The organism is Trueperaceae bacterium, from assembly GCA_023954415.1.
Lineage (GTDB): Bacteria > Deinococcota > Deinococci > Deinococcales > Trueperaceae > JAAYYF01.
Map to the genome: position 1 here is coordinate 1 of JAMLIB010000005.1, position 228,967 is coordinate 228,967.

Below are 228,967 nucleotides of genomic sequence, written 5' to 3' on the forward strand. Positions count from 1 at the left end.
ACCCCCCCCCACACCAACCGGCACCCCCCCCAACCGCATAACCGCCCCACGCCCAAACTGCCGCTCAATCTGCAACAACGCAGAATCAAGAGCCTTCTTGCGCTGGTCTTCCATAAGCCCGCAGCCTCCGTTCAGATACGGGAGGACCCGTGGCGGGCCTTCCCTTATGGCGCTTCAGCCGGCTTCATCGTCGTCGGACCGACATCCCGGTCCGACGACGACTACGTCAGCGCAGCGCCGACCGGAGGAGGTGAAGGCTAGTGAAAGCGGACCGTTCTCGTTGCCATGGCCCACCAAGCGGTGGCAGGTCCAGGGTCTTGACGGAGGTTCCGCTCGCAGTGGCTATCGCGATGACCACACGTGTGATCGTTCGGTCGTCTCCTACCGGTTTGGCGCCGGGCACCGCCGGCAGGACGCCTGGCGGCCCCGATCGGGGCGCCTCCTCGGCCTGCATGCGCGTAAGCTTCCCAACGCCGGGTTCAGCGATTGACGCGTCGTTCGAGGCGGCCAGCACGGGGACGCAAGGTCCGAGGTTGGCGACGCCAAGGTCCGCCTTGAAGAACGCCCTGACTGCGGCGGCCAGTGCGGCCACTACCTCGACCGCCCCGTAAGGCAGCTTCTGCAGTAGTCCGAGGGGTACGCCGAGCGCTCTCATGGTTTCCGAGTCGCATGTTATCACGCTGCCACTGACTGCCCCGAACCGCGGAGCCGCCTGTTCCGGAGAGGCCGGCCTGCCGTTCAAGGTCTTGGGACGGCCGAGCTGGTCGACACCGTCGTCCGCTCCGACCAAGTAGCCGGTCAAGACGCCGCCGGTGCTCCCCTCCGCGATGGCGAGCCGCTGCCCGCGTTCACGTAGGGCAGAGACGACGAGGCGCGGCAGGTCGTCGGAGTCGGTGCCCCAGACGCTGTCGCCGAGCCTGGCGGCGACCCTCTCGACCGTGGGTCGCGCGAGCGCGGCCGCCCCGTCGAGGTCGTCGGCCTTGGCGGCCACGCGCACGTGAACGCCGTCGGCCTTCGCGTAGGTCGCGACGCTGGGGTTCGCCTGGTCGGTGAGCTCCCCGAGCGTCTCCGCCACGAGCGACTCGCCGATGCCGATCGTCTTGAACGTGCGCACGAACAGCTTGCTGCCTGGCAGCGGCAGGCGGGGGAGGGCTTCCTGGAGCCACATGCGCTCCAGCTCGCGGGGCGGACCGGGCAGTGTGACGATGTAACGCTCCCTGCCGCCCCTGGTGAGGCGCACCAACCAACCGGGCGCCGTCCCTACCGGGTTGGGAAGGACCTCCGACGAGGCGATGACGTGCGCCTGCCTGAGGTTGGACTCGGGCATGGGCCGGTCGTTGGCGGCGAAGCGTCGCCGCAGCCACGCCTCGATCTCCGGATCGATGGTCTGGGGCTCGCCGACTACCGCGGCGATGGCCTCCCGGGTGAGATCGTCGTCGGTGGGGCCGAGTCCGCCGGTCAACACCACGAGGTCGCTGCGTTCCAGGGCGGCGTCGAGCGCAGCCATGATCCGCGCCTGGTTGTCGCCGACGCGTTGCGACCAGTAGACATCGACGCCCACTTCCGCCAGGTCGGCGGCGACGCGGGCGCTGTTCGTGTCGACGACCTCGCCGAGGAGCAGCTCCGTGCCGACGGCGATCACTTCCGCGCTTCTCACGCTGTTCATGAGGGAGGATAACAGGCGGCAACACGTGTGAAACGGATGACATACGAAAGCGGGATGGTGTAGAATCCGTTCGGTTCCTTCCCCCCGGGAACCAGGGAGAGGGCTTCGTGCCCTCCACCATCTCCTCTCTTTGACCCTGCGCCCCCCACGCAGGGTCAATCCTTTTGGGTCTCGCCGTCGGAGCCGTTCTGGGCGGCGCCGGCGAGGGGTCGCGGCCCACTCGCGCCCGCGAGTCGCGGACTCGCCGGGCCCATGCCTAGAGCGGGTAGGCGAACTCAGCGCCGCCAACAGCCGGGCTCACGTGCCGGTGCTAGCATTGGCCATGACGATTTCTCGGGCAGCAAGAAGCGCGTCCAGCACGCATAAGGAGCGCCCCAAGACCCTCGGCGAGCTGCGCGGGACCCGCTGGGAGGCCTCGGCGGGCCGGAGCGTTCGGGACGAGATCCGCTCCAACCTCGTAGTGGCCTTGCAGCGCCGAGATCCCCTGTTCCACGGGGTAGTCGGCTACGGGGAGACGGTCGTGCCGGCCGTGGTCAACGCGCTGCTCAGCCGTCACAACTTCATCCTTCTCGGGCTGAGGGGGCAGGCTAAGACCCGCATACTGCGCCAACTCGTCACGCTCCTCGACGAGGAGGTGCCGTACCTGGAGGGCACGGAGCTGCACGATGACCCCTTCGCGCCCCTGACGGCGGAGGGTCGTGGGCTGGTGGCCGAGCTTGGCGAGGAGGCGCCGATAGGGTGGTTGCCCCGCGAGCAGCGCTACGTCGAGAAGCTCGCCACGCCGGATACCACGGTGGCCGACATCGTCGGCGACATCGACCCCATCAAGGCCGCCAGGCTGGGCACGAGGCTGGGGGACGAGCGTGCGGTGCACTTCGGGCTCCTGCCGCGCGCCAACCGGGGCATCTTCGCCATCAACGAACTGCCGGACCTGGCGGGCAAGGTGCAGGTGGCGCTCTTCAACGTCATGCAGGAGGGCGACGTCCAGATCAAGGGTTACCCTATGCGCCTCCCGCTCGACGTGCTGTTGGTGTTCAGCGCCAACCCGGAGGACTACACGGCGCGGGGCAAGATCATCACGCCCCTCAAGGACCGCATCGGCAGCGAGGTGCGCACGCACTACCCGCAGCGAGTCGAGGAGGGCATGGCCATCACGCGCCAGGAGGCCTGGACGGACCGCGCGGAGGGCGTCTTCGTTCCGGCGTTCGTGGCGGAGGCAGTCGAGGAGGTCGCCTTCCAGGCCCGCTCGGACGCCCGCGTCGACAAGCATTCGGGCGTGTCGCAGCGCCTGCCGATCAGCCTCCTCGAGAACGTGGTGAGCAACGCCGAGCGCAGGGCGCTCGCGCACGGCGGTCAAGGCGTCGCCCGCATCTCCGACCTGTACGCGGCCCTGCCTGCCGTCACGGGCAAGATCGAGCTGGAGTACGAAGGCGAGTTGAAGGGGGCGGAGAGCGTCGCGAGGGAGATCGTCAGACGGGCCATCGGTCAAGTGTTCGGGCGGCGCGGGTCAGAGCTCGATACGGCGACCATCGTCGAGTACTTCGACGCCGGCAACAGCCTGCGGCTCCCAGGCGACCTGCCGAGCAGCGACTGGCGGGCACCCCTCGCCGAGGTCCCCGACCTGCTGACGGTCGCGGCGGAGCTGGCGGCGGCCACGAGCCGCGACGCCGGCGGGGTGGAGACAGCGGTCTCGGACGAGCTCCCGCTCGTGAGCGCCGAGTTCATCCTCGAGGGCCTATACGCGCGGCGCCAGATCGGGCGGAGCGAGGAGCTCGGCTACACGGCCGGGGAGGCAGCCCAGCCCGGCTCGCGGCCCCGGTGGAACTGACCGCAGCCCCGGGAGGCGCCCGCCCAGCGCGCAGCGCCGGCGCGCACGGAGGTCCGGTATGGCAGTGATCCGCTACTCGAAGTACGAGGGCACGCTCGACGACCTCGACATGGCCGACCTCATGCGCATGCTGCAAGACCGGCTCCTCCAGTCCGGCTTCGAGCGCAACCCGTACGACCCGGACCCGGATCACCGGCCGACCATGCAGGACCTCTACGAGGCCATCGCCCAGGCCTTGGTCGACAACGACCTGGTCAGCGAGGAGGTCCTCAAGGATGCGCTCGAGGCCGAGGACTGGCTGGACACCGAGCTCGGAACCGCCGCCCGCGAACTCGCCCGGCGGCTGGAGCAGGAAGGGTACTTGCGGGCGAACCCCGGCGAGGACGGCGCTCGGGACGCCGAGGGGGCTGCGCCGGGGTCCGCTGGCGGGCCGGCCACGGACCCGGGCAGGGCCACCTTCGAGCTGACCGACAAGGCGATCGACTTCCTCGGCTACCGCACGCTCCGGGACGTGCTCGGCGGCGCCGGCCGGTCGAGCATCGGCTCGCACGACACTCACTTCACGACCACCGGTGTGGAGACCGTGGGGGCAACGAAGGAGTACGAGTTCGGCGACGCGCTCAACCTCGACGTGCCGGCCACCCTGGCCCGAGCCGCTAGGCACGGGCTCGATGACGGTCGCATCGATTTGCAGGAAGAGGACCTCCGAGTTCAGGAGTCGGAGTACTACTCGTCGGCCGCCACGGTGGTGATGCTCGACTGCAGCCACTCGATGATCCTCTACGGCGAGGACCGGTTCAGCCCGGCGAAGCAGGTCGCGCTGGCCCTCGCCCACCTGATCCGCACGCAGTATCGCGGTGACACCGTGCAGTTCGTCCTGTTCCACAACGGGGCGGAGGAGATCTCGCTCGAGCGCCTGGCCATGGCGCAGGTCGGGCCGTATCACACGAACACGGCGCAAGGGCTCCGCCTCGCCCAACGCCTGCTCCTGCGCCAGAACAAGGAGATGAAGCAGATCGTGATGATCACGGACGGCAAGCCGTCGGCCATCACGCTGCCGGACGGCCGCATCTACCGCAACGCCTATGGCCTGGACCCGCTCGTGCTCGGTGAGACCCTCAGGGAGGTCGGCGCCTGTCGGCGGCACGGCATCCAGGTCAACACCTTCATGCTGGCGCGCGACCCGGAGCTCGTGGCGTTCGTCCAGCGTGTCAGCGCCATGACGAGGGGCAAGGCCTACTTCACCACCCCGAGCACCATCGGCCGTTACGTGCTACTCGACTACCAGGCCAAGCGCACTAAGCTCGTCAACTGATTCGCGAGCCCCGAGCGGGCGCGAGGCCGCACGCGCGCCGGCTCCGGGCCAGATCGGCGTGCCGGCCCGGCCGTACTCACTCGAACGAGCGCGAGAGCCGGTCGAGGGCCTGGATGGCGGGAGCGTAGTTCGGATCGGCGGTGCGCGCGGCGCGGTAGTTGACCTCGGCGCGCTCAAGGTCGCCCAACTGCTCGTACGCTTCACCCATACGGTAGTAGGCCTCCACGTAGGCTGGACTGCCGGGCCGCGCCTCGCCGTTGTCCGTTGCCTCGAACACGTCGATGGCGGCATTGAAGGCGGAGATAGCGTCAGGGAGGCGACCGACGAACATGAACAGCCGGCCCTTGTCGATATAGGGCCACAACTCGCTCCCTCCGCGAGCCGTGGCGGCGGCGGCGTCGAACGCCGCCACCGCGTCGTCGAACCGTGCGGCCTGCCATGCCACCCGCCCCCAGTCCATCGCGAACTCGTAGTCGCGGCTACGCAGGAACGCGTTCTGGAGTGCACGCAGGGCTCCAACCGGGTCACCGGCGGCCGCGCGTAGCAGGCCTTGCAGGTTGACGATGGCGGGGTCGGAGTCGCCGGACAGCTCGATGGCGCGGTCCAACTCGACCTGGGAGCGCTCCAGGTTGCCCGTCAGGTAGAGGGCCTTGGCGTACAGGAAGTGCGCCTCGCCGCTCTCCGGGTGATGGGTGACCAGTTCCGGTCCGTTCAGGCGCGCGGCCGAGTTGTAGTAGCCCTGGGCCAGCAGGTCGCGCATCTGGGCGAAGTCGGCTTGCGCGTAGGCAGCGCCGCCGAGCAGGAACACGCAGACGGCCAGCGCCAGCGCCACGGCGCGGGTGGACGGCCGCGCTCGCGCCCAGCTGGGTGACGTCCTGAACGGCACGGCGCAAGGGTACCCCAAGGCGGGATGAGAAGGGGCGACGCGTTCAGCCCACGAGGACCCCTTGGGCCGCGCCGGCACCGAGGCCGGACCGGACCTCACGCCGCGCTTCCCAGGGTCGCCGCCAACCAGTCCAGCCCCTCGTCGGCCAGGCGGGTCAGGTGGTCGACGGCGTGCGCGGCGGCGGGCGGAGCGGTCCTGACGAGGCTCAGGAGGGCACGGCCGTCGACGGGCGCGGTGAACGCCGGGGCGGCCGCCTGCGAGAGGAACCCCTTCACCTTCGGGTCGTAAGACAGCCCGGCGAAGCCGATCCCGAGCCGCGCCGCGAGGATGCAACCGTGCAGCCGCACGGACACGACGTACCGCGCGCCCGCCATGGCCGCGAGCGTCTCGGCGGGGGTGGTGGCCTGGCGCGCGACGACGCTGGGCGCCGCCCGGATGAGCTCGGCGACGGCCTGCTCGTCCTGGCGCGGCTGGAACGCGACGGCCGCGAGCGGCACCCCTTCGGCCTGCAAGGCGCCGGCGAGCGCTGCGAGCGCGCCGTTCAGGGCGTCCTGGCCGCCGCGCGGGGCCAGGACGACGGGCCCGTCCCGACGGTCGGCCGGCAGGTCGGCCGGCGTCACGCCTGGCGGCAACGGCATGACCAGCGCCGGGTCCGCCACCAGCACGGAGCCGTAGCCCATGCTCGCCGCGAGCCCGACGGACTGTTGGTCCCTGAGGGCGAGCGGCACGCCTGCCAGCGCTCGCCGCGTGCGAGCGAGCCCGCTCGGGGTGAACGGCCCAAGCGACTGGCCGTACACGACGACCCGCTTGCGCATGGCCTTGGCCAGGCGCAAGGTGGCGAGGTAGTAGGAGAGGCTGCGGCCGCTCGTCACGTCCTGCAGCAGCCCGCCCCCGCCGGAGACGAGCGCGTCGGCCTTGACGAGAGCCGGCACGAGGCCGGAGTAACGGTCGACCGCCGCGACGCCGTGAAGCTTCCTGGTCGAGCGTGGATCGACAGACAGGACGACCGGCTCGATGCCGCGAGCCGTCAAGCCCGTGACGAGGCCGGCCAGGAGCGCCTCGTCGCCGAGGTTGCCCGCCCCGTAGTAACCGCTTACGAGCACGCGCACGGGCTACCCCGGGCTCACGGGATCCAGAGGCGCGGGGGCCACCCGCGCCTCAACGGTCGTCCGTCGACGCCAGCCAGCGCCTACCGAGCCTGGTGAACAGCGCGGCAACCGGCACGAGCACGGCGCCGATGGCGAGCCCGACGAGGAGGGCGACGCCGGTGCGCTCCAGCGAGATGAGCAGGGGGGTGTGGTAGTGGCTGAAGGAGTTCAGGATGCTCGCCTGGGCCACTACGCCGGCGGTCAGGAGCGGACCGCGCAGCCACGCCGGCCAGCCGGGGAGCGCCAACGCCACGAGGGCGGCCGGGTGCCCGATCAGCTCCTTGAAGCGCGGCCTTGCCACGAACTCGCCGAGGAACGACCTGAGGGCCAACTCGAACTGGCTGACGCCGATGACGGGGTCGTTGCCCCGCCTGAGCACCACGATGGCTACGGCTGCGACCGCCACCAGGCCGACGGCTACGTGCGCGACCGTGATGTTCATGCGCACGAGCCGCTTGACCCACTCGGCGGGCCGATGGAAGCGCAGCATGTAGGCCACGAGGAACAGTGCGGGCGGGACGACGAGCGTGAGCCCGACGCCGGAGAACGGCCGGATGGCGAGTAGGGTCTCGCGTTCGCTGCCCACCGCCGTGAGGAGCAGTGCGCCCGCCAGGCTCACGAGCGTCGCGCCGAGGATGGTGGGCCAGCGCTCCTTGAAGCTCAAGAACCCGAGGGTGGGGAAGACCAACGCGGCCAGGAGGGCGACGGCGTCCCAGGACGCGCCCCCAGCCCAGCCGCATAGGAGGAGCAGCGCGGCGAACGCGGCGGCGCCCCACGGGGCGGGCAACCGGCGCGCCAACAGCAGGGCGCCGGCCAGCACGCCGAGCGCTGCCAGTGCGCGCAGCCACGTGGTCGTCCGGAAATCCTTGCCGAGGGTCGTCAGCGGCCCGACGTCGTAGCCCTGAGCCCGCAACGTTCTACTGAGTGAGGAGACGAGCGCCTCGGTGTTGCCGATCGGGTCGCCGAGTTCGACGGTGGTGTACGGCCGCAGGTACAGGAGCCGCACGTTGCGCTCCTCGACCGCGAGCAGGTACTTGTCGACGAGGTCGGCGGGCTTGAGGCGCCGGTCGACGTAGTCCTGGTTGAAGCTCAACAGCCTCACGGTCGGGATCTTGCCGGACACGTCCGCCATGCCGTTCTGCGGGGTGCCCTCGATGACCGCGGTCAGGTACGGCTGGGAGGCGCTCACCAGCCCCTCGAGCCCGGACGGCCAGCCGGTGAGCTGGGTGCCGGCGTGGATCAGGTAGCTCGCTTCGGCCGGGAAGTCGTCTCCGACCTCGGTGAGCGCGTAGGTGGCGTTGCGGGGGCGGTACGCGACGTCGAAGCCGGCGCCCTTCCACAGGGCGAGCTGCGCCTTATCCGGCCCCGCTGGCAAGAACGTCTTGACGTCCCCAGGCCACAGGTACCAGGTGCGGCCGTCCAGCTCGAAGCTCCTGGCGGCCGGCACGTTCTTGGCGACGAGGCGATCGAGCGCGCCTGGCATGAGGGCGGTGACGAGCGTGGCGTCGGACGGGACTGCGGGGGCCGGTTGGCCGTCCGCGACGAGCTGCGCCTTGAGCTCGGAACCGAGGAGCGTGGCGGCGTAACCCTTGGCGACGAGGGTCTCGATGGTGTCCTCGTAGAGGGCTACGCCCGTCAGCCCGAGCTGCTGGTAGCGCCGTCCGAGCTCCAGGCTCGTGAGGCCGACGAGGTTGCCCTGCCGCGCGAGCGCCTGCTCGTCCATCACCAGGGCGACCTGCTCCCGGCTCCCCTCGACGCCGATGCGGCGCGCGGCGAGCACGGCCGCCGGGATGAGGGTCAGGAGGACGACGAGCCATAAGGCGGCGTCGAGGGGGCCGATGGCGATCCTCCGCGACGCACCCGAGGCGGAGGGGCCTACGCGACGGGGGTTCACGCCTCGGCCTTGGCGTGCCGGCGCAGGAAGGCGCCGACGTGGTTGACGAGGACCTCGAGCGCCACGCGGTTGGAGCCCCCTTCAGGGAGGATCAGGTCGGCGTACTGCTTGGTCGGTTCGACGAACAGGTCGTGCATCGGCTTCACCGTCCTGCGGTACTGGGCGATGACCGACTGGGCGGTGCGCCCGCGTTCGGCCACGTCGCGCTCTAGCCGGCGGATGAAGCGCTCGTCGGGCGGGGCGTCGACGAAGACCTTCAGGCGCATGCGTTCGCGCAGGTGCGCGTCGTGGAGCACGAGGATGCCCTCGACTATCACGATGGGGGCCGGCTCCAGGTGGATCGTGGTGGTCGAGCGGTCGTGATGGGTGAAGTCGTAGACGGGCCGCTCGATCGACTCGCCGTTCACGAGCTGGTCGATGTGGCGCACGAGCAGCTCCGTGTCGAACGCGTTCGGCTCGTCGTAGTTCGTCAGGACGCGCGCCTCGAACGGTAGGTCGCCCTGTGAGCAGTAGTAGGCGTCGTGCGGCAGGAGGATGGCGTTGCCTTCACCGGCGGCGGCCAGCAGCGAGCGCGCGACGGTCGTCTTGCCGGAGCCGGTGCCGCCGGCAAGCCCGACCACCAACGGTCGCTCGCTCATCCCCCCGCGCCCCCGACGCGTTCGGTCTCGGCGCTCGGGGTCGCGCGGTGCGCGCCTCCGGCGCCTTCGGCGGCGCGCAGCGCGGCCCGCTCGACGGCCGCCCGGATGAACCCCGCGAAGGGCGGGCTGGGCCGCAGGAGGCGGGACTTGAACTCGGGGTGCGACTGCAGGCCTACGAAGAACGGATGCCCAGGAAGCTCGATGGCCTCCACCAGGCCGCGCCCGCGCCCCGCCATGCCCGGGGTGACGCCGGCGACTATGAGACCTGCGTCCGTCAGCCGCTCGACGAAGGCCGGGTTGACCTCCCACCGGTGACGGTGCCGCTCCTCGACGACCGGCAGCGTCGCCCAGTTGAAGTCGGCGTAGAGGCGCTCCAGGAGCGTGCCGGGCACGACCTCCATGGGCCAGCTCCCCAAGCGCATCGTGCCGCCGAGCCCTTCGACCTCGAGCTGCTCCGGCATGAGGTCGACGACGGGCAGCGGCGTGTACTGGTCGAACTCCGTGGAGTTGGCCCCCGCGAGACCGGCGACGTTGCGGGCGAACTCGATGACCGCGACCTGCATGCCGAGGCAGATGCCCAGGTACGGGATGCCGCGCGTCCTGGCCACCTGCGCTGCGCGCACCTTGCCCTCGATGCCGCGCACCCCGAAGCCGCCGGGGACCAAGACCCCGTCGAACCCGGCGAGGTCGTCCATCCCGAGCAGGTCGTTGCCGCCGGCTCCGACCAGGTCCTCCGCGTTCACCCAGTGGATGTCGACCCCGGCGCGGTTGGCGATCCCGGCGTGCTTGAGGGCCTCCATGAGGCTCAGGTAGGCGTCCGGCATCGCGACGTACTTGCCGACGATGGCGATGGACACGCGCTTCTCGGGTTGACGCAGGATCCTGACGGCCTCCTGCCATGCGCGGAGCTCCGGCGTGACGCGCTCGAGGCCGAGCATGCGCTCCACGAACCTGCCGACCCCCTGCTGCTCCAGCATCTCCGGAACGGCGTAGACGTGGTCCGCGTCGTAGGCGTTGAAGACCGCGTCGGCCTCGACGTTGGAGAAGAGGGCGATCTTGCGCCGCCCGCCTTCCGGCACCGCGAGCTGCGACCGCAGCACCAGGGCGTCCGGCTGGATGCCGACGCCACGCAAGGTGGCGACGGAGTGCTGCGTAGGCTTCGTCTTGTGCTCCTCGCTCATCCCGAGGTAGGGGACGAGCGTGACGTGGATGTAGAGGGTGTTCTCGCGCCCCTGCTCGAAGCGGATCTGGCGTATGGCTTCTAGGAAGGGCAGCGACTCGATGTCGCCGACCGTGCCGCCGACCTCGACGAGCACGATCTCTGCGTCGACGGCGTCGCCTGCCTCGAAGATCCGCCGTTTGATCTCGTCCGTGACGTGCGGGATCACCTGCACCGTCTGGGACAGGTAGGCCCCCCGCCGCTCCTGCTCGATGACACGCAGGTATACCTGGCCGGTCGTCACGTTGTTGCCGCGCCCGAGGTCGACGTCGAGGAAGCGTTCGTACGTGCCTATGTCGAGGTCGGTCTCGGCCCCGTCGTCCGTGACGAAGACCTCGCCATGCTCGTAGGGCCGCATGGTGCCGGCGTCGACGTTGACGTAGGGGTCGATCTTGACCGCAGTGACGCGGTAACCGCGGGCGCGCAGGAGCGCCCCGATGCTTGAGGTCGTTATGCCCTTCCCGAGACTGGAGACCACACCCCCAGTGACGAACACGTACTTCCGGTCCATGATCCACCTTCCCGGGACTCAATCGTAACCCACGAGCGGCCAGGTGGCGCCCCGGAGCCTGCTCCGGCGCGCATGGTACAGTCGCGCCCGTCTTCGCTGGCGCCCGCTGGCGCGCGAGGTCGCGGGCCCCGGCTCGGGGCTCGGAACGTTCAGGAGGCTGTGGACCGAGGGTGAACGAAGGTGCTGACGGGACGTCCGAGGCGTCGAGCGGCCGCGACAGGCGTAGGGGCGTCCTGTTCGTGATGACCGGCGCGTCCGGCGTCGGGAAGGACACCATCAGGCGCGCCGCCGCGCCGTTCCTTTCCGACATCGCCTACTCGATCTCCGCCACGACGCGAGCCCGGCGCCCGGGCGAGGAGCACGGCGTCCAGTACTACTTCGTCTCCAAGCCGGAGTTCGAGGAGATGATCCGCTCCGACGCCCTACTCGAGTACGCGGACTACGTCGGCGACCATTACGGGACGCCCAAGGCGCCGGTGGCCGAGGCGCTGGAGCGGGGCCAGGACGTGCTCCTGGAGCTGGAGCTGGTTGGCGCGCGGCAGGTGAAGCGGCGCATGCCCGAGGCGGTCATGCTCTTCATCGCCCCACCGTCGTTGCGGGAGTTGGAGCGTCGGCTGCGGGGGCGCGGCACCGACAGCGAGGACAAGATCCAGAAACGCCTGGCGCGCGCCAAGGAAGAGATACGCGCCATGCGGGAGTTCGACTACCTCATCGTCAACGACGATCTCGAACGTGCGGTCCAGGAGTTCGAGTCGATCATCAGGGCCGAGCGGGCGCGGGCGGGGCTCGTGACCGACGCCGAGCTGGAGAGCTACCTTCGCTCTTGAGTGCGGGTCGCCGTGGCTTCGACCACGATACGTGGCGGCGGGCCTACGCTTGGGGTATGCTCGTCGGTCGAACGGGCGCCCAGGGCGCTCACTGAGCGCGACCAGACTTTAAGCGTCGCAGCGGCGGGCTTGGACCGGTCCTTCCGGGTGTCGTCCAGGCGTTGCGCCACGGAGGCACCAGATGGCTCAAGAAGGTTACGACAAGCTGATCTCCCTGACGGACTCGCGTTACAGGCTCTCCATGATCGTGGCGCGACGGGCCGCCCAGTTGAAGATGGGCATCCCAACCATGCTCGCGCCCGGCACGCTCGACAGCCTCGAGAACAGCGTCACCGTCGCCATGAAAGAGCTCGAGACGGGGGCCGGCGTCGTCTGGGGCGACGACCTGCCCGTGCAGGACGACCTGAAGCGCCTCGTCGAGGTGCCCAAGCGTGAGCCGACCAACGCCTACGTCGGCACGCCGTTCGACGATGACGACGACGACTGAACCCTCGACCAACTAGCTGACGCCGCCGCCGGTCCGAACCCGCGGCGGCTTTTCAGTCTGGTGGGTCGGGGCGGCGCGCGTGCGTAAACCGGATGCTAGGATGAATATTCATGCCTAGCAAGGAGCAGCGCCAGCGACTGATAGCCGAGCTCGTCCAGGAAGAGTTCATCTCGACTCAAGCGGAGATAGCGGAGCGTCTGGCCCAGAGCGGCATCCAGGTCACGCAGGCGACCATCAGCAGGGATGTCACGGAGCTGCGGCTCGTGCGCGTGCCGTCCGGCCGGGGCAGGCATCGCTACAGCGCCACTCCGCTCGTGATGCAAGACGACGTCGAGCGCGAGCTGCGCGACTGCTTCAAGCGCTTCGTGCGCAACCTCGACCGCGGCGAGAACGTGCTCGTCGTGAGCACGGACGAGGGGCACGCGTCCGGTGTCGCCTACGTCCTCGACAAGCTCGAGCGCGAGGAGATCGTCGGGACGCTGGCCGGCCAGAACGCCATCCTGGTGGTGGCCCGTACGACGGCAGCGGCCGCGGACCTCCTGGAGGAGTTCGAGGGCCTGCTCGACTGAAGGAGGTGCTCGCGACCGAACCGGGCTCTCATCAACGCCGTGCTAGCCTGGAGCCTCTGGAGGAACACAGATGCCTCGTCCAGCCCGACGTCTCCTGCTGATCCTGGCCGCCGCGGCGGCGGCCTTCGCACCCCTTTCCGCCGCCTTCGCCGCCACTCTCGCCATCCACCCCTTCGACAGCGACGACACCTTGCTCGGCTTCGCGGTAGCGGACGAGCTGGCTGCCGCCTTCGACGCTCCGGGCGCCTCGGAGCTCGCTGCGGACGTCGGGCCGAGCCTGCTCGTGCTAGGCCCCGAGGTAGCCGGCGGCGCCATCCCGCCGCTCGTGGCCGATGGCGGGTTCGTGGGGCTGTCGCGGGTCGTCGGGGGCGACGTCATGTTCGGGCCGGCAGGAGCCGACCTCCTGCGCACGGGCCTCGGGGTCGACGTGGCCGTCACGGGCCGTGTCCTCGTCATGGAGGACGATTACCGTCTCGAGCTCCAGGTGGCCGGCGAGGGCGGCGCGATCAGCGCCACGTTGAGTGCCCCGCACGGTCGGCGTGACCGGCTGGTGGCGCAGGCCGCGCGGGTCGTGGCGAGGGCGTTGGCGGGTGGTACGCCGGCCGACGCCCCCTCGGCCGTACCGACCGCCGTGGGCAACGTTCCCCTGGAGGGCGCCTACGCCACCTACCTGACGGCCGTGGTCTACGCGGCCGGCGGGCTGGTGACGGACGCCGCCACGGTGTTGACCGGTGTTCCGGCCGCCGACCTGTCGCCGCGCGCCGCGCGCCTCAAGGACGACCTCGACGCTGTAGTGGCGGGCGCGCCGGTCGCGGGCGCCGCCGATGCCGACCCGGGTCGCCTCCTGCGCCGGGCCGTCCTCGAGCTCGGTCTGCCGACGTTCGACGATGTCGCGACGGCCGCCGCCTTCGCACGTGTGGCCTCGGCAACCGACCTTCCCCTGGCCTACGCTTGGGCCGCGATCATGGCGGTCAGCGCAGGCGACCTCGACGGCGCGCATGAGCCTTTGGCGCTGGCCGAGGCGGGCGGCTACCCCTACGCGGCGACGCTGGCCGCCTCGTTGGCGTCGTCGACGGGCGACGTCGAGGCTTATCGCGCCGGGCTCGAGCGCGTCGTCGCGGGCGAAGCCGACAGCGGCAGCGCGGCGCTGCTCGGCGCGAGCGTCGTCGCTCAGATGGCCGAGGACACCCAGGCGGAGAAGGCCGCCCTCCACGCCCTCGGCCGCGCCGCGCCGTTCCTCACCTACACCTTCGAGCGCCTGTCCTACATCGCGTTCGACGAGGAGGACGCCGCCGCTGCCGCCGGCGCCCTTGCCGTCGCCGTTCAGCTCGACCCGGAATCGGACCTGTACTGGACCAACCTCGGCTGGTCGTACTACCTGCTCGGCTTCCTGGAGCGGAGCGAAGCCGCGTCGCTCCACGCCGTCGAGCTCGACGCCAACCAGTTCATCGCCAACTACAACGTCGGCCTAGTGCGCTCGGTGACGGGTCGCCTAGCCGAAGCCGTCGACGCGTACGACCGGGCCATGCGGCTCGATCCCAGCGTGGACGACGAGGCCATCAAGGACCTGGAGAGCGCTAGGAGCCTCTACCCTGACGCGACCTCCGTGTACTACTCGCTCGGCTACCTCTACGACGCCGACGGCCGCAGGGCCGAAGCCCGCACGGCGCTGCGCACGTTCGTGAGGCGTGCCGGCGCCGCCGGCCTCTATCCGGAGTTCGTGGCCACGGCAACGCAGCGGCTCGTGGTGCTCGACGCGCCGCCGCCGCCGCTGGAGCTGTTCGGCGACGTAGTGGTCCACCTCGGCGTGAGGGGGCCCGAAGCGGCGCCCTTCGGCCCCGGCGACACGCTCTACCCGTCCTTCGAGGTGAGCACGCCCGGCGACGAGCTGCCTGCGACCCTGCACGTCAAGCTCGCGCTCACCGTGGCAGAGGGCTCCGACCTGGAAGCCACGGCCGACAGCCACGTCCCGGCCGGCGCGGTGGGGTACGTGATCGACACCGTAGGCCTCGAACTCCCGCTCGACCTCGCCGCCGGCACGTACGAGCTCGTCGTCACGGTGGAAGGCATGGACGGGGAGAGCGTGTCCGCTAGGTCGAGCGTCGAGGTGACCGGCAGTCCGGTCGACCTGAGGCGCCTACTTGGGAGGGGCGTCGTCATGACGGCGCTCGAGACCTCCCTGCCCCTCTACAGCGCGAAGGACCTCGCCACGCCCGACAGGCTGGTAGACGTCCTCGTGGGCGAGCTGCGAGCCGGTGCCGCGGCCGCCGAGCAGGCACTGCCGGCGATCGAGGGCGGGCGGTTCGCCGGGCTCTCAGGCGGAGCGCTCTTCTCGGAGAGCTCCGCGGATGACGTGAGAGATTACCTCGCGTACTTGCTCGCTTCCGACCTGACCGACTACCGCTTCACGTTCGTGGACGGCTACGCCCAGTGGGCGTTGGACGGCGCGCCGGAAGGGCCCTTGACGGACCCGTGACCGCCTGAAAGCTTGCAGGCCGACAGGGCTCCTGGCGGGACGAGGTCCGGCTGGGAGCCCGTTGCTTGGGCCTCAGCCGCCGCCGAAGAGGCGGCCGAAGATCCGGAAGCCCGCGATGTAGGTGCCGCTGGCCGACCCGACGGTCGTCAGGATGAACACGAGCAGGACCCGGGCGGCGCGGTTGCGCCACCAGCCGCGCCACGTGGTCACGTCGTGCCGCAGCGCCTGGAAGTCGCCGACGCTCGGGCGCCTCAGCGACAGCTCCGTGCCCGCGGCCACGAAGCCGACGCCGATCAACGGGTTGAGGGCCGTGAACGGCGACGCGACGGCCGCCACGATCACGGTGAGGGGGTGGGCGAGGGCCGCGAGGGCGCCGACGGCGCTGAGGACCATGTGGATCAACGTCCAGTCGGTCAGGAGCCGTAGGCCGATGTCCGGGCTGCGCAGGAAGCCGATGACGAAGCCCAGGACGATGAGCGCGACGATGGCCCAGGGGAGGGCCTTGACGACCTTGCTCGGCGGAGGCACCTGCTCCAGCTTGCTCGTGGTCGTGCGGACGTCCTGGCCCTCGGCCGCGAGCCCGGCCGCCACCCCCTTGAGGTGACCGGCGCCCATCACGGCCAAGACCTCGCGGTGACCGGCCGCCTGCTGGACGAGCCGCGCGACCATGTAGTCGTCGCGCTCCTTGATCAAGGGTACGTAGATGCGCTCGCTCTTGCTGGCGAACTCGTTGAAGGTCGACTCGAGCAGGTCGCCTTCCTTGAGGGCCTCGACCTCCTCCTCGGTGATCTTCTCGTTGCTGAAGGCGGAGGCGAGCAGGCCGCCGAAGAGGGTCAGGCGCTGCCACCATGGGACGTTCGCGTAGACGCGCCTCAGCGTCACGCCGATGTCGCGATCGATGAGGAGCAGGGGGAGGTTGGCGGCCTTCGCGGCCTGCATGGCTGCCTTCATCTCGGCACCCGGCTCCACGCCGAACTGCTCGGCCATGCGCTGCTGGAAGGCAGACAGGGCCAGGTTGACGGCCAGCATGCCGGCCTTGCCCTCGCGCAGGACCTTGAAGAGGTCCATCTTCGAGTAGGCGTCCGGGTCGGAAAGCGAGCGGTAACGGCCCGCGTCCAGCTCGATCGCCACGGCGTCGAAGCGTCCGCTCTCGACCAGGCGAGTGACGGTGGCGGCGCTCGACTTCGAGACGTGCGCGGTGCCGAGGAGCGTGTAACGCACCCCGCCGCGCTCCACTACGGCGACGGGTTGATCGCCGGCCAACTCCGCGAGGTCGTATGGGGGCGCCCCTTCGGCCCGATCTCCTGCAGCGGCGCTCTCGGCCGCGGGAAGCTCATCGCTCATGCCGGAGTGTACCTTCGCGACCGGTCTCGGCGACGACCGTGGGCCCGGGGTCGGCCTGAGGTCCGTGGGCGCCGCCCCGACGACCAGGACCGGTGGAGAGCCCGGGACGAGGCCGCGCCGCGGTCCTTGGGCATCACCGCTACCGCTCCGGCAGTGACGTGCCCGTCCGCTGCTCCCGCCCGACTACAATCGGCTCATGCAGCAACACCACCCCGCGCCACCGGCGGGAGCCGGCAAGCGCTCCTCGAGTTGCGGGGAGCCCGGGTGACCGCGCTCCTGAAGCGCCTGTTCGGACGCGTGCCGGGCGGAGCACTCTCCCAGCAGGTGCGCAGCGCTCGCCTCTGGCTGCCCCTGGCCATCGTCGGGGTGGTCATCGTCTACCAGCTCTTCGTGGTGCCCATCGGCGGCCCGGCCTTCGAGTTCTGGGCACCCATGCTCTTCTACGGGATCATCGGTCCGCTCGCTACGTACGCCACGCTCAACTGGATCGCCGGCGAGGTCAGGCTGCACGAGCAGGGGCAGGCCGACCTGGCGCGGCTCTACCAGGAGCTCAGGTCGAGCCACGAGCTCCTCGGCGCCATCCAGGACGTGACCATGCGGTACGCGGCCGCTCCGGACATCGAGGCGACCGTCGCGACGGCGGCGCGCGGCGTCGCGAAGGTCACCGGCGCTCTCGCCGTCTGCCTCGTGGTGGGGCCGTCCGAGCTGGGCGCTTCGCACGGGGTCGGGCTCACGCCCGAGCTGGAGGCCGACGCGCTCCGGCGCGACAGGCAGCTGCGCTCGGCCGAGGCCGGGCAGGAAGGTCCGACCCAAGTGAGCAGGGTCCTGGGCGTGATCGAACGGCCGCTCGTGGTCCTCAGCCGGCCCCTCTCGTGGGGTGACCGCTCGGAAGGGTCGCTGCACGCTTACTACGCCGAGGAGCCGGACGCCCGCAGCCGCGAGGCGTTCGACATCCTGGCCGCGCAGTTCGCCGCGGCGGCCGAGGCCACGCGGCTGCGCATGCGCGACATCCTGACGCTCATGGAGGTCGACCGGAGCGTCAGGGCGGAAGGGAACCTTGAACGGCTCCTCGGCACCGTTCTGGGCGAGATGATGTCGCGAGTGGCCGCCGGGGCGGGCGGCGTGTTCCTCCTGGACGAGGAGTCGCGCCTCCAGCTGCGCTTCAGCGCCGGTATCGCCCGCCCGACCGCCCCGGTCTCCTGGAAGCTCGGCGAGGGGATCGTCGGCCGGGTGGCCGTGGAGCGCGAGCCCACCGTGTTGGAGCGCATGAGTGCCGCCGACCGCGGGGCGGCGGGTCCGCTCCTGCAGGCCGCGGGCAGCGCCGTCCTGCTCCCGCTGACCGCCGACGACCGTCTCCTCGGCGTCATCGTCCTCTCACACCCGGACGAGGAACATTTCGACCGCGACGCCATCCCGTTCCTCGGCCTCCTCGCCTCGCAGGTGAGCCTGGCCGTCGGGAACGCCACCGCCTACATCCAGTCCGAGGAACTCGCCATCGCCGAGGAGCGCGCGCGCATCGCGCGCGAGATCCACGACGGGGTGGCGCAGCTGCTGGCGTTCACGCTCCTGAAGCTCGACCTGGCCGGCAAGCTCATGGCGAAGGACCAGGCGAAGGCGAGCACCGCCCTCGAGCAGGCACGCGAGACAGTGCGCGAGACGATCAAGGAGTTGAGGCGCTCCATCTTCGCGCTGCGGCCGGTGGACCTGGAGCGCTACGGCTTCGTCGAGACGGTCAAGCGTTACGCCGTCGACTTCGGCCAGCAGAACGACATACGCGTCGAGCTGGACGTGGGGGAGTTGCCGACCTTGACCGTGAAGCAAGAGGCGGTGCTGTTCAGGATCTTCCAGGAGGCCATGCACAACGTGGCGAAGCACGCGCGCGCCACCCAAGTGAGCGTCGAGCTCGGCACCAGCGAGGACGGCATGGCGTTCATGGCCGTGAGGGACGACGGTCACGGCTTCGACCCCATCGCGGTTGGCGACAGGGTGACGAGCGCCGGCGGTCTCGGGCTCAAGCAGATGCGGGAGCGGGTCGAGGCGCGCGGGGGCAGGCTCGAGGTGACGTCGTCGACCGGCAGCGGCACGACGGTGGCCGCGGCCATACCGGCGTGAGGCGCGCCTAGGTTTCGGGGGCCTACGCATGGCGGCCCTCGCCCGATGCGACTCCGGGTCAGGTCGGCTGCCTAAGCCGACCTGACCCGAGGTACCAAATAAGCGCGGTTCCAGGGCGAAGCCCTGGAACCGCAACGGCTTGTTTTTGGGAAGCTCATAGCTTCCCAAAAACAAGACGCTATTTCTTGAGCGCCTGCCTGTAAGAGTCGCCGAAGCGCTTCTGGAACTTCTCGACGCGGCCCTCCGTGTCGATGAAGCGCTGCTCACCCGTGAAGAACGGGTGGTTGCCCGACCAGACGTCGACGTGCAGTTCCGGCTTGGTGCTGTACGTCTCCATGACGACCTGGCCGTCGCATATGACCTTGCATGGCACCATCTTGGGGTGGATGTTCTTCTTCATCTTGAGCTTCCTCCACGGGCTAGCGCCCGGCTATGTCAACCTTGTGATGATAGCACGTGCGTAGCGCCCCCATGCCAACTGGTGCGGGCAGCTAACCGACCTTGGTGAGCTGGCGCTTCACCCGTCCGACGATCGCGCCCATGCCGCGCAGGCGTAGGGGCGAGATGAGCTCGGTCAAGCCCATGTCCTGGTAGAAGTCCTCCGGCACGGCCAGCACCTCGGCCATGGTGGCGCCGTGCAGGCCCGCGCTGACCACGGATGCGAAGCCTCGCGTGGTCGGGGACTCGCGCGGGGCGTCGAAGTACAGCTTCACCTCACCGCCCGCGTCGACCTCGGCCTTGAGGAACAGGGGGGTCTGGCACTCGTGGACGCGCTCGAGGTCGGCCTGCATGCCCGCGGGGGGCGCGGGAAGCTTGTTGGCGTACTCGAGTAGTAGCGGCAAACGTTGAGAGGCGGGCAGCGACCTGAACTCGTCGATGATGGCTTGCAGCGGCGCCGGGATGCTCACGCCGAGCAGCCTACCTCGCTCCCGAGCCGCCTCACCACCCGGTGTATCCTTGACGACGCTGATGGTACGCCTCCCCCCGACAGTGGAAGTTGGACCCCAGGGCCCCGCGCGCGGCGGCCTGCACGTCCCCGGCTCGAAGAGCATCACGAACCGCGCGCTCGTGATCGCGGCCCTGGCCGACGGTGTCACGACCCTGCGCGGGGCGCTCGTGGCCGAGGACTCCGAGGTCCTGGTGCGCTCCTTGAGCTCGCTGGGCGTCGCCGTCGAGTCGCTCGGTGGCGACGTGACGGTGCGCGGCTCCGGCGGCCCTTTCCCGGCCAGGGTCGCTGAGCTCGACCTGCGCCTCTCCGGCACGAGCATCCGCTTCCTGAGCGCCGCGGTGGCGCTCGGCAAGGGCAGGTTCACGCTCGATGGCAACGAGCGCATGCGCGAGAGGCCGATCCAGGAGACGCTCGACGCCGTGCGGGCCCTGGGCGCCGAGGCTCGTAGCCTGCGCGGCAACGGCTGCCCGCCCGTCGAGATCGTCGCGAACGGGTTGAGCGGCGGTGTCGTCAGGGTGAGGGGCGACCGCAGCTCGCAGTTCCTCTCCGGGCTGCTCATGGCGGCGCCGTACGCTCGCGGCCCCGTGGTCGTCGAGGTGGACGGCGAACTCCTCTCCAAACCGTTCGTCGACATGACGCTCGACGTCATGCGCACGTTCGGCGTCACGGTCGAGCGCGACGGCTACCGCGCCTTCTCCGTCCCGCCGGGTCGCTACCGCGGTCTCGACTACGTCGTGGAGGGCGACGCCATGGCCGCCGGCTACTTCTGGGCCGCCGCTGCCATCACGGGCGGGCGGGTGCGCGTGAACAACCTCGGCAAGGCTACACGCCAGGGCGACGCGCGGCTGCTCGACGTGTTCGAGGCGCTGGGCTGCCAGGTCTGCCGCGGCGAGCACCACGTCACCGTCGAGGGCCCGCGCGGCGGCCGGCTGCGCGGCGGCCGGGAGTTCGACCTCAACGACATGCCGGACCAGGCGCAGACGCTCGCCGTCGTGGCGCTCTTCGCCGACGCTCCGGTTCGCGTAAGCAACGTCGGCAACCTGCGCATCAAGGAGACCGACCGCCTGAGCGCCATGCGCGCGGAGCTCACGAAGCTGGGCGCTCACGTCGAGGAAGGGGAGGACGAGCTCACGGTCCACCCGCTCGAGGCGGCCCCGAGCGCACCCGTGGCGCTCGACACGTACGGCGACCACCGCATGGCCATGGCGCTCGCGGTGGCCGGCGCGCGGCTGCCCAACGTGATCATCAAGGACCCGAGCTGCGTCGTGAAGACCTACCCCCGCTTCTTCGAGGACTTCCTGGGGCTGCTGGCCGGGCGGTTGGCTTGAACGCCGCCGACCCCGGGGCTCCTGACGGCGGCGCGGCCGCGCCGGGCGCCAGGACCGTGATCACGCTCGACGGGCCGGCCGCTTCGGGCAAGTCGAGCGTGGCGCAGGCCCTGGCGCGGCAGCTGGGCTTCGCGTACGTCTCGAGCGGACTGCTCTACCGGGCGGCCACGCTGGTGGCGATGAGCGCCGGCGTCGACGAGGCCGACGAGCGCGCCCTGCTCGGCCTCCTCGCGCGCCGCGACGTCGTGTTGCGCCCCGACGCGCTCGGCAACCGCGTCAGCGTGGGCGGCAAGGACGTGACGGCCGAGCTGCATACGGACGCCGTCGACACCCGCGTCTCCACCGTGGCCAAGCACGAGGGCGTGCGCGACTGGGTCAACGCGCGCCTGCGCGAGCTGGGCGGCTCGTTCGTGATAGACGGCCGCGACATGGGCACGGTCGTGTTCCCGGACGCGGCGGCGAAGTTCTACCTCACCGCCGACCCCCGGATCCGCGCCGGACGCAGGGCCAGCGAGCGTGGCAGCGACGTGGACGCCATCGCGGCCGAGCTGGCGCGCCGCGACGCGCGCGACGCGTTGCAATCCGCCCCGGCGCACGATGCCACGCTCATCGACACGGGGGGCATGACCCTCGCCGAGGTCGTCGAACGCGTCCGGCATGACGCGCTGCTGGCCCTTGCCGACGCGGCGGTGGCGGGTTGACCCGCGGCTTCGCCCTTCCGGCCGCGGCGCTGCGCCTCGTCATCGTGGCGAGCAGCCGCTACAAGCCGGAAGCGCACCCGCTCGCCCGTCGGCTCGGCGAGCTCTTCGAGCGTGCCGGCGCGAACGTGGTCCTCGACCTGGACGGCAGCGCGGAGCTCCGAGCCTATGCGCGGCACGCCGATCTCGCCGTCTCCGTCGGCGGCGACGGCACCCTGCTCGCGGCCGCCAGGCGCCTCGCCGGCTCCGAGGTGCCGCTCATGGGGGTCAACCTCGGCAAGCTCGGCTTCTTGGCGGAGTTCGGGGCGGAGGAGGCGCTCGCCTACGCCTCCGGCAAGGCCGCTCCCGACTGGCCCGTGCGCGAGAAGATGCTCATGCAGGTCGGCATAGCCGGGCGCGAGGAGAAGCGGTACGCGTTCAACGACGTCCTCCTCTCCCAGGGCGTCATGACGCGCCTGGTACGCGTGCGCATGCGTGTCGACGGCGCCTACGCCACGGAGTACCGAGTGGACGGCATCGTGGTCTCCACGCCCGTCGGCTCCACCGCCTACTCCCTGTCTCTCGGCGGACCGATCCTCGACCAGGGCTTGAGGGCGCTCGTGGTCACGCCGATCGCTCCGCACAGCCTCACGAACCGCCCCATCGTCCTGCCGGGCAGCTCGGTGATCGGCCTCGAGGTCCTCACGCGCCCCGACGAGATAGCGATGGTGATCGACGGGCAGGAACGGGTCGACCTCGAGATCGGCGACAGCATCCAGATCACGGCGGCGGACCGGGGCCTGCTCCTGGTCTCGACCGGCAGACGCAGCGCGTTCGAGGTGCTGAGGCACAAGCTCGGCTGGGGCGAGGGCCCGCTGCGGCCCCTCCCCGAAGACGGGTGACCGGCACCCCTCGCACGCTCCTCGTCGTCGCCAACGGTCACGGCGAGGACGCCGTCGCCGCCCGCGTGGTCGGCGAACTGCTGCGCCGCGCGCCGTGGGTGACGGTCGAGGCGTTGCCGGTGGTCGGAGAGGGCGGAGCCGTCGCGCGCTCCGGCGCCCGACTCGCCGGCCCGCGCCGAGAGCTGCCATCCGGCGGGCTGACGTTCCATGCCTGGGACCACCTGTTGGCCGACCTGCGCGCCGGGATCGTCTCGCTCACCGCCCGTCAGGTGGCCTGGCTGGTGAGGGCGCGGCCCGACGCCGTCTTCGCGGTAGGCGACTTCTACGCTCAACTCCTCGCCGCCCTCGTGCGCGCGCCGCGACGGGTGCTGCAGACGCTCGTGTCCGTCCATGCCGCTCCGCGGCCGCAGCCCGGCCGCACCCGGCTGACGGGCCGCTACTTCATGGAGACTTTCAGGGGGCCGGAGCTGGCGCTCATGCGCGGCGCGGACCGGGTCTACGCGCGCGACGCGGCCACGGCCGCCCATCTGGCGGCGCGCGGTGTCGCCGGCGCCAGCTACGTCGGCAACCCGATGATGGACGGCCTCGCGGCGGCCCCGCTCGTACCCCCGGGCCTGCGCGGTCGCCCGACCGTCGGGCTGCTGCCCGGCACGCGGAGTTGGGCGGGAAGCAGCGTAGCGCTGATGATCTCCGCCCTCGAGCGTCTGCCTGGTGCCCTGGGCCTCGTCGCGTGGACGCACGGCCAGGTTCCGGCCCCGCCCATCGGGTGGGAGAGCGACCTGGCACCCGTGCCGGGGGTGGCGGTGGCGTGGCGCCGCGGGCCCAACCGGCTGTGGTGGGTCGTCGAGCGCTTCGCCGCCGTGCTCGCCAGTGCGGACGTCGTGCTCGGGACGGCGGGCACGGGCAACGAGCAGGCCGTCGGCCTCGGGATCCCCACCGTGGCGTTCCCCGTTCCGCCGCACCTGTCGAGCGCCTTCATCGCCAACCAGGCGCGCCTGCTCGGCGAGGGTCTCACGGTCGGCGAGCCGGACGCGGCGGCATTAGCGGCTCATGTGGCGCGGCTGGCGCGCGATGGCGGGGCGCGCGCTCGCGCCGCCGCCGCGGGCTCGGAACGCATGGGCGGCCCCGGCGCGAGCGCGGCCCTGGCCGGCGAGCTCGCCGCGTGGTTGGCAGCGTTGCCGCGCCGTTGACGCTCAGAGCGTGACTGAGGGTCTCCGCTCGCCCACTTCCTCGCCGAGGAGCTCGGCCAGGCGCGAAGCGCACCGATGGTGCTTCTTGGCGTAGGCGCCTTCGCGGTAGCCGGCGTCGAAGACGTCCACGAGCGGCCCTTCGCCGCTGGCGCGGAGCACGACCTGGCGATCGTAGAGCTTGTCGACGAAGTGAACGAAGCGCAGCGCGTCGTTCTGCGAGGCGAGCGGACGCACGCCGTGCAGGTAGACGCTGCCGACCTGGGCGAGCACGCCACCGAACCGCGTCGGGTGCATGCTTCTCAGCAGCTCGAGGAGCTCGTCCCACGCCACGACCAGCCGGGGCGCCGGCGACTCTTCGCGCCCCTGCCTGGCGCCTAGCTCCGCCTCGCTCAGCCAGCTGCCCTGCTTGAGCCGCTGGCGGAAGTCGGCCCCGTCCACCGGCACCACCTCGAACGAGGCCGCCAACGACTGGATCTCGCGCTTGAAGTCCGAGGCGTTGAAGCGCCCCTGCCCCTGCGCCGCCGGCGGGGTGTTCGAGGTCGTCACGACGGCGGTGCCGGCGGCGAAGCATGCGGCTAGGAAGGTCTTGACGATCAACGTGTTGCCGGGGTCGTCCAGCTCGAACTCGTCGACGCACAGGAGGTCGCTCGTCGCGAACTCCGTCTGCGCCCGCGCCATCCCCATCACGCCGATCAGGTAGACGAGCTCCTGGAAGCTCAGGTAGCGCTTCGCGGGCGTGTCCGCGGTGGCGTACGCGGCGGCGAGGAGGTGCGTCTTGCCGACCCCGAACCCGCCGTCGAGGTAGAGGCCGGCCCCGGGCTGCGGCGCTTTACGCCGCCATGGCCAGCGCAGCGCATGCGCCTGCCTGGCAGGAGGGTCGGTCGTTCGGCGTGCCGCCTCCTCGTGGCGCCAAGCGCGGCCGAGCACGAACTCCTGCAGCCGGTCGCGCGCGGCGAACTGCGTCGGGTCCTGCGGCGCGTAGGTCTCGAAGGCCACCCCCGCGAAGCGCGGCGGCGGGCGGAGGTCACGCAGCGACGGCGGGGGAGGGGGCTCCAGCTGGTCCACCGTCATGGTGCGCGTCACGGACGGGAGCCTACCATCCGCCGTTTGACAGGCCCTGTGGCGCGCCGTAGAGTTCCCTTGGTCGCCGCTCGGGGAAGTCCGGTGAGAGTCCGGCACTGTCCCGCAACGGTAAGGGCGCGCTAGAGCGCCCAAGTCCGAACACCGGCCGGTCGACCTCTACTTGACCCCTTGCGCGGACGAGGGAGGTCGGTGCGCCTCCGAGCACGGTCGGCGCGGCTGTCCCTCTTGTCATGACGACACCTCTGAACCGCAGGGCGGAAGGAAGCGACACCATGCTCCGACGCCTCGCGGCACTGACCCTCGCGCTCCTCCTCTTGGCGCCAGGCGCGCTTGCTACGAACTACCCCGTCACCGTGGTGGACGACCTCGGGCGGGACGTCACCCTGACGGCGGTGCCGGAGCGCGTCGTCAGCATGCTCCCCAGCCACACGGAGAGCGTCTGCGCCGTTGGCGCTTGCGCTGCGCTCGTCGGGGTCGACACCTACAGCAACTACCCCGCGTCCGTGACCGGGTTGCCTACGCTGGGCGACGCCTTCGGCCCTGACCTCGAGGCCATCGTCGCCTTGGAGCCGGACTTCGTCCTGGTGGACGAGTACAGCGGCCTGCAGGCGCCCTTGGAGGCGCTCGGCATCGCCGTCTACGCCGGCTCGCCGCAGACCATCGCCGAGACCTACGACTTCCTGACCACCCTCGGCACGTTGTTGGATCGCGAGACCGAAGCAGCCGTCCTAGTCGGCCGCCTGCAGGGCGAGCTCGCCGGCGTGGCCAGCGTCCTGGCGGGCGTTAACGGTCCCACCGTGTTCGTGGAGCTCGACCCTACGCCGTACTCCGTCGGCCCCGGCTCGTACCTGGACGAGCTCGTCGCCGCCGCCGGCGGCGTGAACGTCGTCACGGCGGCCATGGGGCCGTTCCCGCAGGTGGACCCCGAGTACGTAGTGCTGCAGGACCCGGCTTTCATCCTCCTGACCGACGCCCCCTTCGGCGTCACGGCCGCCGACGTGGCGGCGCGTCCGGGCTGGGGCGGCCTCACGGCCGTGGTCTCCGGCCGGGTCGTCGAGATCGACCAGGAGACGGCGGACGTCCTGAGCCGCTCGGGACCGCGGCTCGGGGAGGCGGTACGTCGGCTCGCGGCCATCTTCCACCCGGGGATGTTCTAGGCAGTCGGTGTCGGTGGCGGGCTCGATGACGGGACGCGAGCCTACGAGCCGGCGCGGCGGTGGCCGTAGCCAGCTCCTGATCCTGGCCGCCAGCGCCGCCGCGCTGGTGGCGGTCATCGTCGTCGCGATCGCCGTCGGCAGCGTGACGGTGACGCCGGACGTCGTCGTGAGCGCCGTGCGCAAGGGGCTCGCGGGCGAACGGCTCCGCCCTCTGGAGACGGTCGTCTGGCAGCTGCGCCTCCCGCGCGTGCTGCTGGCGGGGCTCGTCGGCGGCGGCCTCGCGCTCGCGGGCGCCGTCTTCCAGGGCGTGTTCAGGAACCCGCTCGCGGACCCCTACCTGATCGGCACGGCCAGCGGCGCGGGCTTCGGCGCCGTCCTCGTCATGAGCCTCGGGGCGTCTGTGCCCGTCCTGGCGGGCCTGGGCGCCCCGGCGGCGGCCTTCGTGTGCGCCCTCGCCACGGTCCTGCTCGTCGTCTTCCTCGCCCGCGTCGGCGGCGCCCTGCCCACCGTCCGTCTCGTCCTCGCCGGTGTCGTGATCAGCTCGCTGTTCACTGCCGGCACCTCCTTCCTCCTCGTGGCGGCGAGGGAGCAGGCCGGCGGCATCCTGGCCTGGCTCCTCGGCGGCTTCGGCTTCTCGACGTGGCGGCAGGTCGGGCTCATGGCCGCCGTGGCGCTGCCGGCCCTTGCCCTCGTGGGGGCGTTCTCGCGGGCGCTCGACCTCCTGCAGCTCGGCGAGGAGGGCGCCGCGCTGCTCGGCCTCGGGGTGGAGCGGACGAAGCTCCTCCTCCTCGGCGTCGCGACGCTCGTGACGGCCGCGGCGGTGAGCGTGGCCGGGATCATCGGGTTCGTCGGGCTCGTCGTCCCGCACGCGGCGCGCCTGGCCCTCGGCCGGCCGCACGGCAGGCTGCTGCCCATGGCGACGCTCTGGGGCGCCAGCTTCATGATCCTCGCCGATCTGCTCGCGCGTCAGGTCATCGCGCCCGTCGAGGTCCCGGTGGGTATCGTCACGGCCGTCGTCGGCGGGCCGTTCTTCCTCTGGTTGCTGAAGGGCAGGGCGGACGAGCGGTGAGCGCCTGCGTGAGGCTCGAGCACGTGAGCGTCAGGTTCGCGCCTGGGGCGCCCCTCGTCCTGGAGGACGTCGCCTTGGTCCTGAGGCCCGGCGAGGTCGTCGGGGTGGTGGGACCGAACGGGGCCGGGAAGAGCACGCTCCTGCGGGTCGTGACGCGCCTCGTGAGGCCGCAACTCGGCGCGTGCGCCATCGACGGCGTGGACGTGGCGCGCCTGTCGCGCGCCGCCCTGGCGCGCAAGGTGGCGCTCGTCGCCCAGGCGCCCGAGGTGCCCGTCGGCTACCGCGTGCGTGAGGTGATCGCCATGGGGCGCGCGCCGCATCTGGGCCTGTTCGGCTCTCCCAGGGCGCGCGACGCGGCCGTCATCGAGCACGCCATGGCGGTCACGGAGACGACCGCCTTCGCGGCGCGCTTCGTCGAGACGTTGTCGGGCGGCGAGCGGCAGCGGGTGGTGTTCGCCCGCGCCCTCGCGCAGGAGCCTGGTTACCTCCTCCTCGACGAGCCGACCAACCACCTCGACCTGCGCTTCCAGGTGGAGCTGCTCAGGCACGCCCGGGCGCAGGCCGCCGCCGGCCTCGGGGTGCTGCTGGTGATCCACGACCTGAACCTGGCGGCGCGCGCCTGCGACCGCCTCGTCCTGCTGGACGGGGGCCACGTCGTGGCCGAGGGCGCGCCTCGCGACGTGCTGCTGCCCGGGACGTTGAGGAGCGTCTTCCGCGCCGACGTCGACGTGATGCCGGGTCCGGACGGACCCGTGATCGTCGCGCGCGTGTGACGGCCGTGCGGCCTACGTGGCGCGCGTGACGGCGCGGGCGTCTTGCGTGCCGGGGTCGACGCTCGCCGGTCAGTAGACGCTCGGCGGGTCGAACCGCTCGCGCACCTTGATGGCGAGGTCGTAGTAGTCGACGAGCGCCTGGGTGGCGGCGCGCCAGCCGTGCCGCTCCATGTCCGCCCTGGCGCGCGCGCCGAGCTTGGCGCGCAGCTCGGGGTCGAAGAGCAGGTTGCCGAGCTTGTCCGTGAGGTCGCCGAGGTCGCCAGGCGTGAAGAGGAGGCCGTTCTCGCCGTCCTTGATGACGTCCGGGATGCCGCCGGCCCGCGCGCCGACGGCCGGCACGCCCGACGCCATGGCCTCCATGGCGACGAAGCCGAGCGTCTCCGTGTCGGACGGGAACGCGAAGACGTCCGAGCTCGCGTACGCCGCGGCCAGCTCCAGGCCCGACATGTAGCCGGTGAACACCGTGTTGGTGCCCTTGAAGCGGCGCTTGAGGTCGGCCTCGGCCGGGCCCGAGCCCACCAGCGCGAGGCGCACGCCGGGCAGCCGGGTTACGGGGCCGTACAGCCAGTCGAGGCGCTTCTCGAACGAGAGGCGGCCGACGTAGGTCATGAGCGGCGCTTCCGGGTTGCCGTCCGTCAGGCGCTCGCGCATGGCCTTGGTGCGCCGTTCGGGGCGGTACAGCTCCGTGTCGACGGCCTTCGGCCAGAGGCGCACGCGCTGGATGCCTAGCGCGCGCGCCGACTTAACCATCGGCATGCTCGTGCAGAGGTTCACGTGCGCCTGGTTGTGCACGTCGCGCAGGAAGCGCCGAGACGGCTCCTGCAGTAGCGGGAGCTTCAGGTGCAGGGCGTACTGCGTGATGTCCGTGTGGTAGCTCGCCAGGAGCGGCAGGTTGCGCTGCTTGGCGAGCGCCGTGCCCCACAGGCCGAGCACGACCGGGTTGACGACGTGGACGACCTCGGGGCGGAAGCGGTCGAGCTCGCGGCCCAACCGGGGCCGGGGGAGCCCGAGGAAGAGCTCCGGGTACCACGGCCTGAAGGGGAGGGCCGGCACCTTGACGACCCGGTGACCCGCGTACGACTCCGGTGGGTCGTGCGGTGCGAAGACGAGCACCTCGTGGCCCAGCACCGCCAACTGCTCGAGCGTGCGCGTGATGCGCGTGACGATGCCGTCGACCTTCGGGAGGAAGACCTCCGTGAAGAGCGCGATCCTCACCGCGGTCCGCCTGGCGCTCGCCCCGTCACGGCCCGAACCGGCGTCGTGTCAGGCTTTGCCGACCGACTGCGGCTGCGCGAGGGCCGGGTCGCCGGGGAGGTTGTCGCGCGTCCACGTGCTCTTGGCCGGGATCTTGGAGAGGTCGGCCCGCCCGGCGTACTTCCGCGCGACGTCCGTCACCTCGGCGAGGAGCCCTTCCTGCAACGTCGTGGGTTCCAGGCCGAGGCCGAGGAAGAGGTCGTTCCTGACGAACAGGTCGTTCTCGGCGTCCTCCCGGCGCGGGTTGGGCGTGAACGCGATCTCGCTGCCCGTCATCGAGGCCACGAGCTTGGCCAGGTCGCGCACGCGGTGCGTCTCCGTCATCTGGTTGAGGATCCTCACGCGCTCCCCGCGCTTGGGCGGGTTCTCGAGGGCGAGCTGGACGCACTTGACCGTGTCGGTGATGTGGATGAAGGCGCGCGTCTGGCCGCCCGTGCCGTGGACGGTGAGGGGGTAGCCGACCGCGGCCTGCATGAGGAAGCGGTTCAGGACCGTGCCGTAGTCGCCGTCGTAGTCGAAGCGGTTGATGAGCCGCTCGTCGAGCTTGGTCTGCGGCGTGTTGGTGCCCCACACGATGCCCTGGTGCAGGTCGGTCAGGCGCAGCCGGTCGTTCTTCGCGTAGTAGGCGAAGAGGATCTGGTCGAGCGACTTCGTCATGTGGTAGACGCTCCCCGGGTTGGTCGGGTAGAGCACCTCCTGCCGCACCTTGCGACCGTCGTCGGTGGTCACCTCGATCTCGAGGTAGCCCTCCGGGATCTTCATGCCGGCCGTGCCGTAACCGTAGACGCCCATGGTGCCCAGGTGCGCCAGGTGGATGTCCTGACCGCTCTCCACGATGGCGGCCAGCACGTTGTGCGTGGCGTTGACGTTGTTGTCCACCGTGTAGCGTTTGTTGCCGCTGCTCTTCATCGAGTAGGGCGCGGCGCGCTGTTCGGCGAAGTGCACGATGGCGTCGGGGCGCTCGCTCTCGATGAGGTCGAGGAGGCCGGCGTAGTCCTGCGCCACGTCCAGGTTGTGGAAGCCGATCGTCTTGCCAGTCAGCTCCTTCCAGGCGGCCAGGCGGAGGCCCATGGGCTGGATGGGCGTGAGGCTGCCGGCCTCCAGCTCGTTGTCGATGTCGCGGCGCGACAGGTTGTCGACGATCACGACGTCGTGACCCAGGTCGCTCAAGTGCAGGCTCGTCGGCCAACCACAGAAGCCGTCCCCGCCTAGGATGAGTACCTTCATTGCAGCCTCCGGTGGCGTGCTTACCGGGCCGTAGCCGAGGGCACGCAAGTTATGTAAGTTTAGCACCGCATTTGCGACCAACACCGCCCCTAGCGTCTGAAGGGCGACGACGGCGGTGACCCGCGCTCAGGTCGGTGCCGGCTAGCGGGCTGCCGCCCCGCGACATCTGCGTCCACCCAGCACGCTAACGACTCCGTTCAGTACCGCGCGACTCCGGCCTTGACCCGGCGCCTGAAGAGCCGCAAGCGTCGCTGGAAGAACCGCCGCCGGTACGGCTGCGCGCCGGCGCGCCAAGCGCTCGGCTTGAGGAACGACCCAACGACGGCCGTGGCGATGAAGGCGGGGTGCAGCAGCGACCACCAGAGCGTGGTGAGACCCCACAGGTCGCGGCGCGCCCAGTGACGGGTGCCGATGCCCATGCCGACGTACTCGACGGTCGCCTTGACGAGCCCGAGCCCGAGCACCCAGGGCGCCATGCCTGGCGCGAACGGGAGCAGCAGGACGGCGAGCGTGAGCCAGACGCTCTGCAGCCCGAGCGTGCCGATGCCGGCCAGGAACGCCGGATGGTAGTGCAGCACATGGTGGTAGCGGCTCACCCAGCGGCGGCGCTGGCGCACGAGGGCGGCGAGCGAGCCGGCGCCCTTGGTCAGTACGCGGCACTCCGGGCCCTCCGCGAAGACGACGGTGGCACCCGGGAGCCGGCCCAGACGCTGCGTCAGTAGGTCCTCGTCACCGCTCGGCGCTCTGCCTGCCGCGCCGAAGCCCCCGCAGGCGTCGAAGGCGGAGCGGCGGTAGGCGAGGTTGTTGGCGCTGCTGGCGTACTTGAGGCCGAAGCGCGTCAGGCTGCGGGAGACGAGCATGAGGGTGAACCAGTCGACGGACTCGAAGCGCTGTAGGAGCGTCCGCGCTTCGCCCGGCGCGCTAGTCGACACGTAGCCGGCCACCATGACGACGTCGTCCGCGAAGTGCGACGCCATCCCGGCCACCCAGTCCGGATGGTGGAGGCAGTCGGCGTCCGTCGCGAGGACGATCTCGCCGCGCGAGGCGCGGATGCCATGATCGACGGCGTTGACCTTGGGGGAGAGCCTGCGGCTCGGCTCGGCGACCGTCACGAGCTTGAAGCGCGGGTCCGTGGCCGCGAAGCGCTCGATGACCGCGCGCGTCGCGTCCGTCGAGCGGTCGTCGACGACCACGAACTCGACGGCGCCCGCGTAGCGCTGGGCGGCCAGCGACGCGAGGCAGGCCGGCAGGGAGGCGGCCTCGTCGTGGGCGGGCAGGACCACGCTAACGCTTGGCGTGACCGCGCTCCGCCGCACGGGCACCCGCCGCAACGCCCCGACGATCACCATGAGCATGAGGAAGAGGTACGGCAGCTCGAACAGGTACAGGCTTAGCAAGAAGGCGGACTGCACTTACACGACTCTAACGCGACCGTCGGCCTTGGGCGAGTCGGGCAGCGGGGTGGTGGGCCCGACGTAGACCGGGCGCACGCGACGGTAGGCTCTCCCCTGGAGTGGCACGAGACCCGACCCAGAGCTTCCACGCCTACCTCACCCAGCTCCCGGAGTACGAGGGGCAGGTGGCGGCGTACCACTTCTTCCCCCCGCGTAAGCGCGGCGAGGAGAGCGCTTATGCGGGGCCGTTCGCGGAGCTGCTCCGCCGCGCCGGCTTCTCGCCTTACGCGCATCAGGCGGCAGCGTTACGCGCCGCCGCCGAGGGGCGCGACGTCGTCGTGGCCACGGCAACGGCCTCGGGGAAGTCCTTGGTCTTCCAAGTGCCCGTCCTGTCCGAGCTGGACGCCGGGGGCACCAGCCTCCTCCTGTACCCCACGAAGGCCTTGGCAGGCGACCAGCTCCTGAAGCTCCGCGGTCTGGCCGGCGCCGTCGGGCTTGGCGACGCGGCCGAGCGCATCCATCTCTACGACGGCGACACGGCTGCGGAGCGCCGCGCGGGTATCCGTGCCGCGGCCGGCGCCCTCCTCACGAACCCCGACATGCTGCATTACGGCATCCTGCCGTACCACGCGGCGTGGGCGCCGTTCCTCGCTCGCTTGCGCTACCTCGTCCTCGACGAGCTGCACGCCTACCGCGGGGTGCTCGGCTCGCACGTCGCCAACGTCGTGCGCCGCCTCCTGCGCGTCGCGGCCCGCTACGGCGCCGCTCCCACCGTGGTGGCCGCCTCCGCGACCGTCGGCAACCCCGGTCAGCACGCCGAACGCCTCGTCGGGCGCCCGTTCGAGGTCGTCGCGGACGACTCCGCCCCGCGGGGCGCGCGCGAGTTCGTCTTCTGGCGCCCGCCGCTCGTGCCAGGGGGTGACCGGCGGCGCTCGGTCAACTCCGAGGCGGCGGCGCTCGCGGCCGAGTTCGTCAGGTCGGACGTCAAGAGCATCTTCTTCTGCAACTCGCGCAAGGGCGCAGAGCTGGTGCGGCGCTACGCCGCGGGTCTGCTGGGGGACGGGCTCGCCGAGCGCATCGAGAGCTACCGCGCCGGCTACACGCCGGAGGCCCGTGCGGCCCTCGAGGACGCCTTCCGCGCAGGCGCCCTTACCGTCCTCACGAGCACGAGCGCTCTCGAGCTCGGCGTCGACATCGGGGGCGTCGACGCCGTGGTCATGGTCGGCTACCCCGGCTCCAAGATGGCCATGTGGCAACGTTCCGGTCGGGCCGGTCGCGCAGGTGGACGCGCGCTGACGCTCCTCATCCCGGGCGCCGATCCACTCGACGAGTACTACGTCGGCCATCCGGACGCTCTGCTCGACGGCCCCGTCGAGGACGCGGTGGCCGACCCCTTCAACGACGTCCTGCACCCGCGTCACGTGGTATGTGCGGCCGCGGAGGCGCCCATCGCTCCCGGAGAGAGCCTCCTGGCGCCGTGGCTCGACCTAGGCGCCGTCGACGGACTGGTGACGCTGCGTGACGGCACTTTCGCCAGCCGCCGCCGCTACCCGCACCGGCGCATCGAGCTGCGCGGTGGCGGCGGCCGCAGGGTGAAGCTCAAGGACGGTCTCGGCCACACCGTCGGGGTAACCGACTTCGCCACGGCGCTGCGCGAGCTCCACCCGGGGGCCGTCTACCTGCACCAGGGCGAGCAGTACCTCGTCGCCGAGCTGGACCTGCACGCCGGCGTCGCGCGGCTGCTCCCGCACATCGAGGACTACTACACGCAGCCGCGCTCCGAGACGGACATCGAGGTGCTCGGCCCGCTGCCGGAGTCGGAAGGGGCCGGGGTCTTGGGCGCGCCCCCGCCGGGCGTGAGGGTGGGGCGGGTGCGCGTCACGCACACGGTCACCGGCTACGTACGCAAGCGGTTCTTCAGCGAGGCCGCCTTGGAGGAACGCCCGCTCGACCTGCCCGAGGTGGCGTACGACACCCATGCCATGTGGTTCGAGGCGACGGGGCTGCAGGGGCCGCCGGCGGCGGCCGAGCTACCCGCCGCGCTGCACGCCCTCGAGCACACGCTCATCGGGCTGTTGCCGGCCTTCGTGCTCTGCGAGCGGGCCGACGTCGGTGGCGTGTCGTATCCCGTCTACCCCGCCACGGGGCTGCCGACGGTGTTCATCTACGATGGCCACCCTGGCGGGGTGGGCTACGTGCGCGCCGGCGCCGCCGTCTTCCAGGCGTGGCTCGGCGCGGCCGCGGCGCTGTTGGGGGCCTGCGAATGCCAGACGGGCTGCCCGCGTTGCGTGCTCTCGCCCAAGTGCGGCAACGGCAACCAGTTCCTCGACAAGGGCGCGGCCGAGGTCCTGGCGCGCGCCTTGTTGGCCCGCACGGCGTCCGTCGCAGGGGCCGCCGCGTAGGAGTGGTAGACTCGCGCCTCGTGCGCATCGGTTTCTTGACGCAACTCTCGTGGCGCCGCTACGGCCGTTACTGGGTCGAGCTCGTCGAGGCCGCAGGCCTGGAGCCCGCGTTCGCGGAGCTGCCCGCGGTGAAGGAGGCTTGGCAGGATCCGGACCTCCTCGAGGTCCCCACCCTGGCCTTCCGGTTGGCGGCCGCCCAGGCGCGAGCTCTGGCCGACTGCCAGCTGATCGTGGTGCCGCGACTCGTCCGCGAGTCGGAGGTCGCACGCGGCGTCGGTCAGGACCCGTGGGTGATGGACCTCCCGGCCCAGCTGCGCTCGACGTTGCCGGGCCTGCCGCCGCTGCACGCCGTGCCGAGCTGGTTCGACGAGGCGATCGAGCCGCACTCCGTAGCGTTCCTGCAGTCGCTCATCCATGACGCGACCTCGGTGAGGCGCGCCCTCGGGCGCGTCAGGCCCCTGGCGAAGGACGCGAAGGCGGCCACCCCGGACCTTGGCCGGCGCACGGACACGCGGAACGTGGCCGTGCTCGGGCGGCCATGGGCGATCGACGAGGCCTCCACCCGGCTGGTCGAGCGCGAAGGCGAGCGGGCCGTCGGCCAGCACCTCTTCGACCCGAACGAACTGCGCGACGAGGGCCTGCGCGCGGACGAGCGCCTCGTGGACAGCGACGCGGAGGTGATCGGCGCGGCGCGGCTCCTCGGACGGCGCGCCGCGATCGACTCGCTCAGGCTGGTGGTCGACGCGGAGGCGAGCAGCGACGCGTGGCTCGCCAACCGCGTGGGGAAGGTCACGCATAAGCCGCTAGAGGTCGTGACGTTGCAAACCGTCCTCGCGGACCGCGACCCCGTCGACACCCTGCTACGCAGCCGCATACACTGACGTCGTGCGCATCGTCTTGATGCTGGTGGCGCTTGGCCTCGTCGTGGTCAACGCCTTCGGCGCTTGGGCCGTCAGCCGGCGCAAGCCGGTCGTGGCGCGCCTGTTCCTCCTCGCCGCCATGGTCCTTACGGTGGCCATGGTGGCCTACGGCTTCGCCGACGCCATGGCGTGGTGGGTGCTCCTGACCGGCACCGCGCTCGGCTACCTCGCCTCCTACCTGAACGCGCGGCTCGTCATAGGCAAGGTCGTGTGGCCTTATCACTTGCTGCGGGCGGCCGTCCTCGCCGCGCTGCTCGCGGCGGCGCGGATGCTCGGCGGTTAGGGCGACCCCTCGCCGTTCGCCTGCGAAGGTTGTCGCTCCAGGACGGGATGCGGGCATGCTACCTTCTGGGCGATGGGACCGCTCCGCCAACGAGCGAGTCTTCGGAGGTACGCCATGCCACGCCCTCGCGCTCTGCTTCGCTTCTTGCCTCTCGTGCTCCTAGCCCTCGGCGGCTGGAGCGCCGCTTTCTCCTGGGACATGGGGACGTACGGGGGCGGCAGCCACTTCTACGCCTTCGAGGTCACGAGCGACTCGTCGAGCACGGGCTCGGTCGTGCGCCTGGAGTTCGACGTCCGCCAGACGGGGGCGACCTACTCGGTGACGACGAGCATGAGCACCAGCAGCGACGGCGTCTCACAAGAGGGCGTGATCGACGCGTTCAGCGGCGGCGACGCGCTCGGGATGCTCATGTTCGGTCCCATGATGCTCTTCTACGGGCCGGGCCTGTTCATCTTGCCGTTCGCGCTTGGGGGCCAGGACGTGGCGGTGACGAGCGACGTCTACGTGGTCGCCGGCATGGGCAAGGTCAGGATGGACCGCACGGAGAACGTGGCGGGTCTCGAGTGCGTCGTGGTCACCTACGAGCCGGCGGACGACGACGACAGCGGCAGCATCGTGTTCGGCTTGGCCGAAGGCATGCCGTTCCCTTGCTTCAGCACCTACGGCGGCGAGGGCGAGCGGACCAGCATCCGCTTGGTGGAGTACCGCTGAGGCGGCGGAGTAGACGGTCGCGTTCTGAAAGACAGGGTGCGCCGGACCGGAGTACTCCGGTCCGGCGCACCCTTCGACTCGCCGTCAGAACGCGTTGATGCCCGTGATCTCGCGTCCGAGCACGAGCGTGTGGACCGTGTCCGTGCCTTCGTAGGTCGCCACGGTCTCGAGGTTGAGCATGTGCCTGATGGCGGCGTACTCGGTCGTGATGCCGTTGCCGCCGAGGAGGTCGCGCGCGGCGCGCGCCACGGCCAGTGCGCTGCGGCAGTTGTCGCGCTTGGCGAGCGAGACGCGCGCCGGGTGGTCCTTGCCCTCCTCCTTGAGCCGCCCGAGGCGGTAAGCGAGGAGGCTGCCGCGCGTGATCTCCGAGAGCATGTCCGCCAAGCGCGACTGGACCAGCTGCTTGGCCGCCAACGGCTCGCCGAAGGCCGGCCGGTCGGAGACGTAGGCCGCCGCCTCGTCGAAGCACGCCTGCGCCGCGCCGAGCACGCCGAACGCGATGCCGAAGCGCGCCTGGTTGAGGCACGACAGGGGGCCCTTCAGCCCGGTGACCTGGAGTTGGTTGCCGGCCGGCACGCTCACCTCGTCGAGGTAGAGCTCGCTCGTGACTGACGCGCGCATGGAGGCCTTCGTCTTGATGTCGACGGCCTGGAAGCCGGGGCGGTCCGTCTCGACCACGAAGCCGAGGATCTTGCCGGACTCCTCGTCCTTGGCCCACACGATGGCCACGTGCGCGCGCGACCCGCTCGTGATCCAGCGCTTGACGCCCGTGATGACCCAGTCGTCGCCGACCTTGCGGCAGCGGGTGCGCATGGCGCCCGGGTCGGAACCGGCGTCCGGCTCCGTCAGGCCGAAGCAGCCTACGGCCTCGCCGCTGGCCAGTAGCGGGAGCCACTTCGCCTTCACGTGCTCTTGGGCGTAGGCGTTTATGGGGAACATGACGAGGCTCGACTGCACGCTCACGAACGAGCGCATGCCGGAGTCGACGTACTCGATCTCCTTGCAGACGAGGCCGTACGCGCTGTACGAGGCGCCCGCGCCGCCGAAGCGCTCCGGGAGCGTGACGCCGAGAGCACCAAGCTCACCGAACTTGCGGGCCAGGTCCTCAGGGAAGACGCCTTCCAGCCACCACTCGCCCACCTTGGGGAGGAGCTCGGCGCGCACGTACTCGCGCACGCTGCCCTGGATGAGGCGCTCCTCGTGGTCGTACAGCGCTTCGATGTCGTAGAAGTCGTGCAGAGCCAGAGCGCTGCCCGTGCCCACCGGGGTCGTCATCGACCGCCTCCTAGGAGTGAGGGACGTTGCTGGTCAACCGTCCCCGAACAGCTGTTTCATGGCGTCCTCTTTCGAGGTCCGTTTCGCCGGGTGGTAGCGTTCGCCGTCCTGGTAGATCTTACCCGCCGCTACCAGCGCGGCCAACGCCGCTTCGAGCGTGTCGACGGCGAGCTCCTCGAAGTGGCGCTCATCGATGTAGCGCTGCACGTCCCGCAAGCTCGACCCTTTCGAGGAACCTGCCGCGACCGCTTCCATTACCCAAGAGTCGACGGTCATGGCTCAAGTGTACGCTCCGGCGGCGCGGAGGTCTGCCCCCGGATGTCCCTGGTCGTGCAACCGCGTTCAGCGCGGCACCGCCCCGGTGCCCAGCCGTTCCGGGCCTGAGCGGAAAGCCTCGCTGGCGCCGCCGCTCAGCTCGCCCCAGGTGACCTCGTCGTCCATGCTCATGACCCGGACGGGGCAGGCGGCGACGCAGGCGTCGCACCCGACGCAGGCGTCGGGCCCCAGGCGCAAGACGGCCTGCGGGCCACTGAAGTCGCGCTCCAGGGCCCCTGTCGGGCAGGCGCGGGTGCACGCCGGACACATGATGCAGCCGTCGGCGACCCGCGGCAGGCGCCATGGGACGAGCGCGCCCGGCGCGGGACTCGCCGCGGCGATGAGCCTTAGGCGGCGGGACGCCTCTGGTGGCGGTTCGTGGCCGCCGGGCCCGCCCTCCTGGCCGGGTAGCAGAGCCTCGAACGGCGCGAGCGCCTCGACGGCGCCCCGCGCGACCTCGCGGGCGCCGCCCCGGAAGAGGTCGCGGCGGCTGAGGCGCCTGGTTGGGGCCGGGGCGTCGAGGCGCGCCTGGAGACTCACGTTCACGAGGAGCCGCCTGCCGTGGAGCGCCTGGAGCTCGCCGGCCCGCGCGGCGGTGGCCGCGACGACCTCGGGCACGGCCGCGCCCCCGACCTTGCAACCGGCGCACTCGCCGCGCGCCAGCGTCACGCTCTCGCCGTCACCGACCAGCCTCACCAGGTCGGCCGCGGACAGCTGCGCCAGGCACCGCACGGAGGCGGCGTCGCCAGCCACGCGGCTGCACCGCAGCGCCGGTCCCGGCTCGACCTTGGGCGGCGCCGTCAACGCCTCGCTCGGGCAGGCGCGCACGCAGAGGCCGCAGCCCGTGCAGTTCACCGCGTCGAGCTCGACCTGCTCGTCGATCCGCACGGCCTCGTGAGGGCAGACGTCCAAGCAGGCGCGACAGGCCTCGGCGCCGCTCCTCACCACGAGGCAGCGACCTTGCGCGTAAGCCGGCGTTACTTCGACGGCCCGGAGGACGAACGAGAGGAGGTCGTCCAGCCCCGGCACCGTTCGCTACCCCCTAGAACCCGTAGAGCTCCACGCGCTTCTCGCTGAGCTTGGCGTGGTAGCCGGTGGCGTCCAGGTAACGGTCGAACGCCGGGAAGTCGATCTGCTGCTTCGTGTCGGACAGTGCTATGGCCGGGTTCGGATGGACCTCGACCATGATCCCGTCCGCCCCGACGGCCAGGCCGGCCTTGGTGAGTGCGACGAGCAGGTCGCGCCGACCGCCGGAGTGCGTGACGTCCACGAGCACGGGCAGGTGGCTCTCGAGCTTGGCGAGGGCGACGGCGGAGACGTCGAGCGTGTTGCGCGTGTACTGCTCGAACGTCCTGATGCCCCGCTCGCAGAGGATGACGTTCGGGTTGCCCTCGTTGAGGAGGTACTCGGCCGCCATCAGCCACTCCTCGATGGTGGCCGACAGGCCGCGCTTGAGGAGCACGGGCTTGCTGCTGCGCCCGACGGCGCGCAGGAGGTGGAAGTTCTGCATGTTGCGGGCGCCGACCTGGAGGAGGTCGACGTACTCCTCGAAGAGCGGCAGGTCGGAGGGCGTCATGATCTCGCTGACGAACGCCAGGTCGTGCCGGTCGCACGCTTCGCGGCCGATCCTCAGGCCCTCCTCGCCGAGGCCCTGGAAGGAGTACGGGTCGGTGCGGGGCTTGTAGGCGCCACCGCGGAAGAGCTTGACGCCGCGCGAGGCCACTTGGGAGGCGACGGCCTCCACCTGCTCCTCGGACTCGATGGCGCAGGGGCCGGCGACGAGCACGGGGGAGTGCTTCGAGCCGATCGGCACGCCGCGGACGGTCACGACCGTGTCCGTGCCCTGCGTGGCGCGCGAGGTGAGGTACGCGCGCTTCTCCTGCTTCTGGCTCTGCTGCATGCTGGCCTGGAAGATCTGCTTGAAGAGGCTCTTGACCGTTGCGGCGTCGAACGGCCCGCGGTTGGCGGCCACCAAGGCGTCCAGCATGGCCTGCTCACGCACGGGGTCGTACTGGGAGCTGCCCATGGAGGATTGCAGGGCGCCGATCTCGGCGGCGACGCTCGCGCGTTCGGAGACGAGCTCGAGGATCTTCAGGTTCAGGGTGTCAATACGAGCGCGTAGGCTCTGGATCTTCTCTTGCATGGCGCATCCTACGCTGGGAACCGTGCCGGCGTTCCGAGATGCGGACGACGACGACCGTCACCTCGTAGAGGACGAGGAACGGCACGGCCACGAGCGCGAGGTTGAAGGGGTCGCCGGTCGGCGTGATGATCGCGGCGGCCGCCACTCCGCCCACGATCGCCCAGCGGCGGTACCTGACGAGCGGCGCGTGACGGAGGATGCCGATACGGGCGAGCAGGAAGCCGAGCACGGGCAGCTCGAACATGATGCCGAACATGGCCATGAGCATCAGCAGGGTGGAGATGTACTTGCCGATGGAGAGCAGCCCCTGCGCCTCGTCGCCCAGGAAGGAGAGGAGGATGGGGATGCTGAAGGGGAGCACGACGTAGTACGAGAAGGCCACTCCCGCGGCGAACGCGAGCGCGGCGAACAGGATGAACGGCACGGCGTAGCGCCGCTCCTCGGCGTAGAGCCCGGGCGCGACGAACCCCCAGACCTGCCCGATGATCACGGGCGACGCGATGACGAGGCCGAAGAACGACGCGACCTGCATGGACACGGTGAACGGCTCGAGCACCGCGAAGTAGTTGAGCGTCATGGAGGCCGGGAGCGGCGCCTTGAGCCACTCCAGCACCTCGAAGCGGAACGCGAACGCCACGCCGGAGGCGACGAGCCAGGCCAGCAACGCTATGAAGAGCCGGTTACGCAGCTCCTCGAAGTGCTCGATGAGGGTCACGCTGAAGCCTCGGGCTGTCCTGACGCGCGTTCTTCGACGGGTCGACCGGCTCTACTTGGCGTCCTCGCTGCCGGCGGCCTTGGACACGTTGGCCGACGGCGCCCCGGCGCTGGCGGCCGCGACGGGTGTCGCCGCTCCGCCGGGCGTCCTGCCGTCGTCGCTTTCGTCGTCGAGGTCCTTCTTCATGTCGCGCAAGCCCTTGCGGAACTCCCGCACGGACTGGCCGAGCCCCTTCGCCATCTCGGGCAAGCGCTTCGGACCGAAGATGAGCAGCACGAGGGCGAGGATGATGAGGAGTTCTGGTATCCCTATGGGTCCAATGCGTCCCATGTGTTGGCGCCTCCAAACGCCAGTATGTTAGCAGGCGCGGGCCGGCTGAGGGTGAGCGGGTGGACACGGGTGGTCCAGCGGCCTCGACCGCCCGGGCGCGGTGCCGCCGCGGGGAGCGGCAGGTCGCACGAGACCCGTCCAGGACGGTAGTTGACACGACTAGCGGCCTAGTGCTACCTTACTTCGGGTCTGTGGCGCGGTCAGCCACCCTAGCTCAATCGGTAGAGCACCCGACTTGTAATCGGAAGGTTGTCGGTTCGATTCCGATGGGTGGCTCCACTGTCCTGAGCGAAGGGAAGCGCCTCGAGACCTCGGCTATGACGCGGGTAGGTGCCCGAGTGGTTAAAGGGGACGGACTGTAAATCCGTTGGCTTAGCCTACGCTGGTTCGAATCCAGCCCTGCCCACCAGCCGTGCGGTCACGACCGGGGCGAGCCTTCGGGAGTGGCCCGGTCGCGAACGCGGGAGTAGCTCAGTTGGTAGAGCGTCAGCTTCCCAAGCTGAATGTCGCGGGTTCGAATCCCGTCTCCCGCTCCAGCGCACCGCCTCGTGCCGCCCGGCGCGAGGAGCGAGGCGAGGTAGTGAACGGCCGCGGGGCCGTGGTGGGCTCGTGTAGCTCAGTGGTAGAGCACTCCCTTGGTAAGGGAGAGGTCGACAGTTCAATCCTGTCCACGAGCTCCAAAACCTAAGGCGGTACGGTGGAGCGGGTCGCGCGGCGAGCGGTGGTTGCCAGCGACCTCGTTCTGCCTGCCGCTGCAAGAAAGAGGCGCGGCAGCCGGTGAAGCGGTGAGGCGCCGTCCGCGCCCCCGGACGGGGGGCCGGCCCCCTGCCAGGCGGCGAGCCGCCGGCCGGGACCTCGAAAGGAACGGATCATGGCTAAGGGTGTGTTTGAGCGTACGAAGCCGCATGTGAATGTGGGGACGATTGGGCATGTGGATCATGGGAAGACGACGTTGACGGCTGCGATTACGTTTACGGCGGCTTCGGTTGATTCGTCGGTTGAGGTGCAGTCGTATGATCAGATTGATAAGGCGCCTGAGGAGCGGGCGCGTGGGATTACGATTAATACGTCGCATGTTGAGTATCAGACTGCGGCTCGGCATTATTCGCATGTTGATTGTCCGGGGCATGCGGATTATGTGAAGAATATGATTACTGGTGCGGCGCAGATGGATGGTGCGATTTTGGTGGTGTCGGCTGCTGATGGTCCGATGCCGCAGACGCGTGAGCATATTGTGTTGGCGCGTCAGGTGGGGGTGCCGTATATTGTGGTGTTTTTGAATAAGGTGGATATGGTGGAGGATGAGGAGTTGTTGGAGTTGGTGGAGATGGAGGTGCGTGAGTTGTTGTCTTCGTATGAGTTTCCTGGGGATGATTTGCCGGTGGTGCGTGGGTCGGCTTTGCGGGCGTTGGAGGTTTTGCAGGGGGAGCCGAAGGTGGCGCGTGGTGTGAATGAGTGGGTTGATCGGGTGTGGGGGTTGTTGGATGCGGTGGATGCTTATATTCCGACGCCGGTGCGGGATGTTGATCGGGCGTTTTTGATGCCGGTGGAGGATGTGTTTACGATTACGGGTCGTGGGACGGTGGCTACGGGTCGTATTGAGCGTGGTGTGGTGCGGACGGGGGATGAGGTTGAGGTTGTGGGGTTGTCTGATACTCGTAGGAGTGTTGTGACGGGTGTTGAGATGCATCGTAAGACGTTGGATTCGGGGATGGCTGGGGATAATGTTGGGGTGTTGTTGCGTGGGGTGGGGCGTGATGATATTGAGCGGGGTCAGGTGTTGGCTCGGCCGGGTTCGATTACGCCGCATGTGGGGTTTGGTGCGTCTGTGTATATTTTGAGGAAGGAGGAGGGTGGTCGTCACTCTGCTTTTTTCTCGGGGTATCGTCCGCAGTTTTATTTTCGGACGACGGATGTGACGGGTGTGGTGTCGTTGCCGTCTGGGGTGGAGATGGTGATGCCTGGGGATAATGTGGAGTTGTCGGTTGAGTTGATTAAGCCGATTGCGATGGAGGAGGGGTTGCGGTTTGCGATTCGTGAGGGTGGGCGTACGGTTGGTGCTGGGGTTGTGACCAGCATCACGAAGTAAGCTGCCGTAGCCACGTCCGCACCCGCTTCGGGGTCGGCGATCCAGGCCGACCCCTGGACGTAGCCCGCAAGAACCGGTTACACTGTCAGGTCTGATTGGGAGGCCAGGATGGCCAGTGATGTTCGGATCAAACTGCTTCTAGAGTGCACGGAGTGCAAGCGGCGCAACTACGCCACGCACAAGAACCGGCGCAACACCCAAGGCAAGATGGAGCTGAAGAAGTACTGCCCATGGGACCGCAAGCACACGGTGCACAAAGAGGTGAAGGTCTAACCTCGTGTTCAAGGGCCTCATCCAGTACCTGAGGAACTCGCGGGCCGAGCTCGGCCGCGTGACCTGGCCGACGCGCAAGGAAGTCATCCAGGCCACCGAGGCTACGCTGCTGTTCGTCCTCGTCACCGCGCTGTTCCTGTTCGTCGCCGACCTCACGCTTGGCAACCTGCTCGGCCTGATCACCTGACCCCAGGTCGTCTCACGCCGTGGGTGCCAGAGCCAGCCGACCCAGGTCGGGGTGACGCTCGGCCCCAGACAAAGGAACCCCTATGAGCATCGAGTGGTATGCCGTGCACACCTACGTGGGGCACGAAGAGAAAGCCAAGGAGAACATCCTGAGCAGGGCGAGGTCGCTCGGCATGGCCGAGTCGATCTATCAGGTCGTCGTGCCCGTCGAAACGACCATGGAGCATATCGGCGGCGGCAAGAAGAAGGAGACGACCCGCAAGCTGTTCCCCGGCTACATCTTCGTTCAGATGGACCTGGGCGACAACCCGGACGAGCCCAACGAGGCTTGGGAAGTCGTGCGCTACACGCCGGGGGTCACGGGCTTCGTAGGCACGGCCACCCACGCGGTGCCCCTCTCACCCGACGAGGAAGCCCGCATGCTCACCGCCATGGGCGTCACTGGCCAGCGGGAGGCCCCGAAGGTCAGGATCACCTTCAACGTCGGCGACATGGTCCAGGTCACCGCCGGGCCGTTCGCCGACTTCACGGGCGTGGTCTCCGAGGTCAACCCCGAACGCGGCAAGGTCAAGGTCCTCGTCTCCATCTTCGGGCGTGAGACGCCCGTGGAACTGGACTTCTCTCAGGTCATCCGCGCCTGACGGCCTCGGCGCCGCCTGGCGCCTGGCCGTCACGCGCTGTAGACAGCGGGCGTTCGTCACGAGCCCCGCAAGCAGTCGAGCGACATGCGCCGCGGAACGCGGCGCGCCACCCCGCGCCTCGCCATGTGCGTGGGGGAGCCTAAGGAGGAAGCATGGCAAAGAAGATCGCCGGAATCGTCAAGCTCCAGCTCCCGGCCGGGTCCGCCACGCCGGCACCACCCGTCGGTCCGGCGCTGGGCCAGTACGGTGCCAACATCATGCAGTTCGTGAAGGAGTACAACGCCGCCACGGCGGCGCAGGCCGGCGCCATCGTGCCGGTCGAGATCACGATCTTCTCGGACCGCTCGTTCACGTTCGTCACGAAGACCTCGCCGGCCAGCTACCTCATCAAGAAGGCCGCGGGCATCCCCAAGGGCTCCGCCGCCTCCAACAAGGACAAGGTGGGCAAGCTCACCTGGGCCCAGTGCCTCGAGATCGGCAAGACCAAGATGACCGACCTCAACGCCTCGGACGAGGTGGCCGCCGCCAAGATCATCGCGGGCACGGCGCGCTCCATGGGCGTCACCGTCGAAGGGCAGCCGAGCTGATGGCGCTGCACGGTAAGCGTTACCGCGAGTTGGCGAAGAAGGTCGACAAGGACCGCGCGTACTCCGTCGAGGAGGCCGCCGCGCTCGTCAAGGAGCTCGCGAGCGCCAAGTTCGACGAGACCGTCGAGGCGCACTTCCGCCTCGGCATCGACCCGCGCAAGTCCGACCAGAACGTGCGCGGCACCGTCGCCCTGCCCCACGGCACCGGCAAGACGGTCCGCGTCCTCGCCATCACGCAGGGCGACGGCGTGGCCGCCGCCGAGGCCGCCGGCGCGGACTTCGTCGGTGGCACCGATATCATCGAGCGCATCCTCGGCGGTTGGATGGACTTCGACGCCGTGGTCGCTACCCCCGACATGATGGCCGCCGTCGGCTCCAAGCTCGGTAGGGTCCTCGGCCCGCGCGGTCTGCTCCCGAACCCGAAGGCCGGCACGGTCGGTCTCGACATCGGCGGCATCGTGCGCGCCCTCAAGGCCGGCCAGATCGAGTTCCGCGCCGACAAGACGGGCGTCGTCCACGCCCCGATCGGCAAGGCGAGCTTCTCTTCCGCCCAGATCGCCGAGAACTTCGCCGCCCTGCGCAGCGCGGTCGAGGCCGCGAAGCCCGAAGCCGCGCGCGGTCAGTACGTCAAGACCATCCACGTCGCCTCGACCATGGGACCGAGCATGCGCATCGCGCTCGGTGCCGCGACCGAGGCCTGAGCCAAGCATCCCGGTGCGCAGCGCAAGCCGAGCACCTTCGGCGTTGGAGACAGCAGGGGCCGCCAGGCTTAAAGATCCTGCCGAGGCGTCGGGAACCTGAGCGCGCTAAAGCGCTCGAGCGACCGGCACGCGCTTCGCGGCCTGTTCGAGGGTAGCCCAAGGGCGCCCGAGAACGTAGTTCGAGAATAGGAAGGTTTCCCATGGCCAACCCCAGGAACGTGACTGCGGTCGCCGAGCTGCGCGAGCAACTCGGCGACGCCAAGACGTTCTTCCTGGTGGACTACCAGGGACTCTCCGCTGGCGACCTCGGTCGGTTGCGCGCTGCTGTGCGCGCCGCCGGCGGGAGGATGCTCGTCGCGAAGAACACCCTCATCAACGTCGTGCTCAAGGAGCAGGGCATCGAGGGGTTCGAGGCGACGTTGCAAGGACCGACGGCCCTCGTGCTCGTCGGCGACGAGCTCGTGGCGCCCGTCAAGGCGATCACCGAGTTCGCCAAGGCTCACCCCAAGGAGCTGCCCAAGTCCAAGGGCGGCCGCCTCGAGGGGAGTGCCCTCGGCGAGGACGCGCTCGTCCGCATCGCCAAGCTGCCTTCGAAGCAGCAGATCCAGAGCCAGTTGGTCGGCGTGCTCATCGCGCCGCTCCAACAGCTCGTCGGAGTGCTCGAAGGTCCGCAGCGGAACCTGGTCACCGTGATGAACAACTACGTTGACAAGCAGAAAGATGGAGGCAACTAAGATGGCTTTCGACAAGCAAGCAGTGATCGATCAGCTCAGCGGCCTTACGGTCCTCGAGCTCGTGGAACTCGTGGACGGCCTCAAGGAGAAGTGGGGCGTCGAAGCCGCCGCCGCCATGCCCATGGGCATGATGATGGCCGGCCCGGCTGGCGGCGACCTGGCGCCCGTCGAGGAGCAGACCGAGTTCACGGTCAGCATCAAGGCGACGAGCGGCGACAAGAAGCTCAGCGTCATCAAGGAAGTGCGTGCCATCACGAGCCTCGGCCTCAAGGAGGCCAAGGACCTCGTGGAGGCGGGCGGCGTCGTCAAGGAGTCCGCTACCAAGGACGAAGCCGCGGACATCAAGGCCAAGCTCGAAGCCGCGGGCGCCCAAGTCGAGGTCAAGTAAGGGCCTGGTCTCCCGGGCTCCGGCTCCGGGAGACCAGGTCGCTGCAGTTGCCAGGATGCCAGCAAGAAGCGGTCCGTGATCCGGCCGCGCCCGAGGGTGACGCGCGTTCCCAAGCGCGCGTCACCGAGCGGGCCAAGCGAGGAAGCCGTCGCGCGGGTCACAAGCGCACGCGAGAACGCCTGCTACAGTGCGAGGTCGCCGGGAGGCAATGAGCTTGACCAGCGGGGAAATATCTTGATCGACCAACGCAGGAAGGAGCGGCCCGCCCGAACCGGCGGCGCCGCGGTATCTTGTCATGCTCTCGCCGCCGCTCGCACCAGACGGGTGCGGGGTCTGGGGGGCCTGAAGCGCATATTACCCACATTCGGACCAGAACGGGCAACGCCCGGGTCGTCGGTCGAGCGCGAGACGCGCGCCGGCCGGGCCACCCAGGCGTCGCCACGCGAGACCCCGCTTCTAGCGAAGGGATGAAGATGCGCGAGATCCGGAACTTCGGCAGGATCAAGGAAGTCATCGAGCTGCCGAACCTGACCAACATCCAGATCACCTCGTACAACAACCTGCTGCAGCTCGGCAAGAGCGCGGCCGAGCGCGACGACGACGTCGGCCTGCAGGCTGCTTTCCGCGAGGTGTTCCCGATCGACGAGACGGAGCGCGGTCGCCAGACCGACCTCGTCATCGACTTCCTCGAGTACCGGCTGGACCCGCCCGAGTACGGTCCCGACGAGTGCCGCGAGAAGGACCTCACCTACCACGCCGGCCTGTTCGCCAAGCTCCAGCTCGTCCACAAGGACACGGGCCTGATCAAGGAGGACGAGGTCTTCCTGGGCGACCTGCCGCTGATGACGGACGACGGTTCGTTCATCATCAACGGCGCCGACCGCGTGATCGTCTCGCAGATCCACCGTAGCCCGGGCGTCTACTTCACCGAGTCGATCGTCGGCGTCAACCAGAAGCGCTACACGGCCAGCATCATCCCGATGCCGAAGCGCGGTCCGTGGATCGAGGTGGAGTTCGACAACTCCAACGTCTTATGGATGAAGGTGAACAAGCGCAAGTTCCAGTTCACGTTCCTCCTACGGGTCCTCGGCTACTCGGACGTCCAGATCCGTGAGCTGTTCGCCGGTCACGAGTCCCAGATCGAGCCGACGCTCGAGAGCGAGGGCGCCGCCGGGATCACGCCAGACGAGGCGTTGCTGAGGCTCTTCACCGTCCTGCGCCCCGGCGATCCGCCCAAGGTCGACAAGGCCACGCAGTACCTCTTCGGGCTCCTCGCCGATCCCCGCCGCTACGACCTCGGCAACGCGGGCCGCTTCAAGATGAACGAGAAGCTCAAGCTCGACTATCCTCTCAACACGAAGACGCTCCTTGGGTTCGAGGACGGCCGCTTCGTCGACTACGGCCTCGTGCCGACCCTCCAGTACCTCGTGCGCCTGCAGGCCGGCGAGGAGGGCTACCAGGTCGACGACATCGACCACCTCGGCAACCGCCGCATCCGCACCGTCGGTGAGCTCGTCGCCGATCAGATCCGCGTCGGCCTCGGGCGCATGGCGCGCGGTGTGCGCGAGCGCATGCTCCTCGGCAACCCCGACGGGGCCACGCCGCAGAAGCTCGTCAACAGCCGGCCGATCGTCGCCGCGCTGCGCGAGTTCTTCGGCCGCAGCCAGCTCAGCCAGTTCAAGGACCAGGTCAACCCGCTCTCCGAGCTCCGTCACAAGCGCCGCATCTCCGCCCTCGGCCCGGGCGGCCTGACGCGCGAGCGCGCCGGCTTCGACGTGCGTGACGTGCACCGTACGCACTACGGCCGCATCTGCCCTATCGAGACCCCGGAAGGCGCGAACATCGGCCTCATCACGTCGCTGGCGAGCTTCGCGAAGGTGAACGATCGCGGCTTCATCGAGGCGCCGTACCGCCGCGTCGTGAACGCCCGCGTCACGGACGAGGTCGTGTACATCAACGCTCACGACGAGGACAAGCACCGCATCGCGCAGGCGAACACGCCCCTCAACGACGACGGCACCTTCGCCACCGAGACGATCGTGGCACGCGACCTGGGCGATGCCGTGCTCCTCACGCCCGATCAGGTCGAGTTCATGGACGTGTCGCCCAAGCAGATCATCTCCGTGCCGACCTCGCTCATCCCGTTCCTCGAGCACGACGACGCGAACCGCGCGCTCATGGGCTCGAACATGCAGTCTCAGGCGGTGCCGCTGATCCGCGCCCGGGCGCCGTTCGTCGGCACGGGCGTCGAGGAGCGCGTGTCGCGCGACTCCGGCACCGTCGTGCTCGCCACCGAGGCCGGCACCGTCACCTACGTCGACGCCAACCGCGTCGTGGTCGAGAACGACAGGGGCATCGAGCGCGAGTACCAGCTCACGCGCTTCCAACGCTCCAACCAGAACACCAACCTGAACCAGCGCCCCGTCGTCGACATCGGCGACCGCGTCCTCCCCAACCAGACGCTCGCCGACGGCCCGGCCTCCGAGGTCGGCCGCCTCGCGCTCGGTCAGAACGTCCTCATCGCGCTCATGCCGTTCGACGGCTACAACTTCGAGGATGCCATCGTCCTGTCCGAGAACCTCGTGCGCTCGGACGCCTTCACGAGCGTGCACATCGAGAAGTTCGAGAAGGAAGCGCGCGACACGAAGCTCGGGCCGGAGAAGATCACCCGCGACATCCCGGGCCTCTCGGAGGCCGCGCTGCGCGACCTCGACGAGGACGGCGTCGTGCGCATCGGCGCCGAGGTGCGTCAGGGCGATATCCTCGTCGGCCACACGAGCTTCAAGGGCGAGAAGGACCCCACGCCCGAGGAGCGGCTGCTGCGCTCGATCTTCGGCGAGAAGGCCAAGGAAGTGAAGGACACGTCGCTCAAGGTGCCGCCGGGCGACGGCGGCATCGTGCTGCGCACGGTGCGCTTCCGCAAGGGCGACCCTGGTGTCGAGCTGAAGCCGGGCGTGCAGGAGATGGTGCGCGTCTACATCGCCCAGAAGCGCCGCCTCATCGAGGGCGACAAGCTGGCGAACCGCCACGGGAACAAGGGCGTCGTCGCCAAGATCCTGGCGCCGGAGGACATGCCGTTCCTCGCGGACGGCACCCCCGTGGACATGGTCTTCAACCCCCTCGGCGTCCCGTCACGCATGAACCTCGGCCAGATCCTCGAGACCCACCTCGGGCTCGCGGCCCTCAAGCACGGCGTCTCGTACGTCACGCCCGTGTTCGACGGCGCGCGCGAGAGCGAGATCAAGGACCTCCTCGAGGAGTCGGCGCGCGCCGAGGCCGCCGCGGACGCGGCCGCCGGGTTCGACACCGACACGCGCGCGCTCGAGGTCTACCGCCGCTCGGCGAAGCTGGGCATCATCGATCGCGACCTCACCGCGGCGGAGGCGCACTCGGCGCTCGCCCGCTCGGGCAAGACGGTGCTGTTCGACGGGCGCACGGGCGAGGCCATCGACGCGCCGATCGTCGTCGGGATCATGTACATCATGAAGCTCTACCACATGGTCGAGGACAAGATGCACGCCCGCTCCACCGGCCCGTACTCGCTGATCACCCAGCAGCCGCTCGGGGGCAAGGCGCAGTTCGGCGGTCAGCGTCTCGGCGAGATGGAAGTGTGGGCCCTCAAGGCGCACGGCGCCGCCTACACGCTCCAGGAGATGCTCACCATCAAGTCGGACGACATCGATGGGCGCAACGCCGCTTACGAGGCGATCGTGAAGGGGAACGACGTCCTCGAGCCAACCATCCCCGAGTCGTTCAAGGTGCTGGTCAAGGAACTACACTCCCTCGGGCTCGACGTCAGCGTGCTTGACGCAGACGACAAGCCCGTGAGCATCTTCGACGAGACGGGACGGCACTGGTGAGCGACACCAACAGGCAGAACAACTTCCGTGGCGACGGGCCGCGTACGAAAGAGATCCGCGAGTTCACCCAGGTCAAGATCCAGATAGCCTCGCCGAAGCGCATCCGCGACTGGAGCTACGGCGAGATCACCAAGCCGGAGACCATCAACTACCGCACGCTCAAGCCCGAGCGCGACGGGCTGTTCGACGAGCGCGTCTTCGGGCCGGAGAAGGACTGGGAGTGCGCTTGCGGCAAGTACCGCGGTCAGCGCTTCGCGGGCAAGACGTGCGAGCGCTGCGGCGTCGAGGTGACGCGCGCGACGGTCCGCCGCTACCGCATGGGCCACATCGAGCTCGCCACTCCGTGCGCTCACATCTGGTACGTCAAGGACATCCCGAACAAGATCGGTGGGCTGCTCAACCTCTCCACCGCCCAGCTCGAGCAGGTCCTGTACTTCGCCAAGTACATCGTCACCAACCCGCACGAGGCGCGGCTGCCCGACGGACGCCCGCTGAAGCGCGGCGACCTGCTCTCCGACGACGAGTACCGGCAGCTCCGCTACGGCCTGCAGGAGACCTACACCGTCTCCGGCGGTGAGGACGCCGTCATCCGCGACGGCGAGGCCGTCGAGCCCGGCCAGCAGCTCGCCAAGGGCGTCAAGGCCAAGATCGCCGGGATAGCGCAGTACCGCTTCCCGCGCCGCATCACGCTCGACTACCACGAGATGCGCGACGCGCGCATCGTGCTGGCCAAGAAGGACTGGATCGAGGAAGAGAGCTACGTTGGCGGTCAGCCGTTCGCCGAGCTGTCCACCGACCTGGTCGTCGCCAGCGAGGCCGAGGGCGTCGTCGAGTACCTCGCCATCGGCGAGGGCGGCATACTGGCCCTGCACGACGCCGACACGGAGGAGGTCGTCGCCTCCTACCTCGTGCCGCAAGGTTGCGAGCCGCTCGTGGCCGGCGGGGAGTTCGTCGAGCCGGGCACGGAGCTCTTCAAGGCCGCCGCCGGCACCACCCTCTCCGTGCCGCAAGGCGCCTCCGCCACGCTGCGTGCCAGCAAGGCCAAGGGCACCAACGTCACGGTGACCCTCAAGGTCGAGTGGGACCGCTCCGAGACGCACGAGACGAACCCGACCATGCACGTCCTCGTCGGCGACGGCGCCACCGTGCGGCCGGGCGAGAAGGTCGTCGGGGCCATCGACGCCGCGCAGGAGATCACGGCCGCGGCCAGCGGCAAGGTGCGCCTCTCGCACCCGGCCAGCATCGTCGTGTCGCGCGCCCGCGTGTACGCGTACCGGGACGAGCCGATCGTCGTCAACGGCGACCGGGTCCGCATCGGCGACGACCTCGCCGACGACGGTCGCATCAAGTCCGAGATCGAGGGCCGAGTCGAGATCGACCTCGTCAGGCGCCAGGTGCGGGTCATCGAGAGCTACGACTTCGAGGCCAAGATGGGCGCCGAGGCTGTCAAGGAGCTCCTCGACCACATCGACCTCAAGGTGCTCGAGGCCGAGCTCGTGGAGGAGATGGAGTCCACGAGCCGCCACAAGCGCGCCAAGGCGCGCAAGCGGCTCGAGATCGTGCGCGCCTTCCTGCAGTCCGGCGCGGGCGAGAGCGAGAACAAGCCTTCCTGGATGATCCTCGAGGCCGTGCCAATCATGCCGCCGAGCCTGCGGCCGATGGTGCAAGTCGAGGGCGGGCGCTTCGCCACCTCCGACCTGAACGACCTCTACCGCCGCCTCATCAACCGCAACAACCGCCTGAAGAAGCTCATGCAGCAGGGCGCGCCCGAGATGATCGTGCGCAACGAGAAGCGCATGCTGCAGGAGGCCGTCGACGCCCTGATCGACAACGGTCGCCGCGGCTCCGCCGTCGTGCACCCCGGCTCCGACCGGCCCCTGCGCTCGCTCACCGACCTCCTCGGCGGCAAGCAGGGTCGCTTCAGGCAGAACCTGCTCGGCAAGCGCGTCGACTACTCCGGCCGTTCGGTGATCGTCGTCGGCCCGCAGCTACAGCTCCACCAGTGCGGCGTGCCCAAGCGCATGGCGCTCGAGCTCTTCAAGCCGTTCCTCTTCAAGAAGCTCGAGGAGCGGGGCATCGTCTCCAACATCAAGAGCGCCCGCAAGATGCTCGAGCGCTACCGCGACGCCCGCGACGAGGTCTGGGACGCCCTCGAGGAGGTCATCAAGGACCGCGTCGTCCTCCTCAACCGCGCGCCCACGCTGCACCGCCTCGGCATCCAGGCTTTCGAGCCCGTGCTCGTCGAGGGCCAGGCCATCCAGCTCCACCCGCTCGTGTGCGAGGCGTTCAACGCCGACTTCGACGGCGACCAGATGGCCATCCACGTGCCGCTCTCCGTGTACGCGCAGTCCGAGGCGCGGCTCCAGATGCTCTCGAGCCACAACCTCCTGAGCCCGGCGCACGGCAACCCGAACGTCCAGGCGACGCGCGACATCATCCTGGGCCTCTACGTCCTCACGCAGCTCCACACGGGCCACGTGGGTGCCGGCGCCGAGTTCGCCGACGAGGAGGCCGCTCTCGCCGCGTACCAGGCTGGTGCGCTCGACCTCAACTCCGCCATCACGGTGGCGGGCGAGGAGACCAGCGCCGGGCGCCTCATGTACCGCTTCGGCAGCGTCGACGAGGCCCTCTTGGCCGTCGCCGAGCACCGCATCGACATGCAGGACGTCGTCACGACCAGGGTCGACGGCGAGATCATCAAGACGAGCCCCGGGCGGCTCCTCTTCGCCCGCATGGTCAAGGAGACCCTCGAGGCGGGCGGCGAGGTGCCACGCGACCTCCTGCGCTACGACACCGTCTACGAACGCGGCGCCCTGCGCGACCTCGTCGTCGAGAGCTACAAGCGCCTCGGCGTCGAGCGCACCGCCGCGCTCCTCGACGGCCTGAAGCAGTACGGCTTCGAGCTCTCGACCACCTCCGGCATCACGATCGGGATCGACGACGTCGCCATCCCGCCGAAGAAGAAGGTGATCCTCGAGGAGGCGGAGGAGAAGCTGGCCAAGATCAACGCCGGCTTCCAGCGCGGCTTCGTCACCGAGGCCGAGCGTTACCAGCAGGTCGTGCGCCTCTGGAACGACACGACCGAGAAGGTCAAGGACGCTGTGTTCGAGAACTTCCAGACGAACATGCCGTTCAACCCCCTCTTCGTCATGGCCCAGTCCGGCGCCCGTGGCAACCCGCAGCAGATCCGCCAGCTCGCCGGCATGCGCGGCCTCATGGCCAACCCGTCCGGCGAGACCATCGAGCTGCCCATCCGCGCGAACTTCCGCGAGGGCCTCGACGTGCTCGAGTACTTCATCTCCACGCACGGGGCCCGCAAGGGCGGGGCCGACACGGCTCTGCGCACGGCGGACTCCGGCTACCTGACCCGCAAGCTCGTCGACGTGGCCCACGAGGTCGTCGTCCGCGAGGACGACTGCGGCACGGCCGACTTCGAGGAGGTCAACCTCTACGAAGGAGAGCGGGCCCGGCCGAAGGGGCACATCGAGATGAGCCTGTACGGTCGCCGTCTGGCCCTCGACCTGGACCTCGGCGACGTCCAGTACGCCGCCGGCACGCTCCTCTACAAGGCCGACGTCGACGTCATCGTCAAGCACATGGCCCAGCTGCCCGAGCTGCGGAAGGTCGCGGTGCGCAGCCCGCTGACCTGCCAGACGCGGGCCGGCGTGTGCCGCAAGTGCTACGGCCTCGACATGTCGATGATGCGCGAGGTCAGCCTCGGCGAGGCCGTCGGCGTCATCGCCGCCGAGTCTATCGGCGAGCCCGGCACCCAGCTCACCATGCGCACGTTCCACACGGGCGGCATCGCGACGGGCGCAGACATCACGCAGGGCCTCCCGCGCGTCATCGAGCTCGTGGAGGCGCGCAAGCCGAAGCTCAAGGCGATCCTCTCGGAGATCGACGGCGTCGTCGAGCTGCAGGACGACGAGGACAAGGAGCGCCAGCGCATCACCGTCACGAGCGACGACGGCGAGTTCAGCCGCCAGTACCGCGTCGAGAAGGGCCTGCGCATCCTCGTCGCCAGCGGCGACAGGGTCGCTGCCGGGCAGGCGTTGACACGCGGCAGCGTCAACCCGCACGACCTTCTCGAGGTGAGCGGCCCCGGCGCCGTGCAGGCGTACCTGGTCGACGAGATCCAGAAGGTGTACCGCGGTCAGGGCGTGAGCGTCCACGACAAGCACATCGAGGTCATCGTCCGCCAGATGCTCAAGTACGTCGAGATCGACCGCCCCGGCGACAGCCTGTTCCTCGAGGGCCAGACGGCCGAGCGGTTCGACGTCGAGGAAGTCAACGAGTCGCTCAGCGCCCAGGACAAGGAGCCGGCGCAGTGGAAGCCGCTGCTGCTCGGCATCACCAAGGCCTCGCTCTCCACGAAGAGCTGGCTTTCGGCCGCCTCCTTCCAGCACACGACCCACGTGCTCACCGAGGCCGCCCTGGCCGGCAAGGTCGACGACCTCGTCGGTATGAAGGAGAACGTCATCCTCGGGCGGCTCGTGCCCGCGGGGACCGGTCTCGCCTCCATCCGCCGCACGCGCGTCGTCGACGAGCGCTCTCTCGAAAAGCTCAAGACCGCCCCCCGCGCGCCCGAGGCCGTCGCCACCCCGAGGCCGGCCACCCCGCAGGAAGCCCCGCGCCAGGACGCGGTCAACTGAGCGAGCCGAAGACCCCGCGCGCTGGAGCCGACCGGAAGGTCGGGCGCTAGCGCCGCCGACGGCCCCGCACGACCGGCTGCCCGCCCCCACGATCGTTGGGGGCGGGCAGCTCCCGTTTCGGCCGTGCTTCGTCCGTAGTCGCGGCGTGCGAGTCCGCCCGACCGGCGGCCTCACGAGGGCCCCTGCCGCATCGGCGCCGTCGGCCCGTCCTTGCCCGCGCGGCGACTGCTAGGCTGTCGCTTAGGGTGCTCGTCGCTTTCGATCCCGGTAGGAACCTCGGTGTCGCCTTCGTCTCGGAGACGGGCGAGCTGCTGCGGCACGAGGTCGTCTCGCTAGGCGACCTCGAGCGGCTCGAGCTCCCACACGCGGTCACCGTGCTCGTCGGCGACGGCACGGGCAGCGCAGCCGTCGTGGCCGCCCTGCGCGGGCGCGGCCTCGAGCCCGTCCTCGTGCCCGAGGAAGGCACGACGCTGGAGGCGAGGGCCCTCTACTTCGCCGACCATCCGCCCAAGGGGTTGGGGCGGCTCGTGCCGCCCGGCCTGCGCAGCGCGCCCGTGGCGATAGACGACTACGCCGCCTACGCGGTGGCCCTGCGGTGGCTCGCCGAGCGTGGGGCGGGGTAGGAAGCAGCAGGGGCGCCGCCTGCTTGAAGGCGGCGCCCCGAGAGAGGGTGCGAGAGGGTGGGGGCGCCCCAGGGGGCGTCTCAGCGGCTCAGTTGAGCTCGTCTTCCTCGCCGGCGTCCATGAGGACGCGCGCTTCTTGTTGGGTGATGCCGAGGACCGCGCTGATCTCGCCGGCCAGGAGCCTGAGGGCCCGCCGGTAGGCTTGGCGGTCGAGGTCGGGCAGGCCGCGCTCGAGGTCCCAGCGGCGGAGCTCGCTAGCCAGGGTGGCGATCTGGTATGGGTCGCCGGTCGTGAGGAGATCGGTCACCTTACGATGGCGGGCCGCCCACTGCTTGGGGAGCGTGATGCGGCCGTTCTGTAGCCGCTCGAGGACGCTCTGGACCTCGTCCTTGGTGAGCGCCGCGCGCAGCCCGGCGCCTTGCGGCGCAGCTACGGGGACGTAGGCTCGAGACGTTCCGTTGGGGAACTCGACCTGGTAATACTTCTGGTTCGCGCCGCCCACGGCGCGCTCGGTCGTGCCGGCTACGATGCCGACGCCGTAAGGCGGGAGGACGACCTGGTCACCCATCTTGAACGTCTTGCCCTGGTCCTTCAAAGCGTTGCTCCCTTCGCGAAACACACCTGGTACCCGTACCCTGCCATCGACCTCGCTTGGGACGGCCATGACGAGGCGCGCCCCAAACGGACGAACGCACCCGTCAAGAACCGGCGCGCTGGCAAGTTGGCGAAGCTGTTGGTTTCCTGGCTTGTGGTCCGTAGATTTCGCAGCTTCCACCGTACCCAAGCACGGGTCATATGGTAGCAGAAATCGTGGGAAAATGCACTAAGTCCAGCTACGGTGACCCGGCTCCCGCAGACGCGCGTCCCGGCCTCGAGGTGGTGTTCGGGAGGCCTTACTCTCGTGTCGGTCGGCTTGGCGCACGCTCGGTCAGGCTGCGGCCCTGGGCGTGAAGCGCACGGTCAGGACCATGCCGCAGAGGACCGCGGCCACGCCCAGGAGCGTGGCGGTGCCGGGCCGCTCCCCGAAGAGCAGGTACGCGAGGACGCCCGAGGCGAGAGGCTCCAGCAGCAGTGCCGTGGCGAGCGCCGTGGTGTCGAAGTACTTGGCGACGTAGTTGATCCCCGTGTGGCCTATCACCTGCGGCACGAGGGCGAGGAGGGCGACGAACAGGTAGGTAGCCTGCGGGTAGCCGAGGTAGGGCGCGCCCGTCAACCAGGGTAGTGGCGCCAGGCAGACGGCCGCGACGGCGTAAGCGCTCCCGGCGTACGCCTGGAGGCTGACGCCCCGCGCCTGCACGTAGCGCCCCAGCAGCAAGTACCCGCCCGCCCCGGCGGCGCCCACCACCGCGAGGAGGTCGCCGAGCAGCGGCCTGCTCCCACCGAGCATGTCGCCGTAGCCGATGATGGCGGCGCCGGCCACGGACAGAAGCACACCGCCGAGCTGGCGTGCCGCCGGCGGTCGTGCCAGGAAGAGCCAGGCGAAGAGCGCCACCCACAGCGGGCTCGTCGAGACGAGTGCGCCGCTTGCCGCCACCGTCGTGTACGAGAGCGACGAGATCCACGCCGCGAAGTGCACGGCCAGGAGCGCTCCGGCGAGGGTGGTGGCACGCCAGGCGCGCGCGTCGAGCGGCGTCCGCCTCAGGCCGGCCGCGGTCACGGGCGCCATGATCACCGTGGCGATGAGCATCCGGTAGAAGGCGACGACGACACCGGGCGCGTCGGCCCACCTGATGAAGATGGCGGCGAAGCTGACCGCCGTCAAGGCGACGCCGAGCACCGTCCATACGGTGCCGCGCCGAGGAGGGCCAACCGCGGTCGCGCGCTCGGGCTCCGCGCTCCTGGAAGGCATGCCGGCGGGCTCGACGGCAGGGCGTTCCGCGGCGGTCCCGCGCTCCGCGCTCCCGCCGCGGACGGGCCTCACGCTCCCCTCAGGCGCCCTTACGCGCCAGCTGGAAGACCGCCACCGCCCAGCCGGCGATGAGGAGCACGCCGCCTACCGGCGCCACGGCGCCGAACCAGCTCGGCGCGCCGGCGACGAGCGCGTAGAGCGCCCCGGAGAAGACGAGCGTCCCGGCGATGAGCAGGGGTCCGGAACGCGCGGCGAGCCGCCCCGTGGGCGCGATGGCGGCAAGGGCGAGGAGGCCGAGGCCCTGGTAGACCTGGTAGCGCACGGCCGTCTCGAACGTCTCGAGGCGCGCCTCGGCCACGAGCCCGCTCAACGTGTGGGCTCCGAAGGCGCCGAGCGCCACGCCGAGGCCGACGAACGCCGCGCCCCAGACGGCTGCCGTCCGCGCCGCGCCGCCGACCGTCCGGGGCGCCGCGCCCGTGCCGCTAGCGTCCGGAGTCCGAGCCCCGCGCTCCACGCCGCTCACGCCGCGCCCCGGGTGGCGAGCACGGCGCCGCGCGCGAGCGTGACGTGGCCGTCCAGCAGCTCCAGGACGGCGTCGGCGCTCTCGGCGACGCCGAGGTCGTGCGTGACGACGATGACGGTCCGGCCTTCGCTCGCTACTTCCCGCAGTGCGCCGAGCACGACCTGGCCGCTGCGGCTGTCGAGGTTGCCGGTCGGCTCGTCGGCGAAGACGACATCGGGGTCGTTGGCCAGCGCGCGGGCCAGGCTGACGCGCTGGCGCTCCCCGCCGGAGAGGCGCGCCGGCACGTGGTCGGCGCGCTGGCGCAGCCCGAACCGCTCCAACAGCGCGAGGGCCCGCGCCCTTCGCTCGGACGCCGCGACGCCGGCGAGCCCCATCGGGAAGGCGACGTTCTGCCAGGCGTTGAGGACGGTGATGAGGTTGAAGGACTGGAACACGAACCCGAACCGCGTGAGGCGCAGCTTGGAGCGTTCGCGCTCCGTCATGGCGCCGAGCGAGGTGTCGCCGAGGTAGACGGCGCCCGACGTCGGCAGGTCGAAGCCCGCCAGCAGGTTGAGGAGGGTCGACTTGCCGGAGCCGGAAGGGCCGACGATGGCGGTCAGCCTGCCCCGCTCGAAGGTGGCGTTCAGGCCGGTGAGGGCGGGCACGACGCCGGCGGGCGTCCGGTAGAGCTTCGTTAGATCGGTCGTACGCAGCACCCGACCATGCTACCCGGGCCGGGCACCACCGGTCCCGCGGGGGCGCTCACCGCCCGCCCGAAGAGCCGCCCCCGCCCCCGCCCCCACCGCCGCTCGACGATCCACCCGACGACGCCGAGGCGGAGGCCGAGTTGAGGGCGCTCGAGAGGGTGGAGACGGAGCGCGAGAACGAGGAGAAGCTCGCCAGGCTGGACGTGTTCCCGGCCGACATCCACGCCGCGCTCCTGATGAGCGTGCCCTCGTCGACGCCTGCCAGCGGCGCAGCGCGTCCCAGGGTCTTCAGGTACTTGTCGGCAACGCCGAGCGCGGCCGCGTAGCAGTAGTAGACGTCCCAGAGCCTGAAGAAGTCGAGCGGCGCGTCCTTCATGCGGGTGTAGTCGGTCAGGGTGCGCTTGAAGCCTTGCCAGCCGTACACCTCCTCCGCGACCTCCGGACGCCATGAGGGGATGGCTGCGCCCGCGACGATGGCCCCGACGAACTGGGCGACCGTCGCGGCGATAGCGATGCCGCGCGGCGCGCCCTGGAAGAGGAAGACGAGCGCCAGCGTCGCCAGCGCCGAGATGGCGAGCCGCCCCGCCCACTTCGCCGCCGCCTTGCGGCTCTCCGGCTCGGTGAGCGGCCCGCCGCGCTGCGCCTCCAACCACTTACGCACCCCAGGCGCCCATCTGGCGAGGAACGTCGAGGCGCTGCGCTGCGAGTACGCCTTCAGCTCGGAGGAGCTGAGCCGGTTGGGCGCCCCCGGAAGCGCGGCCTTCTTGAGGTAGCCCAGGACCTCGTCCTCGAAAGGCAGGAGCGGCGCGGTCGGCTTGCCGAGGTTCAGTTGGATGGCGAAGTCGCTCTGCTTCTTGCCGTCGGGGGTGAACTCTCCGTAGCCGCGCCGCATCAGGTCCATGATCGTCGCGTGGAACGCCGGCCCCATGGCGGCGGTCGCACCGTTCTGCTGCAGGATGGAGGTCACGGCGGCGGGCGGCAGGCCGGACGGCGGCTCGAAGGGGTACTTCATCGTCTCGATGCGCGGTTCGCGGCCGTACCGCCGGTAGGCGCCGAACGCCCCCGAACCCGTGAGCAGCAGCAGGCCGAACGGCACGAGCGACCACCAGTTGGAGCGCCGCAACTGCATGAGGGTCTGGACCCCGGCGACCTTCGCCTCGTCCCGGAGGAACTCCTCCATGCCGTCTTGCGCGCCCTTCTGCGTGAAGAGGGCCGGGTCCATGAGGTAGCGGATCTCGACGCCGTCGCCGTCGGGGATACGGTCGAACGCCACGCGCAAGGTGCCGCGGTCCTCGCTCAACGTCACGGTCGGCAGCTCCTGGTTGCCGAAACGGTGGACGTAGGCGTCGTAAGGCGCGCTCATCGGCCCCGGCGCGCGCACCGTCAGCGTGTAACCGCGCACGGACGGGTGCTCCTGCTCGAGGATCTGCCAGTACCACTGCACCACGTCGCGCCGTACGTCGAGGACGCCGCTCAGGCGGTAGACGAAGCGCACCCGGCGCTCCTTCACCCTGACGTCGTTATGCACGACGACCTCCGTGCCCCCAGCGCACGATTGGGAGTACGCGTACGCGCTAGGCCCCGGGCCGAGTGCCCCCGAGCCGTCCAGCAGGCTCAACGACTGCCCGCCGGTCAACTCGACGCAGATGAAGGCCTCGCCGAAGTCCCCGCTCGTCGAGAGCGTCCTCGTGTCGTCGACGACCACGCCGCCGTCCGCCTCGATGGTGACGACCTGCACGACGTCGCTCCAGGTGTACGACTGCGCGAGGCCGAAGCCCGCCAAGGCGAGGGCAAGCAAGGATGAGAGGTAGAGAGCCGAGGAACGGCTGCGGGGCCTATCGCTGGACATGGAAGGATGTTAGGCCACGGTGGCACCCTGGTGGGTCGCAAGTGAGGAAGTTCGCGCGCAGCCGCGTTGGGGACGGGCTCAAGACGGCCGCGGGGTGGGGCCGCCCGCCCACGGCGTCACCGGACCGTCCGCGGGAGCTGCGCCGCCAACGCGGGTGGCGGGGGAGGTCACTCCCGAGCGAGCGCGGCCGCGATAGGGATGCGCGCCGCGCGCCCGGCCGGCAGAAGACCCGACACCAGGCCCATCACCATCGCCACCAGCACGGCGAAGGCGGCGAGGCGAGGCGTGACGAGGGCCACCTCGAGGCCGAGCTGATCGAGCGCTACGCGGTTCACGAAGTAGACGCCCACCCACCCGACGAGTATCCCGCCCGCCGCGCCCGCGAGCGCGAGGAGCAGCGACTCGGAGAGCACGACCCCGAAGAGGAAGCGGGGACGTGCACCGACGGCGCGGATGACGCCGAACTCGCGCGTGCGCTCGAACACGCTCATCATGACGGTGTTGGCCACGGCGATGGCGCCGACGATGAGGGCGATGGCGCTGATGCCGAGGCGCACGAAGTCTGAGACGCGCAGGCTGGTGCTCACCTGGTCGAAGATCTCGGAGCGCGTCTGGGCGCCGAGCTCCGGGTAGGCGGCCTGGATCCGGGTCGCGACCTCGTCGGCGCGCTCCGGACGCACGCTCGTGACGGCGAGCAGGCTGTAGCGGTCCGCGACACCGAGGGCGGCCTGCAGGGTGGTGAGCGGCACGACTATGACGTTGTCGACGAGGCTGCCGGTGGCGCCGAGCACGCCGACGACCTCGAGGCTCGTGGCGGGGTTGAGGCGCAGCGTCGAACCCAGCTCGATGCGGTTACGTTCCGCCACCGTGGCTCCGATGACGGCGACGCCTCGCCCCTCGTCATCCACGCCGAGCACCCGGCCCTCCTCGGCCACGGCGCCGGTGAACAGGTCGGCGAGCGGCGTGGCGGCGGGGAGGCCTTCGAAGACGAACGACTGGCTCGGCGCGAGACCGCCGCGCAAGTACAGGAGGACGGGCACGACCTCCCGGATCCCCAGCCCGTCGGCCTGCGCGAGCAGCTCTTCGAGGTACGCGGCGGGCAGGTCGGGCGTGGTCGGGAAGAAGTCGCCGCTGCCGGAGCCGTACGTCACCTGGATGTCGGGGCCGAGGTTGGCGAGCTGGTCGGCGAACACCCGCCTGATGCCCTCGCCGAGCGACAGGAAGACGATGGCGCCCGCCACGGCCACGGTGATGCCGAGGGCGGTGAGGGCGGAACGCAGCGGTCGTTGGCGCAGCGAGGCGGACGCCAACGACCACGTGAACTGGGGGGCGGTGTTCATGCTTCTGGCCGACGGGGTCTGCTGGGAGGTCGAGCCTGGCCTCGGGTCCGAGGCGGCGGCCCGGCTCACCTGGCGCTGAACGCCCTACCCACGACGGCCCCGGCCGAGCCCATGACCGTAGGGGCCCCGTCGCCGACCGTCACCTCGACGCCGGCGGCGTTGCCCGCATGCACGTAGACGGGGAGAGTGAAGCGGTAGACGGCGCCGGGCGCGGCCGTCGTGTACACGAGCCGCTCGCCCTCGTTGCGCGCGGTGCCGCGGTAGACCTCGAGCCAGCTCGTGGCCCTCACGGTGATGAGGACCTCGTTGCCGCTCGGAGCCGCGCTCGAAGTGGTGGGGCTGGAAGCGCCGGGCTCGGCGTCGGCGGCCGTCAGCGCGAACTGGAGCGTGCCGCCCTCGGTCAGGTCGACGGTCTGCTCGAGCGTCTGGTAGCCGTCGAGGCTCACGCGCAGCGTCCGGTTGGCGCGGGCCGTCACGGGCGCGGCGCGGATGGGAGTCACTCCGGGGAGCATGAAGCCGTCCACGGCCACCTGCGCTCCCGCCGGCTCGGTGATGACGTCGATGAGCACGGTGCCGCCGACGGGCGTGCTCGTCTGGCCCCCGCCGGCGAGCGGGGCCTCCAGGCCGGCGGCGGGGGGCACGGTGGCGGGAGTCGTAGGGGTGGTGGGGGGCACCTGGGTGACGGCGCTGCCAGGGCGGAAGAACAGGGCGTTGTACCCCCACACCGCCAAGGCCACGAGCGCGACGACGAGCAGCACGGTCGGGACCATCGGGTTGATCCGGAAACCCCGCCCGGTGGAGCGGCGCTTCGCCTGGCGCGGCGGCGGTTCGCCCCGCCGCTCCTTCTCCAGGCGCTCCTCCAGCGTGGTGAGACCGCCGGCGCGCTGGCGCTCCCGCTGGTAGAGCTCGAGGGCCTCGTCGCCGGGTAGGCCGACGGCGTGCGCGAACAGCCTCACGAAGTTGCGGGTGTAGACGTCCTCGGGAAGGTCCGCGAAGCGACCCTCCTCGAGTGCGCGCAGGTACTCGCGGCGTACGTGCGTCAGCTCGGCGACGTCGCCGAGCTCGAGTCCCTTCGACTCGCGCGCCTCGCGGAAGAGGCGGCCCAGGTCGCCTGCGCCGGCTTGGCGCAGGTCCGCGCCAGCTTGGCGCAGGTCCGCGCCAGCTTGGCGCAGGTCGGCGCCGGTTTGGCGCAGGTCCGCGCCGGCGTGGCGCCCGTCGGCGCCGGTCAGTCGGGAGTCGGTGTCGTCCGAGGGTCTCATCGCACACCCGCCCCTACGAGATCGGGCGCCGCGCTGCTCGCGCCCGCGTACGCCGCCGCTATGCGGGCGGCAAGCCTGGCGTTCTCCTCCAATAGACGGAGGTTGACGGTCATCGTCTCGCCGTTCGAGAGCTTGGCGACGGCGTCGAGCATGTAGGGGGTGGTGTCGCGGCCGTGCACGCCTGCGGCCACGGCGCTCGCCCTGGCTGCTTGGAGCCAGGTATCGAAGCGGTCGCGGGGGAGACCGGAACTGACCGGGTTGCTGATGAGCACCCCCGCGCCGAGGCCGAGGCGCTCCTGGGCGCGCAGGACCGCCGCCGCGGCCGCCGGGTCGTCGACCCTGGACGGCAGGGGGATCGCCGTCTCCTCGACGAAGAAGCCCGCCAGGCGGTCGGAACGGTAACCGACCACGGGCACGCCGAGGGTCTCGAGGCGTTCGGTGGTCGCCTCAGCGTCCAGGATGCTCTTGGGGCCGGCGCATACCGTCAGGACGCGGTAGTTGGCCAGCGCGACGAGATCGGCCGACTCGTCGAACGGCGTGTCGTGCACGCCGCCGATGCCGCCGGTAGCGAACACCTTGATGCCCGCCCCGAACGCAGCGAAGAGGGTGGTGGCGACGGTGGTGCCGGCGTCGCGCCCGGCTGCGAGCAGGGCGGCGAAGTTCCAGAGGGAGGCCTTGTCGGCGCCCCCGGACGCCAGGCGTTCGAGGTCGGGGGGCTCGAGGCCGACCCTGACCTCGCCGGCGACGACGGCGACGGTGGCCGGCACGGCGCCTCCCTCGCGCACGACCTCCTCGAGACGCTTGGCGAGCTCGAGGTTGTGCGGGCGCGGCAGACCGTGGGTGATGACGGTCGACTCCAACGCGACGACGGGCGCGCGTTCGGTCAACGCGTCCGCTACCTCGGTCGAGATGCGCAGCGAAGCTGGGAGGCTCACGAGGTCGATATTACCCCAGCCGCATGAGCGCGACCGGTCGCGTTCGAGCCGTGCTACCCTGCCTGAGAGTGAACGTCGACCTCACGAGCGTCATGCCCTGGGTGCAGCAGCTGTCTTTCGGGGCCGTGGCGGGGTTCGTGGCGGGCTTCGCCCTCAAGAAGGTCGGCAAGTTCGTCGCGCTCGCCGTTGGCGTTCTCTTCGTCGTCATCCAGCTCCTCGCCTGGTCCGGCTACCTGAGCGTCGACTGGGGCAGGATCCAGGCTTCGGTCGATCCGCTGCTCGAACCGACGAGGTTGGAGCAGTTGTGGCAAGGGCTCCTCGCCATGCTCACGTACAACCTGCCGTTCGGAGCCGCGTTTGTAACCGCGCTCGTGATCGGCTTGCGCCGCGGTTGAGCGGCGTCGGCGAGCTCGGCAGACACGGTGTCCTCGACGCACCGTCGGAGCGCGGGGGAACCGGCGATGGCCTCGGCCTCACTTGCGGATACGGTGGCCTGCGACGCACCGTCGGCGTGTGAGGGAACCCGGTGCGGATCGGAGCGCCGGGTCTCCGGCCTGCGCCGCCGTATGCATGAGCGCGAGCAAGCGACATGAGTGACATACGCTCAAATGGCTTGATAGACTGCGCTTGACACCACCGTTGGAGCCTGGATAGGATATGGCCGTTTGGCAGTCTCATGCCGAGACTGCCAAGTTCAGCCCTTCAATGGAGGAACCCATGGCGGACAAGAAGCAGAACCTCAGGCCTATCGGCGACAAGGTCGTGGTCGAAGTCATCGACGAGCCCCAGACGACCCTAAGCGGCATCGTGTTGCCGGACAGCGCCAAGGAGAAGAGCCAGCGCGGCAAGGTCATCGCCGTCGGCAGCGGCAAGCTCCTGGACAACGGCTCGCGCGAGCCGATGGAGGTCAAGGTCGGCGACACCGTGCTCTTCGCCAAGTACGGCGGCACGGAGGTCGACCTGGGCGGTCAGGAGTTGATGATCCTGAGCCAGCGCGACATCCACGCCGTCCTCGAGTAAGGCGCGCCGCTCCCCGTAAAGACGAGAGCGCGAGATCAAGACCAACGACTTGTTACGTAACTAGAACCGGAACGGATACGGAGAGAACATGGCCAAGGACCTGACCTTCAAGGAAGACGCCCGCCGCTCGCTCGAGCGCGGCGTCAACGCAGTCGCTAACGCCGTCAAGGTTACGCTCGGACCGAAGGGGCGTAACGTCGTCCTGGAGAAGAAGTTCGGCGGACCGACCATCACCAAGGACGGCGTCACCGTCGCCAAGGACATCGAGCTCGCCGACTCGCTCGAGAACATCGGCGCCAAGCTCCTCATCGAGATCGCGAGCAAGACGAACGAGATCACGGGCGACGGCACCACCACCGCCACCGTGCTCGGTCAGGCCATCGTGCGCGAGGGCCTGCGCAACGTCGCGGCCGGCGCCAGCCCGCTCGCGCTCAAGCGCGGCATCGAGAAGGGCGTCGAGGCCGTCGTCGCCAGCATCCACGCGATGGCCAAGCCCGTCGAGGACAGCAAGGCCGTTGCCGAGGTGGCCTCCATCTCCGCGAACGATGCCGAGGTCGGCAAGCAGATCTCCGACGCCATGGACAAGGTCGGCCGCGACGGCGTGATCACCGTCGAAGAGTCGAAGACCATGGACACGGAGCTCGACTTCGTCGAGGGCATGCAGTTCGACAAGGGCTACGTCAGCGCGTACTTCATCACCGACTCCGACGCCATGGAGGCGGTGCTCGAGGACGCCTACATCCTCATCCACGAGAAGAAGATCAGCGCCCTCAAGGACCTCCTGCCCGTTCTCGAGCAGGTCGCCCAGACCGGCAAGCCGCTCCTCATCATCGCGGAGGACATCGAAGGCGAGGCCCTCGCCACGCTCGTCGTCAACCGCCTGCGCGGCACCCTCAACATCTCGGCCGTCAAGGCCCCCGGCTTCGGCGACCGCCGCAAGGAGATGCTCCGCGACATCGCGGCCGTCACCGGCGGCGAGGTCATCAGCGAGGAGCTCGGCCACAAGCTCGAGAACGTGCGCCTCAACCAGCTCGGCCGCGCGAAGCGCGTCCGTAGCAGCAAGGACGAGACGACCATCATCGAGGGTCAGGGCAGCAAGGAAGGCATCGAGGAGCGCATCAAGGGCATCAAGGCGGAGCTCGATCACACCGACTCCGACTACGCCCGCGAGAAGCTCCAGGAGCGCCTCGCCAAGCTCGCGGGCGGCGTCGCCGTCATCCGCGTAGGCGCCGCGACGGAGACGGAGCTCAAGGAGAAGAAGCACCGCTACGAGGACGCCCTCTCCACGGCCCGCTCGGCCGTCGAGGAAGGCATCGTCGCCGGCGGCGGCGTCACCCTCATCCACGCCATCACGGCCGTCAAGGACCTCGTCAAGAAGCTCGACGGCGATGAGCGCACGGGCGCCCAGATCCTCATGCGCGCCCTCGAGGAGCCCGCGCGCCAGATCGCGGCCAACGCCGGCGCCGAAGGCAGCGTCGTCGTGAACGCCATCCTGAACAGGAACGACGGCAAGTACGGTTACGACGCCGCCAACGACACCTACGTCGACGACATGTTCAAGGCCGGCATCGTCGACCCGGCCAAGGTCACCCGTACCGCCCTCCAGAACGCGGCCTCCATCGGCGCGCTCCTCCTCACGACCGAGGTCGTCATCGCCGACCGGCCGGAGAAGGAAGACAAGACGCCCCCGATGCCGGGCGGCGACATGGGCGGGATGGACTTCTAAGAGCCGCGCGCGAGGCGGCGTGGCCCGGGCGGCTCCCTAACGGAGCGCTGATGGGCCGAGCGCGCCACTACGCTAAGACGAGGCGCCCCCGGGTAGACCGGGGGCGCCTCGTCTTAGCGTGAAACGTGAGGGCGCACGCGAGGTAACTTCGAGCATGCCGACCGCACCCCCGGAGGTGTCGCCATGACGGACCTGCAAGACCTCCTAGGCCCCGAGTTCGTAGCGCCGTACGCCTCGGGCCGCTCCCTCACGAGCGTGCCGAGCACCGTCGGGCACCTGCTCGGCGCCGGCGAGGGGTGGCGCTCGGCGCCGCTGGCACTGCCCGGCCTGCCCGGGAACGCTCGCAGGGTCGTCGTCCTCTTGGTGGACGGGCTCGGCTACCACCGGCTCGCCGATCAGGTGGCGAAGGACGACCTCGGCCTCGCCGCCCTGCTCGAGCGCTACACGCCCGGCTGGAGCCCGAGCGGACCGCTCGGCGAGCCCCTCCTCACCGTAGCGCCGTCCACGACGGTCGTCGCCACCACCGTCCTGGCGGGGAACGGGGCGAGCCCGGGCGAGACGGGCTTCCTCGGCTACACGCAGTACCTCCCACGCCCCGGCTTCGTCGCGAACATGCTCTTCTGGCGGCCGGCCTGGGCCGCGGCGGCGCGCAGCGGCGACCTCGAGGCCTGGGGCCTCGCGCCCGAGGCGGCGTTGCCGATCCCGACCGTCTACCAGGTCTTGGCGCCCCAGGGCGTGGCGAGCACCGCCTTCTACCCCCACGAGATCACCCGGAGCCCCTTGTCGCGCATGCAGACCGCCGGGGCTCGCGTGCGCGGCTACATCGGCTGGGTCGACCTGTTGACGCAGCTGCGAGAGCACCTCGAGGCGTCGGCGGGCGGGCGCGGCTACAGCTTCGCCTACTTCCCCGACCTGGACTCGCTCCAGCACCGCGATGGCCCACCGAGCGCGAGCTACGCGCCCCTGCTCGAAGCGTTCGTGTCCGGGCTCGCGCGGCTGCTCGGGCGCCTGTCGCCCGCCGCGCGGCGCGACACCCTCGTCCTCGTCACCGCCGACCACGGCCACCACGCCGTACCGCCGTCCGAGGCGGCCTACCTGGGAGAGCTCGGCGAGCTGCGCCCCCTGCTGGCCCGCCGTGAGGGCGGCGAGCCGCGCCACGTCTACCTCTACGCGCGCCCCGGCGCGGCGGACGAGCTCCATGCCGCCTGCGCGCGCTTGGGTGGGAGCTTCCTGGCGCTGCGCGGCGAGGAGGCGTTGGCTGCCGGCCTTTACGGCGACCCCGGTAGCCTGCACCCCGAGGCGACCAGGCGCGTCGGCGACGTGGTCCTGCTGGCCCGCGGAGGGGCGGCGCTCTGGGAGGCCGAGCGCGTGCGCGCCGAGCCGGGGGGCTCGGGGGCCGGACCGGCGGACCTGCCCGCCGGGATGCACGGCTCGCTCACCCCCGAGGAGATGCGCGTGCCGCTGCTGACGCTCGACCTCGGCGCCGGTTAACCCCGCGCCAGCAGGGACTTCCCCGTCATCTCGGGCGGTTGCGGCACGCCCAACAGCTCGAGCACCGTAGGCGCGACGTCACCGAGGATGCCGCCCGGGCGCAGGCGCGCGTCGGCCAGGGCGGGGTCGTCGCTCACGAGCACGCACGGCACAGGGTTCGTCGTGTGGGCGGTGTGGGGGCTACCGTCAGCCTCGAGCATCTTCTCGGCGTTGCCGTGGTCGGCCAGCACGATCGCGGCGCCGCCGCGCGCCAGCACGGCGTCGAGGACCTCGCCCAGGCAGGCATCGACGACCTCGCAGGCCTCGACGGCGGCGGCGATCACGCCCGTATGCCCGACCATGTCCGGGTTGGCGAAGTTGACGAGCACGAAGTTGTCGTCACGCTCCCGCAACCGCGCGGCGGTCAGCGCCGCCAGCTCGCGCGCGCTCATCTCCGGCTGCAGGTCGTAGGTAGCCACCTTCGGCGACGCGACCATGCGCCGCTCCTCACCGACTTGCTGCTCCTCGCGCTGCGCGTCGAAGAAGTAGGTCACGTGCGCGTACTTCTCCGTCTCGGCCGTGTGGTACTGCTTCAGACCCGCTTCCGCCAGCACCTCGGGCAACGTCTCCAGGACGGGCGGGACGGAGAAGGCGAACGGGACGTGGAGCTCCTTGTCGTACTCCATGAGCGAGGCGAACGTCGTGCGCGGCGTCCGGCACCGCTCGAACCCGCCCCAGCCGTCGTCGCCGACGAGCGCGTGGCTGAGCTGCCGCGCCCGGTCCGTTCGGAAGTTGAAGTAGAGCACCGCGTCGCCGTCCCGCACGGCGCCGTCGTCGGCCGCACCGTCCTCGGACGGCGTGCTGTCCGTGGTGATCACGGTCGGCCGGATGAACTCGTCCGTCTCGCCGCGGGCGTACGCGGCCTCGGCGGCCGCTACGGCGCTGCCGGCCGTGTACTCGCCCCGCGCGCACACGATCAGGTCGTAGGCGAGCTTGGTGCGCTCCCACCTGCGGTCGCGGTCCATGGCGTAGTACCGCCCGCAGACGGTGGCCACCCGAGCGTCGCAACCGGCCTCGCGCAAGCGGGCGAGGGCCTCCTCGAGCGTCGCGAGGTAACGAACGCCTCCGTCCGGCGGGGAGTCGCGCCCGTCCGTGAACGCGTGGACGCGCACCCGCGCGAGGCGCTCGCGACCGGCGAGCTCCAGTAGGGCCAGGAGGTGCTTCAGGTCGGAGTGCACGCCGCCGTCGCTGACCAGGCCGAGCAGGTGCAGGGTGTGGCCACGAGCCGCGGCGAACGTTCGCAGCAGCACGGGGTTGGTGTAGAACGAGCCGTCGTCGATGAGCCCCTGGATGTACGTGAGGCTCTGCTTCACGACGCGCCCGGCCCCCAGGTTGAGGTGACCGACCTCGCTGTTGCCCATCTGACCTTCGGGCAGACCGACTGCCGGACCTGACGCCTGCAACTGGGTGTGGGGTCGCTCGCGCCACAGGCGGTCGAAGACGGGGGTGCGCGCGAGGGCGACGGCGTTGCCGGGCCCGGCAGGGGCCAAGCCGAAGCCGTCGAGGATTATCAGTGCCACGGGGTTGGTCATATGGTCTCCGATCGAGGTCGCGCGCGGCGGGCCGCGCGTCGTCAGCCTCGGCCCCCCGCCAACCGTAGGACGTTGGCGACGTGCGGGTCGAAGGCGTGGAAGTCGGCGGGCGTGAACGTCTCGGGCTCGCGCCCATGCTCGAGCGCGAGCCTGCACCGCACCACGCTCTCGAGCTGCAGGGCGAGGCGGTCGTCGGTCACGGCGGCGGGCAGGAGGGTGGCGATGACGGAGTCGAGCGACCGGGCCGCCAGGTAGGCGGCCACGGCGCGCTCGTCCTCGCCGAGCCCGTCCACCTCCGCACGGGGCGCCGTGCGGAGGCGTTCCGCGGCGGCCACTACCCGCCCCTCGTGGGCGTAGCGGTAACAAGCCTGGCATAGGGCGCGTTCCAGTTCCGCGTCGGCATCACGCCTGCCAGCCGCCTTGCGGGCGGCCTCCCTCAACGACTCCGGGCGCAAGGGTCCGTCGTGCAGGGCGCCGCAGGTCGGGCACGTGGTCCAGCCCAGCTCGCGGCGGGCCGCCTGCAGGCCGAGGAAGCGGGTGCCGGCCGCCAGCGTCGCTCGCTCCAGCTCCTCCGGCAGGTCGAGCCGTTGCAGGCTCGCGGTCAGCGCCGCGAGCGCGGCGGGGTCAGGCGCGATCAGCGCGCGGTTCGAGGCGGGCCGCTCGTCCCCGTCGTCCAGGCGCCCGACCTGGAAGCGGATGTCGCGGACGTCGGCGTTGCCGAGGTACGCGCGGTAAGCGTCGACGAGCCGGTGGCGCCCGAGGCTCAAGTGCATGGCCGTCTCGGAGTCGTTGACGTTGACGTACAAGACCCCGTCGCGAAGGGCCACGGCCGTGCTGAAGGCGGCCAGCTCGGCCCCGGCGACGGCGCGCCACGCGATGACGGCCCCGGCGCGCCGCACGCCGCGCTTGACGGCGGCCCGGCGGAAGACCTCCTCGATCAGCTCCGAGACGTGCCGCTCACGCACGGCTACCCTCCACCTGACGGGCGTGCCCGCCCGCCATCTCGATCAGGACCTGGGCCAGCGGCGGAGGCTCCGTGCCGGAGACGAGGGCCTGCGGGGTCGCGCTCGCCAGCTCGAGGAGGTAGGCGCGCCTGGTCGCGTCGAGCTCCGCCGTGAAGTCGTCGATGAGCAGCACGGGCGGCTCTCGGTGCTTCTCGCTCAAGAGCCGGTACTCGGCGACCCGGAGCGCGAGGGCCGCCGTGCGCGCCTCGCCGCGCGAGCCGTACTCCGGCAGGGAGACGCCGTCCAGTTCGAGCCGCAGGTCGTCGCGGTGCGGCCCGACCAGGGTCTGGCCCCTGGCGCGTTCGGCCTGGCCCCCCGCCGCCAAGGCCTCCTCGAGGGAGAGTTCGCCTTGCGCCTTGCTCAGGCTCAGGGCGAGCGCCCCGGCCCCGGCCACCTCGCGGTAGACCTCGGTCGCCAACGGTGCGAGGCGCACGGCGGCGCGCTCCCGCAGCGCGCCGACCTCCGTCCCGAGGGCCACGAACCGCTCGCTCCACGGCGCCAGCTCGGCGCCGAAACGTCCGGCACGGAGGAGGGCGTTGCGCTGTTCGAGCACGCGGGAGTACTCGCGGTGGAGGAGGGCGTAGCGCAACGAGAGCTTGGTGAGGAGACCGTCCAGGTAGGCGCGCCGCGCGGCCGGCGGCCCGTGCACCAGGTCGCTGTCCTCCGGCGTGAGGAGCACGGCGCTCACGACGCGCGCCACGTCCCCGACCTTGGCCGCCTGACCGTCGACCTTCACGACCTTCTTGCCGGCCCCCAGGCCGACCTCGACGCGCGACACGCCCTCATCGTGCTCGATCTCGGCCGCGACGTACGCCTCCTCCTCACCGAGCCTGACCTGGCGCGCGAGCTTGCCGCCGACCGCCTCACCCGTGCAGGCCAAGTACGCGGCGGCCAGGAGGTTGCTCTTGCCGGCCGCGTTGCGCCCGACCACCGCCACCACCCCGCTCGGGAAGTCGACGCGCGGCGTGCGCAGGTTGCGGAAATTGAGCTGCGTCAGGCTGACGAGCCGCACGGGTCGAGTCTACCGCCGCGCCGCTCGGCGCCCGGTTCCGCCGGCCGCCATGGCGTTCGTTGCGCCGGCGGAGAGGCCGCCGGCGAGGCCTAACAGAGCGTTCGCGCGGGGTAAGGGGCAGCAGCGGGCCGGTGCTAGACTCCGAACAGATGGACGAGCGCGACGTCTTGGCGCTGAGGCGCGATTTCCCGATCCTGGGCCGCGAGGTCAACGGCCACCCCCTCACCTACCTGGACAGCGCGGCCTCCAGCCAGCGGCCCAGGCAGGTCGTGGCCGCCATGCAGGAGTACTACGAGCGCCACCACGCCAACGTCCATAGGGGCGCCCACACGCTCGCGACGGAGGCGACAGACGCCTTCGAGCGCGCCCGGGAGCGCGTGGCGCGCTTCATCGGCGCGCCGGAGTCGCGCTCGCTCGTGTTCACGCGCAACACGACCGAGGCCATCAACCTGGTCGCGGCGAGCTGGGGGCGGACGAACCTCGGGCCCGGCGACGAGGTGGTGCTCAGCGTCGCCGAACACCACGCGAACCTCGTGCCTTGGCACTTCCTCAAGCGCGAGCGCAGCATCGTCATCCGGCCCGTGCCGCTCACCGGGGAGCAGCGGCTGGACCTCGACGCCATGCGCTCGGTCATCGGCCCGCGCACGAAGCTCGTGTCGACCTTCCATATGAGCAACGTCCTCGGAGCCGTCAATCCGGTGGCCGAGATCGCCAGGCTCGCCCACGCGGCGGGCGCGCTCCTCCTCGTGGACGGAGCGCAGGGCGCGCCGCACCTCGAAGTCGACGTGCGGGCGCTCGGTTGCGACTTCTACGCGTTCTCCGGCCACAAGATGCTCGGCCCTACCGGCATCGGCGGCCTATGGGCGCGAGCCGAGGTGCTGGAGGCGATGCCGCCCTTCCTGGGGGGCGGCGAGATGATCAGACGCGTGACGCTCGAGGACAGCACCTACGCCGATATCCCGGCGCGCTTCGAGGCCGGCACGCCGAGCGTGGCGGAGGCCGTCGGCCTGGCGGCCGCCGTCGATTACCTCGGCGCGGTGGGGATGGCCGAGGTGGCGCGCCACGACCACGAGCTCGCGGGCTACGCGCTCGACCTGCTCGACGGCGTCCCGGGCCTGACGCTCTTCGGTCCCCGAGGCGACGACCGCGGCGGCATCGTCACCTTCGACGTGGCGGGGCTCCATGCGCACGACGTCGCAACCATCCTCGACCTCGAGGGGATCGCTGTGCGAGCCGGCCATCACTGCGCCCAGCCGCTCGGAGCGGTCCTCGGGGTGGCCGCGACCGCGCGAGCGAGCTTCTACCTCTACACCACGCGCGCCGAGGTCGAGCGCTTCGCTCTGGCCCTGCGGCGCCTCGTGGAGCGCTTCGGCGCGCACGGGCCGCGCGGGCGCGCGGCGCGCGGCTTGACGACGGCGCACACGCACGCGGCTCCGCGGCGCGAGGAGGCGTGAAGCGGGCGTGGGCTTCCTAGACGACATCTACCAGGACCTGATCCTCGAGCACTACCGCAGCCCCCGCCAGCATGGGGCGCTCGAGGGTCGGGGCGTAGTGGCGCAGGAGGGCGTCAACCCCAGCTGCGGCGACGAGCTGACGCTCTACCTGCGGCGCGGGGCGGAGGGCCTGGACGTCGGGTTCGTAGGCGAGGGGTGCGCCATCTCCCAAGCGTCGGCGAGCCTCATGGCGAGCGCCATCAAAGGCAAGGACGCCGGGCATGCGGCCGAGCTGTCTGCCGGTTTCCAACGCCTGATCCGCGGGGAGGAACCCGGCGTGGACCTTGGCGACCTGCAGGCGCTCGCCGGCATCGCCAAGCTGCCGGCGCGCGTCAAGTGCGCGGTACTCCCCTGGAAGACGCTCGACGAGGCGTTGGCGCGACTGGGCGACGACTGCTCCTGAACGCCCCGCTCGAACCCCACCAGGGCGAGCACAGCTAGGGCCTGACCGTGTCGTCCAGCAGCGCTTCCTCGGGATCGATGGTCCGCGTCTGCCTGGGCGTGGGGGCGACGGGGCCCGTCTCCGACACGCTTCCCGACGGCCGGGCCTCCACGTCGTCGTCCGCCTCCAGGGCCGTGGCGTAGGCTTGCAACAGGGCCCGGAACTGCTCCTTGAAGAGCCTGCGCTGCATCTCGAGGGCCTCCAGCCTGGCGTGGGACCGGAGGAGGCCGTCCTCGACGTCGGCCAGGCGCGCGCGGCGCTGGCGCTCGGCGTCGTCGAGGAGGAGCTGCGCCTCGCGCTTGGCCGTCTCCTTCAGGTCGCCGGCTATGCGCTCCGCGGCCATCACGGCGGTCTGCAGTTCGGCCTCGGCGTTACGCAGGCGCGCGACCTCCGCTTCGGCGGCGGAGAGCCGCTTGCGTAGGCCCTGGGACTCACGCAGCGCGTCCTCCACCTCCAGCGCCAGGCGCTCCATGAACGCCTTCACCTCCCGCCGGTCGTACCCGCCCGCCCTACGCGAGAACTCGACATGCCGGATGTCGAGCGGCGTCAGTCTGCTCATGCGCCCTCCTTGACCCCGGTGGAGCCGCGGCCGTCCGCGAGGTCGCGCGCCGCAGTCGCCACGTCTACTCGAGACCCGGAAGCACCGCGCGAACGAGGCGGCGAAAGGTGGCGCCCGTGCGCGCGGCAACGGCCAGCACCTCGTCGCCCGTGGCGTGCTCGTCGCGATCCGGGAGCGCCATGTCCGTGACCGTCGAGATGCCGAGGACCCGCATCCCCAGGTGCCGCGCCCTGATGACCTCGAACACCGTCGACATGCCGATGGCATCGGCTCCGAGGGTTCGGAACGCACGCAGCTCCGCGCGGCTCGCGTACGCCGGCCCGCTGATGGCGAGGTAGACGCCCTCGCGCAGATGGATCCCTTCGGCGATGGCTGCCGAGCGCGCGCGCTCGACGTACTCTGGGTCGTAGCAGTCGAACATGACCGGGAACCGCGGGTAGGCGTCGTCGTTCGGTCCGATGAGCGGGTTCTGACCCGTGAAGTTGATGAAGTCGAGCTGCAGCATGATGTCGCCGGCCGCGAAGGCGGGGTTCAGCCCTCCGCACGCGTTGGTGACGACGAGGCTCCTGGCGCCTAGGCCATGCATGAGCGCGATGGGGTAGGTGCACTCTTGCGCGGTGAAGCCTTCGTAGGGGTGCACGCGACCCTGCATGGCTACGACCGACCTGCCCGCCAAGCGGCCCATGACGAGGCGGCCGGCGTGGCCGGGGGCGGAGGAGACCGGCATGCCGGGGATGGCGCCGTAAGGGACGGAGGTGGCGTCCTCGATCTCGTCCGCGAGCGGCCCCAGGCCGGAGCCGAGCACCAACGCTACCTCGGGCACCAGGCCGGTGGAGCCGCGCAAGGCATCGAGCGCCGCCCCCAGCCGGGCGTTCGCGTGAGCGACCACGTCTGACATGGGCGAATCATAACCGCGGCCGGGCGCGCGCCGGAAGTTCGGGCCGGCGGGGCGGCCCGGCATTCACCGGGCGCGCGCCGTCGCGTCACGCCAGGCCCACGCTCAGGCGCTCCGTTGCGGGCGACCGAGGCCGAGCGCACGGCAGAGCTCGGCTCGCGCCCGCAGACGCTCTCAAACCTCTCACCTGCACAGGTAAACTGCTCGCATGCGACTAACCCGCCTGTACGTCGTCCTGGTCATCCTCCTTGCTACGCTGACGGCCTTCGCACAGCCGGCGGTGCAGGGCAGGCTGGTAGAGGTGCGCGTCACGGGCACCACGACCTACGCAGACATAGTGAGGACCATCGTCACGTCCCGCGTCGGCACCAACGCTCAGGACGTCGACCTGGAGGCAGAGCGCAACCGCGTCTACAGCCTCGGGACGTTCGAGACGGTCACGCTCACGATCGAGAACGCCGCGGCCGGTCCCGTCCTCGTCATCGCGGTCAAGGAGAACCCGCGGATCGGGGAGATCGAGTTCGAGGGCGCCACGAGCTTGCCGAGCGCTACGCTGCTCGAGGCCCTGCGAGTCACCAACCTCCTCGAGCCGGGCCGCGTGTACAACACGACCCGCGCCGAGGAGGCGAAGGACACCATCCGCCAACTCTACCGCCAGGCCGGCTTCCCGTTCGACGTCGAGGTCGACCTCGGGATCGCGGCGGCGCCCGACCTCGCCGCGAGCGCCGACGCCGTGCCCGTGCGCCTCACCTACACGGTCGACGAGGCGGCGACGATAGACAGGGTCGTCTTCGAGGGCAACACCGTGCTCACGGACGGCGACCTCGGCCTCATGTTCCAGCCCTTGGAGCGTTCCGGCGAGTTCGACCCGCAGCAGTACAGCGCCACCGTCGAGGCCGTCGCCACGCGCTACCGCAACCTCGGCTACCGCGGCAGCGGCGTCGACACGAGCACCACGAGCCTGGTGGGCGGCGTGTTCACCGTGCGCGTCCTCGAGCTGACCATCTCGTCCATCGACACGACCGCCCTCGGAGTCGACCCGACCGCCCTCTCCCTCCACCCGGGCGACCTGTTCAACTACGACACGCTCCTGGCGGACGTGAAGCGCCTGGCCCGCGGCCGGTCCTCCGACATCCAGCTCGAGGCCGGCGTGTCGGCGAGCGGCGGCGTGCGCGTGACCTTCAAGCTCGGCGCTCCCGAGACCGCCGGCACCGTCGACGCCATCCGGATCGAGGGGAACACGGTCCTCGGCGCCGAGGAGCTGACGGCGGCGCTCAACCTCCAGGTCGGCGACACCTTCACCTCCGTGCTCGCCCAGGAGGACTTCGGGGCCATCGTGCGGGCCTACCAGGCCGCCGGTTACCGCGTGCTGACGCGGCCCGACTTCTCCTACGACGACGGCACGTACGTCCAGCGCGTCACCGAGCTCAAGACCGTCGGCTACGAGGTCCGGTACCAAGGCGAGCCGAGCTCGACCAAGGAGTCCGTCGTCACGCGCTACCTGCCGCCCATCGGCAGCGTCGTCTCCGACAAGCAGATCGTGGACGGCCTCAGGCAGGTGGCTGCGCTTGGCGTCGTCGACGTGCTCAACTACAACCTCGAGCCCGCGGAGGGTCCGGACGAGGCGCGCGTGATCGTCGTGCTGGCCAAGCGCCAGACGGGCGAGCTGAGACCCGCCGCGGAGTACGCGACCGACACGGGCTTCTCCGGCAGCCTCTCGTACTCCGAGAAGAACTTCCTCGGCTTGGCGCATACCGTCGGGGCCGAGGTCGACGTCCTCAACACCGACCTCGGCATCATGCTCGGCGGGCGCCTCAACTACTCGATCCCGTGGCTGTACGTCGACGCGCTCGACTTCATGGAGGTGCCGACCTCCGTCAACGTCTCGCTCTACAGCGTCGTGAGCAACAACAACCCCCTCACGGTCGGCAACAGCACCACGGTCACGTACCCGGGCCTGGTCGACCGGGAGGAGAACAGGGTGCGCGTCGGCGACTACGCGTTGCGCTCTAGCGGTCTCGGCTTCACCGTGGGCAGGCCGATCTTCGACTCCACCTACCTGACGGTCTCCGCCAACGGCGCCTACAACGAGTACAAGCTCGAGCCCCCCACGGCGGAGTGCGACGTGCAAGGCGGCGTCGTGCAGAACCCGAGCACGTGCTCCACCCCGAGCAGCTTCGCGATCGACTACCTCCCGACGAGCGGCCTGTCCGCTTTCGTGGGTGCACGTGCCGTCTACGACACGCGCACCGACACCAACTTCCCGGCCGACGGCATGGGGGCGTACGGGGGCGTCGGAGTTGGCTTCGGGAACGACTTCCTGTTGAACGGCGTGCGTTCCGGCTACGTTTACGAGCAGGTGACGGCCGGCGTGCGCGGTTACGCGCGCGTCGCCGACCTGATGCCGGCGGAGGTGACGGACAAGAGCCACGTCTTCGCCGTCAGGTTGGACGTAGGGCACCAGTTCGGCGGCGATTACCCGGTGTCCAAGCGCTTCACCGTCGGGCGCACGAACGAGCTCGCTACGCAGATCCGCGGCTACACGGTGGACGACTTCTCGCTGTCCAAGACCTACGCCACGGCGTCCCTCGAGTACCGCTACGACTTCGGGCTATCGACCGTCGCCACCCAGACCGTCATCGGCCTCGCCTTCGTCGACCTCGGCTGGGCCTCGAGCGTTCCTGGGTTCGCCGACTACGAGACGCCCGTGTTCGCCGGCGCGGGCCTTGGCGTGCAGGTGAACCTCGGCTTCGCGGGGATCGTGCTGCCGGCCATCCGGCTCGACTACGCCTTCAGCGAGCGGCATCCGACCGGCGTGTTCGCCTTCCGGGTCGGACCCGTGTTCTAGCGACCGGCCGGACGCGCTCCCGCACGTGGTGACGACACCGGACCGGACGTCGTCACGGCGTGCGGCCGGCGTTCGGGGAGCCGGGTCGCCGGTTAGCTAGACGTTGAAGAGGAAGTTCATGACGTCGCCGTCCTGGACGACGTACTCCTTGCCTTCCACGCGCAGCTTCCCGCGCGCGCGCGCGTTGGCCAGGCTGCCGGCCGCCACGAGGTCCGCGTAGCTCACGACCTCGGCGCGGATGAAGCCGCGCTCGAAGTCGGAGTGGATCTCGCCCGCCGCCTGCGGCGCCTTGCTGCCGGCCTTGACGGTCCAGGCCCTGACCTCCTTCTCGCCCGCCGTGAGGAACGTCAGGAGGCCGAGCGTATGGTAGCCAGTGCGGATCAGACGTTCGAGGCCCGGCCGCTCCAGCCCCATGTCGGCGAGGAACACCTGGGCCTCCTCGGCGTCGAGCTGGGCGAGCTCCTCCTCGATACGAGCGGAGATGACGACGACGTCGGCACCTTCCTTGGCGGCAGCGGCGCGCACCGCCTCCACGTGCGCGTTGCCGCTCGCCACGTCGGACTCCGCCACGTTGCAGACGTAGATGACCGGCTTGGCCGTCAACAGCCCGATGTCGGCGGGGAGCTCGGCGTCGACGGCGCGGGCAGGCACGCCCTCCCCAAGCCGCTCGAGCACCTGCTCCAGGCGCGGCACGAGGGCCGCGTCCTCCGGGTTCCCCTTCGCGCTGCGCCGCAGCCGGTCGAGGCGCTTCTCCAGGGTCGCGATGTCGGCCAGGATCAGCTCCGTGTCGATGACCTCGATGTCGGTGGTCGGGTCGACACCGCCCGAGACGTGGACGATGTTGGGGTCGTCGAAGCAGCGCACGACGTGGGCGATAGCCGCCACCTCGCGGATGTGGGCGAGGAACTGGTTGCCCAACCCCTCCCCCTTGTGGGCACCTTGCACGAGCCCAGCGATGTCGACGAACTCGACGTGCGTGGTGATCAGGTTGGGCGTCCGCTCGCCCTTCGTGTACATCTCCCGCAGGACGGTGAGGCGCTCGTCCGGCACGCTCACGACGCCGACGTTCTTGTCGATGGTGGCGAACGGGTAGTTCGCGGCCTCCACACCGGCCTTGGTGATGGCGTTGAACAGCGTGCTCTTGCCGACGTTGGGTAGGCCGACGATACCTATGCCTAGCATCTCACTCCCGTGCCCGCCCGACTCCGGAGCCGCGAGGCTCGTGTCTGGGACGGTCTCTCCTAGTGTTAGAGTGCGCCTGTCATGAACTCACGGGCGACTTCCGAACCCGAAGCCTATCAGACGGAGCGCGGGCGCGGAGGACCCTCCACCCCCGGAAGCCCCCCAGAGCCGGCGGAAGCCTCCGCAAGCGCCGGACCCGCAGGCGGTGGCCGCCGCGCCAGGGTCGCGCTCATAGGCGGGGGCACCGTCGGCGGGGCGGTCGTCTCGCTCCTGGAAGGGCGACGGGAGTTCGAGCTCATCGGGGTGCTGGTGCGCGACGCCGGTCGTCGGCGCGCATTCCCGCGCGCCGACGAGCTCGTGACCGCGGACGCCCGTATCCTGGCGGACGCCGACGTCGTCGTGGAGGTCGCCGGCGGCACCGGCCAGCCGGCCGACCTGGCGCTGCGCCACCTCGCGCGCGGCCTGCCGCTCGTCACGGCGAACAAGGCGGCCCTGGCCGAGCGCTGGCGGGAGTTCCTCCCCCATACGCGTGAGGGGCGTGTCCACTTCGAGGCCGCCGTCATGGCCGGCACGCCGTCCGTCGGCGTCCTCGCCGGCTGTTTGCGAGGCTCCCGCCCACTGGCGTTGCACGCCGTGTTGAACGGCACGTGCAACGTGATCCTGGCGGCGATGGAGGAGGGGGGCACCTACACCTCCGCCTTGGCCGAGGCGCAGCGGCTCGGTTACGCCGAGGCGGACCCGACGCTCGACGTGGAAGGGCTCGACGCCGCGCACAAGCTGAGCGTGCTCGGCCGGCTGGCCTTCGACCCGGACCTGGCGTGGCACGACGTGCGTTCAAGGACGCGCGGCATCAGCGGCCTCACGCCCGCCGCGATGGGGCGCGAGCTGGCGCGGGGTAGGCACGTCCGGCTCGTCGCCAGCATCGCACCTGAGGCGGGGCGCTGGGCGGCCACGGTGCGACCCGTGTCGTTGCCGCGCACCCACCCCCTCCTGACCACCGGCGCCACCAACGCCCTGCTCTTCTCCGGCGATCCCGGCGGCCTGATCGCGGTGCGTGGCCCCGGCGCCGGCGGCGGAGCCACGGCCAGCGGGGTGGTCGCCGACCTCCTCGCCGTCGCCGAGGGCGTAAAAGGCCCGCTGCCCTTGCGGACGGCCGCGACCGTACCGGCCGGCGCGGCGGACGAAGGGATCGAGGAGCTGTGATGCGCTACCGGAGCACCCGTGCCGGCCGTTCCGGCGCGCCGGACGTCTCGTTCGACGACGCCATGCTCGCCGGGCTCGCGCCGGACGGCGGCCTCTACTGGCCAACGAGCATCGCCCCGCTGCCGCTCGGCTGGGAGGCCGCCGAGTCGCCTGCCGCCCTTGCGCTGGCCGTCTTGCCGCCTTACATGGGGACGGGCACCGCGACGGCCGTCGCGGCCGGACTCGACTTCGAGTGGCCCGTCACGCGCCTGTCGGAAGACGTCTTCGTGCTGGAACTCTTCCACGGGCCGACGGCGGCCTTCAAGGACGTGGGCGCCCGGTCGCTGGCCAGGGCGATGGACGCCGCGCTGACCCGCAGGGGCGAGCGGGTCACGGTGCTGGCGGCCACGTCCGGCGACACGGGCAGCGCCGTGGCGGACGCGTTCGCCGGCCTTGAACGCGTCCGCGTCGCCGTGCTCTACCCCTCCGGCGGCGTCAGCCCCGTTCAGGAAGCGCAGCTGACGGCGGCCAGACCGGGCGTCAGGACCTTCGCGGTGGCCGGAACGTTCGACGACTGCCAGCGCCTCGTCAAGGCGGCGTTCGCCGACGCCGAGCTGGCGGCCGTGCGGCTCTCCTCGGCGAACTCGATCAACGTCGGCAGGCTGCTGCCGCAGCTCCTGTACTACCTGTGGGGCACCGCGCGCGCCTGGGAAGCGCTCGGGCGCCGCGAGCCCTTCGAGGTCGTCGTTCCCAGTGGCAACCTCGGCAACCTCACGGCCGGGATGCTGGCCGCAGAGGCGGGCATGCCCGTGGCCGGCTTCCTGGCGGCGCACAACCGCAACGACTACTTCCCGCGCCATCTGGCAGGGGAGGCGGACGCCTACGCGTTCGACGGGAGCGTGCGGACGCCGTCGAACGCCATGGACGTCGGCGCGCCGTCGAACTTCGAGCGCCTGTACGAGGGGTTCGGAGACGACCTACGCCGCCGGGTCTCGGCGATGCGCGTCGACGACGCCGCGACGCTGGGGCGCATGCGGGCCACGTACGAGCGCTACGGCGCGCTCGTGTGCCCGCACACCGCGGTCGGCCTGGAGGCGCTCGAGCGGTACCGGGCTGGCGAAAGCGCGGCGAACGGACGCGCCGCCGTAGCGCCGGCGCTCGTGCTCGCCACCGCGCACCCGGCCAAGTTCCCGGAGTCCGTGTTCGAAGCGACGGGCGTTCACGCGCCGGTGCCGCGTATGCTCGAACGCTTCGGGCGCATGCCGAGGCGCGTCGAGAGCCTGGCGGCCGAGCCGGCGGCACTCCGTGCCGCGCTCCTAGCGTGGCCTGATTAGCTCCTATGTGTGCCGCGCTCCTGGCGTGGCCCGATTAGCTCCCGTGCGCGGGGCTCCTAGCGTGGCCGGACCGGCTGTGCCCCGCACCGCCAGAACGGCAGGATCGGCCGGTACTCGCTAGCGCCTAACGGCGAAAGGGCCGCGCTCGTCGGACCCGAGGTGCACGACCTTCAGCTCGCGCATCAGCTTGGCCACGTGCGCGAGCACGCTCTTCTCGGCGAGGGCCAGGACGGCCTCCGGATGATCGGGGTAGACGCGGCGCGTGATCTCCGCCGCGTCCGCCGCGCCGAGGTCGAGGGCGGCGAGGACCTGCGCCTCGCGCTCGAGCCGGTGGTCGGCCAGCTCGCGCAAGCGCCGCGCCGGCGCGGCGATCGCGGCGCCGTGGCCCGCCCCGAGCACGGGGGAGCCGAGGGCCGCGAGGCGCTCGAGGCTGGTGAGGTAGTCGCCGACGTCTCCCTCGGGGAGGCCGACCCACACCGAGCCCGCGGCTGAAGCGAGGTCGCCGACTAGGACGGCCTCCGGCAGCGTGCCGCCCTGTCCCGTCACGGTGAACGAGAGGTGGCCGGGGCTGTGGCCCGGGGTGTGCAGCGCCCGGATGGCTACATCGCCGACGGTGAGCACTCGGCCGTCGGCCAGGAACGTCGTTTGCCACTCCTCCGGTAGCGCGCCGGCCTCCGCCGCGTGCGCGTACACGGGCGGTGGGGAGCCGGTGCGGACCGCCTCCGATCTCAGCAACGCCGGGACGCCGCCGACGTGGTCGGGGTGGGTGTGCGTGAGCAGCACGCCCTTGAGCAGCCGCACGCCGGCGCCGGCCAGCGCCGCCGCCAGCAGGGTGTCTGCCTCCTGCCGGTCGGAGCCCGGGTCGACCACGACCCCGACGTCGCCGTGCGCGACGACGTAGCCGTTCACGTGGTCGTAAGGGGGCAGGGTGTCGCACGGTAACTCCACCCTCCAGACATGCTCGGAGAGGCGCTCGACCGCTCGCTCCTTCACCTTGCCTCCTCCAACCGCTGCAGCGTCGCGATGGCGACGGGTAGCGCTTCGTCCGGATCGGTCTCGACGTCCGGTGCGACGCCGCGGCCTTCCCACGTCGGGCCGCCGATGGGCGCAAGCACCCCCGCTGCCACCCAGGCTTGGGAGCCGTCGCGCAGGCAGAAGGGCAGTAAGGCCTCGACGTTGCCGGCGCTGCGCTCGCCGACGACCGTCGCGCGCCCGCGCGCTTGCAAGGCGCCTGCCAGACCCTCGGCCGCGCTGTTGACACCGTCGTCCACGAGCACTGCCAGCGGTAGGTCGGTCTCGGGCAGGCCGATGGCGGGGTAGGGGAGCGGGAGCGCCCAGGTCGTCACCGTGCGCCACAGCAGGCCGCGCGTGAACACACCCGCCACCTGCATCATCGTGAGGAGCCTGCCCCCGGGGTTGCCGCGCAAGTCGAGGACTATGGCCCACGCGCCCTCCTCCTGGACCCGCGCGACGGCGCTCCGCACGGCGCCGGCCGTCCCGGCTGAAGCCAGGTCGGGCAGGCGGACGTAGCCGACCCCTTCCGGTGTCAGGCCGTACGTCACGTTCGCCTCGTGCCCGGAGGCGCGCAGGTCTGTAGGCACGCGTTGGCCGAGCACGACGGGGAGCTCGGTCCATGTGCGCACCGACCGGGGCGCCTGGAGGCCGGAGAACAGCATGATGCACGGGAGGTCGCCGTACTCGGCGCGAACCGTGGCCACCTTCGCCGGCGGCACGAAGACGGAGTGGTCGTCGCCGAGCTCCGCGTACATCTCCTCGAGCGTGGCGTAGAACTCGTCGTCGTTCGCCGCCGCCGCGGCCCTCGGTCGGTACTCCTCGCCCACGGCGGCCCAGTCGACGCCCGTCCTGGCGATGTTCCAGTAGCGCGTGTTGACGAGGTCCCAGGCCGCCTCGAACCGGTCGGCGTAGTCCGCCGCCGCCGCCCGGCCACCTACCGTCAGCGCGAGCAGGGCGCAGACGAGTTGCGGCACGGCCCTGAGCCAGGCGCGACCCGTACCGCCGCGCCGGCCGGCACCGCGCGGCGACGGCGAACCGGGAGAAGCGCTCCTCGCTAGCCCGGTTCCGTCGGCCGCGTTCCGGCTAGGCCGTGGCGTCCGTGGGTATCGCGGCATGGCGTTCCAGTGTGGCGGCGTCGAGCACGAGACTCTGCGCGCCGACCACGGTGGTGTTGAGCGCGCCGGCGACGTTGCCGAGGCGCGCCGCGCCGTAGAGATCGTGACCGGCCATGATGGCGTGCGCGAACGCCGCCGTGTAGTAGTCGCCCGCGCCGGTCGAGTCGATGACGTTGTCGATCTCGTGGGCCTCGACGAGCTCGGTGAACTCGGAGTTGATCACGATCGAGCCCATGGCACCGACCTTGACGACGATCTGCTCGATGCCGTCCTCGCGCAGGTCACGCACGGCTTCCGAGATGGTCGTGCGCCCCGTCAGCAGGTAGAGCTCGCGTTCGTTCATCAGCCAGTAGTCGATGCCGCGCAGGGCAGGTATCAGGCGCTCCTGCAGCGCCCTCACGGCGCCGGTGCCAAGGTCGACGAAGGTAGTGAGCTTGTGCTTGCGGGCGAGGTTGAGCGCTTGAAGCGCGTACTCCTTCTGCGGCCCACCCATGAGGCTGTAGGCGCTCATGACGAGGGCGTCGCAGTCCGCGATGGCCTCTTCCCTGAGCTCGGCGGAGTCGAGGTGGCGGCTGGCGCCGGCTGCGCTGATCATGGTGCGCTGCGCGTCCGGCGTGATGATGAGGGTGACGGAGCTCGTCTGGAGGACCTCGTCCTTCTGCACGAGGCGCATGTCGACGCCGGCGGCGGCGAGGTTGCGTAGCGCCAACTCCGAGAACGGGCCGACGCCGACACGGGTGGCGATACGGGTCTTGTTGCCGAGACGAGCCAAGACGGTGGCCACGGTGCCCCCCGAGCCACCAGGTTGCATCACGGCTCGGATGGCGGAGACCTCGCCACCCGGGTCCGGGAACTCCCTGACGAAGTACATCTGGTCGACGGTCGCGTCGCCGACGACGAAGAAATGGGCCATGCGCAGTTACTCTCCTACCGGCGTACCCCGGCGGGCGGCCGGGAGTCGGGCGCTTTCTTTGCTTAGGGGAGTATACCCACGTCATTCATGAGTAATGGTGGTGCCACCCCTGGCGTCACCCTTCACACTAGCGGCGTCGGGGCCTCGAGCCGATCAGCGAGCGCGCGCAACGTCCGCAGGTCGAGCTCCTCGGCCCGGACGAGCGGTAGCAACCCCAACTCCCCGAGCGCCGCCTCGACAACGCCCCGCTCATAGCCGGCCAGCACGAGGTTCTTGACCAACGTCTTGCGCCGGTGGGCGAAGGCCTGGTGTATGAGTTTGAAGAGCCCGGGGTCGGGGGTCGCCGCCGGATCGGTGTCCAGGCGCACGACGGCCGACGTCACCTTGGGCGGGGGGAGGAACGCGCCGGGCGGCACGGTGCGCACGACACGCGCGCGGCCGAAGTGGCCGACGAGTAGCGAGAGCGCGCCGTAAGCGCTCGAGCCGGGCGCGGCGGCCAACCGTTCCGCCACCTCACGCTGCACCAGGAACACGAGGCGCGAGAAGCGACCGGACTCGAGCGCCCTGGCCACCACGGGCGTGGCGACGTTGTAAGGCAGGTTGGCGACGAGCTTGGCGCGCGCGGGCATGCGGCCCAGGTCGAACGTCAAAGCGTCGCCGTGCACGAGCTCAAGGCTCCCCGGCCCGGCCAGGGCCAGCTCCTCGGCGAACTCCTCGCGGAGGTGGGGGAGCAGGCGCGCGTCGAGTTCCACGCTCGTCACCGCCGCCCCGGCCGCGAGGAGGGCGGCCGTCAGCACCCCGAGGCCGGGCCCGACCTCCAGGACGGGGTCGCCCCGCGCGACCTCGGCGGCGGAGACGATGGCGCGCAGCGCCGCCTGATCGACGAGGAAGTTCTGCCCGAACGACTTGCGCGCCTCGAGCCCGTGGCGCTCCAGGACCTCGCGGACCCTGCGCGGAGCGCTCAAGGCGTGGCGGTCGGGAGGTGCGGGCGCTTCCGTGCTCAAGTCACCAGCGGTCCCGCGGTCCCGTCAGGGTGAACGGAACGGCGGGCGTTCCCGAAACGGTGTGTCGCACGGGGCCTATCAGACGCCGTGCGCGGCCATGGCGGCGACGAGCATGGCGTCCGCCTCCTCGAGACTGACGTCCAGCACGACGGCCAGCTCGCTCCCCAGCATGGACCTGGCGTTGTCGAGGACTTCCCGCTCCGTGGCGGCCAGGCCCTTCTCGACGTCGCGCTTGGCTAGGACGCCGATCAGGCGGGCGAGGTCGTACGCGCTCCCGCGCGCCAGGATGTCCTGCTCGGCACGGTAGCGCGGCGGCCACTGGGCGGGCAGCGTGAGGTCGGCCTGCTCGACCGAGCGCATGAGGCGGTCGACCTCCTCCTTGCCCACGGTGTGGCGCAGGCCCACCTCGACGCCCTTCCTGAGCGGCACGAGCACCTCCATGTCGCCCTTGACGAAGACTACCTTCAGGTAGTCGTGGGTCTCCCCGAGGACGGCGCGCGACGTGCGCTCCGCCACCACCCCAGCGCCCTGGGACGGGTAAACGACGTGGTCACCCACCTTGAAGGTCATGTTCGGCAAGAGTACCACAGCCCCTGCGCTCGCCCTGGACCGTGTCGAGCACGCCTGCCCCTGGTCTATTCAGGCGAGCCCGACGAGCGGCGCCCAGTGGGGGTAGGCGACGAACGCCCACAGCGCCAGCCCCGTGACGACGGTGACGACGCCGGCGATGAGGACCGTCGCCTGCGGCTCGCGGTCGCCCTTGCGCGTGGCGAGCGCAGCCATGGCCGCACCCAAGGCCACGGACGCCGCCACCGTCGCGCCCGTGGCGAACGGTGCCCGCCCGCCGTAGCCGGCGGCCACCGCCAGCGCGGCAGCGGCCACGACCAGCGGCGCGGCGCCGACGAACGCGCCTGTGCGTCTGGGCCGCGCGCCGCCGCGACGGGTGCGAGCGGTGAGCGGCGCCGCGACGAGGAGGTAAGGCAGCGACACCAGGGCGCCGAGGACGCCGACCAGGACGGCGGTGAGCGCCTGGCCGATCGCCTGCTCCAACGCGTACCAGGGGTTCCAACCCATGGCGCGTGCCAGGCGGTCCCGCCACGTGAGCCGCATCGGCGTGCGGTCGTCGCTCGTGAACAGGCGGACCGCGCCGCCCTCGGCGCGCCCGAGCCAGGCGATGGCGTCGGGGGTGGTGGGGGTCGCCATCACGAACTCCGCCCCTTCCACCGTCACGGGCGACCAGAGCACGTTCGTGACGGGCGCCGCCGCGCCTGCCTCGCCCAGGACGTCGGTGACGTCGAAACGCCTGAAGCTCGCACCGTCCACCGAGTAGACGTACGGCCACGCGGCCGCGAGGAGCCGGCCCGAGGCGGGGACCCGCCGAGCGTCCGACACGCGCGTGACGGCGAGGGCGACGGGGCCGCCGGTCGTCGTGGAGGCGGGCTCGACGGGCCGCGTACCGGCGCCGACGGGCGCCCCCTTGGCGGCCGGACGCCGCTCGACCAGCGCGGCTCGCAGCCGGCTCTCCTCGTCGCTCCACGCTGCCAGCGCCCCACCCGGCGTCGCGGTCACGAGCGCCCGCTGGCGCTGGTCGGTGACGTCGGCGGCCCCGAGCGGCAGGGCTGAGGAGGCCGCCCCGGCCGGGTCGACGAGGAGCGCGAACGCGTTCCATTCCGAGTCGACGCCGAGCTCGGTCCGCTCCGTCTTGCCCTCGAGCCAGGCGAGCCACAGGCCGCCGTCGTCCGCCTGCGCGTAGGTCGCGCCCCGCACCGAGAGCTCCGTCGTGTGCAGCACGAGCTCGTCGCCGCTCGCGTCAAGGGGCAGGAGCGTCAGATGGGCGGCCCCGCCGCTACGCAAGGTCGCCAGCGCGTAAGGCACGCCTCCCAGAGTGACGAAGTCGAAACGCACCTCCAGCGGGTCGTCCAGGAGCGGTGTCACGCTCCCGCGCCACCACAGGAAGTGGTGATAACGCCCCGTCGCGCGGTCGCGCTGCGCCCACGCGACGGCCAACTCGCCGGCGACCGTGCCGGCGCTCACCTGCCGCACGCTCTGGGCGGGCGCGAGCAGCCGCGGCTCCCAGGGGCCGGCCATGGGGCTAGCTGCCATCCAGACCCCCACCTGATCGGCCCAGACGAGCTCGACCGCGTCGGGGCCGGCCGCTGCACCGACGGTGGCTACGGCGCCGTTGCCAGGGAGCTTGGTGGGGCGGCCCCACCCACCGTCGGCCGCCAGAGGTTGCGCGCGGGCGTGGCCCAGCAGGGCGGCGAGGAGCGAGAAGACGATGACGGGGGTGGCGAGGGCCGACCGGCGCACGTCAGGCGCGGGCCTTCGGGGCCTTGCGCTGCGCGAGGGCGCCCTTCGGGGCCTGGCCCGGGATCGTCGTGACCAGGACCTCCCGCCCCTGCAGGCGCGCCTCGATCTCGCGGATGCGGTCGCGCAGCGCGGCGGCGCGCTCGAAGTCGAGCGCCTCGGAGGCCTCCCACATCTCGTTCTCGAGCGTGGCCAGCTCCTGTCTGAGGTCGTCGAACGCGAGCTCGCGCTCCCAGGGGTCGAGCTTGGCGGGCGGCGCTTCCTGATCGTCGGCCTCGGAGCCGCGGATGACGTCGTGAACACGCTTGCGCACCGACTCGGGGGTGATGTCGTTGGCCTCGTTGTAGGCGAGCTGCTTGGCGCGCCGCCTGTTCGTCTCGTCCATCGCCAGGCGCATGGCGTCCGAGACCTCGTCCGCGTAGAGGTAGACCTCGCCGTTGACGTTGCGGGCCGCGCGACCGATCGTCTGGATGAGCGAGCGCTCGCTCCGCAGGAAGCCCGTCTTGTCGGCGTCGAGGATGGCCACGAGGCTCACCTCCGGTAGGTCGAGGCCCTCGCGCAGGAGGTTGATGCCGACGAGGACGTCGAAATGCCCGAGGCGCAGGTCGCGGATGATGACCTGCCGCTCCACGGCGTCGATGTCCGAGTGCATGTAGCGCACCCGTATGCCCTGCGTCGCCAGGTACTCGGTGAGGTCCTCGGCCATGCGCTTCGTGAGCGTGGTGACGAGGACGCGTTCGCCGCGCTTGGCGCGCTCGCGGACGGCGAAGAGCAGGTCGTCGATCTGGCCGCGGCTCGGCTTGACGGTGACGAGCGGGTCGACGAGGCCCGTCGGGCGGATCACCTGCTCCACGACCTGGTCGGACATGCCGACCTCGCGCTCCGTGGGGGTGGCGCTCACGAACACGACCTGCCCGACCTTCGCGAGGAACTCCTCCTCCTTGAGCGGCCGGTTGTCGAGGGCGGCCGGCAGCCTGAAGCCGTAGTCGACGAGCGTCTGCTTGCGGTTGCGGTCGCCGTTGAACATGCCCCGGACCTGGGGGAGCATCACGTGCGACTCGTCGAGGAACGTGACGAAGTCGTCCGGGAAGTAGTCGAGCAGCGTGCCGGGCGTGCTGCCGGCGGGCCGCCGCTCGAGGTAACGGGAGTAGTTCTCTATGCCTTGGCAGTAACCGAGCGTGCGCAGCATCTCCAGGTCGTAGTTCGTGCGCTCCTTGAGCCGCTGCTTCTCCAGGAGCCTGCCCGTCGCCTCGAAGTACGCGAGGCGCTCAGCGAGGTCGTGCTCGATCTCCTCGACGGCCGGCGCCAGCTTCTCGTAAGGCGTCACATAGTGCTTGGCCGGGAAGACCATCGCGCTCTCGAGCTCAGCGACCTCCTCGCCCGTGACGGGGTCGATCATCGTGAGGCGGTCGATCTCGTCGCCCCACAGCTCGATACGTAGCGGTCGCTCCTCGTACGCCGCCCAGACCTCCACTACGTCGCCGCGCGCGCGGAACCGGCCGGCGGCGAGCTCGATGTCGTTGCGCTCGTACTGCTGGCGGACCAGGGTGGCGAGGATCTCGTCGCGCGGGAGCCGCTTGCCGACGTCGAGCAACAGGTGGAGCTTCTCGTACTCCTCGGGCGAGCCCAAGCCGTAGATGGCGGATACGGAGGCGACGACGATGACGTCGCGGCGCGTGAGCAGCGAGCGCGTCGTGGAGTGCCGCAGGCGCTCGAGCTCCATGTTCACGTTCGAGTCCTTCTCGATGAAGAGGTCGCGCGCCGGCACGTACGCTTCCGGCTGGTAGTAGTCGTAGTACGAGATGAAGAACTCGACGGCGGCGTCGGGGAAGAAGTCGCGGAACTCCGCGGCCAGCTGGGCGGTCAGGACCTTGTTGGGCGCCAGCACGAGGGCCGGCCGGTTCACCGCCTCGATGACCTTCGCCATGGTGTACGTCTTACCGGTTCCCGTGGCGCCGAGGAGCGTCTGGAAGCGTAGGCCGTCCTGTAGGCCTTCGACCAGACCGGAGATCGCCTCGGGCTGATCGCCCTTGGGCGTGTACGGCGAATGCACGGTAAGGGACATGACCCTTCATTGTACTTGCCCCGGGGTCTCCGCCCCGGCGCCGCGCTACGGGCGGGCGGCCAGCGTGGCGCCGGCGCGTTCGGCGCCCGCGAACTGCAATCGGTAGAGCTCGGCGTACACCCCGCCGCGCGCCAGGAGCTGGTCGTGGGTGCCGGACTCGACGACCGTCCCGCCCGCCAGCACGACGATCCTGTCGGCACGGCGCACGGTGGAGAGCCGGTGGGCCACGACGAACGTCGTCCGCCCGCGCATGAGCACGTCGAGGGCCTGCTGCACGAGCGCCTCCGACTCGCTGTCGAGCGAGCTCGTAGCCTCGTCGAGCACGAGGATGGTCGGGTCCTTCAGGAGCGCGCGGGCGATGGCGAGCCGCTGCCGCTGGCCGCCCGACAGCATGACGCCCCGCTCGCCGACCTGGGTACGGTAGCCGTCCGGGAACGCCGTGATGAAGTCGTGCGCGTTGGCGGCCCGCGCCGCGGCCTGCACCTCGGCGTCCGTCGCCTCTGGCCGACCGTAGCGCAGGTTCTCCAGGATGCTGCCCGAGAAGAGCTGCGTCTCCTGCGGGACCATCCCGATGCGCTTGCGCAGTTCGGCGGTGGCGAGGTCGCGTACGTCGACGCCGCCGACGCTCAGGCGCCCGGCCGTAACGTCGTAGAAGCGCGGCACGAGACTGATGAGGGTGCTCTTGCCCGCGCCGCTCGGGCCGACGATGGCGACGACCTCGCCCGGTCGGGCCTCCAACGTCACCCCCTTGATGACGTCATCCTTGCCGCGTCCGTAGCTGAAGCCCACGTCCTCGAAACGGACGTGCCCCGCGTCGGCCGCGAGCTGGACGGGCTCGGCAGGCTCTGGCAGGTCGCTGGTCTCGTCGAGGATCTCGAACACGCGCCGGGAGGCCCCGACCGCCTGCTGCAACTGCGCCCACAGGTCCGTGAAGGTGCCGATGGAGCCCGCCACGAAGACCGTGATGAGCAGGAACGCGACGAGGTCGCCGCTTCCCAGCGCCCCGGACACGGCGAGGCGGCCGCCGTACCAGAGTACGACCGCGAGGCCGGCCGACATGGCGAGCATGACCGCCGGCACGAAGTACGCCCTCAGCCTCACGCGTTTCAAGGCGCTCCGGAACGCGTCGCCGATGGCGCGGTCGTAGCGGTCGCGCTCCCACCCCTCGGCCGTGAACGACTTGACGACGCGGACGGAGGCGAAGGCCTCGTCCGCCACGGCCGTCGCCTCCGCCAGGTCGTCCTGGAACGCGGTGCTCGCCTTGCGCAGCCCGCGGCCGAAGAACGCAGCCGCCACGACTACGGCGGGGATGACGCCGAGCATCAGGAGCGTCAGGCGCCACTCGAGGACGAGGAGCACCACCAGCCCGCCGAGGAGCGTTATCCCCTGGTTGACGAACTGCGCGAGCTGTTGTGACACGGCCGCCTGGAGCGTGGCGATGTCGGCCGTGAGCCGCGAGGTCAGCTCGCCCGTCTTGCGCGTCTCGAAGAAGGAGACGGGGAGCCCGATGAGGTGGCCGAAGACGCGCGTGCGCATGTCGGCGACCACCGCCTCGCCGACGCGGCCGAGCAGGTAGACGCGCAGGAAGTTGAACACCGCCTGGACGAGCATGAGGCCGAGGAGCACGAGCGCCACGCGGTTGAGCTCCGCCGTGGCGAGGCTCGGGGCCGTGCCCGGCCGGAACGCCGAGTTGAGCAGGTCGCGTATCAGGAGGGGGAAGACGAGGCCGAGCGCGCCGGAGACGGCGACGGCGATCACGCCTGCCACCACCGTCCCCCTGTGGGGCCGCAGGAACGAGAACAGGCGGCCGAGGCGCGCGAGGTCCTCGCGGCTCAGGCGGCGGGAGCGCGACGCCGGACCGCCCTCGTCGTCCGTGCCTGTCGGGGCATTACGGCGGATGCGAGAGAAAGCCACGCCCAAGGCTACTATGGTCGAACGCCGTGTCCGGTGCTCGCGTAGCGCCGCAGGCGCCTGGGAGGGAACGTGCAGAGGAGCGCCGCCACCGAGCCGCTGTGGACGCCGACGCCGGAACGCGCCGGCGCCAGCGCCATGGAGGCGTTCCGCCTGACCGTCGAGCGGACCGCGCTCACGCCCCTGCCCGACTACGACGCGCTGCACGCCTTCAGCGTCGCGCGCCCCGACGAGTTCTGGGCGGGGCTGGCCGCCGAGTTGCGGTTGCCTCTCACGGCGCGCCCGTCCGCCGTCAGGTCCGGCGACCCGCTGCCCCGCACCCGGTGGTTCCCGGGCGCCACCCTCAACTACGCCGCGGCGCTGCTCCAGCCGGCCATCGGCGCCGCCGCCCCAACTGGCGCGGCCCTCATCGGGGTCGGTGAGCCGGGCGAGGACGGGGAGGTCCATGAGCGGCGCTGGTCGTGGGACGAGCTTCGCGCCGAGGCGGCCGCGGCGCAGGCGGCGTTGCGGGCCGCCGGGGTCGGCGAGGGCGACGCGGTGGCCGCGTTCGCCGCCAACGTGCCGGAGACGGTCGTCCTCCTGCTCGCGTGCGCCTCCATGGGCGCCGTGTTCACGTCCTGTTCGCCCGACTTCGGCGCGGCGGCGGCCGGCGCCCGGTTCGGACAGCTCGCGCCCAAGCTCCTCTTCGCCAGCCCCGTCTACCGTTACGGCGGGGTGACGCGCGATGTCGCGGGCACGGTCCGCGACATCGCGCGCTCGCTCCCGAGCTTGCTGGGAACCGTGGAGTTTCCCTACCCGGGGGAGGCGCCGCGCCTGCCCGGCGTTCCGGGCTGGCGGGCTTGGCTGGCGCCCCACCGGGGCGCGCCGGCGCCGGAGTACGCCGCGCTCCCGTTCGACCATCCCTTGTACGTGCTCTACAGCTCCGGTACCACGGGCTTGCCAAAGGCCATGGTGCACCGCGCCGGCGGCGTGCTCCTCACTCATCGCAAGGAGCACGCCCTCCACTCCGACATCCGCGCCGGCGACGTCGTCTTCTACTACACGACCACGGGCTGGATGATGTGGAACTGGCTCGTCTCCGCCCTCGCGTCCGGTGCCACCGTCGTCCTGTACGACGGCTCGCCCGCCTACCCGGACACCCTGGCGACGTTCCGCCTCGCGGAGCGGCTCGGCGTCACGTTCTTCGGCACGAGCGCGCGGTTCCTGCAAGGCCTGGCGGCGGAAGGCGCGAGGCCCGGCGACGCTTGCGACCTGAGCGCGCTGCGCACCGTCGCCTCGACGGGCTCGCCCCTCTCGCCGCGCGGGTTCGAGTACGTCTACGCCGCGCTCAAGGAGGACGTCCACCTGGCGAGCATCTCGGGCGGCACGGACATCGTGGGCTGCTTCATGCTCGGCGTTCCGACGCTGCCCGTGTTCGCCGGTGAGATCCAACGCCCGGGGCTCGGCGTCGACCTCCGCGTGCTGGACGAGAGCGGGAACGAGGTGCGCGAGGCGGCGGGGGAGCTCGTCTGCGCCTCCGCGCTCCCCTCGATGCCCCTCCGCTTCGTCGGCGACGACGACTTCGGGCGCTACACCGCCGCCTACTTCGGCGTCTACGCCGGGCTCTGGCGCCACGGCGACCTCGTGGAACGAACCGGCAACGGCGGGATCGTCGTCTACGGTCGGTCGGACGCCACCCTCAACCCCGGCGGGGTGCGCATAGGCACGGCGGAGATCTACCGCCCGCTCGAGGCGATCGGGGAGGTGAGGGAGGCGGTGGCCGTGGCCAAGCGCACGGGTGCCGACGGTGAGGACCAGGAGATCTGGCTCCTCGTCGTGCTACGCGCGGGCGCGAGCCTCGGAGGCGGGCTGGAGGCGCGCGTGAAGCAAGCCATCCGCGAGGCGGCGTCGCCGCGCCACGTGCCGAAGCGCGTCGTGGACGTTCCCGAGCTGCCGCGCACTCGCTCCGGCAAGGTCATGGAGCTGGCCGTGACGCGCTTGGTGAACGGCGAGCCGATCGCCAACCGCGAGGTCGTCGCGAACCCTGAGTCGCTCGACGCGCTGGCCCGACGCTTGGCTAGCCTTTGACGGCCCCTGCCGTCAGCCCCGCGACGATGCGCTGCTGGAACACGAGCACTAGGACCACCAGCGGGATGGTGACGATGACGGCCGCGGCCATGATCTCGCCGAACGGCTCCTGACGCGCGATCTCGCCGGTGAACAGGGCGATGGCCACGGGCACCGTCCGCGCCGGCGGGTCGATCACGGTGAACGTGAGGGCGAAGAGGTACTCGTTCCACGCCTGGATGAAGGCGAGGAGCCCGGTGGTCACGAGCGCCGGCGCCGTGAGCGGCAGCAGGACGTGCCTGAACGCCTGGAAGAGCGTGGCCCCGTCCACCTGCGCCGCTTGCAGGAGCGAGTCGGGCAGCCCCTTGAAGAACGACGTGAGCACCCAGACCGTGAACGGCAGCGTGAAGAGCAGGTACGACAGGATCATGCTCGGGATGGCGGGCAGCGCCAGGAGGCGTATCACGGCGTAGAGCCCCGCCAGCACCGCGATCTGCGGGAACATCGTCATGGCGAGGATGACGTAGAGCGATGGGCTGCGACCCCGGAAACGCATCTTGCCGAGGGCGTAGCCGGCGAAGGAACCGGCGGCCAACGACAGGAGCGTGACGCAGCTCGCCACGAGCGTCGAGACGAGCATCGCGCGCACGAAGCGGTCGTTGCTGAGCACGGCCTTGAAGTTCGTCAGCACGGGCTCCGCGGGCCACAAGGTGGCCGGGGTCCTTATCAGTTCCGGCTGCGACTTCAGGGCGGACACGAGCGCCCAGTAGAACGGGAACATCAGGTAGACGAACAGGACGGCGATGAGCAGCCAGAAGAGGGTCTTGCCGACGATCTTGCCGACGATCTTGCCGCGTGGCCGCCGGCCGGAGGCGGTGTTCGCCGCGCCCGTCACTGCGTGTCCACCTTCATGGAGCGGACGTAGAGGATCGCGAAGACGAAGATGATGACGAAGATGGTCACCGATGCCGCCGACGAGAGCCCCATGTCGCGACGACTGATGAGCATGTCCTGGGCGAAGCTCGCCATCGAATAGCGTTGGTTGCCGAGTACCACCTGGAAGATATCGAACACGCGGAGCGAATCGAGGGTGCGGAAGATGAGGGCCACCGCGAGCGTCGGTGTGAGCAGGGGCAGGGTGATGCCGAAGAAGCGCCTCACGACTCCGGCGCCGTCCACCTTGGCGGCCTCCGCGTACTCGCTCGGGATGGTGGAGAGGCCCGCGAGCAGGAGCAGCGCCATGAACGGCGTCGTCTTCCAGACGTCCATCATGATCATGCTCGGTAGCTGCAGCGTGGGGTTGCCGAAGAAGTCGGTGCGGCCGTCGGAGAGCCCCAGGTACGAGCCGAGGGCGTTGAAGAGCCCCGCCCGCGTGGGTTGCAGCATCCACTCCCAGATGCGGGCCGACACGACGGTGATCACTGCCCAGGGCACGAGCATCGCGGCGCGCATCAGCCCGCGGCCGCGGAAGTTGCTCGCGAGGGCCAACGCTATGACCATGCCGAGCACCGTCTCGAGCGCGACGGCGATGACCGTGAACACGACCGTGTCCCACACCGCCCTTATGAAGTCGGCGGAGATGGCGCCGAGCACGTAGCGCTTACCTAGGAGCCCGAACTGGAAGACCTGCCGGTAACGCTGGGGCGAGCGCGGGAGGACGGATACCGCCGACTCGTACTGCACGCGGCCGTCCTGCCTCACGACCTGACCGGCGTCGTCGCGGCGGGCCGGCAGCTCCCGGATGGTGAAGGACAGGAGGGTGCGGTAGTTGTCGAGGCCGACGAAGCTCGTGGGTTGCGAGCTGGCGAACTTGGCGTTGGTCAAGCTCGAGTACACGACGCGCCCGAACGGGTAGGCGGCGATGATCGCCAGGATGATGAAGGTGGGGAGCAGGAGGCCGTAGGCCGTCCGCCGCTCCGCTCGCAGTAGGCTCGACGTTCCGCGGTCGCGCCGGTCGCGTGTCCGGCGCGCTCCCGCCTGGCTCTCACCCGTCATGCACTCGAACTCCTCCCTGCCATGCCCGCGCTTAATGATGGCTAAGGGGCCGGCCTAAAGGTGCGTACGGGGGCCGACCTGGTGGGTCGGCCCCCGCGCCGCGAACGGCCGGGACAACTCTGCGTGGGTCCGCGGACTCACTTAGGTTCGCAGCGGACCCGCGGCCACGAGTCCCGAGCCGGCTGCCTCAGGGCTGCCCGGTGGGGAAGCCCGTGACGTCCTCGATGTCGGCCTCGATCTCCGCGACGGCGTCAGCTGCCGTGGCCTGGCCCGTCATCACGCTATGCACGCCCGTGTAGAAGGCGCGGGAGACGGCGGCGTAGTCGGGCGCCGTGGCCGTCGATGGCCTCGCGACCGCGTTGATGAAGACGTCGTAGAGCGAGCCGAAGAACGGCACGGCCGCGAGGACGTCCTCGTCCTGGTACAGGGCCATGACGGTCGGGTTGTAGCTGCCTTCGACGGCGCGGATCTTCTGCTCGTCGTAGGAGGCGAAGAAGAGCGCCACGTCGGCGGCCACGGCCGGGTTCTTGCTGTACTTGGAGACGGCGAGTTGCCAGCCACCGAGGGTCGCTGCAGGAGAGCCGTCAGGACCGGCCGGCAGCGGGCTGACATCGAACTTGCCCGCGATCACGCTGTCCGAGGCGTTGCCGAGCGAGTAGGCGTACGGCCAGTTGCGCATGAACGCGGCGTTACCGGCCTGGAACATGTTGCGGGCGGACTCCTCGTCGAAGCTCGTCACGCCGTTCGGGGCGATGGTGCCCACCCACGACGCGGCCGTCTCCAGGGCGGCCACGGCCTTCGGGTTGTTGATCGTGATGACGCCGGCCGGGCTGACGATCGAGCCGCCGCCGAAGGAGGAGACCCACTCGAGGGCGTCGCACGTCAGGCCCTCGTACGAGTTGCCCTGGAAGACGAAGCCCCAGAAGTCGGGGTTGCCGGCGGCGCGCTCGCCGTCCTGGATCGTCTGCGCCATGCTCGTCAGCTCGCTCCACGTGGCGGGCGGCCCGTCGAAGCCGTACTTCTCGAGAAGGTCGCTGCGGTAGTAGAGGAGGCCGGCGTCCGTGAACCAGGGGATGCCGACCAGGTGGCCGTCGACCGTGTTGTTCTCGATGATGGCGGGGAAGTGCTGGTCGGCGACGTCCCTGGCGCCGTAGTCGTAGAGGTCGACGAAGTGCTCGGCCATGTCGCCGGGCCAGATGACGTCGATCTGGAACACGTCTACGTCGGAGGACTGCGCCTCGAACATCTGCAGGTAGAGCGCCTGGCGGTTGTCCGTCAGGTCGGGGGTCTCGAGGACGTTGACGGTCACGTCCGGGTGGAGTGCCATGTAGCGCGCCGCAGCGGCCCTGCTCAACTCGAGTTCCTGGCCGACGGCGCCGGTGGCCACCGTCACCACCGTCTGCGCTTGCGCGGCCGCCACCGCTACCGCGGCGAGTGCGAGTATCAGGATCTTACGCACGGTTCTCACCTCTCTACTTCCTTTGAGACGCCGCCACACGACCGGTCGGAGAGTGGCGGCCAGAGTACTTGCGAACGCGTACGCCCGGGCCGCGCTGCTTACGACTCTCGTCGCGTGCCGGGCGCCCCATGAGCTGATTTTTGACGCGTCGCGTTCAGCCCCAGGATACCGCCGTCCACTTGGTCGTGTGTGGGCAGGCGTCACGGTGGGCGGCTCCGAGCAGTGCTAGGCGCCCGGCTCCTACGCCCGCGGCGCGGCTCCGGGGGTACGGGGTCGCTCAGGACGACCCGACCGGTCCGCGCCTTCCGAGGAGCTGCGCGACCTCGTTCTGCAGCTCGAGCTCCTGGAACGGCTTCACGAGCCATTCGGCCTTCGGGAGGCGGCGGAAGAGCCCGGCGCGCGGCGGCTCGTCCACGAGGACGAGCACCGGCAGATGGGCCTGGGCTCCGCCCTTGCGCAACTCGCGGACCAGGTCCCACGCGCGTCCCTCGTCGTCGTCGACCAGCAGGGCGCGCGGATGGTGCTCGGAGATGCCCGCGACCACGTCCTCGTACCCGGTCGTTGCCGTGCGCAGCCCACCGCGCTGCAGCGCGAGCATGATGAGCCGCCTCAGCGCCTGACTCGCCCCGACCACGAGGACGAGGGGCTCGTCCGCCAGGTACGGCGAGCGCTCGACGACCCGGAGCCGCTCCAACTGACCGAGCACGTGGTAGACGCGCTGCTCACCCATGTCCAGCTCGGCCGCTATCGCCCTGGCGGAGCTCTTGGAGTCGACCTGGGCCAGTACTTCCCACGCGCCGGGCGGCAGGTCCGCCTTGGTCGGGTCGCCGGAGCGCGAGAAGACGGCCTCGGGGGGGACGCTGACCTCCCGCACCTCCTCGGTGCTCTGGATGACGCGCATGAGTAGGACGAGGGCGTCGACGCCGTGGCCGAAGGGGACCTGCGAGGCGTTCGCGTCGACGTCGTGGAACTCGAAGGCGCCGTCCGACCACGTGAGCACCTCGCCGACGACATCGAACGCCTGGCGTTCGATGGCCCGCGCGAGGTCGTCCTCCGTGAGGATGCCCCGTTCCACCGCCATGCGCCCAAGCAACGTGCCCGGGCTCTCCCGCCTCTGCGTCATCAGGATCTCTTGCACCTCGAGCGCGGTGACGAGGTCCATGCGCACGAGCACCTCGCCGAGGTGGGCGCCCGAGCGCATGTGCGCGTACGCGACCCTGCCCTGGGTGAAGTAGATGCGCGCGTGCTTCTCCTTGCGCTCCACCGTGAGGATGCCCGACTTCTGACTGAGCGCGATGAGCTGGAAGACGTCGGAGAGGGGGGCGCTCTTCAGGCTCCCCTTCAGCATGGCGCCCTCATGGGGCCTGACGGTGCGAGGCTCTTCCCGCCGCCCGCGGGCGTACGGATCACGCCCGGTTCTCCGGTTCGCCGGCGAAGAGCGGCGCGGCCTGGCCTTGCGGCACGCTCAGGCCGAGGTGGTGGTACGTGGCGGGGGTGGCCATGCGGCCGCGCGGCGTGCGCACCAGCAACCCCCGCTGGATGAGGAACGGCTCGTAGACCTCCTCGAGCGTCGCCCGGTCTTCGGACACGGCCGTCGCCAGCGTGTCCAGGCCGACCGGCCCGCCGGCGAAGCGCTCCACGAGCGCGCCGAGGATGGCCCTGTCGCGCCGGTCGAGGCCGGCGTCGTCGATGTCGAGCGCGTCGAGGGCGAGCTTGGCCCGCCTGGAGTCTATCGCCTCCTCGCCGGCCATCTGGGCGTAGTCGCGTACGCGCCTGAGCAGGCGCTTCGCTATGCGCATGGTCCCCCGCGAGCGCCTGCCTATCTCCAGGGCGGCCTCGTCGCTGAGCCCGTAGCCGAGCTGCCGGGCGTCCACCGTGACCGACTGGGCGAGGTCGGCATCGGAGTAGTAGTCGAGATGCTCGATGATGCCGAAGCGGCTGCGCAGCGGGCCCGTGATGAGGCCCGGGCGCGTCGTGGCGCCGACCAACGTGAAACGCGGGAGCTCCAGGCGGATGGACCGCGCCGCCGGCCCCTGGCCGAGCACGATGTCGATCTTGAACTCCTCCATGGCGGGGTAGAGGTGCTCCTCGGCGACCCGGCCGAGGCGATGGATCTCGTCTATGAAGAGGACGTCGCCCGGCTCGAGCGAGTTCGTGAGGATGGCCGCCAGGTCGCCGGGCTTCTCGATGGCCGGTCCGGACGTCACCCGGATGCCGACGCCCAGCTCCGCGGCGATGATGTGGGCCAAGGTGGTCTTGCCGAGCCCGGGAGGGCCGTACAAGAGCACGTGGTCGAGGGCCTCGCCGCGGTCACGGGCAGCGCCGAGGTACACCTCGAGCTTGCGTTTCAGCCGCCGCTGACCGACGTAATCGGCCAAAGACGCCGGCCGCAGGCGCACCTCGTCCACGCGGGCAAGCGTACCACGCGCCCCGCGACGGCCCGGGGAAGCCGCCCCGGCGTACGCCGAGCGCCGACGTCGCCGCCACGCCCCGTCGGCTCCCGGGGAAGCCGACGCTCGCTTAGGAAGCTTGAAGCGTCCGCGCACCGATGCGGTAACGTGCTTGAATGGACAACGGGAGCTAGCCCCTGGCCGGCTCGGGAGGCTCAACCATGCTCACTCACCATGTGCGCGTCGGAGACCAGGAGCGCGACCTGAAGGTCGTGAACGTCGGCGCCGTCTCGGTGGCGCTGCTCAACCTGCTCGGCGACACGGCGCTGACGGAGGCCGCCGCGGAGGAGCTCGTGAAGCGCTTGCCGCACGGCGTGCAGACGCTCGTGACGCCCGAAGTGAAGGCGGTGCCGCTCGCCCACGCGATGAGCGTGCGGAGCGGCCTGCCGTACGTCGTGGCGCGCAAGACCGAGAAGCCGTACATGGTCGACGCCTACAAGAAGAGCGTCATCAGCATCACCACCGGCAAGCCGCAACTCCTGGTCATCGACGGGGAGGACGTCGGCAAGCTGCGCGGCAAGCGCGTCGCCATCGTCGACGACGTCGTCTCCACCGGCGGCACGCTCACGGGGCTGGTCGAGATCCTCCAGGAGATCGGCGCCGAGGTGGCGGCCACCATGGTCGTCTTCACGGAGGGCGACGAGCGCGACGACGTGGTGGCGCTCGGCCACCTGCCCCTGTACCCGGACGCTTGAGGGCGCGGACGACCCGCGCCCGCCCGGCCTCGGCTTAACCTGCAGTCACTTGGGCGGCGCGCTGTCGCCTAGGAGCCCGACGAACGATGGCCGACGCCAAGGACCTCATCAAGGAACGCCTCAACATCGCCGACGTCATCGGCGAGGTCGTGGCGCTCAAGCCGGCAGGCCGTGGCCAGCTCAAGGGGCTGTGCCCGTTCCACGGCGAGAAGACCCCGAGCTTCCACGTCCACGTCGACCGCGGCTACTTCTACTGCTTCGGGTGCCACGCCAAGGGCGACGTCTTCGACTTCGTCATGCGGACGCAGGCGCTCACGTTCACGGACGCGCTGCGCCTGCTGGGGGAGCGGGCCGGCGTCGCGGTGAGCGTCGGTGGCCACGAGCCCCACAAGCGCGACCTCTTCGACGTCAACCAGCTCGCGCTCGACTACTTCAGGTCGCACCTGAGCGGACCGGCGCTCGAGTACCTGACCGGCCGCGGGTTGGAAGAGGCCACCATAGCCGCGTTCGAGCTCGGCTACGCCCCGGCCGGCTGGGACGGCCTCCTGCGGCACGCCCGCGCCAAGGGCGTGCGCGAGGCCGACCTCCTCGGTCTGGGGCTCGTCATCGAGAACGAGCAGGGGAGGCGGTACGACCGCTTCCGCGAGCGCGTGATGTTCCCCATCCGCGACGGCCTCTCGCGCCTCGTCGGCTTCGCCGGCCGGGTGCTCGATGCCGGCCTGCCTAAGTACATGAACAGCCCCGAGTCGGAGCTGTTCCGCAAGGGGGAGCTGCTCTACGCCCTCGACAAGGCGCGCCCCGAGATCAGGCGCACGGGCGAGGTCGTGGTGGTCGAGGGGTACATGGACGTCATCGCCTTGCACCAGGTCGGCATCACCAACGCCGTGGCTGCGCTCGGGGCCGCCCTGACGGCCGAGCAGGGCGACGCCCTCGCGCGCCTGGACGCCCGGGCCGTCAAGCTCGCGTTCGACAGGGACGAGGCCGGGCAGAGGGCGGTGCTCGCGGGACTGGACCAGGCGGTCGGCCGGCGGTTCATGGTGAGCGCCATCGGCGTCCCGCACGGGAAGGACCCTGCCGAGGCGGTGCTCGGAGGGCACCTCGAGGACTTCCGCGCCGCGTTGAGCCACGGCCTCAGCGAGGTCGAGTTCCGCTTCAAGCGGGTGAGCGAGCGCTACGACGTGCGCACGGTCGACGGCCAGCGGGCGGTGCTCGAGGAGCTGCAGGGCGTGCTGCGGCCGAGGGACGTCTTCGACCCGGTGGCGGCCGAGATGCGCCGGCTCGTGATCGAGCACTTGGGCATAGACGCCGCGCGGCTGGACGAGTGGTTGACGTCCAAGGCGCGCAGGGCGCCGAGTCAGACGGAGATGCGCGGCATGAGCAAGCAGCGCATGGAGCTCGGCCAGGTCCGGCGGCTGGAGCTGGAGATCGTCGCGCTCCTGCTACTCGAGCCGCAACATCTGCGGCGGCGGCTGGCCGTCGCCGTCGACGGCCTCCCGGACGCCGACGCCGACTCTGCCCTCCTTGAGCTAAGGCGCCACTGCTCCGAGCGCGGGTACGACGCCGACGCCGTGCTGAGCGTCTACCGTCAGCGGGACGACGGGGCCGTCGTACTCGAGCGCCTCCTGGCCGGCGACGACGGCGGCGACGCGCGCATGGACGTCGACGGGCAGCTCGCGAAGGCGCTGTCACGCCTGCGGGAGCTGCGCCTCGAGGCGCAGAAGGAGGAGGGGGCGGCCCGCCTCCTGGCCCGTCGTGCGGAGCTCGCCCAGCGCCTGGCCAGTGCGGAAGCCGGCGACGCGGACCTGGCCGCGCTCTACCTCGAGCTCCAGGAGATCCAGGACGTGCTGGCGGCGCGTGACGCCGAGCGGAGGTTGCGCGTGCCGGCGGCGTACTCCAGGCAGCGCAAGAAGCGCGGCTGAACCGGGGCGATGGGCGCCCCTCCGGGACGTTCGTCCTTGATTGACACCCCCAAGATGCCCTGATATGTTTGGAGAGAAATGCGTCAGCGGCGCTGTTCGCCACAACGTCGCGTTTTTTTGTGCGTACTACTAACCGAGGACGACACCGACAACACCTGGGCCAGCTCATCGGCGCCGGTGTTGGCATGACGGAAGGAGGGCCGCTTGGAAGCACAGGGTGAACGACTGCTCCAAGACCTGGTGACCCAGGAGAAGAACTTGGTGCGCAAGGTCGAGGAGGCCAAGGCCAGCGCCAAGGCCGGCGTCGAGGCAGCGGTGGCCGAGGCCGCCAAGGTGGTCGGGGACGCCAAGGCGAAGGCCGAGGCGGCCGCCAAGCGCGAGCTCGAGGCCGCTACCAAGGAGGCCGAGGCCGCGCGTGAGGCCATCGTCAAGGCCGCCCGCGAGAGCGCGGAAGCACTCAACGCGAAGGCGTCCGCCAACGGCGCCAAGGCGCTGACGGTCGTGCTGGAGAAGGTCCTGCCATGATCGCGACGATGGACCAGGTGGTGGTGGTCGGGAGGCGCAGCCGCGCCAAGGACGTCCTGACGAGCCTCCAGAGCCTGGGTGTCGTGCAGGTCGACGCTCTCGAGCCCGGCGAGAAGCAAGACGCCATCAAGCGCCTCAGGCTCGCCGGGGCGGAGCTCGAGGCGAAGGAGAGCTGGGACCGCATCGTCGCCCGCTCCTCCTCGCTCGTCGCAGTCCTCGGTGTCCAGCCCGATGCCCAAGCGCGCGTCGAGACCGGCTCCGACCCTGCCGCCATCGAGCGCGATCTCGCCCAGGTCGGCGCGCAGGTCGACCGTCTCGTCGCCGAGCGGGGTGAGATCACGGACGAGCTGGAGCTCATCGGCACGTACCAACCGCTCCTGCGCGACCTGGCCCCGCTGCAAGGCCCGCTCGACGACTCCAAGTACCTTGGCGCCATCGCGTTCCTCATGGAGCAGGACGGCCTCGACAAGATCAAGGAGAAGGTCGGCGAGCCCATGGGCGGCGCCGTGGCTTTCGCCGCGCGCCCGTACAAGGGCGGCCTGCTCGCCCTCGCCGTCACCTTGCGCTCGCGCCTCGCCGAGCTGCGCAGCGCGCTCGGCCGCCTGGGCGTCGCCGAGGTGGCGTTGCCGGAGAGCTACGCCGGCCAGGGCGTGGCCAAGGCCGCGCACAGGATGGAGGAGCGCGCCAGGGTGCTGCCCCAACGCCTCGAGTCCATCCGCACCGACCTCGCCAAGCTGGCGTCGCAGCACGGCTCCCGCTTGGCGGCCATCGACCGCGTCGCCCATAACAACCGCGAGCGTTACGCGCGGCTCGAGGACCTCGCGGAAGGCCGCTACGGCTTCGCCCTCCAAGGCTGGGTGCCGAGCGCGCAGCGCGAGAACGTCGTGGCGTCCCTTGGCAAGCAGTTCGGGAGCGACGTCGTGATCTCCACGCGCGAGGCCGACGCCCATCACGACAGGAACGTCCCCGTCAAGTTCGAGAACCCCGCGTGGGTGAGGCCGTTCACCGGCCTGCTCGCCCTGTTCGCGCCGCCCAAGTACGGTAGCTTCGACCCGTCCTGGACCCTCGCCGTCTTCTTCCCGCTCTACTTCGGCATCGTGGTAGGCGACATGGGCTTCGGCATCCTCTTCGCCGCCATCGCCTTCTGGCTGCGCAAGCGCGGCGAGGCCGGCAAGAAGCTCGACCTCGGCCCACTCAACATCGTGGTGCCGCCCGGCGCTCTCAAGCCGATCAGCACCGTCATCCTCTGGTGCGCGGCCTGGAGCATCGTGTGGGGCTTCATGTTCGGAGAGTTCTTCGGTAACTTCCTGGAGCACTTCCCGGCCGGCCGGCCCGTGTTCTACACGACGCTGCACCACCACGAGGGTTACGGCCTCATTAACGTGCCGCTCTTCCGCGTCGAGGTCTTCACCCCGCTGCTGCTCCTCAGCATCGGCTTCGGGGTGCTTCAGGTCGTCGGCGGCTGGGTGATCAGGGTCATCTACGGCGTCAAGCATCACGACATGAAGCACGTCTTCGAGGGTGTCGGCATGGCCGCCGGCCTCGTCGCGATCGTGCTCTTCGCCTGGGCGTACCTGAGCGGCGCCATGAGCCCGCTCGTCACGGCCGTCGTCGCCATCGGGTTCGTCGTCTTCGTCGCCTGCGTGGTGCTGGCCAAGATGCCGCTCATGCTGGTCGAGCTGATCTCGAACTCCGGCAACATCCTCAGCTACCTCCGACTCTTCGCGGTCGGGCTGTCTGCGGCCCTCGTGGCGAACCTCGCCACGGACCTCGGGTTCGCCCTGTCCGGCACCCTCCCGGTGCTCGGACCCATCCTGGGTATCGTCGTCGGCCTCGTGGTTCATCTGACGGCGATCACCCTTACGATCATCGGGCATACGCTGCAGCCCTTGAGGTTGCAGTATGTCGAGTTCTTCACCAAGTTCGGCTTCTACGACGAAAGCGGCCGACCGTACAGACCGTTCAAACTCCTAGGAGGAAAGTCATGAGCAAGGCAGTCAGGGTTCTCTCCACCATCTCCCTCTTCACCATCTTCGGCGCCGTCGCCTTCGCCCAGGCGGCCGGCGGCCCCAGCGTCGGCGCGGGCCTCATCGCCCTCGGTGCCGGCCTGGCCATCGGCCTCGCCGCCATCGCCGTAGGCATCGCCCAGGCCGCCATCGGTAGCGCCGGCGCCGGGCTCCTCGCCGAGCGCCCCGAGGCCTTCGGTCAGGTCCTGATCTACCTCGTCATCCCCGAGACGCTCATCATCTTCGGCTTCGTCATCGCGTTCTTCCTCAACAACCAGATCGGCGGGTAAGCGTGGCTGATCTTTCGGCTCTGCTCGAGAAAGAGGCGAGCACCGAGATCGAGACCATCCGCTCCGAGGCGCAAGGCCGCGCCTCGGAGATCGTTGCGGGTGCGCGCGCGGAGGCCGAGAGCATCGAGGCCGCCCGCGCCCGCGCCAGCAAGGCGCAGGGTGAAGCGATGTTGGTGCGCGCCAAGTCGGCGGCGCAGCTCGAAGCGGCATCGTTGCGCCTCAAGGCGCAGTACGAGGGCGTCGAGAGCGTCTTCGCGGCCGCCAGGGCCAAGCTCGACGCGCTCCTCGCCGACGAGGCGGCCTACGCCCCCGTCTTCCGCAAGCTGCTCGCCGAGGCGCTCGCCGGCGCGGGCGGCCAGGCCGTCAAGTCCGTCGTCGTGGCGGCGCGCGACCGCGCCCTCGCGGAGAAGGCCGCCGCCGAGGCCGGCATCACGGCCCCGGTCGAGACGGCCGACGACGTGAACGGTGGCGTGCGCCTGCGGACGGTCGACAACAGCATCATAGAGAACACGCTCCACGGCCGCCTGGACGCGCTGCGTGGCGAGCTCGCGTCGGAGGTCTCGGCGGCGCTCTTCGGCGCCAAGGCGGGTTGACGAGGCATGTCTAGCGATTACGGCTACATCAACGCGCGCGTCAAGGGCATGAAGGCCAAGCTCCTCGGACAGGCGTTCTACCAGACCGCTCTCGACGCGAGCGACTTCAAGACCTTCACGGCCGGCCTCATGCAGACCCCGTACATGCGGGAGCTGGAGGAGGCGCAGGCGCGCGCGAGCGGCCTCGGCGCCGTGGATCAGGCCGTGGCGCGCAACGTCTATCACACGGCCCACGGCCTCCTGACCTTCTCGGACGGTCAGGCGCGCCAGCTCATCGGCATGCTGCTGATGCGCTTCGACCTCGCTAACGTCAAGGCGATAGCCAGGGGCAAGCACGCCGGCAAGGGCCTCGAGGAGATCCAGGGGTCGCTCTTCCCGGCCGGCGAGCTCAAGCCGAGCCTGCTCGAGCAGGCTGCGGTGGCATCCGACATGGCCGCCGCCGCCCAGGTCCTCGCCTTGGCGAGGACCGAGGTGACCTCGGCCTTCCTGAGGGCCGCGCGACGCTACCAGAACGAGCCGGACCTCTACACCCTCGAGGTCGCGCTCGACCAGGCGTACTACGCGGGCATGCTGGAGCGCGCCGAGGCGGCCAAGGCGCCGGCCGCGCTGAAGCGCCACCTGCAGCTCGAGATCGACGCCGCGAACCTGCGCACCGCCCTGAAGGTCAGGGGTATGGGCGCCGGCGCCGCGCGCGAACTCTTCATCCGCGGCGGTCGCGAGCTCAGACGCGACACGTTCGAGGCCCTGATCGGCGACCAGGAAGGCGCGCTCTCCGCGCTGACCGGCGGCACGTTCGCTGCCGTGGTGACGGCCGTCCAGAGCGACGGCGGCCTCGGCGCCGCCGAGGCCGAGATCCGCAAGGTCCTGGACGAGGACGCCAAGCGCATCTCCTACGCTCCCCTCGAGATCGGCGTCGTCGTCGACTACCTGCGGCGCAAGGAGGCGGAGGCGGCGCAGCTCAGGCTGCTCGCACGCGGCAAGTTCTACGGCGTCCCGCGCGCCGCCCTCGAACGGGAGCTGACCCATGCCTAAGCTGCTCGTCCTCACGGACGCGGAGACGGCCATCGGCTACCGCCTGGCGGGCGTCGAGGTACGCGAGAGCGTGCCGAGCGAGGCCGTCCACGCGCTCGAAGAGATCATCCACTCCGACGAGTACGGGCTCGTGGTCGTCGACGAGGGCCTCATCCACGACCCGGCCAAGGCCGGCGAGCGCGCCATGCGCGGCCGCGACCTTCCCGTGCTGCTAAGCGTCCCGAGCCTCGGGGCCGCGTTCGGCGAAGGCGACGACGCCGTCACCTACATGAAGGACTTGGTGCGAAGCGCCATCGGCTTCGACATCAAGTTGGAATAGCGGGAGATAACTGACAATGGCCATCGAAGGCAAGATCCAACGCATCTCCGGCCCCGCCGTCATCGCCGAAGGCATGATGGGCGCGCGCATGTTCGACATCGTGCGCGTGGGCAAGGAGAACCTGATCGGCGAGATCATCCGCCTGGACGGTGAGACGGCGTTCGTGCAGGTGTACGAGGACACGGCTGGCCTCAGCGTGGGCGAGCCCGTGATCTCGACCGGCCTGCCGCTCGCGGTCGAGATGGGCCCCGGGATGCTGAACGGCATCTTCGACGGCATCCAGCGACCGCTCGACAAGATCCGCGAGGCTTCCGGTACCTACATCGACCGCGGCATCACGGTCAACTCGCTCGCGCGCGACAAGCGCTGGGCGTTCACCCCGACCGTCAAGCCGGGCGACAAGGTCTCGGGCGGCTCCGTCATCGGCACCGTCCCCGAGTACCAGTTCACCCACAAGATCCTCGTGCCGCCTACCGTCTCCGGCACCGTGAAGAGCGTGGCCGCCGCCGGCGACTACACCATCGACGCGGTCGTGGTCACGTTGGAGGACGGCACCGAGCTGAAGATGTACCACCCGTGGCCCGTGCGCCAGCCGCGCCCCGTCGCCAAGAAGCTCGACCCCGTCACGCCGTTCCTCACGGGCATGCGCATCCTCGACGTGCTCTTCCCGCTCACCATGGGCGGCACGGCCGCCATCCCCGGTCCGTTCGGCTCCGGCAAGACGGTGACCCAGCAGTCGATCGCGAAGTACGGCAACGCCGACATCGTCGTCTACGTCGGCTGCGGCGAGCGCGGTAACGAGATGACGGACGTGCTCGTCGAGTTCCCGGAGCTCGTCGACCCGAAGAGCGGCGACCCGCTCATGCAGCGCACCGTGCTCATCGCCAACACGTCCAACATGCCGGTGGCCGCCCGCGAGGCGTCCATCTACACGGGCATCACCCTGGCCGAGTACTTCCGCGACCAGGGCTACTCCGTCTCGATCATGGCCGACTCCACGAGCCGCTGGGCCGAGGCCCTGCGCGAGATCTCCTCGCGCCTCGAGGAGATGCCTGCCGAGGAAGGCTACCCGCCGTACCTCGCCTCGCGCCTCGCGGCGTTCTACGAGCGCGGCGGCCGCGTCACGACGCTGGCAGGCGACGAAGCCGCCGTCTCGATCATCGGCGCCGTGAGCCCCGCGGGCGGCGACTTCTCCGAGCCCGTCACCCAGGCCACGCTCCGCATCACGGGCTGCTTCTGGGCCCTCGACGCCTCGCTCGCCAGGCGGCGCCACTTCCCGGCCATCAACTGGAACCGCTCGTACTCGCTGTTCACGCCCATCATCGAGGACTGGTACCGCGCCAACGTCGCTCAGGACTACCCCGAGCTTCGCGACCGTGCCGTCACCATCCTGCAGCAGGAGAGCGACCTCCAGGAAGTCGTCCAGCTCGTCGGTCCGGACGCCCTCCAGGACCAGGAGCGCCTCGTCATCGAGGCCGGCCGCATCCTGCGCCAGGACTTCCTCCAGCAGAACGGCTACGACCCCGTCGACGCCTCCTGCTCCATGACGAAGGCCTACGGCATGCTCACGATGATGCTGCGCTTCTACGAGCAGGCCAAGGCCGCCCTCGACGCCGGCGGCACGGTCGACGAAATCCTCAAGAACCCGGTGATCGAGAAGATCCAGCGCGCGCGCTACGTCGCGGAGGACGAGTTCTCCGCGTACCAGGGTGGCGTGATGGCCGAGCTCGACAAGGGCTTCGCGGTCGCCGCGTAAGGCTAGGAGAGAGATGAGCAGCAACCTACTCAAGAAGGTCTACAGCGAGGTCAGCTACGTTTCCGGGCCGCTCCTGTTCCTCCAGAACGCGCCCGACCTCTCCTACAACGCCATCGTCCAGATCAAGGACGGGGCGGGGCGCGTGCGCGGCGGTCAGGTCATCGAGGTGTCGAAGGACTACACGGTCCTCCAGGTCTTCGAGGAGACCTCGGGCATCGACCTCTCCAGCACCACGGTCAGCCTCGTGGACAACGTCGCCCGCCTCGGCGTGGCGCGCGAGATGATCGGCCGCCGCTTCAACGGCGCCGGCGAGCCCATCGACGGCCTGCCCCCCGTCGTGGCCGACAAGCGCCTCCCCATCGGCGGCGCGCCCATCAACCCGGTGGCGCGTCAGAAGCCCGAGGAGTTCATCCAGACCGGCATCTCTACGATCGACACGCTGATCAGCCTCGTCAGGGGCCAGAAGCTCCCGATCTTCTCCGGCTCGGGCCTCCCGGCCAACGAACTGGCCGCGCAGATCGCGCGCCAGGCGACGGTGATCGGCGAGGACACGGAGTTCGCCGTCGTGTTCGCGGCCATGGGCGTCACGCAGCGCGAGCTGACGTTCTTCACGCAGGAGTTCGAGCGCACCGGCGCCCTCGCGCGCTCCGTGCTCTTCCTCAACAAGGCCGACGACCCCGCCGTCGAGCGGCTCCTCACGCCGAAGATGGCCCTCACGGCCGCCGAGTACCTCGCGTTCGAGCTGGGCTACCACGTGCTCGTCATCCTCACGGACATGACGAACTACTGCGAGGCCCTGCGCGAGATCGGCGGCGCCCGCGAAGAGATCCCCGGCCGCCGCGGCTACCCCGGCTACATGTACACCGACCTTGCGTCCATCTACGAGCGCGCGGGCGTGGTCGAGGGGCTCAAGGGCTCCATCACCCAGCTCCCGATCCTCACGATGCCCGATGACGACGTCACGCACCCCATCCCCGACCTGACCGGCTACATCACGGAAGGTCAGATCTACCTGGCGCGCGCGCTGCACAACAAGGGCGTCTACCCGCCCATCAACCCCGGTCCGTCCCTCTCGCGCCTCATGAACAACGGTATCGGCGAGGGCAAGACGCGCAAGGACCACAAGAACGTGGCCGACCAGCTCCAGGCCGCGTACGCCAACGGCCTCGACCTCAGGCGCCTCGTCGCCATCACGGGCGAGGACGCCCTCTCCGAGAACGACAAGCTCTACCTCAAGTTCGCGGACGAGTTCGAGCGCCACTTCGTGAACCAGGGCAGCGCCGACCGCTCCGTCGAGGAGTCGCTGTCGATCGCGTGGGCCATCCTGTCGCAACTGCCGAAGAGCGAGCTCACCAGGCTCTCCAACGACCAGATCGACAAGTACTACGGTGCCAAGATGGACGAGCTCTGGGGCGCCATCCGTCAAGACCGGCTCTAGGGAGTAGGCCATGGCAGAGAACATCGCCCCGACCAGATCGAACCTCCTCCAGAGGCGCGACCAGGTCAAGCTCGCCATCCGCGGCGCCGACCTGCTGAAGCGTAAGCGTGACGCCCTGGTCGGCGAGTTCTTCGCGCTCGTCAAGTCCTCCCTCGAGGCGCGGCGCGAGCTCTCGCGAGCGAGCCGCGACGCGTACTTCGCCCTCTTCCTCGCCAACGCCTGGGACGGCCCAGAGGCCGTCGGGAGCCTGGCGCTCGCCGAGGAGCGCACCCTCGAGATCGGGCTGAAGATGGAGAACATCTTCGGCGTCAAGGTCCCGCAGGTGCAGCCGCCCACGTTCGACGACGCCCTGCCGTTCTCGCCCGTCGGCGCCGGCGCCTCCACCCTGGAGGCCGCCAGGCAGTTCCGCAAGCTCGTAGAGGCCATCACCAAGGTGGCCGCCACCGAGACGAGGCTGCGGCGCATCGGCGAGGAGATCAAGAAGACGAACCGGCGCGTCAACGCGCTGGAGCAGCTCGTGATCCCGGGCATCAACTACGAGATCAGGAGCATCCGCAGCGTCCTCGACCAGCGGGCGCTCGAGGAAGTGACGACGCTCAAGCGCATCAAGGCCAAGCTGGAGGCGCGCGAGAAGGCCGGTTGACCGGGTTGCGGTCCTGACCGCCCCTACTAAGCGGCATCACTGCGGAAGGCGCCCCCAGCGGGGCGCCTTCGCTTGGTCCGGCCGGGCGAACGTACCGGCTCCCTCCACCTTCGCCAGCCTGCCGCACGACGCGCGTAGCGTCGTGGTGGACGCTACGGCTCGCCTGCCAACGCGCTGGCGCGTGTGACGCACGCTTTGACAGGGTGGCGAGCTACCGGATAAAGTCCCGTAGACCCCTTTCTTGCTCCCTTGGAGGGGAGTCGACAATCCATTTCCATGCGTCACGCAGGAAGGTGAACCAATGACCCGATACTTCCGGTTCCTCGTAGCGCTGGCTCTAGTCGTTAGTGCCGGCACCGTATTCGCTCAAGGCCGACTCCAGGCCATCAAGGACCGCGGCGAGCTCCGCTGCGGCGTCAACGCCAACCTCCCGGGCTTCGGCGTTCCCGACGCCTCCGGCGCCTACACGGGCTTCGACATCGATTTCTGCAAGGCGATCGCGGCCGCCGTCTTCGGCGACGCCTCCAAGGTCGTCTACCGTCCCCTGACGGCCGGCGAGCGCCCCACGGCCCTCCAGTCCGGCGAGATCGACGTCCTCATCCGCAACACCACCCGCACCAGCATCCGCGAGACCGACTGGGGCGCGAACTTCGCCCCCACCACGTACTACGACGGCCAGGGCTTCATGGTGCGCAAGGACTCCGGCATCAACAGCCTGCGCGACTTCGAGGGCCGCTCCATCTGCGTGCAGTCCGGCACCACGACGGAGACGAACCTCGGCACCACGCTCGCCGGCCTCGGCGTTCAGTTCACTCCGGTCATCTTCGAGACGGCGCCCGTGCTGATAGCCGCCTACGACGACGGCCAGTGCGACGGTTGGACGACGGACGGCTCCGGCCTCGTCTCCTACCAGACCCAGCTCCGCGTACCAAGCGACCACAAGATCCTCCCGGTCATCATCTCCAAGGAACCGCTCGGCCCCGCCGTCCTGCACGGTGACGACCAGTGGTACGACGTCGTCTCCTGGACCGTCTACGCCCTGTTCGACGCCGAAGAGTACGGCGTGACGCAGGCGAACGTCGACGACATGCTCCTCAACGCCGCCGACCCGCAGGTGAAGCGCCTCCTCGGCGCCCCCGGCTCCGAGTCCTACGTCGAAGCCTTCGGCCTCAGCGCCGACGCCTTCTACCAGGTGATCAAGGCGGTCGGCAACTACGGCGAGATCTTCGATCGCAACCTTGGCTCCGGCTCCGTGTTCGGCCTCGAGCGCGGCATCAACGCCCAGTACTACGACGGCGGCCTCATCTACGGGTACCCGTTCAACTGAGCGCGGCCTGAACTGATGGCAGCGGCGCCCTTCGGGGCAACACCCGAACGGCGCCGCTCTTCTCTCGCTCGTGGGAGCGGCCAGACCGCTCGACTCCAACGATGGCAGGCCCGGCGAAAGAGACCATGACGACCGACTGCCAGAGAACGGGACCTTGAGGACGCATGCAGCCAGGTAAGCCGAGCGTGAGCGCGTCGACGGCCGTCGTGCCTTTCTGGCGCAACGTCAAGATCATCGGCGTTATCGCGCAGTTCGTGTTCGTCATCGCGCTGGTCGCGGGCGTCGGTATCCTCGTCAACAACGTCGTCACGGCTTTGGCGAAGGCCAACCTGCCGGCCGACTTCTCTTTCCTCGGCAAGCCGGCCGGCATCCCCATCGCCGAGCGGGCCGTCCCGTACCAGGTGACCGACACCTACGCCCGGGCCCTTCTCATCGGGTTCCTCAACACGCTCAAGGTCGCCATCGTCGGGGTGGTCCTGGCCACGGTCATCGGCGTCCTCATGGGCGTCATGCGTTTATCTAGCAACTGGCTCGTCCGGACCATGGCGAGCGTATATGTGGAAGTCTTGCGCAACATCCCGCTCGCCGTACAGATCGTCTTCTGGTACTCCGCGGTGCTGCTCCCGTTCCCGCCGCGCATCAGCGATCCCATAGCGCTGCCCGGCGGTTTGATCATGTCCAACGTCGGCTTGGCCTTCCCGTTCCTGTACCCCACCTACCGGTTCGGAGTATGGGTGCCGTACCTGGTCGCGGCCGCGGTGCTCGCCGGCGTCGCGTGGTGGTGGCGTAGGCGGGCGCTCGCCAAGGCCGACAGGGTCGGAAGCGTTTGGCCGTTCCCGGTCGTCACGTTCCTGGTGGTCGCCGGCGTCGGCCTCGGCCTCTCGTACGTAGGGCGCTCCGTTCCGAGCGACCTCACGTTCACGTTCGAGGCCGACCGCGGCAGAGGCACGACGGCGTTCGTGGCCGACGGCAAGTCGCGGCCCGCGGCCTTCGTACCCGTCGCCATCGAGATCGAGAAGGCCAGCCTCACCGTCAGCAGCCAGAACCTCGTCGAGTCCCGTCAGGACGTCAGGGGCAGCGTGCGGTTCCCGCTCATGAGCGAGAACGAGGCGGACGCCTTCGAGTTCGCCTTCGCGGACGCCGAGGCCGCCGAGGAACGCGGCTTACAGCTCAGCTTCGACAAGTACCCGTCGGTCGCTACGATCTACGTCGACGGCAACGGCAACGGCAGACTCGATGCCGACGAGGACGTCGACCCGGCGACGAACCGGGGCTACGGCGGGGTGGACGTCGTCATGACGGTCACGAACTTCCGGCGTACCCTCGTGTCCGACCGCGATGGTCAGGTTCGCACGCCCACCTTCAAGCACGCCGATGACGTGGCCGCCGCGGCGGTGGAGGAGAGCGCCGCGCCGCGGGCCGGCACGCGCTTCTCCGCCTTCGGGCAGGCCGCGACGGCCGCGGTCTCGGAATCCGCGCTCACGGCCAAGACCGAGATCCAACCTGTCGGCGCCTTGGTCTTCAGCCGCGCTTACGTGCCCGTCTCCAACTACGAGGGCGGCATGCGCCTGACGGTCAACTATCTGGCGCTGCTGCTCGCGTTGGTCGTCTACACCTCGGCGTTCATCGCGGAGATCGTGCGCGGCGGCATCCTGGCAGTGCCCAAGGGCCAGCGGGAGGCTGCGCGGGCCATCGGTCTCTCCGGCACGCAGACGTTCTCCCTCATCATCTTCCCCCAGGCCATGCGGATCGTCCTCCCCCCGATGATCAGCCAGTACCTCAACCTCACGAAGAACTCGTCGCTCGCATCGCTCGCCGGGTACGCGGAACTGTTCGTCATCGCCAGCGTGGTCAGCAACCAGACGGGCGCCGCAATCCCGATCGCCCTGCTGCTCATCGGCTCTTATCTCGTCATCAGCCTCGCGTTCTCGGTGGTCCTCAACCAGGTGAACGCGCGGTTGGCACTAGTGGAGCGTTGACATGATCCAGCCGCGCCCCGCCCCCGTGAAGGCTCACGGCTTCAGGTTCTGGCTGCGTAAGAACCTCTTCAACGGTCCGTTCAACACCGTGCTGACGTTCGTGGCGGCGGTAGTGGTGGCCTGGTCGCTATACAACCTTGCCAACTTCGTCTTCGTCGAAGGCTCATGGGGACAGGTCTGGCGCAACATGCGGCTCTTCGGCGTCTACCGCTACCCCCCCGAGTACCTCTGGCGCCCGCTCCTCGCCCTCGGCATCATGTTGGGCCTGATGGGAGTCATGGCCGGCGCCGGCGGCCGGAAGTCGATCGTGGCGGGCGCGTTCCTGCCGATCCAGGGCTTCGTCGCCGTCGTGTCGGTCGTCGCCATCCTGTTCTGGCCCTCCGTGCGCTTCCTCTGGCCCGGCGCGCTCGCCCTCGGCTTCCTCGGCTACTTCATCGGCAGCCGCTGGCCGCGCTCCGTCAAGTACCTGCCCTGGGGTTGGGGCGCCTGGCTCGTCGTCGGCTACCTGCTCCTCAGCGGCCTGACGACCGGCGGCACGCTCGGCAAGGTGCCCGTGCGCGACTGGGGCGGCTTCCTCCTCACCCTCATCCTGTTCACGGGCATCATCCCGAGCTTCCCGATCGGCATCGCTCTGGCGCTCGGCCGCAACAGCAAGCTGCCCGCCATCAAGTACTTCTGCATCGGCTTCATCGAGGTAGTGCGCGGGGCGCCGCTCATCATGTGGCTCTTCATCGCCTCGCTGCTCTTACCCCTCATCCTCAACGTCGACGCGAACTCCCTGCCCGCCATCATGCGGGCCTACGTGGCCATCACGCTCTTCTCGGCCGCGTACATGGCGGAGAACGTCCGCGGCGGGCTCCAGGCCGTACCGCGCGGTCAGGGCGAGGCGGCCCGCGCTCTCGGCCTCTCCGCGTGGCAGACGACCCTGCTCATCGTGCTGCCGCAGGCGCTGCGAGCCGTCATCCCCGCCATCGTCGGGCAGGCGATCGGCCTGTTCAAGGACACGTCGCTCGTCTTCATCGTCGGCCTGGTGGACTTCTTCAAGGTCGGCGACATCGTGTCCGTCCAGCCCGAGGCGCTGCTCGTCACGGGCGGCGTCAAGCTCGAGGTCTTCCTCTTCATCGCCGTGATCTACTTCTTCTTCGCCTACCGGATGTCCATCGCCAGCCGGCAACTGGAGAAGCGCCTGGGGGTGGGGGAGAGATGAGCCGTACCACCGGCTTCAGCTACGGAGGTTACACGTGAGTGACGTGGCCAGCGCGCCCGCCCCTGTCAGAGCCGACGCCCCGCCGACGGGCCAGCGGATCATCGAGATCGAGGGCCTCAACAAGTGGTACGGGGAGTTCCACGTCCTGCGCGACATCAACCTGTCCGTCAACCGGGGCGAGGTCGTCGTCGTCATCGGGCCGTCCGGTTCGGGCAAGTCGACGCTCATCCGGTGCATCAACCGCCTCGAGGAGCACCAGCAGGGCAAGATCGTCGTCGACGGCGTCGAACTGACCGACGACGTGCGCGCGATCGACCAGATCAGGCGCGAGACCGGCATGGTGTTCCAGTCGTTCAACCTCTTCCCGCACCTAACGGTGCTCGACAACATCACGCTCGCCCCGACGCGCGTGCGCAAGTGGAAGAAGTCGAAGGCCGAGGAGCGCGCCCGCTTCTTCCTCGAGAAGGTCGGCATCCCCGAGCAGGCGCACAAGTACCCGGGCCAGCTGTCCGGCGGGCAGCAGCAGCGCGTGGCCATCGCGCGCTCGCTCACGATGGAGCCGAAGGTCATGCTCTTCGACGAGCCGACGAGCGCCCTCGACCCCGAGGTCATCGGCGAGGTGCTGCAAGTGATGGTCAACCTCGCCAAGGAAGGCATGACCATGGTCGTGGTCACCCACGAGATGGGGTTCGCACGCGAGGTCGGCGACAGGGTCGTCTTCATGGACGCCGGTCAGATCGTGGAGGTCGGCAGCCCCGAACACTTCTTCACGAACCCGAAGGAGGCGCGCACGCGCTCCTTCCTGTCCAAGATCCTGTGAGCGCGGCGGAGCCCGGATGCCGTGGGGGGCGTCGGGAGGCGCGCGGATCGCGCCCGGCAGTGCGACGGGCGCGCGTCCGGAGAACGCTATCAGCGTCCCGCGCGGAATGTCACATGAGCGCCGCGCCGGCGCGCCTAGACTAGCGGCATGAGCGAGAGCTCCTCCCCGAGGGAAGGCATATGAGCGACGCGGCCGGCGGTCGTGGCATAAGGATCGCGGACGTGCTGCGCAACATCGTCGCCAAGGGCGCGTCCGACATCCACCTGCAGGCGGGGGCGCCGCCCTACATGCGCGTGGACGGCGAGCTGTACCCGTTCGAGGGCGTGCCGACGCTGACGCCTGAGCAGACGGAGCAGATCGCCCTCGCGATGATGAGCGAGTCGCAGCGCGAGGTCTTCAGACATAGGCACGAGGTCGACTTCGCGTTCACCATCCCGAACATCGCCCGCTTCCGCTGCAACGTGTTGCGCCAGCGCGGCTCCGTCGGGGTCGTGATGCGCGTCATCCGCGACGCGATCCCGAGCTTCGAGTCGCTCGGCCTCCCGACCGGCGTCGTCACGGAGCTCGTCAGCCAGCCGCGCGGCCTAGTCCTCGTCACAGGTCCGACGGGCTCTGGGAAGACGACGACGCTGGCCGCGATGATCGACTTCATCAACCGGCGCTTCGCTCGCAACATCATCACGATCGAGGACCCGATCGAGATCCTCCACCGGAACCAGAAGAGCCTGGTCATCCAGCGCGAGATCGGCCTCGACACGGCAGACTTCGTCGGTGCCCTCAAGTTCGCCATGCGCCAAGACCCGGACGTGATCATGGTCGGCGAGATGCGCGACAAGGAGACGGTCGAGGCGGCCATCTCGGCGGCCCAGACGGGCCACCTCGTGTTCAGCACGCTGCACACCCTCGACGCCATCCGCACCGTGAACCGTATCATCGACTTCTTCCCGCCGCACGAGCGCGACCAGATCCGCATCCTGCTGGCGGAGTCGCTCCTCGGGATCTTCAGTCAGCGCCTGCTGGCGCGAGCCGACGAGGGCGGCCGCGTGCTGGCGCTCGAACTGCTCATCAACACGCCCCTCATCCGCGACTACATCAAGGACGAGGAGAAGACGCCGCTCATCAAGGAAGCGCTCATGCAGGACAACCTGCGCGGCATGCAGACGTTCGACCAGCACCTCGTCGAGCTTTACCTGGCCGGGCGCATCACGATGGAGGACGCGACCTTCACGGCCACCAGCCCGCACGAGTTCAGGCTCATGGTCACCCAGCGGCAAGGCGGCGTCGGCTCGGACGAGCTCCGCGACGTCACGGGCGCGGGCATGCACCCTTCGCGGGGCGGTCTGCGCTGACGTTCGCGGCTCGGTGCCGTCCACTCGTTGTCGCCTGCTTGGACGGTGGTTCAGCGGCGCTTGGCGTCGGCTAAGTGGCCGACCTCTGCCGGGGTCCACGTCCGGCCTCCCAGCACGGCGGGGCGCCACGCCGGCTGCTCGACGACCGTGCCCCGTAGGTCGTAGGCGTCCGCCTCGGTAACCCTAACCCTGACCAGGTCGCCGATCTTGACGGTGCCGTCGGAGTCGGCGAGGACGTTGCCGTCGATGCCGGGCGCGTCGCCCTTGGAGCGGCAGACGAGTTCGCCGGGGGCGCTGCCGTAGTCGTCGACGATGGCGTCCACCACGGTGCCGACCTTCGCTCGGAGCTTCTCCGCCGAGATGGCCTGCTGCAACTCCATGAGCCGCGCGTAGCGCTCCTGCTTGACCTCTTCGGGCACCGCGTCAGGCAGGCCGTTGGCGTCGGCCTCGGGCACGTCGCTGTAGGTGAACGCGCCGACGCGGTCAAGGCGCGCCTGTGCGAGGAAGTCGAGGAGTTCCGTGAACTCGCTCTCCGTCTCACCGGGGAACCCGACTATGAAGGTCGAGCGGAGCGTGAGGTCCGGGCAGACGGCGCGCCAGGCCTCGATGGTCTCCAGGTGGCTACGCGCGCCGCCGGGGCGGCGCATGGCGCGCAGGATGCGCGGGCTCGCGTGCTGCAGCGGGACGTCGAGGTAGGGCAGGAGCCTGCCTTCCGCCATGAGTGGGATGAGGTCGCGCACGTGCGGGTAGGGGTAGACGTAGTGGAGCCTGACCCAGGCGCCCAGCTCGCCGAGCTCCTTGACCAGGTCGACGAGGTGGGCGCGCACGGCTCGCCCCTGGTACTCGCTCGTCCGGTGGCGCAGGTCGTTGCCGTAGGCGCTGGAGTCCTGGGCGATGACCATGAGCTCCTTGGTGCCGGTGGCGACGAGACGCGTGGCCTCGTAGAGGACATCGCCGGCGTCGCGCGACGCGAGGTCGCCACGGAGCTTGGGGATGATGCAGAAGCTGCAGCGGTGGTCGCACCCTTCCGCGATCTTCAGGTACGAGTAGTGGCGCGGCGTCAGCTTGACGAACGCCGGGTCGGCGACGGCGCCGCGCGTGCCCGCCACCGGCAGGAGGGAGGTGAAGGGGTCGTGCGCCCTAGGCAAGGCCGCGTGCACCGCGCTCATGACGCCGCCGACGTCCGCCTGGCCCGTGATGGCGAGGACCTTGGGGTGGCGCTCGCGGATCGTCTCGGGGCGTTCGCCGAGGCAGCCCGTGACGATGACCTTGCCGTTCTCCCTGAGCGCCTCGCCGATCGCCTCCAGCGACTCCTCGACGGCCGGGGTTATGAAGCCGCACGTGTTGACGACGACCACGTCCGCCTCGTCGTAGCCGGGCACGACGGCGTAGCCTTCCACCCGAAGCTGGCTCAGGATGCGCTCCGAGTCGACGAGCGCCTTCGGGCAGCCGAGGCTGACGAAGCCGACGCGGCCCGGTCCGGTGGCGGCGTTCGCCGCTATGCGAGATGCAGCTTCGAGGTCCCGGATGGTCGTCATACCGCCGCCGAGTGTAACAGTAGGTCCGCCGTCAACGGCTCGTCACGGCGAGCTGCTCCCAGGGGTCGGGCAGGCGCGCGCCGCGCTGCGTGAGCAACGGCCGCACGAGCCCGGCGAGGTAGAGCGATCCGGCCACGAGCAGGAGCGGGGCGCCGGCGGCGCGCGCGGCAGCCGTGGCCGCGTCGAGGGCGGCCGCGGTGTCCGCCACCACGGTCGCGCCGGGCCACACCGCCGTCGGCGTCTCGCCGCGCGCGGCCTCCGTGACGATCACCGTGGCCGCACGCGGCGCGAGCGTGTCGAGCACCCGCTGGCCCTGCTTGCGGGCGAGGGCCCCGAAGAGGAGGGTGTAGCCGGGTGTCACCTCTGCCGCCAGCCGCGCAGCGGCGGCCGGGTCGTGCGCGCCGTCCAGGACGACGAGCAGCTCACCGCCGCGGTCGCCTTGCACCAGGAAACGTTCGAAGCGTGCGGGGAGGGCCGGGGCGCGGAGGCCGGCGGCGACGGCCGGCTCCGGAACGGCGAGGAGCCGGAGCGCCGCCGCGGCCAGACGCGAGTTGGCCCGCCGGTTGGCGTTGGCGCCGGCGAGCGTCCCGGACGGCGCCCCGGTCGGCGGCGCAGCGAGGTCGTCCGCGACGGCGCGCGGAAGTTCGAAGAGGCCGTCGCTCGCCGCGCCGGCGTTCCGCGACGTGTCCGAGACGAACGGGTCGAGGTGGAAAGGCGCGCCGAGCCTCGCGGCCTGCGCCGCTGCGACAGCGACCACCTCCGGCTGGGAGGCGCCGCACACGACCGGAACGCCTGCGCGGAAGGCGCCCGCCTTATCGGAAGCGATGGCGGTGAGCGTCGTGCCGAGCGTGTCCATGTGGTCGAGGTCGACGTTCGTGAGCACGACGACATCGACGGGCCTTACGGCGCGCGTGGCGTCGTGCAGGCCGCCGACGCCGGCCTCGAGCACGCAGGCGTCCGCGCTCGCCGCGAACCGCTCGAGGGCGAAGGCTAGCGTCCACTCGAAGAACGCAGGCCGCAGCCCCTCGTCGTGGGGCCAGGCGTCGTCGAGGCGTCTGGCACGTTCGACGAACGCCACGAGCGCCGCCTCTGAGACGGGCACGCCGTCCACGGCCACGCGCTCGCGGAACTCCTCGACGTGAGGCGAGAGGAACCGGCCGGTGCGAGCACCGGAAGCGCTCAGGCCGCGCGCGAGCATAGTGGAGACGGTGCCCTTGCCGTTGGTGCCCACCACCACGGCCGTCGGGGTCGGCGGCTTCAGGCTGAGCTCGCGCAGGAGCGTGGCCGCCCTCGCGCTGGTGCGCCTGCCACCGGAGCGGGTCCTGGCGTAGAGCCACTGGAGCGCCTCGGCGTAAGCGGTGGCGGCCGCGGCAGGGCCTCGCGTCATCCCGTGGCGGTCAAGCGCGCCGGCGGCGGCGCGGCCGGCGGCGGGGTCCGCGCTGCTCGCCCTTGTCCTGGGCCTTGCCGCCGTTGCCCCCGCCCCCGCCCCCGCCACGCCTGCGGCCGCCGCGGACGGGCGCCTCGCCGAACGGCTCGAGCGCCGCCTCGCTCGCGACCTTGATGAGGAGGGCGTCGAGATGCCCGTCGGCCAGGCGTTGGGTGAGCTTGAGGATGTGATGCGGCGCCTGGTTATCCACGTAGACGACGCTCTGCCCGGGGTGGATGACGTACGCGCGCGCGCGGCGCGGGCCAAACGGGCCGTCCAGCTCCACCTCACCGCCGTACTGGACGCTGACCGTCTTGCCGAGGAGGGGGATGAGCACCGGCTCGGCGCGTTCACCGATCGTCCTGAGCTCGTGCAGCAAAGATAGGGGGTCGCGGTAGGAGACGAGGTACGGGACGCTCGCCTGGTCCTTCTGACCTTTGACGGCGGAGACGAGCCCCGTCTGCGGGTCGAACGTCACGTCGAAGCTGCGCGACTCGTTCCGTTCCTGCGTCTCCTCGAGGTAACGCAGGGAGAAGAACCGCTCGGCGCTGCAGCGGCTGCGTTGCACCACGGTGGCGTTGCCCAGCGCGCCCTGGAACTGCGCCTTGCCTTCCAGCTGCGTGTGGCGACCCTTGAGCTCCGTCTTGATGACCTGCGTGCCGGCTGGCTTGCCGCGGTAGGTGTACCGGAAGCTCATGACCTCGACCGACATGGGTCGAAGCGTACCACCTGTCGGGCCCGCGTTCGCTGGCTGCAGCGCCAGGCGGACGCTCAGAACGGGAGGTCGCCGTCGCTCAGCTGGCTGAGCTCCTGGGTGCTCCTGCCCTGGCGCAGCACGTTCATCAGGAGCGCCACGACGGCCGGGTCGAGCGTCTTGCCGGCCCTGGCGTCGAGCGCCTTCTCGACGTCGCGCATGGGTAGGGCCTCGCCGCGTTCGCTGCTCAGGAGGTCGAACGCGTCCGCGACCGCGACGATGCGCGCCAGGAGCGGGATGTCCTCCTTGCGCAGGCCGTCAGGGAAGCCGGAGCCGTCCCACGCCTCGTGGTGGTGGCGGATGCCCTCGGCGGCCGGGGCGAGGAGGTCGCTGGCCGCGACCATGTTGGCGCCGCGCTGCGGGTGGTCGAGGTCCTCGATCTTCTGGTCGAGCCCGTTGCCGAGCTTCCCGATGTCGTGGAGCATGGCGGCGAAGTAGAGGTCTGCCAGCTGCGCCCGGGTCGAGCCCATGGCGCGGCCGAGGGCGAGGGCGTAGGCCGTCACGCGTTCGGCGTGGCCAAGCTGGGCGAAGTCGACGGCCTCGAACGCCTGTACGAAGGCGCGGGTGAACTGCACGAGGCTTAGCTTGGCCATGCGGAGCTCGGTCGCGCGGTCGTGGGCCTCGCCGAGGACAGCGCCCCAGCGCGTGGCCAGCTTCACGTCCTCGTCGGTGAAGCCGGGTTGGCCGTGCCTATGCAGCACGAGCGCGCCGTGGCGCTCGTAGCGACCGGCCACGGGCACGACGAGCGCGCTCGTGGCCTCGCGTAGGCCGAGGTTGCCGTAGTCGGAGCGGACGCCCGCCTCGTTGCTCGTGAAGAGCTCGGCGACCAGGTTCGGCACCAGGCGCGGGCCGACGCTGCGCCAGGGGCCGTTCATGGCCGGCAGGCGGAGCAGGGCGTCGTCGTACCCGAGTTGAGCCTCGAACGTGTAGCCGCGGCCGGCGTCCCCGCCGACCACGTAACCGCGCACGTCGCCCGGCAGGTAGCCGGCGAGGGCCTTCAGCACCTCGGTGCCCCGCTCCTTGGCACTCCTGGCATGCAGGAGCCCCTCGCACGTGGCGATCGCCTCCGGCGCGCGGGTAGTAGTGTCGTTCGCGAAGATGCGTCTGAACACGTCAAAGCCACCTTGGCCCAGGCTCCTCGACTCGGCCCGGTCAGGGGGAGCATACCCGCTGACCCGGCCGATCCGCTGCGAGGAACTGGGCATCAGGCCCCGAGCGGGGCGGCTACGCGTAGGGCACGGCGCCGAGGGGACGCGCGCGCTGGCCTGCCTCCGGGCGCGGCGGCACCGGGCAGGCCCGGACCGGCGCGCGGCGTCGTTATGATGACCGCCATGCTCGACCTGCGCTTCATCCGCGAGAACACCGCCGCCGTCCGGCGCGCCATCTCAGACAAACAGATGCCGGACGCCCTGGAGAAGCTCGACCAGCTGCTGCTCGTCGACGAGGAGCACCGGCTCCTCAAACGCGACCTCGAGGAGAAGCAGGCCGAGCGCAACGCCAACGCCCGCCTCGTCGGACAGCTGAAGCGCGAGGGCTCTGATGCCGGCGAGCTCATGGCCGCCATGGCCGGCCTGTCCGACGAGGTCAAGCGGTTGGAGGACAGGGAGCGTTCGCTTCAGACGCAGTTGGACGCGCTACTCCTCGAGGTGCCCAACCTGCCGCACGCGAGCGTGCCGTACGGCGTGAGCGAGCATGACAACGTCGTGGCCAAGGAGTGGGGCGAGAAGCCGACGTTCGCGTTCGAGCCGCGCCCGCACTGGGAGCTCATGGCGGCGCGGGGCTGGGTGGACTTCGAGGTGGGCGTCAAGGTCGCCGGCGCCGGCTTCCCCGTATTCAAGGGCGCTGGCTCGCGGCTCGTGCGCGCCCTGCGCAACTACTTCCTGGACCGCCTGGCCGTGGCCGGCTACGTGGAGATCGTCCCGCCTCTGATGGTCAACGCGGCCTCGGCGACCGCCACCGGTCAGCTGCCGGACAAGGAAGGCCAGATGTACGAGGTCACGGACGGCTTCTTCCTGATCCCCACCTCGGAGGTGCCCGTCACCAACGTGCATAGGGACGAGATCCTCGCGCTGGAGGAGCTGCCCATCAAGTACACGGCGTTCACGCCGTGCTTCCGCCGGGAGGCCGGCAGCCACGGCAAGGACGTGCGCGGCCTCAACCGCGTCCATCAGTTCGACAAGGTCGAGATGGTGCAGTTCTGCGCGCCAGAGGGCTCGTACGCGGCCCTCGAGGAGATGACGAGGATCGCGGAGGGCTTCCTGGAGGAGCTGGGCCTCGCCTACCGGCGCCTCCTCATGTGCACGGGCGACCTCGGCTTCACCCAGGCGAAGAAGTACGACCTGGAGGTCTGGAGCCCGGGTCAGGGGCGCTGGCTCGAGGTCTCGAGCGTCAGCAACATGGAGGCGTTCCAGGCGAGCCGCTTGCGGACGCGCGCGCGTCCGGGCGGCGTGACGGGTAAGGGGAAGACGGAGAGCGTCCACACCTTGAACGGCAGCGCGCTGGCCTTCCCGCGCACGATCGCGGCGCTCGTCGAGACCTACCAGGAGGCCGACGGCGCGGTGCGCGTGCCGGGGGCGCTGCGCGACTACCTGGGGGCGGCCAGGCTGGAGTGAGCGGCTAGGCCCCCGGGCCGGTCGTCGGTCCGGGGCGGCTCGCGCCCTCAGTCGTCCTCGAGCGTGCGCGGCACCTCGAAGAAGCCGTCCTTGGCGGCGGGAGCCAGCGCCAGGGCCGTGGTGGTGGGTAGGGACGGCGCCAGGACGTCGGCCCGCATGGCGGTGGCCGGCGCTAGGGGTGGGCGCCATTCGTCCTCCCCCTCGACGTCGGCGGCTTGCAGCCGGGCCAGGTAGTCGAGGAGCGTGCCCAGGTCGGAAGCGACCTCGGCTGCCTCGTCGGGCGCGAGCTCCAGTCGTGCGAGGCGTTGCAGGTGCTCCAGACGGTCGTCTGTCCGCGTCATCCGCGGCATGCTAGCACGCGCGCCGACCTAGGCCGCTGCGGCCTTGCTCGCTGCGGCTCTGGTCTTCGGCGCTGGTGCCGGAGCCAGGGCTCAGCGCCCCAAGACGAGCCCAACCACCCAGTAGAAGAGCACCGCCAGCGGCAGGGCGGGCAGCATGGCGGCCACCCTGAGGCGCTTGACGTCGAGGAGCCCCAAGCCGAGCGCGACGATCATGAGCCCGCCGACGCCGTTGACGAGCAGCACGCGCGGGTCGGCGGCTGGGTCGGGTATCAGGTTCGAGAACGCCCCGGCAGCCAGCGACAGGCCCCCTTGGTAGACGAGCACGACGAGGGCGGAGGCGAGGACGCCGAAGCCGAAGCTGGCCGCCAACGCGAGCGCCGAGAAGCCGTCGAGCGCCGACTTGAGGACGAGGAAGCCCGCCTCTCCAGATAGACCGTTCTGGATACTGCCGAGGAGCGTCAGCGGACCGACGCAGAAGAGGAGGGAGGCCGCGACGAACCCTTCCGTGAACCGCCCCTTGCCCTTCAGGCGCGCCTTGAGGAGCACGCCGAGCCGCTCGAGACCGGCCTCGATGCGCCACCATTCCCCGAGGGGCGCCCCGATGGCGAGGGCCATGAGGCCGACGATCACGCCGGGCGGGTCGGTGACCTTGGCCAGGTCGAAGGCGTTCGCGATGCCGATGTACACCGTCACGAGGCCGATGGCCTGCATGACGGCCTCGGTGATCCGAGACGGCAGCTTGCCGCTCACCGCAAGACCGATGGCGGCGCCCCCGACCACGGTCGCCACGTTGAGCCACGTGCCCCAGGTCTGGTCGAAGAAGGTCATGCGGCCCCGCCCTCGGGCGGGGCTCGGCGCAAGACGAGGACCGTGACGCCGGCGCCGACGACTAGGGGGATCCCGACCAGCCAGATCAGCCAGGTCGACAGCGAGCGGGGGGCGACGGGCGTCGGCGGCAGCACGAACGGGATAGCGCCGTTGACCGCGCCGCCGACCTCGAGCGGCACGTTGGCGATCGCCTCCTCGTTCAGGAAGGTCGTGTCGCGCACACTGAGCGTGTACGTGCCCGCGGCAGGGGCCCGGAGCGTGCCGCGGTAACTCCCCTCCGCCGCGCCCTCGGCGAACTGGCCGGAGGCCTCGTCGGGAGTGACGGCCAGGAACTCGCTCGCCTCCGTGCCGACGACGCTCTCGGGCACCGGCGGGCCGTCGCGGTCCAGCGCCCGCAGCTCGACCCTCACCCGGGCCTTCTCGACGGGGGTGAGGAGGGTGTCCTCCAGGGTCAGGTCGATCCGCAAGGGCTCGCCGGCCACGGGCGGGTCGGGCGCCACGCTCAGCTTCCCGATGACGAGCGTGGCGTGGGCGTCGGCCGGCCGCCACACGAGGAGCGTGGCGCACGCCAGCGCCGCCGCCAGGCGCGCGCCTGCGCGCGCCTGCGCCCGGGCGACGCGGAGGACCGGGCGAGCCGCAGGCACGCGCGGGCACGCGCGCCGCACGGCACACGCCCGATGGTCAGCGCCCATCGGCCACCGAACGGTTCAGCAGGTACTCCCGCAGGGTGAGGCCGGACGCGCGGACGTCCGCGGCCAGCTCGCGCCCGACGTAGCGGTAGTGCCAAGGCTCGTACATGTAGCAGGTGACGCCTTCCTTGCCGGGCGGGTAGCTCATGACGAAGCCGTAGCGCCAGGCGTTCTCCGCGACCCACGCGCCCTCCGGGGTGGTCGCCCAGTCATCCAGGTCCCACGGCTCCGGCCCGGCGAGGCTGCGCAGGTCCATGGCCGTGCCGAGCTGGTGCTCGGAGTGGCCGGCCCGGGCGCTCGAGCGCAACGCCTGGTCGTAGCCGTCCTCCTTCACCCAGTAGGCGAAGGTGGACTCCTGGTAGGCGAAGGAGCGGTAGGCGGACTGGACGGCGAGCGCCACGCCGGCCGCGTCCGCCGCAGTCAGGAGCTCCCGGAGGTCGGGCAGGACGACGGCCCTTAGCGTCATGCCCGCTGGCGCCGCTCCCGGTGCGACGTCCGCGAGGGCCACGGCGAGCTCCACCAGGTCGTCCGGCGCGTAGTCGCTCGCCAGCCTGAAGCGCGTATCCAGGACCGTGTACTGCCACTGGTCCACGGTCCCGAGCGGGGCGGGGTCGTCGGCGTAGGTACATGCCGGCTGCTCCTCGGCGGAGGCCTGTCGCGGGTCGGTCTGCCCGGCGGCGGCGGGCTGGTCGGTCGGCTCCGGCAGCGTCGCGGTCGGCTCCGGCGTCGCGGGCTCCGACCGTTCGAGCTCCCGGTCGGCCGGCGCTTCCAGGCGGTCTGAGGCGGGCTCCCGCATGGAGCCGCCGTCCGCTCGCGCCTGCGGCGCCTCGGCGCCCCTGGCCGGGTCCGCACGCCCGTCGGCCGCGCCCGCCGCCACCGCCGTCCAGACGACGATGAGGGCGAGCGCCGCCAGCACGCCGAGCGCGCGCAGGGTGCGGCGTCGGTCGGGGACTGCGCGCCGCGGTTCGCTCGGCGCGTTCGCGGCCGGACGCCGGTCGTTGGCCGGCTTCAAGGCAGGGGCCCCGCGAGGGTGCCGCGCATCTCCATGGGTTGGGCCAGGATGACGAGCTGCAGCGCCAGGAAGCCGAGGACGTAGATGGCCAGCGGCCACATGGCGAGCACGCCGCGCCGCAGCCCGAAGTCGCGGACGCCGATGCGCACGGCCGTCGCCAGACCGAGGCCGGCGTAGACGGCGCCGAGCAGCGCCTGGATGGGGAAGAGCCACCTGGTGGGGACGACCTGCGCGAGGCGCCAGTGGGGGTCGAGCGGGAAGCCGCGGTACTCGAAGAAATGCTCGAACACAGGCACCACGCTAAGCGCGCCGGTCAAGAAATGGAAGACGTAGTGCGCCCCCCAGAAGCCGAAGCCGAGCGCGACCGTCACGTAACCCCACCGTCGGAACGCGGTGAGGGCGGAGGAGCGCTTCCCTCCCAGCCGGTCCGCCGCCCACGCGGACGCGGCGGCGGCGAGCAGTCCAGCGGTCGTCACCCCGAGGTAGGTCAGGCCGAGGATGAGCGCCTCGCTGCGCGTGCCGAGCGCCTCCGAGAGCCGACCGGTGAACGCGAAGAAGGGGGAGGTCATGGCCAACGCGTTCACGACGCCCCAGAACGTCAGCAGCACGCCGAGCGCCAAGGCGCTCGCCCCGAACCGCTTGCGCCACGGCTCCTTGCCTAACTCGCGCCCGGGCGCCCTGACGCTCAACGCCACGTTGTCGTAAGGGCACGCGCGCACGCAGTTGAAGCAGAAGGTGCAGTCGAGGTTGGACGTGATGGTGGGTACGAGGAGGTCGCTCTCACAGCCCGGGAAGTAGCCGCTCCCGTTCGGGCTCACGATCTCGCTCGTAGGGATGAACGCCGCCCTGGCGGGCGCCGTCATGATCGCCGACGACGCGGCCCGGGCGGGCGCCGCCCCGTTCGGGGTGCTCATGCGGCCGTGCAGGCACGGCTTATGGACGCACTGCCGGCACACGTCGGGATCCACGGCGACGATCTGCGTGGGCGAGGCCGCGCTGAGCGCGAAGTTGAAGTTGCCGAGGGGGCAGACGTACCGGCAGAACGTGCCGGCCGGGAAGAGCGTGTCGACGACGAGTGCCGACCCGAAGTAGCCGACGGCCAGCCAGGCCGTGAGCCATGGGCTCGCCCAGAGGTCGAACGCCTCGTAGGCGATGAAGTAGGCCAGCGTGATGGCAAGCACGAGCCACTTGTTGCGTAAGGCGCGGGGGAACCGGAGGTCCGCCGGGAGCAGCCGCTTCAAGCGGCGCGAGGCTCCACGCGTGAGCATTAGGGGGCAGGCGGCGCAGAAGGCGTTGCCGAAGAGCGCCAGAGCGAGGACGACGAGGCCCCGGTAGTGCAGCCACGTCGCCGTGGTGGCGACGTTGCGGGGCGCCAGCTGGCGCCCGGTCAACCCGTCGACGATCACGAACAGGGCGAGGAGTAGGAGCGGGAGCTGCAGTGCGAACCTGGCGTACTTCCAACGGACGAACCGCCGCACACCTGGCAGCCTGAAGAGGTCGAAACCCCGCGGCTGGTCCACGTAGGGTCCGGCGGCGAGCGGCAACTCCACGGCGCCGGCGCTGCGCGCGGGCGTCATCGCGCCCGGACGCTGGTCAGGAGCTCGCCGACGGCCCGCTGGCCGCCCGAGGTGGTCACGTTCACGCTCACGATCCAGTCGCCCGCCATGCCGAGTACCAGGTCGTCGACCCGGTAGGTGCCGCCGCCGACCTCCGTCGCCGTCGCCATGGCCGGCGCCATGCCGGGGTGGGTCATGTCGCCTTCCACCTCGACCTTCGCGCCGAGTACCGGGACGCCCCCTTCCGACACCTCGATCACCACGGGCACGATGCCGGGGTGCGCCTCGCCGGCGAGCCGGGCGGTGACCTTGATGGCGCCGCCCTCGGCCCGGTCGCCGGGCGGCTTGCAGGCGGCCAAGGCCAGCAGCGCGCTCAGCAGCAGCAACGCCGCGGCCAGCCTGGGCGGGGTACGAGCGGCACGGCGGAACGGGGACGCATGACTGAGGGGGCGCGTGGCGACCATCTACGCGGGCAGGCTACCACTTGTCAGGGACGCGCCCCATGCTGGTCAGATACGTAACGATGCCGTCTTCCAGGGCGGCGGCCAGCGCGTCAGGCGCTTCCAGGAGCCGCCGGTCGTCGGGGTTGGAGAGGTAGCCGAGCTCGACGAGCAGGGCGGGCGTGCCGCGGTCGACGGTGTGCTCGAAGCGCCGGTCGTTGAAGGCGTAGTACTCGAACATGTTGCCGGAAACGTTGGCGTCGTCGTCGCGCATGCGCGTGGCCTTGAGGACCGCCCGGTCGACCTGCAGCTTCAGCTGCAGCTCGCGCGGGTTGCGGGCCGGCCAGAAGTGGGCGCTCTTGTAACCGGAGCGGGCGGTGTCAGGGTTCGAGTCGATGTGCACCGAGATCACGAGGTCCGCCCGGTAGCGTGGCGGAACGGTGGCAGGCAGCACGTCGACGACCGCGCCGCGGGCGCGAAGCCTCGCGGCCAACGCGTCGACGATGGCCGCGTTCACGCTCACCTCGTCCAAGCCTGCGTAATGACCGCCCGTGCTGTAACGGAGGGTGGCGAGCTCGTCCGGTTGTGAGCCGGCGTCGAGGTGGCCTACCTGCAGGCCGACCCTCACGGGGCCGATGACGCGGTTGGCCAGCCAGCGCACGGGTCCGGCACGGTAGACGCGCACCTCGCCGGCTCCCGGCAGCGCCTGGGCCGCGCGCCTGAGGCCATCGGCGACCATGCCGAACGTGGCGGCCGCCACCTCGCCGCCCCGCTCGCGCACCGCCGTCGCCACGTTGATGGTGAGGAGGAGCGCCATGGCTACCAGGAAGCCGCGGCCGAGCAGCTTGCGCCTACGCAGCAGCCCCGGTGGCCGCTCCTCGGCTTCCATGCGGTCGTCGGCCGGCCGCGCGGTGCGCGGCGGCCGGGAAGCCAGTGGGTCGCGCCGCTCCTCGCCGGTCACGCCCAGATGCTACAGGAGCCGACCACGGGCCGCGATTCATAACCGCACTGCCTCGAGCCAGTAGATGATGTGCTCGTTGACGTTCTCGAGGTGATCGCCGAGGCGCTCGAGGTACCGGGCTATCGCGGAGAGCTCGGTCGCGCGTCCGATGGTGCCCGTGTCCGCGAGCATGTAGGTCAGGAGCTCGCGCTGGATCTGGTCGTACAGGTCGTCGATCTCGGAATCCAACGCGTGGGCGCGCCGCGCCGCCTCCGCGTCGGCCTCCGCCACCGCCTTGGTTGTCGTGTCGAGCATGACGAACAGGACCTCGAAGATGCGCTGCATGTCCAGGTACTTCTTGATGGGTGGCTGCTTCGCGAGCTGGTGGCCTGCCTCCGCGACGTGCTCGGCGTAGTCGCCTGCGCGTTCGATGTCGGCCAGCATCTGCAGGGCGGCGCCGAGGAAGCGTAGGTCGCGGGCGGCCGGCTGCCGGCGCGCGATCACGGTGAGGACCCTGGTCTCGAGATCGGACTGGATGCCGTCCACCAGGTCGTCGAGCTCGGCGCAGCGACGCGCCCCGTCCGGGTCCGCGTCGATGAGCGAGCGCCGCGCCCACTCGCAACTCTCCCTGACCAGGCTGAGCATGCGGACGAGGTCGCCGGTGATGGCCTGCAGGTCGAGCTCGAGCGGTGTCAACGACGGGGTCGCCATGTGGCCAGTAGCGTAGCGCGGTCGGGTCAGGGCGATGTCAGGGCGGCGGTACCCCGGGGAGACGAGGCCATGACAGAGCGCTCGTAGAATGACCGCATGGCCGCCCAAACGGTCCTGGTGGTCGAGGACGACGCTGCGGTGCGCGAGGTGGTCGCGTTCCACCTCAGCCGGGCCGGCTTCGCCGTTCGCGAGGCGTCCGACGCCGCTCAGGCGCTGGCCGCCGCGCCGGACGCCGCCCTCGTCGTGCTCGACTGGATGTTGCCGGGCGAGAGCGGGCTGACGGTCTTGAAACGCCTTCGGGACTCCTCGGCCGCCGAGCTCCCCGTGCTCATGCTCACCGCCCGCGCCCGCGAGGCGGAGCGTGTCGAGGGGCTCGAGTCTGGTGCGGACGACTACCTGACCAAACCGTTCTCCGCCGCGGAGCTCGTTGCGCGCGTGCGCGCGCTCCTGCGCCGGGCCGTCCCACGCAAGCGCGTGACCGTCGGCCATCTGAGCGTCGACGCCGACGCCGGCGAGGTGACGTGGCGCGGCGAACGGTGCCGGCTCACGCCGCGGGAGTTCGGTCTGCTCGCCTTCCTCGCCGCCAACCCCGGACGCGTGTACTCGCGCTTCGAGCTCCTCGACAAGGTCTGGGGCGAGGGTTTCGTCGGCACGGAGCGGACCGTCGACCAGCACGTCGCTCAGCTCCGCGCCGTCGTGGCAGACGATGTCGTCGCCACTGTAAGGGGGCGGGGCTACCGCCTCGGGGAGTGCGGAGGCGACCGTCTCGCCGACGCTCACCCTCAAGGCCGGGCGGAGCGGTAGATGGACCGGAGCGCGGCGCACGCGCTCCCCTGGTGGGACGTTCTGAAGGAAGGCGTCGTCCTGCTCGACTCCGGGAGCGTGCTCGACCTCAACCACGCGGCGGCCCTCCTCCTCGACGTCGATAGGGAACGGGCGCGCGGAGCGGCAGCCATCGGCGTGTTCCGTGACCATCGGCTCGAGGCCATGTGGCGCTCGGGGGTTGGCGGCGAGATCGAACTCCGCTCCAAGGCCGTCAGGGTGACCGCGTTCCCCGGCGGGCTCGTGTTCGAGGACGTGAGCGAACTCCGGCTCGGCCAGCGCGACGCATCGGAGCTGCTCTCCGTGCTCTCGCACGAGCTGCGCACTCCCGTCACTACCGTTCGCGGGGCGCTCGAGGCGCTCGCGGCGCCGGCCGCGGACGGTGACGACCCGAGCGAGGTGCGCTTCCGTGAACGCTTCCTAGCGCTCGCGCTCGCGGAAGCCGAGCGGCTCTCTCGCCTGCTCGACGACTTGACCGTCCAGTCGCGCCCGCCGAGGGAGAGGAGCGTCGCGCTCGGAGCCGTCGTCGCCAAGGCCGCTGCGTTGCTGCGGGCGCGGGCGGACGCCGTCGACGTCCGGTTCGCCACCGAGCTGGAGGACCTCGTCGTCTGGGCGGACGAGGACAAGCTCCTCCAGGTGATCCTGAACCTCATGGAGAACGCGGTCGTGCACGGACCCGGCGGCGGGACGGTCACGGTCGCGGCGTGGGGTGCCGACGCCATGGCCCAACTCGAAGTGCGCGACGAGGGCGCGCCGCTCGATCCCACCGGCGTGCCGGCGCTGTTCGCACCGCACACGCAGGGCCGCCACCGCGGCCAGGGCGCGGGCCTCGGGCTCTACATCGTCAGGTCGATCGTGCAGCGCTGGGGCGGCGCCGTGTGGGCCGGGCCGGGCAGCGCCGTGGCGGCGGGCAACGTTTTCGGGTTCAGCGTGCCGCTCGCGGACCACGCCTGAGCCCGGCGAGCGGCACGGCCCTTACGGCCGGCGGGGCCCGGTCGGAACGTGGCGCGGTCCGTGAGCGCGGTGGCAGCGGCCACCGGTGCGCCACGTTCCGACCGGTTCAGGCGTTCGGGTCGTCCGGTGTCAACGCCGGCGCTACGAGCTCCGCCCGGCGACGGGGCTGCGGCGCCCACTCGGCGGTCGCGAGGGCGTCGGGAGGCTCTTCGCGCCTCACGTCGTCAGGCGGCCTGGCGCCGCCGAACGCAGGTGGAGTAGGGGCGATGCGCGACTCTGGGAACAGACGCGCGTAGGCCGCGGGGCCGAGGGCGAAGAGCAGGGCGACCGTCACGACCGTCTCCACGGACACCGCGCGACTGACGGCGAGGAGGTCGTGCAGCCGGATCGCCTGGCCGCCGAAGGCGAGCCACGCGGTGCCCGCGGTCCCCCACGTCAGGGCGCCCGCGACGAGCGCGTTCAGGGGCCCGGCCCAGCGCGCCGTCCTCGGCGACGGATAGATGGCGAGCCATCCCAGGATGACGAGCTCCAACGTCAGGAACGCCTCATGCAGGCCGGGGAAGGCTCCGCGCGCGACGGAAGCGGCGAAGAGCGCCCCCGCCAGGAGACCGAGGCTCGGACCGTACGCGAGGGCGACAACGAGGACGGGCAGCGCGGCGACGCCGTTGGCGGCCGCGACCACCCATGGCGGCGAGGCGCCCAGCCGTTGCGCGAGCGCCTCGAGCAGGAAGCCGAGTACCACCGCCCCGAGGATGCGCAGCGCTACCTTGGGCTTGGCGAGCACCAGCGCGTCGCCACGAGCGACACCAGTCCCCAGGGAGACGAGGACGAGGATCAGGGTGGCGCACGCCGAGTAGAAGAGGACCGGATCGGAGCCGAACCGCTGCCAAGCCTCCGACCACGTGAGCACGCCCTTCACCACTCCGGCCTCTCGTCGAGCGTGGCTCCGAAAGGCGTAGCGTCGACGTCGCCCGCGCGCAGCATCCGCAACAGCTCGGCGTTAGCGGCGCGGCGGCCCGGCGTGCGCGCGAGCACCCTGCCGAGCGCGGCTTCGCTCGCCACGAACGCGACCTGGGCCGCGCGCAGCCAACCCGGGTAGTGGCGTCTACCCACCAGGAGCCCGCCGCGCCGCCCTTCCAGCGCGAACGCCGGATGCGAGGGGGTCGAGGTGCCGCCGAGGTGCACGACGGGTGTCGCCACTAGGAGGTTGGAGCGCCCGGCCTCCGAGACCCGCAGCCCGAAGTCGAGGTCCTCGTTGTAGAAACGGAACGCCTCGTCGTAGCCGCCGAGCTCGCGCCAGTCGCGCAGCCGCGCCACCGTCAGGCAGCCGGAGAGCCACGGCACGGCGACGGCGGCCGGCCTCCCGCCCGTCGGGCTGGAGCGGCGCAGCCGCCGGTAGTGCCTGGCGTACAGCGGTCCGAGGCCCTGGGGTTTGCCGTTGCCGTCCGCGACGAACGGCCCCGCCGCCGCGGCCTGCGGGGAAGACTCCAGCGCGGCGACGAGGTCGGGGAAGGTGCCGTCAGCCACGATGACGTCGGCGTTCGTGAAGGCGACGTACTCGGTCGAGGCGCCGCGGAGGCCCGCGTTCACGGCGTGAGCGTAGGAGTGGTTGGGAACGCCGAGGTAGGCGACGTCCGGGTGGCTGCGTGAGAGCGCGTCGGCGAAGCCGGGGTCGGGGTCGGCGTCGACGAGCCGCAGGTCGGCACCGGGGGCCGAGCGACGAACGAGCTCGAGGCAGGAGAGGGCGAGCTCGGGCGTGCGGTAGTTGACCACGGCCACGGTGAGCCGCGCGGCGGCCACAGGGCGCGCGGTGGTCGCCGACGTCGCCGCCTCCGGATGCCGCGTGGCGCTCACCTCAAGGGGCCTTCCTACGGTAGGTCACGAGCGCATGGTACTCAAGTGAGGCCTCAAGCCACACGTGTCTCACCTCGCCTGGCTTAGCATGCTGGTCGTGCAGTCCGACGACCAACACGATCACCGTGGCGATCTGCGGCTCGGCGTCGCCCTCGGCGGCGGCAGCGCGCGCGGTTACGCCCACCTCGGCGCCCTTGCCAGCCTCGAGCGCAACGGCTTGGCGCCGGACGTCATCGCCGGCACGAGCTTCGGCGCCGTCGTCGGCGCCCTCTACGCCACCGGCAGGCCCCTGCCGGAGCTCCTCGCCCAGGCCGAGGCCATGCGCAGGCGCGACGTCTTCCCGTACGTCGCGGACTTCGGCCTGCACCGGGCGGCGCTGTTCCGTGGCCGGCGGCTGGAGGAGTACTTCGACAGGCTGCTCGAGGGCCGCCACTTCTCCGACCTCGTCAAACGCCTCGTGGTCGTGACGACGGACATCGACAGCGGCGAACGCGTGCTGCTCGAACAGGGCTCGCTGGCCGAGGCGCTGCGGGCGAGCACGGCCATCCCCGGGGTGTTCGCCCCCGCGCTCGTCGGCGGTCGCAGGCTGATCGACGGCGGTATCGGCTCACCCGTGCCCCTCTCGACCCTCGACGAGTTCGACCTCGATGTCGCCATCGGCATCGGGGCCGGCATGGAGGCGTCCGACTCCGGCACGATCCGCTTCGCCCGCAAGCTCATGCGCTCCAGCGGCGCCAAGCGCTTCCAGACCCGGCTCGCCGCGACGAGGCCGCGCGGGGCCGTCGGGCGGTTGGGAAGGGCGCTCGCCTTCGCCGCCGAGGGCTGGGCGGCGGCGGACGCGGATGCATGCGAGCGCGCCGAGCCGGACGGTTGCCGGCGCTTCGAGGTGCATACGCGCCCTCCCATCAGCTGGCTCGACTTCCGCAGCGCGGGCGCGGCGATACGCGCGGGCGACGCCGCGCTCAGCCGCCTGATGCCGGCGCTCAAGAGCGCCATGCGAGCGACCGGCTAGAGGATCCGCTTGCCGAGGAGACTAGCCGTCAGCTCCACGAGCGTGCCGGCCGTCTCGTTGGCCCGGTCGAGGATCGGGTTGACCTCCACGAGGTCGAGGCTCGTCACGCGTTTCGAGTCCGCCAACAGCTCCATCAGCAGGTGCGCCTCGCGGTAGGTGAGCCCGCCCGGTACGGGCGTGCCGACGCCGGGGGCCAGGCTCGGGTCGAGCGCGTCCGCGTCGAACGACACGTGCACGCGCTCCAGCCCCGCCAGCCGCTCGAGCGCGGCCGCCACGACGTACGCGATCCCGCGTTGGTCGACCTCCTTCATCGAGAACGCCAGAGCTCCCGACTCGCGGATCAGCTCGCGTTCGGCCGGGTCGACGCTGCGCAGGCCGATGTAGACGATGTGCTCCGGCTCCACGACGCGGCCACCGCCCCAGATCGACGTGAGACGCTCGTCCCCCAGCCCGATGAGGTGCGCGATCGGCATGCCGTGCACGTTGCCGGACGGACTGGTGGCCGGCGTGTTGATGTCGGCGTGAGCGTCGACCCAGACGAGGCCGGTGGCGCGGCCCAGGTTCAGGCCCGGCACCGTGCCCATGCTCACCGAGTGGTCGCCGCCGAGCGCGATAACGAACTCCTCGGCGGGCAGCTCGCGCAGGCGCGCGAACGTGGCGCGGCACGTAGCCGCGATGGCGTCTGCGTGGTGCGGTCCGGCGGCGCTCGGCAGATGCTCGCTCGTCTCGGCCAGCGGGACGTCGACGTTGCCGAGGTCGACCACCTCGTGGCTCAGCTCCCTCAGTGCGGGGGCGAGGCGGGCCAACCGGAGGGCGCTCGGCCCCATGTCGACGCCGCGCCTGCCGGCACCGAGGTCCATGGGCACGCCCAGGATGCGTACGCGCTGCATGGGCTCAAGCTAGCACGCGCCTCAGCCGGTCTTGACCCCGGCCGGCCGCTTCCAGCTCCGTCCGACGCTCTCGAGCAGGGCGTAGGCGGCCTGAGGCCCTCGCCCGCCCGCCTCGTAGAACAGCGGAGTCGTCCGCGGGTCGGCGGCGTGCTCGAGCAGCGGATCGATGATGGTCCACTGCGCCTCCACCTCGTCGGCGCGCATGAAGAGGGTGGCGTCGCCTTCCATGACGTCGAGCAGCAGCGTCTCGTAAGCGTCGGGGATGGCGCCGTCGAAGCTCTCCCGGTAGGAGAAGTCGAGGCTGATGCGCCCCAGCTCGACGCGCTGGCCGGGCCGCTTGCCGTTGAAGCGGATGCTGATCCCCTCGTCCGGGACGATGCGCAAGATCAGCCGGTCCGGCCTCACCGGGGCCGGCAGTGTGAACGGCACGTGCGGCGGCGCCTTGAACTGCAGGACGATCTCGCTCGCCTTGGCCTCCAGGCGCTTCCCCGAGCGCAGGTAGAAGGGCACGCCCGCCCAGCGCCAGTTCTCGACCGTGAGGCGCATGGCGGCGAACGTGGCCTGGCGCGAGCGGGGGTCGACCCCCGGCTCCTGGCGGTAGCCGACCATGCCGTTCCCAGCCACGTACTGTCCGAGGACCGTCTCCTGCGGGTTCGGGCAGGCCACGGCGCTGAAGAGCTTCACCTTCTCGTCGCGCACGCTGCGCGCGTCGAAGCGCACGGGCGGCTCCATGGCGACGAGGGCGAGGAGCTGCAGCAGGTGGTTCTGGAACACGTCGCGCAGGATGCCGGCGTCCTCGTAGAACTGCCCGCGCCCCTCGACCCCCATGGGCTCGATCATCGTGATCTGGACGTGGTCGATGTAGCGGTTGTTCCAGAACGGCTCGAACATGCTGTTGGCGAAGCGCAGCACGCCAAGGTTCTGGGCCGTCTCCTTGGCCAGGTAGTGGTCGATGCGGTAGAGCTGCCGCTCAGAGAAGTGCTCGAGGAGCTCGTCGTTCAGCGCCTTGGCCGACGCGGCGTCCGTACCGAACGGCTTCTCGACGACCAGGCGTGAGAAGCGGCCGTCCGACTCGCTCGCCAGCCCGGCTCCGGCCAACGAACGGGCGATGGCGCCGTAGACGCCCGGCGGGGTGGCGGTGTAGTAGACCCGCCCGGCGACGTCGATGCCCTCCAACGCCGTCGCCAGCCGTCCGAAGGCCTCGGCGCTCGCGTAGTCGCCGTGCACGTACGAGATCCTCCCGGCGAGGGCGCGCCACGCCCCCTCGTCGAGGTCGGGCACCTCGCGCTCCAGGGCCTCGCGGAGGTTGCCGGTGAGATCGGCGTCGGTAAGCGGCTTGCGGCCGAAGCCGACGATGATGGTCCTCGCGTCAAGCTCGCCGTTCACGTGGAGCTGGTAGAGCGCCGGTATGAGCTTGCGCGCCGCCAGGTCGCCGGTTATGCCGAAGATAACGAAGGCGCAGGCGGGGGCCGCGCCGTTCCGTGCGACGGAGCGGGAAGCGCCGTGCGCGCTCCGGTCGGTCTGCGCGGCCTGGTCGGGCGCGGCGTCTGGGTGCGCGGCGGTCGAGAGCCCTCGAGCCAGGCTCATGCGCGCTTCGTCCTGTGGCCGCCGAAGCGGTTGCGCAGGGTGGCGACGGCGCGGTTGGCGAACGAATCCTGAGAGCGACTCGCGAAGCGCGCGTAGAGGGCAGCGGTGATCGCGGGCATGGGCACGGCGTTGGCGACGCCGTAGTCGACCGTCCAGCGACCCATGCCGCTGTCGTCGACGTACCCCTTCAGCCCGTCCAGCTTGGGGTCGCTCTCCAACGCGTCGCCGAGCAACTCGAGTAGCCACGACCGCACGACCGAGCCGCGCAGCCACAGGCGCGCGACGGCGGCCAGGTCCAGCTCGGAATGCGGGTAGGCGGCCAGCGCCTCGAAGCCTTCCCCGTAGGCTTGCAGGAGGCCGTACTCGATGCCGTTATGGATCATCTTGACGAAGTGACCCGAGCCGGCCGGGCCGACGTGAAGGAGCCCGCCCGGCGGCGCGAGGCACTCGAGCACGGGCCGCGCGAGCTCGAAGGCCGACTCCGGGCCGCCCACCATGAGGTTGTAGCCGTTCTCGAGCCCCCAGACGCCGCCCGACACGCCGGCGTCGAGCCACAGCACCCCGGCAGCGTCGGCCTTGGCCGCCCGGCGACGCGAGTCCTCCCAGTTGGAGTTGGCCCCGTCGACGAACACGTCCCCCGGCGAGAGCACGGCCATGGCCTCGCTGAAGACCCGCTCCGTGGGGTCGCCGGCGGGCACCATTGACCACACGACCCGGGGCGAGGCCAGCTGGAGGGCCGCCTCCGCCACGGTGGCGCCGCCCCGCGCGCCTTCCTCCTCCAGCTCGGCGACGAGGGCCGCCACGAGGTCCGTCACGACCGGAGCGTGCCCGCCCTGCAACAGCCTGCGGGTCATGTCGGCGCCCATGCGGCCGAGTCCGACTATGACGAGTTCCATGTTCCCGCCTTCCGGGCGCGTGTTCCGGCGCGCCACCACCGCCAGATGCTACCAGGGGTGCGTGATAAGCTGCCCGCCGTGAACGGGTCATCGGACGTGGAGGCGGTGGAGGCCGGTGAGCACGCGGAAGCGCTCGCCCTGCTCAACCGGGGGGCGGAGCATGTAGTGCCGGACGGCGGTCTGCTGGCGAAGCTCCGGTTGGCGGCCAAGGAAGACAGGCAGTTGCGGGCGAAGCTCGGGGTCGATCCCTCCAGCTCGGACCTGCATGTCGGGCACGCCGTGGTCCTGCGCAAGCTGCGGCAGTTCCAGGACCTCGGGCACCGCGTCGTGCTCATCATCGGCGACTTCACGGCCATGATCGGCGACCCGTCTGGCCGCAGCAAGACGCGGCCCGTCCTCACGTTGGAGGAGACGAGGCGCAACGGCGAGACCTACGTCGCCCAAGCGGTCAAGGTCCTCGACACCGACCCGGAGAAGCTCGAGATCCGCCACAACTCCGAGTGGCTCGAGCCGCTCGGCTTCGCCGACGTCATCCGGCTGGCCTCCAACTACACGGTCGCACGCATGTTGGAGCGCGACGACTTCACGAAGCGCTTCCATGGCGGCGTGCCCATCTCCGTGCACGAGTTCCTCTACCCGCTCGCCCAGGCGTACGACTCGGTCGCCATCCGCGCCGACGTGGAGCTGGGCGGCACCGATCAGCTCTTCAACCTGCTCGTGGGTCGCGACGTGCAACGCGCTTACGGCCAGGAGCCGCAGGTCGCCCTGACCACCCCGCTCCTCGTCGGCCTGGACGGCGTGGAGAAGATGTCCAAGTCGCTCGGCAACTACATAGGGATCGCCGAGCCGCCCGACGTCATGTTCAAGAAGGCGATGCAAGTGGCCGACGCGCTCCTCATGCAGTACGCGGAGCTCTGCACGGCGCTAGACCTCGGCGCGCTGCGAGCGCGGCTCGCCGAGGACCCCGTCGGTGCGCACCGGCTCTTCGCCAGGGCGCTCGTCGGCGTCTACCACGGCGCCGAGCCTGTCGCGGCTGCGGAGCGGCGTTACGACGAGGTGGCCAAGGGCGCCATCCCTGACGAGATGGCGGAGGTCGCCGTGCCCTCAGGCGAGTTCGCTTCCGGCGACGTCGGGCTGCTGCGCCTCGCGGTCCTCGCGGGCTTGGCGGCTTCGAACGGCGAGGCCAGGCGCCTCGTCCAGAACCGCGGCCTGAAGGTCGACGGCGAGGTGGCGAGCGACCCCCAGGCGCGCCTCACGCTGAGCGCGCCGGCCGTGCTCCAGAAGGGCAAGGACGCGTTCGTGCGCCTGAGGCGCGCCTGAGAAGGCGAAGCTAGGATCCCTTCGGGGCCGATGACCAAGGTCTACGCTGCGCCGCGGGACTAGACGGCCAGCACCTGGGCGATCTCGAGCAGCTCCCTGTCGATGGGTTTGGGGTGGTCGGCCAGCTCGGCGAGCGGGATCCTCACGACCTGGCGCCACTTCGTGCCGACCATAACGCCGCTCTTGCCGGCGGCGAGCGTGCGGACGGCGTGGAAGCCAAGGCGCGAGGCCAGGACCCTGTCGCGCGAGCACGGGCTGCCGCCACGCTGGGTGTGGCCGAGGATCACGGTGCGCAGCTCGAAGCCGGTCGCCGCCTCGACCGCCTCCTGGAGACGGCGGGCGCCGCCGGCGTACGCGCCTTCCGCGACCACGACGATGCTCGAGGTCTTCCCGCGCTCCTCGGCCTTGAGGAGCAGGTCTACGACGTCGTCGGCCGTCTGCGGGACCTCGGGCACGACGATGACCTCCGCGCCGCCCGCCACCCCGACGTGCAGGGCGATGTGGCCGGCGTGCCGACCCATGACCTCGACGAGGAAGTGGCGGTCGTGGCTCGCCGCCGTGTCACGCAGGCGGTCGACGGCCTCCAGCGCGATGTCGAGCGCGGTGCTGAAGCCTATCGAGACGTCCGTGCCGTTGATGTCGTTGTCGATCGTGGCCGGGATGCCGACGACCTTGACGCCGTGCTCGGTCTCGAGCGCCTGGGCGCCCCTGAAGCTGCCGTCGCCGCCGATGACGACGAGGCCGTCGATGTCGTGGCGTGCCAGCGTCGCAGCCGCGGCCGTGCGCCCTTCGGGTTGGTAGAAGAGCTCGCAGCGGGCGGTGCGCAAGACGGTGCCGCCGCGCTGGAGGATGTTCGCGACGCTGCGCGGACCGAGTTCGACGATGTCGTCGTCGAGGAGGCCCTGGAAGCCCCGGTAGACGCCGGAGACGCGGATGCCGTCGTGGACGGCGGTGCGGACGACGGCGCGGATGGCAGCGTTCATGCCGGGCGCGTCGCCGCCGCTTGTCAGTACGCCGAGATGCTTCACGAATGTGGAGTATAGCGTTGCCACTGCGGGTTTCCAGGAGGGACTGACGCCCCGTGCCCGCCGGCGTAGGCGCGTGCGAAGATGAGGCCAATATGAACATCGTCGCTCTCAACGAATCCGTCTTGGGCGAGAGGCGTGCCGCTCTCACCCCCCAGGTGGTGGCGAAGCTCCTGCGCCTCGGTGCCAGCGTCTCCGTCGAGCCTGGCCTCGGTGTCCTCGCCGGTCACGGGGACGAGGAGTTCGTAGAGGCCGGAGCCAGGTTGGAACCCGACCGCGAGCGCCTGCTCCCGGCAGCCGACTTGTTGCTCACCGTCAGGCCTCCGGCGCTTGACGTGGTGGCTTCGCTGCGTGAGAGGGCTTGCGTTGCCGGCTTCCTGGACCCGTTCTTCAACCCCGAGCTGATAGAGGCATTGGCGAGGCTCGGGCTCGACTCGCTGTGCATGGAGCTCGTTCCGCGCACGACCTACGCGCAGAAGATGGACGCGCTCTCGAGCCAGGCGAGCTTGGCCGGTTACGCCGCGGTCGTCCTCGCCGCCGAGCGTTCCGCCAAAGCCTTCCCGATGATGAGCACGCCTGCGGGCACCATTCCGCCCGCCCGCGTGTTCGTCATAGGCGCGGGCGTGGCCGGTCTGCAGGCCATCGCGACGGCCAAGCGTCTCGGTGCCAGGGTGGAGGCGTACGACACGCGCCCCGTCGTCAAGGAGCAAGTGCAGTCGCTCGGCGCCAAGTTCGTCGAGATCGACGTCGGCGAGACGGGCCAGACGGAGCAGGGCTACGCGAAGGAGCTGACCGTGGAGCAACTGGAGTCGCAACGCAAGCAGATGGTCAAGATATGCGCGAACTCCGACGTGATCGTCTCCACGGCCCAGGTGTTCGGGCGCCGGGCGCCGCGCATCATCGACGAGTCGATGGTGGCCGGCATGCGCAAGGGGAGCGTGATAGTCGACATGGCCGCCGCCACCGGTGGGAACGTCGCGGGCTCCAAGCCCGGTGAGGAGGTGCTCACCGGGAACGGCGTCCTCATCGTCGGCGCGGACGACCTGCCCGCCAGGGTCGCCAAGGACGCCAGCCAGGTGTACGCCAGCAACCTCTACCTGCTCATAGAGCACGCTTGGGACAAGGACGCCGCCGGGCTCCGCCTCGACCCGCAGGACGCCGTAGTCGGCGCGTGCCTGCTCACTGCCGGCGGCGAGGTAAGGGACGAGCGGGTGAGGGCCGCCCTGGGAGCGAACCGATGATCGTGATGCTGCTGTTCATGACCTTCGTTCTAGCCGTCTTCCTCGGTGTCGAGTTGATCAACAAGGTGCCCTCACAGCTCCACACTCCGCTGATGTCGGGTTCCAACGCCATCTCGGGGATCACCATCGTCGGGGCCATCCTGGGCACCCAGGTAGGCGGCGCGTTCGGTCAGGCGCTTGCTCTGGTCGCCATCATCGCCGCGACCGTGAACGTCGTTGGGGGCTACCTGGTCACTGACCGAATGCTCGGCATGTTCCGTGCCGGCAAGAAGGGCGAGTGAGGTCGAGTGACGACGGTCGTTCAGCTCCTGTACATGATCGCCGCCGTGCTGTTCATCCTCGGCCTGAAGATGCTCGGCCGCGCGCAGAGCGCCCGCCGCGGCAACTTCGTCTCCGCGGCGGGGATGCTCGTGGCAGTGATAGCCACGCTCCTCTCGTCCGGCATCGACTTCGGCATCATCCTCGCGGGCATCGCGGTAGGGGCGGCCGTAGGCGTCTACGTGGCCCGCACGGTGAAGATGACGTCGATGCCCGAGATGGTGGCGCTTCTCAACGGTACCGGGGGCGCCGCTTCGATGCTGGTCGGCTGGAACGAGTACATCCAGCGTCCCGACTCCGGGGTGGTCGCCGCCGTCTCGATCTTCGCGGCCGTGGTCGTCGGCGCCATGACTACGACGGGCTCCGTGCTCGCCTGGGCCAAGCTCTCCGAGAGGATAGACGGCAAACCGATCAAGTTCGCCTCCCAACAGGTCGTCAACGCCGTCATCCTCGCCGCCACGCTGGTGCTTGGGCTCCTCTTCGTCATCAACCCCGCCGCCACCTACGCGCTTCTCATCCTCTACCTCGTCCTCGGGCTAGCGCTCGGCGTGCTCGCCGTTCTGCCCATCGGCGGGGCCGACATGCCCATCGTCATCTCGCTGCTCAACTCCTACTCCGGCGTGGCCGCCGCCGCCGCCGGCTTCGCCATCGGCAACACCGTGCTGGTCGTCGCCGGCTCGCTCGTAGGCGCGTCCGGCCTGATCCTCACTCAGATCATGTGCAAGGCCATGAACCGCTCGCTAGCGAACGTGCTGTTCAGCGGCTTCGGCTCCGGTGCCACCACTGCCGCCACCGCGGTCGCCGGTGAGATCAAGCCGATAAGCGTCGAGGACGCCTACTACGTCCTCGAGGCCGCGACCAGCGTCATCTTCGTGCCCGGTTACGGCATGGCGGTGGCCCAGGCCCAGCACGTCGTCAAGGAGCTCGCCGACCTGCTGGAGAAGAACGGCGCCGAAGTCCGCTACGTCATCCACCCGGTGGCCGGACGCATGCCGGGCCACATGAACGTGCTGCTGGCGGAGGCCAACGTCCCCTACGAACAGCTCGTCGAGCCGGACGACGTCAACCCGGGTATGGACCTCATCGACGTCGCCGTCGTGATCGGCGCGAACGACGTCGTCAACCCTGCGGCCCGCGAGGACGAGGCGAGCCCGCTCTACGGCATGCCGATCATCGACGTCGACAGGGCGCGGACATGCTTCGTCCTCAAGCGCTCCATGAAGCCCGGCTTCTCCGGCGTCGAGAACCCGCTCTTCTACAAGCCCAACACCCGCATGCTCTTCGGCGATGCCAAGGCGTCGCTCGGTGCGCTCGTGGCGGAGTTCAAGGACGCCTGACGCCTGGGCTGGCAATCGCTAAGAAAAGTTGACAATAGGAGACTCAAGTCCATATCATCTCCGTATGGACGCAGAACGCTTCACGGAAGCCGCCCTCCAGCTCGTGGCCAGCGCCCAGCAGGTGGCGCGCGCGCGTAAGAACCAGCAGGTAGGCCCGCTGCACCTGGCGGCCTCGCTCTTGGCGGACCCGGAGGGGCTGCCGAGCCGCGTCGTGCAGCGCGCGGGGGCGGACCCGGCAGCCGCCCGCGCCGCCACCGACGCCGCCCTCGCCAAGCTGCCGGTGGTGAGCGGCGCGGACGGCCAGTTCATGAGCGCGGAGCTCGGCAACACGTTCGGCCGCGCCGAGGCCCTGGCGCGCGAGTGGCAGGACGCCTTCGTGGCCGCCGACACCCTGCTCGTCGCCTTGCGCGAGACGGGTGGCAAGCAGCTCGACTACCTCCCGGCGGCCGCCGCGCTGAAGGACGCCGCGCTGGCCATCCGCGGCGGCAAGAAGGTCGACTCGCGGAGCGCCGAGAGCACCTTCGAGGCGCTCGAGAAGTACGGCATCGACCTCACGCAGCGCGCGTTGGACGGCAAGCTCGACCCCGTCATCGGCCGCGACGACGAGATCAGGCGCGCCGTCCAGATCCTCCTGCGGCGCACGAAGAACAACCCCGTCCTCATCGGCGAGCCGGGCGTCGGCAAGACGGCCATCGCCGAGGGGCTGGCGCTGCGCATCGTCAACAAGGACGTGCCCGAGGGCCTGCAGGACAAGCGCATCGTGCAGCTCGACATGGGCAGCCTCCTCGCCGGCGCCAAGTACCGGGGCGAGTTCGAGGAGCGGCTGAAGTCCGTCATCGAGGAGACGGCCCGCTCGGAGGGCAAGATCATCCTCTTCATCGACGAGCTCCACACCATCGTCGGGGCGGGCAAGGCCGAGGGCGCCGTCGACGCAGGCAACATGCTCAAGCCGCCCCTGGCCCGCGGCGAGCTGCGCATGATCGGGGCGACCACGCTCGAGGAGTACCGCACCATCGAGAAGGACGCGGCGCTGGAGCGGCGCTTCCAGCCCATCTTCGTCGACGAGCCCAGCGTGGAGGAGACCATCTCCATCCTGCGCGGCATCAAGGACAAGTACGAGCTCCACCACGGGGTGGACATCACGGACCCCGCCATCATCGCCGCCGCCACGATGGCGCACCGCTACATCTCCGACCGCCGGCTTCCCGACTCCGCCATCGACCTCATCGACGAGGCGGCCAGCCGCATCCAGGTCCTCCTCGACTCGCTGCCCGAGGAGATCGACGACCTCAGGCGCCGCAAGCTCCAGCTGGAGATCGAGCACGAGGCCCTGCGGCGCGAGTCGGACGTCGATTCGGCCGCGCGCCTCATGCGCATCGAGGAGGAGCTGAAGGTGATGACGGACCAGATCGGCCGGGCGCAGGCCGACTGGGAGGCCGAGCGCGCCCTCCTCGAGGAGTTCGTCGCGGGCAAGGAGCGGCTCGACCAGGTCAAGACGCAGATCGAGTCCGCCGAGCGCGAGTACGACCTCGAGACAGCCGCCAAGCTCCGCTACGGCGAGCTGCCGAAGCTCGAGGCCGAGGTCAGGCGCCTGACGGAGCGGCTCGAGAACGCCAAGTACGCCCGTCTCAACGTCGGCGAGGAGGAGGTGGCGCAGGTGGTGGCGCGCGCCACGCGCATCCCCGTCGCCAGGCTACTGGAGGGCGAGCGGGAGAAGCTCCTCCACCTCGAGGACGAGCTCCACGAGCGGGTCGTCGGCCAGGACGAGGCGATCACGGCGGTCGCGGACGCCATCCGGCGCTCGCGGGCCGGGCTCGCCGACCCGCACCGACCCATCGGGTCGTTCATCTTCCTCGGGCCGACGGGCGTCGGCAAGACGGAGACCGCCAAGGCGTTGGCCGCCCAGCTCTTCGACAGCGAGGAGAAGATGATCCGGCTCGACATGTCCGAGTACATGGAGCGCCACAACGTCGCGAAGCTCATCGGGGCCCCTCCGGGCTACGTCGGTTACGAGGAGGGCGGTCAACTCACCGAGGCCGTCAGACGCCAGCCGTACTCCGTCATCCTCCTCGACGAGATCGAGAAGGCCCACCCGGACGTCTTCAACACGCTGCTGCAGGTCCTCGACGACGGCAGGCTGACCGACGCGCAGGGCAGGACCGTCGACTTTCGCAACACGGTCGTGATCATGACGAGCAACATCGGCTCGCCGCAGATCCTGGAGGCCGGTCGCCACGGCGCCGACTACCAGCAGCTCAAGGAGACCGTCTTCAACGAGCTGCGCGCGCACTTCCGGCCCGAGTTCCTGAACCGCGTCGACGAGGTGATCGTCTTCCACGCGCTCGACCAGCGCCAGATCCGCACCATCGCGGCCCTGCAGGTGGAACGCCTCCAGCGCCGCCTTGACGAGCGCAGGGTGCGGCTGGAGCTCGCGGACAGCGCGCTCGACGAGTTGGCGCGGGTCGGCTTCGACCCCGTCTTCGGCGCGCGCCCGCTCAAGCGCGCCGTCCGCGACCACCTCGAGACCCCGCTGGCGCGCGAGATCCTGGCCGGGCGCATCGTCGACGGCGACGTCGTCGAGGTGCTGCCGGGTTCCGAGCCCGGCGCGGTGCTGCGGTTCCAGGTCGCGAAGGCGCCGGCGGCGAACTAGCCGACGGCGAGCTGACGGCAGCGAGCTAGCCGGCGGTGAACTAGCCGACAACGAACTAGCCGACGGTGAGCCAGCCACAGGGCGACGGGCCGGGCGAACTCACCCTGGCCCGTCCGGTCCGAAGCGCGCGGGAACCGCTACTTCAACCGGCCGACGCCTGCCCCTCGGCGTCGGCCAGCTTCTTGGCCGCCACCTCGAGCGCGAGGTCGGTCGTCACGAAGTCGGCCTCGCCGTCCCGCGTGATCTCCTCGTACACCCCCATGCGTCTCAGCAGCGCCTTGGGCTGCGGCTGCAGACCTGAGACGAGGAGCGCGATCCCGCGGCGCGCGAGGCGGTCGTGGATGGAGCGCAGGGCCGTCACGCCCGTCGCGTCCATGACTGGCACGCGCTTGAGCCTGAGGACGACGACCTTGATGCTGTCGTCGACCTTGACGAGCTGGTCGATGAAGCGCTCGGCGGCGCCGAAGAACACGGGTCCGTCGACGCGGTAGGCGACGACGTGCTTGGTCAGCAGGCTCCGCGCCGCCTCCACGTCCTCGTCGGTGTCGTGCCGCGGCTCGCCGCCGGAGAGCGTGATGGGGTCGACGGTGAACATGTTGCTCATGCGCACGATGAAGAGGATGGCCGCGGAGACGAGCCCGACCTCGATGGCGAGGATGAGGTCGAAGAAGATGGTCACGACCATCGTGAGGATGAGCACGAAGGCGTCTGACTTCGTGCTGCGCAAGATCAGCGACGACGATTCGCGCTCCACCATGCGCACGGCCACGACCATGAGGATGCCGCCCAGGACGGCGAGCGGGACGCGCGAGGCTAGGGGCGCGAGGAAGAGGATGACGACGAGCAGCGTGAGCCCGTGGACGATGGCGGCCAGCCGCGTCCTGGCCCCGGCCCGCACGTTGACGGCGGTGCGCGCTAGGGCGGCCGTGGACGGGATGCCCCCGAAGAGGCCCGCCGCGATGTTGCCTAGGCCCTGGCCGACGAGCTCGCGATCCGGATCGTGCTTCTCCCCGACCGTCATGCCGTCGGCCACGACCGCGCAGAGGAGGCTCTCGAGCGCCGACAGCACCGCGATGGCCAGCGCGGCGCGGCTCAGCTCCACCCAGGCCCCGCCGAAGTTGAGCTGTGGCAGGGCGGGCAAGGGCAGGGAGCGGGGTATCTCGCCGATGCGGGTCACGTCCGCGAAGGGCGCGAGCAGCGAGACGAGTGACACGACGACGAGCGCCGCCATGCTGGCAGGGAGGAAGCCGAGCCGTTTGACGCGCCCCCAGCCGACCATGACGACGACGCTAAGGAGCGCGAGCACGACCGGTGCGACGCTCGGCGCCGCCAGGTACTCTCTGAGCGTGCGGAAGGCGATGACGACGATGCTCTCGCCGTGCGGTTGGGCCACGCCGAGCACGTTGGGGAGCTGCTGCAGGAAGATGATGATGGCGATGCCAGTGGTGAAGCCGCTGATGACCGGCCAGGGTATGAAGCGGACGTAGCGACCGACCCCGGCGACGCCCATCACGATGAGGATGAGGCCGGCGCCGATGCCGAGGATGGGCAGGGCGCCGGGCCCGTAGTGGGCAACGATGGGCAGCAGGACCGCGGTCATGGCGCCCGTCGGCCCGGTCACCTGGAACGCCGAGCCGCCGAAGAACGCCGCCACCACGCCCGCGACGACGGCCGTGACGATGCCGGCGGTGGCGCCCGCGCCGGCCGTGACGCCGAAGCCGAGCGCCAGGGGCAGCGCGACGAACGCCACCGTGACGCCCGCGAGCACGTCGACCCGCCAGTAGCGCGGCTTGTAATCGGTGGCTTTCGGTAGGAAACGCGTGAGCTTGCTCAGGGGCCTGTTCGACTCGCTGCTGGTGAGCACCGGCGGTGCACCTTCCTTGGAGGGGTCATGGCGACCCGGTAGGTTCTATGTGAACCGGGCGCGGCATGGCGCGCCCCGTGCCAGATGATGAGCCACTTCCCGCCGCTCGGCAAGCCCCACGCGCCGCGCGTTTTACAACGCTCGTGGGGTTACGCTGGCCCGCATGAGCGCTGACTACCTCACGGACCTCCTCCTCGTCGTGCCCCACCCGGACGACGAGGTCTTCGGCCTGGGCGCCATGCTGGCGCGCATGGCCGCCGCCGGTCGCGTCGCGACCCTGACGCTGACGCGCGGGGCGGCGGGCAGGACGCTCGGCCTCGCCACGCGCGCCGAGCTGCCGAACGTGCGCGAGCGCGAGCTCCGCGCCTCGCTCGCGGCCCTCGGTGTCCAGGACGTCACCATCCTCGACCATCAGGACTACGTGCCCGACGACGACCGCGGCATGCCGCGGCATCCGGGGCTCGCCGGGGCCGACCGCGCGGCGCTCCTGGGCGAGATCGAGGCGGTGCTGGCCCGGACGCGGCCCCGCGTACTGTTCACGTTCGCGCCCAACGGCTCCAACGGGCACCCCGACCACTGCCTCACGAGCGAGCTGACCTTCGCGGCGTTCGACCGCGCCTCCCCGCGCCCCGAGGCGCTCTACTGCTTCGCCAGCCCGCAGCCGTTCCGCGGTCCCCAGCGCGAGGGCTTCATGGCCCTGGACGAGCTGCGTAGCTTGGCGGTGCCCGTCACGCACGTCTCCGACGCTGGTGCGGAACTCACCAAGAAGCTCTCGGCCATGGCCTGTCACGAGACCCAGGCGCTCTCCGTCCTCGGCTTCATGCGTTCGAACCCCGAGCGGCTCGTCACGGAGACCTTCCACCGGGTGTACCCGCCCGTGCCGCGCGGCGCCGCCGTGCAGAATGTGGAGACGCTCTGACGGACGGCCGGGCGTCGCCACGTCGCGTCCGGCGCGGCCGCGGGGCGGTCGTCGCCATGACCCGGCGCCGTACAGCCGTCGTGTACGGTCGATGTGGCAGAATTCGTGTCCCTGACGGGCGTGCATGGTAGCGTTGCGCATGTTGTTCAGGCGTCAACGTGCGCCGGACCCCGGAGCCGCGAAAGCCTCCGCGCAGGAGGCCCTCGCGCGCGGCCAGTACGACGTGGCGTTCGCAGTCCTCGAGCGCGCCGTGAGCCGCGGTGGGGGCGGTGGTCGCGGCGAGCAGGGTCAGACGTGGCTGCAACTCGCAGCGGTGTACGCCCTCTACGGCGACGAAGGGCTCGAGAACGGTCAGCCGGCGCTCAGGAGCGCCGTGACCGCCGATCCGAAGCTCGCCGCCCACCCGCTCTACCGCGCCCTCTTCTGGGAGTTCTCCGCCTACCGGGGCGCGCCCCTGGCCGACGTCAAGCGCGGTCTACGCGAGGTCCCCGAGCACGTTGTGGAGGACGCCCCCGAGTCGTTCGACGGGGTGGCCGCCTACCACGCGGCCGCCGCGCTCTTCGCCGTCGACGCCGCCAAGAGCGCCAGGCGGAGGTTACGAGCGGTACCCGAGGGCGCGCTGCCCACCTACCTAGAGTGGCGCCGCTGGTCCTTGCTCGGGCAGTGCTGCGAGACCCTCGGAGAGTGGGAGGAGGCGGCGGAGGCTTTCGCCATGGCGGTCGATCAGGCGCCCGAGCCGGAGCGCGATGCCGAACGCCTCAGCCTCGCCGGCGCCCAGGTGGAGCTCTTCCGGACGGAGCAGGCCCTCGAGCAGCTCGCCTGCATCGATGCGGACAGGTTGCCGCCGCCGGAGCGCGCCGTCCACCGCTACCTTCAGGGGCGCGCGCACCTCGACCTCGACAACCCGAACCTCGCCATCGAGTACCTGCGCGAAGCCGCCATGCTCGACGACTCGACCGCGGAGGCCTCGTACAGCGTCACGTTCGCCACGGCGCAGGCCCTCGCGGCCGCGGGCCGCACCGAGGAGGCGGTCGACGCCTACCGTCAGGCCCTCACCGTCGTGCCGGCGGAGCACCGCGCGTACACGCAGCACGAGGCGGCCTACGCCCTCATCGAGAACGACCGCCTCTCCGAGGCCGAGGCGCTGCTGAGCGAGGTCATCACCGACCCGTCGTACACCCAGAGGGGCGACGCCCTGTCGGACCTGGCCGACGTCCGCTTGAGACGGGGCGAGCTCGACTCCGCCCACGCCCTGGCGGAGGAAGCGCTCGAGCTCGGCGCCACGGCGCCGGCTTGTATCACCCTCGGCAGCGTCGCGTTCGAGTACTACCGCCTCGAGGAGGCGGCCTCGTGGTACGAGCAGGCGTTGAGCGCGAGCCAGACGGGCGACCCGTTCTGGGTGGCCGCCCAGCAGATGCTCGCCGACGTCTACGCGCAGATGGGCGAGGAGTACGCGGCCAGGGTCCTCCTGCACGCCAAGGCCGCCCTCGAGCATACGGAGGCCGGCAGTGAGTGGTACCTGCCCCTCAGGCAGTACCTGGACGAGGCCAAGGGTCGCCTGGGCGGCTTCGAGCGCGTCCTCAACTGACGCTGCCCGGTCACTGACGTGGAAGGCCTTCTCATCGCCGAGCAGCTGCGCCTCCTCGAGCCGCTGTTGCCCGCCGCGCGCCTCGCCTGGTCGTTCCCGGACGACCGCACGGCCGTCCTGCCGCTGGCCGGCGGCACCTCCCTGTGGCTCTGCAGCCGACCGCCGCGACCGTACGTGGCGCTGCGCTCCGGCGCGCCGGACCCCTCCAGGGCGCGGACGCCCTTCCAGCAGCAGTTGGCGGCGCGCGCCGTCGGCCCCCTGGTCGCAGCCTCGCAGCCGGGCAAGGACCGCGTCCTGCGCCTCACCTTCGGACCGTCGGAAGGGTTCGTGCCCGTGCGTGGGGTCGAGGTGATCGTCGAGCTGACCGGCCGCAACGCGAACGTCGTGCTCGTGGACGATGGGCTGGTCATCGGGGTCGAACGGCAGGTGCTCGCGGAGAGGAACCGCTACCGCGAGCTGCGCGTCGGCCTGAGCTACCGACCGCCGCCCCCGTACTCGAAGCTGGACCCGGTGGGAGCGACGGCGGCGGACGTCGAGCGCTCCCTAGCGGGCCGCCGGATCGGCGAGGCCGGGTCTGTGATAGACGGGGTCGGTCCGGAACTCCTCGCCGCCTTGCGCTCGGCGGCGGCCAACCGGGGCGTCGAGACGGCCCCGCTGGCGGGGGAGACGCTGCGCAGCGCAGCCGCCCTGGTGCTGGAGCTGGCCGCGGACCCTGGCGCGTTCCTGGAACGGTGGGTGGGGGCGGGCGACCCCATGCTCACCGCCACGGCCGAGCGGCAGGCCAGGGCCAGGGAGCGGCTGCAGCGCCTGCTCGAGAAGGAGCTGGAGCTGGCCCGCCGCAAGCTCGGCGACGCCCGCGCGGCGGTCGCGGCCGGCGAGGCGGCGGCCGAACTGCGAGCGGAGGGCGACCTCCTCCTCGCCAGGGCGGCGGCGGTGCCCGTAGGCGCCAAGACCGTGCGCCTGGCCGGTTACGACGGCAACGACGTCGAGCTGACCCTCGACCCACGCCTCGATGCCGCCGCCAACGCGCGCCTGCGCTACGACAAGGCCCGCAGGCGCACGGCGCGCGCCAAGCGCGCGGCGGAGCAGCTGGGCGCGCTCGAGGCCGGCGTCGCCGCGGCGGAGGCGGACCTGGAGGCGCTCCCGCGCCTGGCCCCCGCCGCCGTTACGGCGCGCCTGAGGGCCGCCGAGCGCGGGGCGTCCGTCGCGGCCAAGGCCGCAGGTCCGGGCATCCGCTTCAGGGGCCCGCACGGCTTCGAGGTCGTGGTGGGCCGTAACGCGCGGGACAACGACGAGGTGACGTTCGCGCTCGCCAAGAGCCGCGACCTGTGGCTCCACGCGCAAGGCTACCGAGGCTCTCACGTGCTGGTGAGGAGCGGCGGCAAGGAGATCCCGTTCGACACCGTGCTCTTCGCGGCGCGGCTGGCGGCCGGCTACTCGGAGGCGAAGCGTGAGGACCGGGTAGCGGTGGACTACACGGAGCGCAAGAACGTGTGGCGCCAGAAGGGCGGACCGCCTGGCGCCGTCAACTTCAGCCGGCACCGCACGGTCGTGGTTGCGCCGGCGCGCGACGACGCGGCGGCCTCGGCGACCGAGCGGGGGCGGCCCTAGGCCCTGCCCGCCGAGCCGAAGACGTGCATGCGCTCGGCCACCACGCGCTTCATCTCGTCGCGCGCCGGGCCGAGGATCTTCCGCGGGTCGAACTCCTCCGGCTTGCTTGCCAGCACCTCGCGGACGCGCGTGGTGAGCGCCAGCCTCAGGTCGGTGTCGGTGTTGATCTTGGCGATCCCCTCGGTGACGGCCTGGCGCACGTCGTCCTCGTGGATGCCTATGGCGTCGCCCATGACGCCGCCGGCCGCGCGGAACCGCTCGACGAGCGCCGTGGGGACGCCGGACGCCCCGTGCATGACGAGCGGTTGGGGCAGCACCGCGGCGATGGCCCGCAAGCGCGCGTGGTCGATGAACGGCCGCCCCTTGCCCTTGAAGGCGCCGTGCGAGGTGCCGATGGCGACCGCCAGGTAGTCTGCGCCCGATTCGCTCATGAACCGCTCGGCCTCGACCGGGTTCGTTAGGGTGGCGTCCTCTGCGCTGACGTTGACGTGCTCCTCGATGCCGCCCAGGCGACCGATCTCCGCCTCGACGGTGACGCCGACCGCGTGGGCCGCCTCGACGACGCGCTTCGTCTCGGCCACGTTCGTGGCCTCGTCGGCGTGCGACATGTCGATCATCACGGACGTGAAGCCCAGCCGGATGGCGCGCATGCAGGAGGCGAAGCTCGAGCCGTGGTCGAGGTGGATCGCGACCGGTACCTTCGCTCCACCGCCCAAGTACTTGCAGATCTCGACGAGCGCGGGTCCGCCGAACTTCAACGCGCCTTCCGAGAGCGCGAGCATGACCGGGCTGCGCGCTTCCTCGGCTGCCTCGATGATCGCCTGCGTGATCTCGAGGTCGTTCGTGTTGAAGGCGCCAACGCCGTAACCGCCGGCGCGAGCTGCCGCGAGGATCTCTAGGCCCGTGACTAGTCCCATGCCGGGATTATACGGTCGCCTCCCGGCTTCAGGGACGGCACCCCGGGCGAGGGCGGGGAATCAGGCGGCGCCGGGGCCGCTCTCCTCCTCAGGCTCGGAGCCGGTCCGGTCGACGGTCTTCGGAGGCGGAGTCGACCGACCGCTGAGGAAGCCGCCGAGGCCGGCGAGGAGGAGAGCGATGAGCAGCGTCGCCGGCTCCTCCCGGTCGAAGGCGATGAGCGCGAGCAGCAGCAGGAGCGACGCTCCTATGCGGGTCACGAACGCGGCGCGGCCACGCAGGCCACGCGCCGGGTCGAACGTCAGCACGTGCGTCGCCATGTACGTGATCAGCAGGACGATGAAGTAGACCCAGACCGGGATGGAGCTCAGTACGCCCATCGGACGGTCACCTCCCTCGGCTCGCGGCCACGCGACGCCGCCACGGCGGTCACGACGAGCGCGGCCGCCGCGCAGGCGTTCTCGATGGCCTCGGCGATGCGCCAGGCGCTCTTGTCGCGCACGCCGACGACGTTGCTCACCGCGCGCAGCTCCACGAAGGGGACGCCGTGCGCGACGGCCACCTGGGCCACGGCGGCGCCCTCCATCGACTCGACGGCGGCCCCGTGACGAAGCTCGAGCATGCGCGCCCGCTCGGGGCTCCCCGTGACGGCCTCGCCCGTGGCGAACGGCAGGGCCGTGGCCCCCGCCGCGGTCGCGGCGCTCGTGGCGAGGGCGTGGTCGAGCTCGATCCGGTTGTAGGTCGGCGGCTCGGTGGCGAGGAGGGGGAAGCCGATGGACTCGAGGCCCTGCCAGGCGGCCCCTTCGCCAACCCCGCTGTCGAGGTGCGTCTCGCTCGTCGCCACCGCCACCGCGCCGAGCGCCAGCCCCGAACCCGGGTAGGCTCCGGCTATCCCGACGAGGACGACGTGGCTCGGGCGCACGGTCGAAAGCGCGACCGCCGTTCCGGCCGCGGCGTTCACCTTGCCGATGCCCGTGCTGGCCAGGGCGACGCCCACGCCGGCTAGGCGGCCGTACGTCACGTCCCACCAAGGGGCCGGGGGGCGCTGCGCGCTCGCGAAGGGGGCCGTCCGCGCTTGGCCGCTCGGTTCGGCCAGGAGCGCGCGGAGCGGCGCGAGCTCGCCCGCCGTGGCGCTCAGCACGAGCACGGGGCCGTTGGCGCCCACCCTAGGGCCTCAGGCCGCCACGGGCGGCATGTCGAGGAGGGCGCGCACGAACGCGGCCGCGTCGTACGGTTGCAGGTCGTCCTTGCCTTCGCCAACGCCGATGAACTTGATCGGGATCCCGAGCTCGCGCGTGATGGGGAGGAGGATGCCGCCCTTGGCCGTGCCGTCGAGCTTGGTGACGATGACGCCCGTGAGGGTGACGGCCTCGTGGAACTTCCTGGCCTGCTCGAGCCCGTTCTGGCCGGTGACGGCGTCGAGCACGAGCCAGACGTCACGCGGCTCGCGCTCGTCCGCCTTGGCGATGACCCGCTTGACCTTCTTGAGCTCCTCCATCAGGTTGTGCTTGGTGTGCAGTCGGCCGGCGGTGTCGACGATCAGCAGGTCGGTGCCGCGCGCCTTGCGCTGCCGGGCGCCGTCGAAGGCGACGGCGCCCGGGTCGGCGCCGCTCTCGCCCGTCACGGTCGGGATGCCGAGGCGCTCGCCCCACACGGCGAGCTGGGCGCTGCCGGCCGCGCGGAACGTATCGCCCGCCGCGAACATGACGCTCTTCCCATGTTCGAGGTAGTAGTGGCCGAGCTTCGCGATGGTCGTCGTCTTGCCGACGCCGTTGACGCCGACGACCATCACGACGTGGCCGGCCGGTTCGACGACGTTGCGGGAGACGTCGAGGTTGAACCCGACGCGCCTGAGCTTCTGGCGCATGCGGTCTGGCTCGAGCTGATCCAGCAGCGCCTTCTCGAGCGCCTCGCGGAAGGGCGTGCCGCGCTGGCGCTCCTCCTTCGCCTCGACGACGACGGTGGCCGCAAGCTTGGCGCCGACGTCGGCCCCGATGAGGGCGAACTCGAGGTCCTCCCAGTCCATCTCCCACGCCGCGCCGCGCCCGCCGCCGAACGTGGCCGTGCGCGTGCGGTTGAGACCCTCCCTCAGCCTGTCGAACCAGCTCATCTGCTGCCTTTACCCCCTGCCGCAGCCGCCTCGGGCGGGGCACCGACGCTCTTGACCCGGCTCTTGCGCGCCTCCTCGGCGGCCGCCTTGCGCGCCTTCTCCTCCTCGAGCAGCCTCTGCGGATCGTCGTCCGGGAGGCCGGCGTCGATGAACGTGAGCGCCTGGCCGATGCGCTTCAACGACTCGCGCTTGCCGAGGATGACGATGAGGTCCGTGACGCCGGGGGCGTTGGTCGTGCCTGTGAGGGCGGCGCGCAGGGGCATGAGCACCTTGCCCATCGGGACGGCCTGCTCTTGCACGTAGTCCCTCAGCATGTCGTCAACGCCGTCGTAGTCGAAGAACTCCAGGATGGACAGCTCGCGTTCGATGTCCTGCAGGAACGTCTGGCCGGACGCGAGCTGCTTGCGGGCGGACTCGTCGTAGCGGAGCGTCTCCCTGAAGAAGTAGCCGGCCTGGTCGACGAGCTCGACGAGCGTCTCGGCGCGCGGGCGCAGGACGTCGATGACGTCGAGGAGGTAGTCCTCGTCGGAGCAGTCGTACCCCTCGTCCTCGAGGAGCGGCTTGGCGCGCTCGGCCACCTCCTCGAGCGGCAGGATGTCGCGCAAGTACTTGGCGTTGAAACTGCGCAGCTTCTTGAGGTCGAAGACGGGTCCGCCGAGCGATACCCGGTCGATGTCGAACTCCGCGGTCATGTCCTTCACCCCGAAGTACTCGCGCCCGTCCGGCATGCTCCAGCCCATGTTGGCCAGGAAGTTGAGGAGCGCCTCGGGCAGGAAGCCCTGCTGGCGGTAGGAGTCGACGGACGTGTCGAGCTTGCGCTTACTGACCTTGCTGCGGTCGGGGTTGCGGAGGAGCGGCATGTGTATGAACTCGGGCAGGTCCCAGCCGAAAGCCCGGTAGAGGAGGACGTGGATGGGGGTGCTCGTCACCCACTCCTCCGCGCGGATCACGTGGGTGACGCCCATCAGGTGATCGTCGACGACGTTGGCGAGGTGGTAGGTGGGGTAACCGTCGCTCTTCATGAGGACCGGGTCGCGGATCTCGCTGTTCGGGATCGTGACGTCGCCGCGCAACCGGTCGCGGAAGGTGGTGGCGCCCTCGTCGGCGGTCATCAGTCTCACGACGTTCGGCTCGCCCGCGGCGTGGCGGCGGGCCTGCTCGGCAGGGGGCAGGTCGCGGCCTCGGCCGTCGTAGCCGATCGGTTTGCCGAGGCGCTTCTGCTCGAGGCGCATGGCCTCGATCTCCTCGGCGGTCTCGAAGGCGCGGTAAGCGCGGCCGGCGGCTAGCAGCTCCTCGACATGCGCGTGATAGACGGCGAGGCGCTCGCTCTGGCGGTACGGGCCGTTGGGGCCACCGACCTCGGGGCTCTCGTCCGGCTGGAGCCCGAGCCAGGCGAACATCTCGAGGATGCGGGCCTCGGCGCCGGCCTGGTAACGCTGGCGGTCGGTGTCCTCGAGCCGGAAGATGAAGCGCCCACCGTGCCGCCGCGCGAACACGTAGTTGAACAGTCCTATATAGGCAGTGCCGACGTGAGGGTCTCCTGTCGGCGACGGTGCGATCCTGGTGACGACTTCCATGGAGGCGCCTCCTATCCCGGCATCATAGCCCAGTGCGCTCGCAGCGCTTGCATCGCTCATGTGGCTCATGCGCGTCCCCGGCGGGGTTTCAGCGCACCTTACGCTCGGCGGCCGGACCGCCCGGACGGGGGGTCGGTGCCGGCGACGCGCTCGAGTCTTAACGCACGAAGGCCAAGTATGCCAGCGTGAAGGCGGAGACGGCCCAGAGGTAAGGGGAGAAGACCCTGAACCGCCCGCGCTTGAGCACGGTGAAGACGAGGAGCAGCGCGCCGTAGCCCACGGCGAAGGACGCGCCGAGCATCGTGAGCAGCGGCCCCAGCTCGACGTCGGCGTCCAGCACGTCCTTGGCGCCGAGGACCGTGACGCCGAGCGAGACGACCAGGTACATGAGGAAGGAGAGACGGGGAGTGAGCGCCTTGTCGACGCCGCGCCACAACAGCGCCGCGATGGTGGAGCCGCTTCGCGAGATGCCCGGGACGACGGCCAACCCCTGGACGACGCCGGCGACGAGCGCGTCGAGGAAGGTGACCTGCCGCACCTCGTGCTTCGGGCCGGAACGGGGGGCGAACCACAGCACGAACCCGGTGACGGCGAGGGCGATGGCGACGGGCAGGGGGCTGTTGAGCCGCTCGAACACGGGCTTGACGAGCAGGGCGATCGTCGCCGTCGGGACCGAGCCCACGACGATGAGCAGCGCGAGGCGCCAACCCGGCTCGCGCCGCGCCGCGCCGGAGCCGAGGCCGCGGAGAAAGCCCCCGAGCGCCGTCCTCACGTCGCGCCACAAGAAGACCAGCACGGCGAGGAGCGTGCCGGTGTTCGTGGCGATGTCGACGTAGAGGGGGAGCGAGTCGCCCCAGCCGAGGAAGTAGTGCGCGAGCACCAAGTGGCCGGAGCTGGAGACCGGCAGGAACTCCGTGAGACCCTGCACTATTCCCAGGACGAGCGCTTGCGGAGTCGTCATACGAGCACCTCGCTGGCTCCCCGGTCACCGGCCGCCTCGGGCCGGCAACGGGAGCGGTGGGCTAAGAAGAAGCGAGGCGCCTGTGGCGCCTCGCAGCCTTTCGAGAGCGGTGGCCAAGGGCTTGCCCGTACGGGAGCCCGTCGGCCTCGAGCTCAGCGCTTGCTGTACTGGGGCGCGCGCCTGGACTTCTTGAGGCCGTAGAGCTTGCGCTCGACGATACGCGCGTCGCGGGTGAGGTGGCCCTTGTCCTTGAGGACCGGACGGTAGTTGGGGTCGACCTTGAGCAGGGCGCGCGCGACGCCGAGCTTGATGGCGTCCGCCTGCCCACTCGGGCCGCCGCCCTTGACGGTGATGTAAGCGTCGTAGCGGCCGGCGGTGTTCGTGTCCTTCAGCGGCTCGAGGGCCTGGACCCCGACGAGGATGCCGCGGAAGTACTCCTGGAACTCACGGCCGTTGACGGAGATGCGGCCGTTGCCAGGACGAAGGAAGACGCGTGCGACGGCTTCCTTGCGGCGCCCGGTACCGTAGAACTGTTCCATCAAGCCAACTCCAACTTCTTGGGCTGCTGAGCGTGGTGCGGGTGGGCCTCGCCGGCGTAGACCTTGAGGCGGCGGATGAGACGCCGTCCCATGCGGGTCTTGGGGAGCATGCCCCACACCGCGTGCTCGAGCACGCGCACGGGGTGCTTGTCGAGCATCTCGCGCGCCGTGGTCTCCTTCAGACCGCCCTGGTAGCCCGTGTAGCGGCGGTACACCTTCTGATCCAGCTTGCGGCCGGTGAACTCCACCTTGTCCGCGTTGATCACGATGACGAAGTCGCCACCCGGCTGGTTGGGCGTGTAGCTGGGCTTGTGCTTGCCCTTCAACACGGTGGCGATCTGGGTAGCGAGCCTGCCCACGCGCTGACCGGCCGCGTCTATCACGACCCAGTCGTGGTTGAGCTCGTTGGGGAAGTACGTCTTCACGTTGGTCACGTCCTTGCTAAGGGCTTTGCCGGCATGATCGGGGCGGCAAAACTTGAAGCCAAAAGTGAGACTAGCACGGCGGCGCGGCCGTTGTATAGGCCGCCCGGCGACGGCGCGGCGGGCGCGGCCCCGCCGGCCCAAGGGCTAAGATGCCCTGAGATGTGAGTTCGAGGTCGTCGAGCCACGCGCAAGAGCCGCGTGGCGTATCGGAGTCGCCTATGAAGGTACTGGGTCGGGTAGTTGGCATCTTGTTGCTGTTGGTGATCGTCGCGGTCGGCGTCGGCTTCGTCTACTTGCGCTCCTCGCTGCCGCGGGTGAAGGGCGAGGTCCAGGTCTCGGGGCCCGGCGGGCCGATCGAGATCGTGAGGGACGCGGACGCCGTCCCGCACATCTACGCGCAGAGTCGGGCCGACGCCGTCTTCGGCCTCGGCTTCGTCCACGCGCAGGACCGCCTCTGGCAGATGGAGTTCCAGCGGCGCGTCGGCAGCGGCAGGCTCTCGGAGGTCATCGGACCGGCCACGCTCGGGACGGACCGGTTCATCCGCACCCTCGGCATCCGCCAGGCCGCCGCCAGCGCGCTCGAGGCGATGTCGCCGGAGGCGCGTGCGCTCCTGGACGCCTACGTCGCGGGTGTCAACGCGTACCTCGCGCAGCGGCGCGGGGCGCTGCCCGCCGAGTTCCTCCTCCTAGGCTTCGAGCCAGAGCCTTTCGACGCGGTCGACGTCGCGAGCTGGGCGAAGATGATGGCTTGGGACCTCGGCGACAACTGGGGCGACGAGCTCCTGCGGGCCCAGCTCGTGGCCCGGCTGGCGCCGGAGGACGCCGGCCGGATGATCGCCGAACTGTGGCCCAGCATGGACGACGCCGGCACGGTCGTGGTGCCGGACGGGGCCGCGCAGTACCTCAAGGAGATCGACGTCGAGGGGCTCCTCGCGTTGGCCGGCCCTCCCAAGCCCGACGGCTACGGCTCGAACAACTGGGTCCTCGCCGGCGACGTCACGGCTACGGGCAAGCCGATCCTCGCCAACGACCCGCACCTGGGGCTGCAGGCGCCGTCGCTCTGGTACTTCGCGCACCTCGTCGCCCCCGACCTGAACGTGATCGGGGCGAGCCTGCCCGGCACGCCTGCCGTGCTGCTGGGGCGCACCGACCATCACGCCTGGGGCTTCACGAACAACGGGGCCGACGTCCAGGACCTGTTCCTGGAACGCGTCGACCCGGAGGACGGCGGTCGCTACCTGACGCCTAACGGCAGCGAAGCGTTCGCCGTGCGCCAGGAGACCATCAAGGTCAAGGGACAGGCTGACGAGGTCATCGAGGTGCGCTCGACGCGGCACGGCCCCGTCATCTCGGACGTGGACGCGCGCTCGCGCGAGGCCGCGGCCGGGCCGCTCGGAGGGCAGGGGACCGTGGTGGCGTTCGCCTGGACGGCCTTGGAGCCGGGCGACAGGACCCTCGAGGCGGTCCTCGGCATGAACGTCGCGACGAGCTGGGACGAGTTCGAGGACGCCCTCAGGCTGTTCGTCGCGCCGATGCAGAACATCGTCTACGCCGATGTGGACGGCGTCATCGCGTACTACGCCCCCGCGCGCATCCCCGTGAGAGCCGGCGGCATCGGCGCGCTCCCCGTGCCGGGTTGGACGGGCGAGGGCGATTGGGTGGGCTACGTGCCGTTCGAGGAGCTCCCGCACTCGGTGCAGCCCGAGAGCGGCCGCATCGTGACGGCCAACCAGCGGGTCGTGCCGGACGACTACGCGCACTACCTGACGCGCGACTGGGCCGACCCGTACCGCGCCGAGCGCATCGGGGAGCTGCTCGACGCTCAAGCGCGCGCCACCGTCGACGCCTCGGTGATGGCCCAGCTGGACCAGGTCTCGCTCATGGCGCGCGAGTTCGTGCCGCTCGCCCAGAACGCGGCGGCCACGACGGACGGCGCGCGGCGCCTCCAGGCGCTGCTCGTCGGCTTCGACGGCAACATGCTCGCCGAGTCGCGCGCGCCGCTCGCTTTCGCGGCCTGGTACAGGCAGTTCGCCTTCTCCCTCTACCGGGACGACCTCGGCGACGTCGCGTCCGGCTTCTTCGGCCTGCGCCCCGCCCTCACCCGCGCCATCCTGGCAGGCAACCCGGACTGGTGCGACGACACCACCACCCCCGGGGTAGAGACGTGCGAGCAGCAGGCCAGCCTCGCTCTCGACGCCGCCTGGCGGGAGCTCGTCGGCGCCTTCGGCGACGACACGAGCAAGTGGAGCTGGGGCGAGGCGCACGAGGCCCTCTACGAGCACGCCGTCCTCGGCGCCACGCCCCTGGCGCGGGTCGCGAACCTGCGCATAGGGAACGGTGGCGACGGCTTCAGCGTCGACGCGGCCGGCTACGGCCTCGAGTTCGGCTCCTTCACCCAGACGCACGGCCCCGGGTACCGCGGGGTGTACGACCTCGCGGGCGGCGGAGGCTGGTTCATCCACGGTACCGGCCAGTCGGGCAACCTCGTCTCGGGCCACTACCGCGACTACCTGGCGCGGTGGCAGAGCGGCGCCATGATCCCCATGCGCATGTCCCGCGCAGAGGCTGAAGCGGGCGCCATGGGCACGTTGCGCCTCGTGCCCCGGCCGTGAGCGGTCGCGACGCGGCGCCTCCTCGCAGGTTGCGGCTCGAGCCGTGGGGTGTCGGCTACGCCGGGTCGGCGCAGGACGTCGGGGGAACGGCCTTCGGCGAGGACGACGACCAGGCCGACGGGCCGGGCGACGAGCGTCGGCTCCTGGGCGCCGAGGCGCTCTCGCTGGAAGTGCCGCTGGCCGACTGGCGTGCGCTGCGCCCGGCGGCCCCGTTGGCGGTCGCGCACGCGCTCTTCCTCGACGGGGTGCGCAGGGTGGACGCCCGCGCCGTGCTCGAGGGCGCCGCGCCTGCCTTCGGGGCGCTCGGCAGCTGCGCCGTCGGCGCGGTGACGTGCGACCTGGCGGGTGGCGGTCGGGCCGAGCTCGTGGATGACGTCATCGTGGAGCGCTGGTGCGCCATCGCGACCGACACCCTCACGGACGAGACCGACGTGGTCGTGCCGGCCGGGCCGTACGGGCCGGCCGCTTACGGCGGCCGGGACGGCTCCGCCGCTCGAGCCGTCCCGCAGCTGCGCTTCCGTGTCACCCAGGCGAAGGGCACGGACTGGCAGGCGCCGGTCGAGCAGCTCCAGGTCGTGATGCGAGACGCCGAGCGGCGCTTGGCGACCCGACTGCGGGCGCGGCTCGACGGCATGGGGGCGGGGGGCGGTCGTGCGCTCCTCGTATGTGACGGACCCCGCCCCCTGTTCGGCGCGGACGAGAACGTCATCGGCTACCTCAAGACGATCAAGGAGCAGCGCCTCCCTGCCGCCGCCCTGGCGGTGGTGCGGGGCCTCGAAGAGGGGGAACGCTCGCCCGTCTACCTGGCCGGCGAAGGCGAGCACGCTCGCTTCGAATGGTACCTCCGCCTCCGCGACCCGCGCCCGTGGCTCCACACCCTGGCGGGCAGCGTGCGCGTCCAGGCGCACGCCGGCCCCGACCCGCGCGCCCTCCTCGGCGCGGCCACCGCCATCGCGGACTGGAGCGCGGCCAACCTCCCGCGCTTCGCTACTAAGGCCCACCAGGACCCGCGGGCGCCGCAACAGCTCCTGCCGGTGCGCTCCCTCGAGGCCTCGTTGCGGCGGCGGCTGGGGAGCGCGCCGCTCGTGCGCAGGCGCATCGAGATCGCCCTCGCCGGCACGGGAGCGGCGGCGTGAGCGAGTCCGACACGCACCTGTCGGCGCCCATAGGGCGCGTCCTCGGCACGGAAGACTCGACGCCCGTCGCCTACTGGTTCCTCGTCCTCCCGGGTTGCAAGGTTCGACTGGACGACGTGGTGATGGTGCGGACCGCCGACCCGACGGGCTCGGGTGCCGAGGTCACGTTCTACGGCGTCGTCGACCAGGTCAGGCGCAGGCTCGAGGGCGTTCAGTTCGACCTCGATACGGAGCTGATGGCTCAGGGTCTCATCCCGGCCGAGGAGAGCTACGCCGCCCACGTCCTCGTCACCCGCCTCGGGCCGGAAGAGTTCCTGCCGCCGGCGCCCGGCGACGCGGTCAGCCTCGCCACTGGCCTCGAACTGGAGCGCGCCCTCTACGTGGACGGCATGAAGGCGCGTCTCGGCGCCGGCATCCTCCGCAGCGGCGACCCGGCTTACCTGAACCTCGACTTCGTCGACGGCACCCGCGGCGCGCACGTGAACATCTCGGGCATCTCCGGGGTGGCCACCAAGACGAGCTACGCGCTCTTCCTGCTCTACTCCCTGTTCCACGACGGGCACGGGCGCGGCGGCGCGCCTCTCCTGACCGACCCGGGCTCGGCCAGGGCCGTCGTCTTCAACGTCAAGGGCGAGGACCTCCTCTTCATCGACCAGCCGAACGGCCGGTTGGAGGAGGAGGAGCGGGCCTGGATGCAGCGCAACGGGGCGAAGGACGACCGTTACGCGACGCTCGGGCTGCGCGCCGGACCGTTCGAGAGCTGCGCTCTGCATGCTCCGCCCCAGACGACGCCCGGGACGAGGCTGGTGGCCGACGCCCAACAGCGCGACGGCGTCACGCCCTACGTATGGACGCTCAGGGAGTTCTGCGAGGGCCGCATGTTGCCGTTCGCCTTCGCCGACGTCGGGAGCATGTCGCAGCTCGAGTTCCTGCTCCAGAGCGTCGAGGAGCGGCTCTACCAGCTCGCCAGGGACCTGCCGACCACCGACGTCACCGTAGCCGTCGACTGGGAGCCGCCGGAGGCGGCCGCCTCACTCGGCGCCAAGGCCGCCGCCACGGCCAGGCGCATCGACGAGGCCGAGGGCTTGCCGTTCGACGCGCTCGCCAGCGGGCGCAAGTACCGGCTGCGGACGTTCGCGGAGCTGGTCGACTTCCTCGAGTACAAGCTCCTGAGCGAGGGCACGCCGGAGGACGGGTCCCCGGGCGATGCCGACAAGGGCGGCGACCCGCGCTGGACGGCCAGGCAGCCGAAGGGTACGCGCGAGGCGTTCATCCGCCGGCTCCGGGGTGCCCAGAAACATCTGGCGCGCCTCGTGCGCGGCGACCTCGACGAGCGCACGGCCAGGGAGGTGCGCCTCGACGTCCTGGGCTCCCAACGCCAAGTGCACGTGGTCGACATCCACCAGCTCGCGCCCCTCGCCCAGATGTTCGTCGTCGGCGTCACGCTCCGTGGGCTGTTCGCGGCCAAGGAGAGGGGGCACAGGGGCAAGGTGTTCGTCGTCCTCGACGAGCTGAACAAGTACGCGCCCTCGGAAGGCGACAGCCCGATCAAGGAGGTGCTGCTCGACATCGCCGAGCGCGGTCGCAGCCTGGGCGTCATCCTGATCGGGGCGCAGCAGACGGCAAGCGAGGTCGAGAGACGCGTGGTCGGCAACGCGGCCATCCGGGTGGCGGGGCGCCTCGACGCCGCCGAGTCGGAGCGACCGGAGTACCGCTACATGCCCGCGAGCACGCGCTCGCGCACGACCATCCTCGCGCCCGGCACGATGATCCTGCACCAACCGGACGTGCCGACGCCCGTCCTCGTCACCTTCCCGTTCCCCGCCTGGGCGACGCGGGCCGAGGAGCGCGACACGGTCGTCAGCGACGAGGAGGCGGGCGGGCTGTTGCGGTGACTCGGACGGTCGGCTCTAAGGTCGGCGTCGCCCGGCCGCAACGCCGACGGCGTCGCGCGGGGTCACGGGGCCGCGGCGCGCGCCATACACGCGCTGCGCCCCGCGGCGCTCCCCGCCCTTACACTGGCGCGGATGAAGGTACTACACACGGCTGACTGGCATGCCGGCCGGGGCCTGCACGGGGTCGACCGCACCGGCGAGATCAAGGAGGCGCTCGAGGAGCTCGCCGAGCTCGTGAAGGTCGAGCGGGTCGACTTGGTCGTGGTCGCAGGGGACCTGTACGACAACCGCAACCCGAGCGCGGCCGCCGAGGACGCCGTCTACCGCTTCTTCCTCGACGTGGGCCGTGCCGGTGCGCAGAGCGTGATCATCGCCGGTAACCACGACTCGCCCCAACGCCTCGACGCTGTGGCCAGCCTACTGGGGCTCGCCGGCGTGCACGCCGTGGGCGCCTTCCGGCCCGCCGGCGCCGGCGGCGCGTTCGAGCTGAACGTCGGGGGCGAGCGGGTGCGGGTGGCCGCGCTGCCGTTCCTCTCCGAGCGGCGGATGATCGGCGCGGCCGACCTGATCGAGGGCGACCACGCCGCCCAGCAGGGCAGCTACCGCGAGACGATGCGCAAGCTCGTCGGCAACCTGACGGCCGGTATGGACGGCAAGGCCGTGAACCTCCTCCTCATGCACACGACCTTCGAGGGCGCCAGCCTCGCCAACTCCGAGTACGTGTTCCACAGCACCAACAGCTACACCGTGCCGGCGTCGATCGTGCCTGAAGCGGTGACTTACGCCGCCCTCGGGCATATCCACAAGCCGCAGGGCGTCCAGGGGCTGGCGGAGGGCAAGGCGCGCTACCCGGGCAGCCTACTGCAGCTCGACTTCGGCGAGGCGGGCAGCGAGCGCAGCGTGGTCATCGCGGAGCTGCGCGCGGGTCGCGCGCCCGAGTACGCCCTCAAGCCCATCACGGCGGGCAAGCGCCTGAAGCGCGCCGTCGTGGCGGAGGAGGAGCTCGACAGGCGGGCGTTGGAGCTCGCGGAGTTCCCCGGCTGGCTCAAGCTCGTCGTGAAGCTCCAGCGCCCGCGGCCGGGCCTCAAGGAGCGGCTGCAGCGCGACCTGCCCAACCTCCTCGCCGTCGAGCAGCAGCTGCCGGGGGAGGACGCTACGGACGAGCCGGGCTTCGATCCCGCCGCGCTCGACCTCGTCGCCGCCTACCGCGACTACCTCGGGGAGGAACGTGGCGCGGACGGTCAGCAGGAGCTCGTCGCCGCCTTCGCCGGCCTGTTGGAGGAGGCGGTCACGTGACCGCGGCGCCGTCCGTCACGTCGGGACCGACGGCATGACCCCCATCGAGCTGCGCCTCGAGGGGTTCACGTGCTACCGGGACCGGGCCGTCATCGACTTCACCGGGCCCGGCACCGGCCTCTTCGCCGTGACCGGCCCGACGGGGGCGGGCAAGTCGACGCTCCTCGACGCCTTGACCTACGCCCTCTACGGCCAGACGCCCCGGCTCGGCGGCAGGGGCCTCGAAGCCCTAGTCAGCCCGGGCTCACCGAGCATGTTCGTACAGCTCACGTTCAGGGCGGCCACCGGTGTCTACCGCGTGACGCGCGCCGCGCAGCGCAAGCCCGGCGGCGTCGCGAGCGAGGTGCGCGTCGAGCAGGCGGACGCGGCGGCGCAGCACGGCGGCTGGCGCCAGCTCCCCGCCAGCGAGCGCGTGCGCGACGCCAACAAGGCCATCGAAGAGATAGTCGGGCTGGACTACGGGGGTTTCACGCGCGCCGTCTTGCTGCCCCAGGGCGCCTTCGACGAGTTCCTGCGCGGGGACGTCGGCGAGCGGCGCAGGCTGCTGGTCAGCCTCCTCGGGCTCGACCGGGTGGAGGAGGTTCGGGGGCTCGCCAGCCGGATCGGGCGCGATGCCGAGACGGTCGCGAAGGGCCTGACGAGCCGGCTCGCGGAGGACTACGCGGGCGTCGGTGCCGGCGCCGTTCGCGAGCTGGAGGAGCGGCGGACCGCGCTGCAGGCGCGGGCCGCCGCTCTCGAGGGCCTCGTGGCGGAGGCGGAGGCCGGCCTGGCTGCGGCCGAGGAGCGCGCGCGGCTGCAGGCCGCGCTGGCTGCCCTCCAGGCCCGCCGCGCCGAGCTGCTCCAGGACGGCGAGCGGGTCGCGCGTATCGAGGCCGAGGTCGGCGCGGCCCGGCGGGCCGCCGAGGTGGCGCCGCTCATCGAGGCTGGCGAGCGGGCGGCGGCGCGGCTCGCTGGGCTCGTGGCGAAGAAGGAGAGCGCCGAGGCTAAGGCGAGCGCGCGCCGTGCCGCCGCCGACGCGGCCGCCGCCGCCCTCGCGGCGGTGCGCGCCGCCGCCGATACCGGCCTGCCGCCCGCCGAGGAGGAGCTGGCCGCTCTCGCCGCCGCCAGCCCGGCGCTGGCAACCCTGGAACGCCTCGGCGGTGAGGTGGCCGACGTCGCCTCGTCGGACGCGACGGTCGGCGCAGGCAAGCTCATCGACGAGACCGCGTGGGGCAGGCTGGAGCTGGCCGCCGGCCTGCTCGACGGCCTTACTCGGGCGGAGGCCGCCGTCGCGAGAGCCCGCGAGCGCCTGCGCGAGGCCGAGGTCGAGGCCGCGAGCGCGGCGGCGGCGGCGGAGCGCCTCGGCGGCGAGTCGGAGGCGCGGACCGAGGCCGGCAAGGCCCTGCGTGCCGAGGCCGAGCGGCGCGAGGCGGCGCTCCGCGCCGCCCACCTCGCCGACGCCGCGGCGGCCGTGAGGGCCCACGTGCACGTCGGCGCGCACTGCCCCGTGTGCGGCAACGTCGTCGGGGCGGTGACCGGCGGTGGCGGCGACGTCGAGGTGGCCGCCGCCGAGGCCGCCGCGTCCGCGGCCAAACAGGCGTTGGAGCGGGCGCGGGTCGAGTTCGCCGAGTTCAAGGGGCGTCTCGGGGCGGCGCAGACGCGGGCCTCCGGGACCGCTCAGGCCCTGGCGGAGGCCAGGGCCGGGGCCGAGGAGGCCGAGAGGGAGCTGGCGACGGCCCTGGCGCGCGTCCGAGAGCTTCTCGCCGTCGCGGCGGACGCGCGCGCGGACGCCGCCCTACTGAGGGCGACCCTCGAGACGGCGAGGCGGGAGGCGCTCGTCGCTCATGCGCGGGCGGTTGCCGCAGACCTGAGGGCGGCCGGCGCCGACCTCGGCGCGCTCGCGCGGGTCGGAGCCGGCGCGCGCGCGGCGCAGCTGGAACGGGAAGTGGCCGAGCACCGGTCCCGCCTGGTCGCCGCCGCCGAGGCCCATGCGGCTGCCGAGCGGGAGGCCGCCGCCGCGGCCGGCGAGCTGGCGGCCGCGGAGGAGCGAACGGCCGAGGCCGAGGGGGAGAGCACCGCCGCCGGCGAACGGCTGCTCGCGGGCGCGGTGGCGCGGGGCTTCGCGGGCGTTGCGGCCGTGCGCGCAGCACTGAGGGAACCGGCGGCGCTGGTCGCGCTGGCGGCCGCGGTCGACGAGCACCGCCGCGACCTGGGGACCGTTGGGGCGCGGATCGGCGAGGTGGAGGCGGAGCTGCTCGGCCTCGCCGCGTTGGACGACCCGCGCGGTCTCGGGGCGGCGGGCGTGGCGGAGGCGTGCAGGACACGCCTCAAGCTCTTGCGCGGCGAGCGCACGGAGGTCGCGGCGGCGCTCGGCACGACCGCGGGCGAGCTGACGCGTGCCAAGGAGGCGCTGGAGCGCAAGCGCGCCCTCACCTCCCAGCTGGCCGAGGCCGAAGCGCGCGCCGAGTTGCATAAGCAGCTGGCCACGGATCTGCGGAGCGACCGGTTCCAGGAGTACCTCATGACGCACGTGCAGCAGCGCCTCGCACGGCGGGCGTCGGCGACGCTGCGCAACGTCACGGACGGGCGCTTCGACCTCCACCTGCTCGACGGCGACTACCTGGTGGCCGACCAGTGGACGGGCGGCGAGCTCCGCAGCGCGCGCACCCTCTCGGGCGGCGAGAGCTTCGTTGCGAGCCTCGCCCTCGCGCTAGCGCTCTCGGACACCCTGGCGGGCAACGCGGCGCTCGGGGCGCTGTTCCTCGACGAGGGCTTCGGCACCCTCGACGCGGGTACCTTGGAGGCCGTCACGGCCGTGCTCGAGTCGTTGACGGACGAGGGGCGCATGGTGGGCGTCATCACCCACGTCTCGGAGCTCAGCGAGCGGCTGCCGGCCAGGCTCGTGGTGACCAAGGGCCAGTCGGGCTCCACCGTCGCCTGGGACACGTGAGGGGCGTCAGCCCTTGGACTCGCCCTTCGCCTCGCCCTTGTCCTCGAGCTGCTTGATCTCCTCGATGAACCGCCCGACCGACTCGAAGTCGCCGTAGACGCTCAGGAAGCGGATGTAAGACACGCTGTCGGTGTCCTGCAGGAACTGGAGGACGCGCCTGCCGATCTCCTCGCTCGCTATCTCGGGCGTGCCCGTCTCGTCCTCGAACGAGTAGGCGAACTCCCGCAACTGCTTCTCGCTCACGGGGCGCTTGTTGCAGGCGATGCGCAGTTTGTCGAGCAGCTTGTCCGGGTTGAACGCCTCCAGGCGCCCGGAACGCTTGCGCACCAGGAGAGCCTCGAACTGGGCGCGCTCGTAGGTGGTGAAGCGGCGCGAGCACGCTACGCATTCACGCCGCCGCCGGATGGCGGCGCCCTCGTCGGAGGGGCGCGAGTTGATCACGCGCGTGTCCTCGGCCGAGCAGTACGGGCACCTCACGGCCGATCAGGGGCGCCGACGCACGAGCGGCCACGGCTCGCCCAGGTCGTCGTCCTCGAGCAGGTCGTCGTGGACCGCGCCCTGGAGGCTACGCAGGTCGCCGTAGAGGGCGTTGGCGGACTCGAGGCCGGACAACGTCGTGGCCCCGTCCTCGGCCACCAGGTGGCGGAGGGCCGGACCGTCTGGCAGGCCGAGGTCGGCGGCCCAGTCGTCGAAATAGTCGAGCGCGCCGTCTTCCAGGTCGTCCTCGAGGCCCGCCCCCTCGTCGTCCAACTCGTCGAGCGTCACGGCGGAGGCCGGCCGTCTCAGGCCGGGGGCGGACTGCAACGCCGTGGCGTCGAGGCCAAGGTCCTCCGACGCCAGCTCGTCGGAGTCGAGGTCCGCGGGCTCGGAGTCGTCCAGCCCGCCGTCGTCGACCGCGAGGCCGTCCGGCTCGGTGGCTTCCTCCCAGCCGGGCCACCGCTCCTCGTCGCTCTGGCGCACGGACGTGTCCAGCGCGGCCCGGACCTCGGGGAGCAGGTTCTCGGCGATGCGCGGAGGCTGCGGGAGCTCGACGGCCACGGACTGGCCGCTAACGCCCGCCGACTCCTGCGAGCCGAGGAAGCGCACGGCCCTCACCAGGGCTTGGTCGTGCCGCGGGTCGGAGGACGCGCGCGACGGCGTGACCAGGTTCACGCGCGGATAGGCGAAGCGTTGCCTGAACCCCTCGACCAGCTCCCTCAAGGCGCCCTGGACCGCGCGCATCTGCACGGAGCCTTCCACCGGCGGCGCGACGATCACGACCCAACCGCTGCCCAGGAGGCGAGAAGCGGCCTTGAGGATCAGGTAGCTCGAGCGGACGTCCTCGGCCATGAGCTCGAAGAACTCGCCCTCGGCGAGGTCCTCGAAGGGCGTCGTGCTCACCTGGGCGGCCAGATGAACGACGCCGCCGATGGTGCCGAAGATCTCCATCACCTTGTGGTAGGCGGAGAGTACGTCCATCTGCGTGGTCGTGTCCGTCTGGATGGGGATGGCCTGGCCGCCCAGCTCCTCGACCTCCGCGGCCGTCTTGGCCGCGAGATCGACGTCGCTGTCGGCACATACGACGTGGTAGCCGGAGCGCCCGTACGCGAGGGCGACGGCCCGACCGAAGCCGGTACCGACGTTAGTCACCAACACGACCCGGGTGCTCTCCATTCCCGTAGGATACGACGCACCAAGGGCACCCTCAACTAGCGCACGCTACCCCTGAGGTCGCGGACGCTGCCCCTTGAGGCCGGCGCAAGGAGGTCTAGGATGTTCAGGCGACGCAAGGAAGAAGCGGGGGCCAAGCCTCCCCCCGAGCCGTTCACGTACGTACACCGCGACACCGTCCTGACGGGCGACGTGGAGGCGAAGGGCCGGGTGCGGGTCCACGGCACCGTGCGCGGCGACCTCAGGGTGGCGGGTGTGCTCGAGGTGGCGCAGTCCGGCCTCGTCGAGGCGGCGAGCCTTGAGGCCGACGAGATCAAGGTCATCGGGAAGGTCGTGGCGAAGCTGGTCGTCGCGCGCGGCAAGGTCGAGGTCTGGAAGGGCGGGGAGCTCGTCGGCGACGTGCGGGCTGCGGCCCTGGACATCGAGGACGGCGCTCGGTTCACGGGGAGGAGCGAGATGATCGCGCCCGCCCAAGCGGCCATGGCCGAGGCGCCGGAGGACGTCGCCGAGGCGCGAGCCGACCCCGGGGCGCATCACGGCGGGGAGGCAGGGGCCAAGGGCGAGGCGGCTACCCGCGTCTCTGCCCATCCCACGGCCGTCGAGCACGCGCACGCCAGGGGCGCTTCGAGGGCGCAGGACCCGGTCACGGAGGCCGACCTGCTCTAGTTCGGACGGCCTCGGACGGCGTTCATGCCCGGTCGGGGCGCGGCGGCTGCTATCATGCGGCGTGCCAAGACGTCTCGACACGCCCTTGGTGCTACGTGCGCGAGAGGTGAGCGGCCGTGGCGCTTGAGCGTTGGTTCCGCAGGAATCGCCCCAGCAAGAAGGAGGACGACAACAGTCCCGCCGGCCTGTGGCTCAAGTGCGACAGCTGCGGCGCGCAGATCTACCGCAAGGACCTGGTCGCCAACTCCTACGTCTGTCCCGAGTGCTCTCATCATCACCGCGTGCCGGCCGACGCGCGCGTCGCCATGCTGGCCGACGATGGCACCTTCGAACGTTGGTCCGGCCTCATAGAGGCGCAGGACGCCCTCGAGTTCGTGGATACCCAGGCTTATCCGGAGCGCTTGAGCAAGGCGCGCCAGAAGGTCGGGCGCCCGGACGCCATCCTGACGGGGGGAGCGCTCCTCGACGGCCAGCCGGTCGCGCTCGTCGTCATGGACTTCTCGTTCCTCGGCGGCTCGATGGGCTCCGTCGTCGGCGAGGAGATCGCGTCCGCCACCGAACGGGCGGCCGCCGAGGGCAGGACACTCATAGCCGTCACGTCCTCCGGCGGTGCGCGCATGCAGGAAGGCGCCCTCTCGCTCATGCAGATGGCCAAGACGACCGTGGCGCTCGAGGCGCTCGCGCGGGCGCGCCTCCCGTACGTCAGCGTCCTCACCGACCCGACCACGGGCGGGGTCACCGCATCCTTCGCCACCCTTGGCGACGTGATCTTCGCGGAGCCCGGCGCGCTCATCTCCTTCGCCGGACCCCGCGTCATCCAGCAGACGATCCGCCAGGACCTCCCGGCCGGCTTCCAGCGCTCCGAGTTCCTGTTACAGAAGGGCATGGTCGACGACGTCGTCGACCGGCGCGAGCTGAAGGCGCGGATCGCGAGCGTCGTCGTGCTGCTGCGCTCCGGCCTGCGGCAGCCGGAGGAGGAGGGGGCCCTGCGTGTCGCTGCCCTTTGAGAAGCCCATCGAGGACCTCGAGGCGAAGATCCACGACATGCGGGCCTACGCCGCCGAGCAGGAGATCGACCTCGCGAGCGAGGTCGAAGCCCTCCAGGACCGGCTCGACCGCCTCAAGCGCGATACCTACGAGAACCTGACGCGCTGGCAGCGGGTGCAGGTCGCCCGCGCTGCGGGCAGGCCGACCGGCCTCGACTACCTCCAACGGACGTTCGACGACTTCACCGAGCTGCACGGCGACAGGACGCTGGGCGACGACCCGGCGGTGGTGACGGGCCTGGCCCGCCTGGCAGGCACGAGCGTGATCGTGATAGCCCAGCAGAAGGGGCGCGACACGAAGGAGAACATCCATCGCAACTTCGGCATGAGCCACCCGAGCGGCTACCGCAAGGCCATGCGCATGTTCGACCTGGCGGACAAGTTCAGGCTCCCGGTCATCGCCCTGATAGACACGCCGGGCGCGTACCCCGGGTTGGCGGCCGAAGAGCAGGGCCAGGCGTGGGTCATCGCCGAGAGCATCAGGCGCATGAGCCAGCTGACGGTGCCGGCCATCAGCGTCGTCATCGGCGAGGGGGGTTCCGGCGGCGCGCTGGCCATAGGCGTCGCCAACCGTGTGCTCATCCTGGAGAACGCCATCTACTCCGTGATCAGCCCGGAGTCGTGCGCAGCCATCTTGTGGCGCGACGCGGGCGAGGCGGAGAAGGCCGCGGAGGCTCTGCGCCTCACGGCCCGTGACCTCATCGCGCTCGAGATCGTCGACCGCGTCGTGGACGAGCCCCTCGGCGGCGCGCACAACGACCCGGACGGCGCCATGGCGCTCGTCAAGCAGGCCCTCGTCGAGGAGCTCGCGTTCCTCGCGTCCATGTCGCCGGAACAGTTGCTGGAGTCGCGTTACAAGCGCTTCCGCGTGCTCGGGCGCTTCCAGGCAGTCGCCGCCGCCTAGGCGCCGGTCGCCGCTCGGGTTCGTTGCCGCCTAGGTCCGGGCCGCCCATGAGAGCCGGTCGTGGGTTGGGCGCCGGTCGCCGCTCGGTCGCCGCCGCCTACGCGCCGGTCTCGTTCGGCTGACTCAGCGCCGCGCGCAACGCGGCGAGGTTCTCGCTCACCGTGCCGTGGCCGTACACCGCGCTCCCGGCCACCAGTACGTCCGCGCCGGCGGCGACCACGCCGGGGGCCGTCTTGGTGGTGATGCCGCCGTCGACCTCGACGAGGCAGTTGGGGTTGACGCGATCGCGCATGCGCCGCGCGGCCTCGACGCGCGCGACGGAGCCGGGGATGAACGGCTGGCCGCCGAAGCCGGGGTTGACGCTCATGACCAACACCAGGTCCAGGTACGGCAGGGCGAGCTCGACCACGTCCAGCGGCGTGAGCGGGTTGACGGCCAGCCCCGCCTTGGCGCCGGCTTGGCGCACCTCCGTGAGGACGCCGTGGAGGTGCGGCGTGGCCTCGGCGTGCACCGTGAGGAAGTCGGCGCCCGCGTCCACGAAGTCCGCCACGTAACGCTCGGGCCGCGAGATCATCAGGTGAACGTCGAGCGGGAGTTGGGTCGAGCGCTTGAGGGACGCGACGACGGCGGGCCCGAAGGTGATGTTGGGCACGAAATGGCCGTCCATCACGTCGACGTGGATGAGGTCGGCGCCGCCGGCTTCGGCCGCGGCCGAAGCCTCGCCGAGGCGCGAGAAGTCCGCCGAGAGGATCGAGGGGGCGATGAGGACCTTCGCCATCGTCAAAGAGTATAGCTCCGGGGTCGGGGCGGCCTGCGCCGCCTGGGAGCACGTCAGGCGGGCTCCGCGCAGTTAGCATGCGGCGGGAGGCACGCATGAGTAACGATCCGCAAGGCTACGCGCACCCCGAGGTGCTGGTCGACACCGCCTGGCTGGACGCTCACAAGAGCGACGCGGGCTTACGCGTCTTCGAGGTCGACGAGGACGTGCTGCTTTACGAGGAGGGCCACGTGCCGGGGGCCCTCAAGCTCGACTGGCTGACCGAGCTGCAGCGCCCGGACGTCCGCGACTTCATCGGACCCGAAGGGTTCGCTACCCTCATGGAGGCGAAGGGGGTGAGCAACGACACGACGGTCGTCCTGTACGGCGACAAGTCCAACTGGTGGGCGGCGTACGCGTTCTGGTTCTTCAAGTACAACGGTCACCAGGACGTGCGTCTGATGAACGGCGGGCGCCAGAAGTGGGTGGAGGAGGGCCGCACGCTGACGTCCGAGGTCCCCGCCGTGCCCGCCGGCCGGTACCGCGTGGCGTACCGGGACGCCTCCATCCGCGCCTTCGCTCCGGACGTCATCAAGCACCTGCTGGTCGTGGCCGACGGCAAGGGCGCGCTGGTCGACGTCCGCAGCGAGGCCGAGTATACGGGCGAGAAGCTGCACATGCCCGACTACCCGCAGGAAGGTGCACTGCGCGGCGGGCATATCCCTGGGGCCGTCAACGTCCCGTGGGCGCGAGCCGCCAACCAGGACGGCACGTTCAAGAGCCCGTCCGAGCTGCGCTCCGTGTACGACGGTGCCGGCGTGGCAGCGGGGGAGCCCATCGTCGCGTACTGCCGCATAGCGGAGCGCTCGAGCCACACCTGGTTCGTCCTCAAGTACCTGCTCGGCTACCCCGACGTGCGCAACTACGACGGCTCCTGGACCGAGTGGGGGAACATGGTCGGGGTACCGATCAACCGCGGGCGCGAGCCTTAGGGGCCGCCCCGGCCGGGGGCCGGTGACCCGCGATCAGGCGGGCACCGGCTCGCCGACTACCTTCGCCACTGCCGCCTCGATGATGCGCAGGCCCGCGTCCAGCTCCGCCTCGCTCATCGTGAGGGGCGGCAGCAGGCGGATGTTGTTGCCGTACGTGCCGGTCGACAGCAGGATGAGACCCTGTTCGCGGGTCTCGTCGACGATGGCGTCGACGGTGCGCGCGTCTGGGGTGCGGCCGTCCTCGCCGACGAACTCGAGGCCAAGCATGATGCCGAGGCCACGCACGTCGCCGATGTTGGGGAAGCGGGCCTTGAGTGCCTCCAGGCGCGGGCGGGCGATCTCCCCGAGCCTCGCGGCGTGGTCGGCGACGCGGTCCTCCGCGAACACGTCGAGCGTCGCCAGTGCGGCGGCGCACGCGGTCGGGTTGCCGCCGAAGGTCGTGCCGAGCATGCCCGGGTCGAGGGCGTCCATGATGTGCGCCTTGCCGACGGCCGCGGCGATGGGGAACCCGGAGCCGAGGCCCTTGGCCACGGCCACCAGGTCCGGCTCGAGCCCGTGATGCTCGACCGCCCACATCTTGCCCGTGCGGCCGACGCCGGCCTGGACCTCATCGTCGATCCAGAGGGCGCCGATCTCGTCGGCGTACTTACGCAGGCCCGCGAGGAAGTTGGCCGGCGCCGGGATGAACCCGCCCTCGCCCGCGACGGGCTCGATGATGAACGCCGCCACCTCGCTCTCCCCGATGGAGTACTTGACCTGGTTCTTGAGCGCCCTCAGGGCGGCCTCGCCGGTCTCCTCGGGGGTCTTGGCGCCCCACGGGTTGCGGAAGTGATAGGGGTACTCGGCGCGGTAGACCTCGCCGGCGCGCATGACGAAGCCCGTCTTGTACGGCTTCGCCTTGTTCGTCAGGGACATGGCCATGTAGGTCCGGCCGTGGAAGGCCTGGGTGAAGGCCACGATGCCGGCGCGCTTGGTGTAGGCGCGCGCGATCTTCACCGTGTTCTCGACGGCTTCCGCCCCCGAGTTGACGAGGAACGACTTCTTGGGCGTGGGGCCGGGGGCGCTGGCGTTGAGCCTCTCGGCGAGCTCGACGTACGACGGGTGCATGCCGACGGCGAAGCACAGGTGCTGGAACTCGGCGGCGGCCTGCTGAACGGCCGCCACCACGCGCGGGTGCGAATGCCCCAGGTTCATGACCGCGATGCCGCTGGAGAAGTCGAGGTACTTCTTCCCGTCCGCGTCCCACACGTAGCTGCCCTTGGCGCGCACCGGGTAGAAGGGGTGCACGCTCTGGGCGGCCGGCGTGACGGCCGCGCGTCGCCGCGCTGCTAGCTCCTTGTTGCTCATCTTCGATCCTCCCTCGGGTCCGGCTTGCGATGCTTAGGTGGCTGGGCTTACTCCCGAACGCATCTAAGGCGAGCGGCTCGCGGTTGTTTGGAATCGTAGCCGTATACGCCCGGATTCCAACGAATCGTAGCATGAGAGCCTTACGGGTGTCAGCAACGCGAGCACCGGGGCGCGGCCGCTGTAGCATCGGGCCGATGACGGTGCGGCGGCTACCTGACGCGGGCGGCGGTGCGACCCTCGAAGCGACGCCCGACGGCCTCGCCCTCAGGACGCCGGCCGGGCTCATCGTGCGCGCGGCGGCCGAGCACCTGGCCGGACCGCGGTTCCAGGGCCGCGACCTCCTCGCCAGGGCCACGTTCGCGCGCGCGGGTGCCGACCCGGTCAGCGTGATCGACGCCACCGCCGGCCTGGGCGCCGATGGGTTCCACCTCGCGGCCTTGGGCCACCACGTGACCCTGCTCGAACGCGAGCCCATCTTCCATGCCCTCCTGGCCGACGCGCTCGAGCGGGCGCTCGCGGGCGCGCTCGGGACGCGGGCCGAGGCCGCCGCCCGGCGGCTGACGCTGCACCTGGTAGACGCGCGCGCCTACCTCGCTGCCGCCGAGCGAGCGCAGGTCGTGTACCTCGACCCGATGTTCCCCGAGCGCGGCAAGGCGGCTCTGCCCGGGAAGGCCATGGCGCTCTTCAGGGAGCGGCTTGGGCCGCACGACTTGGGTGACGCCGAGGAGACGGAGCTCCTGCTCGCGGCCCGCCGCAACGCGGCGCGCCGCGTCGTGGTGAAGCGCCCCCTGCGTGCTCCGCCCCTCGGCGGGGTGGCCCCGAGCGGGGCGTTGAGCGGCAACACCGTGCGCTTCGACCTCTACGCCGCGCTGGTCCCGGGCGCCGAGCGCGGGTGAAGATGGGGTCGGTAGCGCGCCGCGCCCGCCGTGCGGGCGGCGGTCGGCTAGAGAGAGGTGAGGTCGCGATGGGATCAGACTACGACGCGCGTCAGGCAGGACCGCACGCCCCCAAGAAGGTCGCGGTGCTGGGCGCCGGCACGATGGGCGGCGGCATCGCCACCAGCTTGCTCATCGGGGGCCACACGGTCGGCCTCTTCGATACCAGGGCGGAGGCGCTGAGCGCGGCGGCCGCGCGCGCGGCCAAGCGGGCGGCGGAGGCGGTAGCCGCAGGCAAGCTGACGACCACGAGCGACCTCGCCGAGGCGGTGGCCGGCGCGGACTTCGTCATCGAGGCCGTCCCGGAACTCCTCGAGCTGAAGCGCGACCTCTTCGCCAGCGTCGGCGCGTTGGCGCCCGACCACGCGGTGCTGGCCACCAATACGAGCGAGCTGTCCGTCACCGCCATAGCCGCCGCCACGCAGCGCCCAGCGAGCGTCGTCGGCATGCACTGGTTCAACCCGCCGGAGCGCATGGCGCTCGTCGAGGTCGTGCGCGCCGCGCAGACGTCGGAGGCGACCCTGGCCGCCACGCTCGCGCTGGCGGCGAGCTGCGGGAAGGAGACGGTCGTCGTCGAGGACCGTCAAGGGTTCGTGACCACGAGGGCCGTCGCCGCACTCTTGCTCGAGGGGGTGCGGATGCTGGAGGAAGGCGTGGCGGCGCCCAAGGACATCGACAAGGCGGTAAGACTCGGCCTCAACCACCCGATGGGCCCGCTCGAGCTCGCGGACCTCATCGGGCTCGACACGGTGCTGCTGATCGCGGACTCGCTCAAGGACGCGCTGGGCGAGCGCTTCCTCGCCCCGCAGACGCTGCGCAAGCTCGTCGAAGCCGGTCGCCTCGGCCGCAAGTCCGGGCGCGGGTTCTACGAGTACGGCGGCTAGCCTCGAGGCACCCCGGTAGTCGGGAGGGCGACGGCAGCCGCAAGGCGGCGCGGGGAGCGCCTGCGACGGAGGGCGGTCGAGGACCTGGGCCGCACCGCGAGCCCGGGGGGCGGATAGGGAACGCCTCCCGTGAGGGAGGCGTCGTGGCTGGCCCACAGAGATTCGAACTCCGACCGACCGGACCAAAACCGGGTGTCCTGCCATTAGACGATGGGCCATCGTCGCGGTTGCCCTACGCGCCTGGCGTGCGCTTCGAGGGTGTGCAGCCCCGAGCAGCGGTTGGCTGGCCCACTAGGATTCGAACCTAGACCGACGGAACCAGAATCCGTTGTCCTGCCATTAGACGATGGGCCAACATGGCGGCCCGAGGCGCATCTGGGAGTGTATGAGACACGGCCTGACGCGTCAAGGGAGGCCGGCTCGCCTCGCAACGCGACACCCGATCCCCGGGACGGTGCCGAGCGCGGGCGTGTGCCTGGCGCGCGACCCGCCCCGCGCTTCCCGCGCTTACGGTATACTTCGCGAGCTTGGCATGCCGGGCCGCGCGCCCGCGCGCCGCACGTTGGAGAGGTGCCAGAGTGGTTGAATGGGACGGTCTCGAAAACCGTTGTGTGGCTCCGCTGCACCGTGGGTTCGAATCCCACCCTCTCCGCCACGTCACGGCCGCCCTATAGGGCGGCCGTTCGCTTGCGCCCATGGACCGGCCCGTTCGACGCCGTGACCGGACCGCCACCGCCGGCCGGTCCGCTCAGCCACCGCCGGCTCAACGCAGCCGGTCGAGCGCTCGAAGCCGAGCCGCCGCGAAAGGAACTACGAAGATGGCCGTCACGGTAGTCGACCACCCGCTCGTCCAGCACAAGCTCTCCATACTGCGCGACAAGGACACGAGCGTCAGGGAGTTCAGGGCGCTCTGCCAGGAGCTCACGATGCTGATGGCCTTCGAGGCCATGCGTGACCTCGAGCTGGAGGACGCGACGGTGGAGACGCCGGTCGCCCTGGCCCACGTCAAGCGCCTGGCGGGCAAGAAGCTCGCCCTCATCGGCATCCTGCGCGCCGGCCTCGTGATGGTGGACGGCATCCTCGCGCTCATGCCGACCGCGCGCGTCGGCCACATCGGTCTCTACCGCGATCCGGACACCCTCAAGCCCGTCCAGTACTACTCCAAGCTGCCGAGCGACGTGGGCGAGCGCGACGTCTTCCTCCTCGACCCGATGCTCGCCACGGGCGGCAGCGCCGCCGCCGCCATCCAGGTGCTCAAGGAGAAGGGCGCCACGCGCATCAGGCTCCTCTGCATCATCGCCGCGCCCGAGGGGATCAAGACCGTCACCGACGCCCACCCGGACATCGATATCATCGTGGCCGCCCGCGACGAGCGCCTCAACGACCACGGCTACATCGTGCCGGGGCTCGGCGACGCCGGCGACCGCCTGTACGGCACGCGCTGACCGAGGCCCGAGGAGGCGCCGCTCGGCCGTCATGATGCCCGCTGTGGCGTCGCGGGAGCCGCCCACAACCGGCAGGAGCGTCGAGCGCATGTAGTCCTGCCTTCGTTCAGCACACTCATGAGGCCCTTACCGCCCTCATTAGAATGGTTGACGTGCGCGGCACCCTCCTCCTCTTCCTACCCCTGGTCATCACGGCCTTCGTCGTCGCCTTCGGCGCCGTCATCTGGCTCGTACCGCGCGTGCGGGCGTTCGCGGTGCGCATAGGCGCCGTCCAGGTCGGCGGCAGCGCGCACGGCGGTGGCGTGCGCCAACACGACGGGCGGGTCCCCAACATCGGCGGCATCGCCATCCTCGCGGGCTTCCTCGTCGCCGTGCTGGCGGGCAGCCTCGTCGCGCCGCAGCTCATCGACGACTTCCGTGTCGAGCTCCTCGCCATCGCCCTGGGCGGCGCGCTCATGACGCTGGTGGGCTTCATCGACGACATGTGGGAGGTACCGCCGCCCCTGCGGCTCGCCACCCAGGTGGTCGCGGCCGGCATCCTGGTCGTCAACGGCGTGCGCATCGGCTTCGTCACGGACTACTTCGGGGCCGGCACGTTCCTGTTCATCCCGGAGACGCTCTCCGTGCTCGTCACGATCCTGTGGGTGGTCGGGTTCACGAACGCCTTCAACTTCATCGACGGCCTCGACGGCCTCTCCTCGGGCATCGCGGCCATCTCGAGCATGAGCCTGCTGGCCGTGGCCGTCCAGTTCGACGACCGGGGCGGCGCCGTCCTGCTCCTCGCCGCGCTCGCCGGGTCCGCCCTCGCGTTCCTGCGCTACAACTTCGGCCCGGCCACCATCACGATGGGCGACTCCGGCGCCTACCTGCTCGGCTACGTCCTCGCGGCCGTCAGCGTCCTCGGCGCGTTGAAGGTCACGGCGGCCATCTCCGTCGTCGCGCCGATCCTCGTCCTCGCCCTGCCCGTCGTGAACATCACCCAGGTAACGCTCCGGCGCCTGCGGCGCGGCAGCTCGCCGGCACTGGCAAGCAACGACCACATCCACGACATCATCCGGGCGCGCTCGGGCTCGAAGCGCTTCACGGTCGTGCTCCTATGGACGGCGACCCTGATCCTCGGGGTGGTCGGCATGCTCCTCTCGAGCACGCCGCCCGTCCTCACCCTGCTCACCCTCATCGTCACGGTCGTCGCCATCGCCGCCGTCTCGCTGCTGCGCCTGGCGGAGGTACGTCGCGCCGGGTCGCACGCGTGACCGGCGCCGGAACCGACGACGGATCCGAGCGGCTGAGCACACCCGGCGGGCGCGCGCCGCGCGTGGTCGCCGCCTTCGGCACCCGCCCCGAGGCCAACAAGATGGCCCCCGTCGTAGCCGCGCTCGCACGCACGCCCGGCATCGAGCCACTGACGCTCGTGACGGGCCAGCACCGCGAGCAACTGGCGAGCTCGCTCGCCGCCTTCGGGCTGACCCCCGACGCCGACCTCGACGTCATGACAGAACGCCAGACGTTGGCCGGGCTGTTCGCCCGCATCGTGCCGGCCGCCGCCGCCGAGCTGGAACGCCTCCGGGCCGACTACGTGCTCGTGCACGGCGACACGACCACGACGTTCGCCGTGGCGCTGGCCGCGCACCTCGTCGGCGTGCCGGTAGCGCACGTCGAGGCCGGACTGCGCTCGTTCGACCTGTCCCAGCCTTTCCCGGAGGAAGCGAACCGCCGCCTGACCGACGTCATCACGGACCTCGACCTGCCCCCGACCGACCTCGCCAAGCGCAACCTGCTCGCCGAGGGCAAGAGCGAGCGGCGCATGGTCGTGACCGGCAACACGGCCGTCGACGCCGTGCAGCACATGCGCAAGAGCGCCAAGCTCCCGGAGCGCCTCGGGGCCGGCCCCTTCGTGGCCGTGACCATGCATAGGCGGGAGAACCTCCCGGTGATGGCCGGGCTGGCCGCCGCCGTGGCCGCCGTGGCCAAGGCCAACCCTGACCGCCTCTTCGTCTACCCGGTCCACCTCAACCCGGCCGTCAGGGAGGCCGTCACGCCGGCACTCTCGGGCCTGCCCAACGTGGTGCTCGACGAGCCTTACGACTACGACGCCATGTTGGCCCTGTTGGCCGCCGCCGACCTCATCGTCACCGACTCCGGCGGGCTGCAGGAGGAGGGCGCGGCGCTCGGCGTGCCGGTCGCCGTGCTGCGCAACGTCACCGAACGCCCCGAAGGCGTGGCTGCCGGCGTCCTGCGGCTGCTCGGCAACGAACCGGCCGCCGTCAGGGCCGGCCTGGAGGAGCTGCTCGCCGATGCGCGCGCGCTCGCCGCCATGCGCTCCAAGCCTAACCCTTACGGCGACGGGCGTGCCGGGGAGCGGATCGCCCAGGCGGTCGCGTGGCGCTTCGGGCTCGGTCTGCGCCCCCGGGACTGGGTCTACGCGGGCCGGTCATGACCGGCGGCGCTCCGCACCGGCTGCCCTTCCGCCGCCCCCTGCCCGACGGCTCCACCGCGCTCGAGTGGCGCGGCGCCGCCCTGATGGGCATCGTCAACGTCACCCCGGACAGCTTCAGTGACGCCGGTGAGACCTTCGCCGCCGAGGCGGCCGTGGCCGCCGGCCTGCGCCTGCGCGAGGAGGGCGCCCTCATCCTCGACGTCGGCGGCGAGTCGACGCGGCCCGGCGCCCTCCCAGTCAGCCCGGAGGAGGAGGCGCGCCGCGTCCTGCCCGTCGTCGCCGAGCTCGTCGCGGCCGGCGCCGTCGTCAGCATCGACACGCGCAAGGCCGAGGTCGCCGCCGCCGCCCTGGCCGCGGGCGCGGCGATCGTCAACGACGTCGGCGGCCTGCGCGACCCCGCCATGCTCGCCGTCTGCGCCGCTGCCGGCGCACCGGTGGTGATCATGCACATGCAGGGCGAGCCGCGCACCATGCAGGCGGCGCCGGCGTACGCCGACGTCGTCGCGGAGGTCGAAGAGCTCCTGCTGCGCCGGGCACGCCTTGCCGAGGCGGCCGGCCTGCCGGGGGTCGTGCTCGATCCCGGCATCGGCTTCGGCAAGGACCTGGGGCACAACCTGGCGCTCCTGCGCGCCACGCCGCGGTTGGCGGGCCTCGGCCATCCGCTCATGGTCGGCGCGTCGCGCAAGGCGTTCATCGGGCGCCTGGCCGGGGGAGTCGGCCCGGGGTCGCGCCTGCCCGGCACGCTCGCCGCGCACCTGGCGGCGGCGGCGGGCGGGGCGGCGCTGCTGCGCGTGCACGACGTCGCGGCGCATGCCCAGGCCCTCGCCGTGGCGGCGGCCGTGGCGGAGGGCAAGTGAGCCCCGAGCGCGACGAGCGGGAGGCGACGACCGTCGGGACCCCTCGGAGCGTTCGGGGGCAGGGCTCGCCGACCCGCTGGGGAGCCGCACGCGCCTACGTGGCGTTGGGGGCCAACCTCGGCGACCCGGCCGCTCAGTTCGGGCGGGCCGCGCGCGCCTTGGCCGACCTGGCCCCGGTCGTGGGCCGCTCCAGGCTCTACTCCGGGCCGGCCGTCGGCGGCCCGAGCGGCCAACCGCCATACCTCAACGCGGTCCTGGCGCTCGACGCGCGCGCTTACGTCGGCAGGGAGGCCGACCTCCTCGCCGCGCTCCTCGAAGTGGAGCACGACCTTGGGCGCGTGCGGCGGGAACGCTGGGGCCCGCGCGTCATCGACCTCGACCTCCTGAGCGTCGGCGGGAGCGTCGTCCAGGGCCCGACGTTGAGGCTGCCCCACCCCCGCCTCGAGGAGCGTGCCTTCGTGCTCGCGCCGCTCCTGGACCTGGACCCGGAGTGGCGCCACCCGCTGAGCGGCCGACGCGCCGCCGACGCGCTCGCCAAGCTGCCCGCTACGCTCGAACCGAACCCTTCCGCTTGGTGAGCGGCACGAAGCACACGGGCGAGCCGGGGGACGCCGCGTGCGCCAGCGGAGGCCGACCGGACGCGCACCCGCAAGGAGCCGAGGGTCCTGGCGCTGGGTACACTGGGCGACCGATGCGACTGTTCGCCATCGCCGATCCCCACCTGTCGCGCGCCGTGCCGAAGCCGATGGACATCTTCGGCCCCGGCTGGCAGGGTCACCCCGCCGCCTTCTTCGACGGTTGGCGCCGGACGGTGGGGGAGGACGACCTCGTGCTCGTGCCCGGCGACATCTCCTGGGCCATGCGGTTCGAGGACGCCATGCTCGACCTGCGTGACCTCGCGGAGCTGCCGGGCCGGAAGGTGCTCCTGCGCGGCAACCACGACTACTGGTGGCCCTCCATCAGCCGCCTCCGCCGCGAGCTGCCCCGGGGGATGTGGGCGGTCCAGAACGACGCCGTGGCGGTCGGTGGGGCGGTCGTGTCCGGCACGCGCGGCTGGGTCTGTCCGGGCAGTCACGGCTTCACGGCGGAGGACCAACGCATCTACGACCGGGAGGTCGAACGCTTGCGGCTCTCGCTTGCGCACGCGGCCAAGCTGGAGGGTGCGTACCGCGTCGTGATGCTCCACTTCCCGCCGACGAACGCGCGCCTCGAGCCCTCGGAGCTGACCGACCTGATCCTGGCCGCCAAGCCGGACGCGCTCGTGTTCGGGCACGTGCACGGCGAGGAGCCGCAAGGCATCCTCCCGCGGCTGGGCGACGTGAACGTGCACTTCGTGGCGGCGGACGCGCTGCGGTTCGAACCGAAGCTCATCGCGGAGCTGCCGCGCTCGGGCACCGACGTCGGTGTCGCGGGCGCCGGGAGCGCGGCGTGAGCGGCACGGGTGCCTGGCCGACGGGGCGGCAGGTGCTCGTAGTCAACGCCGGCAGCTCGAGCCTGAAGATGAAGCTCTTCCCCCAAGGGGCGGCGTTGCTGGTGGAGCGCATCGGCGGCGCGACGGCCGCGAAGGCGACGTTCACGCTGCTCGAGCCGCCGCGGCTGGGAGACCACGCCGCGGCCTTCGCCTTCGCCCTCGGCGTCTTCTCCCGGGGGGTTGCCGGCTTCGCCCCCGCCGCCGTCGGTCACCGCGTCGTCCACGGCGGCACGCGCTTCGTCGCCCCCACGCTCGTCACGCCCGAGGTCGAGGTCGAGATCGACCGCTTGAGCCGCCTGGCCCCGCTTCACAACCCCGGGAACCTCGCCGCCCTGCGCGCCGCGCTCGCCGCCCTGCCGGGCGTGCCGCAGGTGGCCGTGTTCGATACGGCCTTCCACGCCACCCTGCCGCCCCGCGCCTACCTGTACGGCCTCCCGCTCGCCTACGCGCAAGACGGCGTGAGGCGCTACGGCTTCCACGGACCGAGCCACGACTTCGTGTCGCGCCGCGCCGGCGAGCTCCTAGGGCGCGACCGCTCCGAGCTGCGCATCGTCACCCTCCACCTCGGCAACGGCGCCAGCGCCGCGGCGGTCGATCACGGCCGGTCGGTCGACACGACCATGGGCTTCACGCCGATGGAGGGGCTGCTCATGGGCACCAGGAGCGGAGACATCGACCCCGGCGTGGTGCTCTACCTGCTGCGTGAGGGCCTGAGCGTCGACGAGGTGGACGACCTGCTCAACGAGGGCTCCGGCCTGAAAGGCATGTCGGGGGTCTCGAACGACGTCAGGGACGTGAGCGCCGCTGCGGCGGCCGGTGGCGAGGGCGCGGCGGCGGCGCTGGACGTGTTCGCCTACCGCGTGCGCAAGGTCGTGGGCGCCTACGCGGCGGTGCTCGGCGGGTTGGACGCCGTCGTGTTCACGGGCGGCATCGGCGAGAACTCCGCCGCCCTGCGCGGAGCCGCGCTCGCCGGGCTAGAGTTCCTCGGTGTCACGGTTGACGAGGCGAGGAACGCGCGCGGCGAGACGACCATCAGCGCCGAGGGTGCCCGCGTCGCCGTGCTGGTGGTACCGACGGACGAGGAACTGATGATCGCGGACGCTGCGGCTACGGTCCTGCGCGCTTCGCACGAGGAGAGTTGAATGGTCACGCTAGGTCTGGACTTGGGAGGAACGAAGATCCTCGCCGCGATCGTCGACGAGGGCAGGGTGATCGATCACGTGCGGGTCGACACGCCGCAGACGGGCTTCGTCGACGTCGTGGCGGCCCTCGCCTGGAGCGCCCGCGAGCTGCTGAGCCATGGGCACGCGGTGGCCGGCGTCGGCATAGGCTCGCCTGGGCCGCTCGACAAGGCCAGGCGCAAGGTCCTCTTCGCCCCCAACATCGCCGGCATGCAGGACGCGCCTCTGGTGGCCGAGCTCGAGCGTTCGCTCGCCATGCGCGTCGTCCTCGAGAACGACGCTAACGCCGCCGGCTACGCCGAGCACCGCTACGGCGCCGCCAAGGACCTCGAGTCGAGCGTCTACGTCACCGTCTCGACCGGCATAGGCGGTGGCCTGTTCATCGGCGACCGGGTGATCAGGGGCGCCAACGGCCTGGCGGGCGAGATCGGCCACATGACCATGATGGTCGGGGGTCCGATGGGCGGCGACGGGCATACGGGCAGCCTGGAGGCGCTGGCGGCCGGGCGCTCGATGGCCAGGGACGCCTCCTACGCCTACGGCGCGGAGATGGGCACGCGCGAGCTGTTCGAGCGCGCGCGCTCCGGCGAGCCCAAGGCGCTCGGCATCGTCGACAACGCGGCCCTCTTCACGGGCATCGGGCTGGCCAACCTCGTCAAGGTCTTCGACCCGGAAGGCTTCGTGATAGGCGGCGGTCTCGCCGAGGTCGGGGAGTTCTACTTGAGCAGGATAGAGGCGGCCGCCGTGCGCTACCTGGAGGGCTACCCTTCGCCCGTCTTCCGCACCGCGCTCCTCGGCGGCGAGGCCGGCGTGATCGGGGCCGCCGCCGTGGCGGCCGCGGAGCTCGCCGAGGCGTGAGCGAGCTCGTCGCCCTCCTCCTGCCCGCGCTGCTGATCTTCTGCCTGCGCATCGTCGACGTCTCGCTCGGCACCCTGCGGATCGGCTTCCTCGTGCGCGGCCAGAGGCGCCTCGCGGGGCTCTTCGGCTTCTTCGAGTCGCTCGTGTGGCTCGTCGCGGCCGCGCAGGTGCTCTCCAACCTCGACTCGCCCGTGAAGTTCGTCGCCTACGCCGCCGGTTATGCGACGGGCACCATGCTGGGCGTGAGCATCGAGCGGTGGCTGGCCATCGGCGAGTCGATCATGCGCGTCGTCACCCCCGTAGACAGCCCGGCCATCGAGGACCAGCTGCGCCAGGCCGGCTACTACGTGACCGTGCTCAACGCGCGGGGCCGCGACGGCGACGTGCGCGTGTCGTTCTCCGTGATCCCCCGCCGCAAGATCCCGGAACTGCTCAAGCTGCTCGACTCGGTCAACCCATCCGCGTTCGTCACCTTCGAGAACACCACGCCCGTGCGCCTGGCCGCCGGCAGGCTGCGCAAGTAGCGCTCAGGCCGGGCGCAGGCGCGTCAAGCGCCCGTTCGCGTCCGACCACGCCTTCACCGCAGCGCCTAGGGCAGCGGAGGCGCGGCGTGAGAGGTCGGCGGCCGGCCGCTCCGAACCGGGGGTGAGGAGCACGGGGCGCGCCTCGATGCCGTAGGCGCCGGTCGTGGCCAGCCTGCTCGAGACGGCGTCGACGCGCCAGTCGTCCTGGAAGAGGGCCTTGACGGCGAGCAAGGCCCCGCGGCGGTTGGACGCTTCGCGCCCGCCGGCAGCGCCCGGCCTCCGCACGACGGTCTGGCCCGTCCAGGACAAGGAGTCGTAGACGAGGTCCACCCATTCGTCGAGCAGGTAGTGCTGCGCTATCAGAGGCACGGCCTCCTCCTCGGCCTCCTCCAGGACGTCCTCGTCCGGGTCGAGCGGGTCCAGCCCCCGGAACAGGGGCGACAGCTTCGCCGGCAGGTTGTTGAGGCTGTAGAACCGTGCCTCGAACGTCGCCGGCAAGACGATGCCGTGCCACCTGATATCGGCTTCGGCGAGCCGCGCGAGGCTCGCCAGCTCCCACTCCGCCGCGAGCTCGGTCTCCGAGAGGTGGGCCAAGGAGCCCGTGCCCAGGTACGCGTGTCCGCCATGCATGCGTCATGTTAGCGCCGTGCGCGACGCATCGCGGCGGTCCGATCCGCGTCCGGGGCCGTGGTAGAGTCCCCGCGTGAGCCGCGCCATCGTGAAGGGGAGCAGCACCGGCGGCCGCGGGTCGGTAGTGCGGCTGGTCTTGGCCGCGGCCGTCTTCCTACTGGTCGTCGTGGCGGTCGTGCTCGACGCGGGCCGCTACTTCGCCGTCGAGGAGCAGGTCCTGCCCGACCTCGTCGGCATGCCCTTCGACCAGGCCGCGCGCCTGCTCCGCAGCCAAGGGTTCGATCCCGTCACGTTCGTCGAGCACGTCGAGGGCGCGCCTGCCGACGCCGTCACCTCCCAGTCCCCCGAACCCGGCACGGTCGTCAAGCGCCTGCGCTCGATCCACCTGGGCGTCAACACTCCGCCCGCCGCCGCGGTGCTCCCCGACATGCTCGGCATGCTCGAACCCGCCGCCAAGGCGCGCGCAGCCGAACTCAACTTGCCCCTCGGCCTCATCCAGTACCAGCCCAGCGACAGGCCTGCCGGCACCGTCATAGCGCAGGAGCCGCCAGGCGGCCTGCGCCTCGCCGAAGGGGCGTCCATCGCGCTCGTCGTGAGCAGTGGCCCGGAACGACAGTCGGTCACCCTTCCCGACCTGGTAGGGACGGACGTCGACGAGGCCGTGCAGCAACTGGCGCGGCTGGGTTTCGGCAGGGTAGAGGCGTTGCCGTCCGGGGTCTCCTTCTCGCAGCCCCGCGTCGTCGTGGCGATGCATCCCGCCGCGGGCGAGGTCGTTCCGCCCGGTACGCCCGTGCTGCTGAGCTACTCGCTGTCCACCGCCAACGTCGTGCAGGTGCCCGACGTCATCGGCCAACCCCAGTGGCAGGCGCAGCTCGCGATCGGAGCGGCGCAGCTGCGTGTCGGCCAGATCACCTTCGTGCAGGACCCCGAGCGGCCCGAGGGCGTCGTGGACGTGCGCCCCACGGGTTACACGGCCCCGGGCACGCCCGTGTTCCTCACCGTCAACGGCACGCCGTCCGGCGGCCTCGTGCCGGACTTCACCCTGCCGGACGCGACCGGCCCGACCGACATCGGTGGCGGTACCGACCCCTCCGGCGGCGAGACGGTCGGCGACGGGAGCCGGCTGGTGCCGTTCACGTTCGACCCGACCAACATGGGTGTGAAACGGCTCCTGGAGCAGCCTTACAGCCTGAAGCTGATAGTGAACGACGACAGGGGCGAGCGCGTCGTCTTCGACCGCCGTGTCGGAGCCGGGCAGAGCGTGGTCACGTCCGTGGCCATCTACGGCCAGGAAGCCATGCTCCAGACTTACGTCGACGACGTCTTCTTCCAAGCGTGGCGCCCGTGAGCGACGGCGGCGCTGCCCACCGGGCGGCCCGGCGCGGGAGTGGCAAATTGCCGGAACGGTCGGGGAGGGCGGCGGGCTATACTCGGAGCCATCTTCGTGCTCCCCCTAGTGACCAGCATGCGCTCGCACACGCGCAGGTCGCCTGCCGCAGTCACCGGTGACACCGCCCAGGAGGAACGCTCGTGAGCGAACCTGAGATCGCAAGACTCGCCAGGAACCTGGCAGAGCAGAACAACGTGGACTGGCGTCGCCTCAGCGGCACGGGCCCGGGAGGACTCATCCTCGAGCGCGACGTGCTCGACTACCTCGCGCGCGTCATGGCTGGCGAGGAGGCTCTCGATCCGACACCGGAGCCGCTCCCCGAGGGCATGGACGAATGGCCTGAGGTACACGCCGACTCCGTCGGCAACTACTCCCGGTCCGCTGGGCAGCCGACCTACGCCGACCCGGACGCCGCGCCCCTTCAGCCGGCGACCGAGGATGCCGACTACCTGGCCGAGCTGGACGAGGACGTGTTCCTGTTCGACGACGACGAGGACGACACGCCCGTACCGACCGAAGGCGCCGCCCTGGACGAGGACGCTCCGGACGAAGACGCCTTGGATGGAGAGTCTGCTGCCGACGCGTACGCCTACCAGCCCGAGGCCCAGGCGCCGGCGGACGGCTCGTTCGGGGTCGAAGACGACGCGCGGCTGGCCGCGGACGACGACCTGCTGTTGGTGTCCGACGAGCCGCTGCCGGAGCCGGAGGCGACCGCGAGCGGCGGGTGGAGCGAGGGGTCCGGCTCCGACGCGCTCGACGAACCGGTCGGTTCCGTCAGGGCCGACGACTACGTAGGCACGACCGGAACCACGTGGCAAGAGGACGCCTTGAGCTTCGACGCGGAGCCGACCGACCGACCGGATGAGGACCTGAGCGACCTCTGGGACACGAGCGCCGCAAGCGCGGACGACGAGCCCGTAGTGGAGCCGGCCCTCCCGGCGTTCGACACCGACGCGACCGCGGTCGTGGGCGCCACCGGGTTCGAGGACGACACACCCACCTGGGCGACCTCGGTGGAGCCGGAAGACGCGGAGGAGGACCGCGAGCCGAGCGGTCTCACAGTGGCGGGCGTCGCGCCGTTCGGCGCTGCGGTCGGTGAGGCTCACGAGCCCTCCGGCGGTGCCGGTTGGGAGGCAGCGGAGGTCGTCGAGGACGAGTTCGTCGCGTTCGGAGCGGCCCTGGACGGGGGCGATGAGCGTGCGGCGGAGGACGCCTACTCACCGCCCGCCTTCGAACCGGCCGAGCCGGACCCCGTAACACGGCCCGTCGAGGCCCCGGCGTTCGCGCCGCATGCCGCCGAGTCAGGCGCGACCCTCCGCTACGGAGAGTTGCCCCTCGCGCGCACCCCGCACCTGCTGCGCCGCAACGTCGACGTCAGCGCCCTCGCGGCCGCTCAGCTCGCTGCCGGCCTGGAGCTCGGCGGCGACGAACCGCTGAGCGCCGCCCCCTTCCTACTGCGCGCCGTCGCCAAGGCCGCCCAGGACGCCGGCCTTGTCAGCGGCCAGGTCGCGCTGGCGGAGATGGCCGGCGCCGTGAGGCTCAGGCGTGTCGACGACGCGGCCACGCGCCCGTTCGTAGACCTGGTGGCGGAGCTGGCGGGCTCGGGGGCGGAGGAGGACGAGGTCGCGCTGGCGGTCGTCGACCTAAGCGGTCTCGACGTCGACGAGGCGGTCCTCGACCTCGACGTGCCGGCCGTGACCCTCGGGCGGTTCCTGTACGACAGCGACAGCGGCGACTACCGGAGCACCCTGGCCCTCACGGGCGCGCTGCCCATCGCTCAAGGCGCGCGCCTGCTCGCGCGCGTCGACGAGCTCCTGGCGTCTCCCGTCAGGCTGCTCGTCTAGCCGTTGGCTTGCTTGGCAGGGATGAGCCACCAGAGCAATAGGTAGCCGACGGCAGTCATCCCCAGCGAGGGGAGGGCGCTGAAGGCATATACGATGCGCACCGTGCTAGGAGCGACGCCGACGAACTCGGCGATGCCGCCGCAGACACCGCCAAGCACGCGGTGCGTGCGGCTGCGCCGCAACGCCCGATCGGTGGCGGGGCGCCGCCCCCTGCGCTCGTCGTGGAGGAGGGCGTCAGGTCGGGCCTGCGCCGCGGTGCTATCGAGCCGACTGCCTGACGTCGTCATGGCGCGAGTATAAGCGCGCGCGGGGTAGCCTGAGGGACGTGACGGACGACCTGTCAACCAACGGTGGAGCCCGGCGGCCCGAGCGCGAGGTGGTGGTCGGCGTGAGCGGCGCAAGCGGCCTGATCTACGCCGTCGACCTCCTCGCCGCCACCAAGCGCGCCGGTGTCAGGAGCTCGCTCGTCGTCAGCGCGGGCGCCAAGCTCGTGGCGCCGACCGAGCTGCCCGAAGGCCTGAAGCAGTTGAAGGCGCTGGCGGACGTCGACTACAAGGACTCCGACCTCGGCGCTCCGATCGCCTCCGGGAGCCACCTCACGGCCGGCATGATCATCGCGCCGTGCAGCGCGAGCACGCTGGCCAAGGTCGCGCAAGGCCACGCCGACACGCTGATCACGCGCGCCGCCCACGTGACGCTCAAGGAGCGCAGGCCCCTCGTGCTCGTCTTGCGTGAGGCGCCTTACTCGCGGCCGATGCTCGTGAACATGCTTGCCGCGCACGACGCCGGCGCCACGGTCCTCCCGGCCGCGCCCGGCTTCTACCACAACCCGACCGACATCGGCGAGCTCATAGCCGGCGTTACGAGCCGCGCCCTCGACCTCCTCGGTGTGGCCAACGACCACGCGCCCAGGTGGCGCTCGTGGGACGAGTGACCCCCAGTGATGCGATCCGGACGACCGGGCTCGTCGCGGCCGCCGGCGGTGGCACGCGCATGGGCCTCGGGCCGAAGGCGTTCGTCAGGCTGGGCGACGCCACGCTCCTCGAGCTGGCCGTCGCCAACGTGCGCGCCGTCGTCGACGACGTCGTGGTGGCCGTGCCTCTTCCGCTCCTCGCCGAGGCCGGGCGGCTCCTCGGACCGTCCGTGAGGCTGGTGCCCGGCGGCGCCTCGCGCCAGGCCACGGTGCGCGCCATGCTCGCCGAGTCAGACGCCGACGTCGTGCTCGTCCACGACGCGGCCCGCCCGTTCCTGCCGCGCGCGGTCGGCGAGCGCGTGCTGGCCGCCGCCCGTGCTGCTGGCGCCGCCAGCGCCTGCTTGCGCGTCACCGACACGGTCGTCGACGTGGCGGACGGTCGGGCCTTGCCGCGCGACGAGCTGCGGCGCGTCCAGACGCCCCAGGCCTTCGCGCGTGAGCTCCTCGCGCGCGCGCATGCCGCCGCTGTCGCCGACGGGGTCGAGGCGACCGACGACGCCGCCCTCGTGACGCGACTCGGGGTGGCCGTAGCGTGGGTTGAGGGGAGCCAGCTCCTCCACAAGCTGACGACCCCGGAGGACTTGGAGCTGGGGCTGGCCCTGCTCGACCTGTGGCGCTCCCGGCGCGGTGGCCAGGCATGACGGAAGCCGCTCACCAGGCGGACGCGTACCTTGCGCACGCGAAGGTCAACCTCGGACTGGCCGTCATCGCCCTGCGCGGCGACGGCTACCACGAGTTGGAGACGGTCATGGCCAAGGTCGGACTGGCCGACGAGCTGCACATCGGCGTCGCGGAGGGAGCCGGCTCGGGCCGGGACGCGGTGCACCTCACCGTCGACGTCGCGCCGGGGTTACCGGGTAGCGACGCCGTCGGGCCGGCCGAGGACAACCTGGCCGTTCGGGCGGCCGAGGCCTACCTGGGGGAGCGGCGGGCGTCCGACCCGGGCGCGCCGCGCGTGGCCATCGACCTCCACCTCGCGAAACGTATCCCCGTGGCCGCCGGTCTCGGCGGCGGCTCGGCGGACGCCGGTGCCGTGCTGCGCGCACTGGCGGAGCGGCTGCCCGCCGGGGTCGACGTGCAGGCGGTCGCTCGCGCCCTCGGCTCCGACGTCCCCTTCCTGACGACCACGACCCCGGCCGCCCTCGCGCGCGGCAGGGGGGAGAGGCTCGCGGCCGTCGAGGTCCCGCGCCTTCACCTAGTCCTGGCCAACCCGGGCGGCCAGGTCAGCGCGGCCGCGGCGTACGCCAACCTCGTCGGCTTCACGCCCCGCCTGCGGTTCGAGAAGGCGCTGGCGAACCTGGCGGCCGGCGAGGAGCCCGGCTGGCCCAACGGCCTGCAACCGGGCGTGCTTCGCCTCCTGCCCGGCGTCAGGACGGTCCTGGGGGCGCTGCGGGGGGCCGGGCTGAAGGGGGTGCTGCTCTCCGGCAGCGGTCCGACGTGCTTCGGTGTGGCGCGCGACGCGGAGCACGCGCGGAGCGTGGCTGCCGACCTCGCTGAGGCCCAGCCGGACTGGTGGGTGAGGGCGGACCACACGGCCTAGGAACGAGCCGCGGCTTCGGTGTGCGGGTCACCGCCGCTACCGTTTGCGCAGGAAGCCGCGGGCGTCCTCGACGTCCTCCTGGACCAGCCAGTCCTCGCCGGCGAGCGACTCGACGTGGTGCCTGAGCTCGTGCGTCAACGTCTCCCACGCCTCGTCCTCCCAGTCGAAGTCGGGGTCCTCTTCCGCGATGGCCTCGAACGAGCCGTAGTAGAGGACGACCTGGCGTCCTAGGCCCTCGCCTGCGCCCAGGAAGTCCGGCGAGCCGGGGTCGAGGTACTCGCCCATGCGGTAGACGTCCTCGAAGTCCGGCTCCAGCCGCGCCTCGGGCAGCACGTGGACGCCGCCGAGACCCCGCATGAACTCCGCAGGGATCTCGTCGACCATCTCGGCGATGAGGGAGGTGAACCGCTCGAGCGTCACGCCGGTCGCTTACAGGGCCACGGGGGCGTTGGCGGCCGCGCTCTCGTAGGCCGCGAGGATGATCCTGACGGCCTCGCGGCCGTCGACGCCGCTGCACACCACGGGTCCGTCGCCGCGCACGGCCGCGATGAACGCCATGACGTGCCTGGTATGCGACGAGGCGCCGGTGAACTCGAAGGTCGTGACGTCCGTCTCGTCCCAGTTGGAGCCCGGCGACGCGCGGTAGGCGTGCCTGAGGTTCTGGGGGCCGTACCTGTTCGTGCACTCGAGGGCGCCCTCGGTGCCGTAGACCCAGAACCCCTCTTCCCAGCCCGTTGCCGTCCACGCCGCCTCGATGACGCCGAGCGAGCCGTCGGCGTACCGCATGCTCACGTGCGCCGTGTCCTCGACCTCGACGGGGTACTTGAGGGTCCCCAACCGGGCGTACACCTCGCTCACGGAGCCGCCGAAGAACCGGGCGAGGTCGGCGAGGTGGCAGCCGTTGTCGAGGAGCGTGCCGCCGCCCGCCGAAGCGCGCGTCCTGAACGAGGGCCGGACGCCTTGGCCGCCCCAGTCGTGGGCCTGGCGCAGGCGCACGTGGGTCACCGTGCCGACGGCACCTGCCTCGATGAGCTCGCTGGCTTTGCGGCCCGGACCGCTCGAGCGGAGCTGATGCCCGACCATGAGCACGACCCCCGCGGCGTCGCAGGCGGCGATCATCTCGTCGGCCAGCCGCAGGTCGAGGGCCATGGGCTTCTCGACCAGCACGTGCACGCCGGCCGCGGCCGCGCGCAGCGTCGCGGGGTGGTGCACGGCCGTAGGCGCGGCGATGCTCACGACGTCGAAGCCGCCCGCGGCGAACAGCTCCGCGAAATCCAGGTAGGTGCGCTCGACGCCCCAGGCGCGGGCCTTGGCGGCCAACGCCCCCGGCACGGCGTCGCAGAGGGCGACGACCTCGACTCCGGCCGCCCGGTAGCCCTCGAAGTGATTGGTCGAGATGCCGCCCGTGCCGACGATGGCCGCCCGCAGCTCGCTCACTCGCCCGCCATGCCGCTCGTCAGCCCGAGGATGTGCTCCTTGCCGGGGTTGGGCACCTGCTCGATGGCCGGGGTCTCCGGGCTGCCCCTGTCGGGGCGCCTGACCCTCGCGGCGGCGTAGGCCGCGGCGTTGGCGAGGACGCGTTGCACGTTCGCGTCGTGGTACGTGGGGTAGGTCTCGTGGCCCGGCCTGAAGTAGACGACCGTGCCGTGGCCGCGCCGCCACGTCGCGAGGCTCCTGAACACCTCACCCCCCTGGAACCAGGAGATCATCAGGAGCTCGTCGGGATCGGGAACGTCGAAGCGCTCGCCGTACATCTCCTCGCGCGGGAGCTCGAAGTAGTCGGGCACGCCCTCCAGGAGCGGGTGGCCGGGTTGCAGGCACCACAGGCGCTCCTTCTCGTCCGCCTCACGCCACTTCAAGGACGCGGTGGTGCCGAGCAGGCGCCTGAACGGCTTCGAGTAGTGGCCGGAGTGCAGTACCACCAGGCCCATGCCGGCGAGCACGGCGTCCTGCACCCTGTCGACGACGGCGTCGTCCACCAGGTCGTGGGCCTTGTGGCCCCACCAGAAGAGGACGTCGGTGGCGTCGACGACGGCCTGCGTCAGCCCGTGCTCGGGCTCGTGGAGCGTGGCGTAGCCGACGGTAGCCGTCGGGTGGGCGCGCTTCACGGCGGCGCCGACGGCCGCGTGGATCCCGTCTGGGTAGATCTCGCGCACGACGTCGCTTTCGCGCTCGTGCAAGAACTCGTTGAAGACCGTCACCCGCATGCTTGCCTTCCCTCCAGGACCTGGCCGCGCTCGTCAGTCGGTCACGGCGCCGAGCGAGGCGCTCGAGACCTGCTTCGCGTACTTGGCGAGCACGCCGCGCTCGTAGCGCGGCGGCTTGGGCGCCCACGCGGCCCGGCGCCGAGCCAGCTCCTCCTCGGCCACCTCGAGCTGGATGAGGTTGTGCTCGGAGTCGATGGTGATGGTGTCGCCTTCGTGCACGAGCGCGATCGGCCCGCCGACGGCGGCCTCGGGCGCCACGTGCCCGACGACGAAACCGTAGGTGCCGCCGGAGAAGCGCCCGTCGGTGATGAGTCCGACGGAGTCGCCGAGGCCGCGGCCGATGATGGCGCTGGTGGGGGAGAGCATCTCGCGCATGCCGGGGCCGCCCTTTGGGCCCTCGTAACGGATGACGATGATGTCGCCCGCGCGGATCTCGTCCGCGAGGATGGCCGCCAAGCACTCCTCCTCGCTCTCGAAGACGCGCGCCGGCCCGCTGATGCGGGAGTGCGACAGGCCTGTCGTCTTGGCAACGGCGCCCTCGGGGGCCAGGTTGCCGCGGAGCACGTTCAGGTGGCCGTGCTCGTAGAGCGGCTTGTGGAACGGGTGGATGACGTCCTGCCCTGCCGGCGGCTGGGACGGCACGGAGGCGAGGTTCTCGGCCACCGTCCTGCCCGTGCAGGTGATGCAGTCGCCGTGCAGGAGGCCGTTGTCGAGCAGCATGCGCATGACGAGCGGGATGCCGCCGGCGGCATGCAGGTCGGTGGCGACGTAACGACCGGACGGCTTGAGGTCGCAGAGCACCGGGGTGGTGCGCCGCAACTCCTCGAAGTCGTCGATCGTGAGGTCGACGTCCATGGCGTGGGCGGCCGCGATGAGGTGCAAGACGGCGTTGGTGCTGCCGCCGACGGCCATGACGACGCGGATGGCGTTCTCGAACGCCTCGCGCGTCATGATTCGGCGCGGCGTGATGTCCTGCTCGATCAGCGTCAGGAGCGCGCGCCCACTGTCGGCGGCGCTCTCGACCTTCTCGGCGTCGGGGGCCGCCATGGTGCTCGAGTACGGGAGGGCCATGCCCATCGCCTCGATGGCGGACGACATCGTGTTGGCCGTGTACATGCCGCCGCACGAGCCGGGCCCGGGGCAGGCGGAGCGCTCGATGGCCTGGAACGTGGGCAGGTCCATGCGACCCGCGGCGTGCGCGCCGACCGCCTCGAAGACGCTGACGATGGTGAGGTCCTTGCCGTCGTGATGGCCGGGTTTGATGGTGCCGCCGTAGACGAAGATGCTCGGGATGTCGAGACGGGCGAGCGCGATGAGCGCGCCCGGCATGTTCTTGTCGCACCCGCCGACGGCCAGCATGCCGTCCATGCTCTGGCCCCTGCCCACCGTCTCGATGCTGTCCGCGATCACCTCGCGCGAGACGAGCGAGCACTTCATGCCCTCCGTGCCCATGGAGATGCCGTCCGAGATGGTGATGGTGCCGAAGAGCTGCGGCATGCCACCGGCGGCGCGCACGGCCGCCTCGGCGGCGGTGGCCAGCTCGCCGAGGCCGGAGTTGCACGGCGTGATCGTGCTGTGACCGTTGGCGATGCCGATGATCGGCTTGTCGAAGTCGGCGTCGTGGAAGCCGACGGCCCGCAGCATGGCGCGGTTGGGCGCGCGCTGGTCGCCCTGGGTAGTCGTGGCGCTGCGGCGCCGCGTCTTGGCGGTGGTGGTCGTGGACATGGTGGGCTCCTTACGCTCGGCGCATCATATAACCGCCGCGCTCGGCGGGCTTACCCGTGAGGGCCGGGTGTAGCATGCCGGCATGGGCAGCACGAACTACTTCGAGACGTTCATAGGTGTCGCCGACGACTGCCCGGCCGAGGTCGGCACGGTGCCGCCCGAGCGTGGGGAGCAGCCGTCGGTCGCGCTGCGCACTTACCGCATGATCGCGAGCGCGCCGTACCAGCACACTTCCGACGACGTCATCTTCGGGGTGACCGCCGACAGGCAGGGCATACCGGAAGCCGAACGGCCCGCGGCAAGGGCCGCCTTCTTCGCCAAACCGCAGGCGTGCTTGCGGGCCTCGGACCTCGGCAGGCGCTACGGCTGGGGCATCCATTCGGACGAGTTGGGCCGCGTCGCCCTCTACGGCGTCGAGACCGACGAGTACCGCAGGTTGGCTGCCGGCGAGTCGCTGGCCGGCGAGGCGGGCGCGGTGACCGTCATCACCAGGGCGATGCGGTCGAAGCGCGCCCGCTAGGCGCACACGGGCGCAGGCTACGCCAGCCTGGCTATCACGGCAGCCGTGAAGGCGGCCGTGCCGCTGCTGCCGCCGAGGTCCACCGTCGGGCTCTCCAGCAGCGCCGCCTGCACGGCGCTCTCCAGGGCGTCCGCCGCCCCCGCCTCGTTCAGGCCGTGGCGCAGCAGCATCGCGGCTGAGAGCATGGTGCCGACCGGGTTGGCGATCCCCTTGCCGGCGATGTCTGGCGCGCTGCCGTGGACGGGCTCGTAGAGCCCGACGCTGCCACCGAGACTGGCCGAGGGCAGAACGCCGAGCGAGCCGGGGATCACGGCGGCCAGGTCGGAGAGGATGTCGCCGAACAGGTTGCCCATGACGAGGACGTCGAAGGCGCGCGGGTCGCGCACGACCTGCATGGCGGCGTTGTCGATGTACAGGTGATCGAGCTCGACATCAGAGAACTCGCGCCTATGCAGGTCGACCACCACGTCGCGCCAGAACTGCGAGACGTCGAGCACGTTCGCCTTGTCGACGTTCGTGACGCGGCCGCGGCGCAGGCGCGCCGTCTCGAAGGCCACGCGCGCGATGCGCTCCACCTCGTAGCGCTCGTAGACCATCGTGCTGACGCCCCGGTCGGCCTCCACGAAGGACGGCTTGCCGAAGTAGATGCCGCCCGTGAGCTCGCGGATGATGAGGAGGTCGGTGCCCCGCGCGCGCTCCTCGCGCAAGGGCGAGAGGCGTTCCAGGCCTGGGAAGACGCGCACCGGGCGCAGGTTGGCGAAGACCTGCAAGTGCTTGCGCAGCGCGAGGATGCCGGACTCGACGCGCTTCTCGCGCGGTAGCCGGTTCCAGGGGTGGTCGCCGACCGGCCCGCCGGCGGAGCCCATCAGGACCGCGTCAGAGCGCGCGGTCGCGCCGCGCGTTACCTGGGGGAGAGGTTCGCCGTGGCTCTCGATGGCGTTGCCGCCGAACGGCAGGCGTTCGAACTCGAAGGCGAGGCCGTGGCGCGGCGCCAGCGCCTCCAGCGTCTCCAACGTGGCGTCGATGACCTCGGGCCCTATGAAGTCGCCCGGTAGTACCGCGATGCGGTAGCTCATGCCCCAGCCCCTGGCACCGCGTAGCCGCGCTCGGCGGCGAGGGCCTTGACGCGCTCGACGCCCTCGAGGAGCTCGCCGATCGGGTCCCAGTAGCCGGTCAGGAGCGCCTCGCGGGCCGTGTCGCGGACGCCGGCCGGGTAGGTCTTGCCGCCGGCGCGCACTTCCTGCGCGGCTACGTCGATGACGACCTCAGCGCTCGGGTCGCGCTCGCTCAGCTCGGCCAGCTCCTTGCGGCCGGCCTCGTCGACGACGGCGCAGACGAGGCCGAGCGTCGTGCAGTTGCCGAAGAAGATCTCGGCGAACGAGCCCGCGATGATGCCCTTGAAGCCGGCGCGCATGATCGACTGCGGCGCGTGCTCGCGGCTCGAGCCGCAGCCGAAGTTGTCCCCCGTCACGATGATGGCGGCGCCCGCTCTCCGCGGGTCGTCGAGCGGGTGACCCTTGCTGTTGCCGTCGGCGTCGAAGCGCTCGTCGAAGAAGAGCCCCTCGCCCATGGTCTCGAACGTGACGGCCTTCAGGTAGCGCGCGGGGATGATGCGGTCGGTGTCGATGTCGTTGGCCATGATGGGCACGGCGGTCCCGCGGGCCTCTGTAACTGGTGTCAGCGCCATGTCAGGCAACGGCCTTCCCGGTGCCGAAGACCTCGCGGGCGTCGGACACCATGCCCGTGACGGCTGCGGCGGCGACCATCACTGGGCTCATGAGCACGGTGCGCCCGGTCGGAGACCCCTGGCGACCCTTGAAGTTGCGGTTGGAGGACGAGGCGCATAGCTGATCGCCCACGAGCTTGTCCGGGTTCATGGCGAGGCACATGCTGCAGCCGGCGTCGCGCCACTCGAAACCGGCCTCCTTGAGCACGGTGTCGATCCCGAGCTTCTCGCACTCGAGCTTCACGAGGTGCGAGCCGGGCACCGCGATGGCCTGGACGTTGGGGTGCACCTTGCGCCCCCGCATGACCCTGGCGACCTCGACGAAGTCCGTGATGCGGGCGTTCGTGCACGAGCCGAAGAACGCCACGTCGACCTTCGTCCCCTTGATGGGCGCGCCGCCCACGAGCTTCATGTGGCTGAGCGCCTCGGCCACGCCCGCCTTGTCGTGCTCCGGGGCGCCCTCCACCGTCGGCACGAGCTCGTCGATGGCGATGGCCTGGCCCGGGTTGATGCCCCAGGTCACGGTCGGCGGCACGTCGGCCGCGTCGATCACCACCACGTCGTCGTAGTGGCAGCCCGGGTCGGAGGCCAGCGCCCGCCAGCTCTCCACGGCGGCCGCCCACGCCGCGCCCTTGGGCGCGTACGGCCGGCCCTCGAGGTAGGCGAACGTGGTCGCGTCCGGGTTGACGTAGCCGCAGCGCGCGCCCCCCTCGATGGACATGTTGCATACCGTCATGCGCTCTTCCATCGTCATGGCGTCGAACGTCGTGCCGGCGTACTCGTAGGCGTAGCCGATGCCGCCCTTCACGCCTAAGGTGCGGATGATGTGGAGGATGACGTCCTTGGCGTACACGCCGGGCCGCAGCGCGCCGTTCACCTCGATGCGCCGCAGCTTCGGCTTGCTCATGGCCATCGTCTGCGTGGCGAGCACGTCGCGCACCTGCGACGTGCCGATGCCGAACGCGATGGCGCCGAACGCGCCGTGCGTGCTCGTATGCGAGTCGCCGCAGGCGATCGTCGAGCCGGGCTGGGTGATCCCCTGCTCGGGGCCGACCATGTGGACGATGCCCTGCTTGCCGCCGCCGACGTCGAAGAACGTGATGCCGTGCGCGGCGGTGTTCTTGCGCAGTTCGGCGATCATGGCCGCGGCCATGGGGTCGGCGAACGGCTCGACGCGCGTGTGGGTCGGCACGATGTGGTCGACCGTCGCGAACGTGCGCTCGGGCAGTAGGACCTCGAGGCCGAGGTCGGCGAGCATCCCGAACGCCTGCGGGCTCGTGACCTCGTGGATCAGGTGCGTATCTATGAAGAGTTGGTCCTGGCCGTTGCGCAGGCGCCCGACCGTGTGGGACTCCCAGACCTTGTCGAAGAGGCTGCTAGGTTCGCTCATGCTTCCCGTTCCTTCTATGGACCCGCTCACGTGAGAAGACCCCCGGCCGCGGGTGGGCCGGGGGTCGTGATGCGCTCGTGCTCTTACAAGGGCTCGGTCCTGCCCTTAGGTAGCCGCGGCTTCACGCCTCCCGTTCGGATAGCCACACGACCGCTCGCCACTGGACGAAGGCGAGGCGCCGTCTGGTGCGTGGGACCCTGCCGCCGGTCGTGCTGGCCGTCATGCGGCGAAGTATAAGAGCGCCGAACGCGGGCGTCAACGAGCGGAACGCCCGAGGGGCGGCGTGCCGCGCCGGGGCGTGGTCGGGGCCGGCGTTGGCCTGGCCTGCTCGGGGGCCGTCGCCCCTTGCGCCTGGCCGCCGGTGGAGACGAGGCGCTCGAACTCCTTGGCGTCCACGGCGCGCGAGGAGCCGGTCTCGAAGGAGATGGCCTTGCGCAAGTGGAGCTCGGCGAGGGAGGCGTCCATCGTGATCATGCCGATGGCGCCGCCCATCTGGATCTGGGCGGGGATCTGGTGCGTCTTGCCCTCGCGGATGAGGTTGCGCACGCCCGGCGTGGCGATGAGCAGCTCGTAAGCGAGCACGCGGCCCTCCCCGCCGGCGCGCGGGATGAGCTGCTGGGTGAGGATGGCCTGCAGGTTGTTGGCGAGCTGCACGCGCACCTGCGCCTGCTGCGCGTCCGGGAAGACGTCGATGATGCGGTCGATGGCCTCGGCGGCCGTGTTGGTGTGCAGCGTGCCGAGCACGAGGTGGCCGGTCTCGGCGGCCGTCACGGCGGCGCCGATCGTCTCGAAGTCGCGCATCTCGCCGACCAGGATGACGTCGGGGGCCTGCCTGAGCACGCTGCGCAGCGCCGCCTGGAAGTTCGCGGTGTCCTCGCCGACCTCGCGTTGGTTGACGATCGACGTCTTGTGCCGGTGGAAGAACTCGATGGGGTCCTCGATGGTGACGATGTGCTTCGAGTACTCGTCGTTGACCAGGTCGAGCATGGTGGCCAGGGTCGTCGACTTGCCCGAGCCGGTCGGGCCCGTGACGAGCACGAGGCCACGCGGCAGCCGCGCGATGTCGGCCGCCTCCTGCGGCAATCCGAGGTCGGCGAACGTGAGGACCTCTTCCGAGATCGTGCGCATGACGCCGCCGACGGAGCCGCGCTGCATGAACACGTTGACGCGGAAGCGCCCGTGGCCCGTCAGGCTGAACGAGAAGTCGAGGTCCTTGCGCTCCTCGAAGTTGCGCTGCTTCTTCTCGTCCATCAGCGCGTACATGAGGCGCCGCGTCATCGTCCCGTTGAGGACCTCGTACTCGGTCGGCCGCCACTCCCCATCGAGACGCAGCATGGGCGGGAGGCCGACCGTGAGGAGGAGGTCGGAAGCCCGCCGCTCGATGGCGAGCTTCAGTAGGTCGACGATGTCTGCCTGGATCTGGGTCGAACGGATCTGGTCTGCCATGCCTGGTCCTCTCGCGTCGCGCGCTACTCGGCCGTGCGCGCGAGCACCTCTTCCAGGGTCGTGATGCCCTGGAAGGCCTTGTTGATGCCGTCGTCGCGCAGCGTCTTCATGCCGCGCTTGACCGCCAGGTCGCGCAGCTCGATGGAGGACGCCTCCTGGACGATGGCCTTCTCGATCTCCTCGTCGACCACGAGCAGCTCGTGGATGGCGTAGCGACCGTTGTAGCCGCTGCCGCCGCACTTCTCGCAGCCGACGCCGCGGTAGAGCGACTTGCCCGCCATCTCCTTCTCGGAGATGCCGAGGCGCCGCAGCACGTCGGGGTCGGGGCTCGAGGCGACCTTGCACTCGCGGCACACGCGCCGGACGAGGCGCTGGGCGAGGACGCCGATGAGGGACGCCGAGACGTTGAACGGCTCGATGCCCATCTCCTGCAGGCGCGTGATGGCGCCGGCCGAGTCGTTCGTGTGCAAGGTGGCGATCAGGAGGTGGCCGGTCAGGGCGGCTTCCATCGAGATCTTCGCGGTCTCGTGGTCGCGGATCTCACCGACCATGATGATGTCGGGGTCCTGCCGGAGGAACGAGCGGAGGGCGCGCGCGAAGTCGAGGCCCGCCTTGGCGTTCACCTGCGTCTGGTTGATGCCGGGGATCTCGTACTCGACCGGGTCCTCGATGGTCGTGACGTTGACCTCGGGCGTCGCGAGGCGCTTGAGGATGGAGAAGGTGGTGAACGACTTGCCCGAGCCGGTCGGGCCCGTGATCAGGAACATGCCGTACGGCTTCTGGATCACGTCCGTGAAGCGCTGGTAGTTGTAGTCGGCGAAGCCGAGCTGCTCGATCTCGGGGATGTCGGACGCCTTGCGCAGGATGCGCATCACCGACTTCTCGCCGTACACGGTCGGGAGCGTGGAGAGGCGGAGGTCGACCTCCAGGTTGCGGTCCTTGAAGCGCACGCGGCCGTCCTGGGGCAGGCGCCGCTCGGCGATGTTGAGACCGCCCATGATCTTGATGCGCGAGGCGAGCGCGGGGGCCGTCACCTTCGGCATGGTCATGTACTCGCGCAAGGTGCCGTCCTTGCGGACGCGCACGATGACCTTGTCGGGTCGCGGCTCGATGTGGATGTCGGAGATGTCGTTGAGGACGGACTCGCGGATGATGTTGTTGACGACCTTGACGAGCGCGTTGTCGTCGATGGCGCTCGTGTCGTCCTCTTCGGAGCTGGAGGAGACCCCGACCTCCTCGACCACCGCCTTGGCGAGCTCCTCCATGTCTGCGCCCTCGCGGTAGAAGCGGTTGAGCATCCGCGTGAGCGACTCTTCCGTCGCCACCGCCGGGCGGATCTCGCGGCCCGTTATCAGGTGGATGTCGTCGAGCGCGAAGACGTGGCGCGGGTCCTTCATCGCGACGACGAGGACGTCGCCCTCCAGGCGCACGGGCATGGCGGCGTAGCGCCGCGCCGTCGGCTCGGGCACCAGGCTGACCGCGTACGGGTCGATGCGCGTGTTGTCCTCGATGAACTCGAAGCCGAGCTGCATGGCGAGGCTGCGCGCCAGCATGTCCGGGCTGATCTTGCCGGACTGCACGAGCGTGTCCTCGAGCCGGCCGCCGCCGGAGCGCTGCTTGTTTAGCGCCTCCTCGACGTCCGATTGCGTGACGTAGCCGAGGTCGACGAGGATCTCGCCCAGGGGCTTGATCCGGCCGAGCTTCGCCTGCTCCTCCAACGCTCTACGGAGCTGCTCGCGCTTCAGGCGCTTGCTCTGCAGCAGCGTCTCGCCGAGCCGGCCCTGGTCCTGGGCGTACATCTCGTCGATGCGCGCCGTGACGGCGGGCCCCGTGGCGGCCACGAAGGTGACGTCGCCCGAGACGATCGACTCGATGTCCGCCATGCGCCGAGGGTCGGAGATGGCGACGACGAGTGTGCTGCCTTCGAACTTGTACGGCACGGCGGAGAACTGGACGGCGTCGAGGCGCAGGAGCTTGGTGGCCAGGCGCTCGTCCGGCGGCTCGCCCGCGAGGTCCGCCACGAACGGGATGCCGTGCTGCTCGGCCAACAGGGCGGTGAGGTGCTCCTCGCTCAGGTGCCCGCGGCTCACCAGGATGCGCCCAAGGAGACCGCCGGTCCGCTGCTGCTCCTCGATGGCCTCGGCTAGTTGCGCGGCGGTCAGGAAGCCGCCGTTGACGGCGAGGTTGCCGAGCCGCATGGCGGGGTCGACCTCGATGTCCACCGGCGGCTCGAGCCCCAGCTCCGGGTAGTAGGTCGCTAGCGCCCAGAGCATCTCCTTCTGCAGCGCGAGGTAGGGCTCGACCAGGCAGCTGGACGCGTCCTCGACCTCCTCGATCGCCAAGGCGTCGAGCGGATCGACGAACGCGACCCGCAGACGGTCCTGGTCGACGGCGAACGGGATGGCGCGCAGGTCGTTGGCGAGGTCGGCGGGGACCTTGGCCAGCGCGTCGGCCATGACGTCGACACGCGGCAGGTGCACGAGGGGGATGCCGATCGACTCCTCGACGGCGCGCGCTATGCGCTGCTCCGACAAGACCCCGAGGTTGACCAGGATGTCGGCCAACCGGCCACCCACTTCGCCGTGCCGGCTGATGGCTTGTTGCAACGCGTCGTCGGTGACGTAACCGCGCTCGAGGAGCACGGCCCCGAGCCTCTTGTCACCGATCGAGAGTACTGCCACGGTCATCTCTCCCTGAGCACCCATCTTTCCAGTAACCGCGCCAGGCGCGTATGAGGAAGCTTACCCGGCGACAACGGCGTCACCAGGACGGCGGTGAGACCGGCACGCTTGGCGCCGAGGACGTCGGTGAACAGCTGGTCACCGAGCATCGCCACGCGCTCGCGCGGCAACTCGCCGAGGAGCCGCAACCCCCGCCTGAACGCGTGGGCGAAGGGTTTGCCCGCCATGGCGACGGCCGGCACGCCGGCCTTGGCCGCGACGGCCGCCACCCTGTCCTTGTCACCGTTCGAGAGGATCGCCACTCTCACTCCTGCCGCTAGCAGGCTGCCGAACCAGGCGTAGACGTCTTCGTCGACCCGTTCGGCGCGCGCGGCGAGCAAGGTGTCGTCGAGGTCCACCAGCAGTCCTGCCAGGCCACGCGCTGCCAGCCACTGCGGCGTCACCTCATGCACCGAGGCGACACGGGCGTCCGGTTGGAGCACTCGGGGAGCCTAGCATGCGCAAGGTGAGGCGGCGAGAGTAAGAACTCACGTGTGCCAGGCGTGGCTAGGCCCTGGCGCATGTCCGCGCCTCAGGAGCCCGTAACGTACTCCAGCGCCGCCTCGAGCGTGGCCATGAACGCCTCGGGATCGTCCAGCCACGGGTAGTGGCCCGTCGGGAGTCCGCTGTACAGCGCGCCCGGCAGGCCCTCGAGCGCGGCCTCGACCTGCTCGGGGTACGCCGTGCCGTCGAGCTCCCCGGCGATGACGACGACGCGCTTGCCGCTCGCTGCCAGCTCCCGCAGGGCCGAGAGCGCCTCGCGCTCCCAGACGGTGTCGGCCTCGTCCTCCTCCTGCGGCCCCGAGAGCGCCTCGGCGTCGACGTGCTCCAGGTGGAGGCGGGCGGCCTGGTTCGGAAACTGCAGCGTGTCGAAGAGGACCTTCGGGTTCAGCAGCCGGAACGCGGCGTCAGCGGCGTCGGCGCCGCTCGCGAACGGTTCGGCGGGAGCGTCGTCCCCCTCCAGGCCGTCTCCCGCGTCGATGTGGGCGGCGTCGCGCGGCGTCGCGGCGGCGGTGGCCGTGCTTAGGAGGCGCTCCGCCAACATGGGCAGCGAGAGCCAGGGGTTGACGAGCACGAGGCCCGTGACGCGCTCAGGCGCCGCCAACGCCGCGGTGACCGCCACGAGCGCACCGAACCCGTGCCCCAGGAGGGCGGCGCTGCCCAGGCCGAGGGCGTCGAGCACCACGGGCACGTCGGCGGCGAGGGCGTCCGGGTCGGCGCCGCGGCCGTCGTCGGAGAACGACCGCCCACCGCCGCGCATGTCGGCGTAGACGACCAGCCAGCGCGCGAGGTCGTCGCCGACGAGCTCGCGGAACGAGTGCGCGCTGTAGCCGGGACCGCCGTGCAGGTAGTAGACGACGGGGGCGGAGGCCGGTCCGACGAGCTCGACGTAGAGCTCGGCGCCGGGGGCCTCCACGCGCTCGCTCAGGTCCCGGTAGTCGGGCGGCTCCATGGGGCGCCCGCTCACGCTTCCGTCCCGCTGGGGGCGGCCGGCGGCGGCGGCTCGGGGTCGCTACGTCCGCGGGCGGCCCGCGCCGCGGCGAAGCCGAAGCATCGCTCTGCGTTGGCGTCGAGCTGGCGTTCCAGCGCTTCCGGGTCGGCGCCGAGCACGTCCGCGAGCGCGGCCGCCGTCAGGCGCACGTTGGCTGGCGAGTTCGGCTTCCCGCGTAGCGGCATGGGGGAGAGGTAGGGGCTGTCGGTCTCGACGAGCAGGCGCTCGACGGGCACGCGCGCGGCCGCGGCGCGGATATCGGCGGCGCTCTTGTAGGTGAGGTTGCCGGCGAACGACACGTACCAGCCGGCCGCCAGCCCGGCCGCCAGCAGCTCCGGATGGCCGGAGAAGCAGTGCAGCACGCCGTTGCCGTAGCCGCCCCCAGCGATGGCCGCCGCGGCCGCGAGGGCCGCCTCCTCGCGTCCCTGCTTGTCGCGCACGTGCAGGACGAGGGGCTTGCCGAGCGCCCTGGCCAGGCCCAGCTGCCAGTCGAAGGCGAACCGTTGCGCCTCGGGCGACTCGTCGTCCCAGTACCGGTCGAAGCCGGTCTCGCCGATGGCCACGACGAGGGGGTCGCCGGCGAGGTCTGTGATGGCGGCCCTGGTCGCGGCGTCGGCCGCGCGGCTCGCGTCGTTGGGGTGGACGCCGACGGCGGCGTAGACGTTCGGGTGCGCGCGCGCCGCGGCGATGGCCAACCGGCTGCGCTCCACGTCCGTGCCCACGGTCACCATGGCGACGAGGCCGGGATCCACGGCGGCTTCCGGGTCGGCGCAGCGGTCGAGGTGGCAATGACTGTCGGTCACGCGCTCACTCTACCGCCGGTCCGGTTCTCGGGCCGGTGGCGGGCAACAGCGCGGCGCACCCCGCGCCAGTAACGTGCCACACGCGGCTAGCGCATGTGGAGCGTGTGAGACTTCTGTAATAGGACCGTTGCTACCTTCACCTCACTTGACCGGGGAGGGTCTCGGCGAGACAGGGGATCTCAAGCCGGACCCGGCGAGCAAAGAATCGGCAGGCTCGAGGAAGGCAGGTAAGCAAGATGGTTCACCAGTTCGCTCGCGGGAACGACGACGTACGGTACCTGAGCAACGAGGAGTTGAGCGAGATCATCTCCAAGTGCGAGGACGCGATCCAGGACGGCAGCGCCGAAGTCGAGGACTACGAGGCGTTCGTCGTATGCCAGAAGGAGCTCGCCCGCCGTACCTGGGCGTGAGCCGTACCACGGCCGCGGCGCCCAGGAGCCCGGTTCCTCACATCCCAACGCCATGAAGCGCGCGTAGCATGACGTATGCTCACGCGCGCTTCTACGTGTGGCCACGGCCGTGCCGTGGCTCGTGCCTCCGTTCGCGCCGCGACCCATGCCCAGCCTCAGCCGAGCGAGCGCGCCGGGGCGCTACCCCCGACGAGTCCCAGGCGCGGCGCGATCGCGAGCAAGGCTGGTCGGTACCTGCCCCTCGTCGCCCTGGTGGTCCTGTTCGCGGGCTGCACGCCGGCCGTGATGCGCTCGGAATCGCGCGCGCCCGCGGCGGCCACGACGACCGCCGCGCGCGCCGCCACCGGCGCGGCAGCCGCCGGTGCGCAGACGGGCGTCGCCTCGTGGTACGGCCCGGGCTTCGCCGGCCGCCGCACCGCGAACGGCGAGGTGTTCGACCCGAGCCAGCTCACCGCGGCCCACCGCGAGCTCCCCTTCAACACGCTCGTCAGGGTCGTCAACGAGACGAACGGCAAGAGCGTCGTCGTGCGCATCAACGACAGGGGACCCTTCAAGGGTGGGCGAGTGATCGACCTATCGCGCGCGGGCGCCGAGGCGATCGACATGATCGGTTCCGGCGTGGCGCGGGTGCGCTTGGAGGTCTTGAGCCTGCCCGCCGGCGTCGTCAGGGTCGGCACGCTGAGCAGCCTGCGGGGCTTCGAGGTCGCATCGCGCGACCATGTCGCCGGCACGCTGCTCGCGCTCACGCCGGTCCAAGGCGGCGAGCCCGTGGTCGTCAGGGTGGTGGCAGCCGAGTTCCCCACGGACACCCCGGCCGATCTCCTGGTGGGCCTTGAGCTGTACGCGAGCGTCGGTTCCGAGGCGCGCGTGGTGGGCGACTGAGCCCAAGCGACCCGGGTGCCTGAGGGACGCGTGGCCTCGTCCGGCGCGATCGGACGAGGCCACGCGTCCCTAGGCGCTCAGAGCGTTACGCGCCTACACCGCCGCACGCACGCAGCCGGCCGCGAGGTCGGCGGCGAGACGTCCCAGGTCCTCCCCGCGCCCCAGGGCGCTGACGATGGCCGAACCCACCACGACCCCATCCGCGAAGCGCGCTACGCGGGTGGCGCTCGCCCGGTTGGCGACGCCGAACCCGACGGCCACGGGGAGGTCCGTGACCGCCTTGGTGGCGGCCACCAGGTCGGCGACCTCGGCCGGCACGTCCGCGCGCGCGCCCGTGACGCCGGTGACGGACACGGCGTAGACGAAGCCGCGGCAGGCGGCCGTCACGAGCCGCAGGCGTTCGGGAGTCGAGGTCGGGGCCACCAGGAAGACCGTGTCGAGGTCGACCGCCCTGGCCACGGCTATCAGGTCCTGCCCCTCGTCCGGTGGCAGGTCGGGAAGGATGAGTCCGTCGGCGCCTGCGGCCTTGGCCGCGCGGACGAACGCCCCTTCGCCACCCGGGTAGCAGTAGATCGGGTTGTAGTAGCTCATGATCAGGATGGGCTTGCTCGTCCGCGCCCGCAGCTGCCCGACCAGGTCGAGCGTGCGCCTGCTGCTCGCGCCGGCGGCGAGCGCGGCCTCGCTGGCTCGTTGGATCACCGGGCCGTCACCGAGCGGGTCCGAGAACGGCAGTCCGAGCTCGAGGACGTCCGCGTAGCGCAGCACGGCCTCGGCCGCCGCCAGGCAACTCTCGTCGTCCGGGTACGAGGCGGTGAGGTAAGCGACGAAAGCGGCGCGCCCATCGGCGCGCGCTCGTGCGAAGGCGTCGGCTATTCGGCTCATGCCCCCACCTCCTGCCCACCGGCGACCCCGGGGGCTGCCCGCTCGCCCGCGGGAGCGGGTCCGGTCGGCTCCGCGGGCGCGCCGGAGCGAAGCCTGAGGACCTCGGCGACGTCCTTGTCGCCCCGTCCGGAAAGGCTAACGACCAGGACCTGCTCCTTGCCCATCGTCGGCGCCAGCCGGACGGCGTGGGCCACGGCGTGCGCGCTCTCGAGCGCGGGGACGATCCCTTCCGTGCGCGAGAGGAGCTCGAACGCGTCGAGCGCCTCGGCGTCCGTGACGGGCACGTACTCGGCGATGCCCTGCTCGGCGTAGTAGCTGTGCTCCGGCCCGACGCCCGGGTAGTCGAGGCCGGCCGACACGGAGTGGGGCGGGGAGATCTGCCCGTCGGCGTCGGACAGCAAGTACATGAGGGAGCCGTGGAGGACGCCGGTCTTGCCGCCCGAGATCGACGCGGCGTGCATGCCGCTGGTGACGCCGTGGCCGCCCGCCTCCACGCCCACGAGCCGGGGCCGGCGCTCGCGGAGGTAGGCGAACGGCGCGAAGATCCCGATGGCGTTGCTGCCGCCGCCGACGCACGCCACGATCGCGTCGGGCACGGCGCGCCCCTCGGCGGCCTCGAGCTGCGCGGCCACCTCCCGGCCGATCACGCTCTGGAAGTCCCTCACGAGCATCGGGTAGGGGTGCGGGCCCACGACGGAGCCGAGGATGTAGAACGTGTCCCTCACGTTGGTCACCCAGTCCCTGATGGCCTCGTTCGTCGCGTCCTTGAGGGTCTTGGTGCCGCTCGTCACCGGCACGACCTCGGCGCCGAGGAGCCGCATGCGGTAGACGTTCAGCGCCTGGCGGCGCACGTCCTCCTCGCCCATGTAGACGTGGCACTCCAGACCGTACAGGGCGGCCGCGGTGGCGGTGGCCACGCCGTGCTGGCCCGCGCCCGTCTCGGCGATGACCCGGCGCTTGCCCATGCGGCGCGCGAGGAGCGCCTGTCCGAGCGTGTTGTTGATCTTGTGCGCCCCCGTGTGGTTGAGGTCCTCGCGCTTGAGGTAGATGCGCGCACCGCCCAGGCGCTCGGTGAGGTTGCGTGCGAGGTAGAGCAGGCTCGGCCTGCCGACCTTGTCACGCAGGGCGGCGGCGTACTCGCCCATGAACTCCCCGTCCTGGCGCGCGGCCAGGTAGGCGGACTCCAGGGTGTCGAGCGCGGGGATCAGGGTCTCGGGCACGTAGCGGCCGCCGAAGCGTCCGAAGCGCCCGCGCGCGTCGGGTAACGGGAACCGCGTCGCGGACCCTGCGTCCCTCGGTGAGTCGCTGTTGATGGTCGTCTCCATACTGATTGACCTCCGGCACGAACGGGTGCCGTTGTTCGATGTGAGCTCTGCCTTGGACCTGGTCGTCAAGGGCTCGCGACTACCGCGAGCTTGGGCGCCGGTGCGGGGGGTCTCCTCGACCGGTGGCGAGCCGGTTGCCCGGCGCGGGGCGCTAAGCGCGCCAGCGCTGGTGGCGACGCTTGAAGGCGCGGGGGGTGCGCACACGCAGCCGGGGTCGCATGGGGCAGTGTACGTGCGGGGGTGCTCGGGGGCAAGGGCCGAACCCGCCGTCCCAGCAGGTCGCAGGCAAGAGATGGCCCATTGACGCTCGAGGACGTCATGGTCGAGACTTTGGTTCCCAAGGGAGAGGGAGCGTGCCCGAGGAGGCGGAAGTGAAGACCGAGCGTGAGCTGGACGGAACTGCGGATCGCCGGCCGGTCGTGTGGCCAACTGGAGGCTCGACGTGACGGAGCTGCTGCTGATCGGGGACTCGCCCGTGCTGCTGCTGCCGGACATGGGTGAGCCGCTTGGCGACCCGGGCGACGCCACTGCACTGATCGGCGAGGCGTTCGGATGCGGGGCCACCTGGGTGGCTTTGCCCTCCGTGCGGTTACGTGAGGACTTCCTCGAGCTGCGCACCCGGACGGCAGGGGAGTTCTTGCAGAAGTTCGTGACCTACGGAGTGAACATCGCCGTCATCGGCGACATAGCCGATCGGGTCACTGCCAGCGCGTCGCTCCGGGCCTTCGTCGAGGAGTCGAACCGGGGCGGCTCGGTGTGGTTCTTGCCCGATATGGCCGCTCTACGCAGTCGCCTGACCTGAGGGGTCCTCCGGGCTCAGGGTAGCGACCGGGACCCAGCGAACGCGGTCGACCCTTCGGGCTTGCGGCTACTGAGCGTGGAGCCAGGTGAGTTCCTCGGGCGAGAGCCGAGCCCCGCCACAGCCGTGCCGTTCTGGGTCGAACGCGGCGCGCAGTTCGCCGACGTCCAGCTCCGCAGGCCGGGCCATGACCCCGATGGTGCTCGCCAGGAGCCCCAGCACCCGCTCCGGTCGGACGCCGGCGTGCCTGAGCTCGTGAAGGGTGAGGGACCCGCGGCGCTTGGCCAGCCGCTCGCCGCCCGCGTCCACCAGGAGCCCGACGTGCGCGAAGGCGGGGGGCGGCGCTCCCAGCGCGGCGTAGAGCGCGAGCTGGGCTCCCGTGCTGGTGAGCAGGTCCGCGCCGCGCACGACCTCGGTGATGCCCATCGCGCCGTCGTCGACGACCACGGCCAGCTGGTAGGCCCAGAGCCCGTCGGAGCGGCGCACGACGAAGTGGCCGACGTCGCGCGGCAGGTCGAGGCGCACCCGGCCGGCGCACGCGTCGGTGAACTCGACCGCCGCCGCGGCCACCGCGAAGCGCCAGCTCGGTGAGGCGCCGGCCGTGGCCTTCTCACGCGCCAGCCCGGCGCTCAACGCCCTTTCCGCCTCGCCGTAGACGCGCTCGGCGCCGGCCGGCCGGCCGGCGCCGAACGGCTCGCCGGGCCGGTCGCCGCTCGGCGCGCCGTGCGGGGCGGAGGAGGCTTCGGCGATGTCCTTGCGCGACAAGTAGCAGGGGAAGACGGTGCCGGCAGCTTGCAGACGCTCGAAGGCGGCGGCGTACGCCGCCGAGCGCAGGCTCTGGAGGTAGGGGGCGTGCGCGCCGCCCACGTCGGGCCCCTCGTCCCAGTCGAGGCCCAGCCAGCGCAGCTCCTCGAGGTTGCCGAGCACCGCCTCCGGGCGCGTGCGCGGCCCGTCGAGGTCCTCGACGCGCATGACGAGCTCGCCGCCGAACGAGCGCGCCCGCAGCCACGCCAGGAGCGCGGTGCGGGCGTTGCCCAGATGGAGGTAGCCGGTGGGGGAGGGTGCGAACCGGCCGCGGTAACGGTCGGCCGCGGCCCGCGCGGTGCCGGGCCCGGCGGTGGTCCCTTCGCTCAGGCCTTGCCAGCCTTGCGCATGGCGCTCAGCATGGCGCTGCCCATGTCGGACGGCGTCGTCGCCACCACCACGCCTGCGGCCTCCAGCGCCGCGATCTTCTCGCCGGCCGTTCCCTTGCCGCCGGAGATGATCGCACCGGCGTGGCCCATGCGCTTGCCGGGAGGGGCGGTAGTGCCGGCGATGAACGAGGCGACCGGCTTGCGCATGTTCGCGCTGATCCAGGCGGCGGCGTCCTCTTCCGCGCTCCCGCCGATCTCGCCGATCATGATGACGCCCTCGGTCTCCGGGTCGGCGTTGAACAGCTCGAGCACGTCGATGAAGTTGGTGCCGTTCACGGGGTCGCCGCCGATGCCGACGGCCGTCGTCTGACCGAGACCGTTGTCGGTGAGCTGCTTGACGGCCTCGTAGGTGAGCGTGCCGGAGCGGCTCACGACGCCGATCTTCCCGCGCTGGTGGATGTAGCCGGGCATGATGCCGATCTTGCACTGGTGGGGCGTGATGACCCCTGGGCAGTTCGGGCCGACGAGTCGCACGCCGCGCCCACGCACGTACTCCTTGACCCTCACCATGTCGGCGATGGGGATGCCCTCGGTGATGGTCACGATGAGGGCGATGCCCGCCTCGGCCGCTTCCATGATGGCGTCGGCCGCGAACGGCGGCGGCACGAAGATGACGGTGGCGTTGGCGCCCGTCGCGAGGACGGCGTCCCTGACCGTGTCGAAGCTCGGGACGTTCACCTCGTACTCGTCGGGCCTGCCGGGCACGCCCGAGTGGTCGGTGTCGCCGGCGAAGCGCACGGACTGGCCGCCCTTGCCGGGCCGCACGGCGCCGACGACGTTGGTGCCGTACGCGATGGCCTTGTCCGTGTGGAACGTGCCGGCCTCGCCGAGGCCCTGCACGAGGAGGCGGGTGTGGGTACCTACGAGGACGCTCACTTCGCCCCTCCGGCGAGTTCCACGATCTTGCGGGCGCCGTCCTTCATGTCGGACGCGCTGACCACGTTGAGGCCGGACTCGTCGATGATCTTCTTGCCGAGCGCCACGTTCGTGCCTTCCAGCCTCACCACGAGCGGCACCTGCAGGCCGACCTGATGGACGGCCTCCACCACGCCGTTGGCGATGGTGTCGCACTTCATGATGCCACCGAAGATGTTGACGAAGATCCCCTTGACGTTGGGGTCGCGCGTGATGATCTTGAAGGCGGCCGTCACGTTCTCGGTGGTGGCACCGCCGCCGACGTCGAGGAAGTTGGCGGGCTCGCCACCGACCTGCTTGATGGTGTCCATCGTCGCCATGGCCAGGCCGGCGCCGTTGACGAGGCAGCCGATGCTCCCATCCAGCTTGATGAACGACAGGCCGAACTTGCTCGCCTCGACCTCCGCCGCGTCCTCCTCGCTGAGGTCGCGCATCTCCACGACGTCCTTGTGGCGGAAGAGCGCGTTGTTGTCGATGCTGAGCTTGCCGTCGAGCGCCATGACCCGACCGCTCTTCGTCACCACGAGCGGGTTGATCTCGACGAGGTCCGTATCGAGCTCCGTCGCGAGCGCGGAGAGGGACTTGAGGAAGCGCACGCCGTTGCGGTTGGCGTCGCCGGAGAGCCCCAGGGCGAACGCCAGGCGGCGGGCCTGGAAGTCCTGCAGGCCGACGCTCGGGTCGACGTCCTCCTTGAGGATCTTCTCGGGTGTGTGGGCGGCGACCTCCTCGATGTCCATGCCGCCCTCGGTAGAGGCCATCACGAGGTTGTGGCTCGTGGAACGATCGAGCACGACGGACAAGTAGAGCTCGCGCGCGATGTCGATGCCCTGCTCGATGTAGAGGCGGTTGACGCGCTTGCCCGCCGGACCGGTCTGCACGGTGACGAGGGTGGAGCCGAGCATGGCCTTGGCGAGCTCGCGCACGCGCTCCTCCGTGGCCTTGACGCCGCCCTCGATGCCGTTAGTGACGACGGTGACGCCCCCCAGGTCCGGATGCTCGACGAAGCGGCCCTTGCCGCGCCCGCCGGCGTGGATCTGCGACTTGACCACCACTACGGGGTTGCCGCTCGCTTCCACGATGGGTCGCACGGCGGCGACGGCCTCGTCGACGGTGTGAGCCACCCTGCCGATGGGCACCGCGATGCCGCGGCTCGCCATCAGCTCCTTGGCTTGGTACTCGTGGATCTTCAAGAACATCCCTCCATGGCTCCGGCCGCACGGCCGAAGCGCCGCAACAGGCTACCGCGCGAGGCACGAGCCGGCGGCGAGCGGCGATGACCATAAACGTACACCGCGTGGCCGGTTGCCCACGCTAGAGTCGTGGCATGGTCCGCACGGCGATCCTGAGCGTCAACCCCTCGCTACCCAACGAGCGGGCGGCCTCGGGCGAGCACGACGGCGTGGTCCAGGCGCTGCGGCAGGTCCTCAAGGACGGGCCGTTCATCGAGGTGGACTACCAGCAGGTGCCCGACGAGCAGGCCCTGATCCGCGCGAAGCTCAGGGTGTGGTGCGATCAGGGGAACATCGACCTCGTGCTCACCACGGGCGGCATCGGCCTCGGGCAACGCGACCGCACCCCCGAGGCGACGGCCGAGGTGATAGAGAGGCACGTGCCGGGCCTGCCGGAGGCGCTGCGGGCGGCGCTCCTCGACGCGCAGCCGCTGGCCGCCCTCTACCGCGCGCTCGCGGGCGTCAGGCGTGGCACGCTGATCGTCAACCTGCCGGGCACGCCCGAGTCCGCCTCCAAGGGGCTTGCCGCCGTCGTCACCGCCCTCGCGTTCGCCGTGGAGGAGATCCGGGGCGACGCGGTCGCGGAGGGCCCGATGCCGTCCGGCGTCGCTCTCGAACCGTCCGACGACGAGCTCCGGTCCCCAACCTGACCCGCTCACCACCGTGACCGTGCTAGCGTTCGCCATCTTCCTCGTCGCCTACGTCGTGGCCGCCCTCGGCGTCGTGCTCCCGGTGCTGCCGGGCGTGCCGATCGCCGCCGTAGGGGCGCTCGCGGCCGCGGCGATCATGGGTTTCGACCGCTTCGGCGTCAACGTCCTGATCCACGTCGGGCTCCTGGCCGTGCTCTCGCAGGTCGTCGACCTGGCCGGCACGTGGCTGGGGTCGAAGTACTACGGCGCCGGCAGGGCCGGCACGTGGGGCGGCATCATAGGCTCGTTCGTCGGCCTGCTCGCGTTCCCGCCGTGGGGGTTCCTGTTCGGCGCGCTGGTCGGCGCCGTCGTCGCCGAGTTGCTGATCGGACGCGAGTTGTACCCGGCCATACGCTCAGGCGTAGGTGCGTTCGTCGGCACCCTGGGCGGCACGGTCGCGAAGCTCGTAATAATGGTGGTCATCGGCGTGATCGTGTTCCCGAGGTTCTTCTCGGGCTGACGCGCCTCGAGGGAAGCGTCGCCGCGTGGACCACGTCGGCCCGCGGCGTTAGGAGTCGCATGGATCCGATCCTCATCCAGTTGGGCCCGCTCGCCATCCGGTGGTACGGGCTGCTCATCGCCCTCGGCGTGCTCGTCGGCTCCGGCCTGGCCCTCCGCCACGCGGAACGCCGCGGCCTCGACCCGGAGAAGCTGCTCGACATGGCCGTCTGGCTCGTCATCGCCGGGATAGTCGGTGCCCGCCTCGTCTACGTGCTCACGAGCCCGTCCGCGTTCTTCGGACCGGGCGGTAGTCCCATCGACGCCTTCAAGGTCTGGGAGGGCGGGATAAGCATCCACGGCGGGATCCTCGGCATCGTCCTCGCCACCTGGTGGTACTGCCGCGCGCACAAGCTCGACATGTGGGCGTACCTGGACGTCATGTCGCCCATCGCCGGTCTCGGCATCATCGGCGGGCGCATCGGGAACTTCATGAACGGCACCGATACGGGCGGGCGCCTCACGAACTGGCCCATCGGCTTCACGTGGCCGGAGCCGGGCACCGAGACCCTGGGGGCCTTCGGCCGCCTCGTGTTCGGCCGCGACCTTTGGAGCGCCTTCCCGGGCGTCTGCTCCGACGGCTCGTACATCCCGCTGTGGCAGTGTGCAGGCCAGATCGTGCGCGGGCCCGTGCATCTCACGCAGGTCTACGGCGTGGTCATAGGGGTGATCGTCCTCCTCGTCACCCTGTGGGCGCTCCGCCGGCGGCGTGCCTCCGGCTTCGTGTTCTGGCAGATGGTCCTCTGGTACTCCGTGCTCCGCTCCGTGCTCGAGGAGACCTTCCGCGACAACCCCCTCACCCTGAACGTCGTGCTCGCCGACGGGCTCGACAAGGCCGGTATCGGGCTCTTCACGATGACCCAGCTGGCTAGCGTGGTCATCATCGCCGTAGCGGTCTACATGCTGCTCCGGCTTCGCGGCACGCCGCCGACCCCCGTCGTCAGGGGCGCTGCCGGTCCCGGCGGGAAGGGTGCGGCCGCCAAGGCGCGCGCGCAGACCTCCCCGAAGCCGGCGGCCGGGCGGAAAGGCGGGGGGAAGTGACGGACGGGCGTACTTCCGGCCGGCCGCCGCTGGCCGTCGTGGTGCTGGCCGCGGGCGAGGGGAAGCGGATGCGCTCCAAGCTCCACAAGGTCTTGCATGAGGCGGCCGGCGCGCCGCTCTTGCGCCACATCCTCGACGCGACGACCCCCCTGGAGCCGAGCCGCACCGTCGTGGTGGTGGGCTTCTCGGGGGAGGCGGTCCGCGAGCGCTTCGAGGGCGCCGGGGTGACGTTCGTGACGCAGGACTTCTCGACCGGTTACGGCACCGGTCACGCTCTACGCGAGAGCCGCAAGGGGTTGGAAGGTTTCAGCGGCAACGTGCTCGTCCTCAACGGCGACGGACCGCTGCTGAGGAGCGAGACGTTGGCTGCCCTCGTCGCCCTGCTGGGCGGCGAGCGGGGCATGGCGCTCCTGACGTGCGTGACCGACGATCCGACCGGACTCGGGCGCATCGTGCGCGGCCCGGACGGCGAGCTGGACGCGATCGTCGAGGAGAAGGACGCGACGCCGGAGCAACGCGCCATCCACGAGATCAACCCCGGCGTCTACCTCTTCGACGACGACGTGTTCAGGCGCGCAGCCGAGCTGCGCAACGACAACGCGGCGGGCGAGTACTACATCACCGACCTGCCGCGAGGCTACCTGGCCGACGGTCTGAGGGTGCGCACGCTGCTCGCGGACGAGCGCGAGCTCCTGGGCGTCAACGACAGGCGGCAGCTCGCCGTCGCCGAGCGGCTGCTCAGGGAGCGCTACGTCGACGCGTGGCTGACTGCCGGCGTGACCATGCTCGACCCCGCGACCACCTATCTCGACGGCACGGTGGAGTTGGCCGCTGACGTCGTGCTGGAGCAGGGCGTGGCGCTGCGCGGCAGCACGCGGGTGGGGGAGGGCGCGCGCGTCGGCGCCTACTCGGTTCTCACGGACGCCGAGGTGCCCGCGGGCGCCTCCGTCCCGCCACACACGGTGAGGACCGGCCGGGACTGGTAGGGTAGTCGCGCGATGTCACTCCTCAACAAGCCCCCCGCGCTCCTCGCCCTCGAGGACGGCACCGTCTACTACGGCTACGCCTTCGGCGCCAACGGCAAGTCCGTCGGCGAGATCGTGTTCAACACCTCTATGACCGGTTACCAGGAGATCCTCACGGACCCCAGCTACCACGGTCAGATCGTGACGATGACGTACCCCCACATCGGCAACTACGGGGTGAGCGTCTACGACATGGAGTCGAACAGGCCGTACGCGCGCGGCTTCATCGTCAGGGAGTTCAGCCGGGTCGCGAGCAACCACCGCGCCAACCAGGACCTCCAGGCGTTCATGGAGCAGCACGGCATCGTCGGCATCGAGGGGATAGACACCCGCGCCCTGACGAGGCGGCTGCGCTCAGGCGGGGTCGTCAAGGGCGTCATCTATCACGGCCACACGGACGACGCACTCGAGGCGCAGCTCGTCCAGGAGGCCAAGGACCACGAGGACATCGACGGGCGCGACATGACGCCGGAGGTCACGACGCCCCTGCCGTACGCCCGTCCCACGTTCCAGGATCACCCGCGCGTCGTCCTCATCGACTTCGGCATCAAGCACTCCATCGTCTACAAGCTCGAGCAGTCCGGCGCGGAGGTCATCGTCGTGCCCGCCCAGACGACGCCGGCGCAGATCATGGCCCTCAACCCGTACGGCCTCGTGCTCTCCAACGGCCCCGGCGACCCGGGCGGCCCTAAGTACGCGCACGACACCGTATGGCAGCTCCTCGGGCTGTTGCCGACCTACGGCATCTGCCTCGGCCACCAGCTCCTCGGGCTCGCCGTCGGAGGCCGCACCCGTAAGCTGGCCTACGGCCACCACGGCGCCAACACGCCCGTCAAGAACCTTGTGACGGGGGAGGTCGAGATCACGAGCCAGAACCATAACTACGTGGTCGACATCGACTCCATCCCTGGCGGTCAGTTCGTCGCCACGCACGTGAACCTGAACGACGGCACCCTCGAGGGCATGGCGCACACCCGCTACCCCGTCTTCAGCATCCAGTACCACCCCGAGGCGAGCCCCGGACCGCACGACTCGTCCTACCTGTTCACGCGCTTCATCGAGGAAGTCAACCTGTTCGAGGGCGCAACGGCGCTCCCCGCAGCCTCACGCGCGGTCGCCCCGGCCGGCTGAGGCCCTTCCCTCGAGGGGCGGGTCTCAAGCCTTGGCGGGGAAGAGTTCGTCGCTGTCGAGCCAGATGGTCGTCGGCCCGGAGTTGACGAGCTCGACCGCCATCATGGCGCCGAACTCGCCCGTCGCCACCGTGACGCCAGCCTTGCGCAGCGCCGCCACGAACTCCAGGTAGAGCGGCTCGGCGACCTCGGGCCGCGCCGCCGTGCCGAAACCGGGGCGGTTGCCGTTGCGGGCGTCGCCGTAGAGGGTGAACTGGCTGATCACCAGGCAGGCGCCGCCGGCGGCCGCCAGGTCGAGGTTCATCTTGCCCGCTTCGTCCTCGAAGACGCGCAACTTCCTGACCTTTTCGGCCAGCCGCTTGGTCACCTCGGCGTCGTCGGAGTGGGTCACGCCCAGGAGCACGAGGAACCCGTGGCCGACCTCGCCGACCAGCCGCTCCGCCACGGTGACGCGTGCGCGTGAGACGCGTTGAACGAGGGCCCTCACGCCGGTTCGTGTTCGCCTTGCGTCGTCAACCCGGTCGCGGTGGCGTCGAGGACGGGCAGCTCGTTCCGGCCGACCTCCTGCAGGCGCTGGCGCAGCGCCCGCAACGCCGACCAGAGCGCGTCGCGCTCGGAGGCGTCCAGGTTGCCTAGCGTCTTGACCTGCAGCATCTCGAGCAGGTCAAGGCTGCGGCGCGCCGCCTTGCGGCCGGCCACCCCGTCCCTGCCGGCCAGGCGCAGCGGGCTGCTGTCGTCGCCCAGCGCCGCCTCGGCCGACGAGAGCAGCGCATGCACCAAGCCCATGAACCTGGTGCTGGCTGCCTCCTGCGCTTCCGCCTCTAGCGGGTCAAGCTCCGGTGCCGGGTCCGAGGCGCTCAGAACAGCCCGCCCTGCTCGGCAGTGTCGAGGTGGAAGGCGGGCTCTTTCGGGGGCAGGGCATCCAGCACGCGCTTGAGCTCCTTCATGTCGTTCCAGGTCACCCACTTGGGCGCGCCGCGCTCGCGGCTGGCGTTACGCAGCAGGTAGGCGGGGTGGAAGAGGGGGAAGACCTTCAGCCCGTGCCAGTCGTGCCATCTCCCGCGCGTCCTCGTTATCCCGTCGGTAGTGCGGAGGAAGTACTGCGTCGGCACGTTGCCGAGCGTCACGAGGATCTGCGGCCTGATGAGCCGGATCTGCTCCAGGATCACCCATTCGCTTGCCGCTACCTCGTCCGGTCGCGGGTTGCGGTTGCCGGGGGGGCGGAACTTGACGATGTTCGTGATGTAGACGGAACCCCGCTCGATGCCGACGGACGCGAGCACCTTGTCGAGCAACTGGCCGGCGCGGCCGACGAACGGCCGCCCCTCCAGGTCCTCGTCCTCCCCCGGCGCTTCGCCGACGAACATCGCCTGGGCGTCTGGGTCGCCTTCTCCGAACACGAGGTTGTCCGACAGGTCCGAGAGCGCGGGGGGCTTCTTCGCGGCCTCGCGCTCGAGCTCTGCAAGCGTCACGTGCTCCGTCATACCATGCGTGCTCGGGCCGCCTACCGGCGCTACTACCGTTCAGCCGGCTTCCAGGCCGCCGGCGGCGTCATCGCCCTGGGCGCCAGACGGGCCGCCTGCGCCCGCCAGGCTGGGGCGCATGCTCCGCGCCTCGCGCCTGACACGCGGCTCGAGTCCGATCATCAGGAAGAAGTTCTCGAGCGCGTTCTCACGCCCTTTGATCTCGGTATGCTCCGGCCTCTCCGAACCCGTGACGAACGGGAGGTCCTTGTATACGCGCAGCGCTTCCTCGGCCACCTCGTCCGGGCTCTTCACCTCGGCGAGCTGGCTGAGCTCCGCGTAGACGCCGCGCCGCGCCTCGGCGTGCTGGCGGAACGCTTCCGGGTCGTCCGTCTCGGGCGCCCGCAACAGGTCCTGCTTCGCGATGCGCCGGTAATGCTTGAGACCGCGGATGATCTCCTCCGAGCTGAGCACGACCTTGACGTCCATGTTCTCTCCTTCCGGGTCCGCTCGCCCACGCGTAAGCGGCGTGACCCTGGTATCCCCGGGCTCGTTGTGGTTGCCGGACCCCGACCGCACCGCTCGCCGCACGACGTTCGCGGGGCGGCCGGTCGGTGAGTTCACGGTTCAGGCCTCTAGGCTTCGCCGTGGGATCGGCGGCAGGTCGTTGGTGGTCGGCTCGCCTTCCGGGAGTCGGTAGCGCGCCCGACCCCCCCGTCCCTCCCGGCCTTCGAGGAGTTGGCCGTCGTAGCGCGTCAGGAGGTCGAGCTCCTCGGCGTCCGACCGGTAGCCGCATGCCGGACACTCGAGCTCCTCGAAGCCCTCGCTGTAGACGTAAGTGATGGTGTCCACCGCGCCGCAACTCGGGCACGGAACCCCTTCGTGATGACCTTCAGCGTCCATCCTCAACCCCGGGCCTGGACGGGTCGACTAGGTCTCATGCCGCTAAGCATATCCCAGCGGCCGGGGACGTTCGTCGCGCCGGGCGCTCATGCGACCCGTCCGCTCCGGCCGCGCCCGCCGTCGTTCGCCACGCCGGCCGCCGCCATCGCCCGCAGCTCCAGCGCGTGCTTCATGGACGTGTCCGTCAGCGTCCCGGAGAGGAGGCGCGCGAGCTCCGCGGTGCGCTCCTCCTCGCCCAGGAGCGCCACGCGCGCCACGGTCCGGTCGTCGACCGTGTGCTTCTCGACCTTGAAGTGGGCGTCCGCGAACGCCGCGACCTGGGCCAGATGGGTGACGACGATCACCTGCCGCGAGGCGGCCAGACGGGCCAGGAGCGCCCCGACACGGTTCGCGGTCTCGCCACCCACCCCCGCGTCGACCTCGTCGAAGACCAGGGTCGGCAGGTCGGAGCCGGTGACGAGGTGCAGCGCGAGCATGATGCGGGAGAGCTCGCCGCCGGAAGCGACCTCGTGCACGGCCCGAGCCGGTTCGCCCGGGTTGGCGCCGAACTCGAAAGCCACGTCGTCGGAGCCGGTACGCGTGCGCCTGGCGGCCCGGGCGAGCGCCACGCCGAAGCGCGCCTGAGGCAGACCGAGCTGGTGCAGCAGCGGCAGCACCTGCTCAGTGAGCGTACGCGCGGCCGAGCGCCTGGCCGCCGTGAGGCGTTCGCCGAGCGCGTCCAGCTCCGCCTCCAGGCTCGCCAGGCGCTCGGTGAGGAGCCCGATCTCCTCGTCCGCCCCTTCCAGACCCGCCGCCTCGGTCAGCGCGAAGTCGCGGTAGGCGATGACGTCGCCAAGGTCGGGGCCGTACTTGCGCTTGAGCGCGTCGAGGGCGGCGAGGCGGGCCTGTACCAGGTCGAGACGGTTGGGGTCGGCCTGGAAGTCGGCGAGGAAGCCTTCCACCTCGCCGCTCACGGCGCCCAGGCCGGAGACGAGCTCCCTGAGGTCGCCTGCCAGGGCGGCGAGCGGGGGAGAGTAGCGACCGGCGCTCTCCAGCTCGCGTAGGGCTTCCGCGGCGAGCGTGAGCGCACTGACCTCGTCGCCCCCGAGCGCCTGCAAGGCCCTGCCGCCGCCGGCGACTATCCGCTCGGCGTGACGCAGTGTGGTGAGCTCGGCCTCCAGCTCCTCGTCCTCGCCGGCGCGCGGCTTGGCCCCGTCGATCTCGCTCAGCTCGAAGCGCAGGCCATCGAGCCGCCGGGAGCGCTCGCGCTCCGAGTCGCGCAGCGCTCCGAGGCGCGCAGCGACGGCCTGCGCCTCGGCGAAGAGCTCCCTGTGGCGGCTCAGATCGGCGCACGCCTCGGGCGCCAGGAGGCGGTCGAGCTGGCTCAGCTGGGTCGCGGGCGCGAGGAGCTGATGGGCCGAATGCTGACCGTAGACCCGGAGAGCGCCGCCGACGGCCTCGCTCAGCTCCGCGACGGTGACGAGCTCGCCGTCCAGCCGCGCGGCGTGCCGCCCGTTGAGGGCCACGCGCCGCCCGGCCGATTCGAACCCGGCGTCCGCGAACGTGCCCTGCACCAGCGCGCTCTGCGCGCCGGCCCGGACCATGGCGAGGTCGGGGCGACCGCCGCCGAGGAGCTCTAGGGCGTCGACGACGATCGACTTGCCCGCGCCCGTCTCGCCCGTGAGCACGTTGAGACCAGCGTGGAGCTCCATCGCCAGCTGGTCCACGATCGCGAAGTCACGCAGTTCCAGCGTGCGCAGCACGTCACCAAGTATAGGGAACGGGGCGCCGTGGGGCCCCATGCGTCGGGGTCGCGGCCTAGGCCCGCTCGGTCGGCGACGGCATGCGGCGGCGCGGCCGGCGGAGTCACCCGGCCGCGCGGGGGTGGTCGCGCGGCCTCTCGACCACTGGAAGGTCTCCACGAGACGCAGTTCCGGGCACGCCCTGGTGCTCGCCCCCTCGGTAGACTCGCCTCGTGCCAACGGAACCGGATCGCGCCGGCGGCCCCTTGGAACGCGTCACCTGGGTCGAGTGCCCGCGCGACGCCTGGCAGGGCCTGCCCGTCGCGCCGTCCACTCCGGACAAGGTGGGCCACCTTCGTGACCTGCTGGCGGCGGGGTTCGACCACCTGGACCTCGGTTCGTTCGTCTCCCCCAGGGCGGTGCCGCATCTGGCCGACACGGAGGCGGTGCTCGCCGCCCTCGAAGCTCCGGGCACGGCCGACCTCCTATGCATCGTGGGGAACGCCAGGGGCTTGGAGCGGGCGAAGCTGGCCGCCGGCGTCAGCAGCGTCGGTTACCCGCTGGCGGTCAGCGACACGTTCCAGCGCCGCAACGTCGGCACTTCGGTGGCCGAGGCCTGGGAGGTGGTGGGGGAGCTGCTCGCCGGGGCCGAGAAGGCGGGCATCGACGTGGTCGTCTACGTCTCTATGGGCTTCGGCAACCCCTACGGGGACCCGTGGGACCCTGAGGTCACGGCCGCGGCCGTCGCGCGGGCCAGGGCCATGGGGGTCAGGCGCGTGGCGTTGGCCGACACCCTGGGCGACGCGGACGCCGAGGCGGTCGGCGCGGTGTTGAGCGCCGTCGACCGGCCGCAGGAACTGGGTCTGCACTTGCATTCACGGCCACGCGCCTGGGCCGCCAAGGTCGAGGTCGCCTTGACCAACGGTGTCAGGTGGTTCGAGGGCGCGCTCGCCGGGGTAGGCGGCTGCCCGTTCGCGGCCGACGAGCTCGTGGGCAACCTGCCGACCGAGTCGGTCCTGCCGTGGCTCGTCGACCAGGGGTTCGCGGTGGCCCCCGACCTCACCCGCCTCGCGCGCCTGGCGCGGGACGCCAGGCGCCTCGCGGGCCTCGCCGACGCGTAGCGCGGTCCTCACGCTGGCGCGGCCGACCCGGCCCTTAGCGCAGCCGGTCGAGCTCCTCACCGACTGCCCGTAGGACGCGCTCTCTCACCTGCTCGACCGTGCCGGGCACCGTCGCGCCGGCCGCCGCCACGTGACCGCCGCCGCCGAGCGCGAGGCAGATGCGCTGCGCCGAGGCCCCGGCCCGCGTACGGACGCTCACCTTGACGACGTCGCCCCGCTCCTTCAGGAGCGCGGCGACCTTGGTGCCCTCCGCGTACCTGATGACGCCAACGAAGTCGTCCGAGTCGTCGTCTGCCTCCCCGCTGCCGCGCCGCATCTCGCTCGTCAGTTCCGCATGGACGAACTGGCCGCCGAAGTCGAACGTCACGGTCGACATCACGCGCCCGAGGAGCGCGAAGTAGCCGGGCGTGCGCCACTGCAGCCTGTCCGTGAGTGCGGGGTAGTCGACGCCTGCCTCGATGAGCTGCCCCGCGGTCGTCAGCGCCTCGCGGTCGGTGTTGCCGAACCGGAAGTTGCCCGTGTCGGTGAGGATGCCGGCCAGGCACGCGGTGGCCAATACGCCCGTCCACGGCACGCCGAGGGCGTCGACGAGCTCCTTGATGATTATCGCCGTCGCCGCCTTGCCCGGCTCGACGACGGCCAGGTCACCGAACCGGGAGTTGGTGCCGTGATGGTCGATGTTGAACACGACCGCTGCGCCTTGCGCCGGCGCACCCGCCATGCGCCCGAGCTCGCCCGCGTCCAGAACGAAGAGGAGCGTGTCGGGCGCGAAGGACGCTAGTGGCGTCGTCAGCTCGCCGTCCTCGGCCAGGAAGGCCAGGTACGAGGGCGGTGCCAGGGGGACGGTAACGCACTTGTCGAGCGCTCGGAGCGCGCGCGCGAGCGTCAGGCTACTGCCAAGCGCGTCTCCGTCGGGGTCCACATGGGCGGTCACGACGATGGGACCGTCCCACGCGCGCGCGCGCGCAGCCATCTCCGCGAGGACCTGGCGGTATCCGGGGTCGCCGCGGTTGTCAAGAAAATGCGACATGCGAGCCATGATACGCAGGCGAGCCTTCTGGCCCGCATAATGGGCACATGCCGCCAGAAGAGGGTCGCGAGGCTCAGGAGCAGTCCGTCAACCAAGCTAGCGCGCCGGACGCCGAGCCTGTGGCCGGGTTCGCCGGTCAGCAGGAGCCGGCCGGGGAGCACGCGCTCCCTACGGAGCACGGGTTCCCGAACGAGCCCCTGCTCGTCCTGCAGCCCACCCAGCCCCGCCCGGGCCTCGGCCTGAGGCGCGTCAGGGCCTTCACATGGCTGCTCCTCGCCCTGCTGGCACTCACCGCCGTGCTCGGCAGCCAGTTGCGGCCGGAACCGCGCCTCGCGCACGTCGCCGGCACCCCGCCGGCCATCGAGGCCCCCACGGGCGCCCTGCTCACGGCTTACGAGAACACCCGCGGCGCTACGGTGCGCATCGAGGCGCGCTGCATAGCGAACCCCCGTGCCGTTCTCGGGATCGGGACCGGCTTCTTCGTGACGGAGGATGGCATCCTCCTCACCGCCCACCACGTGGTCTCCGCCGCCTCCGAAGGGTCGTGCCGCGCGAAGCTCGTCGCCGTGACCACGGACAGGTTGGAGTTCGACGTCCACGTCATCGGGTTCGACGCCTACATGGACCTGGCGGCGCTGCAAGCGGACGTCACCACCCTCGTCCCCTACATCCCCCTCGCCACGCGGCTGCCCAGCCCCGGCACGGGCGTCGTGGCCATCGGCAACAGCCGCAACGACTTCATGGGCGCCAGGTCGGGGCGCGTCACGCGGCTCGGCGTGAGGGCGGGCCGCGCCGACTTCGCCGACGACACCATCGAGCTCACCAACTCCCTCGCGCCTGGCGACTCGGGCGGCCCGGTCGTCAACGCGCGCGGCGAGGCGGTCGGCGTCGTGAGCTACATAAGCTTCAACCCCAGCGCCATGAGCTCGCAGGGCTTCGTGCCGCCGTTCCTCCAGGGGCTCGCGATCAACCGGGACTTCGCCGGCTACGCCATCCCGTTGACGCGTACGAGCGAGCTCGTGGAGGGGGTGCTCGCCGGCGGCAAGCGTGACGTGCCCGTCATCGGGTTCTCGTGGGCGCAGGGGCTCGATTACGATCCGCGCACCAGCCCCCACTACCTGGGCGCCCGGCCCGGACCCATCGTCAGCGAGGTCGCCCCGGGCGGACCGGCCGCCAAGGCCGGCCTGCGGTCGTTGAGCCAGGAGAGCGTCGTGGCCGCCGACGGCACGGTCAGCGTCACCCCGGTCGCGGACGTGATCGTGGCGGTAGACGGCACCCCGACCCCGACGTTCGCGGACCTGCTGGCGGTAGTGCGCGGCAAGAACATCGGCGACGTCGTGACCTTGACGGTGCAGCGCGGCAACGCGACGTTCAGGGTCGAGTTGACGCTCGGCGCGCGCACGTCCGTGTTCGCGGGTAACTGAGTTCGTGACCCTAAGGGGCTTGGCGAGTTATGGGAGGCGCTTGAGGGGGAAGCGTGGTGGGCGATAGTGGACTCGAACCACTGACCTCGTCGTTATCAGCGACGCGCTCTAACCAGCTGAGCTAATCGCCCACGGACCGCTTGGGCACGGCATGTTCGCCCGCGCTCGAGCGAAACGGAGTCTATCATGTCGGCGCGTTCCACGGTCAAGCAGCGCGTGAGGCGCCGTGCGACGCCGAAAGCCCGGCGGCGCAACTAGGCCTCGCGCGCTCGGCGGGCGGCCCCGCCGCGCCGAGCGTCCGCCGTGGTGCGGTAGCGTCGCGTGCGCTCCCGGGAGGCGCGACCGCGCGCTGGCGGCCGGTAGAATGCCAAGCGTGGGCACGTCTGGACCCGTCGCTACCCTCTACCTCGCCAAGCCGCGCGGCTTCTGCGCCGGCGTCGTCATGGCCATCGAGGCCGTGAAGGAGGCCGCCGGCGAGGCCGAGCGTGCCGGCGAGGGTGGCGTGGCCGTGTACCACGACATCGTTCACAACAGGACCGTCGTCGACCGGCTCGAGGACGAGCACGGCGTGACGTTCGTCGAGCGCCTCGACGACCTGGAGAGCGTGAGGGAGCGTGCCGCCGAGGCCGGGCGGTCCGTCGGGCATACCGTCGTGTTCAGCGCGCACGGGGTGAGCCCGGTCGTGCGCGTTCGCGCGGCCCAGCTCGGCCTGGCCACCATCGACGCCACGTGTCCGCTCGTCACCAAGGTCCATAACGAGGCCAAGAAGTACGCCGCCCTCGGTTACCACGTGCTGCTGGTCGGCGACTCGACGAAGCACCAGGAGGTCGTCGGCACGTACGGCGAGGCGCCGGAGGCCACGACGGTCGTGGCCGTGCTCGGCAACCGCAAGCACGACCCGGCCCTGGCCGACCCGCGCACGGTCACCGTGCCGGACCCGGAGAGGGTGGTCGTACTCACGCAGACGACCCTCTCTGTCGACGACACCATGCGCACGGTCGCGCTCCTCAGGGAACGCTTCCCTAAGCTCGTCGTGCCCCCTTCCGACGACCTCTGCTTCGCGACGAAGAACAGGCAGGACGCCGTGAGGGCCATCGCCCCGCACGTCGGCGGTTTCCTCGTCGTGACCAGCGAGGCGAGCTCCAACGGCATGCGCCTCCTGGAGCTGGCCGCCGACCTGACCGGCAACGCCCACCGCATCGAGTCCGTCGCTGACATCAGGCCGGACTGGTTCGCCGGCGTAGAGGCCGTCGGCCTGACCTCCGCCGCCAGCACGCCGGACGACCTCGTCCAGGCCGTCGTCGAGCACTTCAGGGCCGCCAACTCGCTGCTGCGCGTCGTTGAAGAGGGCGAGTGGGAGAACATCACGTTCCGCAAGCCGCGCAAGGTGGCGCCGAACGCGGACCGGGCCCTCGCCGGGAGCGAAGCCTGAGCCGCTCGGTCGCCCAGCCCCTGTCCGTGGCGCCCATGCTGGACCTGACGGACCGGCACTTCCGCTGCCTGCTCAGGCAGATAACGCGGCGCACGCTCCTCTATAGCGAGATGCTCACGGCCGCCGCCGTCGTCCACGGTGACGCCGAGAGGCTGCTCGCCAAGAGCCCCGTCGAGGACCCGGTCGTGCTGCAACTGGGCGGTGACGACCCGGACCTCCTCGCCCGCGCCGCCGCCC

Annotated in this window: 207 protein-coding genes, 8 tRNA genes, 1 pseudogene and 1 riboswitch (1 of these 217 cut by a window edge); of the genes and pseudogenes, 110 read left to right on the top strand and 106 right to left on the bottom strand. The window is 70.9% G+C overall.

Annotated features, from left to right (window positions below; translation table 11 throughout):
• Positions 1-226: 226 nt before the first annotated feature.
• On the bottom strand, positions 227-1,666 hold the full coding sequence (locus tag M9914_07125) for a CinA family nicotinamide mononucleotide deamidase-related protein (protein MCO5173953.1): 1,440 nt from the start codon (positions 1,664-1,666) through the stop codon (positions 227-229).
• A gap of 322 nt (positions 1,667-1,988) precedes the next feature.
• Between M9914_07125 and M9914_07130 the strand changes: the two genes are divergently transcribed.
• The gene (locus M9914_07130; protein ID MCO5173954.1) at positions 1,989-3,494 is read left to right on the top strand and encodes a sigma 54-interacting transcriptional regulator; all 1,506 of its coding nucleotides are present in this window, start codon (positions 1,989-1,991) and stop codon (positions 3,492-3,494) included.
• A 58-nt stretch (positions 3,495-3,552) separates the two neighbouring features.
• Entirely contained in the window at positions 3,553-4,809 is a 1,257-nt protein-coding gene (locus M9914_07135; GenBank protein ID MCO5173955.1) for a VWA domain-containing protein, read from the top strand.
• 76 nt (positions 4,810-4,885) lie between these two features.
• Here the strand turns inward: M9914_07135 and M9914_07140 are convergent, their stop codons facing one another.
• The 5 genes from M9914_07140 to M9914_07160 form a co-directional block, all read right to left on the bottom strand.
• On the bottom strand, positions 4,886-5,695 hold the full coding sequence (locus M9914_07140; GenBank protein ID MCO5173956.1) for a tetratricopeptide repeat protein: 810 nt from the start codon (positions 5,693-5,695) through the stop codon (positions 4,886-4,888).
• A 95-nt stretch (positions 5,696-5,790) separates the two neighbouring features.
• Entirely contained in the window at positions 5,791-6,798 is a 1,008-nt protein-coding gene (csaB, locus tag M9914_07145; GenBank protein MCO5173957.1) for a polysaccharide pyruvyl transferase CsaB, read from the bottom strand.
• A gap of 55 nt (positions 6,799-6,853) precedes the next feature.
• Positions 6,854-8,737 (bottom strand): DUF5693 family protein, encoded by a 1,884-nt coding sequence (locus tag M9914_07150; GenBank protein ID MCO5173958.1) that lies wholly within the window; start codon positions 8,735-8,737, stop codon positions 6,854-6,856.
• On the bottom strand, positions 8,734-9,375 hold the full coding sequence (udk, locus tag M9914_07155) for a uridine kinase (protein ID MCO5173959.1): 642 nt from the start codon (positions 9,373-9,375) through the stop codon (positions 8,734-8,736). Before udk ends, M9914_07150 begins: the two co-directional genes overlap by 4 nt.
• On the bottom strand, positions 9,372-11,105 hold the full coding sequence (locus M9914_07160) for a CTP synthase (protein ID MCO5173960.1): 1,734 nt from the start codon (positions 11,103-11,105) through the stop codon (positions 9,372-9,374). The genes udk and M9914_07160 overlap by 4 nt, the downstream gene beginning before the upstream one ends.
• 170 nt (positions 11,106-11,275) lie before the next feature.
• Between M9914_07160 and gmk the strand changes: the two genes are divergently transcribed.
• The 4 genes from gmk to M9914_07180 all read left to right on the top strand — a co-directional run bounded on the left by gmk (position 11,276) and on the right by M9914_07180 (position 15,464).
• Entirely contained in the window at positions 11,276-11,932 is a 657-nt protein-coding gene (gene gmk, locus M9914_07165) for a guanylate kinase (protein MCO5173961.1), read from the top strand.
• 181 nt (positions 11,933-12,113) lie between these two features.
• Entirely contained in the window at positions 12,114-12,419 is a 306-nt protein-coding gene (locus M9914_07170; GenBank protein ID MCO5173962.1) for a DNA-directed RNA polymerase subunit omega, read from the top strand.
• A gap of 110 nt (positions 12,420-12,529) precedes the next feature.
• Complete coding sequence (gene argR, locus M9914_07175) at positions 12,530-12,988, top strand: arginine repressor (protein ID MCO5173963.1); 459 nt, start codon at positions 12,530-12,532, stop codon at positions 12,986-12,988.
• 70 nt (positions 12,989-13,058) lie between these two features.
• Positions 13,059-15,464 (top strand): tetratricopeptide repeat protein, encoded by a 2,406-nt coding sequence (locus tag M9914_07180; GenBank protein ID MCO5173964.1) that lies wholly within the window; start codon positions 13,059-13,061, stop codon positions 15,462-15,464.
• Positions 15,465-15,536: 72 nt separating this feature from the next.
• Here the strand turns inward: M9914_07180 and M9914_07185 are convergent, their stop codons facing one another.
• Positions 15,537-16,808 carry a TraB/GumN family protein gene (locus tag M9914_07185; protein MCO5173965.1) on the bottom strand — a complete coding sequence of 424 codons (1,272 nt, stop codon included), beginning with the start codon at positions 16,806-16,808 and terminating at the stop codon, positions 15,537-15,539.
• Between the two features lie 264 nt (positions 16,809-17,072).
• Here M9914_07185 and M9914_07190 point away from each other — a divergent pair, with 264 nt between their 5' ends.
• Positions 17,073-18,920: a GAF domain-containing sensor histidine kinase gene (locus tag M9914_07190; protein MCO5173966.1), complete on the top strand. Its 1,848-nt coding sequence runs from the start codon at positions 17,073-17,075 to the stop codon at positions 18,918-18,920.
• 178 nt (positions 18,921-19,098) lie between these two features.
• On the opposite strand, the gene rpmE is transcribed toward M9914_07190, so the two are convergent.
• Together rpmE and M9914_07200 are read right to left on the bottom strand one after the other, a co-directional pair.
• The gene (gene rpmE, locus M9914_07195) at positions 19,099-19,320 is read right to left on the bottom strand and encodes a 50S ribosomal protein L31 (protein ID MCO5173967.1); all 222 of its coding nucleotides are present in this window, start codon (positions 19,318-19,320) and stop codon (positions 19,099-19,101) included.
• 91 nt (positions 19,321-19,411) lie between these two features.
• Positions 19,412-19,828 carry a SufE family protein gene (locus M9914_07200; protein MCO5173968.1) on the bottom strand — a complete coding sequence of 139 codons (417 nt, stop codon included), beginning with the start codon at positions 19,826-19,828 and terminating at the stop codon, positions 19,412-19,414.
• An 82-nt stretch (positions 19,829-19,910) separates the two neighbouring features.
• Here M9914_07200 and aroA point away from each other — a divergent pair, with 82 nt between their 5' ends.
• Genes aroA through M9914_07220 form a run of 4 tightly spaced genes read left to right on the top strand, consistent with a single transcriptional unit; the run spans position 19,911 to position 23,966 of the window.
• Entirely contained in the window at positions 19,911-21,197 is a 1,287-nt protein-coding gene (aroA, locus tag M9914_07205; protein ID MCO5173969.1) for a 3-phosphoshikimate 1-carboxyvinyltransferase, read from the top strand.
• Positions 21,194-21,898 (top strand): (d)CMP kinase, encoded by a 705-nt coding sequence (gene cmk / locus M9914_07210; protein MCO5173970.1) that lies wholly within the window; start codon positions 21,194-21,196, stop codon positions 21,896-21,898. Before aroA ends, cmk begins: the two co-directional genes overlap by 4 nt.
• A complete protein-coding gene (locus M9914_07215; GenBank protein ID MCO5173971.1) occupies positions 21,895-22,776 on the top strand; it encodes an NAD(+)/NADH kinase in 882 nt (293 codons plus the stop codon). Before cmk ends, M9914_07215 begins: the two co-directional genes overlap by 4 nt.
• Entirely contained in the window at positions 22,773-23,966 is a 1,194-nt protein-coding gene (locus M9914_07220; GenBank protein MCO5173972.1) for a lipid-A-disaccharide synthase-related protein, read from the top strand. The genes M9914_07215 and M9914_07220 overlap by 4 nt, the downstream gene beginning before the upstream one ends.
• A gap of 3 nt (positions 23,967-23,969) precedes the next feature.
• Here the strand turns inward: M9914_07220 and zapE are convergent, their stop codons facing one another.
• Entirely contained in the window at positions 23,970-25,049 is a 1,080-nt protein-coding gene (gene zapE / locus M9914_07225; GenBank protein MCO5173973.1) for a cell division protein ZapE, read from the bottom strand.
• A gap of 20 nt (positions 25,050-25,069) precedes the next feature.
• A riboswitch (cobalamin riboswitch) is annotated at positions 25,070-25,214 on the top strand.
• Positions 25,215-25,321: 107 nt separating this feature from the next.
• Here zapE and M9914_07230 point away from each other — a divergent pair.
• The 3 genes from M9914_07230 to M9914_07240 are packed head-to-tail and all read left to right on the top strand — an operon-like array spanning position 25,322 to position 28,048.
• Complete coding sequence (locus M9914_07230) at positions 25,322-26,206, top strand: helical backbone metal receptor (protein MCO5173974.1); 885 nt, start codon at positions 25,322-25,324, stop codon at positions 26,204-26,206.
• A gap of 25 nt (positions 26,207-26,231) precedes the next feature.
• A complete protein-coding gene (locus M9914_07235; GenBank protein MCO5173975.1) occupies positions 26,232-27,275 on the top strand; it encodes an iron ABC transporter permease in 1,044 nt (347 codons plus the stop codon).
• Between the two features lie 23 nt (positions 27,276-27,298).
• Positions 27,299-28,048 (top strand): ABC transporter ATP-binding protein, encoded by a 750-nt coding sequence (locus M9914_07240; GenBank protein ID MCO5173976.1) that lies wholly within the window; start codon positions 27,299-27,301, stop codon positions 28,046-28,048.
• A 69-nt stretch (positions 28,049-28,117) separates the two neighbouring features.
• Here M9914_07240 and M9914_07245 read toward each other — a convergent pair whose 3' ends face one another.
• The 3 genes from M9914_07245 to M9914_07255 form a co-directional block, all read right to left on the bottom strand.
• Complete coding sequence (locus M9914_07245; protein ID MCO5173977.1) at positions 28,118-29,263, bottom strand: glycosyltransferase; 1,146 nt, start codon at positions 29,261-29,263, stop codon at positions 28,118-28,120.
• Between the two features lie 48 nt (positions 29,264-29,311).
• Positions 29,312-30,529: an NAD-dependent epimerase/dehydratase family protein gene (locus M9914_07250; protein ID MCO5173978.1), complete on the bottom strand. Its 1,218-nt coding sequence runs from the start codon at positions 30,527-30,529 to the stop codon at positions 29,312-29,314.
• A 197-nt stretch (positions 30,530-30,726) separates the two neighbouring features.
• Positions 30,727-31,941, bottom strand: a complete 1,215-nt coding sequence (locus tag M9914_07255; GenBank protein ID MCO5173979.1) for a glycosyltransferase — start codon at positions 31,939-31,941, stop codon at positions 30,727-30,729.
• A 101-nt stretch (positions 31,942-32,042) separates the two neighbouring features.
• Between M9914_07255 and M9914_07260 the strand changes: the two genes are divergently transcribed.
• The 4 genes from M9914_07260 to M9914_07275 all read left to right on the top strand — a co-directional run bounded on the left by M9914_07260 (position 32,043) and on the right by M9914_07275 (position 36,239).
• Positions 32,043-34,325, top strand: a complete 2,283-nt coding sequence (locus tag M9914_07260) for a DEAD/DEAH box helicase (protein ID MCO5173980.1) — start codon at positions 32,043-32,045, stop codon at positions 34,323-34,325.
• Between the two features lie 20 nt (positions 34,326-34,345).
• Positions 34,346-35,206, top strand: a complete 861-nt coding sequence (locus M9914_07265) for a hypothetical protein (protein MCO5173981.1) — start codon at positions 34,346-34,348, stop codon at positions 35,204-35,206.
• Between the two features lie 4 nt (positions 35,207-35,210).
• Positions 35,211-35,528: a hypothetical protein gene (locus M9914_07270; GenBank protein ID MCO5173982.1), complete on the top strand. Its 318-nt coding sequence runs from the start codon at positions 35,211-35,213 to the stop codon at positions 35,526-35,528.
• A gap of 144 nt (positions 35,529-35,672) precedes the next feature.
• Positions 35,673-36,239: a hypothetical protein gene (locus M9914_07275; GenBank protein ID MCO5173983.1), complete on the top strand. Its 567-nt coding sequence runs from the start codon at positions 35,673-35,675 to the stop codon at positions 36,237-36,239.
• 84 nt (positions 36,240-36,323) lie between these two features.
• Here the strand turns inward: M9914_07275 and M9914_07280 are convergent, their stop codons facing one another.
• The 6 genes from M9914_07280 to M9914_07305 form a co-directional block, all read right to left on the bottom strand.
• Positions 36,324-37,514, bottom strand: a complete 1,191-nt coding sequence (locus M9914_07280) for an acyl-CoA dehydrogenase family protein (protein ID MCO5173984.1) — start codon at positions 37,512-37,514, stop codon at positions 36,324-36,326.
• Between the two features lie 33 nt (positions 37,515-37,547).
• The gene (locus tag M9914_07285) at positions 37,548-37,790 is read right to left on the bottom strand and encodes a hypothetical protein (protein ID MCO5173985.1); all 243 of its coding nucleotides are present in this window, start codon (positions 37,788-37,790) and stop codon (positions 37,548-37,550) included.
• Between the two features lie 66 nt (positions 37,791-37,856).
• Positions 37,857-38,858, bottom strand: a complete 1,002-nt coding sequence (locus tag M9914_07290) for a 4Fe-4S dicluster domain-containing protein (GenBank protein MCO5173986.1) — start codon at positions 38,856-38,858, stop codon at positions 37,857-37,859.
• Between the two features lie 13 nt (positions 38,859-38,871).
• Positions 38,872-39,972, bottom strand: a complete 1,101-nt coding sequence (locus M9914_07295) for a bifunctional 3-deoxy-7-phosphoheptulonate synthase/chorismate mutase (protein ID MCO5173987.1) — start codon at positions 39,970-39,972, stop codon at positions 38,872-38,874.
• Positions 39,935-40,687 (bottom strand): twin-arginine translocase subunit TatC, encoded by a 753-nt coding sequence (tatC, locus tag M9914_07300; GenBank protein MCO5173988.1) that lies wholly within the window; start codon positions 40,685-40,687, stop codon positions 39,935-39,937. Before tatC ends, M9914_07295 begins: the two co-directional genes overlap by 38 nt.
• A 51-nt stretch (positions 40,688-40,738) precedes the next feature.
• A complete protein-coding gene (locus tag M9914_07305) occupies positions 40,739-41,017 on the bottom strand; it encodes a twin-arginine translocase TatA/TatE family subunit (protein ID MCO5173989.1) in 279 nt (92 codons plus the stop codon).
• A gap of 203 nt (positions 41,018-41,220) precedes the next feature.
• Here M9914_07305 and M9914_07310 point away from each other — a divergent pair.
• From M9914_07310 to M9914_07380, 15 genes are all read left to right on the top strand, one after another.
• Positions 41,221-41,296, top strand: a tRNA-Thr gene (locus M9914_07310).
• 45 nt (positions 41,297-41,341) lie between these two features.
• A tRNA-Tyr gene (locus M9914_07315) sits at positions 41,342-41,426 on the top strand.
• 51 nt (positions 41,427-41,477) lie between these two features.
• Positions 41,478-41,553: transfer RNA gene (locus tag M9914_07320), tRNA-Gly, on the top strand.
• 69 nt (positions 41,554-41,622) lie between these two features.
• Positions 41,623-41,697: transfer RNA gene (locus M9914_07325), tRNA-Thr, on the top strand.
• A 191-nt stretch (positions 41,698-41,888) separates the two neighbouring features.
• On the top strand, positions 41,889-43,106 hold the full coding sequence (tuf, locus tag M9914_07330) for an elongation factor Tu (protein MCO5173990.1): 1,218 nt from the start codon (positions 41,889-41,891) through the stop codon (positions 43,104-43,106).
• Between the two features lie 108 nt (positions 43,107-43,214).
• Positions 43,215-43,379 carry a 50S ribosomal protein L33 gene (gene rpmG / locus M9914_07335; GenBank protein MCO5173991.1) on the top strand — a complete coding sequence of 55 codons (165 nt, stop codon included), beginning with the start codon at positions 43,215-43,217 and terminating at the stop codon, positions 43,377-43,379.
• 4 nt (positions 43,380-43,383) lie between these two features.
• Entirely contained in the window at positions 43,384-43,566 is a 183-nt protein-coding gene (gene secE / locus M9914_07340) for a preprotein translocase subunit SecE (GenBank protein ID MCO5173992.1), read from the top strand.
• Between the two features lie 82 nt (positions 43,567-43,648).
• Positions 43,649-44,206, top strand: coding sequence for a transcription termination/antitermination protein NusG (nusG, locus tag M9914_07345; GenBank protein MCO5173993.1), 558 nt, complete (start codon positions 43,649-43,651; stop codon positions 44,204-44,206).
• A 152-nt stretch (positions 44,207-44,358) separates the two neighbouring features.
• Positions 44,359-44,793: a 50S ribosomal protein L11 gene (gene rplK / locus M9914_07350; GenBank protein ID MCO5173994.1), complete on the top strand. Its 435-nt coding sequence runs from the start codon at positions 44,359-44,361 to the stop codon at positions 44,791-44,793.
• The gene (gene rplA, locus M9914_07355) at positions 44,793-45,494 is read left to right on the top strand and encodes a 50S ribosomal protein L1 (protein ID MCO5173995.1); all 702 of its coding nucleotides are present in this window, start codon (positions 44,793-44,795) and stop codon (positions 45,492-45,494) included. The genes rplK and rplA overlap by 1 nt, the downstream gene beginning before the upstream one ends.
• 200 nt (positions 45,495-45,694) lie before the next feature.
• A complete protein-coding gene (gene rplJ, locus M9914_07360) occupies positions 45,695-46,228 on the top strand; it encodes a 50S ribosomal protein L10 (protein ID MCO5173996.1) in 534 nt (177 codons plus the stop codon).
• 1 nt (position 46,229) lies between these two features.
• Positions 46,230-46,616, top strand: coding sequence for a 50S ribosomal protein L7/L12 (gene rplL / locus M9914_07365; protein MCO5173997.1), 387 nt, complete (start codon positions 46,230-46,232; stop codon positions 46,614-46,616).
• A 473-nt stretch (positions 46,617-47,089) separates the two neighbouring features.
• Positions 47,090-50,476: a DNA-directed RNA polymerase subunit beta gene (locus M9914_07370; protein MCO5173998.1), complete on the top strand. Its 3,387-nt coding sequence runs from the start codon at positions 47,090-47,092 to the stop codon at positions 50,474-50,476.
• 53 nt (positions 50,477-50,529) lie between these two features.
• A complete protein-coding gene (gene rpoC / locus M9914_07375) occupies positions 50,530-55,128 on the top strand; it encodes a DNA-directed RNA polymerase subunit beta' (GenBank protein MCO5173999.1) in 4,599 nt (1,532 codons plus the stop codon).
• 245 nt (positions 55,129-55,373) lie between these two features.
• Positions 55,374-55,751: a hypothetical protein gene (locus M9914_07380; protein ID MCO5174000.1), complete on the top strand. Its 378-nt coding sequence runs from the start codon at positions 55,374-55,376 to the stop codon at positions 55,749-55,751.
• An 88-nt stretch (positions 55,752-55,839) separates the two neighbouring features.
• Here the strand turns inward: M9914_07380 and M9914_07385 are convergent, their stop codons facing one another.
• From M9914_07385 to M9914_07420, 8 genes are all read right to left on the bottom strand, one after another.
• A complete protein-coding gene (locus M9914_07385; GenBank protein MCO5174001.1) occupies positions 55,840-56,346 on the bottom strand; it encodes a CarD family transcriptional regulator in 507 nt (168 codons plus the stop codon).
• Between the two features lie 333 nt (positions 56,347-56,679).
• Entirely contained in the window at positions 56,680-57,672 is a 993-nt protein-coding gene (locus M9914_07390) for a DMT family transporter (protein ID MCO5174002.1), read from the bottom strand.
• A gap of 7 nt (positions 57,673-57,679) precedes the next feature.
• Positions 57,680-58,123, bottom strand: coding sequence for a DUF423 domain-containing protein (locus M9914_07395; protein MCO5174003.1), 444 nt, complete (start codon positions 58,121-58,123; stop codon positions 57,680-57,682).
• Positions 58,120-58,818, bottom strand: a complete 699-nt coding sequence (locus M9914_07400) for an ABC transporter ATP-binding protein (GenBank protein ID MCO5174004.1) — start codon at positions 58,816-58,818, stop codon at positions 58,120-58,122. Before M9914_07400 ends, M9914_07395 begins: the two co-directional genes overlap by 4 nt.
• Positions 58,819-58,864: 46 nt before the next feature.
• Positions 58,865-60,658, bottom strand: a complete 1,794-nt coding sequence (locus M9914_07405) for a DUF2207 domain-containing protein (GenBank protein MCO5174005.1) — start codon at positions 60,656-60,658, stop codon at positions 58,865-58,867.
• Positions 60,659-60,825: 167 nt separating this feature from the next.
• Positions 60,826-61,998: an ABC transporter permease gene (locus M9914_07410; protein MCO5174006.1), complete on the bottom strand. Its 1,173-nt coding sequence runs from the start codon at positions 61,996-61,998 to the stop codon at positions 60,826-60,828.
• A gap of 65 nt (positions 61,999-62,063) precedes the next feature.
• The gene (locus M9914_07415) at positions 62,064-63,257 is read right to left on the bottom strand and encodes a DUF4115 domain-containing protein (protein MCO5174007.1); all 1,194 of its coding nucleotides are present in this window, start codon (positions 63,255-63,257) and stop codon (positions 62,064-62,066) included.
• Positions 63,254-64,192: a pseudouridine-5'-phosphate glycosidase gene (locus M9914_07420; protein ID MCO5174008.1), complete on the bottom strand. Its 939-nt coding sequence runs from the start codon at positions 64,190-64,192 to the stop codon at positions 63,254-63,256. Before M9914_07420 ends, M9914_07415 begins: the two co-directional genes overlap by 4 nt.
• Positions 64,193-64,260: 68 nt before the next feature.
• On the opposite strand from M9914_07420, the gene M9914_07425 reads away from it, so the two are divergent.
• The 4 genes from M9914_07425 (at position 64,261) to M9914_07440 (ending at position 68,429) form a co-directional block, all read left to right on the top strand.
• On the top strand, positions 64,261-64,587 hold the full coding sequence (locus M9914_07425; protein MCO5174009.1) for an FUN14 domain-containing protein: 327 nt from the start codon (positions 64,261-64,263) through the stop codon (positions 64,585-64,587).
• A gap of 322 nt (positions 64,588-64,909) precedes the next feature.
• Positions 64,910-65,212, top strand: coding sequence for a co-chaperone GroES (groES, locus tag M9914_07430; protein ID MCO5174010.1), 303 nt, complete (start codon positions 64,910-64,912; stop codon positions 65,210-65,212).
• An 88-nt stretch (positions 65,213-65,300) separates the two neighbouring features.
• Entirely contained in the window at positions 65,301-66,938 is a 1,638-nt protein-coding gene (groL, locus tag M9914_07435; protein MCO5174011.1) for a chaperonin GroEL, read from the top strand.
• A gap of 183 nt (positions 66,939-67,121) precedes the next feature.
• Complete coding sequence (locus M9914_07440) at positions 67,122-68,429, top strand: alkaline phosphatase family protein (GenBank protein ID MCO5174012.1); 1,308 nt, start codon at positions 67,122-67,124, stop codon at positions 68,427-68,429.
• On the opposite strand, the gene gpmI is transcribed toward M9914_07440, so the two are convergent.
• Genes gpmI through recF form a run of 3 tightly spaced genes read right to left on the bottom strand, consistent with a single transcriptional unit; the run spans position 68,426 to position 72,016 of the window.
• Complete coding sequence (gene gpmI, locus M9914_07445; GenBank protein ID MCO5174013.1) at positions 68,426-70,000, bottom strand: 2,3-bisphosphoglycerate-independent phosphoglycerate mutase; 1,575 nt, start codon at positions 69,998-70,000, stop codon at positions 68,426-68,428. The two genes, M9914_07440 and gpmI, sit on opposite strands and share 4 nt — an antisense overlap.
• A 41-nt stretch (positions 70,001-70,041) precedes the next feature.
• Positions 70,042-70,965 (bottom strand): DUF721 domain-containing protein, encoded by a 924-nt coding sequence (locus M9914_07450; protein MCO5174014.1) that lies wholly within the window; start codon positions 70,963-70,965, stop codon positions 70,042-70,044.
• Positions 70,958-72,016, bottom strand: a complete 1,059-nt coding sequence (gene recF / locus M9914_07455; protein MCO5174015.1) for a DNA replication and repair protein RecF — start codon at positions 72,014-72,016, stop codon at positions 70,958-70,960. Before recF ends, M9914_07450 begins: the two co-directional genes overlap by 8 nt.
• A 149-nt stretch (positions 72,017-72,165) precedes the next feature.
• Between recF and M9914_07460 the strand changes: the two are divergent.
• Positions 72,166-73,365 (top strand): annotated as a pseudogene (locus M9914_07460) (SufS family cysteine desulfurase).
• Positions 73,366-73,477: 112 nt separating this feature from the next.
• The gene (locus tag M9914_07465; GenBank protein ID MCO5174016.1) at positions 73,478-73,912 is read left to right on the top strand and encodes an SUF system NifU family Fe-S cluster assembly protein; all 435 of its coding nucleotides are present in this window, start codon (positions 73,478-73,480) and stop codon (positions 73,910-73,912) included.
• Between the two features lie 34 nt (positions 73,913-73,946).
• Here M9914_07465 and M9914_07470 read toward each other — a convergent pair whose 3' ends face one another.
• Together M9914_07470 and M9914_07475 are read right to left on the bottom strand one after the other, a co-directional pair.
• Positions 73,947-74,510, bottom strand: coding sequence for a DivIVA domain-containing protein (locus tag M9914_07470; protein MCO5174017.1), 564 nt, complete (start codon positions 74,508-74,510; stop codon positions 73,947-73,949).
• Positions 74,511-74,574: 64 nt separating this feature from the next.
• Entirely contained in the window at positions 74,575-75,408 is an 834-nt protein-coding gene (locus M9914_07475; GenBank protein MCO5174018.1) for a purine-nucleoside phosphorylase, read from the bottom strand.
• Between the two features lie 205 nt (positions 75,409-75,613).
• Here M9914_07475 and M9914_07480 point away from each other — a divergent pair, with 205 nt between their 5' ends.
• Complete coding sequence (locus tag M9914_07480; protein MCO5174019.1) at positions 75,614-78,253, top strand: BamA/TamA family outer membrane protein; 2,640 nt, start codon at positions 75,614-75,616, stop codon at positions 78,251-78,253.
• Positions 78,254-78,349: 96 nt separating this feature from the next.
• On the opposite strand, the gene ychF is transcribed toward M9914_07480, so the two are convergent.
• A complete protein-coding gene (ychF, locus tag M9914_07485) occupies positions 78,350-79,435 on the bottom strand; it encodes a redox-regulated ATPase YchF (protein MCO5174020.1) in 1,086 nt (361 codons plus the stop codon).
• Positions 79,436-79,516: 81 nt separating this feature from the next.
• On the opposite strand from ychF, the gene M9914_07490 reads away from it, so the two are divergent.
• Positions 79,517-80,638 (top strand): homoserine dehydrogenase, encoded by a 1,122-nt coding sequence (locus M9914_07490; protein MCO5174021.1) that lies wholly within the window; start codon positions 79,517-79,519, stop codon positions 80,636-80,638.
• On the top strand, positions 80,638-81,951 hold the full coding sequence (thrC, locus tag M9914_07495) for a threonine synthase (GenBank protein MCO5174022.1): 1,314 nt from the start codon (positions 80,638-80,640) through the stop codon (positions 81,949-81,951). The genes M9914_07490 and thrC overlap by 1 nt, the downstream gene beginning before the upstream one ends.
• A gap of 117 nt (positions 81,952-82,068) precedes the next feature.
• Here thrC and M9914_07500 read toward each other — a convergent pair whose 3' ends face one another.
• From M9914_07500 to M9914_07535, 8 genes are all read right to left on the bottom strand, one after another.
• Positions 82,069-82,944: an MBL fold metallo-hydrolase gene (locus M9914_07500; GenBank protein ID MCO5174023.1), complete on the bottom strand. Its 876-nt coding sequence runs from the start codon at positions 82,942-82,944 to the stop codon at positions 82,069-82,071.
• Complete coding sequence (locus M9914_07505) at positions 82,941-83,939, bottom strand: S41 family peptidase (GenBank protein MCO5174024.1); 999 nt, start codon at positions 83,937-83,939, stop codon at positions 82,941-82,943. Before M9914_07505 ends, M9914_07500 begins: the two co-directional genes overlap by 4 nt.
• Positions 83,940-84,048: 109 nt before the next feature.
• Entirely contained in the window at positions 84,049-84,993 is a 945-nt protein-coding gene (locus tag M9914_07510) for a carbohydrate kinase family protein (GenBank protein ID MCO5174025.1), read from the bottom strand.
• A gap of 122 nt (positions 84,994-85,115) precedes the next feature.
• Complete coding sequence (gene rsmA, locus M9914_07515) at positions 85,116-85,997, bottom strand: 16S rRNA (adenine(1518)-N(6)/adenine(1519)-N(6))-dimethyltransferase RsmA (GenBank protein MCO5174026.1); 882 nt, start codon at positions 85,995-85,997, stop codon at positions 85,116-85,118.
• 78 nt (positions 85,998-86,075) lie between these two features.
• Positions 86,076-86,567, bottom strand: a complete 492-nt coding sequence (locus M9914_07520; protein ID MCO5174027.1) for a hypothetical protein — start codon at positions 86,565-86,567, stop codon at positions 86,076-86,078.
• 69 nt (positions 86,568-86,636) lie between these two features.
• Positions 86,637-88,307, bottom strand: a complete 1,671-nt coding sequence (locus tag M9914_07525; protein ID MCO5174028.1) for a hypothetical protein — start codon at positions 88,305-88,307, stop codon at positions 86,637-86,639.
• 1 nt (position 88,308) lies between these two features.
• Positions 88,309-90,369 carry an excinuclease ABC subunit UvrB gene (gene uvrB, locus M9914_07530; GenBank protein MCO5174029.1) on the bottom strand — a complete coding sequence of 687 codons (2,061 nt, stop codon included), beginning with the start codon at positions 90,367-90,369 and terminating at the stop codon, positions 88,309-88,311.
• Between the two features lie 45 nt (positions 90,370-90,414).
• Positions 90,415-92,283: an ABC transporter transmembrane domain-containing protein gene (locus M9914_07535; protein MCO5174030.1), complete on the bottom strand. Its 1,869-nt coding sequence runs from the start codon at positions 92,281-92,283 to the stop codon at positions 90,415-90,417.
• Between the two features lie 69 nt (positions 92,284-92,352).
• Between M9914_07535 and M9914_07540 the strand changes: the two genes are divergently transcribed.
• Positions 92,353-94,347: an acetoacetate--CoA ligase gene (locus tag M9914_07540; GenBank protein ID MCO5174031.1), complete on the top strand. Its 1,995-nt coding sequence runs from the start codon at positions 92,353-92,355 to the stop codon at positions 94,345-94,347.
• Here the strand turns inward: M9914_07540 and M9914_07545 are convergent.
• From M9914_07545 to ruvB, 5 genes are all read right to left on the bottom strand, one after another.
• Positions 94,337-95,221 carry a carbohydrate ABC transporter permease gene (locus tag M9914_07545; GenBank protein ID MCO5174032.1) on the bottom strand — a complete coding sequence of 295 codons (885 nt, stop codon included), beginning with the start codon at positions 95,219-95,221 and terminating at the stop codon, positions 94,337-94,339. The genes M9914_07540 and M9914_07545 overlap by 11 nt on opposite strands.
• Positions 95,218-96,321 (bottom strand): sugar ABC transporter permease, encoded by a 1,104-nt coding sequence (locus tag M9914_07550; protein MCO5174033.1) that lies wholly within the window; start codon positions 96,319-96,321, stop codon positions 95,218-95,220. Before M9914_07550 ends, M9914_07545 begins: the two co-directional genes overlap by 4 nt.
• Positions 96,322-96,508: 187 nt before the next feature.
• Positions 96,509-97,789, bottom strand: coding sequence for an ABC transporter substrate-binding protein (locus M9914_07555; GenBank protein ID MCO5174034.1), 1,281 nt, complete (start codon positions 97,787-97,789; stop codon positions 96,509-96,511).
• 268 nt (positions 97,790-98,057) lie between these two features.
• Positions 98,058-99,128 (bottom strand): DUF4388 domain-containing protein, encoded by a 1,071-nt coding sequence (locus M9914_07560; protein ID MCO5174035.1) that lies wholly within the window; start codon positions 99,126-99,128, stop codon positions 98,058-98,060.
• Positions 99,129-99,186: 58 nt separating this feature from the next.
• Positions 99,187-100,188 (bottom strand): Holliday junction branch migration DNA helicase RuvB, encoded by a 1,002-nt coding sequence (ruvB, locus tag M9914_07565; GenBank protein ID MCO5174036.1) that lies wholly within the window; start codon positions 100,186-100,188, stop codon positions 99,187-99,189.
• 203 nt (positions 100,189-100,391) lie between these two features.
• Between ruvB and M9914_07570 the strand changes: the two genes are divergently transcribed.
• The 16 genes from M9914_07570 (at position 100,392) to M9914_07645 (ending at position 118,128) form a co-directional block, all read left to right on the top strand.
• Positions 100,392-100,925 (top strand): adenine phosphoribosyltransferase, encoded by a 534-nt coding sequence (locus M9914_07570; protein ID MCO5174037.1) that lies wholly within the window; start codon positions 100,392-100,394, stop codon positions 100,923-100,925.
• 86 nt (positions 100,926-101,011) lie between these two features.
• Positions 101,012-102,844: a DNA primase gene (gene dnaG, locus M9914_07575; protein MCO5174038.1), complete on the top strand. Its 1,833-nt coding sequence runs from the start codon at positions 101,012-101,014 to the stop codon at positions 102,842-102,844.
• 204 nt (positions 102,845-103,048) lie between these two features.
• Entirely contained in the window at positions 103,049-103,369 is a 321-nt protein-coding gene (locus M9914_07580; GenBank protein MCO5174039.1) for a hypothetical protein, read from the top strand.
• Entirely contained in the window at positions 103,366-105,357 is a 1,992-nt protein-coding gene (locus tag M9914_07585) for a hypothetical protein (protein MCO5174040.1), read from the top strand. Before M9914_07580 ends, M9914_07585 begins: the two co-directional genes overlap by 4 nt.
• A complete protein-coding gene (locus M9914_07590) occupies positions 105,354-105,665 on the top strand; it encodes a V-type ATP synthase subunit K (protein ID MCO5174041.1) in 312 nt (103 codons plus the stop codon). The genes M9914_07585 and M9914_07590 overlap by 4 nt, the downstream gene beginning before the upstream one ends.
• 2 nt (positions 105,666-105,667) lie before the next feature.
• On the top strand, positions 105,668-106,258 hold the full coding sequence (locus M9914_07595) for a V-type ATP synthase subunit E (GenBank protein ID MCO5174042.1): 591 nt from the start codon (positions 105,668-105,670) through the stop codon (positions 106,256-106,258).
• A 6-nt stretch (positions 106,259-106,264) separates the two neighbouring features.
• Positions 106,265-107,290 (top strand): V-type ATPase subunit, encoded by a 1,026-nt coding sequence (locus M9914_07600; GenBank protein MCO5174043.1) that lies wholly within the window; start codon positions 106,265-106,267, stop codon positions 107,288-107,290.
• Complete coding sequence (locus tag M9914_07605; GenBank protein ID MCO5174044.1) at positions 107,283-107,609, top strand: V-type ATP synthase subunit F; 327 nt, start codon at positions 107,283-107,285, stop codon at positions 107,607-107,609. Before M9914_07600 ends, M9914_07605 begins: the two co-directional genes overlap by 8 nt.
• 16 nt (positions 107,610-107,625) lie before the next feature.
• Positions 107,626-109,365: a V-type ATP synthase subunit A gene (locus M9914_07610; protein ID MCO5174045.1), complete on the top strand. Its 1,740-nt coding sequence runs from the start codon at positions 107,626-107,628 to the stop codon at positions 109,363-109,365.
• A 13-nt stretch (positions 109,366-109,378) separates the two neighbouring features.
• A complete protein-coding gene (locus tag M9914_07615) occupies positions 109,379-110,803 on the top strand; it encodes a V-type ATP synthase subunit B (GenBank protein MCO5174046.1) in 1,425 nt (474 codons plus the stop codon).
• Between the two features lie 10 nt (positions 110,804-110,813).
• Positions 110,814-111,446 (top strand): V-type ATP synthase subunit D, encoded by a 633-nt coding sequence (locus M9914_07620; protein ID MCO5174047.1) that lies wholly within the window; start codon positions 110,814-110,816, stop codon positions 111,444-111,446.
• Between the two features lie 301 nt (positions 111,447-111,747).
• Positions 111,748-112,773 (top strand): amino acid ABC transporter substrate-binding protein, encoded by a 1,026-nt coding sequence (locus M9914_07625; protein MCO5174048.1) that lies wholly within the window; start codon positions 111,748-111,750, stop codon positions 112,771-112,773.
• Positions 112,774-112,937: 164 nt separating this feature from the next.
• Complete coding sequence (locus M9914_07630) at positions 112,938-114,752, top strand: ABC transporter permease subunit (protein MCO5174049.1); 1,815 nt, start codon at positions 112,938-112,940, stop codon at positions 114,750-114,752.
• A 1-nt stretch (position 114,753) separates the two neighbouring features.
• Entirely contained in the window at positions 114,754-115,959 is a 1,206-nt protein-coding gene (locus M9914_07635) for an amino acid ABC transporter permease (protein ID MCO5174050.1), read from the top strand.
• A gap of 97 nt (positions 115,960-116,056) precedes the next feature.
• Positions 116,057-116,779, top strand: a complete 723-nt coding sequence (locus M9914_07640) for an amino acid ABC transporter ATP-binding protein (GenBank protein ID MCO5174051.1) — start codon at positions 116,057-116,059, stop codon at positions 116,777-116,779.
• 179 nt (positions 116,780-116,958) lie between these two features.
• Positions 116,959-118,128, top strand: a complete 1,170-nt coding sequence (locus tag M9914_07645) for a PilT/PilU family type 4a pilus ATPase (protein MCO5174052.1) — start codon at positions 116,959-116,961, stop codon at positions 118,126-118,128.
• 50 nt (positions 118,129-118,178) lie between these two features.
• Here the strand turns inward: M9914_07645 and rimO are convergent, their stop codons facing one another.
• From rimO to M9914_07665, 4 genes are read right to left on the bottom strand one after another with little or no spacing between them, the layout of a single operon-like run.
• Entirely contained in the window at positions 118,179-119,666 is a 1,488-nt protein-coding gene (gene rimO / locus M9914_07650) for a 30S ribosomal protein S12 methylthiotransferase RimO (protein ID MCO5174053.1), read from the bottom strand.
• Positions 119,667-119,697: 31 nt separating this feature from the next.
• Positions 119,698-121,053, bottom strand: a complete 1,356-nt coding sequence (locus tag M9914_07655; GenBank protein MCO5174054.1) for a Mur ligase family protein — start codon at positions 121,051-121,053, stop codon at positions 119,698-119,700.
• A gap of 10 nt (positions 121,054-121,063) precedes the next feature.
• The gene (locus tag M9914_07660) at positions 121,064-121,804 is read right to left on the bottom strand and encodes a DUF3108 domain-containing protein (GenBank protein MCO5174055.1); all 741 of its coding nucleotides are present in this window, start codon (positions 121,802-121,804) and stop codon (positions 121,064-121,066) included.
• A 59-nt stretch (positions 121,805-121,863) separates the two neighbouring features.
• Positions 121,864-122,316, bottom strand: coding sequence for an HD domain-containing protein (locus M9914_07665; GenBank protein MCO5174056.1), 453 nt, complete (start codon positions 122,314-122,316; stop codon positions 121,864-121,866).
• A gap of 861 nt (positions 122,317-123,177) precedes the next feature.
• Here M9914_07665 and serS point away from each other — a divergent pair.
• Positions 123,178-124,458 (top strand): serine--tRNA ligase, encoded by a 1,281-nt coding sequence (gene serS, locus M9914_07670; protein MCO5174057.1) that lies wholly within the window; start codon positions 123,178-123,180, stop codon positions 124,456-124,458.
• A gap of 47 nt (positions 124,459-124,505) precedes the next feature.
• Here the strand turns inward: serS and gatC are convergent, their stop codons facing one another.
• From gatC to phoU, 8 genes are all read right to left on the bottom strand, one after another.
• Positions 124,506-124,799, bottom strand: coding sequence for an Asp-tRNA(Asn)/Glu-tRNA(Gln) amidotransferase subunit GatC (gatC, locus tag M9914_07675; protein MCO5174058.1), 294 nt, complete (start codon positions 124,797-124,799; stop codon positions 124,506-124,508).
• A gap of 90 nt (positions 124,800-124,889) precedes the next feature.
• Entirely contained in the window at positions 124,890-125,627 is a 738-nt protein-coding gene (locus M9914_07680; protein MCO5174059.1) for a DUF554 domain-containing protein, read from the bottom strand.
• On the bottom strand, positions 125,624-126,271 hold the full coding sequence (locus tag M9914_07685) for a hypothetical protein (protein ID MCO5174060.1): 648 nt from the start codon (positions 126,269-126,271) through the stop codon (positions 125,624-125,626). The genes M9914_07680 and M9914_07685 overlap by 4 nt, the downstream gene beginning before the upstream one ends.
• Before the next feature lie 37 nt (positions 126,272-126,308).
• Positions 126,309-127,328, bottom strand: coding sequence for a M15 family metallopeptidase (locus M9914_07690; GenBank protein MCO5174061.1), 1,020 nt, complete (start codon positions 127,326-127,328; stop codon positions 126,309-126,311).
• Entirely contained in the window at positions 127,325-128,905 is a 1,581-nt protein-coding gene (locus M9914_07695) for a hypothetical protein (protein ID MCO5174062.1), read from the bottom strand. The genes M9914_07690 and M9914_07695 overlap by 4 nt, the downstream gene beginning before the upstream one ends.
• The gene (locus M9914_07700; protein ID MCO5174063.1) at positions 128,902-129,348 is read right to left on the bottom strand and encodes a FixH family protein; all 447 of its coding nucleotides are present in this window, start codon (positions 129,346-129,348) and stop codon (positions 128,902-128,904) included. The genes M9914_07695 and M9914_07700 overlap by 4 nt, the downstream gene beginning before the upstream one ends.
• A gap of 13 nt (positions 129,349-129,361) precedes the next feature.
• Positions 129,362-130,285 carry an N-acetylmuramoyl-L-alanine amidase gene (locus M9914_07705; protein ID MCO5174064.1) on the bottom strand — a complete coding sequence of 308 codons (924 nt, stop codon included), beginning with the start codon at positions 130,283-130,285 and terminating at the stop codon, positions 129,362-129,364.
• A gap of 36 nt (positions 130,286-130,321) precedes the next feature.
• On the bottom strand, positions 130,322-130,975 hold the full coding sequence (gene phoU / locus M9914_07710) for a phosphate signaling complex protein PhoU (protein MCO5174065.1): 654 nt from the start codon (positions 130,973-130,975) through the stop codon (positions 130,322-130,324).
• Positions 130,976-131,071: 96 nt separating this feature from the next.
• Here phoU and M9914_07715 point away from each other — a divergent pair, with 96 nt between their 5' ends.
• Both M9914_07715 and M9914_07720 read left to right on the top strand, forming a co-directional pair.
• Positions 131,072-131,779, top strand: coding sequence for a response regulator transcription factor (locus M9914_07715; protein MCO5174066.1), 708 nt, complete (start codon positions 131,072-131,074; stop codon positions 131,777-131,779).
• A complete protein-coding gene (locus M9914_07720; GenBank protein ID MCO5174067.1) occupies positions 131,780-132,751 on the top strand; it encodes an ATP-binding protein in 972 nt (323 codons plus the stop codon). It begins immediately after the preceding gene.
• Between the two features lie 106 nt (positions 132,752-132,857).
• Here M9914_07720 and M9914_07725 read toward each other — a convergent pair whose 3' ends face one another.
• Both M9914_07725 and M9914_07730 read right to left on the bottom strand, forming a co-directional pair.
• Complete coding sequence (locus M9914_07725) at positions 132,858-133,670, bottom strand: hypothetical protein (protein MCO5174068.1); 813 nt, start codon at positions 133,668-133,670, stop codon at positions 132,858-132,860.
• Positions 133,667-134,605 (bottom strand): glycosyltransferase, encoded by a 939-nt coding sequence (locus tag M9914_07730; protein MCO5174069.1) that lies wholly within the window; start codon positions 134,603-134,605, stop codon positions 133,667-133,669. The genes M9914_07725 and M9914_07730 overlap by 4 nt, the downstream gene beginning before the upstream one ends.
• A 97-nt stretch (positions 134,606-134,702) precedes the next feature.
• Between M9914_07730 and M9914_07735 the strand changes: the two genes are divergently transcribed.
• The gene (locus M9914_07735) at positions 134,703-135,617 is read left to right on the top strand and encodes a patatin-like phospholipase family protein (GenBank protein ID MCO5174070.1); all 915 of its coding nucleotides are present in this window, start codon (positions 134,703-134,705) and stop codon (positions 135,615-135,617) included.
• On the opposite strand, the gene rocF is transcribed toward M9914_07735, so the two are convergent.
• The 3 genes from rocF to gnd are packed head-to-tail and all read right to left on the bottom strand — an operon-like array spanning position 135,614 to position 138,990.
• A complete protein-coding gene (gene rocF, locus M9914_07740) occupies positions 135,614-136,507 on the bottom strand; it encodes an arginase (protein ID MCO5174071.1) in 894 nt (297 codons plus the stop codon). The two genes, M9914_07735 and rocF, sit on opposite strands and share 4 nt — an antisense overlap.
• A 21-nt stretch (positions 136,508-136,528) precedes the next feature.
• Positions 136,529-138,094 (bottom strand): glucose-6-phosphate dehydrogenase, encoded by a 1,566-nt coding sequence (gene zwf / locus M9914_07745; protein MCO5174072.1) that lies wholly within the window; start codon positions 138,092-138,094, stop codon positions 136,529-136,531.
• Positions 138,091-138,990 carry a decarboxylating 6-phosphogluconate dehydrogenase gene (gene gnd / locus M9914_07750; protein MCO5174073.1) on the bottom strand — a complete coding sequence of 300 codons (900 nt, stop codon included), beginning with the start codon at positions 138,988-138,990 and terminating at the stop codon, positions 138,091-138,093. The genes zwf and gnd overlap by 4 nt, the downstream gene beginning before the upstream one ends.
• Positions 138,991-139,068: 78 nt before the next feature.
• Here gnd and tyrS point away from each other — a divergent pair, with 78 nt between their 5' ends.
• Positions 139,069-140,310: a tyrosine--tRNA ligase gene (gene tyrS / locus M9914_07755; protein ID MCO5174074.1), complete on the top strand. Its 1,242-nt coding sequence runs from the start codon at positions 139,069-139,071 to the stop codon at positions 140,308-140,310.
• A 59-nt stretch (positions 140,311-140,369) separates the two neighbouring features.
• Here the strand turns inward: tyrS and pfkA are convergent, their stop codons facing one another.
• On the bottom strand, positions 140,370-141,338 hold the full coding sequence (gene pfkA, locus M9914_07760; protein ID MCO5174075.1) for a 6-phosphofructokinase: 969 nt from the start codon (positions 141,336-141,338) through the stop codon (positions 140,370-140,372).
• A 92-nt stretch (positions 141,339-141,430) separates the two neighbouring features.
• Here pfkA and M9914_07765 point away from each other — a divergent pair, with 92 nt between their 5' ends.
• From M9914_07765 to clpB, 4 genes are all read left to right on the top strand, one after another.
• Positions 141,431-142,576, top strand: coding sequence for an NAD(P) transhydrogenase subunit alpha (locus M9914_07765; protein ID MCO5174076.1), 1,146 nt, complete (start codon positions 141,431-141,433; stop codon positions 142,574-142,576).
• Positions 142,573-142,857, top strand: a complete 285-nt coding sequence (locus tag M9914_07770) for an NAD(P) transhydrogenase subunit alpha (protein ID MCO5174077.1) — start codon at positions 142,573-142,575, stop codon at positions 142,855-142,857. Before M9914_07765 ends, M9914_07770 begins: the two co-directional genes overlap by 4 nt.
• A gap of 6 nt (positions 142,858-142,863) precedes the next feature.
• Positions 142,864-144,231, top strand: a complete 1,368-nt coding sequence (locus M9914_07775) for an NAD(P)(+) transhydrogenase (Re/Si-specific) subunit beta (GenBank protein MCO5174078.1) — start codon at positions 142,864-142,866, stop codon at positions 144,229-144,231.
• Between the two features lie 64 nt (positions 144,232-144,295).
• The gene (clpB, locus tag M9914_07780; protein MCO5174079.1) at positions 144,296-146,881 is read left to right on the top strand and encodes an ATP-dependent chaperone ClpB; all 2,586 of its coding nucleotides are present in this window, start codon (positions 144,296-144,298) and stop codon (positions 146,879-146,881) included.
• A 142-nt stretch (positions 146,882-147,023) separates the two neighbouring features.
• Here clpB and M9914_07785 read toward each other — a convergent pair whose 3' ends face one another.
• A complete protein-coding gene (locus tag M9914_07785) occupies positions 147,024-148,745 on the bottom strand; it encodes a SulP family inorganic anion transporter (GenBank protein ID MCO5174080.1) in 1,722 nt (573 codons plus the stop codon).
• A gap of 163 nt (positions 148,746-148,908) precedes the next feature.
• On the opposite strand from M9914_07785, the gene M9914_07790 reads away from it, so the two are divergent.
• The 3 genes from M9914_07790 (at position 148,909) to M9914_07800 (ending at position 152,863) form a co-directional block, all read left to right on the top strand.
• The gene (locus tag M9914_07790) at positions 148,909-149,664 is read left to right on the top strand and encodes a PIG-L family deacetylase (GenBank protein MCO5174081.1); all 756 of its coding nucleotides are present in this window, start codon (positions 148,909-148,911) and stop codon (positions 149,662-149,664) included.
• A gap of 139 nt (positions 149,665-149,803) precedes the next feature.
• Positions 149,804-151,252, top strand: coding sequence for a tetratricopeptide repeat protein (locus M9914_07795; protein MCO5174082.1), 1,449 nt, complete (start codon positions 149,804-149,806; stop codon positions 151,250-151,252).
• An 18-nt stretch (positions 151,253-151,270) separates the two neighbouring features.
• Positions 151,271-152,863: an NFACT RNA binding domain-containing protein gene (locus M9914_07800; protein MCO5174083.1), complete on the top strand. Its 1,593-nt coding sequence runs from the start codon at positions 151,271-151,273 to the stop codon at positions 152,861-152,863.
• On the opposite strand, the gene fba is transcribed toward M9914_07800, so the two are convergent.
• The 8 genes from fba to rplM form a co-directional block, all read right to left on the bottom strand.
• The gene (gene fba / locus M9914_07805; GenBank protein ID MCO5174084.1) at positions 152,860-153,780 is read right to left on the bottom strand and encodes a class II fructose-1,6-bisphosphate aldolase; all 921 of its coding nucleotides are present in this window, start codon (positions 153,778-153,780) and stop codon (positions 152,860-152,862) included. The two genes, M9914_07800 and fba, sit on opposite strands and share 4 nt — an antisense overlap.
• 60 nt (positions 153,781-153,840) lie before the next feature.
• Positions 153,841-154,158 (bottom strand): hypothetical protein, encoded by a 318-nt coding sequence (locus tag M9914_07810; GenBank protein MCO5174085.1) that lies wholly within the window; start codon positions 154,156-154,158, stop codon positions 153,841-153,843.
• The gene (gene mqnB / locus M9914_07815) at positions 154,146-154,943 is read right to left on the bottom strand and encodes a futalosine hydrolase (protein ID MCO5174086.1); all 798 of its coding nucleotides are present in this window, start codon (positions 154,941-154,943) and stop codon (positions 154,146-154,148) included. Before mqnB ends, M9914_07810 begins: the two co-directional genes overlap by 13 nt.
• Positions 154,944-154,952: 9 nt before the next feature.
• Entirely contained in the window at positions 154,953-155,888 is a 936-nt protein-coding gene (gene ftsY / locus M9914_07820) for a signal recognition particle-docking protein FtsY (GenBank protein ID MCO5174087.1), read from the bottom strand.
• On the bottom strand, positions 155,885-157,465 hold the full coding sequence (gene gltX / locus M9914_07825; protein MCO5174088.1) for a glutamate--tRNA ligase: 1,581 nt from the start codon (positions 157,463-157,465) through the stop codon (positions 155,885-155,887). Before gltX ends, ftsY begins: the two co-directional genes overlap by 4 nt.
• A 157-nt stretch (positions 157,466-157,622) precedes the next feature.
• The gene (locus M9914_07830; protein MCO5174089.1) at positions 157,623-158,426 is read right to left on the bottom strand and encodes an undecaprenyl-diphosphate phosphatase; all 804 of its coding nucleotides are present in this window, start codon (positions 158,424-158,426) and stop codon (positions 157,623-157,625) included.
• A 152-nt stretch (positions 158,427-158,578) separates the two neighbouring features.
• A complete protein-coding gene (gene rpsI, locus M9914_07835) occupies positions 158,579-158,965 on the bottom strand; it encodes a 30S ribosomal protein S9 (protein MCO5174090.1) in 387 nt (128 codons plus the stop codon).
• Positions 158,965-159,390, bottom strand: coding sequence for a 50S ribosomal protein L13 (gene rplM, locus M9914_07840; GenBank protein MCO5174091.1), 426 nt, complete (start codon positions 159,388-159,390; stop codon positions 158,965-158,967). The genes rpsI and rplM overlap by 1 nt, the downstream gene beginning before the upstream one ends.
• A 218-nt stretch (positions 159,391-159,608) precedes the next feature.
• Between rplM and M9914_07845 the strand changes: the two genes are divergently transcribed.
• The 5 genes from M9914_07845 (at position 159,609) to M9914_07865 (ending at position 169,258) form a co-directional block, all read left to right on the top strand.
• The gene (locus M9914_07845; GenBank protein ID MCO5174092.1) at positions 159,609-162,002 is read left to right on the top strand and encodes a penicillin acylase family protein; all 2,394 of its coding nucleotides are present in this window, start codon (positions 159,609-159,611) and stop codon (positions 162,000-162,002) included.
• On the top strand, positions 161,999-163,138 hold the full coding sequence (locus M9914_07850; GenBank protein ID MCO5174093.1) for a hypothetical protein: 1,140 nt from the start codon (positions 161,999-162,001) through the stop codon (positions 163,136-163,138). Before M9914_07845 ends, M9914_07850 begins: the two co-directional genes overlap by 4 nt.
• On the top strand, positions 163,135-165,033 hold the full coding sequence (locus M9914_07855; GenBank protein MCO5174094.1) for an ATP-binding protein: 1,899 nt from the start codon (positions 163,135-163,137) through the stop codon (positions 165,031-165,033). The genes M9914_07850 and M9914_07855 overlap by 4 nt, the downstream gene beginning before the upstream one ends.
• A 132-nt stretch (positions 165,034-165,165) precedes the next feature.
• Positions 165,166-166,329 (top strand): exonuclease SbcCD subunit D, encoded by a 1,164-nt coding sequence (locus tag M9914_07860; protein ID MCO5174095.1) that lies wholly within the window; start codon positions 165,166-165,168, stop codon positions 166,327-166,329.
• A gap of 34 nt (positions 166,330-166,363) precedes the next feature.
• Positions 166,364-169,258, top strand: a complete 2,895-nt coding sequence (locus M9914_07865; GenBank protein ID MCO5174096.1) for an AAA family ATPase — start codon at positions 166,364-166,366, stop codon at positions 169,256-169,258.
• A gap of 6 nt (positions 169,259-169,264) precedes the next feature.
• Here the strand turns inward: M9914_07865 and M9914_07870 are convergent, their stop codons facing one another.
• Complete coding sequence (locus M9914_07870; protein ID MCO5174097.1) at positions 169,265-169,699, bottom strand: transcriptional regulator NrdR; 435 nt, start codon at positions 169,697-169,699, stop codon at positions 169,265-169,267.
• Between the two features lie 42 nt (positions 169,700-169,741).
• Positions 169,742-170,911, bottom strand: coding sequence for an SDR family NAD(P)-dependent oxidoreductase (locus M9914_07875; GenBank protein ID MCO5174098.1), 1,170 nt, complete (start codon positions 170,909-170,911; stop codon positions 169,742-169,744).
• A 99-nt stretch (positions 170,912-171,010) separates the two neighbouring features.
• Between M9914_07875 and M9914_07880 the strand changes: the two genes are divergently transcribed.
• The 3 genes from M9914_07880 to M9914_07890 all read left to right on the top strand — a co-directional run bounded on the left by M9914_07880 (position 171,011) and on the right by M9914_07890 (position 173,524).
• Complete coding sequence (locus M9914_07880) at positions 171,011-171,574, top strand: polymer-forming cytoskeletal protein (GenBank protein ID MCO5174099.1); 564 nt, start codon at positions 171,011-171,013, stop codon at positions 171,572-171,574.
• Between the two features lie 116 nt (positions 171,575-171,690).
• Positions 171,691-172,581 carry an acetyl-CoA carboxylase, carboxyltransferase subunit beta gene (accD, locus tag M9914_07885; GenBank protein ID MCO5174100.1) on the top strand — a complete coding sequence of 297 codons (891 nt, stop codon included), beginning with the start codon at positions 171,691-171,693 and terminating at the stop codon, positions 172,579-172,581.
• On the top strand, positions 172,565-173,524 hold the full coding sequence (locus M9914_07890) for an acetyl-CoA carboxylase carboxyltransferase subunit alpha (GenBank protein ID MCO5174101.1): 960 nt from the start codon (positions 172,565-172,567) through the stop codon (positions 173,522-173,524). Before accD ends, M9914_07890 begins: the two co-directional genes overlap by 17 nt.
• Positions 173,525-173,621: 97 nt before the next feature.
• On the opposite strand, the gene rpe is transcribed toward M9914_07890, so the two are convergent.
• The gene (gene rpe, locus M9914_07895) at positions 173,622-174,302 is read right to left on the bottom strand and encodes a ribulose-phosphate 3-epimerase (GenBank protein MCO5174102.1); all 681 of its coding nucleotides are present in this window, start codon (positions 174,300-174,302) and stop codon (positions 173,622-173,624) included.
• A 95-nt stretch (positions 174,303-174,397) separates the two neighbouring features.
• On the opposite strand from rpe, the gene M9914_07900 reads away from it, so the two are divergent.
• Positions 174,398-175,273, top strand: a complete 876-nt coding sequence (locus tag M9914_07900; protein MCO5174103.1) for a sulfurtransferase — start codon at positions 174,398-174,400, stop codon at positions 175,271-175,273.
• 33 nt (positions 175,274-175,306) lie between these two features.
• On the opposite strand, the gene M9914_07905 is transcribed toward M9914_07900, so the two are convergent.
• The gene (locus tag M9914_07905; protein MCO5174104.1) at positions 175,307-176,620 is read right to left on the bottom strand and encodes an aspartate aminotransferase family protein; all 1,314 of its coding nucleotides are present in this window, start codon (positions 176,618-176,620) and stop codon (positions 175,307-175,309) included.
• Between the two features lie 194 nt (positions 176,621-176,814).
• Between M9914_07905 and M9914_07910 the strand changes: the two genes are divergently transcribed.
• Together M9914_07910 and M9914_07915 are read left to right on the top strand one after the other, a co-directional pair.
• Positions 176,815-177,516, top strand: coding sequence for a class I SAM-dependent methyltransferase (locus M9914_07910; GenBank protein ID MCO5174105.1), 702 nt, complete (start codon positions 176,815-176,817; stop codon positions 177,514-177,516).
• A gap of 68 nt (positions 177,517-177,584) precedes the next feature.
• Positions 177,585-178,439: a 3-hydroxyacyl-CoA dehydrogenase family protein gene (locus M9914_07915; protein ID MCO5174106.1), complete on the top strand. Its 855-nt coding sequence runs from the start codon at positions 177,585-177,587 to the stop codon at positions 178,437-178,439.
• A 144-nt stretch (positions 178,440-178,583) separates the two neighbouring features.
• On the opposite strand, the gene M9914_07920 is transcribed toward M9914_07915, so the two are convergent.
• Both M9914_07920 and M9914_07925 read right to left on the bottom strand, forming a co-directional pair.
• Positions 178,584-178,657 (bottom strand) — tRNA-Gln (locus M9914_07920).
• Positions 178,658-178,719: 62 nt separating this feature from the next.
• Positions 178,720-178,793: transfer RNA gene (locus M9914_07925), tRNA-Gln, on the bottom strand.
• Positions 178,794-179,003: 210 nt separating this feature from the next.
• Here M9914_07925 and M9914_07930 point away from each other — a divergent pair.
• The 10 genes from M9914_07930 to M9914_07975 all read left to right on the top strand — a co-directional run bounded on the left by M9914_07930 (position 179,004) and on the right by M9914_07975 (position 187,212).
• Positions 179,004-179,094: transfer RNA gene (locus M9914_07930), tRNA-Ser, on the top strand.
• Positions 179,095-179,257: 163 nt separating this feature from the next.
• Positions 179,258-179,884, top strand: a complete 627-nt coding sequence (upp, locus tag M9914_07935) for a uracil phosphoribosyltransferase (GenBank protein ID MCO5174107.1) — start codon at positions 179,258-179,260, stop codon at positions 179,882-179,884.
• A gap of 152 nt (positions 179,885-180,036) precedes the next feature.
• Positions 180,037-181,137 (top strand): undecaprenyl/decaprenyl-phosphate alpha-N-acetylglucosaminyl 1-phosphate transferase, encoded by a 1,101-nt coding sequence (locus M9914_07940; GenBank protein ID MCO5174108.1) that lies wholly within the window; start codon positions 180,037-180,039, stop codon positions 181,135-181,137.
• On the top strand, positions 181,134-182,321 hold the full coding sequence (gene wecB, locus M9914_07945) for a UDP-N-acetylglucosamine 2-epimerase (non-hydrolyzing) (protein MCO5174109.1): 1,188 nt from the start codon (positions 181,134-181,136) through the stop codon (positions 182,319-182,321). The genes M9914_07940 and wecB overlap by 4 nt, the downstream gene beginning before the upstream one ends.
• Positions 182,318-183,178 (top strand): dihydropteroate synthase, encoded by an 861-nt coding sequence (folP, locus tag M9914_07950; protein ID MCO5174110.1) that lies wholly within the window; start codon positions 182,318-182,320, stop codon positions 183,176-183,178. Before wecB ends, folP begins: the two co-directional genes overlap by 4 nt.
• Complete coding sequence (folK, locus tag M9914_07955; protein MCO5174111.1) at positions 183,175-183,756, top strand: 2-amino-4-hydroxy-6-hydroxymethyldihydropteridine diphosphokinase; 582 nt, start codon at positions 183,175-183,177, stop codon at positions 183,754-183,756. Before folP ends, folK begins: the two co-directional genes overlap by 4 nt.
• Positions 183,757-183,869: 113 nt before the next feature.
• Positions 183,870-184,610: a metallophosphoesterase gene (locus tag M9914_07960; protein ID MCO5174112.1), complete on the top strand. Its 741-nt coding sequence runs from the start codon at positions 183,870-183,872 to the stop codon at positions 184,608-184,610.
• A complete protein-coding gene (locus tag M9914_07965; protein ID MCO5174113.1) occupies positions 184,607-185,791 on the top strand; it encodes an acetate/propionate family kinase in 1,185 nt (394 codons plus the stop codon). Before M9914_07960 ends, M9914_07965 begins: the two co-directional genes overlap by 4 nt.
• Positions 185,792-186,688 (top strand): ROK family protein, encoded by an 897-nt coding sequence (locus tag M9914_07970; GenBank protein ID MCO5174114.1) that lies wholly within the window; start codon positions 185,792-185,794, stop codon positions 186,686-186,688.
• Positions 186,685-187,212 (top strand): DUF5698 domain-containing protein, encoded by a 528-nt coding sequence (locus tag M9914_07975; GenBank protein ID MCO5174115.1) that lies wholly within the window; start codon positions 186,685-186,687, stop codon positions 187,210-187,212. Before M9914_07970 ends, M9914_07975 begins: the two co-directional genes overlap by 4 nt.
• Before the next feature lie 3 nt (positions 187,213-187,215).
• On the opposite strand, the gene M9914_07980 is transcribed toward M9914_07975, so the two are convergent.
• On the bottom strand, positions 187,216-187,842 hold the full coding sequence (locus M9914_07980) for a hypothetical protein (GenBank protein ID MCO5174116.1): 627 nt from the start codon (positions 187,840-187,842) through the stop codon (positions 187,216-187,218).
• Between the two features lie 73 nt (positions 187,843-187,915).
• Here M9914_07980 and M9914_07985 point away from each other — a divergent pair, with 73 nt between their 5' ends.
• Together M9914_07985 and M9914_07990 are read left to right on the top strand one after the other, a co-directional pair.
• On the top strand, positions 187,916-189,190 hold the full coding sequence (locus M9914_07985) for a PASTA domain-containing protein (GenBank protein ID MCO5174117.1): 1,275 nt from the start codon (positions 187,916-187,918) through the stop codon (positions 189,188-189,190).
• Between the two features lie 182 nt (positions 189,191-189,372).
• Positions 189,373-191,076 (top strand): E3 binding domain-containing protein, encoded by a 1,704-nt coding sequence (locus M9914_07990; GenBank protein ID MCO5174118.1) that lies wholly within the window; start codon positions 189,373-189,375, stop codon positions 191,074-191,076.
• On the opposite strand, the gene M9914_07995 is transcribed toward M9914_07990, so the two are convergent.
• On the bottom strand, positions 191,073-191,363 hold the full coding sequence (locus M9914_07995; GenBank protein ID MCO5174119.1) for a PspC domain-containing protein: 291 nt from the start codon (positions 191,361-191,363) through the stop codon (positions 191,073-191,075). The two genes, M9914_07990 and M9914_07995, sit on opposite strands and share 4 nt — an antisense overlap.
• Before the next feature lie 38 nt (positions 191,364-191,401).
• Between M9914_07995 and M9914_08000 the strand changes: the two genes are divergently transcribed.
• The 3 genes from M9914_08000 to M9914_08010 are packed head-to-tail and all read left to right on the top strand — an operon-like array spanning position 191,402 to position 193,589.
• Positions 191,402-192,010, top strand: a complete 609-nt coding sequence (locus M9914_08000; GenBank protein MCO5174120.1) for a UbiX family flavin prenyltransferase — start codon at positions 191,402-191,404, stop codon at positions 192,008-192,010.
• Positions 191,998-192,690: a 2-C-methyl-D-erythritol 4-phosphate cytidylyltransferase gene (locus M9914_08005; protein ID MCO5174121.1), complete on the top strand. Its 693-nt coding sequence runs from the start codon at positions 191,998-192,000 to the stop codon at positions 192,688-192,690. Before M9914_08000 ends, M9914_08005 begins: the two co-directional genes overlap by 13 nt.
• Entirely contained in the window at positions 192,687-193,589 is a 903-nt protein-coding gene (locus M9914_08010) for a hypothetical protein (GenBank protein MCO5174122.1), read from the top strand. The genes M9914_08005 and M9914_08010 overlap by 4 nt, the downstream gene beginning before the upstream one ends.
• 36 nt (positions 193,590-193,625) lie before the next feature.
• Here the strand turns inward: M9914_08010 and M9914_08015 are convergent, their stop codons facing one another.
• The 4 genes from M9914_08015 to ilvD are packed head-to-tail and all read right to left on the bottom strand — an operon-like array spanning position 193,626 to position 197,521.
• Complete coding sequence (locus M9914_08015) at positions 193,626-194,009, bottom strand: metallopeptidase family protein (protein MCO5174123.1); 384 nt, start codon at positions 194,007-194,009, stop codon at positions 193,626-193,628.
• A 9-nt stretch (positions 194,010-194,018) separates the two neighbouring features.
• A complete protein-coding gene (locus M9914_08020; GenBank protein ID MCO5174124.1) occupies positions 194,019-195,026 on the bottom strand; it encodes a Gfo/Idh/MocA family oxidoreductase in 1,008 nt (335 codons plus the stop codon).
• Complete coding sequence (locus M9914_08025) at positions 195,023-195,796, bottom strand: ThuA domain-containing protein (GenBank protein MCO5174125.1); 774 nt, start codon at positions 195,794-195,796, stop codon at positions 195,023-195,025. Before M9914_08025 ends, M9914_08020 begins: the two co-directional genes overlap by 4 nt.
• Positions 195,797-195,829: 33 nt before the next feature.
• Positions 195,830-197,521, bottom strand: coding sequence for a dihydroxy-acid dehydratase (gene ilvD / locus M9914_08030; GenBank protein ID MCO5174126.1), 1,692 nt, complete (start codon positions 197,519-197,521; stop codon positions 195,830-195,832).
• Positions 197,522-197,603: 82 nt separating this feature from the next.
• On the opposite strand from ilvD, the gene M9914_08035 reads away from it, so the two are divergent.
• Complete coding sequence (locus M9914_08035) at positions 197,604-198,041, top strand: DUF6157 family protein (GenBank protein ID MCO5174127.1); 438 nt, start codon at positions 197,604-197,606, stop codon at positions 198,039-198,041.
• A 17-nt stretch (positions 198,042-198,058) separates the two neighbouring features.
• Here M9914_08035 and leuB read toward each other — a convergent pair whose 3' ends face one another.
• The 8 genes from leuB to M9914_08075 all read right to left on the bottom strand — a co-directional run bounded on the left by leuB (position 198,059) and on the right by M9914_08075 (position 207,618).
• Positions 198,059-199,117 carry a 3-isopropylmalate dehydrogenase gene (gene leuB, locus M9914_08040; protein MCO5174128.1) on the bottom strand — a complete coding sequence of 353 codons (1,059 nt, stop codon included), beginning with the start codon at positions 199,115-199,117 and terminating at the stop codon, positions 198,059-198,061.
• Complete coding sequence (leuD, locus tag M9914_08045; protein MCO5174129.1) at positions 199,114-199,728, bottom strand: 3-isopropylmalate dehydratase small subunit; 615 nt, start codon at positions 199,726-199,728, stop codon at positions 199,114-199,116. Before leuD ends, leuB begins: the two co-directional genes overlap by 4 nt.
• A gap of 1 nt (position 199,729) precedes the next feature.
• Positions 199,730-201,157, bottom strand: coding sequence for a 3-isopropylmalate dehydratase large subunit (gene leuC, locus M9914_08050; protein MCO5174130.1), 1,428 nt, complete (start codon positions 201,155-201,157; stop codon positions 199,730-199,732).
• Between the two features lie 255 nt (positions 201,158-201,412).
• A complete protein-coding gene (locus M9914_08055; protein ID MCO5174131.1) occupies positions 201,413-202,603 on the bottom strand; it encodes a type IV pilus twitching motility protein PilT in 1,191 nt (396 codons plus the stop codon).
• Positions 202,604-202,626: 23 nt separating this feature from the next.
• Positions 202,627-205,284, bottom strand: a complete 2,658-nt coding sequence (tadA, locus tag M9914_08060; GenBank protein ID MCO5174132.1) for a Flp pilus assembly complex ATPase component TadA — start codon at positions 205,282-205,284, stop codon at positions 202,627-202,629.
• Between the two features lie 2 nt (positions 205,285-205,286).
• On the bottom strand, positions 205,287-205,766 hold the full coding sequence (locus M9914_08065; protein MCO5174133.1) for a YqeG family HAD IIIA-type phosphatase: 480 nt from the start codon (positions 205,764-205,766) through the stop codon (positions 205,287-205,289).
• An 89-nt stretch (positions 205,767-205,855) separates the two neighbouring features.
• Entirely contained in the window at positions 205,856-206,791 is a 936-nt protein-coding gene (locus tag M9914_08070) for an alpha/beta hydrolase (protein ID MCO5174134.1), read from the bottom strand.
• Positions 206,788-207,618 (bottom strand): TatD family hydrolase, encoded by an 831-nt coding sequence (locus M9914_08075; GenBank protein ID MCO5174135.1) that lies wholly within the window; start codon positions 207,616-207,618, stop codon positions 206,788-206,790. The genes M9914_08070 and M9914_08075 overlap by 4 nt, the downstream gene beginning before the upstream one ends.
• Before the next feature lie 236 nt (positions 207,619-207,854).
• Here M9914_08075 and M9914_08080 point away from each other — a divergent pair, with 236 nt between their 5' ends.
• Both M9914_08080 and M9914_08085 read left to right on the top strand, forming a co-directional pair.
• Positions 207,855-208,028 (top strand): hypothetical protein, encoded by a 174-nt coding sequence (locus M9914_08080; GenBank protein MCO5174136.1) that lies wholly within the window; start codon positions 207,855-207,857, stop codon positions 208,026-208,028.
• A gap of 114 nt (positions 208,029-208,142) precedes the next feature.
• Positions 208,143-208,910 carry a septal ring lytic transglycosylase RlpA family protein gene (locus M9914_08085; protein MCO5174137.1) on the top strand — a complete coding sequence of 256 codons (768 nt, stop codon included), beginning with the start codon at positions 208,143-208,145 and terminating at the stop codon, positions 208,908-208,910.
• 93 nt (positions 208,911-209,003) lie between these two features.
• On the opposite strand, the gene trpA is transcribed toward M9914_08085, so the two are convergent.
• Together trpA and trpB are read right to left on the bottom strand one after the other, a co-directional pair.
• On the bottom strand, positions 209,004-209,792 hold the full coding sequence (gene trpA / locus M9914_08090) for a tryptophan synthase subunit alpha (protein ID MCO5174138.1): 789 nt from the start codon (positions 209,790-209,792) through the stop codon (positions 209,004-209,006).
• Positions 209,789-211,117, bottom strand: a complete 1,329-nt coding sequence (trpB, locus tag M9914_08095; protein MCO5174139.1) for a tryptophan synthase subunit beta — start codon at positions 211,115-211,117, stop codon at positions 209,789-209,791. The genes trpA and trpB overlap by 4 nt, the downstream gene beginning before the upstream one ends.
• A 442-nt stretch (positions 211,118-211,559) precedes the next feature.
• Between trpB and M9914_08100 the strand changes: the two genes are divergently transcribed.
• On the top strand, positions 211,560-211,919 hold the full coding sequence (locus M9914_08100) for a DUF4180 domain-containing protein (protein ID MCO5174140.1): 360 nt from the start codon (positions 211,560-211,562) through the stop codon (positions 211,917-211,919).
• A 66-nt stretch (positions 211,920-211,985) separates the two neighbouring features.
• On the opposite strand, the gene gluQRS is transcribed toward M9914_08100, so the two are convergent.
• Genes gluQRS through sucC form a run of 3 tightly spaced genes read right to left on the bottom strand, consistent with a single transcriptional unit; the run spans position 211,986 to position 215,214 of the window.
• Positions 211,986-213,050: a tRNA glutamyl-Q(34) synthetase GluQRS gene (gene gluQRS, locus M9914_08105; protein MCO5174141.1), complete on the bottom strand. Its 1,065-nt coding sequence runs from the start codon at positions 213,048-213,050 to the stop codon at positions 211,986-211,988.
• Positions 213,047-213,985 carry a succinate--CoA ligase subunit alpha gene (gene sucD, locus M9914_08110; protein MCO5174142.1) on the bottom strand — a complete coding sequence of 313 codons (939 nt, stop codon included), beginning with the start codon at positions 213,983-213,985 and terminating at the stop codon, positions 213,047-213,049. The genes gluQRS and sucD overlap by 4 nt, the downstream gene beginning before the upstream one ends.
• The gene (sucC, locus tag M9914_08115) at positions 213,982-215,214 is read right to left on the bottom strand and encodes an ADP-forming succinate--CoA ligase subunit beta (protein ID MCO5174143.1); all 1,233 of its coding nucleotides are present in this window, start codon (positions 215,212-215,214) and stop codon (positions 213,982-213,984) included. The genes sucD and sucC overlap by 4 nt, the downstream gene beginning before the upstream one ends.
• A gap of 134 nt (positions 215,215-215,348) precedes the next feature.
• Between sucC and M9914_08120 the strand changes: the two genes are divergently transcribed.
• Genes M9914_08120 through carA form a run of 5 tightly spaced genes read left to right on the top strand, consistent with a single transcriptional unit; the run spans position 215,349 to position 219,637 of the window.
• The gene (locus M9914_08120) at positions 215,349-215,903 is read left to right on the top strand and encodes a MogA/MoaB family molybdenum cofactor biosynthesis protein (protein MCO5174144.1); all 555 of its coding nucleotides are present in this window, start codon (positions 215,349-215,351) and stop codon (positions 215,901-215,903) included.
• A 13-nt stretch (positions 215,904-215,916) separates the two neighbouring features.
• Positions 215,917-216,402, top strand: coding sequence for a DUF456 family protein (locus tag M9914_08125; protein ID MCO5174145.1), 486 nt, complete (start codon positions 215,917-215,919; stop codon positions 216,400-216,402).
• A gap of 59 nt (positions 216,403-216,461) precedes the next feature.
• The gene (gene lgt, locus M9914_08130; protein MCO5174146.1) at positions 216,462-217,481 is read left to right on the top strand and encodes a prolipoprotein diacylglyceryl transferase; all 1,020 of its coding nucleotides are present in this window, start codon (positions 216,462-216,464) and stop codon (positions 217,479-217,481) included.
• Positions 217,478-218,467, top strand: coding sequence for an NTP transferase domain-containing protein (locus tag M9914_08135; GenBank protein ID MCO5174147.1), 990 nt, complete (start codon positions 217,478-217,480; stop codon positions 218,465-218,467). The genes lgt and M9914_08135 overlap by 4 nt, the downstream gene beginning before the upstream one ends.
• Before the next feature lie 12 nt (positions 218,468-218,479).
• On the top strand, positions 218,480-219,637 hold the full coding sequence (gene carA, locus M9914_08140; GenBank protein MCO5174148.1) for a glutamine-hydrolyzing carbamoyl-phosphate synthase small subunit: 1,158 nt from the start codon (positions 218,480-218,482) through the stop codon (positions 219,635-219,637).
• A 24-nt stretch (positions 219,638-219,661) separates the two neighbouring features.
• Here carA and dtd read toward each other — a convergent pair whose 3' ends face one another.
• The 6 genes from dtd to M9914_08170 all read right to left on the bottom strand — a co-directional run bounded on the left by dtd (position 219,662) and on the right by M9914_08170 (position 223,744).
• On the bottom strand, positions 219,662-220,123 hold the full coding sequence (dtd, locus tag M9914_08145) for a D-aminoacyl-tRNA deacylase (protein MCO5174149.1): 462 nt from the start codon (positions 220,121-220,123) through the stop codon (positions 219,662-219,664).
• Positions 220,120-220,422: a DUF1844 domain-containing protein gene (locus M9914_08150; GenBank protein ID MCO5174150.1), complete on the bottom strand. Its 303-nt coding sequence runs from the start codon at positions 220,420-220,422 to the stop codon at positions 220,120-220,122. Before M9914_08150 ends, dtd begins: the two co-directional genes overlap by 4 nt.
• A gap of 71 nt (positions 220,423-220,493) precedes the next feature.
• Positions 220,494-221,108: a uracil-DNA glycosylase gene (locus M9914_08155; GenBank protein MCO5174151.1), complete on the bottom strand. Its 615-nt coding sequence runs from the start codon at positions 221,106-221,108 to the stop codon at positions 220,494-220,496.
• Positions 221,109-221,159: 51 nt separating this feature from the next.
• Positions 221,160-221,588 (bottom strand): hypothetical protein, encoded by a 429-nt coding sequence (locus M9914_08160; GenBank protein ID MCO5174152.1) that lies wholly within the window; start codon positions 221,586-221,588, stop codon positions 221,160-221,162.
• Positions 221,589-221,726: 138 nt separating this feature from the next.
• The gene (locus M9914_08165) at positions 221,727-221,951 is read right to left on the bottom strand and encodes a hypothetical protein (protein MCO5174153.1); all 225 of its coding nucleotides are present in this window, start codon (positions 221,949-221,951) and stop codon (positions 221,727-221,729) included.
• Between the two features lie 137 nt (positions 221,952-222,088).
• Positions 222,089-223,744, bottom strand: coding sequence for a DNA repair protein RecN (locus M9914_08170; GenBank protein ID MCO5174154.1), 1,656 nt, complete (start codon positions 223,742-223,744; stop codon positions 222,089-222,091).
• A 212-nt stretch (positions 223,745-223,956) separates the two neighbouring features.
• Here M9914_08170 and M9914_08175 point away from each other — a divergent pair, with 212 nt between their 5' ends.
• Positions 223,957-224,844: a hydroxymethylglutaryl-CoA lyase gene (locus tag M9914_08175; GenBank protein MCO5174155.1), complete on the top strand. Its 888-nt coding sequence runs from the start codon at positions 223,957-223,959 to the stop codon at positions 224,842-224,844.
• Between the two features lie 34 nt (positions 224,845-224,878).
• Here M9914_08175 and M9914_08180 read toward each other — a convergent pair whose 3' ends face one another.
• On the bottom strand, positions 224,879-225,874 hold the full coding sequence (locus M9914_08180) for a DHH family phosphoesterase (protein ID MCO5174156.1): 996 nt from the start codon (positions 225,872-225,874) through the stop codon (positions 224,879-224,881).
• Between the two features lie 47 nt (positions 225,875-225,921).
• Between M9914_08180 and M9914_08185 the strand changes: the two genes are divergently transcribed.
• Positions 225,922-227,298 (top strand): S1C family serine protease, encoded by a 1,377-nt coding sequence (locus M9914_08185; GenBank protein ID MCO5174157.1) that lies wholly within the window; start codon positions 225,922-225,924, stop codon positions 227,296-227,298.
• A 54-nt stretch (positions 227,299-227,352) separates the two neighbouring features.
• On the opposite strand, the gene M9914_08190 is transcribed toward M9914_08185, so the two are convergent.
• Positions 227,353-227,429: transfer RNA gene (locus tag M9914_08190), tRNA-Ile, on the bottom strand.
• 242 nt (positions 227,430-227,671) lie between these two features.
• On the opposite strand from M9914_08190, the gene ispH reads away from it, so the two are divergent.
• Positions 227,672-228,730 carry a 4-hydroxy-3-methylbut-2-enyl diphosphate reductase gene (gene ispH, locus M9914_08195; protein MCO5174158.1) on the top strand — a complete coding sequence of 353 codons (1,059 nt, stop codon included), beginning with the start codon at positions 227,672-227,674 and terminating at the stop codon, positions 228,728-228,730.
• Positions 228,731-228,765: 35 nt separating this feature from the next.
• A protein-coding gene (dusA, locus tag M9914_08200) for a tRNA dihydrouridine(20/20a) synthase DusA (protein ID MCO5174159.1) crosses the window boundary here: on the top strand, positions 228,766-228,967 show its 5' portion. Its footprint extends 872 nt past the window's final position; the window shows 202 of its 1,074 coding nt (coding positions 1-202); the start codon lies at positions 228,766-228,768; its stop codon lies beyond the right edge, outside the window.

Coding starts and splice junctions, on each gene's coding strand:
- M9914_07520 (MCO5174027.1), bottom strand. CDS start 86,567: ATGACCTTCAAGGTGGGTGACCACGTCGTTTACCCGTCCCAGGGCGCT.
- gltX (MCO5174088.1), bottom strand. CDS start 157,465: ATGGAAGTCGTCACCAGGATCGCACCGTCGCCGACAGGAGACCCTCAC.
- M9914_07995 (MCO5174119.1), bottom strand. CDS start 191,363: ATGACGACGTCAGGCAGTCGGCTCGATAGCACCGCGGCGCAGGCCCGA.
- M9914_07280 (MCO5173984.1), bottom strand. CDS start 37,514: ATGACGACCCCGGTGGGCACGGGCAGCGCTCTGGCTCTGCACGACTTC.
- groES (MCO5174010.1), top strand. CDS start 64,910: ATGGCGGACAAGAAGCAGAACCTCAGGCCTATCGGCGACAAGGTCGTG.
- M9914_07415 (MCO5174007.1), bottom strand. CDS start 63,257: ATGAGACCCTCGGACGACACCGACTCCCGACTGACCGGCGCCGACGGG.
- M9914_07135 (MCO5173955.1), top strand. CDS start 3,553: ATGGCAGTGATCCGCTACTCGAAGTACGAGGGCACGCTCGACGACCTC.
- M9914_07590 (MCO5174041.1), top strand. CDS start 105,354: ATGAGCAAGGCAGTCAGGGTTCTCTCCACCATCTCCCTCTTCACCATC.
- rpe (MCO5174102.1), bottom strand. CDS start 174,302: ATGGCGAAGGTCCTCATCGCCCCCTCGATCCTCTCGGCGGACTTCTCG.
- thrC (MCO5174022.1), top strand. CDS start 80,638: ATGCGCTACCGGAGCACCCGTGCCGGCCGTTCCGGCGCGCCGGACGTC.
- M9914_07860 (MCO5174095.1), top strand. CDS start 165,166: ATGAAGGTACTACACACGGCTGACTGGCATGCCGGCCGGGGCCTGCAC.
- leuD (MCO5174129.1), bottom strand. CDS start 199,728: ATGGCGCTGACACCAGTTACAGAGGCCCGCGGGACCGCCGTGCCCATC.
- M9914_07480 (MCO5174019.1), top strand. CDS start 75,614: ATGCGACTAACCCGCCTGTACGTCGTCCTGGTCATCCTCCTTGCTACG.
- M9914_08035 (MCO5174127.1), top strand. CDS start 197,604: ATGGGCAGCACGAACTACTTCGAGACGTTCATAGGTGTCGCCGACGAC.
- M9914_07625 (MCO5174048.1), top strand. CDS start 111,748: ATGACCCGATACTTCCGGTTCCTCGTAGCGCTGGCTCTAGTCGTTAGT.
- M9914_07440 (MCO5174012.1), top strand. CDS start 67,122: ATGACGGACCTGCAAGACCTCCTAGGCCCCGAGTTCGTAGCGCCGTAC.
- M9914_08185 (MCO5174157.1), top strand. CDS start 225,922: ATGCCGCCAGAAGAGGGTCGCGAGGCTCAGGAGCAGTCCGTCAACCAA.
- M9914_08025 (MCO5174125.1), bottom strand. CDS start 195,796: ATGCGGGTGACGGTCTTCAACGAGTTCTTGCACGAGCGCGAAAGCGAC.
- leuB (MCO5174128.1), bottom strand. CDS start 199,117: ATGAGCTACCGCATCGCGGTACTACCGGGCGACTTCATAGGGCCCGAG.
- M9914_07615 (MCO5174046.1), top strand. CDS start 109,379: ATGAGCAGCAACCTACTCAAGAAGGTCTACAGCGAGGTCAGCTACGTT.
- M9914_07660 (MCO5174055.1), bottom strand. CDS start 121,804: ATGTCGGTCGAGGTCATGAGCTTCCGGTACACCTACCGCGGCAAGCCA.
- M9914_08150 (MCO5174150.1), bottom strand. CDS start 220,422: ATGGGCTTGGTGCATGCGCTGCTCTCGTCGGCCGAGGCGGCGCTGGGC.
- M9914_07665 (MCO5174056.1), bottom strand. CDS start 122,316: ATGGGCTCGACCCGGGCGCAGCTGGCAGACCTCTACTTCGCCGCCATG.
- trpB (MCO5174139.1), bottom strand. CDS start 211,117: ATGGAGACGACCATCAACAGCGACTCACCGAGGGACGCAGGGTCCGCG.
- trpA (MCO5174138.1), bottom strand. CDS start 209,792: ATGAGCCGAATAGCCGACGCCTTCGCACGAGCGCGCGCCGATGGGCGC.
- rpsI (MCO5174090.1), bottom strand. CDS start 158,965: ATGGAACAGTTCTACGGTACCGGGCGCCGCAAGGAAGCCGTCGCACGC.
- carA (MCO5174148.1), top strand. CDS start 218,480: ATGTCACTCCTCAACAAGCCCCCCGCGCTCCTCGCCCTCGAGGACGGC.
- M9914_07620 (MCO5174047.1), top strand. CDS start 110,814: ATGGCAGAGAACATCGCCCCGACCAGATCGAACCTCCTCCAGAGGCGC.
- M9914_07680 (MCO5174059.1), bottom strand. CDS start 125,627: ATGACCTTCTTCGACCAGACCTGGGGCACGTGGCTCAACGTGGCGACC.
- M9914_07875 (MCO5174098.1), bottom strand. CDS start 170,911: ATGGAGAGCACCCGGGTCGTGTTGGTGACTAACGTCGGTACCGGCTTC.
- M9914_07635 (MCO5174050.1), top strand. CDS start 114,754: ATGATCCAGCCGCGCCCCGCCCCCGTGAAGGCTCACGGCTTCAGGTTC.
- leuC (MCO5174130.1), bottom strand. CDS start 201,157: ATGAGCGAACCTAGCAGCCTCTTCGACAAGGTCTGGGAGTCCCACACG.
- M9914_07865 (MCO5174096.1), top strand. CDS start 166,364: ATGACCCCCATCGAGCTGCGCCTCGAGGGGTTCACGTGCTACCGGGAC.
- M9914_07410 (MCO5174006.1), bottom strand. CDS start 61,998: ATGAACACCGCCCCCCAGTTCACGTGGTCGTTGGCGTCCGCCTCGCTG.
- gnd (MCO5174073.1), bottom strand. CDS start 138,990: ATGGAACTCGTCATAGTCGGACTCGGCCGCATGGGCGCCGACATGACC.
- gatC (MCO5174058.1), bottom strand. CDS start 124,799: ATGACGCGGACAGACGACCGTCTGGAGCACCTGCAACGCCTCGCACGA.
- M9914_07570 (MCO5174037.1), top strand. CDS start 100,392: ATGCTCACTCACCATGTGCGCGTCGGAGACCAGGAGCGCGACCTGAAG.
- M9914_07370 (MCO5173998.1), top strand. CDS start 47,090: ATGCGCGAGATCCGGAACTTCGGCAGGATCAAGGAAGTCATCGAGCTG.
- M9914_07605 (MCO5174044.1), top strand. CDS start 107,283: ATGCCTAAGCTGCTCGTCCTCACGGACGCGGAGACGGCCATCGGCTAC.
- udk (MCO5173959.1), bottom strand. CDS start 9,375: ATGAGCGAGCGACCGTTGGTGGTCGGGCTTGCCGGCGGCACCGGCTCC.
- M9914_07510 (MCO5174025.1), bottom strand. CDS start 84,993: ATGGCCCATTTCTTCGTCGTCGGCGACGCGACCGTCGACCAGATGTAC.
- rpmE (MCO5173967.1), bottom strand. CDS start 19,320: ATGAAGAAGAACATCCACCCCAAGATGGTGCCATGCAAGGTCATATGC.
- M9914_07900 (MCO5174103.1), top strand. CDS start 174,398: ATGAGTAACGATCCGCAAGGCTACGCGCACCCCGAGGTGCTGGTCGAC.
- M9914_08080 (MCO5174136.1), top strand. CDS start 207,855: ATGGTTCACCAGTTCGCTCGCGGGAACGACGACGTACGGTACCTGAGC.
- M9914_07600 (MCO5174043.1), top strand. CDS start 106,265: ATGTCTAGCGATTACGGCTACATCAACGCGCGCGTCAAGGGCATGAAG.
- rplK (MCO5173994.1), top strand. CDS start 44,359: ATGGCAAAGAAGATCGCCGGAATCGTCAAGCTCCAGCTCCCGGCCGGG.
- M9914_07770 (MCO5174077.1), top strand. CDS start 142,573: ATGATCGTGATGCTGCTGTTCATGACCTTCGTTCTAGCCGTCTTCCTC.
- M9914_07180 (MCO5173964.1), top strand. CDS start 13,059: ATGCCTCGTCCAGCCCGACGTCTCCTGCTGATCCTGGCCGCCGCGGCG.
- M9914_07905 (MCO5174104.1), bottom strand. CDS start 176,620: ATGAGCAACAAGGAGCTAGCAGCGCGGCGACGCGCGGCCGTCACGCCG.
- M9914_07910 (MCO5174105.1), top strand. CDS start 176,815: ATGACGGTGCGGCGGCTACCTGACGCGGGCGGCGGTGCGACCCTCGAA.
- rocF (MCO5174071.1), bottom strand. CDS start 136,507: ATGCAGCGCGTACGCATCCTGGGCGTGCCCATGGACCTCGGTGCCGGC.
- folP (MCO5174110.1), top strand. CDS start 182,318: ATGACCGGCGGCGCTCCGCACCGGCTGCCCTTCCGCCGCCCCCTGCCC.
- zwf (MCO5174072.1), bottom strand. CDS start 138,094: ATGAGCCTGGCTCGAGGGCTCTCGACCGCCGCGCACCCAGACGCCGCG.
- M9914_07230 (MCO5173974.1), top strand. CDS start 25,322: ATGCTCCGACGCCTCGCGGCACTGACCCTCGCGCTCCTCCTCTTGGCG.
- M9914_07475 (MCO5174018.1), bottom strand. CDS start 75,408: ATGTCAGACGTGGTCGCTCACGCGAACGCCCGGCTGGGGGCGGCGCTC.
- M9914_07160 (MCO5173960.1), bottom strand. CDS start 11,105: ATGGACCGGAAGTACGTGTTCGTCACTGGGGGTGTGGTCTCCAGTCTC.
- M9914_08160 (MCO5174152.1), bottom strand. CDS start 221,588: ATGGACGTCAAGGTCGTGCTCAGCTCGGAGGAGATCATCCGCGGTCTC.
- M9914_07560 (MCO5174035.1), bottom strand. CDS start 99,128: ATGCTGAAGGGGAGCCTGAAGAGCGCCCCCCTCTCCGACGTCTTCCAG.
- M9914_07130 (MCO5173954.1), top strand. CDS start 1,989: ATGACGATTTCTCGGGCAGCAAGAAGCGCGTCCAGCACGCATAAGGAG.
- M9914_07790 (MCO5174081.1), top strand. CDS start 148,909: ATGAGCGCTGACTACCTCACGGACCTCCTCCTCGTCGTGCCCCACCCG.
- M9914_07550 (MCO5174033.1), bottom strand. CDS start 96,321: ATGACGGGTGAGAGCCAGGCGGGAGCGCGCCGGACACGCGACCGGCGC.
- M9914_08055 (MCO5174131.1), bottom strand. CDS start 202,603: ATGGCAGACCAGATCCGTTCGACCCAGATCCAGGCAGACATCGTCGAC.
- M9914_07845 (MCO5174092.1), top strand. CDS start 159,609: ATGAAGGTACTGGGTCGGGTAGTTGGCATCTTGTTGCTGTTGGTGATC.
- M9914_07170 (MCO5173962.1), top strand. CDS start 12,114: ATGGCTCAAGAAGGTTACGACAAGCTGATCTCCCTGACGGACTCGCGT.
- M9914_07185 (MCO5173965.1), bottom strand. CDS start 16,808: ATGAGCGATGAGCTTCCCGCGGCCGAGAGCGCCGCTGCAGGAGATCGG.
- rplL (MCO5173997.1), top strand. CDS start 46,230: ATGGCTTTCGACAAGCAAGCAGTGATCGATCAGCTCAGCGGCCTTACG.
- M9914_07295 (MCO5173987.1), bottom strand. CDS start 39,972: ATGCAAGAGAAGATCCAGAGCCTACGCGCTCGTATTGACACCCTGAAC.
- fba (MCO5174084.1), bottom strand. CDS start 153,780: ATGGGACTAGTCACGGGCCTAGAGATCCTCGCGGCAGCTCGCGCCGGC.
- M9914_07125 (MCO5173953.1), bottom strand. CDS start 1,666: ATGAACAGCGTGAGAAGCGCGGAAGTGATCGCCGTCGGCACGGAGCTG.
- ilvD (MCO5174126.1), bottom strand. CDS start 197,521: ATGTCCACGACCACCACCGCCAAGACGCGGCGCCGCAGCGCCACGACT.
- dnaG (MCO5174038.1), top strand. CDS start 101,012: ATGGCCGACGCCAAGGACCTCATCAAGGAACGCCTCAACATCGCCGAC.
- M9914_07250 (MCO5173978.1), bottom strand. CDS start 30,529: ATGAAGGTACTCATCCTAGGCGGGGACGGCTTCTGTGGTTGGCCGACG.
- uvrB (MCO5174029.1), bottom strand. CDS start 90,369: ATGTCCCTTACCGTGCATTCGCCGTACACGCCCAAGGGCGATCAGCCC.
- M9914_07285 (MCO5173985.1), bottom strand. CDS start 37,790: ATGACCGTCGACTCTTGGGTAATGGAAGCGGTCGCGGCAGGTTCCTCG.
- M9914_07915 (MCO5174106.1), top strand. CDS start 177,585: ATGGGATCAGACTACGACGCGCGTCAGGCAGGACCGCACGCCCCCAAG.
- M9914_08180 (MCO5174156.1), bottom strand. CDS start 225,874: ATGTCGCATTTTCTTGACAACCGCGGCGACCCCGGATACCGCCAGGTC.
- phoU (MCO5174065.1), bottom strand. CDS start 130,975: ATGGCGACCCCGTCGTTGACACCGCTCGAGCTCGACCTGCAGGCCATC.
- tuf (MCO5173990.1), top strand. CDS start 41,889: ATGGCTAAGGGTGTGTTTGAGCGTACGAAGCCGCATGTGAATGTGGGG.
- gpmI (MCO5174013.1), bottom strand. CDS start 70,000: ATGACCAACCCCGTGGCACTGATAATCCTCGACGGCTTCGGCTTGGCC.
- M9914_07630 (MCO5174049.1), top strand. CDS start 112,938: ATGCAGCCAGGTAAGCCGAGCGTGAGCGCGTCGACGGCCGTCGTGCCT.
- M9914_07405 (MCO5174005.1), bottom strand. CDS start 60,658: ATGTCCAGCGATAGGCCCCGCAGCCGTTCCTCGGCTCTCTACCTCTCA.
- rpmG (MCO5173991.1), top strand. CDS start 43,215: ATGGCCAGTGATGTTCGGATCAAACTGCTTCTAGAGTGCACGGAGTGC.
- serS (MCO5174057.1), top strand. CDS start 123,178: ATGCTCGACCTGCGCTTCATCCGCGAGAACACCGCCGCCGTCCGGCGC.
- rplJ (MCO5173996.1), top strand. CDS start 45,695: ATGGCCAACCCCAGGAACGTGACTGCGGTCGCCGAGCTGCGCGAGCAA.
- rimO (MCO5174053.1), bottom strand. CDS start 119,666: ATGACGACCATCCGGGACCTCGAAGCTGCATCTCGCATAGCGGCGAAC.
- M9914_07470 (MCO5174017.1), bottom strand. CDS start 74,510: ATGAGCAGACTGACGCCGCTCGACATCCGGCATGTCGAGTTCTCGCGT.
- upp (MCO5174107.1), top strand. CDS start 179,258: ATGGCCGTCACGGTAGTCGACCACCCGCTCGTCCAGCACAAGCTCTCC.
- M9914_07655 (MCO5174054.1), bottom strand. CDS start 121,053: ATGACGCGAGGCCCTGCCGCGGCCGCCACCGCTTACGCCGAGGCGCTC.
- M9914_07765 (MCO5174076.1), top strand. CDS start 141,431: ATGAACATCGTCGCTCTCAACGAATCCGTCTTGGGCGAGAGGCGTGCC.
- M9914_07585 (MCO5174040.1), top strand. CDS start 103,366: ATGATCGCGACGATGGACCAGGTGGTGGTGGTCGGGAGGCGCAGCCGC.
- M9914_07970 (MCO5174114.1), top strand. CDS start 185,792: ATGGTCACGCTAGGTCTGGACTTGGGAGGAACGAAGATCCTCGCCGCG.
- M9914_07795 (MCO5174082.1), top strand. CDS start 149,804: ATGTTGTTCAGGCGTCAACGTGCGCCGGACCCCGGAGCCGCGAAAGCC.
- M9914_07830 (MCO5174089.1), bottom strand. CDS start 158,426: ATGACGACTCCGCAAGCGCTCGTCCTGGGAATAGTGCAGGGTCTCACG.
- ychF (MCO5174020.1), bottom strand. CDS start 79,435: ATGCTAGGCATAGGTATCGTCGGCCTACCCAACGTCGGCAAGAGCACG.
- M9914_08120 (MCO5174144.1), top strand. CDS start 215,349: ATGGTCCGCACGGCGATCCTGAGCGTCAACCCCTCGCTACCCAACGAG.
- M9914_07880 (MCO5174099.1), top strand. CDS start 171,011: ATGTTCAGGCGACGCAAGGAAGAAGCGGGGGCCAAGCCTCCCCCCGAG.
- M9914_08010 (MCO5174122.1), top strand. CDS start 192,687: ATGACGGAAGCCGCTCACCAGGCGGACGCGTACCTTGCGCACGCGAAG.
- argR (MCO5173963.1), top strand. CDS start 12,530: ATGCCTAGCAAGGAGCAGCGCCAGCGACTGATAGCCGAGCTCGTCCAG.
- rplA (MCO5173995.1), top strand. CDS start 44,793: ATGGCGCTGCACGGTAAGCGTTACCGCGAGTTGGCGAAGAAGGTCGAC.
- M9914_07700 (MCO5174063.1), bottom strand. CDS start 129,348: ATGGTCGCCACGCGCCCCCTCAGTCATGCGTCCCCGTTCCGCCGTGCC.
- ftsY (MCO5174087.1), bottom strand. CDS start 155,888: ATGAGCTGGTTCGACAGGCTGAGGGAGGGTCTCAACCGCACGCGCACG.
- M9914_07810 (MCO5174085.1), bottom strand. CDS start 154,158: ATGGGCGTACTGAGCTCCATCCCGGTCTGGGTCTACTTCATCGTCCTG.
- M9914_07235 (MCO5173975.1), top strand. CDS start 26,232: ATGACGGGACGCGAGCCTACGAGCCGGCGCGGCGGTGGCCGTAGCCAG.
- M9914_07645 (MCO5174052.1), top strand. CDS start 116,959: ATGAGCGACGCGGCCGGCGGTCGTGGCATAAGGATCGCGGACGTGCTG.
- clpB (MCO5174079.1), top strand. CDS start 144,296: ATGGACGCAGAACGCTTCACGGAAGCCGCCCTCCAGCTCGTGGCCAGC.
- M9914_07490 (MCO5174021.1), top strand. CDS start 79,517: ATGAACTCACGGGCGACTTCCGAACCCGAAGCCTATCAGACGGAGCGC.
- M9914_07715 (MCO5174066.1), top strand. CDS start 131,072: ATGGCCGCCCAAACGGTCCTGGTGGTCGAGGACGACGCTGCGGTGCGC.
- M9914_07695 (MCO5174062.1), bottom strand. CDS start 128,905: ATGACGCCCGCGCGCAGCGCCGGCGCCGTGGAGTTGCCGCTCGCCGCC.
- nusG (MCO5173993.1), top strand. CDS start 43,649: ATGAGCATCGAGTGGTATGCCGTGCACACCTACGTGGGGCACGAAGAG.
- lgt (MCO5174146.1), top strand. CDS start 216,462: ATGGATCCGATCCTCATCCAGTTGGGCCCGCTCGCCATCCGGTGGTAC.
- groL (MCO5174011.1), top strand. CDS start 65,301: ATGGCCAAGGACCTGACCTTCAAGGAAGACGCCCGCCGCTCGCTCGAG.
- M9914_07960 (MCO5174112.1), top strand. CDS start 183,870: ATGCGACTGTTCGCCATCGCCGATCCCCACCTGTCGCGCGCCGTGCCG.
- M9914_07305 (MCO5173989.1), bottom strand. CDS start 41,017: ATGGGACGCATTGGACCCATAGGGATACCAGAACTCCTCATCATCCTC.
- M9914_07610 (MCO5174045.1), top strand. CDS start 107,626: ATGGCCATCGAAGGCAAGATCCAACGCATCTCCGGCCCCGCCGTCATC.
- M9914_07980 (MCO5174116.1), bottom strand. CDS start 187,842: ATGCATGGCGGACACGCGTACCTGGGCACGGGCTCCTTGGCCCACCTC.
- M9914_07720 (MCO5174067.1), top strand. CDS start 131,780: ATGGACCGGAGCGCGGCGCACGCGCTCCCCTGGTGGGACGTTCTGAAG.